This is a genomic window from Methylocaldum sp. GT1TLB (assembly GCF_051027445.1).
In the GTDB taxonomy this organism is placed as follows: domain Bacteria; phylum Pseudomonadota; class Gammaproteobacteria; order Methylococcales; family Methylococcaceae; genus Methylocaldum.
The window spans coordinates 4,668,417-4,896,069 of record NZ_CP194898.1 but is presented as its reverse complement, the minus strand read 5'-3'; the positions used below and the strand labels follow the sequence as shown (position 1 = coordinate 4,896,069).

212 protein-coding genes, 4 tRNA genes, 2 pseudogenes, 1 CRISPR repeat array and 1 riboswitch (1 of these 220 running past the window's edge) are annotated in these 227,653 nt (G+C 56.4%); of the genes and pseudogenes, 105 read left to right on the top strand and 113 right to left on the bottom strand.

Annotated elements, in window-relative coordinates; all coding sequences use genetic code 11:
• Positions 1-1,427 carry the 5' portion of a threonine--tRNA ligase gene (gene thrS, locus ACR2R1_RS21655; RefSeq protein WP_434111876.1) on the bottom strand. Its footprint begins 490 nt before the window's first position, so only the first 1,427 of its 1,917 coding nucleotides appear in the window; it begins with the start codon at positions 1,425-1,427; the stop codon falls past the left edge of the window.
• Positions 1,428-1,480: 53 nt separating this feature from the next.
• A tRNA-Val gene (locus tag ACR2R1_RS21650) sits at positions 1,481-1,557 on the bottom strand.
• Between the two features lie 229 nt (positions 1,558-1,786).
• Here ACR2R1_RS21650 and ACR2R1_RS21645 point away from each other — a divergent pair.
• The 3 genes from ACR2R1_RS21645 (at position 1,787) to ACR2R1_RS21635 (ending at position 4,361) form a co-directional block, all read left to right on the top strand.
• The gene (locus tag ACR2R1_RS21645; protein WP_166642486.1) at positions 1,787-2,332 is read left to right on the top strand and encodes a Slp family lipoprotein; all 546 of its coding nucleotides are present in this window, start codon (positions 1,787-1,789) and stop codon (positions 2,330-2,332) included.
• A 33-nt stretch (positions 2,333-2,365) separates the two neighbouring features.
• Positions 2,366-2,914 (top strand): Slp family lipoprotein, encoded by a 549-nt coding sequence (locus tag ACR2R1_RS21640; RefSeq protein ID WP_434111874.1) that lies wholly within the window; start codon positions 2,366-2,368, stop codon positions 2,912-2,914.
• 244 nt (positions 2,915-3,158) lie between these two features.
• Positions 3,159-4,361, top strand: a complete 1,203-nt coding sequence (locus ACR2R1_RS21635; protein WP_077731147.1) for a DesA family fatty acid desaturase — start codon at positions 3,159-3,161, stop codon at positions 4,359-4,361.
• Positions 4,362-4,736: 375 nt separating this feature from the next.
• On the opposite strand, the gene groL is transcribed toward ACR2R1_RS21635, so the two are convergent.
• Entirely contained in the window at positions 4,737-6,374 is a 1,638-nt protein-coding gene (gene groL / locus ACR2R1_RS21630; protein WP_077731146.1) for a chaperonin GroEL, read from the bottom strand.
• A gap of 42 nt (positions 6,375-6,416) precedes the next feature.
• Positions 6,417-6,707, bottom strand: coding sequence for a co-chaperone GroES (gene groES, locus ACR2R1_RS21625; protein WP_077731211.1), 291 nt, complete (start codon positions 6,705-6,707; stop codon positions 6,417-6,419).
• Positions 6,708-6,918: 211 nt separating this feature from the next.
• On the opposite strand from groES, the gene ACR2R1_RS21620 reads away from it, so the two are divergent.
• From ACR2R1_RS21620 to cas2, 10 genes are all read left to right on the top strand, one after another.
• The gene (locus tag ACR2R1_RS21620; RefSeq protein ID WP_434111872.1) at positions 6,919-7,887 is read left to right on the top strand and encodes a helix-turn-helix transcriptional regulator; all 969 of its coding nucleotides are present in this window, start codon (positions 6,919-6,921) and stop codon (positions 7,885-7,887) included.
• Between the two features lie 373 nt (positions 7,888-8,260).
• Positions 8,261-8,557, top strand: coding sequence for a type II toxin-antitoxin system Phd/YefM family antitoxin (locus tag ACR2R1_RS21615; RefSeq protein WP_077731143.1), 297 nt, complete (start codon positions 8,261-8,263; stop codon positions 8,555-8,557).
• The gene (locus tag ACR2R1_RS21610; protein WP_077731142.1) at positions 8,554-8,976 is read left to right on the top strand and encodes a type II toxin-antitoxin system VapC family toxin; all 423 of its coding nucleotides are present in this window, start codon (positions 8,554-8,556) and stop codon (positions 8,974-8,976) included. The genes ACR2R1_RS21615 and ACR2R1_RS21610 overlap by 4 nt, the downstream gene beginning before the upstream one ends.
• Before the next feature lie 77 nt (positions 8,977-9,053).
• Positions 9,054-11,351 carry a CRISPR-associated endonuclease Cas3'' gene (locus ACR2R1_RS21605; RefSeq protein WP_168183891.1) on the top strand — a complete coding sequence of 766 codons (2,298 nt, stop codon included), beginning with the start codon at positions 9,054-9,056 and terminating at the stop codon, positions 11,349-11,351.
• Between the two features lie 100 nt (positions 11,352-11,451).
• Positions 11,452-12,189, top strand: a complete 738-nt coding sequence (cas5c, locus tag ACR2R1_RS21600; protein WP_077731140.1) for a type I-C CRISPR-associated protein Cas5c — start codon at positions 11,452-11,454, stop codon at positions 12,187-12,189.
• Positions 12,182-13,930, top strand: a complete 1,749-nt coding sequence (gene cas8c / locus ACR2R1_RS21595; RefSeq protein WP_434111867.1) for a type I-C CRISPR-associated protein Cas8c/Csd1 — start codon at positions 12,182-12,184, stop codon at positions 13,928-13,930. Before cas5c ends, cas8c begins: the two co-directional genes overlap by 8 nt.
• A 24-nt stretch (positions 13,931-13,954) precedes the next feature.
• Complete coding sequence (gene cas7c, locus ACR2R1_RS21590; protein WP_086135262.1) at positions 13,955-14,950, top strand: type I-C CRISPR-associated protein Cas7/Csd2; 996 nt, start codon at positions 13,955-13,957, stop codon at positions 14,948-14,950.
• The gene (gene cas4, locus ACR2R1_RS21585; protein ID WP_077731137.1) at positions 14,947-15,588 is read left to right on the top strand and encodes a CRISPR-associated protein Cas4; all 642 of its coding nucleotides are present in this window, start codon (positions 14,947-14,949) and stop codon (positions 15,586-15,588) included. Before cas7c ends, cas4 begins: the two co-directional genes overlap by 4 nt.
• On the top strand, positions 15,585-16,619 hold the full coding sequence (gene cas1c, locus ACR2R1_RS21580; protein ID WP_077731136.1) for a type I-C CRISPR-associated endonuclease Cas1c: 1,035 nt from the start codon (positions 15,585-15,587) through the stop codon (positions 16,617-16,619). The genes cas4 and cas1c overlap by 4 nt, the downstream gene beginning before the upstream one ends.
• A gap of 7 nt (positions 16,620-16,626) precedes the next feature.
• Positions 16,627-16,917: a CRISPR-associated endonuclease Cas2 gene (gene cas2 / locus ACR2R1_RS21575; protein ID WP_077731135.1), complete on the top strand. Its 291-nt coding sequence runs from the start codon at positions 16,627-16,629 to the stop codon at positions 16,915-16,917.
• Between the two features lie 190 nt (positions 16,918-17,107).
• Positions 17,108-23,089: direct repeats of the CRISPR family, unit length 37 nt; unit sequence GTATCTCCCGGCTTAATAGCCGGGAGTGGATTGAAAC.
• 198 nt (positions 23,090-23,287) lie between these two features.
• Here cas2 and ACR2R1_RS21570 read toward each other — a convergent pair.
• Complete coding sequence (locus ACR2R1_RS21570) at positions 23,288-24,460, bottom strand: NnrS family protein (RefSeq protein ID WP_077728106.1); 1,173 nt, start codon at positions 24,458-24,460, stop codon at positions 23,288-23,290.
• 27 nt (positions 24,461-24,487) lie between these two features.
• Positions 24,488-24,850 (bottom strand): DUF488 domain-containing protein, encoded by a 363-nt coding sequence (locus tag ACR2R1_RS21565; RefSeq protein WP_077728136.1) that lies wholly within the window; start codon positions 24,848-24,850, stop codon positions 24,488-24,490.
• A gap of 168 nt (positions 24,851-25,018) precedes the next feature.
• Between ACR2R1_RS21565 and ACR2R1_RS21560 the strand changes: the two genes are divergently transcribed.
• Positions 25,019-25,348: a DUF1820 family protein gene (locus tag ACR2R1_RS21560; protein WP_077728105.1), complete on the top strand. Its 330-nt coding sequence runs from the start codon at positions 25,019-25,021 to the stop codon at positions 25,346-25,348.
• A 42-nt stretch (positions 25,349-25,390) separates the two neighbouring features.
• Here ACR2R1_RS21560 and ACR2R1_RS21555 read toward each other — a convergent pair whose 3' ends face one another.
• From ACR2R1_RS21555 to ACR2R1_RS21495, 13 genes are all read right to left on the bottom strand, one after another.
• Positions 25,391-25,783, bottom strand: coding sequence for a ClpXP protease specificity-enhancing factor (locus ACR2R1_RS21555; RefSeq protein WP_077728104.1), 393 nt, complete (start codon positions 25,781-25,783; stop codon positions 25,391-25,393).
• Entirely contained in the window at positions 25,783-26,400 is a 618-nt protein-coding gene (locus ACR2R1_RS21550; RefSeq protein ID WP_156879550.1) for a glutathione S-transferase N-terminal domain-containing protein, read from the bottom strand. The genes ACR2R1_RS21555 and ACR2R1_RS21550 overlap by 1 nt, the downstream gene beginning before the upstream one ends.
• 179 nt (positions 26,401-26,579) lie before the next feature.
• A complete protein-coding gene (locus tag ACR2R1_RS21545; protein WP_077728103.1) occupies positions 26,580-27,302 on the bottom strand; it encodes a cytochrome c1 in 723 nt (240 codons plus the stop codon).
• Between the two features lie 2 nt (positions 27,303-27,304).
• Entirely contained in the window at positions 27,305-28,726 is a 1,422-nt protein-coding gene (locus tag ACR2R1_RS21540; RefSeq protein WP_077728102.1) for a cytochrome b, read from the bottom strand.
• Positions 28,727-28,731: 5 nt separating this feature from the next.
• Positions 28,732-29,325 carry a ubiquinol-cytochrome c reductase iron-sulfur subunit gene (petA, locus tag ACR2R1_RS21535; protein WP_077728101.1) on the bottom strand — a complete coding sequence of 198 codons (594 nt, stop codon included), beginning with the start codon at positions 29,323-29,325 and terminating at the stop codon, positions 28,732-28,734.
• A gap of 179 nt (positions 29,326-29,504) precedes the next feature.
• Positions 29,505-30,596 carry a histidinol-phosphate transaminase gene (gene hisC / locus ACR2R1_RS21530; protein ID WP_133716578.1) on the bottom strand — a complete coding sequence of 364 codons (1,092 nt, stop codon included), beginning with the start codon at positions 30,594-30,596 and terminating at the stop codon, positions 29,505-29,507.
• The gene (hisD, locus tag ACR2R1_RS21525) at positions 30,593-31,906 is read right to left on the bottom strand and encodes a histidinol dehydrogenase (RefSeq protein ID WP_434111864.1); all 1,314 of its coding nucleotides are present in this window, start codon (positions 31,904-31,906) and stop codon (positions 30,593-30,595) included. The genes hisC and hisD overlap by 4 nt, the downstream gene beginning before the upstream one ends.
• Positions 31,907-31,911: 5 nt before the next feature.
• The gene (hisG, locus tag ACR2R1_RS21520; protein ID WP_156879546.1) at positions 31,912-32,556 is read right to left on the bottom strand and encodes an ATP phosphoribosyltransferase; all 645 of its coding nucleotides are present in this window, start codon (positions 32,554-32,556) and stop codon (positions 31,912-31,914) included.
• A 10-nt stretch (positions 32,557-32,566) separates the two neighbouring features.
• On the bottom strand, positions 32,567-33,832 hold the full coding sequence (gene murA / locus ACR2R1_RS21515; protein ID WP_077728097.1) for a UDP-N-acetylglucosamine 1-carboxyvinyltransferase: 1,266 nt from the start codon (positions 33,830-33,832) through the stop codon (positions 32,567-32,569).
• Between the two features lie 18 nt (positions 33,833-33,850).
• On the bottom strand, positions 33,851-34,195 hold the full coding sequence (locus ACR2R1_RS21510; protein ID WP_166642485.1) for an STAS domain-containing protein: 345 nt from the start codon (positions 34,193-34,195) through the stop codon (positions 33,851-33,853).
• A gap of 24 nt (positions 34,196-34,219) precedes the next feature.
• Entirely contained in the window at positions 34,220-34,720 is a 501-nt protein-coding gene (gene mlaD / locus ACR2R1_RS21505) for an outer membrane lipid asymmetry maintenance protein MlaD (protein WP_077728095.1), read from the bottom strand.
• A complete protein-coding gene (gene mlaE / locus ACR2R1_RS21500) occupies positions 34,720-35,502 on the bottom strand; it encodes a lipid asymmetry maintenance ABC transporter permease subunit MlaE (protein WP_077728094.1) in 783 nt (260 codons plus the stop codon). Before mlaE ends, mlaD begins: the two co-directional genes overlap by 1 nt.
• 29 nt (positions 35,503-35,531) lie before the next feature.
• The gene (locus ACR2R1_RS21495; protein WP_077728093.1) at positions 35,532-36,353 is read right to left on the bottom strand and encodes an ABC transporter ATP-binding protein; all 822 of its coding nucleotides are present in this window, start codon (positions 36,351-36,353) and stop codon (positions 35,532-35,534) included.
• Positions 36,354-36,530: 177 nt separating this feature from the next.
• Here ACR2R1_RS21495 and mtgA point away from each other — a divergent pair, with 177 nt between their 5' ends.
• Positions 36,531-37,253, top strand: a complete 723-nt coding sequence (gene mtgA, locus ACR2R1_RS21490) for a monofunctional biosynthetic peptidoglycan transglycosylase (RefSeq protein WP_210023797.1) — start codon at positions 36,531-36,533, stop codon at positions 37,251-37,253.
• Positions 37,254-37,283: 30 nt separating this feature from the next.
• On the opposite strand, the gene ACR2R1_RS21485 is transcribed toward mtgA, so the two are convergent.
• Together ACR2R1_RS21485 and speE are read right to left on the bottom strand one after the other, a co-directional pair.
• Positions 37,284-37,547, bottom strand: coding sequence for a DUF4404 family protein (locus ACR2R1_RS21485; protein WP_077728091.1), 264 nt, complete (start codon positions 37,545-37,547; stop codon positions 37,284-37,286).
• A 58-nt stretch (positions 37,548-37,605) separates the two neighbouring features.
• Positions 37,606-38,454 (bottom strand): polyamine aminopropyltransferase, encoded by an 849-nt coding sequence (gene speE, locus ACR2R1_RS21480; RefSeq protein WP_086135251.1) that lies wholly within the window; start codon positions 38,452-38,454, stop codon positions 37,606-37,608.
• A 74-nt stretch (positions 38,455-38,528) separates the two neighbouring features.
• Here speE and speA point away from each other — a divergent pair, with 74 nt between their 5' ends.
• The 3 genes from speA to ACR2R1_RS21465 are packed head-to-tail and all read left to right on the top strand — an operon-like array spanning position 38,529 to position 42,571.
• Positions 38,529-40,403, top strand: a complete 1,875-nt coding sequence (speA, locus tag ACR2R1_RS21475; protein WP_156879545.1) for a biosynthetic arginine decarboxylase — start codon at positions 38,529-38,531, stop codon at positions 40,401-40,403.
• Positions 40,404-40,433: 30 nt separating this feature from the next.
• Entirely contained in the window at positions 40,434-41,294 is an 861-nt protein-coding gene (locus ACR2R1_RS21470; protein ID WP_434114292.1) for an NAD(P)-dependent oxidoreductase, read from the top strand.
• The gene (locus ACR2R1_RS21465; protein WP_434111859.1) at positions 41,291-42,571 is read left to right on the top strand and encodes a PepSY-associated TM helix domain-containing protein; all 1,281 of its coding nucleotides are present in this window, start codon (positions 41,291-41,293) and stop codon (positions 42,569-42,571) included. Before ACR2R1_RS21470 ends, ACR2R1_RS21465 begins: the two co-directional genes overlap by 4 nt.
• A 398-nt stretch (positions 42,572-42,969) precedes the next feature.
• Here the strand turns inward: ACR2R1_RS21465 and ACR2R1_RS21460 are convergent, their stop codons facing one another.
• Both ACR2R1_RS21460 and ACR2R1_RS21455 read right to left on the bottom strand, forming a co-directional pair.
• Positions 42,970-44,211: a sialidase family protein gene (locus ACR2R1_RS21460; protein WP_434111857.1), complete on the bottom strand. Its 1,242-nt coding sequence runs from the start codon at positions 44,209-44,211 to the stop codon at positions 42,970-42,972.
• Between the two features lie 144 nt (positions 44,212-44,355).
• Positions 44,356-46,647, bottom strand: coding sequence for a TonB-dependent receptor family protein (locus ACR2R1_RS21455; RefSeq protein WP_434111855.1), 2,292 nt, complete (start codon positions 46,645-46,647; stop codon positions 44,356-44,358).
• A 558-nt stretch (positions 46,648-47,205) separates the two neighbouring features.
• Between ACR2R1_RS21455 and ACR2R1_RS21450 the strand changes: the two genes are divergently transcribed.
• From ACR2R1_RS21450 to ACR2R1_RS21340, 23 genes are all read left to right on the top strand, one after another.
• Positions 47,206-47,913, top strand: coding sequence for an energy transducer TonB (locus ACR2R1_RS21450; protein ID WP_077728086.1), 708 nt, complete (start codon positions 47,206-47,208; stop codon positions 47,911-47,913).
• Positions 47,914-47,926: 13 nt separating this feature from the next.
• Positions 47,927-48,589, top strand: a complete 663-nt coding sequence (locus ACR2R1_RS21445; RefSeq protein WP_077728085.1) for a MotA/TolQ/ExbB proton channel family protein — start codon at positions 47,927-47,929, stop codon at positions 48,587-48,589.
• Between the two features lie 2 nt (positions 48,590-48,591).
• Entirely contained in the window at positions 48,592-48,999 is a 408-nt protein-coding gene (locus ACR2R1_RS21440) for an ExbD/TolR family protein (RefSeq protein WP_077728084.1), read from the top strand.
• A gap of 118 nt (positions 49,000-49,117) precedes the next feature.
• Positions 49,118-50,128 (top strand): KpsF/GutQ family sugar-phosphate isomerase, encoded by a 1,011-nt coding sequence (locus ACR2R1_RS21435; RefSeq protein WP_077728132.1) that lies wholly within the window; start codon positions 49,118-49,120, stop codon positions 50,126-50,128.
• A complete protein-coding gene (gene kdsC, locus ACR2R1_RS21430) occupies positions 50,128-50,664 on the top strand; it encodes a 3-deoxy-manno-octulosonate-8-phosphatase KdsC (protein ID WP_077728083.1) in 537 nt (178 codons plus the stop codon). Before ACR2R1_RS21435 ends, kdsC begins: the two co-directional genes overlap by 1 nt.
• On the top strand, positions 50,664-51,239 hold the full coding sequence (lptC, locus tag ACR2R1_RS21425; RefSeq protein WP_077728082.1) for an LPS export ABC transporter periplasmic protein LptC: 576 nt from the start codon (positions 50,664-50,666) through the stop codon (positions 51,237-51,239). Before kdsC ends, lptC begins: the two co-directional genes overlap by 1 nt.
• Complete coding sequence (gene lptA, locus ACR2R1_RS21420) at positions 51,226-51,927, top strand: lipopolysaccharide transport periplasmic protein LptA (protein ID WP_434111852.1); 702 nt, start codon at positions 51,226-51,228, stop codon at positions 51,925-51,927. Before lptC ends, lptA begins: the two co-directional genes overlap by 14 nt.
• Positions 51,928-51,930: 3 nt before the next feature.
• The gene (gene lptB, locus ACR2R1_RS21415) at positions 51,931-52,656 is read left to right on the top strand and encodes an LPS export ABC transporter ATP-binding protein (RefSeq protein ID WP_077728081.1); all 726 of its coding nucleotides are present in this window, start codon (positions 51,931-51,933) and stop codon (positions 52,654-52,656) included.
• Positions 52,657-52,748: 92 nt separating this feature from the next.
• A complete protein-coding gene (locus ACR2R1_RS21410; protein WP_077728080.1) occupies positions 52,749-54,212 on the top strand; it encodes an RNA polymerase factor sigma-54 in 1,464 nt (487 codons plus the stop codon).
• 30 nt (positions 54,213-54,242) lie between these two features.
• The gene (gene hpf / locus ACR2R1_RS21405) at positions 54,243-54,530 is read left to right on the top strand and encodes a ribosome hibernation-promoting factor, HPF/YfiA family (RefSeq protein ID WP_077728079.1); all 288 of its coding nucleotides are present in this window, start codon (positions 54,243-54,245) and stop codon (positions 54,528-54,530) included.
• A 60-nt stretch (positions 54,531-54,590) separates the two neighbouring features.
• A complete protein-coding gene (gene rapZ / locus ACR2R1_RS21400) occupies positions 54,591-55,448 on the top strand; it encodes an RNase adapter RapZ (RefSeq protein ID WP_077728078.1) in 858 nt (285 codons plus the stop codon).
• Between the two features lie 93 nt (positions 55,449-55,541).
• Complete coding sequence (locus tag ACR2R1_RS21395) at positions 55,542-56,771, top strand: ABC transporter substrate-binding protein (RefSeq protein WP_434111849.1); 1,230 nt, start codon at positions 55,542-55,544, stop codon at positions 56,769-56,771.
• A 40-nt stretch (positions 56,772-56,811) separates the two neighbouring features.
• Positions 56,812-57,777: a PQQ-dependent catabolism-associated beta-propeller protein gene (locus tag ACR2R1_RS21390; RefSeq protein ID WP_347257393.1), complete on the top strand. Its 966-nt coding sequence runs from the start codon at positions 56,812-56,814 to the stop codon at positions 57,775-57,777.
• A 3-nt stretch (positions 57,778-57,780) separates the two neighbouring features.
• Positions 57,781-58,524 carry an ABC transporter ATP-binding protein gene (locus tag ACR2R1_RS21385; protein ID WP_434111845.1) on the top strand — a complete coding sequence of 248 codons (744 nt, stop codon included), beginning with the start codon at positions 57,781-57,783 and terminating at the stop codon, positions 58,522-58,524.
• On the top strand, positions 58,521-59,330 hold the full coding sequence (locus ACR2R1_RS21380) for an ABC transporter permease (protein ID WP_210023802.1): 810 nt from the start codon (positions 58,521-58,523) through the stop codon (positions 59,328-59,330). The genes ACR2R1_RS21385 and ACR2R1_RS21380 overlap by 4 nt, the downstream gene beginning before the upstream one ends.
• A complete protein-coding gene (gene rfbB, locus ACR2R1_RS21375) occupies positions 59,327-60,397 on the top strand; it encodes a dTDP-glucose 4,6-dehydratase (protein ID WP_086135240.1) in 1,071 nt (356 codons plus the stop codon). Before ACR2R1_RS21380 ends, rfbB begins: the two co-directional genes overlap by 4 nt.
• A gap of 50 nt (positions 60,398-60,447) precedes the next feature.
• Positions 60,448-61,341: a glucose-1-phosphate thymidylyltransferase RfbA gene (rfbA, locus tag ACR2R1_RS21370; protein ID WP_240502361.1), complete on the top strand. Its 894-nt coding sequence runs from the start codon at positions 60,448-60,450 to the stop codon at positions 61,339-61,341.
• Positions 61,338-61,895 carry a dTDP-4-dehydrorhamnose 3,5-epimerase gene (gene rfbC, locus ACR2R1_RS21365; RefSeq protein WP_156879543.1) on the top strand — a complete coding sequence of 186 codons (558 nt, stop codon included), beginning with the start codon at positions 61,338-61,340 and terminating at the stop codon, positions 61,893-61,895. Before rfbA ends, rfbC begins: the two co-directional genes overlap by 4 nt.
• Positions 61,892-62,812, top strand: a complete 921-nt coding sequence (rfbD, locus tag ACR2R1_RS21360) for a dTDP-4-dehydrorhamnose reductase (protein WP_347257394.1) — start codon at positions 61,892-61,894, stop codon at positions 62,810-62,812. Before rfbC ends, rfbD begins: the two co-directional genes overlap by 4 nt.
• A 339-nt stretch (positions 62,813-63,151) precedes the next feature.
• Positions 63,152-66,670 carry a DNA polymerase III subunit alpha gene (gene dnaE / locus ACR2R1_RS21355; RefSeq protein WP_434111842.1) on the top strand — a complete coding sequence of 1,173 codons (3,519 nt, stop codon included), beginning with the start codon at positions 63,152-63,154 and terminating at the stop codon, positions 66,668-66,670.
• A complete protein-coding gene (locus tag ACR2R1_RS21350) occupies positions 66,667-68,031 on the top strand; it encodes a TolC family outer membrane protein (protein WP_434111840.1) in 1,365 nt (454 codons plus the stop codon). The genes dnaE and ACR2R1_RS21350 overlap by 4 nt, the downstream gene beginning before the upstream one ends.
• Before the next feature lie 112 nt (positions 68,032-68,143).
• Positions 68,144-70,117 (top strand): ATP-dependent zinc metalloprotease FtsH, encoded by a 1,974-nt coding sequence (gene ftsH, locus ACR2R1_RS21345; RefSeq protein WP_434101726.1) that lies wholly within the window; start codon positions 68,144-68,146, stop codon positions 70,115-70,117.
• 323 nt (positions 70,118-70,440) lie between these two features.
• A complete protein-coding gene (locus ACR2R1_RS21340) occupies positions 70,441-70,959 on the top strand; it encodes a nuclear transport factor 2 family protein (protein WP_077728068.1) in 519 nt (172 codons plus the stop codon).
• 59 nt (positions 70,960-71,018) lie between these two features.
• Here the strand turns inward: ACR2R1_RS21340 and ACR2R1_RS21335 are convergent, their stop codons facing one another.
• A complete protein-coding gene (locus tag ACR2R1_RS21335; protein ID WP_077728067.1) occupies positions 71,019-72,479 on the bottom strand; it encodes a glycosyl hydrolase family 57 in 1,461 nt (486 codons plus the stop codon).
• Positions 72,480-72,642: 163 nt separating this feature from the next.
• Here ACR2R1_RS21335 and ACR2R1_RS21330 point away from each other — a divergent pair, with 163 nt between their 5' ends.
• Positions 72,643-73,464: a DUF3530 family protein gene (locus ACR2R1_RS21330; RefSeq protein WP_168175315.1), complete on the top strand. Its 822-nt coding sequence runs from the start codon at positions 72,643-72,645 to the stop codon at positions 73,462-73,464.
• Between the two features lie 66 nt (positions 73,465-73,530).
• On the opposite strand, the gene ACR2R1_RS21325 is transcribed toward ACR2R1_RS21330, so the two are convergent.
• The 3 genes from ACR2R1_RS21325 to purM form a co-directional block, all read right to left on the bottom strand.
• On the bottom strand, positions 73,531-73,905 hold the full coding sequence (locus ACR2R1_RS21325) for a cupin domain-containing protein (protein ID WP_077728065.1): 375 nt from the start codon (positions 73,903-73,905) through the stop codon (positions 73,531-73,533).
• 71 nt (positions 73,906-73,976) lie between these two features.
• Positions 73,977-74,702: a glycosyltransferase family 2 protein gene (locus ACR2R1_RS21320; RefSeq protein ID WP_077728064.1), complete on the bottom strand. Its 726-nt coding sequence runs from the start codon at positions 74,700-74,702 to the stop codon at positions 73,977-73,979.
• 28 nt (positions 74,703-74,730) lie between these two features.
• Positions 74,731-75,780 (bottom strand): phosphoribosylformylglycinamidine cyclo-ligase, encoded by a 1,050-nt coding sequence (purM, locus tag ACR2R1_RS21315; protein ID WP_434111837.1) that lies wholly within the window; start codon positions 75,778-75,780, stop codon positions 74,731-74,733.
• A 202-nt stretch (positions 75,781-75,982) separates the two neighbouring features.
• Here purM and ACR2R1_RS21310 point away from each other — a divergent pair, with 202 nt between their 5' ends.
• From ACR2R1_RS21310 to ACR2R1_RS21295, 4 genes are all read left to right on the top strand, one after another.
• Positions 75,983-76,984, top strand: coding sequence for a DUF2066 domain-containing protein (locus tag ACR2R1_RS21310; protein WP_346425830.1), 1,002 nt, complete (start codon positions 75,983-75,985; stop codon positions 76,982-76,984).
• Complete coding sequence (locus ACR2R1_RS21305) at positions 76,981-77,550, top strand: CDP-alcohol phosphatidyltransferase family protein (protein WP_077728061.1); 570 nt, start codon at positions 76,981-76,983, stop codon at positions 77,548-77,550. The genes ACR2R1_RS21310 and ACR2R1_RS21305 overlap by 4 nt, the downstream gene beginning before the upstream one ends.
• Positions 77,551-77,617: 67 nt before the next feature.
• A complete protein-coding gene (locus ACR2R1_RS21300) occupies positions 77,618-78,013 on the top strand; it encodes a hypothetical protein (RefSeq protein WP_434111835.1) in 396 nt (131 codons plus the stop codon).
• A 239-nt stretch (positions 78,014-78,252) separates the two neighbouring features.
• On the top strand, positions 78,253-79,302 hold the full coding sequence (locus tag ACR2R1_RS21295; RefSeq protein WP_434111833.1) for a COX15/CtaA family protein: 1,050 nt from the start codon (positions 78,253-78,255) through the stop codon (positions 79,300-79,302).
• 586 nt (positions 79,303-79,888) lie between these two features.
• On the opposite strand, the gene ACR2R1_RS21290 is transcribed toward ACR2R1_RS21295, so the two are convergent.
• The 4 genes from ACR2R1_RS21290 to ACR2R1_RS21275 form a co-directional block, all read right to left on the bottom strand.
• Positions 79,889-80,239, bottom strand: a complete 351-nt coding sequence (locus ACR2R1_RS21290) for a hypothetical protein (protein ID WP_434111831.1) — start codon at positions 80,237-80,239, stop codon at positions 79,889-79,891.
• A gap of 344 nt (positions 80,240-80,583) precedes the next feature.
• Positions 80,584-80,946 (bottom strand): hypothetical protein, encoded by a 363-nt coding sequence (locus ACR2R1_RS21285; protein WP_434111829.1) that lies wholly within the window; start codon positions 80,944-80,946, stop codon positions 80,584-80,586.
• A gap of 427 nt (positions 80,947-81,373) precedes the next feature.
• A complete protein-coding gene (locus ACR2R1_RS21280; RefSeq protein WP_434111828.1) occupies positions 81,374-81,811 on the bottom strand; it encodes a barstar family protein in 438 nt (145 codons plus the stop codon).
• 11 nt (positions 81,812-81,822) lie between these two features.
• Complete coding sequence (locus ACR2R1_RS21275; protein WP_434111826.1) at positions 81,823-82,164, bottom strand: ribonuclease domain-containing protein; 342 nt, start codon at positions 82,162-82,164, stop codon at positions 81,823-81,825.
• 659 nt (positions 82,165-82,823) lie between these two features.
• Here ACR2R1_RS21275 and ACR2R1_RS21270 point away from each other — a divergent pair.
• Positions 82,824-82,946 (top strand): annotated as a pseudogene (locus ACR2R1_RS21270) (IS110 family transposase); the annotation flags it as partial.
• Between the two features lie 34 nt (positions 82,947-82,980).
• On the opposite strand, the gene ACR2R1_RS21265 reads toward ACR2R1_RS21270, so the two are convergent.
• From ACR2R1_RS21265 to ACR2R1_RS21205, 13 genes are all read right to left on the bottom strand, one after another.
• The gene (locus ACR2R1_RS21265; protein WP_434111824.1) at positions 82,981-83,211 is read right to left on the bottom strand and encodes an Imm32 family immunity protein; all 231 of its coding nucleotides are present in this window, start codon (positions 83,209-83,211) and stop codon (positions 82,981-82,983) included.
• Between the two features lie 7 nt (positions 83,212-83,218).
• Positions 83,219-90,496 (bottom strand): RHS repeat-associated core domain-containing protein, encoded by a 7,278-nt coding sequence (locus ACR2R1_RS21260; RefSeq protein WP_434111822.1) that lies wholly within the window; start codon positions 90,494-90,496, stop codon positions 83,219-83,221.
• Between the two features lie 82 nt (positions 90,497-90,578).
• Positions 90,579-92,279 (bottom strand): putative Ig domain-containing protein, encoded by a 1,701-nt coding sequence (locus ACR2R1_RS21255; RefSeq protein ID WP_434111820.1) that lies wholly within the window; start codon positions 92,277-92,279, stop codon positions 90,579-90,581.
• 118 nt (positions 92,280-92,397) lie between these two features.
• Positions 92,398-92,883: a hypothetical protein gene (locus ACR2R1_RS21250; RefSeq protein WP_434111818.1), complete on the bottom strand. Its 486-nt coding sequence runs from the start codon at positions 92,881-92,883 to the stop codon at positions 92,398-92,400.
• A gap of 901 nt (positions 92,884-93,784) precedes the next feature.
• Entirely contained in the window at positions 93,785-94,573 is a 789-nt protein-coding gene (locus ACR2R1_RS21245; RefSeq protein WP_434111816.1) for a hypothetical protein, read from the bottom strand.
• Positions 94,570-95,313, bottom strand: coding sequence for a type III pantothenate kinase (locus tag ACR2R1_RS21240; protein WP_168183761.1), 744 nt, complete (start codon positions 95,311-95,313; stop codon positions 94,570-94,572). The genes ACR2R1_RS21245 and ACR2R1_RS21240 overlap by 4 nt, the downstream gene beginning before the upstream one ends.
• Before the next feature lie 13 nt (positions 95,314-95,326).
• Positions 95,327-96,316, bottom strand: coding sequence for a biotin--[acetyl-CoA-carboxylase] ligase (locus tag ACR2R1_RS21235; RefSeq protein ID WP_434111814.1), 990 nt, complete (start codon positions 96,314-96,316; stop codon positions 95,327-95,329).
• A gap of 24 nt (positions 96,317-96,340) precedes the next feature.
• The gene (locus tag ACR2R1_RS21230; protein WP_434111812.1) at positions 96,341-96,976 is read right to left on the bottom strand and encodes a PilZ domain-containing protein; all 636 of its coding nucleotides are present in this window, start codon (positions 96,974-96,976) and stop codon (positions 96,341-96,343) included.
• A 19-nt stretch (positions 96,977-96,995) separates the two neighbouring features.
• Entirely contained in the window at positions 96,996-98,273 is a 1,278-nt protein-coding gene (locus ACR2R1_RS21225) for a replication-associated recombination protein A (protein WP_434114289.1), read from the bottom strand.
• 40 nt (positions 98,274-98,313) lie between these two features.
• Complete coding sequence (lolA, locus tag ACR2R1_RS21220) at positions 98,314-98,937, bottom strand: outer membrane lipoprotein chaperone LolA (RefSeq protein ID WP_077728049.1); 624 nt, start codon at positions 98,935-98,937, stop codon at positions 98,314-98,316.
• 14 nt (positions 98,938-98,951) lie between these two features.
• Positions 98,952-100,313 (bottom strand): adenylosuccinate lyase, encoded by a 1,362-nt coding sequence (gene purB / locus ACR2R1_RS21215; protein ID WP_077728048.1) that lies wholly within the window; start codon positions 100,311-100,313, stop codon positions 98,952-98,954.
• Positions 100,314-100,349: 36 nt separating this feature from the next.
• Positions 100,350-101,474, bottom strand: a complete 1,125-nt coding sequence (gene mnmA, locus ACR2R1_RS21210) for a tRNA 2-thiouridine(34) synthase MnmA (RefSeq protein WP_077728047.1) — start codon at positions 101,472-101,474, stop codon at positions 100,350-100,352.
• Between the two features lie 4 nt (positions 101,475-101,478).
• Positions 101,479-101,958, bottom strand: a complete 480-nt coding sequence (locus ACR2R1_RS21205; protein ID WP_077728046.1) for an NUDIX hydrolase — start codon at positions 101,956-101,958, stop codon at positions 101,479-101,481.
• A gap of 160 nt (positions 101,959-102,118) precedes the next feature.
• On the opposite strand from ACR2R1_RS21205, the gene ACR2R1_RS21200 reads away from it, so the two are divergent.
• From ACR2R1_RS21200 to clpA, 3 genes are all read left to right on the top strand, one after another.
• Positions 102,119-102,871: an elongation factor-1 alpha gene (locus tag ACR2R1_RS21200; protein WP_077728045.1), complete on the top strand. Its 753-nt coding sequence runs from the start codon at positions 102,119-102,121 to the stop codon at positions 102,869-102,871.
• A 118-nt stretch (positions 102,872-102,989) separates the two neighbouring features.
• Positions 102,990-103,310 (top strand): ATP-dependent Clp protease adapter ClpS, encoded by a 321-nt coding sequence (gene clpS, locus ACR2R1_RS21195; protein WP_077728044.1) that lies wholly within the window; start codon positions 102,990-102,992, stop codon positions 103,308-103,310.
• A 15-nt stretch (positions 103,311-103,325) separates the two neighbouring features.
• Complete coding sequence (gene clpA, locus ACR2R1_RS21190) at positions 103,326-105,593, top strand: ATP-dependent Clp protease ATP-binding subunit ClpA (protein ID WP_077728043.1); 2,268 nt, start codon at positions 103,326-103,328, stop codon at positions 105,591-105,593.
• Between the two features lie 4 nt (positions 105,594-105,597).
• Here the strand turns inward: clpA and infA are convergent, their stop codons facing one another.
• Genes infA through ACR2R1_RS21170 form a run of 4 tightly spaced genes read right to left on the bottom strand, consistent with a single transcriptional unit; the run spans position 105,598 to position 108,458 of the window.
• The gene (gene infA, locus ACR2R1_RS21185; protein WP_026609371.1) at positions 105,598-105,816 is read right to left on the bottom strand and encodes a translation initiation factor IF-1; all 219 of its coding nucleotides are present in this window, start codon (positions 105,814-105,816) and stop codon (positions 105,598-105,600) included.
• Between the two features lie 50 nt (positions 105,817-105,866).
• Positions 105,867-106,592: an arginyltransferase gene (locus tag ACR2R1_RS21180; RefSeq protein WP_086133568.1), complete on the bottom strand. Its 726-nt coding sequence runs from the start codon at positions 106,590-106,592 to the stop codon at positions 105,867-105,869.
• The gene (gene aat, locus ACR2R1_RS21175) at positions 106,589-107,293 is read right to left on the bottom strand and encodes a leucyl/phenylalanyl-tRNA--protein transferase (protein ID WP_434111808.1); all 705 of its coding nucleotides are present in this window, start codon (positions 107,291-107,293) and stop codon (positions 106,589-106,591) included. The genes ACR2R1_RS21180 and aat overlap by 4 nt, the downstream gene beginning before the upstream one ends.
• A complete protein-coding gene (locus ACR2R1_RS21170; protein WP_434111806.1) occupies positions 107,268-108,458 on the bottom strand; it encodes a GNAT family N-acetyltransferase in 1,191 nt (396 codons plus the stop codon). Before ACR2R1_RS21170 ends, aat begins: the two co-directional genes overlap by 26 nt.
• A 93-nt stretch (positions 108,459-108,551) precedes the next feature.
• Between ACR2R1_RS21170 and ettA the strand changes: the two genes are divergently transcribed.
• Entirely contained in the window at positions 108,552-110,219 is a 1,668-nt protein-coding gene (gene ettA / locus ACR2R1_RS21165) for an energy-dependent translational throttle protein EttA (RefSeq protein WP_086133571.1), read from the top strand.
• Positions 110,220-110,506: 287 nt separating this feature from the next.
• Here the strand turns inward: ettA and ACR2R1_RS21160 are convergent, their stop codons facing one another.
• Positions 110,507-111,154, bottom strand: a complete 648-nt coding sequence (locus ACR2R1_RS21160; RefSeq protein WP_210024161.1) for a glutathione S-transferase family protein — start codon at positions 111,152-111,154, stop codon at positions 110,507-110,509.
• Between the two features lie 91 nt (positions 111,155-111,245).
• Between ACR2R1_RS21160 and ACR2R1_RS21155 the strand changes: the two genes are divergently transcribed.
• Positions 111,246-112,988, top strand: coding sequence for a DEAD/DEAH box helicase (locus tag ACR2R1_RS21155; RefSeq protein ID WP_077728038.1), 1,743 nt, complete (start codon positions 111,246-111,248; stop codon positions 112,986-112,988).
• A 15-nt stretch (positions 112,989-113,003) separates the two neighbouring features.
• Complete coding sequence (locus ACR2R1_RS21150) at positions 113,004-113,891, top strand: ATP-binding protein (protein ID WP_434111804.1); 888 nt, start codon at positions 113,004-113,006, stop codon at positions 113,889-113,891.
• Between the two features lie 52 nt (positions 113,892-113,943).
• On the opposite strand, the gene ACR2R1_RS21145 is transcribed toward ACR2R1_RS21150, so the two are convergent.
• The 6 genes from ACR2R1_RS21145 to queA all read right to left on the bottom strand — a co-directional run bounded on the left by ACR2R1_RS21145 (position 113,944) and on the right by queA (position 119,606).
• Positions 113,944-115,062 (bottom strand): polysaccharide pyruvyl transferase family protein, encoded by a 1,119-nt coding sequence (locus ACR2R1_RS21145; protein WP_434111802.1) that lies wholly within the window; start codon positions 115,060-115,062, stop codon positions 113,944-113,946.
• Between the two features lie 33 nt (positions 115,063-115,095).
• A complete protein-coding gene (locus ACR2R1_RS21140) occupies positions 115,096-116,664 on the bottom strand; it encodes an FAD-dependent oxidoreductase (RefSeq protein ID WP_434111800.1) in 1,569 nt (522 codons plus the stop codon).
• A gap of 71 nt (positions 116,665-116,735) precedes the next feature.
• Positions 116,736-116,990, bottom strand: a complete 255-nt coding sequence (locus ACR2R1_RS21135) for a YkgJ family cysteine cluster protein (RefSeq protein WP_077728034.1) — start codon at positions 116,988-116,990, stop codon at positions 116,736-116,738.
• Positions 116,991-116,994: 4 nt separating this feature from the next.
• Complete coding sequence (locus tag ACR2R1_RS21130; protein ID WP_086133576.1) at positions 116,995-117,417, bottom strand: HIT domain-containing protein; 423 nt, start codon at positions 117,415-117,417, stop codon at positions 116,995-116,997.
• A 7-nt stretch (positions 117,418-117,424) separates the two neighbouring features.
• Positions 117,425-118,531, bottom strand: coding sequence for a lysylphosphatidylglycerol synthase transmembrane domain-containing protein (locus tag ACR2R1_RS21125; protein WP_077728032.1), 1,107 nt, complete (start codon positions 118,529-118,531; stop codon positions 117,425-117,427).
• 40 nt (positions 118,532-118,571) lie between these two features.
• A complete protein-coding gene (gene queA / locus ACR2R1_RS21120) occupies positions 118,572-119,606 on the bottom strand; it encodes a tRNA preQ1(34) S-adenosylmethionine ribosyltransferase-isomerase QueA (protein ID WP_077728031.1) in 1,035 nt (344 codons plus the stop codon).
• A gap of 83 nt (positions 119,607-119,689) precedes the next feature.
• On the opposite strand from queA, the gene ACR2R1_RS21115 reads away from it, so the two are divergent.
• The 4 genes from ACR2R1_RS21115 to ACR2R1_RS21100 all read left to right on the top strand — a co-directional run bounded on the left by ACR2R1_RS21115 (position 119,690) and on the right by ACR2R1_RS21100 (position 121,160).
• Positions 119,690-119,776: transfer RNA gene (locus ACR2R1_RS21115), tRNA-Leu, on the top strand.
• A 252-nt stretch (positions 119,777-120,028) separates the two neighbouring features.
• A complete protein-coding gene (locus ACR2R1_RS21110) occupies positions 120,029-120,277 on the top strand; it encodes a type II toxin-antitoxin system HicA family toxin (protein WP_077728012.1) in 249 nt (82 codons plus the stop codon).
• A complete protein-coding gene (locus tag ACR2R1_RS21105; RefSeq protein ID WP_434101732.1) occupies positions 120,274-120,852 on the top strand; it encodes a type II toxin-antitoxin system HicB family antitoxin in 579 nt (192 codons plus the stop codon). Before ACR2R1_RS21110 ends, ACR2R1_RS21105 begins: the two co-directional genes overlap by 4 nt.
• A complete protein-coding gene (locus ACR2R1_RS21100) occupies positions 120,852-121,160 on the top strand; it encodes a hypothetical protein (RefSeq protein WP_077728011.1) in 309 nt (102 codons plus the stop codon). Before ACR2R1_RS21105 ends, ACR2R1_RS21100 begins: the two co-directional genes overlap by 1 nt.
• Before the next feature lie 158 nt (positions 121,161-121,318).
• Here the strand turns inward: ACR2R1_RS21100 and ACR2R1_RS21095 are convergent, their stop codons facing one another.
• The 12 genes from ACR2R1_RS21095 to ACR2R1_RS21040 form a co-directional block, all read right to left on the bottom strand.
• Complete coding sequence (locus ACR2R1_RS21095) at positions 121,319-121,972, bottom strand: hypothetical protein (protein WP_077728010.1); 654 nt, start codon at positions 121,970-121,972, stop codon at positions 121,319-121,321.
• A 276-nt stretch (positions 121,973-122,248) separates the two neighbouring features.
• Entirely contained in the window at positions 122,249-122,884 is a 636-nt protein-coding gene (locus ACR2R1_RS21090; protein ID WP_205780634.1) for a hypothetical protein, read from the bottom strand.
• Positions 122,885-123,197: 313 nt separating this feature from the next.
• Positions 123,198-123,761 (bottom strand): NUDIX domain-containing protein, encoded by a 564-nt coding sequence (locus ACR2R1_RS21085; protein WP_077728008.1) that lies wholly within the window; start codon positions 123,759-123,761, stop codon positions 123,198-123,200.
• A gap of 3 nt (positions 123,762-123,764) precedes the next feature.
• Complete coding sequence (gene hemE, locus ACR2R1_RS21080; RefSeq protein ID WP_347258963.1) at positions 123,765-124,832, bottom strand: uroporphyrinogen decarboxylase; 1,068 nt, start codon at positions 124,830-124,832, stop codon at positions 123,765-123,767.
• A gap of 128 nt (positions 124,833-124,960) precedes the next feature.
• Positions 124,961-126,583 (bottom strand): AAA family ATPase, encoded by a 1,623-nt coding sequence (locus ACR2R1_RS21075; RefSeq protein WP_434111796.1) that lies wholly within the window; start codon positions 126,581-126,583, stop codon positions 124,961-124,963.
• Entirely contained in the window at positions 126,570-127,652 is a 1,083-nt protein-coding gene (aroB, locus tag ACR2R1_RS21070; RefSeq protein ID WP_434111793.1) for a 3-dehydroquinate synthase, read from the bottom strand. Before aroB ends, ACR2R1_RS21075 begins: the two co-directional genes overlap by 14 nt.
• Positions 127,649-128,179, bottom strand: coding sequence for a shikimate kinase AroK (aroK, locus tag ACR2R1_RS21065; protein WP_077728124.1), 531 nt, complete (start codon positions 128,177-128,179; stop codon positions 127,649-127,651). The genes aroB and aroK overlap by 4 nt, the downstream gene beginning before the upstream one ends.
• 134 nt (positions 128,180-128,313) lie before the next feature.
• Positions 128,314-130,494: a type IV pilus secretin PilQ gene (gene pilQ, locus ACR2R1_RS21060; RefSeq protein ID WP_077728123.1), complete on the bottom strand. Its 2,181-nt coding sequence runs from the start codon at positions 130,492-130,494 to the stop codon at positions 128,314-128,316.
• A gap of 53 nt (positions 130,495-130,547) precedes the next feature.
• Positions 130,548-131,015 carry a pilus assembly protein PilP gene (locus ACR2R1_RS21055; RefSeq protein ID WP_240502357.1) on the bottom strand — a complete coding sequence of 156 codons (468 nt, stop codon included), beginning with the start codon at positions 131,013-131,015 and terminating at the stop codon, positions 130,548-130,550.
• Between the two features lie 103 nt (positions 131,016-131,118).
• On the bottom strand, positions 131,119-131,763 hold the full coding sequence (locus ACR2R1_RS21050) for a type 4a pilus biogenesis protein PilO (protein WP_077728003.1): 645 nt from the start codon (positions 131,761-131,763) through the stop codon (positions 131,119-131,121).
• Positions 131,760-132,344 (bottom strand): PilN domain-containing protein, encoded by a 585-nt coding sequence (locus ACR2R1_RS21045; RefSeq protein WP_077728002.1) that lies wholly within the window; start codon positions 132,342-132,344, stop codon positions 131,760-131,762. The genes ACR2R1_RS21050 and ACR2R1_RS21045 overlap by 4 nt, the downstream gene beginning before the upstream one ends.
• Positions 132,344-133,405 carry a pilus assembly protein PilM gene (locus ACR2R1_RS21040; RefSeq protein ID WP_077728001.1) on the bottom strand — a complete coding sequence of 354 codons (1,062 nt, stop codon included), beginning with the start codon at positions 133,403-133,405 and terminating at the stop codon, positions 132,344-132,346. Before ACR2R1_RS21040 ends, ACR2R1_RS21045 begins: the two co-directional genes overlap by 1 nt.
• Positions 133,406-133,785: 380 nt before the next feature.
• On the opposite strand from ACR2R1_RS21040, the gene ACR2R1_RS21035 reads away from it, so the two are divergent.
• Positions 133,786-136,071, top strand: a complete 2,286-nt coding sequence (locus tag ACR2R1_RS21035) for a penicillin-binding protein 1A (RefSeq protein ID WP_434111790.1) — start codon at positions 133,786-133,788, stop codon at positions 136,069-136,071.
• 8 nt (positions 136,072-136,079) lie between these two features.
• The gene (locus ACR2R1_RS21030; RefSeq protein WP_434111787.1) at positions 136,080-136,676 is read left to right on the top strand and encodes a hypothetical protein; all 597 of its coding nucleotides are present in this window, start codon (positions 136,080-136,082) and stop codon (positions 136,674-136,676) included.
• A gap of 163 nt (positions 136,677-136,839) precedes the next feature.
• Here ACR2R1_RS21030 and rpmE read toward each other — a convergent pair whose 3' ends face one another.
• The gene (gene rpmE, locus ACR2R1_RS21025; RefSeq protein ID WP_077727999.1) at positions 136,840-137,043 is read right to left on the bottom strand and encodes a 50S ribosomal protein L31; all 204 of its coding nucleotides are present in this window, start codon (positions 137,041-137,043) and stop codon (positions 136,840-136,842) included.
• A gap of 206 nt (positions 137,044-137,249) precedes the next feature.
• On the opposite strand from rpmE, the gene ACR2R1_RS21020 reads away from it, so the two are divergent.
• Both ACR2R1_RS21020 and ACR2R1_RS21015 read left to right on the top strand, forming a co-directional pair.
• A complete protein-coding gene (locus ACR2R1_RS21020; protein WP_086133580.1) occupies positions 137,250-138,029 on the top strand; it encodes an exodeoxyribonuclease III in 780 nt (259 codons plus the stop codon).
• Positions 138,030-138,048: 19 nt separating this feature from the next.
• Complete coding sequence (locus tag ACR2R1_RS21015; RefSeq protein ID WP_205780633.1) at positions 138,049-139,338, top strand: AmpG family muropeptide MFS transporter; 1,290 nt, start codon at positions 138,049-138,051, stop codon at positions 139,336-139,338.
• Between the two features lie 77 nt (positions 139,339-139,415).
• Here the strand turns inward: ACR2R1_RS21015 and lpdA are convergent, their stop codons facing one another.
• The 3 genes from lpdA to aceE form a co-directional block, all read right to left on the bottom strand.
• Positions 139,416-140,837, bottom strand: coding sequence for a dihydrolipoyl dehydrogenase (lpdA, locus tag ACR2R1_RS21010; protein ID WP_434111784.1), 1,422 nt, complete (start codon positions 140,835-140,837; stop codon positions 139,416-139,418).
• Positions 140,838-140,935: 98 nt separating this feature from the next.
• The gene (gene aceF / locus ACR2R1_RS21005) at positions 140,936-142,279 is read right to left on the bottom strand and encodes a dihydrolipoyllysine-residue acetyltransferase (protein ID WP_077727995.1); all 1,344 of its coding nucleotides are present in this window, start codon (positions 142,277-142,279) and stop codon (positions 140,936-140,938) included.
• Positions 142,280-142,289: 10 nt separating this feature from the next.
• On the bottom strand, positions 142,290-144,977 hold the full coding sequence (gene aceE, locus ACR2R1_RS21000; RefSeq protein WP_133716934.1) for a pyruvate dehydrogenase (acetyl-transferring), homodimeric type: 2,688 nt from the start codon (positions 144,975-144,977) through the stop codon (positions 142,290-142,292).
• Between the two features lie 427 nt (positions 144,978-145,404).
• On the opposite strand from aceE, the gene ACR2R1_RS20995 reads away from it, so the two are divergent.
• Positions 145,405-145,728 (top strand): PilZ domain-containing protein, encoded by a 324-nt coding sequence (locus tag ACR2R1_RS20995; RefSeq protein WP_077727993.1) that lies wholly within the window; start codon positions 145,405-145,407, stop codon positions 145,726-145,728.
• A gap of 83 nt (positions 145,729-145,811) precedes the next feature.
• On the opposite strand, the gene moeA is transcribed toward ACR2R1_RS20995, so the two are convergent.
• A complete protein-coding gene (moeA, locus tag ACR2R1_RS20990; RefSeq protein ID WP_133716935.1) occupies positions 145,812-147,080 on the bottom strand; it encodes a molybdopterin molybdotransferase MoeA in 1,269 nt (422 codons plus the stop codon).
• Between the two features lie 58 nt (positions 147,081-147,138).
• Between moeA and ACR2R1_RS20985 the strand changes: the two genes are divergently transcribed.
• Together ACR2R1_RS20985 and ACR2R1_RS20980 are read left to right on the top strand one after the other, a co-directional pair.
• On the top strand, positions 147,139-148,230 hold the full coding sequence (locus ACR2R1_RS20985) for a PA0069 family radical SAM protein (protein ID WP_133716936.1): 1,092 nt from the start codon (positions 147,139-147,141) through the stop codon (positions 148,228-148,230).
• A gap of 92 nt (positions 148,231-148,322) precedes the next feature.
• Positions 148,323-149,465, top strand: a complete 1,143-nt coding sequence (locus ACR2R1_RS20980; protein WP_077727990.1) for a GGDEF domain-containing protein — start codon at positions 148,323-148,325, stop codon at positions 149,463-149,465.
• Between the two features lie 205 nt (positions 149,466-149,670).
• Here ACR2R1_RS20980 and ACR2R1_RS20975 read toward each other — a convergent pair whose 3' ends face one another.
• The 5 genes from ACR2R1_RS20975 to ACR2R1_RS20955 are packed head-to-tail and all read right to left on the bottom strand — an operon-like array spanning position 149,671 to position 152,221.
• Positions 149,671-150,672, bottom strand: a complete 1,002-nt coding sequence (locus ACR2R1_RS20975; protein ID WP_133716937.1) for a peptidylprolyl isomerase — start codon at positions 150,670-150,672, stop codon at positions 149,671-149,673.
• The gene (locus ACR2R1_RS20970; RefSeq protein ID WP_077727988.1) at positions 150,673-150,963 is read right to left on the bottom strand and encodes a BolA family protein; all 291 of its coding nucleotides are present in this window, start codon (positions 150,961-150,963) and stop codon (positions 150,673-150,675) included.
• Positions 150,963-151,262, bottom strand: a complete 300-nt coding sequence (locus ACR2R1_RS20965) for a YciI family protein (RefSeq protein ID WP_077727987.1) — start codon at positions 151,260-151,262, stop codon at positions 150,963-150,965. Before ACR2R1_RS20965 ends, ACR2R1_RS20970 begins: the two co-directional genes overlap by 1 nt.
• 4 nt (positions 151,263-151,266) lie before the next feature.
• Positions 151,267-151,809, bottom strand: a complete 543-nt coding sequence (locus tag ACR2R1_RS20960) for a septation protein A (protein WP_077727986.1) — start codon at positions 151,807-151,809, stop codon at positions 151,267-151,269.
• 31 nt (positions 151,810-151,840) lie between these two features.
• Positions 151,841-152,221, bottom strand: coding sequence for a hypothetical protein (locus ACR2R1_RS20955; protein ID WP_086133584.1), 381 nt, complete (start codon positions 152,219-152,221; stop codon positions 151,841-151,843).
• A 244-nt stretch (positions 152,222-152,465) separates the two neighbouring features.
• Between ACR2R1_RS20955 and ACR2R1_RS20950 the strand changes: the two genes are divergently transcribed.
• Complete coding sequence (locus ACR2R1_RS20950; RefSeq protein WP_077727984.1) at positions 152,466-152,777, top strand: DUF1244 domain-containing protein; 312 nt, start codon at positions 152,466-152,468, stop codon at positions 152,775-152,777.
• An 18-nt stretch (positions 152,778-152,795) separates the two neighbouring features.
• On the opposite strand, the gene ACR2R1_RS20945 is transcribed toward ACR2R1_RS20950, so the two are convergent.
• Both ACR2R1_RS20945 and ACR2R1_RS20940 read right to left on the bottom strand, forming a co-directional pair.
• The gene (locus tag ACR2R1_RS20945) at positions 152,796-153,140 is read right to left on the bottom strand and encodes a phenylpyruvate tautomerase MIF-related protein (RefSeq protein WP_086133585.1); all 345 of its coding nucleotides are present in this window, start codon (positions 153,138-153,140) and stop codon (positions 152,796-152,798) included.
• Between the two features lie 12 nt (positions 153,141-153,152).
• Entirely contained in the window at positions 153,153-153,542 is a 390-nt protein-coding gene (locus ACR2R1_RS20940; RefSeq protein ID WP_133716940.1) for a flagellar basal body-associated FliL family protein, read from the bottom strand.
• Between the two features lie 92 nt (positions 153,543-153,634).
• On the opposite strand from ACR2R1_RS20940, the gene nagZ reads away from it, so the two are divergent.
• The 3 genes from nagZ to ACR2R1_RS20925 are packed head-to-tail and all read left to right on the top strand — an operon-like array spanning position 153,635 to position 155,981.
• Positions 153,635-154,681: a beta-N-acetylhexosaminidase gene (nagZ, locus tag ACR2R1_RS20935; RefSeq protein ID WP_434111781.1), complete on the top strand. Its 1,047-nt coding sequence runs from the start codon at positions 153,635-153,637 to the stop codon at positions 154,679-154,681.
• Positions 154,678-155,229 carry a hypoxanthine-guanine phosphoribosyltransferase gene (locus ACR2R1_RS20930; RefSeq protein ID WP_133716941.1) on the top strand — a complete coding sequence of 184 codons (552 nt, stop codon included), beginning with the start codon at positions 154,678-154,680 and terminating at the stop codon, positions 155,227-155,229. The genes nagZ and ACR2R1_RS20930 overlap by 4 nt, the downstream gene beginning before the upstream one ends.
• Before the next feature lie 14 nt (positions 155,230-155,243).
• Positions 155,244-155,981 carry an S-methyl-5'-thioinosine phosphorylase gene (locus tag ACR2R1_RS20925; RefSeq protein ID WP_077727979.1) on the top strand — a complete coding sequence of 246 codons (738 nt, stop codon included), beginning with the start codon at positions 155,244-155,246 and terminating at the stop codon, positions 155,979-155,981.
• A gap of 12 nt (positions 155,982-155,993) precedes the next feature.
• On the opposite strand, the gene ACR2R1_RS20920 is transcribed toward ACR2R1_RS20925, so the two are convergent.
• Positions 155,994-156,440: a thiosulfate oxidation carrier protein SoxY gene (locus ACR2R1_RS20920; protein ID WP_434111779.1), complete on the bottom strand. Its 447-nt coding sequence runs from the start codon at positions 156,438-156,440 to the stop codon at positions 155,994-155,996.
• Between the two features lie 74 nt (positions 156,441-156,514).
• Between ACR2R1_RS20920 and soxZ the strand changes: the two genes are divergently transcribed.
• Complete coding sequence (soxZ, locus tag ACR2R1_RS20915; protein WP_205780632.1) at positions 156,515-156,826, top strand: thiosulfate oxidation carrier complex protein SoxZ; 312 nt, start codon at positions 156,515-156,517, stop codon at positions 156,824-156,826.
• Between the two features lie 14 nt (positions 156,827-156,840).
• On the opposite strand, the gene ACR2R1_RS20910 is transcribed toward soxZ, so the two are convergent.
• Both ACR2R1_RS20910 and ACR2R1_RS20905 read right to left on the bottom strand, forming a co-directional pair.
• Complete coding sequence (locus ACR2R1_RS20910; protein ID WP_077728120.1) at positions 156,841-158,421, bottom strand: peptide chain release factor 3; 1,581 nt, start codon at positions 158,419-158,421, stop codon at positions 156,841-156,843.
• Positions 158,422-158,541: 120 nt separating this feature from the next.
• Entirely contained in the window at positions 158,542-158,637 is a 96-nt protein-coding gene (locus ACR2R1_RS20905; RefSeq protein ID WP_240502365.1) for an entericidin A/B family lipoprotein, read from the bottom strand.
• A gap of 1,032 nt (positions 158,638-159,669) precedes the next feature.
• Between ACR2R1_RS20905 and ACR2R1_RS20900 the strand changes: the two are divergent.
• From ACR2R1_RS20900 to ACR2R1_RS20885, 4 genes and pseudogenes are all read left to right on the top strand, one after another.
• A pseudogene (locus ACR2R1_RS20900) lies at positions 159,670-160,505 on the top strand (IS5 family transposase); the annotation flags it as partial.
• 68 nt (positions 160,506-160,573) lie between these two features.
• Positions 160,574-161,719, top strand: coding sequence for an IS701 family transposase (locus ACR2R1_RS20895; protein WP_434110624.1), 1,146 nt, complete (start codon positions 160,574-160,576; stop codon positions 161,717-161,719).
• Positions 161,720-161,915: 196 nt separating this feature from the next.
• Positions 161,916-163,565, top strand: coding sequence for a M12 family metallo-peptidase (locus tag ACR2R1_RS20890; protein WP_434111776.1), 1,650 nt, complete (start codon positions 161,916-161,918; stop codon positions 163,563-163,565).
• A gap of 1,192 nt (positions 163,566-164,757) precedes the next feature.
• Positions 164,758-164,845: riboswitch (cyclic di-GMP riboswitch) on the top strand.
• Between the two features lie 86 nt (positions 164,846-164,931).
• Entirely contained in the window at positions 164,932-166,779 is a 1,848-nt protein-coding gene (locus ACR2R1_RS20885) for a zinc-dependent metalloprotease family protein (RefSeq protein WP_434111774.1), read from the top strand.
• Positions 166,780-166,925: 146 nt separating this feature from the next.
• Here the strand turns inward: ACR2R1_RS20885 and ACR2R1_RS20880 are convergent, their stop codons facing one another.
• Positions 166,926-167,642: a cistern family PEP-CTERM protein gene (locus ACR2R1_RS20880; RefSeq protein WP_434111772.1), complete on the bottom strand. Its 717-nt coding sequence runs from the start codon at positions 167,640-167,642 to the stop codon at positions 166,926-166,928.
• Between the two features lie 171 nt (positions 167,643-167,813).
• Here ACR2R1_RS20880 and ACR2R1_RS20875 point away from each other — a divergent pair, with 171 nt between their 5' ends.
• The 3 genes from ACR2R1_RS20875 (at position 167,814) to ACR2R1_RS20865 (ending at position 170,105) form a co-directional block, all read left to right on the top strand.
• Entirely contained in the window at positions 167,814-168,770 is a 957-nt protein-coding gene (locus ACR2R1_RS20875) for a transposase (RefSeq protein ID WP_434111770.1), read from the top strand.
• Between the two features lie 319 nt (positions 168,771-169,089).
• Entirely contained in the window at positions 169,090-169,467 is a 378-nt protein-coding gene (locus ACR2R1_RS20870) for a (2Fe-2S) ferredoxin domain-containing protein (protein WP_077727971.1), read from the top strand.
• Between the two features lie 161 nt (positions 169,468-169,628).
• A complete protein-coding gene (locus tag ACR2R1_RS20865; protein WP_077727970.1) occupies positions 169,629-170,105 on the top strand; it encodes a septal ring lytic transglycosylase RlpA family protein in 477 nt (158 codons plus the stop codon).
• A 249-nt stretch (positions 170,106-170,354) separates the two neighbouring features.
• Here ACR2R1_RS20865 and rsfS read toward each other — a convergent pair whose 3' ends face one another.
• Together rsfS and ACR2R1_RS20855 are read right to left on the bottom strand one after the other, a co-directional pair.
• Positions 170,355-170,714, bottom strand: coding sequence for a ribosome silencing factor (gene rsfS / locus ACR2R1_RS20860; RefSeq protein WP_077727969.1), 360 nt, complete (start codon positions 170,712-170,714; stop codon positions 170,355-170,357).
• Positions 170,715-170,826: 112 nt separating this feature from the next.
• Complete coding sequence (locus tag ACR2R1_RS20855) at positions 170,827-171,609, bottom strand: S1C family serine protease (protein ID WP_077727968.1); 783 nt, start codon at positions 171,607-171,609, stop codon at positions 170,827-170,829.
• Between the two features lie 301 nt (positions 171,610-171,910).
• On the opposite strand from ACR2R1_RS20855, the gene ACR2R1_RS20850 reads away from it, so the two are divergent.
• On the top strand, positions 171,911-173,287 hold the full coding sequence (locus ACR2R1_RS20850; RefSeq protein WP_434111767.1) for a phenylacetate--CoA ligase family protein: 1,377 nt from the start codon (positions 171,911-171,913) through the stop codon (positions 173,285-173,287).
• 42 nt (positions 173,288-173,329) lie between these two features.
• On the opposite strand, the gene ACR2R1_RS20845 is transcribed toward ACR2R1_RS20850, so the two are convergent.
• Positions 173,330-175,045 (bottom strand): transglycosylase SLT domain-containing protein, encoded by a 1,716-nt coding sequence (locus tag ACR2R1_RS20845; protein WP_434111766.1) that lies wholly within the window; start codon positions 175,043-175,045, stop codon positions 173,330-173,332.
• Positions 175,046-175,104: 59 nt separating this feature from the next.
• Here ACR2R1_RS20845 and ACR2R1_RS20840 point away from each other — a divergent pair, with 59 nt between their 5' ends.
• The 7 genes from ACR2R1_RS20840 (at position 175,105) to ACR2R1_RS20810 (ending at position 179,720) form a co-directional block, all read left to right on the top strand.
• Positions 175,105-175,836 carry a class I SAM-dependent methyltransferase gene (locus ACR2R1_RS20840; protein WP_077727965.1) on the top strand — a complete coding sequence of 244 codons (732 nt, stop codon included), beginning with the start codon at positions 175,105-175,107 and terminating at the stop codon, positions 175,834-175,836.
• Positions 175,837-175,844: 8 nt separating this feature from the next.
• On the top strand, positions 175,845-176,333 hold the full coding sequence (gene rnhA / locus ACR2R1_RS20835) for a ribonuclease HI (RefSeq protein ID WP_434111763.1): 489 nt from the start codon (positions 175,845-175,847) through the stop codon (positions 176,331-176,333).
• The gene (dnaQ, locus tag ACR2R1_RS20830) at positions 176,314-177,027 is read left to right on the top strand and encodes a DNA polymerase III subunit epsilon (RefSeq protein ID WP_077727963.1); all 714 of its coding nucleotides are present in this window, start codon (positions 176,314-176,316) and stop codon (positions 177,025-177,027) included. The genes rnhA and dnaQ overlap by 20 nt, the downstream gene beginning before the upstream one ends.
• A 57-nt stretch (positions 177,028-177,084) precedes the next feature.
• Positions 177,085-177,174 (top strand) — tRNA-Ser (locus ACR2R1_RS20825).
• Positions 177,175-177,218: 44 nt separating this feature from the next.
• Positions 177,219-177,866: a response regulator gene (locus ACR2R1_RS20820; protein ID WP_077727962.1), complete on the top strand. Its 648-nt coding sequence runs from the start codon at positions 177,219-177,221 to the stop codon at positions 177,864-177,866.
• Between the two features lie 16 nt (positions 177,867-177,882).
• A tRNA-Leu gene (locus ACR2R1_RS20815) sits at positions 177,883-177,970 on the top strand.
• A gap of 292 nt (positions 177,971-178,262) precedes the next feature.
• On the top strand, positions 178,263-179,720 hold the full coding sequence (locus tag ACR2R1_RS20810; protein ID WP_077727961.1) for a TrkH family potassium uptake protein: 1,458 nt from the start codon (positions 178,263-178,265) through the stop codon (positions 179,718-179,720).
• Between the two features lie 19 nt (positions 179,721-179,739).
• Here ACR2R1_RS20810 and ACR2R1_RS20805 read toward each other — a convergent pair whose 3' ends face one another.
• From ACR2R1_RS20805 to ACR2R1_RS20785, 5 genes are read right to left on the bottom strand one after another with little or no spacing between them, the layout of a single operon-like run.
• Positions 179,740-180,315, bottom strand: a complete 576-nt coding sequence (locus ACR2R1_RS20805) for a YbhB/YbcL family Raf kinase inhibitor-like protein (protein WP_205780631.1) — start codon at positions 180,313-180,315, stop codon at positions 179,740-179,742.
• Positions 180,316-180,354: 39 nt separating this feature from the next.
• A complete protein-coding gene (locus ACR2R1_RS20800; RefSeq protein WP_077727960.1) occupies positions 180,355-180,792 on the bottom strand; it encodes a universal stress protein in 438 nt (145 codons plus the stop codon).
• Between the two features lie 27 nt (positions 180,793-180,819).
• Positions 180,820-181,320, bottom strand: a complete 501-nt coding sequence (locus ACR2R1_RS20795) for a hypothetical protein (RefSeq protein ID WP_077727959.1) — start codon at positions 181,318-181,320, stop codon at positions 180,820-180,822.
• Between the two features lie 31 nt (positions 181,321-181,351).
• On the bottom strand, positions 181,352-183,241 hold the full coding sequence (locus tag ACR2R1_RS20790; protein WP_077727958.1) for an ATP-binding cassette domain-containing protein: 1,890 nt from the start codon (positions 183,239-183,241) through the stop codon (positions 181,352-181,354).
• A 53-nt stretch (positions 183,242-183,294) separates the two neighbouring features.
• Entirely contained in the window at positions 183,295-183,816 is a 522-nt protein-coding gene (locus ACR2R1_RS20785; RefSeq protein ID WP_434111760.1) for a YcxB family protein, read from the bottom strand.
• Positions 183,817-183,982: 166 nt separating this feature from the next.
• On the opposite strand from ACR2R1_RS20785, the gene bfr reads away from it, so the two are divergent.
• Together bfr and ACR2R1_RS20775 are read left to right on the top strand one after the other, a co-directional pair.
• Positions 183,983-184,450 carry a bacterioferritin gene (gene bfr / locus ACR2R1_RS20780; RefSeq protein ID WP_077727956.1) on the top strand — a complete coding sequence of 156 codons (468 nt, stop codon included), beginning with the start codon at positions 183,983-183,985 and terminating at the stop codon, positions 184,448-184,450.
• 125 nt (positions 184,451-184,575) lie between these two features.
• Positions 184,576-184,785: a (2Fe-2S)-binding protein gene (locus ACR2R1_RS20775; protein WP_077727955.1), complete on the top strand. Its 210-nt coding sequence runs from the start codon at positions 184,576-184,578 to the stop codon at positions 184,783-184,785.
• 146 nt (positions 184,786-184,931) lie between these two features.
• Here the strand turns inward: ACR2R1_RS20775 and ACR2R1_RS20770 are convergent, their stop codons facing one another.
• The 3 genes from ACR2R1_RS20770 to uvrA all read right to left on the bottom strand — a co-directional run bounded on the left by ACR2R1_RS20770 (position 184,932) and on the right by uvrA (position 190,447).
• Complete coding sequence (locus ACR2R1_RS20770; protein WP_156879501.1) at positions 184,932-186,221, bottom strand: outer membrane beta-barrel protein; 1,290 nt, start codon at positions 186,219-186,221, stop codon at positions 184,932-184,934.
• 278 nt (positions 186,222-186,499) lie between these two features.
• Positions 186,500-187,201 (bottom strand): DUF2959 domain-containing protein, encoded by a 702-nt coding sequence (locus ACR2R1_RS20765; RefSeq protein WP_347257565.1) that lies wholly within the window; start codon positions 187,199-187,201, stop codon positions 186,500-186,502.
• A 357-nt stretch (positions 187,202-187,558) separates the two neighbouring features.
• Positions 187,559-190,447, bottom strand: a complete 2,889-nt coding sequence (gene uvrA, locus ACR2R1_RS20760) for an excinuclease ABC subunit UvrA (protein ID WP_434111757.1) — start codon at positions 190,445-190,447, stop codon at positions 187,559-187,561.
• A 71-nt stretch (positions 190,448-190,518) separates the two neighbouring features.
• Here uvrA and ACR2R1_RS20755 point away from each other — a divergent pair, with 71 nt between their 5' ends.
• The 4 genes from ACR2R1_RS20755 (at position 190,519) to ACR2R1_RS20740 (ending at position 193,663) form a co-directional block, all read left to right on the top strand.
• On the top strand, positions 190,519-191,910 hold the full coding sequence (locus tag ACR2R1_RS20755) for an MFS transporter (protein WP_434111755.1): 1,392 nt from the start codon (positions 190,519-190,521) through the stop codon (positions 191,908-191,910).
• Between the two features lie 140 nt (positions 191,911-192,050).
• Positions 192,051-192,530: a single-stranded DNA-binding protein gene (gene ssb / locus ACR2R1_RS20750; protein ID WP_086133601.1), complete on the top strand. Its 480-nt coding sequence runs from the start codon at positions 192,051-192,053 to the stop codon at positions 192,528-192,530.
• Positions 192,531-192,880: 350 nt separating this feature from the next.
• Positions 192,881-193,159: a DUF883 family protein gene (locus tag ACR2R1_RS20745; RefSeq protein WP_077727950.1), complete on the top strand. Its 279-nt coding sequence runs from the start codon at positions 192,881-192,883 to the stop codon at positions 193,157-193,159.
• 18 nt (positions 193,160-193,177) lie between these two features.
• Positions 193,178-193,663, top strand: a complete 486-nt coding sequence (locus tag ACR2R1_RS20740) for a phage holin family protein (protein ID WP_077727949.1) — start codon at positions 193,178-193,180, stop codon at positions 193,661-193,663.
• Positions 193,664-193,720: 57 nt separating this feature from the next.
• Here ACR2R1_RS20740 and ACR2R1_RS20735 read toward each other — a convergent pair whose 3' ends face one another.
• Entirely contained in the window at positions 193,721-194,452 is a 732-nt protein-coding gene (locus tag ACR2R1_RS20735) for a Crp/Fnr family transcriptional regulator (protein ID WP_077727948.1), read from the bottom strand.
• 326 nt (positions 194,453-194,778) lie between these two features.
• On the opposite strand from ACR2R1_RS20735, the gene ACR2R1_RS20730 reads away from it, so the two are divergent.
• The 3 genes from ACR2R1_RS20730 (at position 194,779) to ACR2R1_RS20720 (ending at position 197,814) form a co-directional block, all read left to right on the top strand.
• On the top strand, positions 194,779-195,390 hold the full coding sequence (locus ACR2R1_RS20730; RefSeq protein WP_434111752.1) for a uracil-DNA glycosylase: 612 nt from the start codon (positions 194,779-194,781) through the stop codon (positions 195,388-195,390).
• 235 nt (positions 195,391-195,625) lie between these two features.
• On the top strand, positions 195,626-196,912 hold the full coding sequence (locus tag ACR2R1_RS20725; RefSeq protein WP_086133603.1) for a YhjD/YihY/BrkB family envelope integrity protein: 1,287 nt from the start codon (positions 195,626-195,628) through the stop codon (positions 196,910-196,912).
• A 125-nt stretch (positions 196,913-197,037) separates the two neighbouring features.
• Entirely contained in the window at positions 197,038-197,814 is a 777-nt protein-coding gene (locus tag ACR2R1_RS20720) for a class II glutamine amidotransferase (RefSeq protein WP_077727945.1), read from the top strand.
• An 11-nt stretch (positions 197,815-197,825) separates the two neighbouring features.
• On the opposite strand, the gene ACR2R1_RS20715 is transcribed toward ACR2R1_RS20720, so the two are convergent.
• A complete protein-coding gene (locus ACR2R1_RS20715) occupies positions 197,826-198,347 on the bottom strand; it encodes a metal-dependent hydrolase (protein WP_077727944.1) in 522 nt (173 codons plus the stop codon).
• A 146-nt stretch (positions 198,348-198,493) separates the two neighbouring features.
• Here ACR2R1_RS20715 and ACR2R1_RS20710 point away from each other — a divergent pair, with 146 nt between their 5' ends.
• Positions 198,494-199,447 (top strand): ornithine cyclodeaminase family protein, encoded by a 954-nt coding sequence (locus tag ACR2R1_RS20710; protein ID WP_077727943.1) that lies wholly within the window; start codon positions 198,494-198,496, stop codon positions 199,445-199,447.
• Between the two features lie 228 nt (positions 199,448-199,675).
• Here ACR2R1_RS20710 and ACR2R1_RS20705 read toward each other — a convergent pair whose 3' ends face one another.
• Entirely contained in the window at positions 199,676-200,074 is a 399-nt protein-coding gene (locus tag ACR2R1_RS20705; RefSeq protein ID WP_240502354.1) for a Dabb family protein, read from the bottom strand.
• Between the two features lie 17 nt (positions 200,075-200,091).
• A complete protein-coding gene (locus ACR2R1_RS20700; RefSeq protein ID WP_077727942.1) occupies positions 200,092-200,286 on the bottom strand; it encodes a hypothetical protein in 195 nt (64 codons plus the stop codon).
• A 32-nt stretch (positions 200,287-200,318) separates the two neighbouring features.
• On the opposite strand from ACR2R1_RS20700, the gene ACR2R1_RS20695 reads away from it, so the two are divergent.
• Positions 200,319-200,855 carry a CPBP family glutamic-type intramembrane protease gene (locus tag ACR2R1_RS20695; RefSeq protein WP_434111749.1) on the top strand — a complete coding sequence of 179 codons (537 nt, stop codon included), beginning with the start codon at positions 200,319-200,321 and terminating at the stop codon, positions 200,853-200,855.
• Between the two features lie 109 nt (positions 200,856-200,964).
• Here ACR2R1_RS20695 and ACR2R1_RS20690 read toward each other — a convergent pair whose 3' ends face one another.
• Both ACR2R1_RS20690 and ACR2R1_RS20685 read right to left on the bottom strand, forming a co-directional pair.
• Positions 200,965-202,107 (bottom strand): Rieske 2Fe-2S domain-containing protein, encoded by a 1,143-nt coding sequence (locus tag ACR2R1_RS20690; RefSeq protein WP_086133079.1) that lies wholly within the window; start codon positions 202,105-202,107, stop codon positions 200,965-200,967.
• Between the two features lie 52 nt (positions 202,108-202,159).
• Positions 202,160-203,218, bottom strand: a complete 1,059-nt coding sequence (locus ACR2R1_RS20685) for an NAD-dependent epimerase/dehydratase family protein (RefSeq protein WP_434111746.1) — start codon at positions 203,216-203,218, stop codon at positions 202,160-202,162.
• Between the two features lie 464 nt (positions 203,219-203,682).
• On the opposite strand from ACR2R1_RS20685, the gene ACR2R1_RS20680 reads away from it, so the two are divergent.
• Positions 203,683-204,921 (top strand): hypothetical protein, encoded by a 1,239-nt coding sequence (locus ACR2R1_RS20680; RefSeq protein WP_156879493.1) that lies wholly within the window; start codon positions 203,683-203,685, stop codon positions 204,919-204,921.
• Between the two features lie 208 nt (positions 204,922-205,129).
• Here the strand turns inward: ACR2R1_RS20680 and ACR2R1_RS20675 are convergent, their stop codons facing one another.
• From ACR2R1_RS20675 to ACR2R1_RS20660, 4 genes are all read right to left on the bottom strand, one after another.
• A complete protein-coding gene (locus tag ACR2R1_RS20675; protein ID WP_077727937.1) occupies positions 205,130-205,636 on the bottom strand; it encodes a cupredoxin domain-containing protein in 507 nt (168 codons plus the stop codon).
• Positions 205,637-205,973: 337 nt separating this feature from the next.
• Positions 205,974-206,489 (bottom strand): WbuC family cupin fold metalloprotein, encoded by a 516-nt coding sequence (locus ACR2R1_RS20670; RefSeq protein ID WP_434111744.1) that lies wholly within the window; start codon positions 206,487-206,489, stop codon positions 205,974-205,976.
• Positions 206,467-207,381, bottom strand: coding sequence for a zinc-dependent peptidase (locus ACR2R1_RS20665; protein ID WP_077727936.1), 915 nt, complete (start codon positions 207,379-207,381; stop codon positions 206,467-206,469). The genes ACR2R1_RS20670 and ACR2R1_RS20665 overlap by 23 nt, the downstream gene beginning before the upstream one ends.
• Complete coding sequence (locus ACR2R1_RS20660; protein WP_077727935.1) at positions 207,378-208,277, bottom strand: isoaspartyl peptidase/L-asparaginase; 900 nt, start codon at positions 208,275-208,277, stop codon at positions 207,378-207,380. The genes ACR2R1_RS20665 and ACR2R1_RS20660 overlap by 4 nt, the downstream gene beginning before the upstream one ends.
• 270 nt (positions 208,278-208,547) lie before the next feature.
• Between ACR2R1_RS20660 and ACR2R1_RS20655 the strand changes: the two genes are divergently transcribed.
• Positions 208,548-208,727 (top strand): hypothetical protein, encoded by a 180-nt coding sequence (locus ACR2R1_RS20655; RefSeq protein ID WP_077727934.1) that lies wholly within the window; start codon positions 208,548-208,550, stop codon positions 208,725-208,727.
• Positions 208,728-208,767: 40 nt separating this feature from the next.
• Here the strand turns inward: ACR2R1_RS20655 and ACR2R1_RS20650 are convergent, their stop codons facing one another.
• The 3 genes from ACR2R1_RS20650 to ACR2R1_RS20640 all read right to left on the bottom strand — a co-directional run bounded on the left by ACR2R1_RS20650 (position 208,768) and on the right by ACR2R1_RS20640 (position 212,205).
• Positions 208,768-209,322 (bottom strand): DUF488 domain-containing protein, encoded by a 555-nt coding sequence (locus ACR2R1_RS20650; RefSeq protein ID WP_168175309.1) that lies wholly within the window; start codon positions 209,320-209,322, stop codon positions 208,768-208,770.
• A 239-nt stretch (positions 209,323-209,561) separates the two neighbouring features.
• A complete protein-coding gene (locus ACR2R1_RS20645) occupies positions 209,562-210,986 on the bottom strand; it encodes a hypothetical protein (protein WP_347258143.1) in 1,425 nt (474 codons plus the stop codon).
• A 58-nt stretch (positions 210,987-211,044) separates the two neighbouring features.
• Positions 211,045-212,205, bottom strand: coding sequence for a lipocalin-like domain-containing protein (locus ACR2R1_RS20640; protein WP_086133076.1), 1,161 nt, complete (start codon positions 212,203-212,205; stop codon positions 211,045-211,047).
• Between the two features lie 56 nt (positions 212,206-212,261).
• Between ACR2R1_RS20640 and ACR2R1_RS20635 the strand changes: the two genes are divergently transcribed.
• Together ACR2R1_RS20635 and ACR2R1_RS20630 are read left to right on the top strand one after the other, a co-directional pair.
• Positions 212,262-213,626, top strand: a complete 1,365-nt coding sequence (locus ACR2R1_RS20635; protein WP_086133075.1) for a YihY/virulence factor BrkB family protein — start codon at positions 212,262-212,264, stop codon at positions 213,624-213,626.
• Between the two features lie 259 nt (positions 213,627-213,885).
• Positions 213,886-214,428, top strand: a complete 543-nt coding sequence (locus tag ACR2R1_RS20630; RefSeq protein ID WP_168175308.1) for a CAP domain-containing protein — start codon at positions 213,886-213,888, stop codon at positions 214,426-214,428.
• A gap of 290 nt (positions 214,429-214,718) precedes the next feature.
• Here ACR2R1_RS20630 and gnd read toward each other — a convergent pair whose 3' ends face one another.
• The 6 genes from gnd to ACR2R1_RS20600 all read right to left on the bottom strand — a co-directional run bounded on the left by gnd (position 214,719) and on the right by ACR2R1_RS20600 (position 220,825).
• Positions 214,719-215,732, bottom strand: coding sequence for a phosphogluconate dehydrogenase (NAD(+)-dependent, decarboxylating) (gnd, locus tag ACR2R1_RS20625; RefSeq protein ID WP_077727928.1), 1,014 nt, complete (start codon positions 215,730-215,732; stop codon positions 214,719-214,721).
• A gap of 103 nt (positions 215,733-215,835) precedes the next feature.
• Positions 215,836-216,651: a bifunctional DNA-formamidopyrimidine glycosylase/DNA-(apurinic or apyrimidinic site) lyase gene (gene mutM / locus ACR2R1_RS20620; protein WP_347257969.1), complete on the bottom strand. Its 816-nt coding sequence runs from the start codon at positions 216,649-216,651 to the stop codon at positions 215,836-215,838.
• 40 nt (positions 216,652-216,691) lie between these two features.
• The gene (locus tag ACR2R1_RS20615) at positions 216,692-217,657 is read right to left on the bottom strand and encodes a DUF4340 domain-containing protein (RefSeq protein WP_434111739.1); all 966 of its coding nucleotides are present in this window, start codon (positions 217,655-217,657) and stop codon (positions 216,692-216,694) included.
• Entirely contained in the window at positions 217,657-219,141 is a 1,485-nt protein-coding gene (locus ACR2R1_RS20610; protein ID WP_077727925.1) for a GldG family protein, read from the bottom strand. The genes ACR2R1_RS20615 and ACR2R1_RS20610 overlap by 1 nt, the downstream gene beginning before the upstream one ends.
• The gene (locus tag ACR2R1_RS20605) at positions 219,138-219,884 is read right to left on the bottom strand and encodes an ABC transporter permease subunit (RefSeq protein ID WP_077727924.1); all 747 of its coding nucleotides are present in this window, start codon (positions 219,882-219,884) and stop codon (positions 219,138-219,140) included. Before ACR2R1_RS20605 ends, ACR2R1_RS20610 begins: the two co-directional genes overlap by 4 nt.
• Positions 219,881-220,825, bottom strand: coding sequence for an ABC transporter ATP-binding protein (locus ACR2R1_RS20600; RefSeq protein WP_434111736.1), 945 nt, complete (start codon positions 220,823-220,825; stop codon positions 219,881-219,883). The genes ACR2R1_RS20605 and ACR2R1_RS20600 overlap by 4 nt, the downstream gene beginning before the upstream one ends.
• A 425-nt stretch (positions 220,826-221,250) precedes the next feature.
• Here ACR2R1_RS20600 and ACR2R1_RS20595 point away from each other — a divergent pair, with 425 nt between their 5' ends.
• From ACR2R1_RS20595 to ACR2R1_RS20570, 6 genes are all read left to right on the top strand, one after another.
• Positions 221,251-222,390, top strand: coding sequence for a sensor histidine kinase (locus ACR2R1_RS20595; RefSeq protein ID WP_434111734.1), 1,140 nt, complete (start codon positions 221,251-221,253; stop codon positions 222,388-222,390).
• A complete protein-coding gene (locus tag ACR2R1_RS20590; RefSeq protein WP_434111732.1) occupies positions 222,365-223,126 on the top strand; it encodes a LytR/AlgR family response regulator transcription factor in 762 nt (253 codons plus the stop codon). Before ACR2R1_RS20595 ends, ACR2R1_RS20590 begins: the two co-directional genes overlap by 26 nt.
• A 38-nt stretch (positions 223,127-223,164) precedes the next feature.
• A complete protein-coding gene (gene hemC, locus ACR2R1_RS20585) occupies positions 223,165-224,088 on the top strand; it encodes a hydroxymethylbilane synthase (protein ID WP_434111730.1) in 924 nt (307 codons plus the stop codon).
• Positions 224,081-224,905: a uroporphyrinogen-III synthase gene (locus ACR2R1_RS20580; protein WP_156879483.1), complete on the top strand. Its 825-nt coding sequence runs from the start codon at positions 224,081-224,083 to the stop codon at positions 224,903-224,905. The genes hemC and ACR2R1_RS20580 overlap by 8 nt, the downstream gene beginning before the upstream one ends.
• Positions 224,906-224,974: 69 nt before the next feature.
• The gene (locus ACR2R1_RS20575; protein WP_156879482.1) at positions 224,975-226,204 is read left to right on the top strand and encodes a uroporphyrinogen-III C-methyltransferase; all 1,230 of its coding nucleotides are present in this window, start codon (positions 224,975-224,977) and stop codon (positions 226,202-226,204) included.
• Positions 226,201-227,484, top strand: coding sequence for a heme biosynthesis HemY N-terminal domain-containing protein (locus ACR2R1_RS20570; protein WP_133717002.1), 1,284 nt, complete (start codon positions 226,201-226,203; stop codon positions 227,482-227,484). The genes ACR2R1_RS20575 and ACR2R1_RS20570 overlap by 4 nt, the downstream gene beginning before the upstream one ends.
• Positions 227,485-227,653: the final 169 nt, after the last annotated feature.

Sequence of the window (227,653 nt, the reverse complement as noted above, 5' to 3'; positions counted from 1 at the left end):
ACCCGACCGATCGCATCCTTCAACGTGAACTCGATCTTGGGGCCATAGAAAGCTCCCTCACCGGGCTGCAATTGGTATTCGATGTCTTGCGCGGCCAAAGCAGCCATCAGCGCAGCTTCGGCCTTATCCCAAATTTCATCGCTGCCGAGCCGCTTGGGCGGGCGCGTGGACAGTTTGTACTGGATATCGGTAAAGCCGAAATCCGCGTACACCTTACGCAAGACACCTATGAATGCGACAACTTCCGCCTGAATTTGATCCTCGGTACAAAAAACATGGCCATCGTCCTGATTGAAACCGCGCACACGCATGATCCCGTGCAAGGTGCCGGAGGGCTCGTTGCGATGACAGGAACCGAATTCCCCGAACCGGATCGGCAGTTCGCGATAGCTATGCAGATGCTGTTTGAAAACCTGGATGTGACCGGGGCAGTTCATGGGCTTTACCGCATACTCTCTATTCTCGGACGCGGTAAAAAACATATTCTCGTGAAAGTTGTCCCAGTGGCCCGAAGCTTTCCAAAGGCTTACGTCCAGAATCTGAGGACAGCGGATTTCTTGATAGCCATTCTCACGGAACACCCGGCGTATGTACTGCTCGACCTGCTGATACAGCGCCCATCCATTGGGATGCCAGAACACCATTCCGGGAGCTTCCTCCTGAGTATGGAACAGGTCCTGCAGCTTGCCGATCTTGCGATGATCGCGCTTATCCGCCTCTTCCAGCCGATGCAGATAGGCGTCCAAATCCTTCTTGTCGGCCCAGGCGGTGCCATAGACACGCTGCAGCATGGCATTGCGGGAATCCCCCCGCCAATAGGCACCCGCCACCTTCATGAGCTTGAAGGCTCTAAGCTTTCCGGTATCCGGCACATGGGGACCGCGACAAAGATCGGTAAAATCCCCTTGCGAGTAGAGGGAGATTTGCTCGCCCTGAGGTATGGCTTCGATAATTTCGGCCTTATAGTGCTCGCCCTGGTCACGGAAAAATTTGACGGCTTCTTCCCGACGCATCACCTCCCGCCTGACGGGAATCGCCTTTGCCGCCAATTCCGTCATTTTCTTTTCGATTGCCTCGAGGTCTTCCGGCGTAAAGGGACGTTCGAAGGCAAAATCGTAGTAAAACCCGTTTTCCACCACCGGACCGATCGTCACTTGCGCGCTCGGATACAACGCCTTAACGGCCTGAGCCAGCAGATGGGCAGTTGAATGGCGAATAATCTCCAGCCCGTCCGCGTCCTTACCCGTGACGATTTCGACTGCGGCGTCATGTTCGACAAGAGTCGACAAATCGACCAGTTTCCCGTCGATTCGACCAGCCAATGCCGCCTTAGCCAATCCCGGACCAATGGACTGCGCCACCTCCATAAGCGTTACGGGGTGATCGAATGTGCGAGCGGAACCATCCGGCAGACGTATCACGGGCATCAGTCGAAACCTCTTCAACAAAAAAAGCATCGCCCAGCGATGCTTTTCGGAATTGGTAGGCGCGATTGGACTTGAACCAACGACCCCCACCATGTCAAGGTGGTGCTCTAACCAACTGAGCTACGCGCCTAAAATCAAGAGACGCAATTATAGAGCTATTTTTTGTTTAATTAAAGCCTTTCGTTCTCATCGCATTTAAGCGGCAAAATTTCACGGGTGGCAACGACGGGAATTGGTTATGATGGCCACTAGATGTGAATTCGGCAGGAGCAGTTCTGTCCAATTAAGAGGAAAGCAGTTCCGCAAGGGTGATAAACATGGCCATGTCACCGATCGAAACCTCGATTTCGGAAGTTTGTTTGGGTAGATCGAAGTTGTTCCGATTAGTATTGTTATGGATAACGCTCTTAAGCATAGCGGGGTGCGCAACCAGCCCGTTTTCGAAACCCATTCGGACGGCGACGAAAACGCAGCCATCGTTCTCGGAAATCAGCGCCCGCCCCGACGCCTACAAAGGCAGGACGGTCATGCTGGGCGGCGTGATCGTCCAAACCAGCAACCGCCCACAGTTCACCGAAATCGAAGTCTTGCAAAAACCGCTAGAAAGTTCGGATCGCCCGGAAGACGTCGACACTTCCGCCGGACGATTCCTGATTCACTGCAACCGCTTCCTGGATTCGGCGGTCTATGCGAAGGGACGCGAAGTGACGGTCGCCGGAGAGGTCCAAGGCAAGGAAACCAAGCCTCTCGATCAAATCAACTACACCTACCCGGTAATCGGTTGCAAGGAAATTCATCTTTGGGCCAACCGGCCGACTTACACCTATTATCCGACGCCATACTGGTACGATCCTTGGTGGCGAGGCTGGCCCGGCTATTACCCTTATTGGTACCCTTATTGGTAAGACTCATTCAACTCAAAAGGCTGCAACGCTACTGTGAGAGAATCTCGGATCTCGAAAAAGGACATCCGATCCGGCTACCCAATATCCTGGCCCCGCTTTCTCGGCCTGGCCGCCTTACTTGCGATCACGCTACAACTCAGCGGTTGCGGCTCGGTACTGTCGCGAGCGACCATGGACCAGGTCGATCCGAAACTTTCGCCCGAAACTGTCCTGAATAACCCAAAAGCGTTTATCGGCCAAGCCATTCTCATCGGCGGAACTATCCTTAGCGCCGAAAATCTACAGGAAGGCACGTTAGTCGAAGTACTGACCTATCCCACCGATAGACGAGGCGAGCCGGAACTCAGTGAGCCCGCATGGGGCCGATTCTTAATATTGTATCCCGGCTATTTAGACACACTCATCTACGAACAAGGCCGGCGAATTGTTGCAGCCGGTCGCGTCATCGGCGAACGCACGACGGAAACCGGCGAAGCGACTCGTGCATTTCCGTTGTTACGTCCTTTGGAGATCAAACTGTTATCCGAATATGACACCGGACCTCGGATCGGTATTGGCTTAGGCGTTGGATTTGGCTTTTGATCGATGATCATAGCCTCGCGTCTTGCCGGTCCCTGCAACACTCAATCCCACCCGATAAACCAGTTAGAAAACGTGCGGATTGAAAATCCATTCGATGCTATCCAAAATGGCGTCGCGTGCATTCGCCAAAGCGGATGCTTTTTCCAATTCGTGCTCTTTGAGGCAACTCTATGGAAAGATTTGCAGCCCCTTAAGGATTGTTAGTTAATGCCCATCTCTTATTTTTTATTTTTATAGTGAAAAAATGATTAACGGTTTACTCGACCTCCCCTGGTGGGGACTTATTGCCGTTACGCTCGGTCTGACCCACATCACCATTGCCAGCGTCACGATTTTCCTACATCGCCACCAGGCGCATCGCGCTTTGGACCTTCATCCGGCGGTCAGCCATTTTTTTCGGCTCTGGCTGTGGCTGACAACTGGCATGGGCACCAAGGCCTGGGTCGCGATTCATCGCAAACACCACGCCAAATGTGAAACCCCGGAAGACCCCCATAGCCCTCGCGTGTTTGGCATAAGCAAGGTCTTATGGGAAGGCGCGGAACTCTACCGGACCGAAGCAGCCAATCCGGAAACCTTGGATCAATACGGCTACGGCACGCCTGATGACTGGCTGGAGCGAAAACTTTACTCGCCGCACCCCGGTCTTGGCGTCGCGCTTATGTTTCTCGCCGACGTTGCGCTGTTCGGCTTCTTCGGCATTACCATTTGGGCCGTACAAATGCTCTGGATTCCCTTTTGGGCAGCGGGCGTAATCAACGGCCTGGGGCATTTCTCCGGTTATCGCAATTTTGAAACCCGCGATGCGTCCACCAATCTCTTCCCGATAGGCTTACTGATCGGCGGCGAGGAACTTCACAATAACCACCATGCCTATCCCTCTTCGGCGCGGCTATCCTCCCGTTGGTGGGAATTGGACATCGGGTGGGCCTACATTCGCCTGATGGAACTATTGAAGTTAGCAACGGTTCGCCGGGTTGCTCCAAAAATTCGCATTCTTCACGACAAGAAATTGATCGATTTGGCGACAATACAGGCCGTAATGCGTAACCGGGTCCATGTGCTGGCTTTATATGGCCGTAGCGTGGTGCTTCCGGTCCTGCGTCAAGAATTAAAGACTGCCCTCCCGGCATCCCGACGCCTGCTCCGCGATGCAAAGCCGCTCTTGGTTCGAGAGGATATCCAATTCGATGAGGCCGCCACCCACATCCTTGATCGAGCACTGAACTTGAGCCAAACACTTCACACCGTTTACCAATTCAAGGAGGAATTGAAACAGCTTTGGGCGAACTCTTCAGTCGGCTACGAAGCACGTGTGCAGTCGCTCAGAGAGTGGTGCCAACGAGCGAAGGAGACTGGCATCCAATCACTTCATGAGTTTGCCGACTTGTTGCACGGCTATACCATTACAAATCGGCTGTCCGTCAATTATTTACCCAGCACTTAAGCCAAGCACCACTCACATGCTGCCGTGCGGCGTCTCATGTGAGTCATGATATGGTCGGGAAAGTAGCGACCTGTTCATCCAGGATCAGGCTTTCTCGGCCTTCCGCAACGATCATTTGCGATTGATAAGAATCCCCGATTTACTGGCGCACCGGTCCTTAGGTCGGCAATCCATAGCGACAAACCCATTGCGTAGAAAAAGGATTTTCGACTTACAAGTCGTGCAGCGCTGTAAGCCGGAATAAGCATTTCCGCGGGTTTATCCATGTAGCTTTGGACAGCGATGCCAAGGACACGGGCCCAAAGCTGAAAATGCTTCAAAAAAAAGCCCCATCCGAAGATGGGGCTTTTTTACACTTAAATGATCGGTCGGCGATTACATCATGTCGCCCATGCCGCCCATTCCACCCATGCCTGCCGGCATCGGAGTCTCTTCCTTCGGCTCTTCGGCAACCATTGCCTCAGTGGTGATCATGAGACCCGCCACGGAACCGGCGTTCTGCAGCGCGGTACGGGTCACTTTCGCCGGGTCCAGAATGCCCATGGCGACCATATCGCCGAATTCGCCGGTTGCTGCGTTGTAGCCGAAATTTCCGGAACCCTCGGCTACCTTGTTCAGAACCACGGACGACTCGTCGCCGGCATTGGCCACGATCTGGCGCAGCGGCTCTTCCATCGCGCGGCGGGCGATGCTGATGCCGACATCCTGATCGTGGTTTACGCCTTTCAGATCCTTGATCTTTTGCAGAGCGCGGACCAGAGCCACGCCGCCGCCCGGCACGATGCCTTCTTCAACCGCAGCGCGGGTCGCGTGCAACGCGTCTTCCACGCGGGCTTTCTTCTCCTTCATCTCGACTTCGGTGGCCGCGCCGACCTTGATCACTGCCACACCGCCGGCCAACTTCGCCAAGCGCTCTTGCAGCTTTTCTCTATCGTAGTCCGACGTGGTCTCTTCGATCTGCTTACGGATCTGGGTGATACGGCCCTGGATTCTTTCCTTAGCGCCGGCGCCATCGATGATGGTGGTTTCTTCCTTGCTGATCTGAACCTTCTTGGCATTGCCCAAATCGTTCAGACTCGCTTTCTCCAGGCTCAGACCCACTTCTTCGGAAATTACGGTGCCGCCCGTCAGGATAGCGATGTCTTCCAACATGGCTTTACGGCGATCGCCGAAACCGGGCGCTTTAACGGCGCAAACCTTGATGATGCCGCGCATGTTGTTGACGACCAAGGTCGCCAGCGCTTCGCCTTCGACATCTTCCGCGATGATCAGCAGCGGACGACCGGCTTTAGCGACGCCTTCGAGTACCGGCAGCATGTCGCGGATATTGGAAATCTTTTTCTCGCAGATGAGGATCAGCGGGTTTTCCAGCTCGGCGCTCATGCTTTGCTGATTGTTGATGAAGTACGGCGACAAATAGCCGCGGTCGAACTGCATACCTTCGACGACATCCAGGCTGTTTTCAAGGCCCGAACCTTCCTCGACCGTGATCACGCCTTCCTTGCCCACCTTGTCCATCGCTTCGGCAATGATCTTGCCGATGCTCTCGTCTGAGTTGGCGGAAATGGTGCCGACTTGAGCGATCGCGTTGCTGTCGGTGCAGGGAACGGACATTTCGTGGATAGCGTCGACGGCGGCGGTGACCGCCTTGTCGATACCGCGTTTCAGATCCATAGGATTCATGCCGGCGGCCACGGCCTTCAGGCCCTCGACCAGAATCGATTGCGCCAGAACGGTGGCGGTGGTGGTGCCGTCGCCCGCGACATCGGAAGTCTGAGACGCGACTTCCTTCACCATCTGAGCGCCCATGTTTTCGAACTTGTCGGAGAGCTCGATATCTTTCGCCACGGATACGCCGTCCTTGGTGACGGTCGGCGCGCCGAAACTCTTTTCGAGCACCACATTGCGGCCTTTCGGACCCAAGGTCACTTTCACCGCCTGTGCCAGAATATTGACCCCGCGAACCATGCGGATCCGCGCGTCATCACCGAATCTTACGTCTTTCGCTGCCATTACGATTTACCTTCGTTGGTTGATGTTGAATTCCGGGCGTGCTCAGTCTTCGAGCACAGCCATGATGTCGTCTTCGCGCATGACAAGGATATCCTCGCCATCGAGTTTCACCTCGGTGCCGGAATATTTGCCGAACAGCACCTTGTCGCCCGCTTTGACTTGCAGCGCGCGCACTTGCCCGTTATCCAGAGTCTTGCCGTTACCCACCGCAAGAACTTCACCGCGCATCGGTTTTTCCGCAGCCGTATCCGGAATCACGATTCCGCCCGGCGAAGTCCGCTCCTCTTCGAGGCGCCTCACGATAACACGGTCATTCAAAGGACGAATTTTCATCATACTCTCCTGTTCCTACTGATGATGTATTGACTGACGAGCGGTCGACCAGACCCTAGCTTTGTTAGCACTCGACTAAAACGAGTGCTAATCATAGCCGTCGAATATTTCATGTCAAGATCAACGCTCCCCCACCACATGTGGAAGAGCTGCGCGAATCCGCGTTTTTCCTGGGTTAAGATTCGTGCGCAACCAGCTTCGAGAAAAGAACATGGACCGCACCGAACGCTTCTACAAAATCGATCAACTGATCCGCGACCGGGAAAACGTCTCTCAAAAGGCGTTTCTTGAAGAATTGGGTATATCGGCAGCCACTTTCAAGCGTGATATCGAATATATGCGTAGTCGATTCAACGCGCCGATCGTTTGGGACCGAAAAACCCGCGGCTACCGCTTCGGGCCCCATGGCGGCGATGCGGCCTACGAGCTGCCCGGCCTTTGGTTCAACGCCTCGGAAATTCACGCTCTTCTCACCATGCGCCAACTGCTCGCAGACCTTCAGCCCGGACTGCTCGAACCGCATATCCAGCCGCTGCTCGCTCGCCTCAATGCCCTGCTCGGCGCCGGCGATCACGAGTGGCAGGAAGTCGAAAAACGGGTCCGGGTGTTCCATGTCGCACGGCGAACGGTGGATCTACAGCATTTCGAAGTGGTTGCGACGGCCCTGCTCAGACGCCGCCGGCTGCGAATTGTCCATTACAACCGCAGCACCGATGAAACATCCGAACGCACGGTGTCGCCGCAGCGCCTGATCCACTACCGCGAAAACTGGTATTTGGACGCCTGGTGCCATCTCCGTGAAGCGATCCGAAGTTTCGCCGTGGATGCGCTCCGATCCGCATCGGCGCTGAACGAACCCGCCGTAGACATCCCGGACGAAGAGCTGGATCGAGAACTGGCGTCCGGTTACGGCATCTTCTCCGGCACCGAAATCCGCTGGGCGGAATTGCGTTTTACGCCCGAACGCGCGCGCTGGGTCAGCCATGAAATCTGGCATCCCAAGCAAAAGACCCGGTTCGAGCCGGACGGCAGTTACACCCTCGAAATCCCCTACGCCGACGACCGCGAACTGATAATGGACATCCTCAAGCATGGCGCGGACGTCGAAGTCCTCGCTCCCGAATCGCTCAGGAGCAAACTGCAAGAAACGGTTCGGGCAATGGCGGCCCGCTACGAATAAAAATTTTTACCGATAGGGTTAGTGGCTCACACCCTGAGCGACTACCTGTCGTAGAGTATCTCCGTCGTTACACCCATCGGAGATACGATTATGTTCAACGTCTTCTCTTCCATCCGCAAAATCCGGAACGCTCGGGCTTCTGCAAGCTCCGCCACCAGCCATCCCGCCTGTCCTTTACAGCCGAGCCCGTTATCCCGCCAAACGCCGGATGCTTCGGCGCGCGTCAACTACGATATTCCGACGTACATCCGACGCGGTATCAAACTCAGCAGCTTGAACTAAGAAACAAGCACGGAACGGCACGATAAATACCAAGCCGAGAATTCGATACAATGACCATATTAACTGGTCATATAGTATCGAGGTATCAATCATGGAAATCACCGCAGCGGAATTCAAAGCCAAATGTTTGAAACTGATGGACGAGGTCAGCAAAACCCATGAGCCCGTCGTCATCACCAAGCGAGGCAAACCGATTGCCAAACTGGTACCGATCGAAGAACCGTCGGAAACCCAATTCGGTTACATGAAAGGCACGGTCACCGTTCTGGGCGATGTCGTTTCCCCTATCGACGAACCCTGGAGCGCGTTAACGGGCGACGAGGATGATCTCTACCGTGATCTCGCGCCGGGTGGACAACCCAACGATGGATGCCGGGCAAATAAATGAACGGACTGTTGCTGGATACCCACGCGTGGCTTTGGTACGCGGAAGGCAATTCCGAGCGCTTGCCGGCGGATGCGGTCGCACATATCGAAGCCATGCGCCGACAGTCGAGACTATTCGTTTCCACGATTTCCATTTGGGAAATCGGCATGTTGCAGAACAAACGCAGACTTACGCTCTCGGCGGCGTTCAATGTTTGGGTCGAGCACGCAACGGCTCTGCCGGGGCTTCGATCACTGCCTCTGGATGCCGAAAGCGCGGTGGAAAGCACCCAGCTTCCCGGATCGATCCACGGCGATCCCGCTGATCGTTTTCTTATCGCTATTGCGCGAGTCAAGGGGCTGCATCTGATGACCGCCGACGAGAAGATCGCCGAGTATGCGCGGGAAGGTTATCTCAAAGTTTTCGGTTTGGCGGGCTGAAGGAAATCACATTGCCCGAAGACGATGTAAAAGGCCCAAATCCCTTATTGGAGTCCATGTAAATGTATGGAGGTGCGGTGATCTACTATGCACACAGCGATAACAAGGCCGGATCCAAGCATCCACTAGCAGAGCATTTGCGGGACGTTTCGAAACTCGCAGGAAAATTCGCGGAAGCTTCCAGCTTCGCGGACGAAGCCGGCCTTGCCGGGCTCTTGCACGACCTCGGGAAATATGGCGATCGGTTTCAGGCACGGCTTGAAGGAAAGGACCATGGACTGGATCACTGGTCGATAGGTGCTTGGCTGGCGCTACAAAAGGACTATCAAGCCGTCGCTGCGGCGCTGGCGATTCAAGGTCATCACATTGGCCTGCAATACTTGCGCGGGTCCGAGTTGGCGAAACTAAACCCGACCAAGCTCGTTCAAAGCCATCCCCAACAACTCAGTTTGAGTGAAACGGATCTGGCAACCCTCAAATCACGCCTCCTCGCCGACGGTCTGACTCCGGCAAAGCCCGAGAAAACTGTCTGTGGAACGGAAATCAGATCGGGCTTCGATCTTATGCTCGACATTCGCCTGCTGTTCTCCGCCCTGGTCGATGCCGATTTCCTCGACACCGAAGCACATTTCCAAGGCGGACCGGACGGCAAGCGCCACCGGCCGGACGGGCCGAAGTTGCAAGCTAGCGATGCGCTGGAAATTCTGCTGGCCCATATCGACAAACTCGGCCGCAGTTCGAAGGCCGATCCCGGAGTGGCAAAAGTCCGACAATGGCTGCGCGACGACTGCCTGAGCGCCGCGGAACATCCGCCGGGGCTATTCACACTGACGGCACCGACCGGCAGCGGAAAAACCCTCGCCATGCTCGCCTTCGCCCTGGCGCATGCTGCGAAATACGAATTACGACGGGTGGTCGTCGTCATCCCGTATCTCTCGATCATCGAACAGACGGCTGCCATTTACCGAAGTCTGTTCGAACCGCACTTCGGTACCGACTATGTCTTGGAACATCACTCGCTGGCCGGTTTGGGGAAGGAAGAGTGCGAGTCCGATGCGGAGGGGGAATTTGGTGACTCCGACGAACGCCGACGGCGACAACTCTCGGAGAACTGGGATGCGCCGATCATCGTTACGACCAGCGTGCAGATGTTGGAATCATTGTTTTCGAACCGGCCGTCCGCCTGCCGCAAGCTTCACCGCCTGCCCCGGTCCGTGATTCTGTTTGACGAGGTCCAAACGCTGCCCGCGCCGCTGGCAGTACCGACGCTGGCGACGCTTACTCACTTGGCTCACGCCCATAAGAGCAGCGTCGTGTTCGCGACGGCAACGCAGCCGGCGTTCGAGCATTTGCACGCCCATGTTCGAACGCATGCGCCAGCGGACTGGCAGCCTCAAAAAGTCGTTCCGGCACCGGAGCGCCTATTTACACCGATGCAGCGAGTTAAAAGAATATGGGCTGATCCAAGCCAGCCCGTAGTTTGGCCGGAATTGGCCGAGCAAATCCGTGAAAAACAGCAAATCCTGTGCATCGTCAATCTCAAGCGTCACGCGCGTAAGCTTTGGGAAGAGTTCGACGATCCGAATACCTTTCACCTTTCCACAAATCTTTGCCCTGCGCACCGGCAAGTGTTGTTGGCGGATATCCGTGAACGGCTTGCCACGGATAAACCAGTACGCCTGATCGCCACCCAATGCGTGGAAGCCGGTGTGGACCTGGACTTCCCATCGGTTTTTCGCGCTTATGGCCCGCTCGAAGCTATCATCCAAGCTGAAGGCCGTTGCAACCGAGAGGGAAGACTCGTCGATTTGGGAGAGCTGCGGATATTCATGCCCGAAGACGAAAACTATCCACCGGGCGGTTACCGCCAAGCTGCGCAAATCACCAAGATGCTGTTACAGCGGTTCGGGCCGGAAGGCATGACATTGGATAACCCCGATTTCATCACGGCCTACTATCGGGAGCTTTACGACATCGGAAAACCGGAGGCTTCGAAAAAAACGGAGGAACTCCTCCAATATGTCCGGGAAGGCTCCTTTCCGGATGTTGCTCGCACTTACCGCCTGATCGAACAGGATGCCATTAACGTAATAGTGCCCTACCAGGGAGAAATGGCCTTGTTCGAAGAACTCCTCCGGATGGCGGAAGAAACCGGATTAACCGGAGAGTTCATCAGAAAGGCACGACCGCTCGCTGTCAGCCTGTTTCGCCCCGAATCTGGTAGCCCGGTATGGGACAGTCTGTTGGAAGTTCAGACTCTGAAAAAAGGGCGACGGGGGCGACAAGAAGAATGGTATATCGCCGCGAAATCCGAGCACTATCATCCGCAATTGGGTTTCATGCCGCCGGAAAGCTTGAATTTGTGGATTGCATGAACCATGCGATTAAATCAGTCATCAGCCGCCGAATAAGACTCACTACTACAATTGATCGAGTGCATTGCTCGTTCGAATTATGACAAAGGGGGGATTACTCATGCGTGGACAAACGCACTGCTTGGAAGTGTGGGGCGATTTCGCTTGCTTCACCAGGCCGGAAATGAAGGTCGAGCGCTTCAGTTACCCCGTCATTACGCCGTCCGCCGCCCGCGGCATCTTCGACGCGATTTATTTCAAACGGAGTTACGGGTTCTACTGGCAAATAGAGCGGGTAGAAGTTTTGGCATTTCCGAAATACGTCGCTCTGCGCCGCAATGAAGTAAAAGACAAAGCTCCCAGCGAACGCACGCTGTGGGCATGGATGGAACGAAGAGAGGAACCCGAACCATTGTGGGCGGACGGCGATCGGGACTCCCTCGGCACCGATCAGAAAGGGCGCACACAAAGGCAAACCATGGCGCTTCAAGACGTGCGCTACCGGATTCACGCCCATATTCGGTTACGACACGAAACCCACGACATTCGCGAACTCGACGAACAATTCGCCCGCCGTGCACGAACCGGCAAATGCTTTTACCAGCCCTATTTCGGCTGCCGCGAATTCCCGGCTTATTTCGAACCCGTCGACGAGACCTCTCCGCGGAAACCAGCAATCGGCCTCGATTTGGATTTGGGTTGGATGCTGTATGACGTATTCGACTTGAATCTTGCCAACGATTCTTTCGGAAAACCCTCCATCAGCGTATTCCACGCTCGAATGTCACGCGGAGTGATCGAAATTCCGCCCTATAACAGTTCCGAAGTCCGTAAGAACGAGGAAGCCGGACATGCTTGATTCGGTTCTTAAGCAAGCCGGTGACTCCGAGCCAGGCTTTTCCGAAAAGACCGTCAAATGGCTGATTACCTGCACGAGCGAAGGGCAATTTACCGGGCTGGTCTCTTTAGGCGAAGGCAGAGGCCGTACATTTTCTTCCTGCCCGAATCTGACCCAACCCGAATTGGTCGGCGGCGGTGAGGTACGCAGTCATTTCCTGATCGAAGGACTCCCTACTGTCGCTCTGTATCTTGATCCGAAAGCCGACGAAAAAGAGAAAGCCAAGTTCGAAGCAAAGCACGCGTATTTCATTCATCTACTTAAGCAGGCCGCGGAGCATGCGCCGTATTTGACTGTTGCGGCGAGCCTTCTAGAAAATCCCGAGGCGCTGGCAGCAATTCGGGAAGAACTGCGCGGAGCTAAAGCCAAGTTCACCGAAACCGCAACGCTGCGTATCGACTCCATCACTCCCTTAGAACGAGACGAATGGCGGAACTGGTGGCGGACATTCCGCTCGGGCCTACGAACCGCAAAAGGTAGAAAAGCATCGCCGATGCGCTGTCTCGTTACCGGGGAACTGATCGAGCCAGCCCCTACTCATCCCAAAATCAGCGGCTTGGCAAGCGTAGGGGGTCTCCCTGCCGGTGACGTCCTGGTGGGTTTCGACAAAGCCGCATTTCAATCCTACGGACTGGATCAATCGGCCAACGCCGCCATGTCCGAGGAAATCGCAACGGCCTACACGGAAACCCTCAAACAGCTCATCGCCAAAAAGAGCGTCAAACTCGCCAACACTCTTGCCGTCTATTGGTACACCGAGACTCCCGAACTACCTGATGAAGAGAATCCGCTCAGCTGGATAACCGAAGCACCGGAACTGACCGCCGCAGGCGCCGAAGCCCTGGCCCGCGATCTGCTAGAAGCCATCCGCGAGGGCAAGCGCCCCGACCTTGCCTACAATCGTTATGTCGCCCTGATGCTATCCGGCCAAGCCGGCAGAGTCATGGTGCGGGACGTAATGCAGGGCTGTTTCGAGGAGCTTACTGAGCGTGTTGGTAATTGGTTCGATGACTTGGCCATCGTTACCCGCGATGGCAAAAGTGTGGCCAAATCGCCCAAGTTTCTCGCTGTAGCCGGAAGCTTGGTCCGCGATCTCAAGGATTTACCTTCGCCCTGGCTCCAACAGCTTTGGCGAGCGGCGATAACCGGCGCGCCGATTCCAACCTTCGCTTTGGCGCAAGCGGTTCTGCGCGCCCGCATCGACGTCATCAACCACAACCTCGCATCCCATCCCCGCATGGGTCTCTTGAAAGCCTTTCACATCCGACAAGGAGATCGAGCCATGAGCGCATATTTGAATCCGGAACATCCAAACTCCGCCTATCACTGCGGCCGTTTGCTGGCCGTCTTCGCTAGACTGCAACGAGCCGCTCTGGGCGATGTCGGCGCCGGTGTCGTGCAACGCTACTACACGGCCGCCAGCCAAACGCCGGGACTGGTATTGGGACGATTGGCCGCGAACGCCAAAAATCATTTAAGCAAGCTGGAGGGAGGCTTGGCGTGGTGGTACGAAAACCAGATCGCCGACGTAATGAGCCGGATTCGCGACCAAATTCCAGGCACCTTGACCTTGGAAAATCAAAGCCTGTTCGCCCTCGGTTATTACCAGCAGCTCGCCGCATTGAATGCCGGCAAAGGCAATGGCAATAGAAATTCAGGCATAGAGACTGATCAAAGCACTTCACCCGAATCACAAGACTAACAACAACGACAAGGATCACGGACTATGGCTATCGTAAACCGTTACGAATTCCTGTTTCTGTTCGACTGCGAAAACGGCAACCCCAACGGCGACCCGGATGCGGGCAATGCGCCCAGGATCGATCCCGAAGATATGCGAGGACTGGTTTCGGATGTCGCTTTGAAACGGCGGGTGCGGAACTATGTACAGATAGCGCGAAATAACCAGATGCCCAACGCCATTCTGGTGGAGCATGCCACCAATATGAACCGGCCGATACTTAAGGCGCATGAAGAAACCGGGGGTATCCCGGAAAAAGGAGCGTCCAAGAAAAAGGTCGGCGAAGCTAGGAAATGGATGTGCCAAAGCTTTTTCGACGTACGCACATTCGGCGCCGTAATGAGCACCGGCGCTAACGCTGGTCAGGTACGCGGCCCGGTCCAATTCACTTTCGCCCGATCGCTCGACCCGGTCCTGCCGCTGGATATTTCCATTACGCGCATGGCCGTTGCCGAGGACGTCAAAGGCGCAAAAACGTCGGCGGAATTTCAGCAGTGGGAGGAAGAACAGCCCGAAGACAAACTCCGCACCATGGGCCGCAAAAACCTGATTCCCTATGGTCTCTATGCTGCCAAGGGTTTCATCAGCGCCAATCTAGCCCAAGATACAGGCTTCGGCGACGACGATTTGGCCTTGTTTTGGGAGGCGCTCGCCAATATGTACGACCATGACCGTTCCGCCAGCAAGGGTTTTATGTCGTGTCGCGGCCTTTACGTGTTCAAGCATGTCGGCACCGATTCGAATCTGGAACAGCGCAAACGCCAAGCGATGCTCGGTTGCGCTCCCGCTCACAAGCTGCTGGATATTGGCAGGACCCCGGAGGAAGGCAAAGTAATCGAGATTTGGCTGAAGAAACAACTTGAGACGGCATCGCCCCGTCGCTTCAACGATTACGAAATCAATGTCCGCGCAGATAGGATCCCCGCCGGTGTAGAACTCTGGATGTGGGACGCTGAACGCGGGGCGTTGGTCAAGCAATGACCGACACAAAACCACCTGATCTCATCCCCCTCTCCGCTCTCAACCAATACGCCTATTGCGCGCGGCGCTGCTTCCTCATTCACGGTGAGGGCGAGTTCACGGACAACGTGCATACCGTGAGCGGATCGCGGGAACACGAACGGGTCGATAACGCCGGCTATGAACACAAAGCCGATGTCCGGGTCGAGTATGCGGTACCCGTTTGGTCGGATCGCTTGGGGCTGACCGGGAAATGCGACGTACTGGAGTTTCGAGATGACGGAACGATTTATCCCGTGGAATACAAGCACGGTCCCAAACGGCGCTGGCTAAACGATGACCTGCAGCTCGCAGCTCAAGCCATGTGCGTGGAAGAAATAACCGGCAAACTCGCGCCCAAGGGAGCGATCTTTCACCAAAAATCGCGACGACGGCGCGAAGTGATTATCGACGATTCCCTTCGCTCGCTGGTGAAAGAGACGGCCTCAGCAATTCGCTCGATGCTTGCCGCAGGCGTCAGCCCACCTCCTATCGAGGACTCACGGCGTTGCGGGGAATGCTCTCTCAAGACGATATGCGAACCGGAGCTTCTGCGGGCGGTTGCCCATGTATCGAAATTGGCAGCCGGTCTGTTCCAGCCTGAAGAGGACGCCGTATGACCGTTCTTCTCAACACCCTTTACATCACCACGCCGGATGCATACTTGCGCCTCGAAGGCGAAACCGTGTGTGTGATGATCGAAGAGGAAAAACGGCTACAGGTACCGCTGCATCATTTGGGAGCCTTCGTGCTGTTCGATCATGTAATGCTGAGCCCGGCACTGCTGGGGCGCTGCGCGGAGGATGGCCGCTCCATCGTTTGGCTGGACCGGTCGGGACGCTTCAAGGCACGGCTCGAAGGCCCGGTCAACGGCAACGTGCTGCTGCGCCAGGCCCAGTATCGGGCGGCCGACGACGAGTCGCAAACGCTGGCAATCGCCCGCGCCACCGTCGCCGGCAAGCTGCGCAACAGCCGCCAGGTGCTCATGCGGGGTGCACGGGAAACCGACAGCCCGCCGGAGCGGGACGCACTGGTTCAGGCGGCGCGTCTCATCGCCAATCAGATCCGCAAGATCCCCCAAGCGGACAATCTCGACACGTTGCGGGGGCTCGAAGGCGATTCCGCGCGCATTTACTTCGATGCCCTGCCCTATCTGATGAAGCCGTCGGCCCGCGAAGCTTTTCCTTTCTCGACCCGAAACCGCCGCCCGCCGCGAGACCGCTTCAATGCTCTGATCTCGTTTCTCTACGCCTTGAAGCTGGCCGACTGCCGATCGGCGCTGGAAACGGTCGGGCTCGATCCGCAACTGGGATTCCTTCACGCGGTTCGGCCGGGGCGTCCGGCACTGGCGCTCGATTTGTTGGAGGAATTCCGCGCGCCCCTGTGCGATCGGCTCGCGCTGACCCTGATCAATCGCGGCCAGATTCAACCCAAGGATTTCGACGAACGGGAAGGCGGTGCGGTGCTGCTCAACGACAGCGGCCGGAAGACCGTGATCGCCGCGTATCAAACCCGCAAGCAGGAAACCTTGAAGCATCCGGTGCTGGATGCCGAGGTATCCATCGGTCTCTTGGCGCAATTGCAGGCGAGGCTGTTGGCCCGCTATCTACGCGGCGATATCCCGCACTACGTTCCCTTCCTGAACCGCTGAGGTAAACATGTTGCTTCTGGTCAGTTACGACGTCTCGACCGAAACCTCGGAAGGCCGCCGACGGCTCCGGCGAGTCGCCAAGGTCTGCCTCAACTACGGTCAGCGTGTGCAAAAATCGGTGTTCGAGTGCAAGGTCGAGCCGATGCAACTGGAAATCTTGAAGAACGACCTGCTGGACATCATCAATGAAGAGGAAGACAGCTTGCGGATTTACCGCATCGTAGAGCCGCTTGAAAAAAACGTCATGGAATTCGGCAAGTTCAAGGCGGTCGACTTTACGGATACCTTGATCGTATGAGTGCTCTGCCGATGCGCGAACTGGAAGCAATGGCAAAATGCCGGGACATTCGCGCAGACCATAAACTTATGACTTTATTCCCTTTCGTTGCCAAGAATTCAAAATTTCTTCCGGCTTTGACACTCCCGGTCCTCCCGTTCGCGCTTTCCTGCCGCTTTTTCCTGATTTATTCTTGCTTTGCCGAAAGGCTGTATCTCCCGGCTTAATAGCCGGGAGTGGATTGAAACTAAACGCTGAGTATTGACACAAAAATTTTTGTGTGGGTATCTCCCGGCTTAATAGCCGGGAGTGGATTGAAACATCAGCGCCTTCGATCACACGACAAACATGGTCAGGGTATCTCCCGGCTTAATAGCCGGGAGTGGATTGAAACTTGGGTTACGTGCTTCATGTGGTCCTCCGTATCGGTATCTCCCGGCTTAATAGCCGGGAGTGGATTGAAACTCGAGTCGGCGATACCTTCGCCACTAGCTACAGCGTATCTCCCGGCTTAATAGCCGGGAGTGGATTGAAACTCAGATAGGGGCGTATGGCTACGCCCAGCATCCTGTATCTCCCGGCTTAATAGCCGGGAGTGGATTGAAACGCAACGCCCGCCGTGTTGATCTCGTACAGCTTGTTGTATCTCCCGGCTTAATAGCCGGGAGTGGATTGAAACCCAGCTAAACCAAAGTTCAGAGCCCGGAGCGCGAGTATCTCCCGGCTTAATAGCCGGGAGTGGATTGAAACAGCATCTCGCGCAACGGACAGGACAACCCAATCATTGTATCTCCCGGCTTAATAGCCGGGAGTGGATTGAAACACGAATAATCGCAAAGAAAGTCCTGATAGGGGCAGTATCTCCCGGCTTAATAGCCGGGAGTGGATTGAAACTCCGATATCATGTGGGCGGCACGGAAGGCGGAGAAGGTATCTCCCGGCTTAATAGCCGGGAGTGGATTGAAACATACTTCCCGGCCGGCGAAATAGCGATGTTGACGTATCTCCCGGCTTAATAGCCGGGAGTGGATTGAAACTTGACAATGTTGCTTTGGTTATGCGGCTTCTGCAGTATCTCCCGGCTTAATAGCCGGGAGTGGATTGAAACATGAAATCCGGTATAAGCAGACAGGCGGTAGAATGTATCTCCCGGCTTAATAGCCGGGAGTGGATTGAAACAACATGGCCGAAACTCAAGGCATCCCCCCTGTAGAGTATCTCCCGGCTTAATAGCCGGGAGTGGATTGAAACAGCTACCGCCGAACCAGAAGCGGAGAAAACAGACGGTATCTCCCGGCTTAATAGCCGGGAGTGGATTGAAACGATTAACTACCCCAACAATCGTACCGTTATCGGCGGTATCTCCCGGCTTAATAGCCGGGAGTGGATTGAAACAGTTGGATAGAACATGAGCATCATAGATGACATCATGTATCTCCCGGCTTAATAGCCGGGAGTGGATTGAAACATGCTGCGGGAATGCCTACATTTAAGCGGTCGGCGGTATCTCCCGGCTTAATAGCCGGGAGTGGATTGAAACATTCTGTCGAGTTTATCTCTATGTTGGCCATGGTGTATCTCCCGGCTTAATAGCCGGGAGTGGATTGAAACATAGATAATATACGCGTAAAGGTATTGTATGTATGTATCTCCCGGCTTAATAGCCGGGAGTGGATTGAAACAACTGATTGGCTAGCGTTTTCTCGGCTAATTCATGTATCTCCCGGCTTAATAGCCGGGAGTGGATTGAAACCACGCCCTCGGTGCTCTTGATTTCCTGTACGACGGTATCTCCCGGCTTAATAGCCGGGAGTGGATTGAAACGAGCATCGCTACATAGAGCGGCACATCGTCGCGCGTATCTCCCGGCTTAATAGCCGGGAGTGGATTGAAACTCATTTTTTTCGTCTCCCCTTGTTTCGCCTCGGGCGTATCTCCCGGCTTAATAGCCGGGAGTGGATTGAAACTTTCGGGTCTCTGCACTCATACCGTTGAGTCCATGTATCTCCCGGCTTAATAGCCGGGAGTGGATTGAAACAAGAAGCTGTGTTGTCATAGGTATTTCTCATTTCCGTATCTCCCGGCTTAATAGCCGGGAGTGGATTGAAACATGGTGGCGACGGGCTGGACCGATGAGCAAAAACGGTATCTCCCGGCTTAATAGCCGGGAGTGGATTGAAACTCGGAAAACGCCGTTTATCAGGCCATCATTCTGGGGTATCTCCCGGCTTAATAGCCGGGAGTGGATTGAAACAGAAAACCAAGGCTGCATACCGCGATTGTCGGAAGTATCTCCCGGCTTAATAGCCGGGAGTGGATTGAAACTCCGGCGCTCGATTCGTCCCCTGAAACCTGATCGAGTATCTCCCGGCTTAATAGCCGGGAGTGGATTGAAACTCGACCGTGTCTGCAACTGCGTTGGCGATATGCCAGTATCTCCCGGCTTAATAGCCGGGAGTGGATTGAAACTTGCGTCTGTCCGCGCCAGTACCGTTTGAGCCAAGTATCTCCCGGCTTAATAGCCGGGAGTGGATTGAAACAAGCGTGCCATGCACGCGGCCCGATATTCTCTGCGGTATCTCCCGGCTTAATAGCCGGGAGTGGATTGAAACAATTTGTGCTCCCCCAGCTGCCGCAATGAGAAATGTATCTCCCGGCTTAATAGCCGGGAGTGGATTGAAACAGGTTTAACGCGGTCGTTTTGGGGCCATACAGCGAGTATCTCCCGGCTTAATAGCCGGGAGTGGATTGAAACATTTACAGCCGGGAAATAGAAATAAGCGGTTTGCGTATCTCCCGGCTTAATAGCCGGGAGTGGATTGAAACAGCGACGGCTCGGTTGCCAGATAGCCAAACATGGGTATCTCCCGGCTTAATAGCCGGGAGTGGATTGAAACGAGTATGTATTTGTCTACGGCTGCATCTACGATTGTATCTCCCGGCTTAATAGCCGGGAGTGGATTGAAACGTCGTAGAACACGACGGACACACCCTGTTCTACTCGTATCTCCCGGCTTAATAGCCGGGAGTGGATTGAAACGCCTCCGGATCGCGTGGAGGTCATGCGGGATTCCGAGTATCTCCCGGCTTAATAGCCGGGAGTGGATTGAAACAATTTCCGGCTCGACGACGCGGGCGATTTCCTGGGTATCTCCCGGCTTAATAGCCGGGAGTGGATTGAAACAGCCCGCCCCAGAGCGACAACACGACCACCCAGCCGTATCTCCCGGCTTAATAGCCGGGAGTGGATTGAAACTTTTTGGTGCTTATAGCTGTATCTCAGAAAAAGCGTATCTCCCGGCTTAATAGCCGGGAGTGGATTGAAACATGAATTACCGACTCCCTTAACCACCCCAACCAAGTATCTCCCGGCTTAATAGCCGGGAGTGGATTGAAACGCACTGGAGCCGGTTGTTATGAGTGACCACCTGACGTATCTCCCGGCTTAATAGCCGGGAGTGGATTGAAACGATCTCGTCGATCGCCGGATCCGGGGCGCCGCAAGTATCTCCCGGCTTAATAGCCGGGAGTGGATTGAAACGCGGTCTCCGCTACTGTCACATGGCCCACCAGAATGTATCTCCCGGCTTAATAGCCGGGAGTGGATTGAAACTTGAAGTTGGGAACGTCCTTCACCCGTCCCAGGTGTATCTCCCGGCTTAATAGCCGGGAGTGGATTGAAACACGATCACGGGCCCGAATGTGGTCTGGTACGGCGAGTATCTCCCGGCTTAATAGCCGGGAGTGGATTGAAACGCGAGCTGTAACCCGCCCTTGACCGCCGTCCGCGGTATCTCCCGGCTTAATAGCCGGGAGTGGATTGAAACACCCAGAACTTGCAGAACGTCGACTATGTCGAGCGTATCTCCCGGCTTAATAGCCGGGAGTGGATTGAAACCTCGTCGGCCGAGGTAAAGCGCCAATAGTCGGCGGTATCTCCCGGCTTAATAGCCGGGAGTGGATTGAAACACCGCGCTGATCTTGTTGTGCGCCAGGAATGTGAAGTATCTCCCGGCTTAATAGCCGGGAGTGGATTGAAACCAGTGCGGCTTCGTCGCTGCCCAGGGTTTTCGCGGCCGGTATCTCCCGGCTTAATAGCCGGGAGTGGATTGAAACGTTTTTCAGCCAATACGAAATGTGCTGCTGCTTGGTATCTCCCGGCTTAATAGCCGGGAGTGGATTGAAACACGATCACCGTGGTTACATCGATCAACGATATTAAGTATCTCCCGGCTTAATAGCCGGGAGTGGATTGAAACTGCTGCACGCCGCTGTCATCGATATACGTAATCGGTATCTCCCGGCTTAATAGCCGGGAGTGGATTGAAACTTTGAGCAACGGCTGATCTCGGGCGCCCATGCCGGGTATCTCCCGGCTTAATAGCCGGGAGTGGATTGAAACGTGAAACTTCCGAAGCGTTGCCACGCGATCAGAAGCAGTATCTCCCGGCTTAATAGCCGGGAGTGGATTGAAACATCCCGCCTATGCGCCCACCAAATTCCGAGTATGGTATCTCCCGGCTTAATAGCCGGGAGTGGATTGAAACTACATCATGCAGCAGGTGGACCAGCTCCGGAAAGACGTATCTCCCGGCTTAATAGCCGGGAGTGGATTGAAACGTCGAGATTTGGCTGTCCGGTGCCTGTCGGATTGAGGTATCTCCCGGCTTAATAGCCGGGAGTGGATTGAAACAGCCAGCACTCGCAGTAATACAAAACCGCCGCCTAGTATCTCCCGGCTTAATAGCCGGGAGTGGATTGAAACCACGGCAAATTGCGCCGGACCGCCCTTGCGCCAGCGTATCTCCCGGCTTAATAGCCGGGAGTGGATTGAAACTTGACAATGTTGCTTTGGTTATGCGGCTTCTGCACGAGTATCTCCCGGCTTAATAGCCGGGAGTGGATTGAAACCTCCAGCCGGATTTGTTCGTAAAACTCGATTGGGGTATCTCCCGGCTTAATAGCCGGGAGTGGATTGAAACATATCTCCTGTTCTGCCCGTCCGTGGGCGGTGGTGTATCTCCCGGCTTAATAGCCGGGAGTGGATTGAAACTCGATCGGTTTTTGCCGAGATAGCATAAACCAGTAGTATCTCCCGGCTTAATAGCCGGGAGTGGATTGAAACGTGATACCACGTCTGACTATGACCGTTAAATTCGTATCTCCCGGCTTAATAGCCGGGAGTGGATTGAAACGCGTGGGCTTTTTCTTTTGTTACTGTGGTCTATTGTATCTCCCGGCTTAATAGCCGGGAGTGGATTGAAACGCAGACGCGGCGACTACAGTAGCAGAAGCGGCGGTGTATCTCCCGGCTTAATAGCCGGGAGTGGATTGAAACGTTATGGCATGGCTTAATTTGGCCGTGGTCGGCGCGTATCTCCCGGCTTAATAGCCGGGAGTGGATTGAAACTTTAAAGCCCTGCCCGAACGGTTCGAGCGGCAATGTATCTCCCGGCTTAATAGCCGGGAGTGGATTGAAACTATTGGCCATCGCGATTCTGAGCGCAACCCATAGGTATCTCCCGGCTTAATAGCCGGGAGTGGATTGAAACAACGGAAAAACTCGTTAACGAGTTAGGTAATAACGTATCTCCCGGCTTAATAGCCGGGAGTGGATTGAAACCTCGGCCCCATCAACCAAAGGCGCGGGGCTATCGGTATCTCCCGGCTTAATAGCCGGGAGTGGATTGAAACCTGTCTCTATGAAGAAAGAAACCGTGCCACGCCTCGTATCTCCCGGCTTAATAGCCGGGAGTGGATTGAAACCTACTAAAGATCCTTGATTATTCGGTAGAGGAAGTATCTCCCGGCTTAATAGCCGGGAGTGGATTGAAACTATATCGGGCTGGATCTATCGGCGAGAAATGACCGTATCTCCCGGCTTAATAGCCGGGAGTGGATTGAAACCTCTTCGGCCTGCCGACGCGCCGTTTCTGCGTCGTATCTCCCGGCTTAATAGCCGGGAGTGGATTGAAACTTTGGTTGATGGGGCCGAGAACGTCACGCCGGAAGTATCTCCCGGCTTAATAGCCGGGAGTGGATTGAAACTTTATTAGGTCGCGGTTTTCATGATTTGATCCAGAGTATCTCCCGGCTTAATAGCCGGGAGTGGATTGAAACAGGAAGGAATCTAATAGCCGGTTTTTGGTCGCAACAGTATCTCCCGGCTTAATAGCCGGGAGTGGATTGAAACTTCACCAGGGAAATACCAACATCCCAGTCGAGACCGTTAAGGAAGCTCTGATCAAGTCCTTCGACAGGCTCAGGACGAACGGTAATGTATTGATTCCGTTCGTGGTGAGCCCTTCGACTCGGCTCAGGACAGGCTTGTCGAACGCTCTCCTGAGCCTGTCGAAGGGGCATGAACGGAATCCACTTGTTCAGAGCTTCCTTAAGACGTGAGGCGCGGTGCGAGCAAGATGGGGAGGTAGCGCACCAGAAACAGCAGATAGGCCGCGACCCAGAACCCTATCGCGGCTAACATGGGTAGACCATCCGGTTGCGCGAAAAGCCGGAAAACGGTTCCGAGGGTCATCATTGCGAAAGCGGCGGTCATCGAAGGAAAGGCTCGCAATGGCCGTCCGGTGTGGCCGAGCGCGACTCGAGCCGCGACACCCAGAATCATCGTGCCGATAGCCCCGTAGCCGAGCGCATGCAGACCGCTATCCCAAAGTCCCGGATGATCGAACAGCAGACTCGTTCCGAGCAAGGCCAGCCCGATGGGTATCCAGGCATAGCCGACGTGCAGAATCCAGAGCAGCGGTTCCGGATAGGCCAGCCAACCGCGCCATCGAGCGAGGCGGATGAACTGGAATACGGACGCAATGACGCCCAGTGAGCCGATTTCCGCCGAGTGGGGCCAAAAAACGAAGCCTAGGGCAAACAACAGGCTTACCGCGACGGTGGTGCCCTCGAATCGGTCGAAGGGAGGCAAACTTGTCCCGAGCTGAGGACGATTCAGACGCAGCCAGTTCTGAGTGAAGCTGGGAATGATCCGGCCGCCGATCAGCAGGATCATGCCGATCACGAGACATAACCCGATGCGCAATGCGGCCTCCTGTCCCGCCACATCGCCGGATGCCACGAAGAAGAAATATGCCTCGGTTGCGAGAAATGCAAATAGCAAACCCAGCACTTTATAGTTTCGGGTATTCCGGACCGCGATGACCTCGCGGGAAACGAGCGCCAGCATTCCTCCCCAAAACAGGACACTGGCCGAAGCCCATAAACTGCTGCCGAAAAGACTTGGAAGGAAAGCGCCTATCCGGGCCGCGCCCCAAAGCACACACAGTATCATCAGTGGCGTTCCCGCAACCGGAGGCCGGCCGGTCCAGGTAGCGACGGCTGTCAATAAAAACCCCGCAATCGCTGCTCCGGCGAACCCGAAGATCATTTCATGCCCGTGCCGAACCGCGGCGGGCAATGCATCCGGCCAGGCCAGGACTCCGCTAAGGTGAAGCCCCCAAGCCGAGATAGCCAGAACGGCGTAAACACCCACCAGCAGGAAAAAGGCGCGGAAGGCATAGCTGAACAAAACGCGGGAATCGAAATGGATAGGGTCCATAAATCAGTCGCTCCAATGTACGATACCTTAAGCCAAAGGCGAGGATAAGCGCTTCAAAAGATACTCCGCCAAAGCCACCGCACTGTTGTGCTCGGTGTCGCGAGCGCTGTAGAGCAAGGTGATCCTTCCGCGAGCGGCAGCCTCCAGGAGCGGCCGGAGCACCTCGGGGTTTCGGTCCAGTTCGGTAAAATAACGCCGCCTGAATTCGTCCCATTTTGAAGGGTCATGGCCGAACCAGCGCCGCAGATCGCCGCTCGGTGCCGCCTCTTTGATCCAGGCCGTCATCGCCAACGCCTCTTTTTTGATTCCTCTCGGCCAGAGCCGCTCGACCAGGAAGCGTTCTCCATCGCCAGCAGCCGGCATCTCGTAGACCCGTTTCACACTTACCATGAAGACTCCTCGCGAAACCACGAAATCGATGGCAACTAACATACAGTCAGCCGGCCGCGCGAAATGCTTGAGGCTGACAGCAACGTACGTCGAGTGCGCTAATTGCCTTATAATAAGCCCCACGTCCCGTCCGCCCCGAACCACCTCCCCAATACCTAGCTAACTATCATGTCGGATAATCTGATTTACAAGGTCGTCTTTATCAATCAGAACCAGGTTTACGAAATGTATGCCAAGCGGGTTTTCCAGGGCGAGATGTTCGGATTCGTGGTGATTGAGGATTTTATTTTCGGCGAGACCACATCCGTGGTCGTAGATCCTTATGAAGAGAAGCTAAAGACGGAATTTGCCAATGTCCGGCGCTCATTCATTCCGATGCATGAAATCATTCGCATCGATCAGGTGGAACGCCGCGGGACCGCCAAGATCATTCCCCTCGATCGGGAGGCGGGTCAATCGGGCAAAGTCACGAAGTTTTACGTGCCGGACAAGTCGTAGCGCACACGTTTGTCGGCAAAGGATTGCCGACCTACAAGTGAGTTACTTGACGACCTTGAGCACCGGCTTTTTCTTCGTGCTAGGTGTCTGAGGCGCGGAATCGGCGGGTGGAGGCGTGTCGTCATCTCCCTCATCGTCGAAAATCATTCCTTTTCCGTTTTCTTGCGCATATATAGCCAGAACTGCGCGCATCGGGACGGTTATTTGCATCGGCGTTCCGCCGAATCGGGCACCGAACTCGACCTCTTGATTACCCAGAGACAAGCCGTGCACGGCTTGCGGCCGCAAATTCAGCACGATCTTTCCGTCTTGAACGTACTGCCTGGGCACGACGACACCCTGCGCCTCGGCATCGACGAGCAGATAGGGCGTGAATTGGTTATCGACTATCCAGTCGTATATCGCTCGTATCAAATACGGCTTGAGCGAAGTCATCAGGCACTCAGCGGCTCGGCAAAAGAGGTTAAATCCCGCTCTTGTTCACTTAAACTGGCTTGAAACGCATCGCGCTCAAACAAGTGTCGAGCATAGGCCGTAATCGCCTCCGCCTGTTTCGGCAGATCTATGCCCAACGTGGGCAAGCGCCAAAGCAGCGGAGCGAGCGTACAGTCTACCAAAGAAAATTCGTCACTGAGAAAATAAGGCTTGGAAGCGAATGCCGGAGCCGCGGCAATAAGACTGTCCCGCAGCAGTTTCTTCGCTTTGGTGTCCTTTTTATCCTCCGAACTTTCGATTTCGTCCAGCAATCGGTACCAATCCTGGTCGATACGATGGACCAACATGCGAGCCCGCGCTCTCGATACGGGGTCCATGGGGTGCAACGGCGGATGAGGAAAACGTTCGTCCAAGTATTCCATGATGATCCGGGACTCGTACAGCACCAGATCGCGGTCCACCATCGTCGGGGTGTTCCCGTGGGGATTCAGCGCAAGCAATTCTTCCGGCGGCTGATTGGCATCGACATATTCGATATCCGCCGCAATTCCTTTTTCGAATAAAACAATCCGTGTTCTGTGGCTATAGGCGCAGGTCGGGGAACAAAAAAGCGTCATTACCGATTTGCGACTGGCAGTGGTTGCCACGCTGAACACCTCAAGAAAGACTAAAAGGTTCCGGTTGGAAAAAATTAACGGTTGGCGCACCGGCCTCCGCCGGGAAAAGTCGTTCGCTGCGAGCGCCTACGAACATCATCGGTTTCCAACCGGCCGGCCGCTCATTTTACCATTAAACCTCAATGAATATTCTTCCAATATTCTTTCTTCAATCGGTACATGATTACCGCCAGCACCACTAGGAATAAGATGACGTATTTTCCGAGCGGAAGACGTTGGAGCTTGGAAGGCTCCGACACATATGCAAGAAAGTTGACGATGTCCGTCAGGGCTTGGTCGAATTCCTTAGGCGGCATCTCGCCTTTCTTGACCAGCCGAACGTCGATGACCGCATCTGCGCCATTGATCTTCTTGATCACAGGCTCTTGGGTGCCTTGCAGCTCCCATAAGACATTGGGCATCGCTACGTCTGGAGAAACCAGATTGTTTACCCCGAACGGCCGCTTGGGATCGGTATAAAAGCCTTTGAGATAGCTATAGACCCAATCCCCGCCCTTGGCCCGCACGACGAGAGAAAGATCGGGCGGCGCCACGCCGAAGGCGTTTTCCCCATCCTCCTTACTCATTGCGGTCTCGAGATAGTCGTGAATTTTGACGTTGCCGAACATGAACTCGCGTCGCATGGTGTCCTCGCTGAGCTCCAGGTCCTTGGCGATCCGCGAGTAGCGAATCTGCTTCGCGGAATGGCAACCCATGCAGTAGTTGGCGAAGAAGCCGGCTCCTCTCCGAACCGAATCGGTATCGAAAATATCCACATCGGCGTCCAAGAGTGGCTTTACCGGATCTACCGCAGACGCAGCAAAAGAAAATAACAACAGTGCTATGCCGAATGCCGTTTTCATTCTTATTTGCTTCCGTAAGTTTTCAGCCATCCGGTTACCGCCGATAGCCGTTCTTTTACGTTTTGATAATAGGGATGGGCTCCAACAGCCTCTAACCGCGCTTTCACATTCCGATAGAACGCACTGGTCCGGACTGCCTCCACGCCGCGTTCGACCATCCGCCAATGCTTGCCCTCGCGCTTGCTTAGCGGAATGACGGGTTCGGCCAAGCGTTCGGGTACCGGTTTGGTTTTTTCAAAACTCGGATAAAACGGCATCAAAAGCAGGAAAGCGAAATAAATGATCGTGAACAGCCGAGCAAAAGCCGTTGCAGTCGGCGTGACGGGCTTGGTTCCGAGTATGCCGAGTCCGAAAAAACTCACCACGAACAACGCCAGCGCGATTTTAAAAATCCCCCCTCGGTAGCGGATCGATTTCACCGGCGAGCGATCCAGCCACGGCAGCAAGAACAGCAGAACGATCGATGCCCCCATCGCCATGACGCCGCCCAGCTTATTCGGAATCGCGCGTAACACCGAGTAAAACGGCGTGAAGTACCATACCGGCTGAATATGCTCGGGCGTCGCCGCCGGATTTGCCGGTTCGAAGTTCGGATGCTCCAGGAAATACCCGCCCACTTCCGGCATGTAGAAGATGACGATCGAACAGACGATCAGGAAAATGACCGCGGCGTACAGATCCTTGACGGTGTAATACGGATGGAACGGTATGCCGTCGATCGGAACGCCGTTTTCGGCCTTCTGTTTCTTGATCTCGATGCCGTCCGGATTGCTGGAACCCGTGGTCCGCAGGGCGACCAGGTGAAACACCACCAGAATCAGGATGGCCAGGGGAATCCCGACGACGTGGAGCGCGAAAAACCGGTTCAAGGTCGCATCGGCGACCACGTAATCGCCCCGGACCCATATCGCGAGGTCTTCGCCGATGACCGGAATCGCACCGAACAGCGAGATGATGACCTGCGCTCCCCAGTAGGACATTTGCCCCCAAGGCAGCAGATAGCCCATGAAGGCTTCCGCCATGAGGAGCAGGAAAAGCGTCATGCCGAACAGCCAGATCAGTTCCCGAGGCTTCTTGAAAGAGCCGTAGAAGATCGCCCGGAACATGTGAACGTAGATGACGATGAAAAACATCGACGCGCCCGTCGAGTGCATGTACCGGAGCAGCCAGCCGTAATCGACATCGCGCATGATGTATTCGACCGAATCGAACGCGAGTTCGGCCGAGGGCTTGTAGTGCATCGTCAGAAAAATCCCGGTCAGGATCTGATTGACGAGTACGAGTATCGCCAGGGAACCGAAGAAATACAGGAAATTGAAATTCTTCGGAACGTAGTATTCAGTGAGCTGGCTTGTCCAGAGCTTCGTGACCGGAAACCGCTCGTCCAACCAATTCAAAAGAGCTTTTGCTTTTTCCGAAGCCATCTCGCCTACTCCTCGCCGCCGCTCATACCGATTACGATGCGCGTATCGCCTACAAAGTGATAAGGCGGAATTACCAGATTGGTCGGTGCCGGAACCGCCTTGTACACGCGTCCCGCCAAATCAAAGCGAGAGCCGTGGCAGGGGCAGAAAAATCCGCCCTTCCAGTCCGGCCCCAAGTCGGCGGGTGCAACTTCGGGACGATAGACGGGAGAACATCCGAGGTGGGTGCAGATGCCGACAGCGACAAAAATCTCGGGCTTGATGGACCGAAACTCGTTAGTCATCGCTTTCGGCTGTTCCGACTCTTTCGACCGGGGATCACGCAACTGATCGTCGAGCGTCGGCAGGATCGCCAAGCTGTTGGGAGTTCTGTTCAATATCCAAACCGGCTTGCCCCGCCACAAGACGCGAATCAATTGTCCCGGCTCGATCTTGCTGATATCGACTTCCACCGGAGCCCCCAAGGCTTCCGCCTTGGCACTGGGCTTCATCGACGAGATGAACGGCGCCGTTGCGGCGCCGGTGCCTATGGCGCCGATAACCACCGCCGCCTGGGTTAAAAAACGGCGTTTGTCGATATCCACGCCTTCAGTAGTCATGCCAACATCTCCCGAGTACCCCTCTAAGCTAGGTCTTATCGTTTTCAATTGTATTTGGTTCTAATTCCGGAACCCGCCAGTTCCATATCGTTGAATCGTTATAGTTGACAATGCGTTTCTCCAGGGGGGAGGATTTTGTTTGAGAAAGGCTCAGAAAGCAATAGCACAGGATATATGCCCTACGAAGCCAGAACGTTCGCAAGTGCCTTAAGGAATTTGCGATTTTCCTCCGGCATTCCGATGGTTACACGCAAACACCCCACCAGCCGGCCGCCGGAAGGGTGCAGATTCTTGATCAAGACGCCCGAATCTTTCAGCTTCCGAAACACTTGATTGGCATCGTGCCGCAACAGCCTGAACAAGATGAAATTAGCGTCGCTCTGATAGACCTGGACACCGGAAAGCCGGCCAAGTTCTTCGTATAAGTACTGCCGATCCTGCAAAATGAGCCCCACCTGAGCCTCTAGCACACTCCGCTTCTCGATGGCGAATTCGGTGCTGATTTGGGTCAATACGTTGACATTGTATGGCAGCCGAATCTTGTCGAATTCGTCTATCCAGGCCTTGGCACCGGCCAAGAAACCCAAGCGCAGCCCCGCCAGCCCCAATTTGGACAGTGTGCGCATGACTAGGAGCCTATCGAATTCCGCGAGTCGAGGCATGAAGCTGCGCCCCGCATAGGCCGTGTAGGCTTCGTCCAAGACCACCAATCCCGGAGCTATTTGCAGGATTTCGGCGATATCGTCGGTATGGAACAAATTGCCGGTCGGGTTGTTGGGGTAGGCCAGAAAGATCACGGCAGGTCGATGCGTCTCGATCGCCGCCCGCATCGCGTCCATGTCCAGAGCAAAGTCCGCTTCCCGCAAGGGTACGCCTACAAACTTGAGCCCCAAGCAGGACGCGATCTGCCGGTACATGACGAAAGTCGGCTCGGGCGCCAAAACCGTCGCGTCGCGTCCTTGCAGTGCCATGAGAATGATCTGAATGATTTCGTCGGAACCGTTCCCCATCAGGAGATCGGCTTCCTCGGGCACCCCGTAAGCTTCGCGCAACTTGGCTTTGAGCCGGTTGCACGAGGGGTCGGGATAGCGATTCGGCTGAGCTTCGCGGAGCCGGGCCAGCCATTCCTCGACCATGTCATCCGGCCACGAATAAGGATTTTCCATGGCATCCAATTTGACGTAACCCGAAGAATCCGGAACGTGATAGGCCGACAAAGCCAGTATTTCCGGTCTCAGCAAGGAACGGACCTTGCTCGCGAGATCGCTCATGAGCGTTCTACGATCCGGTATTCGGCGGAACGGGCATGGGCCGTCAGTCCCTCGCCTCGTGCCAGCACGGACGCGGTCCTCGCCAATTGGTCGGCGCCTTGCGGTGAGCAGAAAATCAGGCTGGACCGCTTTTGAAAGTCGTAAACGCCCAAAGGCGACGAAAATCTGGCGGTCCCCGAGGTGGGCAACACGTGATTGGGGCCGGCGCAATAATCGCCCAAGGCTTCCGCCGTATAGCGGCCCATGAAAATGGCGCCGGCATTGCGGATTTTGGTAGCCAAACTTTCCGGATCTTCCACGGAAAGCTCAAGGTGCTCGGGCGCGATGCGATTCGCCACCTCCGCCGCCTCGTCCAGATCCCGGACTTCGATCAGAGCGCCGCGGCGGGACAGCGAGGTCCGGATGACTTCGGCCCGCTCCATGGTCGGCAACAGACGGCGTATGCTCGCTTCCACCGCATCCAGATGAGCGCGGTTCGGACTGACCAGTATCGCCTGGGCATCCTCGTCGTGCTCGGCCTGCGAAAAAAGGTCCATGGCAATCCAGTCCGGGTCGGTGCCGCCGTCGCTGATGACGAGAATTTCCGACGGGCCCGCCACCATGTCGATGCCCACCTGGCCGAACACCAGCTTTTTCGCGGTAGCCACGTAGATATTGCCGGGGCCGACGATCTTGTCGACGCGCGGCACCGTGGCGGTGCCGTAAGCCAGCGCCGCCACCGCCTGCGCGCCGCCGATCCGAAATACGCGGTCTATGCCGGCAAGATAAGCGGCCGCGAGAACCAGGGGATTGGTCTCGCCGCCCGGAGTCGGAACCACCATGACGATCTCCGGCACGCCGGCCACCTTCGCCGGAATGGCGTTCATCAATACCGACGATGGATAAGCCGCCTTTCCGCCGGGCACATAGACGCCGACCTTGTCCAAGGGCGTCACTTGCTGTCCCAGCACCGTGCCGTCGGGTTCCGCATAGCGCCAGGAGTCCATCTTCTGGCGCTCGGCGTACAGCCGGATGCGATCCCCGGCCTTCATCAACGCCTCGGCCGATTCGGCGGGCAAACCGTCCCACGCCTTTTTCAGCTCGTCGCGCGACAGTTCGAGACCCGAGGCGTTCACCGCGTCGAAACGGTCATAAAGACGGGTGAGTTCTATCAGCGCGGCATCGCCCTCCTTCCGGATACGCGCGATGATGTCCATCACCCGCGCGTGAATCGCCGCGTCCTCGGCTTCGTCCCAGGCCAAAACCGCGTCCAGACCCTTCGCGAAATTCGCTGACCCCGCTTCGAGACGGGTAATCGAGATATCCAACATGGTGCTTACCCCGCTTGCTTGCTGCGTTCGCTGACGACTTGCCTCAATTCTTCGACGAAGGACGTGACCTCGCGGTGCTTCATCTTCATCGCGGCCTTGTTGACGATGAGCCGGCTGCTGACGTCCATGATCAGATCGCGCGGCTCGAGTCCATTGGCCTTCAGCGTGTTTCCGGTGTCGACGAGATCGACGATGCAGTGGGCCAAACCTACGAGAGGCGCCAGTTCCATAGAACCGTAAAGCTTAATGATATCCGCCTGAATGCCGCGGCTGGCGAAATAACGGTGGGTAGTTTTCACATATTTGGTCGCCACCCGCAATCGACCTCTCGGCACGGGCGCCGAATCCTTCATGGCCGCCGTCATCAATCGGCAGCGGGCAATGCCCAGATCCAGCGGCTCGTACAGCCCTTGGGCATCGTACTCGACCAATACGTCCTTGCCGGCGATTCCGAGATCGGCGGCTCCGTATTCCACGTAGGTGGGCACGTCGGTAGCCCGGATAATCAGGAACTGAACATCCTCGCGATTGGTCGGCAGGATCAGCTTACGGCTCTTGTCCGGATCCACGGTCGGAGCTATCCCGACCTGCGCCAGCAGCGGGAGCGCCTCCTCGTAGATACGTCCTTTCGATATGGCTAGAGTGAGCATGCGGGGCGTTTCAATTGGGTATGCGGCGTATCTCCGCGCCGAGCTGCGATAGCTTCTCTTCGATGCACTCGTATCCGCGATCGATATGATAAATCCGGTCGACGATGGTCTGGCCTTCGGCCACGAGTCCGGCCAGCACCAGGCTTGCCGAAGCCCTCAAATCGGTGGCCATGACCGGTGCAGCCGTCAGGTTCGGCCTGCCCTGAACGATGGCGGTATTGGATTCCAGCTGGATGTCGGCCCCCATGCGCTGCATTTCGTGCACATGCATGAACCGATTTTCGAACACGGTCTCGGTGATCACGCCGACGCCCTCGGCAACCGTGTTCATGGCCGTGAATTGCGCCTGCATATCGGTCGGAAACGCCGGATAGGGCGCGGTGCGCAGCGATACCGCTTGCGGCCGATTGCCCTGCATGTCGAGTTCGATGGTCGAATCGGTACACGTGATCAGCGCCCCGGCCTCGCGAAGCTTGGCCAAGACCGCGTCCAACAAATCCGGGCGGGTATTCTTCAATTTAACCCGGCCGCCGGTCATGGCGGCGGCCACCAGATACGTGCCGGTCTCGATGCGGTCCGGCAGGATACGGTAGTGCAGCCCGTTGGCGGATAGGGATTCGACACCTTCGATTTCCATGATGTCGGATCCCGCGCCGTAAACTTTCGCGCCCATCTGATTGAGGAAATTGGCCAAATCCACCACCTCGGGCTCGCGCGCGGCATTTTCGATGATGGTCGTCCCTTTCGCGAGCACCGCCGCCATCATGAGATTCTCGGTGCCGGTAACCGTAACCTGATCCAGAACCAGGCGGCAACCTTTGAGACGCTTGGCGCTGGCGTGAATATAGCCGTTCTTCACATTGATATCGGCTCCCATTGCGGCCAGACCGTGCAGGTGCAGATTCACCGGCCGGCTGCCGATGGCGCAACCGCCGGGCAGCGAAACCTCGGCACGGCCGAAGCGCGCCAACAAGGGCCCCAAGACCAGAATGGAAGCCCGCATGGTCTTCACGAGCTCGTAAGGCGCGAAAAAATTCTCGATCGGTCCGGAATCCACCTCGATATTGAGCTTTTCGTCCACCATCAGGTGCACTCCCATGCGCCCGAGCAATTCCATGGTGGTGGTAATGTCGTGGAGATGCGGAACGTTGCCGATGATCACGGGCGTTTCCGACAACAATGCACCCGCGAGTATCGGCAATGCAGCGTTCTTGGCCCCCGAAATGCGCAGCTCCCCATGAAGAGGTTTGCCGCCGGTAATAAGAAGCTTATCCATTGTTTGTATATGTTTTTGCTAGTCCGAGATCGATCGATCGACCGCGTCGGTTGAGTCGACGGAAATCAAGTGCTCGATACCGCTGACTCGAGCGATCGCCATGACATGCTGTGGAAGATGCACATAACGCAGTTCTGTCCGGGCTTGCGCCGCCTGCCGCATCCACTCCACCATAAGAGCGACGCCGGCGCTGTCGACGCGGGAGACCCCCCCCAAATCGAACGAAAGCCTGGACGCATCCCGGAAGACGGCCAAAGTCTTCTTCAGCACATCCGCTACGGTCGAAAAGCTCAGCTCGCCCTCGAGCCTGTAGCGGCCTTGACCTTCATCGATAAATTCGAATGGGACGGGGGATTCAGCCATAACGAGCATCGCGTAATTCCGGTATTACTCGGAGGACGTGGCAGCCCCGCCACTCGCTCCGCCGCCTTCCGCTTTGTTGAACAGGAAACGGCTGATGACCTGCTCGAGCACGATCGCCGATTGAGTCAGTTCGATTTCGTCGCCGTCGGCCAGGTGCTCTTCCGCGCCGCCGGGCGACAGACCGATATATTGCTCGCCCAACAGACCGGCCGTAAGTATGCTGGCACTGGTGTCGATCGGAAGCGTGTCGTATTTCGGATCGATCCGCATCTCCACCACGGCTTCGTAGGTTTGATTGTCGAACGATATGGCGCTGACCCGTCCCACCGTGACACCGGCCACCGATACCGGAGCCCGAACTCGCAGACTGCCGATATTTTCGAAGCGCGCGACGATCCTGTAGCTGTCATCGTTGCTCCGCAGTTCGGCGAGATTGCTGACCTGCATAGCTAAGAAAAACAAAGCGATCAAACCAACGGCAACGAACAAACCAACCCAGATCTCGATTGCTTTCGATGACTGCATCAATCCCCCCCGAACATTAAAGCTGTCAGCACGAAATCCCACCCGAGCACGGCGAAGGCCGAATAAACGACCGAGCGCGTGGTCGCCCGGCTGACCCCTTCGGAAGTGGGCACGGCATCGTAACCTTCGAACACCGCAATCCAGGTGACGATGACCCCGAATACCGCGCTTTTGATGAGACCATTAACGATATCATCGTAAAAATCGATTCTGCTTCTCATCTGAGACCAGAACGCACCCTCGTCCACCCCGAGCAACCCGACGCCGACGAAATATCCCCCCATGACGCCGATCATGCTGAACAGCGAGGCCAACAGAGGCATCGACAAACAGCCGGCGAAAAAGCGTGGTGCGATAATGCGTTTTAACGGATCGACCGCCATCATTTCCATTCCGGAAAGTTGTTCGGTCGCCTTCATCAAGCCTATTTCCGCGGTCAAAGCGGAACCCGCTCGCCCCGCAAACAACAAGGCCGTGACCACCGGCCCCAGTTCCCGCACCAAAGAGGCCGCCACCATCACGCCCAAGGTCTGCTCCGCCCCGAAATCGGAAAGTACATTGTAGCCCTGAAGCCCCAATACCATGCCGACAAACAAGCCGGAAACGCTTACCAACAGAATGGTGAGCACCCCCACCGAATAAACCTGCGCCAGCAGCAGGCGAATGCGCCTCAGTATTTCAGGCAGCCCCGTTAGGACATGGCAGATGAACAAATTGGCCCGACCCAACTTTTGCATCGTGCCCAGGGTCGCGTGTCCAAGTTGCTGGAATGGGGCTAACATGGGATTTTCCGAATAAATGACGGTCTATTTCAGGCAGGCGGATTGAGTAAATCGGCCGCATAATCGGGCGCTGGATAATGAAACGGCACCGGACCATCCGCCAAACCTTCCATAAACTGTAGGACCCAAGGCGACTCCGAATGACGGATCGCGTCGGGCGTGCCTTGGCCGACTACCTTGCCCTCGGAAATAAGATAGATGTAATCGGCAATGGATGCGGTTTCTTCGACATCGTGGGATACGACGATGCTGGTGAGTCCCAGTTCCCGGTTCAGGTCGCGTATCAGCTTCACCAGCACGCCCATGGAAATCGGGTCCTGTCCGGTAAACGGCTCGTCATACATGATCATCATGGGATCGAGCGTAATAGCCCGCGCCAATGCCACCCGCCTGGCCATGCCTCCGGAAAGCTGCGCCGGCATCAGGTCGCGAGCGCCCCTTAAGCCTACCGCTTGGAGTTTCATCAAGACCAGAGTCCTGATCATGGACTCGGGCAGTTTGGTATGCTCCCGGAGCGGAAAAGCGACGTTTTCGAATACGTTGAGATCGGTCAGAAGAGCGCCGGTCTGAAAGAGCATCCCTATTTTTTTGCGAAGCTCGTACAAACGACCGAGCGATAGCTCGTGCACTATGCGCCCGTCCACGGTGATAGTGCCGCTGTCCGGCCGCAGTTGACCGCCGATCAGTTTCAGGAGAGTGGTCTTGCCGGTGCCGCTGGGCCCCATGATGGCGGTAATCTTGCCTCTGGGGATGTCCAGATTGACGCCATCGAAGATCTTGCGGCTGCCGCGGCTGAACGTGAGGTTTCTGATAGAAACTAGAACTTCGCCACCCGCATTCCCGCCAGCCATGTTTTGATGAAGCGCCACTTAAATCGGTCGGAAAAATGGCGTATTCTGGCCAGCTATGACGCGTGAGTCAACTTTGAAGCGGCTGCAATGGATCTGACAACCCATTCGAGCCCCTGCCGATTAGTCCGTCCGGGGCGCCGCATCAAAGGAATCTTAATAAAAATCCGCAAACGCGAAATGGCGCTGAGAAACATTCTTCGCAAGTTCATCCTGACGTTCGTCGCCCTCACCGTTATCCCCGTCGCCCTGCTTCGCTGGCTTCCTCCGCCGACCAGCGCGTTCATGCTGCGCGCGCAATTTCTGGCGCTTATCGAAGGAAAACCGGGATTCCGGCCGCGCTATAACTGGGTTTCCTGGGACCACATTTCGCCTTATGCGAAAGTCGCCGTGATCGCCGCCGAAGACCAGTTGTTCGACCGGCACTATGGTTTCGATCTGAACGCTATCGGCCAAGCCTGGAAGCATAACCAGCAGGGTAAGCACGTCCGGGGCGCCAGCACGATTTCCCAGCAAGTCGCCAAGAATCTGTTTCTTTATCCGGGGCAAAACTACTTCCGCAAGGCCTTGGAGGCTTATTTCACTGCGTTGATTGAATTGATGTGGCCGAAGCGGCGGATACTGGAGGTTTACCTGAATATCGCCCAATTCGGCGAAGGAATTTACGGCGTTTCGGCCGCCGGGAAAGCCTTTTTCGCCAAATCGGCATCGAAACTCAACCCGAACGAAGCCGCCCTGCTCGCCGCCGTTCTGCCCAACCCCGTGCGTTTACGTGCGGACAAACCTTCGGCTTATGTGATGCATCGCCGGTTATGGATACTAAGACAGATGAAGCAGCTGGGAGGGTCGGATTATTTGCGGAATGTCGACAGCCAGACTCGGGCAAAAGCGGGTTTAACGTAACCCGCCTTTGCCGAGTGTTTCAGAAGAGGATCAGATCCCCAGGTTGCTCAAGGCAACCATCAAGTCGTTGAGAATGCCGGTAATGCGGGGATGTTCGACTTCGAACTGCGAAATCGCTTCTTTCATGTCATCCACCAAATGCAGGTGATGCTCGTCTTCCGATGCCTCGAGCCGCCGCTCGAGATCGGCAAGCAGCGTTTCCAGCCGAGCCCTCACTTCCGGGTCGCTGGTATTCAGATGTTCAATCTCGGTGCGCAGGTTGAAAAGCGCTTCGCTTATTTCTTTCTCAGTCATGGGATCTTTTCCTCAAACCCGTCGTTTTCCGCAAATCGTAACACAGGCCGCCGTCCGCTCAAGCCATCGCCGCCCTGAAGAACTCCGGCGCGACGAAAGCTGCCTTATGGATCTCGGCGTTGTAGTAGCTCGTTGCAAACGGTTTGTTTCGGGCATCGGCCTCGCGGAAATGGGTCAGACCCGATTTTCCCGCCAGGGTCCCGCTCCACCAGCCAGATGGATAGATGAACTGAGGAAAGAACAAGGTGCGCGTTTCGGGAAATCCCGCCTGGCGCATGGTCTTGTGCATGGCCTCGATCAGCGGCATGTGGAACAGCGGCGATTCGCTCTGCTGGGCGAGAATCCCGTCCTTGCGCAGGCAACGGAAACACTCGCGGTAGAACGCCTCGTTGAATAAGCCCTCGGCCGGCCCCACCGGATCGGTGCTGTCCACGATGATGAGATCGACGCTGTCGGCCGCCGCATCCTTTACCCACTGAATGCCGTCGATGAAGAGCAGCTCGGCGCGCGGATCGTCGTTCGATTCGCACAACTCCGGAAAATACCGCTCGGCAAGCCGGGTCACCCGCTCGTCGATCTCGATTTGAACCGCCCGCTTGACCTCCGGGTGTTTGAGCACTTCCTTGAGGCTCCCGCAGTCGCCGCCGCCGATGATCCAGACGGTTTCCGGATTCGGATGGGTGTATAGCGCCGGATGGGTCATCATCTCGTGATAAAGAAAATTATCCCGATCGGACACCATCGTGCAGCCGTCGATGACCATGAGCGTGCCCAGCCATTCAGTCTCGTAGATCTCGATGCGCTGAAACGGCGTCTGCTCCTCGTGGAGCTTATCAGTCACCTTCAAAGAGAGCGCGCTCCCGTGTTTCGGATAAACCTCGGTAAACCAGTTTTCGTCGCTCAGCATGGTGTTCCTCGCAATGGAAAAATCGGAGGATTTTCCACATAATTCAACCTTTTTTAAAGAGCTTGGCCACCGAAATGAGTTGGAGTCTAGAGCAGGCGGTCGATACCTACGCCATCGAGCACTGGGGAGAAGGCTACTTCGGCATCAATGACGAAGGCCACGTGGTCGTCCGTCCGACCAAGAATCCGGTGCAAGGCACGGTGGATCTCTTCGAAATCGCCCAGGCGGTACGCCAGGAAGGCTTGTCGCTGCCGGTCCTGGTGCGCTTCACCGATATCCTCCGCGACCGCGTGGGCCTGCTGCACAAGGCCTTCGAAAAGGCTCGCCACGAGCACGATTATCGAGGCAGCTATACACCGGTCTATCCGATCAAGGTCAATCAGCAGCGGAGCGTGGTCGAGGGCATTTTAAAAAATGGTCATACGTCAGTCGGCTTGGAAGCCGGCAGCAAATCGGAACTTCTGGCCATACTGGCCTTATCCGATGCCGGCACGGTAATCTGCAACGGCTACAAGGACCGATCCTACATCCGCCTGGCCTTGATCGGACTCAGCCTGGGACTGAACGTCTTCATCGTCATCGAAAAGCTGTCCGAACTGGAGCTGGTGCTTTCCGAATCGCGAGATCTGGGGATTGCGCCGCAATTGGGCGTCCGGATCAGACTGTCCAGCATCGGCGCCGGCAAATGGCAGAACAGCGGCGGCGAAAAATCGAAGTTCGGTCTGCACGCGAACGAACTCCTCAAGCTGATCGTCAAATTGCGAGAAGCCGGCGGACTCGAATGGCTCAAACTGATGCATTTCCACATGGGCTCGCAGGTCGCGAACATCAACGACGTCAAGACGGCGCTGCGGGAAGCCAGCCGCTATTACGCGGAATTGCGGGAACTCGGCGCCCATCTCGCCTGGGCCGACGTGGGCGGCGGACTCGGCGTCGATTACGAAGGCACCCATTCGGTCAGCGACTGTTCCATCAATTACAGCATCGACGAATACGCCCACAGCATCGTGCGCGCCTTTTCGGAGGCCTGCGCCGAATACGGTTTGCCGCATCCTAACCTGATCACCGAATCCGGACGTGCGATGAGCGCACATCATGCGGTGCTGATCACGAATATCATCGATATCGAATCGGTGGCCGAAGACGGAAGCCCTCCGGCCGAAATCAAGGCAAAACCCTTGCAGGACCTGGCCGACCTGCTCCGCGCCCTGCCCCAGGAGTCGCCGCTGGGCGTGTATCACGACGCGCAATTCGATCTCGCCGAAGCCCGAGCGATGTACGTGCAGGGCAAATTGAGCCTGGCCGAACTCGCCGATGCGGAACGGCTCAACGCAGCCATTTGCCATGCCGTTCATAGGCGCCTCGACATCCGTCTCCGCGCCCATCGCGAGCTGATCGACGAACTCAACGAGCGGCTTGCCGACAAGGTGTTCTGCAATTTCTCGCTGTTCCAGTCCATGCCGGACGCCTGGGCGATCGCACAGGTGTTTCCGGTCATGCCGCTGCAGCGCCTGCACGAGGAACCCACGCGCCGCGCGGTGATCCAAGACCTGACCTGCGATTCCGACGGCCGGATCAATACCTACATCGATCGGCAGAGCCTCGAAGCCACCCTGCCGCTGCATACCCACAAGCCGGGCGAACCCTATCTCATCGGCATCTTCCTGGTCGGCGCCTACCAGGAAATTCTGGGGGACATGCACAATCTGTTCGGCGATACTCATTCGGTCAACGTCGAACTCGATGGAGCCGGCGGCTACCGTTTCATCCAGCCCATGCGGGGCGACGGCGCCCACGACCTGCTGCGCTATGTGCATATCGACCCGGAAGAATTGGAGCGCGCCTATCGCAAGAAGCTGGTCGAGGCGCGGATCCCCTCCGAACAGCGCAAGCGCTTCGAGAGCGAGTTGATCGCCGGCTTGCGAAGCTACACCTATCTCGAGGAGTAAACGGCATTGAACACCGAAGGCAAAAAGGACATTAGGGCGGGCTTCATCGGTCTCGGCGCGATGGGCACTCACATGGCGCGAAACGTGGCCAAGGGCCGTTATTTGGCTTCCGTCTGGAACCGCACCGAAGCCAGCGCGATAACGCTTTCTCAAGAATTGGGCGTACAGTGCGCCGTCTCGCCCGCCCTGCTCGCCTCGCACGTCGACGTGACTCTAATTTGCGTCTCGGCCGATGCCGACGTGCTGGAGGTGATACACGGCATGTTACCGGCGCTGCGCCCGCACACAGTGGTGATCGACATGTCCACTGTGAGCAGCGATACCGCGCGAGAAGCCGCCAGGCTGGTTGAAAGCAAGGGCGCGGATTTTCTCGATGCGCCGGTGACCGGCGGCGTCGAAGGCGCGAAGAACGGGACCCTAGCGATCATGGTCGGCGGCAAGCTCGAGACCTTGGAGCGAATTCTGCCGGTACTGGAAACCATGGGCAGCCGGATCGTTCACATGGGCGACGTGGGTGCCGGCCAGGCGGCCAAGGCGGTGAACCAGATCATGGCGGCCGGCATCAACGAGGCCGTGACCGAAGCCATGGCATTCGGAGCGGCGCTGGGACTCGACATGCGCAAGGTCATCGACGTCGTTTCCGGCGGCGCGGCCGGAAACTGGTTTCTGGAAAAGCGCGGACCGACCATGACCCAAGGCGTGTTCAAACCCGGCTTCAAGCTCGCCCTGCACCAAAAGGATCTGAAAATCTGCAAGGGCATGGCGGACAAGCTGGGGCTCAAGCTCCCGGTCACCGAAATGGCCATGACCGATTACGCCAAGCTCATCGCGGACGGCCACGGCGACGAGGATATCTCGGCCCTCTATCGTCTCAAGCGGCCATCGCCGTGAATTTCGCACGAACAGCCTGGCTCAGGATCCATCTTTATCTCGCGCTGGGCGGCGGTTTTCTATTCGTCCTGCTGGGGCTCAGCGGAAGTCTCAGCGTCTATCGCGAGGAACTGGACGAACTTCTCAATCCTCGGCTGACGGTCGATGAGCCGAAAGGGGGATACCTCCCCTTGGACCGCATCATGGCGGCGGTGCGGGAGGCGCATCCTGATCGATATGGCGCGTGGGTACTGGAAATGCCGCGCTCCCGCAACGGCATGATCACCGTCTGGTACGAAAAACCCTACGAGACTTTTGGCGAGTTCTATGCGCCTCTCATGGTCTCGGTGAATCCGTACACGGCCGAAATCGTAGCCAGCCGATTCTGGGGCCGAACGGCGGCGACCTGGATATATGACCTCCATACTCAACTGCACTTCGGACGGTTCAGGTGGAACGCCGTCGGCATCCTGGGGCTGTTACTGGTTGCCTCGGCAAGCACCGGCCTCTATCTCTGGTGGCCGGGATTCAGCCGGCTTCGCCGAAGCTTTGTGATCCGACACGACGCCGGCCTGGCACGACTCGCTTTCGACCTGCACCGCACGCTCGGTCTGTTCAGCGCCGTTGTCCTGCTGTTGCTGGCTTTCACCGGATTCCATCTGGCTTATCCGAGCCTGCTGGAAACGATGCTCGGGGCTTCGGAGATGGGCCACGGCGACGAGGGTCCGGAAATCATCAGTACCGGCGCTCCAAATGGTCGCCCCGTCGGCCTGGCCGAGGCGGTTCTGGTCGCACGGGGCCTATTTCCGCACGCCGAAGTGAGGCGCGTCGCGACGCCAGCCGGGGAAAACGGCACCTACCGCATCAATTTGCGGCGCTCCGGGGATGCCAACATCAGACACCCGGCAACCCTGGTCTGGGTCGACCGCTGGAGTGGGCAGATTCGTGAGGTGCGCAATCCTAATAAGTTCAGCAGTGGGCAAGCTTTTATCAGCCGTATCTGGCCCTGGCACACCGGCGAGGCTTTCGGCGCGACGGGCCGCTTCGTCTGGTTCTGTGTCGGCCTGATGCCGCTCGTGCTTTATGTAACCGGCCTATTGCACTGGCTGCACCGGCGCGGTTCGATCGCGGATAGGGAGATCGATCTTTCGACACTTCGGCCTAAGCTGGAACTCGCCTGGAGCGCTTTTTTGCGCCAGTCGGCGGACCTTCTCCGCTTTGTCCGCATCTTGGCAGGGTGGGCTCTGGTGCGATTGATGCGCCTCGCCCAATGGGGCAAGCGGCGCTATCTGGATTGAGGTTCGACGAGGACTCCCTTGGCACGTCGCTTTGATGGGTTACGGCGCACTCGCAGCGCATTAGAGCGTTTTTCATGTCGGTGTACGGATTCGTGTCGGGAAGGAAGAGTGTAGGTCGGCAATCCCTTGCCGACAAAGCCCTTTGCTGAGCCGGTACGTCGGCAAAGGATTGCCGACCTACATATCGGGATCCCTTACACCGAATCGAAAAATGCTCTAATCGACGGCCAACTTATATCGACGTGCGCCTAACCCATCCTACGAAATCCCGGTTGCCATGACGCATCAAAAGATTCGTAGATGATGGGTAGAGCATTTGTAGGTCGGCAATCCTTTGCCGACGACCCCATTGGCCCAACCGCACTCGCGAGTACCCGCACAGCAGGTATGAAAATGTTCTAGCGGCCGGCCCCATCGAGCGCAATCACCTTGAGCCCGTCCTTTTCCGTAGCCCAGGACACATAAACCCGGTCGCCGTTGGCGTGCAGGAAAGGGTTGTCAGCCCCGCTTTCGGTTTCGGCCAGAACGCGCGGTTCGGTCCAATTCGCTCCGCCGTTGGTCGAGCGCATGGTCTTGAGCTGATTGTTCTTGCCGTCGAACTCCAGCCAAACCAAATCCACCCGCCGCCCCACGCTCAAGACGTGCGGATGGGCCGGCATGGCCGCCGGATTCCCGAACTTGATCGGTTGGGTAAAGTGCGAGCCGACATCGTCGGAATAGGCATAAAACAAACCCGTCGCGTCGGGCGCGGCGCTATACCAGGTCAAGTGATAGCGTCCATCCCTGGCGATCGACAGCCCTGGCCCGTGGTGGGGACAACCTTCTATGTGCCAGTTTTCATGCGTCACCCGAACCGGCCGGCCCGGCTTGTCCCAATCGGCGAATTTGAGCAGCGCATGGTCGCGGATATTCTCGGGATAGACGTTGCGCCAGACGATGAGCGGCAAGCCGTCGATGTCGATGGCGGCCTGCAGCCGGCAGCACTGACAGGTGTAATCGGCCGCCTTGACATTCGGCTTGAAGCTCTTGCCGCCGTCGTCGGACCAGGTGTAATAGAGAGAAGAACCGTTATACGGCTGGTTCTTGGCCTTCGCGGCTTCGACATCCCTCGCGTCCAGCCAGGCAATGAAGATCTTGCCGTCGCGGCTGATCGCCAGACTGTCGAAAGAATGGCCGATGATGTCCAGGTTGTCGTTAACCGTGACCGGCTTGGAGAACGTCTTGCCGCCATCCACGGAGCGGGCGAAGCGGATATAGCTGCTGAAACGTTTTTCCAAACCTTGCGTCCAGGTGAGATAAATCTCGCCTTTCGGGCCGATCGCGATCTTGGGTCGGCTCTCGCCGTGAGCCAAAACGTTTTCCGGCTCGCGATTGACCGCCACCGGCTTGCTCAAGGTCTTGCCGCCATCCTTCGAGGACTGAACATAGATTCGCCCTTGCTGGACCCATGAAAGCCATAACCGACCGTCGGCATCGAATACCACGCTGGGCGTCCGCGCGCATTTTGGTGTCGGAGCGGCCGCCGAATCCTTGCAATAAGCGGGTTGAGAGGAGGACGGGGCGCTCCCGTGCCCGGCCCAGACGAATTGGCTGACCAGGGCCAACGCCGGCAAGCCGACCAATCTGCAAAACACATTCATCAATCTTCACCTTTTCCGGGTTAACACAACCTCAAACGGAAAATAACCGAGAAATCCCTGTCGGGCTAGGCGCCCTGGAGGGACCTCGGGTGGAAAAACGGCGGGCGAGAAGCAGGGCCTCCTCCGCCGCTGGTTGCCAAGCAATCAGTAATCTATCGAGATGCCCCCGAAGATCGTGCGGTCGAAACCGGGATTCAGGATAGCGGTCCCGCTCCGAGTTGCCCTATCAGCCACGCTCGTGCTGGCGACCCATTTTTCGTCCGTGAGGTTACGTCCTTCGACAAACACGTGATAGCCGAGTTTATTGAACGTATTCTTATAGCCGGCACGGGCGCCAAACAAGGTATAAGCAGGCGCCTTGAGGGTGTTGGCGTAGTCCACGTAATAATTGCTGGTCATGCGGATATTCGGGCCGATGTAGAAACCGGAGGGATGTTCGTACACGGCTTCCGCGCCGCCGAAATGATTGGGCGCCCCCGGAATGTAATTGTCGCCGTAGGCGGAATCGTTGTCGTACAGGAATCGCTGATAGGTATAGGTCAATCGCACGCGCAGCAGATCATCCCCCATCAAATCCAAAGGAATGAGAGCGCCCGTACCGACTTCGACGCCCGTATGTGTGGTCTTGTCGGCATTATTGGTGCTCGTCTGAGTCTGACCGGGCAGCAGCGTGGAGAGAATCTCGTTGTTGATCCAGGAATGGTAGACGGCGAGGTCCCAATTGAAGACGCCTGCCTCGCCGCGGGTCCCCACTTCGATCGTCGTCCCCTCCTGCGCATCAAGAGCAGATTCGCTGCTTGTTTGATTCAGCCGCGGATCCCGGAACGCCAATTGGGTATTGGTCGGCGGCTCGTAACTGCGGCTGAAATTGGCGAAGAACTGTTGCTTCTCGGTCGCCTGCCAAAGCAGCCCGACCTTGGGACTGAAGGCGGTGTACCAGCGAGACGCATCCGTCTCGAAGGCGTTGCCGATCTGTGACGTGGGCACGAAGAAATCGGTCAGGCTGCGCCGCTTGGCATGAATGAATTGACCGCCCACCACGAGATCCAGGCTGGAGGTCAATGCGAAACGATCTTCCCCGAAGATTTCGATGTTGAAGGCCTCGCTCTTGGCGTTATTCAGCTTGGTGCCGATCTCCGCGCCCGGCAGGGTGTTGTCCACCGTGCCGTAGGACTTGCCCCAGCCGAAGAAGCCGCCCAGCACGAAGCTGTTACGCGAACCGAACAGCGATCCGTCGTGAGTGAAACGCCAACTGAGGCCGGCGTCCTGCTGCCGGTTGCGGTTGAACGAGCCCGCCAAATTGCCGTAGTCGATCAGAAGACCGCCGCACGCGGGATTATTGATCGTCACGATGCCCTCCGAATCCGGCGTTCCCCGGCAAGGCGAGTTTCGGTTGAAAGAATTAAAAGGCGATAAGGGGTGCCACAGCCGACGATTTTCGTACCAAGCCCCCACCGTCAGCACGTCATCTGGCGTGAACTTGATGGTATGCCGGACATCGCCGCGCAAGGTCTCGAGGTTACGTTGAACGTCGAGGGTTTCGAATTTATTGAAGAACGATCCCGGCGATAGACCATTCTGGGCTTGGTAAGGGTCATCATAATACTGCTCGAACGAAAGAGACCCCGGCAGCTGCAGCTGGTTCTTGCTGGCGAACAGATGCACGCGGGTTTCCTGATCCTCGTTCCAGCGGTAACCGAAATTGGCGTAGCCTCTGGAAATATCCTCTTCGCTATGGTCCCGGAAACTATTGTTGTAGGTCCCGGTATAAGAAACGAAATAATCCAGATCCTTGTTCAGCACGCCGCCGACCATCAGTTGGGGACGGTAGTAATCGTGCGAACCGGTGACGAAGGTCGTATGAATGCCCGGCGTATTGCGGCCGTTGCGCGAGACGAAGTTCACCGCACCGCCCAAGAAGGCCGAACCGTATTGCAGGGCGTTGGAGCCGCGATAAACCTCGGTGTAAAGCGCGTTCATCGGCTCCAGAAGCTCCGGATTGGTAAAGCCGTCGGTTCCGGTGAGCGGCAGGCCGTCGCGCAGATAGCGCAGCCCCGCCGAACCGAAAGTCAGCGAAGTTCCGGCGCCGCGCACCAGAATACGGGTTTCGGAATTGCCGTATCGGCTTTGAGAAAAAACACCCGGCGAATAACTCAGGACATCGGCCACGCCACCCGGCGTCGGGCGGCTGCGGTACTCTTCGGAATGGATGAAGGTGGTTGCGCCCGGAACCTGGGAAAGCTTGTACTTGGCCGTTTCCGCGCTGGGCGTTGTCAGCGATTCCCCGGTTTCTTCGGGGGCCGTCACTTCGATCGTCTGCAAACGATGTTCTTCGGTATGATCGGCGACAGCGAATCCGGAAAACAATAAATTCAGACTGAAAACCGCCATCCCAACACGAAATGGCGATATCAATACATCCTCCTGCATCTTCATATTTATTTTTTCTTTTATTAAGACCGAGCCTTTTAATAGGAAAATTCGTGCCACTCCTTTTCGTCAGCAACCATCCGGTCCACAGCGGCCATGCACGCTGCCGACAGGCAAGAACTGCGTGATATGCCACACCTCGATGTGTCAAATACCGATATCGCTTTCCGCCAAATCGCTCTTCCCCACCGGAAACGAACATGAGCAATTTTCATTTAGCATTTATTTTCAACGATCTATAAAATACGCCGCCACAACGCGATGCTGTCCAGGAACGGAGTCTCCGTGAAACCCAAGATGGGATATCCGGATTGCGTCATATCACACAATCGGGCATGCGCGATGAGCTCATTTGTACCGACAGCCTAGATTTGGCGAGCAGCGCTCCACTCAACTTGATATGGACCGATATTTGCTAAGAATAGATGGTCATAGCACCGGTATTTAGACGTTTGGGATTAAAATCCGTATGTAAAATGCTTACACAGTAAAAATTCTCGTTATTATTCTCAATTTGAGTTGTACCCTCCAATTTCTACCGAACCATCACTCGCACATCTGTATATGACTTCGATGTCCGCCGACACCAAGCAAGGATGTCGCTCGTGGCTGGAGACCGCTTTCTCGATCGCTGCCGCAGCGGCACTGCATGCCGCGGTTTGGGCCGCCTGGCTCGCCGCCCCGGTAGACCGGGAACCGGCGGAAACTCCACCGCAACTGCTGGAAGTCTCGCTTGTCGCGGCACAGCCCGAAGCCAGTCCCGAGCCGCCCCAACCGCAGGTACAACAGCCGCCGCCCAAACCCGAGCCCAAACCGGAAAAACCCGCACCGAAAAAACCGGACAAACCTAAACCCAAGCCCAAGCCTAAACCGGTGGCTCGGCCGACACCGGCACCCGAGCCCTCTGAAACTCCGACGCCCAGCGCGCCGGCCACTGTCCCGACCGCGTCGACCCAGGGCAAGCCGGCCGCACCAGCCCCTGCGCCATTCGTCGAAGCCTCTTACAAGGCGCCGGGCCTGAACAATCCGCCGACGCGTTACCCACGTGTCGCGTTGGAAAGACGCTGGGAAGGCAAGGTCACCTTGCGCGTTCAAGTCATGCCGAACGGCTCGGCGGGCGAGATCAAAATCGAAGGCAGCAGCGGCCACGAGATTCTGGACGACGCGACCGTGGATCAGGTCAAGAACTGGCGCTTTATCCCCGCGCGCAGGGGCGACCGGGCCGTGGTCAGTTGGGTTATCGTCCCGATTGAATACAAACTAAAACGATGAAAAAGGCTATCGCATGATTCAGATCTCTTCTACCGATATCGTTCAGATCACCTTAGGGGTGCTGATCGGATTTTCCGTCATTACTTGGAGCATCATCTTTTTCAAGAGCTGGACGCTCTGGAATATCGGCCAGCGCAACCGCGGCTACAGCAAAGACTTCTGGGCGGCGCCGGATCTCGCCACTGCCTCGGGTCTGGAACATTCGGCGAGTGCCTTGGGCCGCATCGCAGGAGCAGGATTCGGCGTTCTCAAGGACATGCGCAGCAAAACCTCGCGCATGCTCGAGTGGAGCGGCGACATCGAGTCGATTCTGGAACGGTCCCTGCGCCAACAGATCAGCCGAGAACGCAAGGATCTGGAACAAGGGCTGTCCATGTTGGCCAGCATCGGCAGCACGTCGCCCTTCGTCGGGCTGTTCGGCACGGTATGGGGCATCATGCACGCTTTGCAGGACATCGGCGAGGCCAAATCGGCCAGCCTGGATGTGGTCGCCGGCCCGATCGGCGAAGCACTGGTCGCCACGGCAATCGGCATCGCAGCGGCCATTCCGGCGGTATTGGCTTACAATTTCTTTTTGAGACGCATCAAGCTATGCGAAGCGGACCTCGAATATTTTGCCACCGACTTCCTTAATCTCGCCGTGAAGACAGGCCTTAAAGCCGACGGGAGCGAGTAACCATGGGATTCAAAACCGATTCGTCTTCCGATCGGGAGGCCATGAGCGAAATCAACGTGACGCCGCTGGTCGACGTCATGCTGGTATTGCTGGTCGTGTTCATCGTCACCGCACCGCTGCTGACCCAGGCGGTGAAAGTCGATTTGCCGAAGACCGAAAAAACCGACCCCGCCCCCGACAAGCACCTCGCCACCATCGCCATCGACGCCCAGGGTCAGATCACCTTGAACGATCAGCCGCAACCGCTGGAAGCCATGGAGCAGCTTCTGCGCGATCTGCAACAGGCCGATCCGGAACTGATCGTGCAGTTCCAGGCCGACACCGCCGTTCCCTACGGTCGGGTCGCGGAAGCCATGGCCGTCGCTCACAAGGCAGGCATTACCAAGCTCGCGTTTGTCACCCGGGAGTGACCGCTTTTGCGGCACCAAATGCCTCCATTCCCATCGCGAATATCCAGGCTCTTGGAAAACCCGAAATCGGTATGCAATATTCATGGCATAATTGCTTCATTTTGAGCAGTTCACACGCATGACGTCGAGCTTACAGCGCACCACACTCGCCACGACCTACGATGAAGACAGCCTGTGCCGGGCCGGACTCAAGGTCGTACGGACCGAGGCCGAGGCGGTAGCCGCCTTGATGGGGCGCATCGACGGTCATTTCGCGGCGGCCTGCAAACTCATACTGGCCTGCAAGGGCCGGATCGCGGTGACCGGAATGGGAAAATCCGGCCACATCGGCGGCAAGATCGCCGCCACTTTGGCGAGTACCGGTACGCCTGCCTTCTTCGTGCACCCCGGAGAAGCCAGCCATGGCGATTTCGGCATGATCACGGCGCACGATGTCGTTCTGGCCTTGTCGAATTCGGGGGAAACCCCCGAGATTTTGGCCATCTTGCACCTGATCAAACGACTCGACGTTCCTTTGATCGGCATGACAGGCAACCCCAAATCCACGCTGGCCAGGCAATCGCTGGTGCATATCGACACATCCGTAAAGGAAGAAGCCTGCCCGCTCGGTCTGGCCCCCACATCGAGCACGACCGCGACGCTGGCGATGGGAGATGCTTTGGCCGTCGCATTGTTGGAAGCGCGAGGATTCACCCGGGAGGATTTTGCATTCGCGCATCCGGGAGGGAGTCTCGGACGGCGACTGTTAACCCGGGTGCAGGACGTCATGCACACCGGCCCGGAAATTCCGGCGGTGCCGGAAACGGCCCTGGTACGCGACGCGGTTCTGGAAATGACGGCGAAAAAGCTCGGAATGACCGCTATCGTCGATAGCGACTATCGAGTGCTCGGAATTTTTACCGACGGCGACCTCCGGCGATTGTTCGAAAAGGCCGGCGATATTCACACCACGCCGATCAATGAAGCCATGACACAATATTGCACCAAAGTTTCGGCCGAACTGTTAGCCGCGGAATCGGTACGCATCATGGAGGAAAAGCGGATCAGCGCTCTCTTGGTCGTCGACGAGGAGAACAGGCTGATCGGCGCACTCAATATGCACGATTTGCTGAGAGCCGGGGTGGTTTGATGCCCGAGCATGCGCCTCAAGACGTGCTGGCTCGCGCGGCCGGCATCCGCCTGGTCATTTTCGATGTGGACGGCGTTCTGACCGACGGCCGGCTTTTTTTCGACCAGCAAGGCCAGGAATACAAAAGCTTTCATGCCCGCGACGGTCATGGCATCAAGTTGCTTCAGGGGACGGGCGTAGCGACGGCAGTGATTTCCGGTCGGCGTTCGCAGTCGGTGGCGCTGCGCATGGAGAGCCTCGGCATTCGTCATGTCTATCAGGGGTACCAAGACAAACTGGACGCGTTCGAGCATCTTCGCAATGAGCTGGCGCTGGCTCCCGATGAAATCGCCCATGTCGGCGACGATCTCCTGGATCTGCCGATCATGCGCCGAGTCGGACTGGCGGTGGCGGTAGCGGACGCCCACTTCAGCATTCGACAGCATGCCCACTGGGTTACGCCCAGTCCCGGCGGAGCGGGCGCCGCACGGGAAGTCTGCGATCTCGTTATGAAAGCCCAAGGCACCTTGCAAGGCGTTATCGAGAGTCATTTCTGATGAGCATTTTTGCTCTGAGATCGCTGGTAACCTATCTGGGATTGGCCACCCTGGCATTGTTTACCTGGTGGCTTGCCGGCGTTTTTATGCCGGCCGAAGAATCTGCCGGACCGAGAACCCACGGAACGATCGATTATTATTCAAAAAACCTGAGTCGTACGCTGATGGACGAAAACGGCAAACCGAAGCAACTGCTGTTTGCCGTAAACCTTACCCATTATGTGGATCAAGACCGTACCGAATTGGTACAGCCGGTTCTGACGCTCTACGGAAAAGACGGACCGCCGTGGGTCATTCATTCCGATAACGCCCTCATGCCGGGCGAAAGCGATACCATATTTTTGAACGGAAACGTCCTTATTCTGCGCGAGCGGGACGAAAACGGCCGTACGCTGAAAATCGTCACCCAGAACGCCAGAGTCCAACCGGACAACAACTACGCCGAAACCGACGAGTTCATACAGGTACTGAGTCCGCCGGACGAACTGACCGGCAATGGCGCACGAGTTCACTTCGGCGATGATTTAAAAGTCACGATTCTTTCCAATGTACGAAGAAAGCATGAATTCCCCTAAGAGCCGCCGCTGCAACTCGGTAGACCCGAGCGACAGCCCCGGATGCGAGACCTACCGTTTTTATCCAATCGCAAACGGCGTCTTCAGGAAGGGGCTGGCCGGTGCTCCCGGCCAGGCCGTTTGCGATTGGAGCACCGGAATGACCCTTCCAATACGTATTCAGCAAGCGTTCCCTGAAAGGACCGTCGGTTTTATTTCAACCCTGCTGATCGCCTTATGGTTTTTATTCGCCGCTGAGAACACGTTCGCATTGGACAGCGACTCGAAGCAGCCGATTTATATCGAAGCCAACACGGCGACTTACGATGAAAAGACCGGCCAAACCGTATACACCGGCGATGTGAAAGCCACTCAAGGCAGCCTCGATGTTCAAGGCGACCAAATGACCGTTTATCAGAAAGGCGGCCAGACAGAGAAAATTATCGTTACCGGAAATCCCACCCGGCTGAAACAAACCCCGGAAGGCGGCAAGGAAGACATTCACGGGACCTCGCAACGTGCCGATTATTTTCCGGATACCGGAATACTGATCCTCTACGACAAGGCATTGGTCTGGCAAGGACAGAATTCGACCGCCAGCGACATCATCGAGTACGACACCAAAAACGGTTTATTCAAGGCCGGCAGCCCCACCACCGGCAGCAAACGCGTACATGTAAAAATGCAGCCGAAAGAGAAATCCGAATAAGCGATGGCGATTCTAGTTGCTACCGATCTACTCAAACGCTACAACAAGCGCAATGTCGTCAACGGTGTCTCGCTGCAAATCCACAGCGGAGAAGTCGTAGGCTTGCTGGGGCCCAACGGGGCCGGAAAAACCACCAGTTTTTACATGATCGTGGGGGTAATACGTCCGGATAGCGGTACAATCTACCTGGACGAACACAACATCACGAATCTCCCCATGCATGCCAGGGCGCAACTCGGCGTAGGCTATCTGCCGCAGGAGCCTTCGATCTTCCGGAAGTTGACCGTAGCCGACAATTTGCGGGCGGTATTGGAATTGCGCAAAGGATTGACCAACGGACAGCGAGAGCTGGTGATCGAGGAGCTTCTCGAGGAATTCAGTATCGGCCATCTGCGCAACCAGCCCGCCCTGGGACTCTCGGGCGGAGAGCGCCGAAGAGTGGAAATCGCGCGGGCACTGGCCTGCGAGCCGCAGTTCATGCTGTTGGACGAACCGTTCGCGGGGGTCGATCCGATCTCGATCATCGACATCCAAAAGATCATCGAGCACCTGAGAGACCGCGGCATCGGTATTCTCATTACCGAACATAACGTGCGCGAGACGCTCGGAATATGCAACCGCGCCTATATCCTCAGCGGAGGCGTCGTGATCGCAGAAGGCACGGCGCAAGACATAGTACAAAACAAGGAAGTACGCCAAGTTTATCTGGGCGAACATTTTTCCCTTTAGACAGTCCCTTTCATGGTTAGTACCTGTGCACTAGAATGGTTCTGATTTTTCACTCTCACACTGCCAACGCGCATTTCTGGACGTAAAGCTTCATGAAGCAAACTCTGCAACTCCGGTTGGGTCAGCAGCTGACCATGACCCCCCAATTGCAACAGGCTATCAAGCTGCTGCAGTTGTCAAGCCTGGATTTACAGCAGGAAATACAACAGGCGCTAGACTCGAACATGATGCTCGAAGTGGCGGAAGACGAAGGCAGCCACGGGGAGTTTCATGACTCGGTAGAAACCCCTGCCCCGTCCAGCGAGCCGGAATTCAAGGAGTTGTCGAATCTCGACGCCCAAACCGATATCCCCCAGGAATTACCGGTCGATACCTCATGGGACGAGGTGTACGACAGTTTTCAGAGCTACTCCGTCGCGGCCTCAGATTCGGACAGCGACGATTTCATTTTTCAGCGGGCGCCGGCCCAGTCCTTGCAGGATTACCTGCACTGGCAGATGGAGCTGACGACGTTCAGCGAACAGGACTACGCCATCGCCACGGCGATTATCGACGCTATCGATGACGACGGCTATCTGACGGTCAGCGTGGAAGACATCCATCAGGGCCTCGTCAATCAAATCAACGGCTTGGAGATCGAGGAAGTGACGGCCGTTCTGCATCGGGTTCAGAATTTCGATCCGCCCGGAGTGGCCGCGCCGGACCTCGCGAATTGCCTGGCGATCCAATTGAATCAGCTGCCCGATGACACTCCGTGGAAAAAGGAGGCGTTCACGCTGGTGACCCGGCATCTGGAGCTCCTGGCCAAGAAAGATCTGGCCAAGCTCAGACGCACGCTGGAGCTGTCCGAAGAGGATCTGAACCACGTGGTGGCTTTGATCCGTACTTTGGAACCCAAACCCGGCCGCAAGATCTCTGCCTCGGAATCTCAGTACGTGATTCCCGATGTGTTCGTGGTCAAGCAGGGAAACGATTGGATCGTCGCTCTCAACCCCGAAATTTCGCCCAAGCTGCGCGTCAATCCGTTTTATTCGGGCATGATCAAGCGCGCCGACAACAGCGCGGACAACGTCACCATGAAGAACCATCTGCAGGAAGCGCGCTGGTTCATCAAAAGTCTGCAAAGCCGGAACGACACCCTGCTGAAAGTGGCTCGCTGCATCGTCGAACGCCAGAAAGACTTTTTGGAATACGGCGAGACGGCCATGAAACCGCTCGTTTTGCGAGACATCGCCGAAGAAGTGGGAATGCACGAATCCACCATTTCCAGGGTTACAACGCAGAAATATATCCACACGCCGAATGGCGTCTTCGAATTCAAGTACTTCTTCTCCAGTCATGTCTCGACGAATGCCGGCGGAGAATGTTCGGCAACCGCCATCAAAGCATATTTGAAAGAAATCATCGAAGGCGAAGATCCGCTGAAGCCTCTGAGCGACCACACGATCGCAGCCATGCTGAAGGGACGGGGCATCAACGTGGCGCGCCGCACCATCGCCAAATATAGGGAAGCCATGGCTATTCCGCCGTCCAACGAAAGAAAACGTGTTTTTTGATAACAATCATCCAAAACTAGGGAGATCATCATGCAAATCAGCATCACCGGCCATCACATCGACGTAACCGAAGCCCTGAGAAATTACGTCATGGAAAAAATGCAGCGGATCGAACGTCATTTCGACAAGATCGTAAATGTGCACGTGGTGCTCGAAGTGCAAAAACTGGCTCAAAAAGCGGAAGCGACGGTGCAAGTCAACGGCGCCAGCTTGTTCGCTCAGGAGGAAAGCGAGGATCTGTATGCCGCCATCGACGGCATGGTCGACAAGCTCGATCGACAAGTCGTCAAACATAAAGAAAAAGTTCAAGAGCACTGACCACTCGCCCCACAGCACATTCGTTTTTTCGGCTGATATAGGCGTGAGCAAAACGTCGCCATGAAACTCGTCATCGTCAGCGGTTTATCCGGGTCGGGCAAGAGTATCGCGCTGGAAACTCTAGAGGATTCCGGTTACTACTGCATCGATAACCTGCCGGTCTCGCTGTTCGAATCTTTTATACGGCAAGCCGTGATCAGCAACCCGGGAGCGTTCCGGAAAACCGCGATCAGCATCGATGCCCGAAATCAGAGCGCGAGTCTGGACCAGTTTCCCCTGACTTTGGAACTGGCCGACAGGTTCGGGATAGAGTGTCAGATTCTCTTTCTACAGGCGGAGACCGACACTCTACTCAAGCGTTTCAGCGAGACCCGCCGCAAGCATCCGTTAACCGATTCGGCTCGTCCGCTCAGCGAAGCGATCGAATTGGAGCGTAAGCTGCTGGAACCGGTCGCGAGTCGCGCCCATCTCCTTGTAGACACCACTTACACCAACATACATCAGTTGCGTGAACTGATAAGAGGCCGTCTCGGAGCGAAGCAGGAGCATTCGATGTCCTTGTATTTCCTGTCTTTCGGCTACAAGAACGGCATTCCGCTCGACGCGGACTTCGTGTTCGATGCGCGCTGTCTACCCAACCCGCATTGGGAACCCAGCCTGCGCAGCAAGACCGGTAAAGACGCGGAAGTGATCGAGTTTCTCGCAAACATTACCGAGGTTCAAAGCTACCTGGACGACGTCGTCGCCCTATTGCAACGCTGGATACCCCGGTTCGCGGACGAAGACCGCAGCTATCTGACCGCCGCCATCGGATGCACCGGCGGACAGCATCGTTCGGTCTATCTGGTGGAAGCGCTGGCAGAGCGCTTCCGTTCGGATACGTACGATATTCTCGTTCGGCATAGGGACTTGAATTAGCCCCGACGCCGGACCGCACGGACATCGGGTCTGGCGTTTTTCCGGGCCACAGCCGGTTTCGTTATAATTCCCACGGTCGAACGGTGCGGAATCATGCTTTCAATTTCAAAAACACTACCGCTTATTTTTCTCAGCCTCCTTCTGGCTGCCTTCACGCCGGCCTACGGAGCCAAGAAAACGGCGCCGGCGCCGAAATCCCAACCCAAGGCAAGCGCCGAAGCGAAGCTCGATAAACTGCCCATCGCTTATCTCGCGCAGGACGCTCAAAGCCCGCCGGTCCTGCCTTTTTTCGAGCAGGCGGTCACCGACGGAGGGCTACAGGGCGCACGTCTCGGCATTCAGGACAACAATACCACCGGCCGCTTCACCCGCCAGAACTTCAGCGTGCGTGAAAGCATCGTGCCGCCGGACGGCGATGTTGCCGCAGCATTCAAAGCCCTGCTGGCAGACGGCCATAGACACATCCTCCTCAACCTGGAGTCCACAAAGATCCGCGAACTGGCGGCTTTGCCCGAATCGCAAAACGCTCTGCTGTACGATATCGCCAGCCGGGACGATGAGCTCCGCGGCGAAGCCTGCCGCCCCAACGTACTCCACCTTTTGCCCAGCCGAGCGATGCGCGCCGATGCCTTGGGGCAATACCTGGCGAAGAAGCGCTGGAACAAGTGGTTCCTGGCTGCCGGACCCAACGATGGCGACAAGCTTTACGCCGAAGCGGTTAAACGCGCCGCCAAACGTTTCGGAGCGAAAATCGTTGCGGAAAGGACCTGGCAACACAGCTTCGACGAACGCCGCACGCCGGAATCCGAAGTACCGGTTTTCACCCAGGGCGTCGACTACGACATACTCATCGTCGCCGACGAATCGGGTTTATTCGGCGATTTTCTTCCTTATCGCACCTGGCAGCCGCGCCCCGTCGCCGGCACTCAAGGGCTGGTGGCGACCGCTTGGCACCGGACGCACGAGGCATGGGGCGCGCTGCAATTGCAGAACCGTTTCCGCGATCAAGCCGGCCGCTGGATGACCGAGGAAGATTACGGTGCGTGGCTGGCGGTTCGGGCCATCGGCGAGTCGGCCACGCGTACCAAATCGGTCGATTTCGACAAGGTGAAAACCTTTATGCTCGGAGAAGAATTCGCCCTGGCCGGATTCAAGGGCGTGCCCTTGTCGTTCCGACGCTGGAACGGCCAATTGCGGCAACCGGTGCTGATCGCTTCCGAACGGTCGATGGTAGCCGTCGCTCCGGTGGAAGGCTTTCTCCATCCCAAGAACGAATTGGATACCCTGGGTTACGATGAACCCGAGTCGAAGTGCCGCTTCTAAGCCGCGCAATAAATCCCAGTCTTACCAGAGGAAACAATCGATGAAAAAACTGATGATGTCGGCCCTTTTGCTGGGAGGAATGGCCTCTAGCTCCGCTTTCGGCGAAACGGTCTTCGTCACCTTGGAAAAAGACAATGCTCTGGCCGTGGTCGATGCCGCGCAAGGAAAACTCATAAAAACCGTCAAGATCGGGAAACGCCCTCGGGGCATCGTGCTGAGCAAGGATCAACGCCGGCTCTACGTCGCGGCCAGCGACGATAACACCATTCAGGTCATCGATACGGAAAGCTTGAAAGTGGTCGGCAAACTGCCTTCGGGGGAAGATCCGGAAACCTTCGCGAGGGACCCCGAAGGCCGGTTCCTGTACGTCTCCAACGAAGACGACAATCAGGTGACCGTGATCGAGATCGCCTCCAAGAAGGCCGTCAAAACCGTTCCGGTCGGGGTTGAACCGGAAGGCATCGCGGTCAGCCCGGACGGGAAATGGGTGGTCAGCACCAGCGAAACGACCAATATGGCTCACTGGATCGACCGCAGTAGTCTCGACATCGTGGACAACACGCTGGTCGATCCGCGTCCACGCGCCTGCGCATTCACCGACGACAGCCGGCAGCTCTGGGTCACTTCGGAAATTGCCGGCACCTTGACCGTATTCGATGTCGACACCAAACAGCCGGTCAAAAAGATCGGCTTCAAGATTCCCGGCGTCACTCAGGAGAAAATCCAGCCGGTCGGCATTCGTATCGATAAGGATCGACGTTACGGGTACGTGGCCTTGGGACCGGCGAACCGGGTAGCCGTCATCGACGCGCAAAAGCTGGAAGTCGTCGACTATCTCCTGGTCGGTCAGCGGGTTTGGAACCTCGAATTTTCGCCGGATCAATCCCGGCTCTATACCACCAACGGCGTGAGCAACGACATTTCGATCATTGATCTCAAACAGCACAAGGTTCTGAAGTCCGTCGCCGTGGGCCATTACCCATGGGGGCTCGTCGTTAAACCTTGAACCATGACTCTTAATCCCACACCTGCCCTGACCGTGGCGGGACTTTCCTATGCCTACGGCAAAAAGAAGGCGCTTGACCGCGTGAGCTTTGCCGTTGCGCCCGGTGAATGCACCATCTTGCTGGGCCCCAACGGCGCCGGCAAAACCACGCTGTTTTCCCTGATCACAAGGCTGTACGACAGTCGCGAAGGACGAATCCTTATTGCGGGACACGATGTCAGGAAAGAATTCAGCCGAGCACTGGCGCAACTGGGCGTCGTTTTTCAGCAAACGACCCTGGATCTCGATCTGACCGTGCTGCAAAACCTTCACTATCACGCTTCGCTGCACGGTCTGAGCCGCCGCCGCGCCGACGCGCGCATCCGGGAAGAACTGGAGCGTCAAGGTATGTTCGAGCGGCGGAAAGAGAAGGTTAGGCAGCTCAACGGCGGCCACCGGCGCAGGGTCGAAATCGCGCGGGCCTTGTTGCATGAGCCCCGGCTACTGCTCTTGGACGAACCCACGGTCGGCCTGGACGTTCCGAGCCGTAAGGCCATCGTCGACTACGTGCATCGGCTGTGTTCCGATAGCGGCATCGCCGTGCTCTGGGCCACTCATCTGATCGACGAGATCTACGAAAACGATCGTCTGGTCGTATTGCACAAGGGAGCCGTTCGGGCCGACGGTTCTATCCCGGAGGTATTGAAAACCGCCAGCGCCGAAACCGTGGGCGACGCGTTCCACAGGCTGACGCGGGAGGCCGCATGAGGCTCATGCACTACCTCCGCGCCTTGCGCGGCATCATGGCGCGGGAACTGCTGCGCTTCGTGCACCAGCGCGAACGCTTCGTCTCGGCCCTGGTTCGTCCCCTGGTCTGGCTGTTCATCTTCGCTGCCGGTTTCCGCTCGACTTTGGGCGTCGCGATCATTCCGCCCTATGAAACGTATATTCTGTACGAGGTCTACATCACGCCGGGACTGCTCGGGATGATTCTGCTGTTCAACGGCATGCAGAGTTCTCTCTCCATGGTTTACGACCGCGAGATGGGCAGCATGAAAACCCTCTTGGTGTGTCCCTTGCCCCGCTGGTATTTGCTGGTGGACAAACTCCTGGCCGGCGTTCTGGTCGCGGTATTGCAGGCGTACACCTTTCTCCTCATCGCCTGGTTTTACGACATCCGAGCTCCCTTGGAAGGCTATCTGAGCGTGTTGCCGGCGCTGGTCCTCTCCGGTTTGATGCTGGGCGCGCTCGGCCTGCTGCTGTCTTCCTTCGTCAAGCAGCTTGAGAATTTCGCCGGCGTCATGAACTTCGTGATTTTTCCGATGTTCTTCCTGTCCACCGCGCTCTATCCGCTGTGGAAAATCCAGGAATCCAGCGAACTCCTCTACACTCTCGCCTCGTACAACCCATTCTCCCAAGCCGTGGAACTCATCCGTTTCGCGCTCTACGGTCAGTTCAATCTTTACGCTTGTATCTACACATCCGTGGCGCTGATTGTTTTTCTGATCATCGCCATCATCGGATACAATCCCTCACGAGGAATGATGCAACGTAAGGGTGGACCAGCCGCATGACACAATCGAAAACAATATTGGTAACCGGAGGTGCCGGATTCATCGGGGGAAATTTCGTGCTTCGCCAAATGCGCCGGGCGAATCTTCAAGTCGTCAACCTGGATGCCCTGACCTACGCGGGCAATCTGGATACGCTGGAAAGCATCAAGGACAACCCCGCCCACGTCTTTGTCTTGGGCTCCATCGGCGACCGCAGCCTGGTGGATTATCTACTGGAACGCTATCAGCCGGACGCCATCGTCAATTTCGCCGCGGAAAGCCACGTGGACCGCTCGATCGACTCGCCGGAACCTTTTATTCAGACCAATATTCTCGGCACATTCCAATTGCTGGAAGCGGCGCGCCGTTATTGGCGGTCGCTTTCTCCCAAGGCGCACAAAGCGTTTCGCTTCCTCCACGTCTCCACCGACGAGGTCTACGGAACGCTGGGATCCGAGGGGTTCTTCACCGAGGAAAACCCTTACCGACCAAACTCGCCCTACTCGGCTTCGAAGGCCTCGTCGGACCATCTGGTCAGAGCCTACTTCCACACTTATGGAATGCCGACTCTAACCACCAACTGCTCCAACAACTACGGACCGTACCAATTCCCGGAAAAGCTGATTCCGCTGATGATCCACAATGCCATGAACGGCAAGCCGCTGCCGGTCTACGGGACCGGTGCCAACGTGCGCGACTGGCTTTACGTCGAGGACCATTGCCGGGCCGTCGAACGAGTCCTTGAGGATGGCAAAGCGGGCGAGGTCTACAATATCGGCGGCAACAACGAAAAAACCAACCTGGAAGTCGTCGAGACCATCTGCAGCTTGCTCGATGAATTGTTGCCTAATTCCAAATACCGTCCGCACCGCGAACTGATCACTTTCGTTACGGACCGCCCCGGCCACGATCTCCGCTACGCGATCGATGCCGGCAAGATACGCCGGGAGCTGGGATGGGAACCGGCCGAAACCTTCGAGACCGGACTCCGCAAGACCGTGGAGTGGTATCTGGAAAACCAGAACTGGTGCCAGCGGGTCATGGACGGCAGTTACCGGGGAGAACGCCTGGGAATCGAAAAGTCCTGAGTGCAGCGGTCTGCCGGCGACAACAAACAGCATGCAAGGGGGGAATATCTTTGAAGTCCGATAACTTGAAGGGGATTATTCTGGCCGGGGGCTCGGGCACTCGCCTGCATCCGTTGACCTATGTCGTCAGCAAACAGCTACTGCCGGTTTACGACAAACCGATGATCTATTATCCCCTGTCGGTGCAAATGCTGGCGGGCATACGGGACATACTGATCATCACTACTCCCCAGGACGCGCCTTTATTCCAAAGTCTATTGGGCGACGGCGAGCAATGGGGCATGTCTATCCGTTATGCCGTGCAGCCGAAACCCGAAGGACTCGCCCAAGCCTTCATCATCGGACGGGAGTTTGTCGGCAAGGATCGTTCCTGCCTGATCCTGGGCGACAACATTTTCTACGGCCATGGCCTCCAGACTTATCTGGAAAAAGCGGTTGCCCGCGAAACCGGTGCCACGGTTTTCGGTTATTGGGTCAAGGACCCCGAACGCTACGGCGTCGCAGAGTTCGACGAGAGTGGCCGCGTGGTGAATCTCGTGGAAAAACCCAAGCGCCCCAAATCCAATTACGCCATCACCGGTCTTTACTTTTACGACAACCAGGTGGTCGACATGGCGGCCGACCTGAAACCCTCGGCCCGCGGCGAGCTCGAAATCACCGACATCAACAACCTGTATCTGGAGCAAGGACGGCTTCAGGTCGAAAAACTCGGCCGCGGCGTGGCGTGGCTCGACACCGGAACGCACGACTCGCTGCTGCAAGCTTCCAATTTCATTCAAACCATAGAAGAACGCCAAGGCCTGAAAATCTGCTGCCCGGAGGAAATTGCCTGGAGCCAGGGCTGGATCAGCGGCGGCGATCTGGAAAAGCACGCCATGAAGCTGAACAAGAGCGGCTATGGAGAATACCTGATCAGACTTCTAGAACTGGGCCGCCCCGCATGAATATAGAATCCACTCCATTGCCGGGCGTGTTGCTGATCAAGCCCGACGTCTTCGGCGATGCCCGCGGCTTCTTTCTGGAAACCTGGAATCGGCGGCGCTATCGGGAAGCCGGTTTGGACCGGGAATTCGTTCAAGACAATGTATCGCTGTCGCGCAAAGGCATTCTGCGCGGTCTGCACTTCCAGAATCCCACCCCGCAGGGCAAGCTCGTGCAGGCCTTGCAAGGCGAGGTATTCGACGTGGCGGTCGACATCCGCACCGGCTCGCCGACTTTCGGCCAGTGGTTCGGTGCGCTCCTTTCGGAAGAAAACCACCATCAGCTTTATGTGCCGGAAGGTTTCGCCCATGGGTTCTGCGTGCTGAGCGAGACTGCGCTTTTTTCCTACAAGTGCACCGATTTTTATAATCCGAGCGCGGAATACAGCCTCCGCTGGGACGATCCGGATCTGGGCATTACCTGGCCGATCGACAATCCCGTTTTGTCGGCGAAGGACCAATCCGCCCGGAATTTGAAGGATTTTCCCCGCGAGCTGCTCCCCGTCTGGCAAGCATGAAGATTCTCCTGATCGGACGTGAAGGACAGGTGGCGTGGGAGCTACGCCGGAGTCTCGCCTGCCTGGGAGAAACGATAGCGCTGGATCGCCGGTCGACTCCGGCTTTGGACTTGACCGATCCCGATTCCATCCGCGCGTCGGTGCGGCAAATCCGGCCCGGCTTGATCGTCAATGCGGGTGCCTACACCGCCGTGGACAAAGCGGAACAGGAAAACGATCTCGCCTTCCGGGTCAATGCCTTGGCGCCGGGCATCCTGGCGGAGGAAGCGCTGAACGTCGGCGCCGGCCTGATCCATTATTCCACCGACTATGTTTTCCCGGGCGACGGCGACGACGATGCGCCCTATCGCGAGGACGATCCGGTGGGCCCGCAAAATGCCTACGGCCGAAGCAAACTGGCCGGCGAAGAGGCCATCCGCCAGGTCGGCGTGCCTCACTTCATCCTGCGCACTGCCTGGGTTTACGGACGGCGCGGCCAGAACTTTCTGCTCACGATGCTGAGACTGATGCGGGAACGCGAACTCGTCCGCGTCGTGGACGATCAGTTCGGCGCTCCCACCTGGAGCCGTCTCATCGCCGAGGCCACCGCCTTGATGCTTGCCAAGTCCACCGCGAACGGACGGTTCGAGCCGGGCGATCGGCAAGGAATTTATCATCTGAGCTGCGACGGACAGACGAGTTGGCACGGCTTCGCCTGCAATATACGCGACTACTCCCTCGAAAAGGGATTGTTGCCGGAATCCGCCGCCAGGCTCGAACCAATCCCGAGCTCCGAATACCCCACTCCCGCACGGCGTCCGAAATATTCCGTGCTTTCCAATAAAAGGCTCTTCGAGGAATTCGGTCTGGGCTTACCCGATTGGGACCAGGCTCTCCGTTTTTGCCTGGATGAATTTGCATACCGAACAAAGGATTGAATTACCTATCCTCGGCGTTGGCAAACATGCCTGAACCGTTTCTCACGCCTGAATTACTGCGGTTCCGCAAAGTTCGAATCCGGTCCAGTGGCCGCGAAGCCAAATCGAGCCGACTTTGACGCCGATGTTTACCATACGATGGAAGATCGTCTGATGAACGAATGGTCGACACACGTGCGAATAAAATGACAACGCAGCAGTTCGGATGCGCCTGATTGGCGAGAACACGTTCGAGCCTAGAACGTACATTCTCACGAAAACTAGGAGAATGCCGATCACGCACCGCAACAAGTGACGGAAAACGATCTTTTAGACAAACCTGCAAGCTACCCGAACTTCATGACCGAAGCGCTCGATCCCCGTTTCATTCACCTGCGCGTCCACACGGAATACTCCCTGGTCGACGGACTGGTCGACGTGAAAGCCCTGGTCAAGCGCACGGCGGCGCTGGGCATGCCGGCGGTGGCCGTGACCGACCAGTCCAATCTGTTCGCCCTGGTCAAGTTCTATAAAGCGGCCTTGGCCGAAGGGGTTAAGCCCATTGCCGGAGCCGATGTGCAGCTATACAACGAAGCCGACCCGGCCTCTCCGCATGCTTTGACGCTGTACGTGCAGAATACCGCGGGATACCGCACCCTCACCGAATTGATTTCCCGCAGCTATCGGGAAAATCAGCATCAAGGCGTGCCCTTGCTGATGCCCGAGTGGCTGGAAGAAAAAAACGAGGGACTCTTGGCGCTCTCCGGCGCCCGCCGAGGCGATATCGGACAGGCTTTGCTGATGGGCAACGTAAGCGAAGCGAAACGCCTGCTCGAACGCTGGCTCGGAATTTTCGACCGGCGCTTTTATCTGGAGCTGCAACGCACCGGACGTCCGGACGAGGAGGAATACATCGAGGGTGCCGTGAGCCTCGCGATCGAGCTCGACGTCCCGGTGGTCGCCACCAACGACGTACGTTTCATCAGCCCGTCGGAATTCGAGGCTCACGAAGCCCGGGTCTGCATCCATCAGGGCCGGGTATTGGACGATCCGCGCCGCCCGCGCGATTACACCGAGCAGCAATATCTCCGAAGCCCCGAGGAGATGGCGGAGTTGTTCGCCGATCTCCCCGAAGCCCTGGAAAACTCGGTCGAGATCGCCAAACGCTGCAATCTCGAACTGACCCTAGGCAAGAACTTTCTGCCGCAATTCCCCGTACCCGAAGGCATGAGTACGGCGGAATTTTTCGCCGAGGAGTCGCGCAAGGGGTTGAAGGAACGTCTGGCGGTCCGACCGCCCACCGGGAGCGGGAGTCTCGAAGACCGGCGCAAGCGCTACGAAGAGCGGCTGGAACTGGAAATCTCGGTCATCAATCAGATGGATTTCCCCGGCTACTTCCTGATCGTGGCCGATTTCATCCAGTGGGCCAAGAAAAACGGCATTCCGGTGGGGCCCGGACGCGGTTCCGGCGCGGGCTCGCTGGTGGCCTACGCCCTCAAGATCACCGACCTCGACCCCATCGAATTCGAACTGCTGTTCGAGCGCTTCCTGAATCCCGAGCGCGTGTCCATGCCCGACTTCGACGTGGATTTCTGCATGGAGCGCCGCGACGAGGTGATCGATTACGTAGCCCGGAAATACGGGCGCGACCGGGTGTCCCAGATCATCACCTACGGCAGCATGGCGGCCAAGGCCGTGGTACGCGACGTGGGCCGGGTGCTGGGCCATTCCTACGGCTTCGTGGACAAGATCGCCAAGCTGATTCCGTTCGAGCTGGGCATCACCCTGGACAAGGCCCTCACCGACAGCGAAGACCTCAGAAAGCTGTACGAGAGCGACGAGGAAGTCCGAACGCTGATCGACCTCGCCAAGTCGCTCGAAGGCATTACCCGCAACGCCGGCAAGCACGCGGGCGGCGTCGTCATCGCACCGTCCCAGCTGATCGATTTTTCCCCGCTGTACTGCGAACCGGGCGGCGAAAACCTGGTGACCCAGTTCGACAAGGACGACGTGGAAGCGGTGGGTCTGGTCAAGTTCGACTTTCTGGGACTCCGCACTCTCACCATCATCGACTGGGCGCTGGAAACCATCAACAAACAGCGGGCCGAGAAAGACGCGCCGCCGGTGGACATCGCCCAAATTCCCCTGGACGACCCCGACACCTACAAGCTGCTGAAAAGCTGTTCGACAACCGCCGTCTTCCAGCTCGAATCACGCGGCATGAAGGACCTGATCCGGCGCCTGCAACCGGACTGCTTCGAGGACATCATCGCCCTGGTGGCGCTGTTCCGTCCGGGCCCGCTGCAGTCAGGCATGGTCGACGACTACATCAACGTCAAGCACGGCCGCACCAAGGCGGAATTCCCGCACCCAGTCCTAGAGCCGATTCTCAGGCCCACCAACGGCGTCATCGTATACCAGGAACAGGTGATGCAAATCGCCCGCGACATGGCCGGTTACACTCTGGGCGGCGCCGATCTCCTGCGCCGCGCGATGGGCAAGAAAAAGCCCGAGGAAATGGCGAAACAGCGGGAAATCTTCGTCACCGGCTCGGTCGGGCTAGGGGTCGACGAGAATATCGCCGGCTACATCTTCGATCTCATGGAGAAGTTCGCCGGCTACGGCTTCAACAAGTCGCACTCGGCGGCCTACGCGCTGGTGTCCTACCAGACCGCCTGGCTCAAGGCCCATTTTCCGGCTGCCTTCATGGCTGCGGTGCTGTCCTCGGACATGGACAACACCGACAAGGTCGTGGTCCTGATCGAAGAGTGCCGGGAAATGAAACTGGCCGTCCAGCCGCCGGACATCAACCGCTCAGAATACCGCTTCGCGGTGCTCAACGACCGCACCATCCTGTATGGCCTAGGCGCGATCAAAGGAGTTGGCGAAACGGCGATCCGGGATATTCTCGAGGAGCGCAAACGCGGCGGCCCATTCGAGGATCTGTACGATTTCTGCCGCCGGGTCGATCCGCGCAAGGTCAACCGGCGCGTGATCGAAGCGCTGATCCGCTCCGGCACCCTGGATTCCATCGATTCGAATCGCGCACGCCATATGGCGGAGCTGTCGGACGCGATCAAAGCGGCCGAACAACACGGTACCATGGCCGAAACCGGACAGGACGACTTGTTCGGGCTCGGGGGCCCGGCAGAGGCCGAGGATACGCCGCGCGTCGCAACAGCCGTCGAACCTTGGCCGGAAGACGAGCGCCTGGCTTACGAGAAAATGACGCTAGGGCTCTATCTCACCGGCCATCCGATCGGCCCTTACGAGGCCGAAATCCAGCACTTCGTTACCGGCCGTCTCGGAAAATTGTCGCTCGACAACGAGCGGGGGCCCGGAGGACGCCGGGAAGTGCGCGCCGTAGTCGCGGGGCTCGTCGTGGAGCTTCGCGCCCGGCAGAACAAGAACGGCAAGCGCATGGCCTTCGCCACTCTGGATGACCGAACCGGAAGGCTGGAAGTAGCGGTGTTTTCGGAGGTTTTGGAAAAATACCGGGAGCATTTGGTGAAGGACGCGCTGCTAGTCGTCGAAGGCAATCTGGGTTTCGACGACTATGCCGGCCAACTCCGCCTGACCGCGGAACACCTGTTCACCATGGCGCAGGCGCGCGCGCACTTCGCCAAACATCTCTTCATTCAATGGCCGCCGTCGGGCCCGAACACCGCCCCTTCGGAAGCCCAGTGGGTCAACGAACTCGTCGATCTGCTCGCACCGTTCCGAGGCGGCAGCTGTCCGATTTATATCGAATACCGAGGGAAAGCGGCACAGACGACGATTCAGCTCGGGGAAGCATGGCGCGTACATCCCGGCGATGAACTGCTCGCGCGTCTTAAAAAGCGTGTCGGAACCGATAAGGTGAAGCTGCATTACCAATGAAAAAAGGCATCTTGCTCGCTCTATTGTTGCTCGTGACGGCAGGCGCGAAGGCGCAGGATCTCTTGCAAATCCTCGAACTCGCGTTGCAACGCGATCCAAGGCTGCGCGAAGTGGAAGCGACCCGCAACGCCGTCCTGGAAGCCAAGCCGCAAAGTGTCGCCCGTCTATTGCCGACTTTGTCGCTGACCGGCGAGCTCAACCGCAACTCCGTGCTGTCGAAGTTCGAGGAGTTTCAGCTCGCCTTCATCGCCGGTGCCCGGAATGTCGGCTTCTGGAACAGTGCGGCCAGCATCAACCTGACTCAGCCGATTTATCATCACGACTATTGGGTCCAGCTGAGCCAGGCGGACAATCAAATCGCCGAGGCGGAAGCCAATTACGCGGCGGAGCAACAAAACCTGATGCTGCGTACCGCGCGTGCCTATTTCGATGTTTTGTTCGCCCAGGACAGCCGCGAATTCGCGCTGGCCGAGCAGCGCGCCATCGAGCGCCAGCTCGAACAAGCCAAGGCACGGTTCGAGGTGGGACTGATCGCCATTACCGACGTGCACGAAGCCCAAGCGGGTTACGACCAGGCCCGGGCTAATGTCATACAGGCCGAAAACCAGGTGGACAACGCGCGGGAAGCGCTCCAGGAAATCATCGGCGAATACGACCTTGCCCTGGCCGAACTCGCCGAAAAGATTCCGTTGAAGGGCCCGGATCCCGAAAACATCGAGAACTGGAGCGACCTGGCCCAGCAAAGCAATCTCAGTATCGTTGCAGCCGAGAACCGCAGCCTGGTGGCGAAAAAAGATATCGATCTTCAGTTCGCCGGCCATCTTCCGTCGATGGATCTGGTCGGCTCGGCGGGATTCACCGATACCAACCGGCCGCGCGGCATACCCACCGAGTATCAAATCATCGGAATGCAAGTCAACGTACCGATGTTCGCGGGCGGCGGCGTCAACTCGCGGGTTCGCCAGGCCCGCCATGAATACGAAGCGGCCCAGGAAAATCTGGACGGCGTACGGCGGTCGGTCAAGCGTCAAGTGAAAGATGCTTACCGTGGTATTCTGTCCGCCATCAGTCAGGTGGAGGCCCTCCAGGCGGCGGTAGTGTCGTCGCAAAGTGCCGTGGAAGCGACCGAAGCCGGGTTGGAAGTCGGCACCCGAACGATGGTCGACGTCCTCGCCGAACAGCGCAATCTGTTTCGGACCAAGCGCGATTATGCGCGGGCGCGCTACGATTACATCATCAACAGTCTGGCGCTCAAACAGGCCGCCGGGACCTTGAACCCAGCGGATCTCGCGATCGTCAATCAGTGGCTGGGTCCGAATTCTCGAGCGGATTCTACGGCACCCGACGAATCCGAGTTCTGACCACGTCAAAAAGAGTCTTTTTTGAGTCAACGCCGCCGGCGGAACCAATCGCACCCCATCGGGTTCGAAACTGTATCCGTCGGCTGTCCCGCGGTTCCATTGGGAGATTCATATGAATAAGAATTCACGAGATTCCTTGTTGGATTCCCTCGGTAAAGGTGTTCAGGAGTTCTGGAAAAAACTGACCGACAACTTGCGAAGCGCAGACCTCGACGGGAAACCCGATACGGAAATCAATCCGCGCGCCGGCGATGAGAGCGATTATCAGAGCATGCGGCGACGGCGCATCAATCTCTGGCTTTATCTCCTTCTGATCTTAGCCACCTTGTATTTCTGGCAGGGCTATCAGGAAGTACGCCAGGACGAAATCCCATATAGCGATTTTCTGAAATACGTGCAGGAACAGCAGGTAGAGGACGTCGTCGTGATGGATCAAGTGATCACCGGGTACCTGAAGCCCGAGGCTCCCGGCGAAGAACGACGCCGTTTCATCACCGTGCCGTTATGGAATCAGGATTTGGCGCAGGCCCTGGAAGAAAAAGGCGTCAAATACACCGTTCGCTACGGCAACAACTGGTTGGGCAACTTCATCTTCAATTGGTTGTTGCCTATCGGCATTCTGTTCGCGCTCTGGACCTGGATGGCGCGCCGCATGACCGGCGGGCGCGGCCTTTTGAACTTCGGCCGCAGCCGGGTTCGCATTCATGCGGAATCGTCGGTCAAGGTCACGTTTCAGGACGTCGCGGGCGCCGAGGAAGCCAAGCAAGAGCTCAAGGAAACCATCGAATTCTTACGCAATCCGGCCCGTATCCAACGACTGGGCGGCCGCATGCCGAAGGGCGTCCTTCTGGTCGGCGCGCCCGGCACGGGCAAGACCTTGCTGGCGCGCGCAGTGGCCGGCGAGGCCGGGGTGCCGTTCTTCAATATCAGCGGTTCCGAGTTCATCGAGATGTTCGTCGGAGTGGGCGCGGCGCGGGTTCGCGACCTCTTCGAACAAGCCCGGCAAAAAGCGCCCTGCATGATCTTCATCGACGAACTCGACGCCATCGGGCGGGCGCGCGGCGGCCCGGTGGTCATGGGCGGTCATGACGAGCGCGAACAGACCTTGAACCAACTGCTCACGGAAATGGACGGCTTCGATCCATCGATCGGGGTGGTGGTCATGGCGGCCACCAACCGCCCGGAAATCCTCGATAGAGCCCTGCTGCGCGCGGGCCGCTTCGACCGGCAGATCGTGGTCGACAAGCCGGGCCTGGACGACCGGGTTGCCATACTCCAGCTGCATACCCGCAATATCAAGTTGGGGCCGGACGTGAATCTCCGGGTCGTAGCCCAACGGACGCCTGGTCTGGTTGGCGCGGATCTCGCCAATATCTGCAACGAAGCCGCCATCATCGCCGTGCGCGAAAACCAGGAAGCGGTCGGCATGAGGCACTTCGAGGCGGCCATTGACCGAATCATCGCCGGCCCCGAGAAAAAGAGCCGTACGCTCAGCGAACCGGAGAAGCGCCGAGTTGCATATCACGAGTCCGGCCACGCACTGGTGGCCGAGGTCGTTCCCACCGGCGAACCGGTACACAAGGTCTCCATCATTCCACGCGGCGCGGCCGCCTTGGGCTTTACCCTACAATTGCCGATCGAGGAAAAATTCCTCGCCACCGAGGACGAACTCCGCGACAAGATCGCCATCCTGCTTGCAGGACGCGCGGCCGAAGAGTTGGTATTCGGCAATATATCCAGCGGCACTCACAACGATCTCGAGAAAGCCAGCGAAATCGCGAGGGCCATGGTTTGCCAATTGGGCATGAGCAAGAAACTCGGCCCGCTCACCTACGGAAAAAGGCAGCAGCTCGCATATCTCAATATCGAAGGAACCGAGGAGCGGAATTTTAGCGAAGAGACCGCGCAGCTAATCGACTCGGAAGTCAGGGAACTGGTCGAGGAGGGGCAGCGCCGGTCGCGGGAAATTCTCACGCAGCGACGCACAACTTTGGATGAAATCGCCAAGATATTGCAGGAACGGGAAGTCGTCAGCGGCGAGGAAATCAAAGAGGTGATCCACAGGATGGAGCGGCGCTCGGCCTGACACTTTCTCACATCCAACGAAGCCACGGGCGGAGATCTATTCTCCGCCTCCTTCGCTTTTCCTGCCATCATGGCCGATAAGCCGATTATCGGCCGCTGTTCCATCTTATCTCGACAAATCGATTCATATCCCGCCAGCGCGCCGCACCGATTTTCCGGCGGCGAGCAAGCGCCTCGATTCGCGTGAATAGTTCACTTCCGGCGGAGATCAAGCCCTCTAGAATCCGAATCGAAGGGAGGTCGCTTGGGAGGCGTCGCATAAGGAATTGGACAAAGCCAGCCTTCAATTTCCCATAGATTTCATTACATCGAAGGACTACAGGAATGACTAACTCATCGCGCTCGAAATTCATCATTTTTCCATTAATAGCCACCGTATGCGGATTCATGCTCGCTTTTGCCGCACCGCAAGCCGTTCGCGCCGATGCCGTCGACGACGAGATCAAAGGGTTGATAATGCAGTTCCATAATGCATCCACGACCGGCGATATCGACTTCATGGAATTCATCACCTCGCGTTCGCCGGATGCCTTGGCCTTGGGCACCGATACCCCCGAGGTCTTCGTCGGCCACGACGCGATCGTAGCCTGGTGGCAAGGCATTTTCGATTTTCTGGCGTCTATCGGTTACGAGAATGGCGGATTGCCGGTGGTTTCGCCGGTCAATCTCCAAGTCGGGCACCGGGGCGCGGTTGCCTGGGCCGCCGAGCAGGCGGTTTGGCACTTCGCGAACGGTGATGTACCGTTCCGCTTGAGCCTGGTGTTCAGGAAAGAACACGGCAACTGGAAAATCATTCAGCAACATTTTTCCATAGGCGTGCCGAATTCCGAGTTACCGATTTGATCGGTCCAAGCAAAAAGCGGGCTGTACAGCCCGCTTCTTTCGCGCCTCGCGAAACTCGTTCAGAAATCGCTGTTGAAGATCTCCGTCGCCCGTCGGCAAATCTCTCGGCCGTAATCCGTCCACAGACCTTGCCCCCAGTACCGGTAGCAACTGGTTTGAGCCGTCATCAAATGGAACAGTGCATTCCGATAACGCGGATCGTCGGTCGGCGCACCTTTTTTCAGGACCTTCTCGTAAAACAGTGCGCTGGCTTCTTCCATGGGGCCCAATACGTTCTCATAGCCTTTCACCCAGGAAATATCGCTGGTCCAGCTGCCGCCCTCCATGTGAAACCGGTGATCTTCTTTCTTGATCTCCTCGATGATTTTTTCCAGCTTTTCGGCACCGTCGCCGGGTTTGAAACGGTCCCAAATCATTTTTTGAAACAAGGGTTGTACCGTCGGGAAATCGCTTTCTGCTATCCCCGTGTCGGCTAAAAATTCCAGGTATTCGGTCACGTTCATGAGCGGCGTTTCCGACCCGCTGGCCTCGCGGACCACCTCCATGAACTTCGGCGGAAATTCGTTCATCATCACGCCGCCGTTCTCGCCATCGGCGATTTGCGTCACCAGCGGCGGGACCGATTTTCCGGCCAGATCCCAGCGGGACAGGCTTCTGGCCTCGTAGTAAGGCTGCATCTGCGCCACCAGCTTGGTATCGCTGCCCTGGGTCTTGATGATCGCGATGATGCTGACGCTTTCGCCTTCCGAATTGGTGCAAACCAGCCGATGCGGCAAATGCTTGTGCTCCGGTCCCCAGCCGTTTTCGGGACGCTCGACGGTATGCTCCTGCACCAGAACCCACGTATAGCCGCAATCCCGGAGCGTCTTCACGAATTCGTAGGCGACATCCGGATGATTCGGCAGCGCCATCTCGGAAGGCGAGAAACCCCGCACCCGCGTCAAAGCCTCAACGCCGAAAATGGCGGCGAAATGATGCTGCCAGGCTTTGACGTGCAGACGGTAATCCTGAACCGGTGTTGACGGGGCCACGGCATGGCCCCAGGGCGCGCCCAGCCATTCGACGGCACGGCGGTAATCCGGATTTACGGTGATCGTCTTGAGATTGTCGAACACGTCGTGCAAGCCCATCTCGCGAAGGCCGTAGAACAGGGTTCCCGAGTATTCCAGCATGACCCTCGGTTCCTTGCCCTCGTGTATCAGTTGCGGCACGAACTCGCCCATGCGCTTGTAGCACCAGTGGAAAACCGGGGCGTTATGGTTATCGCCGATATGCTGATTCTCCATCATGTGCTTGAGATTGCTGATGATCTTGGCGGTGGACGGATCCCCGCCACCGGCCGGAATCAAAGGCTGATGCATGTGCAGCGCGATCGCGGCGGCGCTCTTGATGCGGCCGAACTCGATTGGACTGGAATTCTGGAAGACCGTGTCCGGCCGGTTTCGAATCGCCTGTTCGATCAAAGATTCCGACCCCGAGATATTGGGAAGACCATCGATGGTTTCAGAGAGTGTTTCCATGGGTGACGCTCCGGTACACTGAAGAGGATTGTTCGGCTTCGTAGCGCATTGGCTCCGGCCAGTTTACACCAATCGAAATCGCCGGACCGCTGAACGCTTCATACCTTTTGGCCTTTTTCGAGGAAACAATTTGTGTTCAAAAACCCGCCTCTGTAAGCAAATTTTGATTATCTCGATTTCGGCGTGTCTGGCGAGTAGCGAGACCTTGGCAACGGATGTGCATCGGGAGCGTCAAATCGCCGACGATATCGGGACTCGTACACACCCGGACGAAGCGATTCGGCTGGAAGCGTCCGATCTGGGATTTCAGGGACTATACCGAGAGGCAGTATCGAAAGACGTACGCGGCGGCGTCATCCTGCTGCATGGGAGACATTCGAATCAGGATGCGGCCGATCTTATTCGTCCGCTCCGACTAGGCTTGCCGGTACACGGCTGGAGCAGTTTGTCTTTGGCGATGCCCATATCGGACGCCGACGATCTGCAAGGCCATGCGAATCTTCTTGCAGAAACAATCGCAAGGCTGCAATCCAGCGTGGAGTTTCTCAAGCAGAAAAAAATCGGGAATATCGCCTTGCTGGCCCACGATATCGGAGCATGGACGGCATTGAGCTATCTCGCCGATTCGCCCGACGGAGCCGTGAAGGCCGCGGTGCTGATCGACCCGGCCCCCGTGCGGAAGCTCGATCCACCGCCGATCTCCCCCGATAGCCTGAGCGCCATCCGCTTGCCTATACTTGAAATTCTAAGCAGCCGAATATCGGTGCCAATGGACGACGAAGCGTCCCGCAAGCGGGCCGCCATGAAAACCAATCCGTCCTATCGGTTGCTGGTTCTGAATGAGCCCGATCACGGATGGCAAGACATCGGAGAATTTCTGGTCAACCGTGTTCACGGTTGGCTAACCAATTTGCAGATTAGTGCCGCTTTGGATGCTGCTCCTCCTTCTGCGCCGGAGAAGCAAAGCGGCCTGAATCCAAAATAGCTGCGCCGCCCCTTGGATGACGTGTGCCCACCGGATCGTTCCGCTTCCCATGGGCAAATATCTTGCTTACTTAGGCGCCGCCAATTCCATGATGATGACCTCGGCCTCGCCTTGCCCGACATTTTCCGCCGTCATCCATTGACCGGATTCCCAAAACACCTCTCCGGGCCCGTATTCGCGAACCTGGCCGCCTTCCTCGATTTTCACCTTGCCCTTCACGACGTAACGAGGCCCCGGCCCTTCATGCGTATGCAAAGGTGTCTTGTAACCCTCCGGGAAAATGACCCGAATGACCCGCGAATTGACCTTATTGGTTGGCAGCTCGAGGGCTTTCTCCAAAAGCACTTGGCGAGGCGGCATCTTCGGTTCCTCAGCCCGGCCCACTCCGGCCCAGACTACGGAAAAAACGACAACTGCATGTAGGACGGGATTCGGTCTCATATTATTTTCCTTTGTTCTTATGCGAATTAAATCTAAAAACTTACGCCATCTCGCCCGGGAGATAAAGACCTTTAACCGCCCACTTCCTTCACTTCAGGAAAGCGTGCGCGCCGTTGCAGCCACATCACCCCGCACAGGTCGACAATGCCAACCCATAGCCGGTGCCAGGTGCCATATTTGGACACACCGCGCACACGGGGCCGATGATCGACTTCCACCGACACGACTTTTCCTCCGGCCCGCTGAACAAGCGCGGGAAGGAAACGGTGCATATGGTCGAAATACGGCAGGGAAAGAAACAACTCGCGCGAGAACACCTTGAGCCCGCATCCCGTATCCGGCGTATTATCGTGAAGCAGCGAACTGCGCACGGCATTAGCAACTTTGGAGGAAAACCGCCGCCAGCCGGTATCCTTGCGGCGCTTGCGAAGTCCCGCCACCATGGCCTTCATTCCGTCCTGGTCCATAGACTTCAGGGCCGAGATCAATTTCGGTATATCGGCAGGATTATTTTGCCCGTCGCCGTCCAGGGTCGCGATGATTCGTCCGCGGGCTGCGCGAACGCCGGTCAGCAAGGCGGTGCTTTGCCCGCAGCAGCGTCGGTGACACAGAACGCGCAGCCGCGGGTACTGCGCTCGCAAACCGTCAAGGCGGGTCAGGGTATTGTCGGTGCTGCCGTCATCCACGAAAATCACTTCGTAATTTCCCGCATCGATCAAGGCTCGATCGATTTCGGCGATCAGCGGTTCAACGTTGTCTTCCTCGTTGTGAACCGGCACAACGACACTAAGTTCCATAAATCTTCCTGAACAGTAGCATTGCGTACTATGGCTGGACGTACCTGACCCGAGGACCGCCATCAGCCGATGCGATCTCGCCGATGGTATACACGGTCTCGCCGGCAGCGGTGAGCAGCGCACGGGCGTTCTCTTCGTCTTCCGGCGCGACGCAGACGATCATGCCGATGCCGCAATTGAAGGTGCGCAGCATCTCGCCGTCCTCTACCCCGCCTTTTTCCTGCAGCCAGCGGAACACGGCCGGTCTCGGCCAGGCGAACGGGTCGACCACCGCCTCCGAGCGATCCGGCAAGACCCGCGGCAGGTTTTCCGTGATTCCGCCGCCGGTGATATGGGCCAGGGCATGAACCCTGATTTGACGCATGAGTTGCAGCAATGGCTTGACGTAGATCCGGGTCGGCTCGAGCAACCATTCGCCCAAGGACTTTCCGTCCAATGATTCATCCAGGCGGCGGCCTTCTCGGTCCACGATCTTGCGGATCAAGGAATAGCCGTTCGAGTGCGGTCCGGAAGACGCCAGGCCGAGCAGTTTGTCGCCCGGACGGACCCGGCTTCCGTCGAGAATCTCGTCCTTCTCCACGATGCCCACGCAAAAGCCGGCCAAATCGTAATCGCCTGTGCCGTACATCCCCGGCATCTCCGCCGTTTCGCCGCCCACCAGGGCGCACCCGGCCAATTCGCAGCCTTTGCCGATGCCTTGGATCGCCGAGGCGGCGACATCCACCTCGAGTTTGCCGGTGGCGTAATAATCGAGAAAAAACAAAGGCTCGGCGCCCTGAACGACGATATCGTTGACACACATTGCAACCAAGTCGATGCCGACGCCGCCATGCTGTCCGCTATCGATGGCCAATCGCAGTTTCGTGCCCACCCCGTCGGTGCCGGCGACCAAAACCGGCTGCTTGTAACGGCCTACCGGAAGCTCGAACAGCGAGCCGAATCCCCCGAGTCCGGCCAGCACACCGGGAATGCGAGTTCTTGCGGCAAACGGTTTAATTCGCTCTACGAGTGCATTACCGGCCTCGATGTCGACACCGGCGCTTTTGTAATCGAGGGATTCGGTTTTGGAATCGGTCAAGCTGAATCTCCGGGATATCAATTCGGAAAAAAGAACTCTAATGAGCCAAAAACCAGTGTCCATTCAAGTGAAATCCAGACTGGTCGAACGGACATAGAGTGTTTTAGCTGCTCTAAGGGATTGTGATATTGTACAACGCTCTTCGCCAACCTGCGGGAGGATCTTCGTGCGCCTCGTCGCCCTAGTCAGTTTGTGGCTCATAATGGTTTGTCCCAACCTTATGGCCGCGGAAATAAAAGGATTGTATCGAATGGACGTCGCCGTACAGAGCAAAGATGAATCGACACGTAACGAAGACATCCGCAAAGCTCTTGAGCAAGTCCTCAAGCGATTGGTCAGGACCGATGCCATGCAGTCCAAGGCCGTACGCTCCATGCTGGAAAAACCCGACCATTTCGTTCTGCAATACGAGTACATAACCAAGTCGGACACCGATGCGCCGCTCGACTATTTGCGCGTGGAGTTCGATTCGCCGCGCATTAACGACACCTTGCGTAAATCGAACATCAGTCCTTGGGGAGAACAGCGACCCGAAGTGCTGGTATGGCTTTCGATTGAGGATAATGCGGAAAAATCGATTTTCGTGGCCGATCAAATGCCGGAGATCGACCGCGCGCTACGTGCCGCAGCGGAGGAAAGCGGATTGCCCGTGACGGTTCCTTTGTGGGATTTGACCGACCAACAGAGTCTCAGCATCGACGACCTGGAAACCGGTAACGGAGAGCGAGTCAAGCAAGCGTCCGCTCGATACGAGACCGATGCCGTGCTCGCCGGACGCTTGTCGCATAGACCGGAGGGCACCTGGGATGCCGCTTGGCGAATTTACCTTCAAAATCTCGACGAGACTTGGCAGGGAAACTTTCCCGATCTCCAGGAAGCACTCCGGTCGGGTACATCCGGAGTCTACTCCCGCCTGGCCGAACGGTTCATTCCGCGTACCACGCAGGAAACGACTCTGGAATTGAAAATCGTCGGCCTGTCGTCTCTCGATGCGACCGATCGCGCAACCGCCTATCTGAGCCGGCTGTCTCAGGTCAAAAGGCTGGAGTGGATGGGAGTGGACGCCGATCATGCCTTGTTTAAGCTATACGTACTCGGCGACAGGGCGTCGTTGGAGGAGGCCCTAGCTTTAGGGCGGGTGTTGAGACCCGTCGCTAACGAGGACCGGCAGTTTTCCGGGTTAACCTACCGATTAGCCGAATGAAAGCACGTCATATACCCAATATCATTTCGGTTTGCCGAATTCTGCTCGTCTATCCCGTCATCAGTTCGATGCTGGAAAAGCGCTTCGATTGGGCTCTGACGCTGTTCGTGATTGCGGGTGTATCGGATGCTCTGGACGGTTTTCTAGCCAAACATTTTCACTGGCAATCCCGTCTCGGCTCCTATATCGACCCTTTGGCCGACAAGCTGCTTCTGGTGTCGTCTTATATCGTGCTGAGCTTTATGGGATTGCTCCCGTTTTGGCTCATGGCCACCGTGGTCTTGCGCGACCTGGTGATATTCACCGGTGCAGTGCTGTATTACTTCCTGCTGCGACCCTTCGAAGGGCAACCGCTCCTGATCAGCAAAGTGAATACATTGCTTCAGCTCTTTCTGGTATTCATCATACTCCTGCACCATGGCTTCGTGTCGTTGCCCGCCAGCCTCATCACCGGCCTGACCGCGATCGTATTTTTGACGACCCTGGTCAGCGGCGCAATGTACGTATATGTCTGGGGAAGCAGCTATTACCGCGAAACCCGAGTTTTGGGCATGCGCAATGACTAACGGCCATTTTTCCACGCTTCGATGGACGCGGTTATCCCGAGTTCGCCGCCATATACCGGCATTCTTGTTGAGCCTTCTTCCTCTCCCGGCGGTCGCCCAAGAATATTTCCGGGGACCCGGCGCAGCGCAGGGCGAGACCCTTTTTATCGAACCCAATAGTCCTCGCGCCAACGAAGATATCCTGATTTATTACCCGCGGCGCGGTTGCAACGACGACCGTGTCGATGCCCAGATGAAAGGAAACGAAATCGAGATCGTCGTCAACCACTACGGGCAGTGCCTTTATACCTTTCAACCGGAGGAAAGCACCCTCCCCGGCTCCAGGCTTTACCGAACCTATCGAATTGGTCGACTGCCGGTCGGAAACTATCGCATTCGGTTGTATTATCAGGATTTATCCGAAAGTTCTCGTAGCCGCAGTTTCAGCATTTCGGAATCCTTTTCGGTCATGCCGGCTCGCTAGAGCATCTTCCGATGTGATGTAGCGCCGTAAGCTGTCGTAGGTCGGGAATCCCTTCCCGACATCGTCGTCGGCAAAGGATTGCCGACCTACAAGCTTGTTTGCGCATGCATTCTGGGTGTGCGTGCCGAGTTCCCGATTCACGCCACTATACTGCGGCGAAAAACGCTCCGAACGCCGGTATCGGCTCGCCGTCCGGCATCGTACAAACGTAACGTCCCAATCTTGTCGAAATATCAGTCATGAACGATACGGTCTCTTCCGACTTCAATCCCCAGAACGTTTTTCATTCGAACGCGACCGACTCGGCGATTTCCAAACGGTTCCGCCGCATCGGCCTGATTACGATCGCCGCCGTTTATTTCCTGATCCTGGTCGGCGGCATCGTACGGGCATCCGGTGCCGGCATGGGCTGCCCCGACTGGCCCACCTGCTTCGGCCGCTGGATCCCGCCTACCGACGAATCCCAGCTGCCGCCGAATTACCACGAAATTTACGCCGAGCGCGGCTATGCGGATACCGAGTTCAATCCGCTCAAGACCTGGACCGAATACGTCAATCGGTTGATCGGCGTGAGTATCGGAGTGCTTATTCTGCTGACCTTGCTCTATTCAATTCCATATCTGAAACGAGACCGGGCGGTCTTCTTACTCGCCTTATCCGTATTCTTATTGGTCGGGTTTCAGGGTTGGCTGGGATCTGCGGTCGTCGCCAGCAATCTGCGGCCGGTCATGATTACCGCCCATATGGTGACCGCTTTCGTGATCGTGTGTCTCCTAATCTACGCGATCGCGAGATCGCAGCAGGACACGATACGGAGGCTCGATACTGGCGCGCTACCGCCAAGATTCAAAACGGTCTTGGCGGTAGCGATGGGAATGACGCTGCTGCAAATCACCATGGGAACCCAGATCCGGGAGTCGGTGGATGTCATCGCCACGACCTTCGATCAAGCCGAGCGCCACCTTTGGAGGGAGGAGTTTCCGATCATTTTCTACATTCACCGCTCGTTCTCCTCCGTCATTCTCTTCACAAATCTCTGGCTCGTCTGGAATCTGGCACGACGCCTCGAACGCGGACACTTGCTGCGAAGTTTCGGCTTGGCCCTAGGCGCCTTGGTGGTAGCCGCCATCGGAACCGGAGTAACACTGGATCGCCTCGGATTTCCGGCTTTCGTACAGCCGATTCACCTCGTCCTGGCCAATCTGATCTTCGGAACCCAGTTTTTCCTGTTTATCGCATTGCGGTATTCGGAAAATCCGAGGGTCACGGCCGCAGCGCGCGTCGATTAGCCTGTAGAAACTATGCAGCGCCTAGCCTGCCAAGCTTGGCCTAGGTCGGGTTGAAGTGTTGCGGAAACCCGGCACAGCCGACGCTTGATCGAGGTCTAGTTTCGTACCTCACCCCGGGGTTTGTAGGGCGGGTTAGGCGCGCACAACGGAACCCCTGCTGGGCACGCTTGGATTCGATGCGCCGTAACCCGCCGTTTACCGAGTAGCCCCTTAGAGTGTTTTCATCTCGCTCGTACGGCAAAACAGGCCTGCAGGAGTCGTTGGCGCCTTCGGCCAGGGTAGATCGACTCAAGCTTTCGTAGGTCGGCAATCCTTTGCCGACGAAGACGCTCGGCCGGGACGTGGCGTCGGGAAGGGCGGCTTCGGCGCTCCCGAAGACGCCGTTTGCGATTGGGAGGGATTCCCGACCTACTCGCGAGTGCCCGTACAGTAGGTATGAAAATGCTCTAGCTTTCGCGTAATGCGCCGAACGGGACGCCTCTTATGTGGCGTAATACGAGAGTATCCTATTGCACCCGACACGAGTTGGATCTATCGCGACATTCTGTAAGAGATCTGATTCCGGTAAGTTATTCTTAGCCAAATCTTAGTCGACGATGAAAATGTTCGCCGCAGTTTCGGTGTCGCCCCAAACGCTGCAGTTGTTGCTGCCATAAATGGTAACTCTCTTACCGGAAACCGCTGCCGCCAACAGAACACTCATCTGGATTTTTGCCGCGGGCCAATCGTTATTAATTACCCACCTTTCGCCACCGGCAAAAGTTGCGCAGCCTGGTGGCGCGACCTTCGTGCCGTCATCAAGATAGAAAAACGTGTAGCCGGCAGAATTAGGACCGGAAGCGTACTGGCCATGTTCGAATCTGACTGTTCCTGTTTCGGAACCGCCAATTGCCAATGTGGCCACCAATGACAACGCAATTGCTATGAGTATCTTCATTTTTCCCTCCCCTTTCTTACTCTCTTACGGTAGGAACGCCAGTTACCCGATGCCACCGAGAATTGATCCTACTATGCTCTTCTGCAGTCGCTCGGCTATTGGACGGCGCTCAGACGCCCGATCGTGTCACACCGGAAGTCGCGGCAATGACCTTCGCTGTCTTCGAGGTTGTCGAGGAGCCCGCCAGGGCTGTGGCGGCAGAGCTTGTAGGGGATACCCCCCAAAAGGCGGGTTACGCGAGCACGCTAACCCGCCCGAGCCACGCGGGCTGACCAACGAATAGACTGACGTCCGCAACCGCATTGGGAAAAATAAATCTGTCTTTTTTCTCGATCATTTCAGTGTTACGGTTTTGTGGAATGATCCACCGGATATCCCACCCAATATACCGTTTCAGAGTCCCCCGCGAGGTCGCACTGATTGGTGCCGTAAACCGTCACCTGCTTTCCGGAGACTTGCGCCGACAACAAAAGAGCGTATTGTTCCTTTCCTGCCGGATTTCCGAGATCCATTACCCACCGTCGCTTATATGTGTTGCATGCCGGCGGATTTAGATGGTTGGTCGTATAAAAATATACGAGTCTTCCGTTTCCGTAGCCGCCGACGTGTTCAATCTCGACATTTCCATTTCCCCCGCCCGCTATGGCAGAGACCGGAAACAAAAGCGACACGAATATTGTTTTATAGCATTTGTTAAGCGCTTTCATGGTCGGTGTCTTCTTTTTACGTATAGCAAAGCCGTAGAAAAGCCCGTGACGGGGTCAGACTGTTATTGCTGGACTTCGGCGTCTTTGGTTTCCGTACCCAAGGCCACTTCCCTGAAGGAAATCTGAAGCAAACACAAAAAGCCTGACCCTTTCACACATTGATGCGCGCCGTAACCCGCCGTTTACCGAGCGACCCGAACGGCGGGTTACGCGAGTACGCTAACCCGCCCTACCGAGCTATTTGGAAGAAAGACGCCATTTTCGGCAGAATCAATACCAATATCAAACCGCTCCAGAGTATTTCTTGCATCGATAGCTCGCGTAGGGCGCATTAGCTTGAGCGTAATGCGCCGAATGGAACGTTCCCCATGCGGCGCAATACGGGAGTACCCTATTGCGCCCTACGCGGGCTCGACAACCCCGCCGATCAACCCTTTGAAGTAAGAAGACTCGCCACTACGTCTCTAACTTGAGGCGGGAAGATAACTCTCAGTTCGTGGTCAATGTATGGCCACTCTGGCGGAGACTCCGCAGTAGGCGCCTTGGCATTTTCTGACCAGTCAACAAGCACCGTTTGGAGTATATCCAGGTAAATGCGGCACTCTGCTGGGTTGTCACATAGCGGAAGATCACTATGCACAACCACAACCCTCCTATTGTTTATCCAACTGAAGTCACGCAAACAGTCGAGCAACGCATCCCAGTTGCCGCCGAAGTAATCAGGAAAATGGCCAGCATCTGCGAACGCAGTGAGCAAATCGGCCTTGGAGCGAATCCCAGCCGGAATCCTCAGGACATAGTCCTCTTGCCCACACAGGGACTCCGGCGACTCTATGAATGCAAATGTCATTTCGGTGTTGGCCATGTCTATACCCTCTATGGATTCACACGAATAAACGTCCTGTAGTGATCCGGCGTGTAGAAGATCTCACCACCTTGGCCAGTCACAATGCGTTGAGGCCCTGGACCATTCACGCCGGGCGTCGGATGGACATACTCCCTGTAATACCCCGCCGGCTGTTGCGGCAGCAATCCCTCTTTGTTGCCAAACACAGCACCATCATTGCGATGAGGGAAGGTCTTACCAGCAGATATGCGGTCGAGTGTCGGTTTCAGATCGACCGTACCCTCAAGAACATTGCCCGTTACGCGGTCGGTTACCTTCGCGCCGTTAATGAAGCGCGATTCGCTGGCTGTCCCCTTTGCCACTCCCTTCATTATTGCTCCGACGATGCCAGCCCGCGTAGGGCGCATTAGCTTGAGCGTAATGCGCCGAATGGAACGTTCCCCACGCGGCGGAATACGCGAGTACGCTATTCCACCCTACGCGGGCTTCTCTTAAGGCAATCTGAACCAAACAACAAAAGCCTGACCCGGTCCATTCTTTTTACGTATAGCGAAGCCGTAGAAAAGCTGTGACGGGGTTAGGCTGTTATTGTCGGACTTCGGCGTCTTTGGTTTCAGTACCCAAAATCACTTCCCTTAAGGAAATCTAAACCAAATAATAAAAGCCTGACCCGGTCCATTTGCTGACCCCACCTTTTGCTTGCGGCGCAACTCGAACGGCGGGTTACGCGAATACGCTAACCCGCCCTACGGCCCTGTGCCTGGGGGGTCCAGGTGCTCCCGTAGTCGCTCCAGATCTCCAGCCCGGCATAGACGGAGCGCTGGGGCGTGCCGTCCACGGCGGTCTCGATGCGCCGGTCCTGATGGTCGTAGGCGTAGGTTTCCGGCGCGATTCCGGTGCCGCTCGCGGCCACCAGCCGGTCCAGGGCGTCGTAGCCCGCGTAGGGCGCATTAGCTTTAGCGTAATGCGCCGAACGGAACGTTCCCCATGCGGCGGAATACGCGAGTACGCTATTCCGCCCTACGCGGGCTTGGCCAACGCCGGCAAACCGCCGATGGTTATCATCGGCGCCATGATGCGCAAGCTCTTGCACGTGGCCCTCGGCGTGCTCCGCTCCGGTCAGCCATTCAATCCCGCCCTGCATGGGGTTTGACGGAATTAACGGTATCTACGCGGGCTTTGCAACATCAGGTTTTTGGCCATACAAAAACCTTTACATGATGGAGCAGCGTATTATTCAGCCCTTGAATGTCATTGCTTAGCCCGCTTCCGCCCCAGTCTTCGGTCATTAAGTGTGCGTGATCCGGTCTTTTTTCATCGGCCAACGATGTCAAAATTTCCGCAAGACGCCGCAACCCTTCCCGATCACCATGCACCTCAAGCCGCTCACCATTGTCGGCCAACTCAAAAGTCAGCATAACCACCTCAAGGTTTCGGTTGAATCAAACTGTCGCCGAGTGGATAGCGACGCTTACCCTCTTTTTCCAGATTGACGCCATCACGCATACGATGAACATCGACGTGTGGGAGTTCCGTTCCTTCCTTATACTCACCACCTTTGTCTAAGTAATACTTACGGCCGCTCTCGGGATGAAAATATGAACCTTTGCCGGAAGCCGGATCAACACCGACTTTGTTGAATCCTCGTTCAGTAAGCAGCTGGTCGATTTCTTCAAATGATTTACCTTTGAATGGATTCGCTCCAAGTCCCTTGTTTGCAACCTCCTCCGCAGTATAAACCGAACCCCTCGCATTCGACGTAAAGGGCAAGAACCCCACATCGCTCGGCCTCCAGTTTTCTTCAGGGTTCCCTAAGCTGCTCGGAAATAACATGCCGACCAGTGCCGCTCCGGGACCGGTGGCAAGGGCTCTCGCGCCAGCTTGTAGGATCGGCGTTGCATATCGGGTAATTGCATTTTCGACGATCGGTAGAGACGTCGTTAATCTCGGCAACTGAGCCGCGATGGTCGTCCCAACCAGTGCCGCATTTCCACCCCCGTTCCCCGGATACCCCGAGACATTCGAGCTCGCGATCGGGGCCAACTTCGCCAACCCCAACGGATCGGTAAAACTCACCGGATTGTTCCCGACATACGCATACGGGTTCAGCCCGTCGGCAAAGCCCGCCGGGTCGCGCTGGGTGAAACGGCCGAGGGTCGGGTCGTAATACCGCGCCCGATAGTAGATGAGCCCGGTGGCGTCGGGCTCGCGGCCCGCGTAGCCGTAGCGCGGGAGAGCCCCGCCAGAAAGGGTTTGGCCGAAGGCGGCATAGCGGGCGCTGGCGGTGATCGATCCGGCGGCATCGGTCACCGCCACCACCGAGCCGAGGGCGTCGGCGTGGTAGTAGGCCGTGCCGCCAGCACCGGTCCGGATCAGCGGACGATCGAGCCCCGCGTAGGTGTACAAGGCCTGTGCCTGGGTCCAGGTGTTGCCGTAGTCACTCCAAACTTCCGCCCTGGCATAGACGGAGCGCCGGGGCGTGCCGTCCACGGCGGTCTCGATGCGCCGATCGTGATGATCGTAGGCGTAGGTTTCCGGCGCAATCCCGGTGCCGCTCGCGGCCACCAGCCGCTCCAGGGCGTCGTAGGCCAGGTCGAGCGTCGTGCCTCCGCCGCTCCGCTGAATCAGATTGCCGGTCAAGTCATAGGTGTAGCTCGCCAGGATGGCGCCGGTGTCGGAGCCGCTCCGGATTTCCCGGAGCTGTTGGGCGGCGTCGTAGACGTAGCGCTGGACGCTGCCATCCGGGGCTATCCGCTCGCGCCGGTTGCCGTACGCATCGTAGGCGTAGGCTTCGGCCAAGGTCGCGCCCGCGTTCGTCCGCACTTCCCGCAGCCGGTCAAGGGCATCGTACTGGTAGGTGTAATCGGTCTCCGCCCCGGCGATGGCTTCGAGGTGGCCGGTGCGCCGGCCGAGGGGGTCGTACTGGTAGGTATGATGGCTGACCTCGGTGCCGCCCGCCGCCCGGTTGACGAGTTCCCCGAGGTAACCCTCGGGGGTGTAGCGGTAGAGGGTGCCGTAGCCGTTGGCCATGGTGGTTTCCAAAAGCCGTCCGCCGCCGTCGAACACGAAGTTGACCCGCTCGCCCTCCGGCGCCTGCACGGCACTCAAGCGCCCGACCGCATCGTAGAGGAAATCGCGGCGGTGGCCTTCGCTATCTTCGAGACTGTCGAGGAGTCCGCCGGGGCTATGGCGGTAGGTCAGGGTCTTGGGACCGCGGCTGTCGGTCACCGTGGCGAGGCGATGGGCGGTGTCGTAGGTGTACTGGTAGGTGACCTCCGGCGTTTCTGCGGTCAGTACCTGGCCCAGGGCATCGTAGGTGTACTGGGTGATATGCGGCGCGGGATCGGTGTCGGAAAGCTTGGCGGTCCGCCGGATCAACAACCCATTGCGGGTATGATCGTATTCCCATTCGACCACATGGCCGTTGGGGGACACGCGACGGATGGGGTTGCCGTAGGCATCGTAGGTCCAGCGGGTGGTGTGGCCGTTGGCGTCGGTAGCTTCGATCACCCGGCCGAAGTCGTCGTAGCCGTAGGTCGCCTGGTCCGTCAGAGTTTCGCTGCCGGTGGCCGTGCGATAGCCGGCCCGGATTTTTTGCACATCGCCCAAGGCTGTGTACTGGGTTTCCGTGACCTGGCGGATAGCGGTCAGGCCGAGGGCGTCGTGCACGAGACCGATCGTCTTGACCGGCCGGTTGAGCACGTCGTACTCGGTCAGAGTCTCGCGCCCGCCGTTGTCCACGGTCCGGGTAACGTTGCCGTTTTGGTCGTAGAAGTAGTCGGTATAACGCCCGTCGGGGCCGGTCAGCCGCTTCAGCCGCCCGTTCTGGGTCTGGTCGTAATAGGCGTACTGGGTGACGAGACCGTTGGGATCGGTCACCCGGATGGGCCGTCCGCCGATGTCGTACTCGGTGACGACCGCGTTCCCCTGTTGGTCGAAGGCCCGGGTCGGCCGGTTGAGGGCGTCGTATTCGAACCGGACGCTGTAGCCGTCCGGGTTGGTGATCTTGAGGACGTTGCCGACTTCGTCGTAGGTGAACTGGGTCGCGTGCCCGGCGGTATTGCGGCGGACCACGGGCCGATCGAGGGCATCGTATTCCACGACGTCCTGCTGGAGAAGCCCGTAGACGCCGTTGCCGTCGAAGGCGATCAGGCTGGCGCCGATCGGGTTGCCGTTATTGTCGTAGGCGAAGTCGCGCCATTGCCGGAGGGCATCGGTCGCGCGTGTGATCTGGCCGTCGTCGTTGTAACGCGTCTCGGCCGGGTAGAACCGCGCGTCCACGGCGACGGTCGGACGCCCCAAGGCATCGAAGGCTTGGCTCGCGTTGGTGCATCGGTCGGCTAACGTGGCTTCACCCAGTTGCTGCAAGCCGCAGCGCTTGATCGATGTGGGGTTGAGCGCCGAGGCGTCGTATCCGAACTCGACGTAGGGACCTTCCTGGGTGGTGAAATCCCGCACGCGCTTCGTGCGCGTGAGGTTGCCCGCCCCGTCGTAGGTATGGATCGTCCACGCGGCGATTTGCGCGGGCGTGGGGGTATCGGTATTCACGCCCGCTTTCAAGGCGATGACCTCCGTGCGGTTGCCGCGGGCGTCGTAGCGGTACAGCGTGTAATGGCCGTTGGCGTTCTTGGTCTTGGTCGGCAGGTGGAAGGCGTTGTAGCCTTCGTAGGTTACGGTGCTGCCGTCGGGCAGGGTCATCGTGGTCACGTTGCCCGACGCATCGTAGGCGTACCGGATCGTATTGCCGAGCGCATCGCGCCGCTTCGTCTCGTTGAGGGGGTTGGCCGTATCCTGGTACTCGTAGACCAGCCGCGAGCCGTCCCCTTGCTGGTGCTGGAGCTGTTGCCCCCATTCGTTGAAAAGATAGGTCTGGCTCACTCCGCGCTCGTCGACGGTGGTCGTTTCCCGGCGGAATTTGTTGTACCGGAAGGTGTAGGTATGTCCCTGGCTGTCGGTATGCCGGAAGGTCTTGCCGTTGGCGTAATACTCGAAGCTCATGCCGTTGCCGTTCGGCCGCGTGTAGGTCTTCAGGGCATGATCGAGATTGGTGCCATCGGCGGCGGTGTAATAGGTGTAGGCCGTCGAACTACCGCGACGCCCCGCGACGACCTCCGGGCTTTCGAATTTGACGAGATCGCCGCGGCCGTCATAGGTGTAGCGGAAGGTGCGCCCTGCCCAGTCGGTGATGCGGGTAATATGGCTCCCGCCGTTGTCGTACCAGAACCGAAGCGTGCGCCCGATCCCGTCGACGACGGTGGAGAGATTCGCGCCGCTATAGCCGAAACTCAAGGCATTGTTGTTGCGGTCGACCACGCGAACCAGTTTCGCCGTCTGGCCGGCCGTACCGGGGATGTTCTGGAAATAGAACACCAGCCCGGATTTTTCCTTCAGGCTGTATTCGCCGTTGGCTTCCCGTTTCGCGGTGACGCGGAGACCCGTTTGAGGCGTTAAGGTCGCATTCAACGGCACGCCGCTGGCCGTGCCTGCGACGCTTAAACGGCTCGCCGAGCCCGAGCCGTCGACCCAAATCACCGTGTCGACAGTCCCGTTCGCATTCTCATCGAAGAACTGCAGCTGATGGTTGAAGCTGTGCGTCCAGCCGAAACCCAAGGGGCCGTCCTTGCGGACGTTCGAGTTATAGGTGCGCTCGAATACGATGTCGAGTCCCCCTCGCCCCCGGATGGCCAAGTCCCGCTCCGGATGGTAGAGATTGCCGGAGACCAGGTTGACGGGATCGCCGCCAACGTTTGTTTTTCCGGCTACATAGCCCGTATTGCTGCCCGGTCCGAAATGCGGGGTGTCGATTTTGATGTTGCTGTTAGGGACTGGGCCTACTGTCAGGGACGTCGCAATCGTGGGCGTAAAGACCGATCGAAAGCCGGTGCCCAACGCTTGATCAAAGTAATTGCTAATCGGCCTTGCTAGGGAATAACCGCCTTGGGCCGTGGTGTAATCGCCGGAAATCGTGTAGCTGGTACTAGCCGATTGCAGATTTTGATTACCGTCCAGAGTGGCCTTTTCCGCCACCCACACGGCGCCGGCCCAGCCGTCGTAATTGATCAGGCACCGTGGTAGGGTGATTTTGAAATAGCCTTGCGCAAACAGATTCTTTAAGCTGTTTTTGACAGCAGTTGAATAGTTCAGGTTGATCGGCGAAGTCGCGCAGCCGATATTCAATTGGGTATCGACATCCGCACTGCCCGTCAGGGCCACTACGGGCAGGCCGGTATCATTGGCGAACTGCAGGCCGCGGATGGTGCTGACGGCGTCCACGTGGGCCTGTTCCTGCCAAATGTACGATTCGTAGGCAGAAGCGGAATAACCCGCCAACAAGTAATTGTTGTAATTCGCGGCACCGGTGACGATGTTCCGAGAGCGGAGGCTGCCGCCCGGCACATCGACCAGGAGTCCTTTGCGCGAGACTGCAAAGGGCAGGTCGAACACGTACTCCACCTTCATCGCCGTGGACGTGAGCCCGATGTGATTGCCGCTGTCGCCGGTCTCGCCGTAGAGCCGTCCCACGGTTTTTCCCGCCTCGGTGATGTAGTCCATATATTTCAGCCCGGCAATGTGGAGGTATTCGCCGAGCGTGTCGTCCATCCGAGTGTTGGGATTCGCAGTGGTTTCGACGGCGTCGAGTAGCTTCGCCGAGCGCGCTTCGATCAGGTCGTCGGACGCATGAAAGGCGTAGACCTGAAGCGCATGGTAGTTGTACGCTCCGATGTTCCAGTATTGAACCTGATTGATCGTGACGTTATTGAGCGAAAGACGTATTGTCAGTTGGTTGCTGCGGGTGCAGAAACCCACAGCCGTGCGGGTTCCGGCGGGCGTAATATCCACGCCGTCCCGCCTGAAAACCGGCTGGACCAAGGTCTGCTGATAATTGGAGGTAGTCGCACAAGGCACCTCCATCGCCGTTCCGAACTGCCAGGCCGCGACGTTGCCCGCGGCGGTATTCGATGCGTTGGTTTGCACGAAGGACAGGGTCAATCGGCTCGAAGCGAGTTCGGCCATCGGCCGATTGAGTGTTGGCGCCAAGGCAGTGCCGGATTGATTCAGCACCGTGAACTGGGCAAAGTAGCGGTGGGTATCCGGCAACACCGCGGTTTCGGACTGGCCGCTCCCCCAATCCTTAAAATTCAGGACGTCGTAAGGCAGCGTGCTGGGCAACACGTCGATGTTCCGTTGCAGGATGGCGCCCCGATATCCGCCGCCGTGCACGAGCGATGTCCCCAGCGCCGCTTCCATCTGATCCTTCAGCGCTTCCTGAGGCATGACGGTCGTGCGCTTGCTCAAATACGCGTTGTAGTCGAAGCTGAAGCCTGGAATATCGGCAACGGTCGTGCCGTTCGTGTAGGTCATCTCCTTGAAGCTCGGATCCAGCGGAATCCAATGGAACCCGCTATTGTCGTTGCGCGAGCCGCGGTAATTGCCATAGGGCACGCAGGCTTCGATCCATACGTGGGAAAAGCTAATCCGGCCGGACGGCAGCAGTTCCTTTGGTATCTGCCCAACACCCAACCTGGACCAAGCTCCATTCACAGCCTTTACGCCCAACCAGTCCAGCATACGCGGATCGCTGTATTGGAACGCAACTTCGCCGTAGACATACCGGGCCGGAATCTTGGCGATGCGCAGCAGAGCAATCAACAGCGAAGCTTGATCGGTGGCGTTGCCGGAGCCGCTCACCAAGGTCGCGGAAGCACCTTTCAATGAGCCGAAGTAAGGCTGGAATTCGATCTGGTTCTTGACGTATTCGTAAATCTTGACCGGCGAATACTGCAATTTCTCGGCGAGGGCCAACACGTCCGGATCGTTCAGATTGATTTCCGGCAGGGCGTTGCCGAGATCCGCCGCCTGATAGCCGCAAGCCACCGCTTCGGGCGCCGCGGCCGAAGGCGGGGCGGCTTGAGCCGTGCCTATCCCTAACGCATCCATCAGCTTGTCGACGGACTCGGCCAGCTTCTTCGAATGGCCCGAAGGTTCGACACGAGCCCCGGCATTTCCTATCGGTGCGGCATAGGCAGGCGGAGGGGCGTTCGGGATATCGTCGGTCGTGAGTTTTGTCGGCTCCTGCTGGGTGAAGGTCGGCTGGGGCTGGGTCTGCACCTCAACCGGCGGCGCTTGGAGTTGCTGCAGGAGGCCTTGCAGGGTCGCCAAGGCCTGATGCCGTTCGCCGGCGGTCTGGGCACCGAGTGCGGCGTCCAGAGCGCGATCCAGCCGATCGAAGCGCTCGCGTACCTGTTCCGCGAGCCCCGAATTTTCCAAGCCTCGGCCGGCCAGCCAGCCTTCGATTTCAGAACGGTAGGCACGGAAGCCGTCTCGTTTATGCTCCAACTCCGTCCTTAACTCTGGCTCCCTATCGCTTGGGGCTTGCGCGAGTTCGGTAAGCAACCGTTGGGTATCGCTGTTTTCACTCGCGATGCCTTTCGACCAGTTTTCGGTATCGCCGGGCTCACCGTCCCCAATGTAAGCAGCCGAAATAGTCTCCGCGGCAGAATCGAAATCCGGCATCGCCGCGCCGGTGCGCGGCGAGTATTGCTTCGGTGGCTTGGCCTTTATCGATTCGGCATTCGATGCCGACGTTTCGGAATCGACGGATTTTTCACCACCGGCAAACCAGGTCAAAGCCGCAATCATTACAACGACCAAGATGGCGATGATCGAGAGTCGAAACGTCCCCCACGGCGCTTTATTTTGCATTTGTTATGGTCTCCAAGAACGCATCCGTACACAGCCGCCGGCGAGCGGGGCGCCCCCTGATCGGGGGTGTTCGCCCCGCCGGCTATAGCAGCAGCGTGGAAATGATGCTGATCACGGCCGGCTCGTTGACGACCGGGTTACGCCCGATTTGAACTTCAGCACCGTCGGCCAGATTATCGTGATCGCTGTCGGCCACGTCGGGATCGCTGCCGTGGGTGAATTCCCCGACATTCGAGAGCGCGTCGTTGTCGGGATCGAGCGCGGCGTCGCTCGGATCATAGGGGTTCAGCGCATGGGCCAATTCCCAGACGTTGGGCATGCCGTCCTGATCCGTATCCCAATACGCGGGATAATTGGTCCATTCGATGCTGTCGGGGGTGCCGTCGAGGTCCGTATCGGCGGCAAGCGGATTCAGGCCGTCGCGCAGCTCGAAAAAGCTCGGGACACCGTCGCCGTCCGTGTCCGTTGTCGTGTCGTTCTGGGCGATCACGCGCAAGTAGCCCGGCACCGCCACGGAAATACCTTGGCTGTCCCTGAGGTTCAACACGAAGGGATAGGAACCGGCCGCCGCGGGCGTCCCGGAAAGAGACCAAGGCGCAGCGGCGCTCACCGCGATGCCGGGCGGCAGATGCCCGCCGCCAAGCGACCAGGTGTAGCCGGGCGTGCCGCCGGCCGCCGACAGCGGATAGGAAAAAGCGGCCTCGGCGAGCGCTTCCGTCGCAATCGGGTTGCCGCGCAGCTTAGTGGGATTGGGCGTTGCGGTCAGGCCGTTTTGCGGCAGCAGCTTCCAGCCGTCGGCCTGATTGGGGTCGGTGCCCACCAAGGGTTCGACCGCATCGGGAATGCCGTCGCCGTCGCTGTCGGCCATCACGGTCGGCGGAAAGGTCCGCAAGGCGAGTCCCGTTTCGTAGGCGTCCCCGTTCCAACTGCCGTCGGCCGCTTGCCGATTTTGCAGGAAGGCGGCGGCTTGCGCCAAAGCGGTATCGGTACCGGCCGGCGCGAGTCCGGCGGCCGCAGCCGCCTGCAAGGCCAGATAAGCGGTGGCGGTGGACCGCTCCACGCCGGTGTCGGCGCTATGATCCGCAAAGCTCCCGTCGACTTGCTTTTTGGCGAGCAGCCAGTTGGCGGCGCGCGATACCTGCGAGCCCACACTGGTTTGACCGTCCTGATAGAAATGGCTGAGCGCCACCACGTTCGCCGCCGTCGGGAGGATCGCGGGCGTCTTGTTCACGCCCAGGGAGCCACCCCAGTACGACCAGCCGCTGTCCCCGGCCGGTTGTCCCGAGGTGGTCAGATCGAAATAAGCGGCGGTGGGCGCCGTGACGCCGGCTGAGCGTAAAGCTTCCATTGCCAGCCCGGAATCGGGGAATCCGCCGTCGTACCCGCTATAGGCGCCCCAAATCCCATCGCCGTTACGGAGCGCCAACAAGGCGGCGGTCAGACCCAATTCAGGGGTGTCGATGCCGGCGTTTTCGAGGGCGATCACCTTGCGGGCCAGAGAATCGACGCTGTCGGCCTTTTGATTCGACAGCCAGGCCAGTGCGCGGGCGTAATGGAATCCCTTGTCGGCGCCAGAATTCTTCAAGGCGGCCAAGGCTTCCGCCGTAGCGGCCACCTGGGCCCCGCCCTGCCCCCAACTGCCGTCGCCGTTCTGGTGCTGGATCAACCAGCCGATGGCTTCGGCGCGGTCGAGATCCGGATCGGCGAAGGCCGGGTGATGTATTACTATCGCGAACACCGCTGGACAGGCGATTGTCAAGATCGGTCGTGGTCGCTTATTCATGTCCAATGCTTATCCCCCCTGCCTTCCCCTATCGTTCTTTGCAGTTTGGCTGGTCAGACCGCGCGCGCTCTGCGCACGAGGCTCTTTCAATGTGGTCACCACGTTCTTATAACGTCAGCTAATTTGAGTTAACCCAAATGGCATCAACATTGTTATGGGTGCCGCTATTGCAAGAGGACGAGTAAATCTTGATGCGCTTCCCCGTTGCCGCCGCTAGCGAGAGCTGGGAGATCATCACTTTCTGCGCTTCGCTGGGTGTCCCAGTCGTCGGATAAAGCATGCTAAAAACCGCCAAGTTCTGTCCGACCCATCCACTTACAATCGGACCAATATAGGCTGGACAGTTGTTGACGTTATCGGCGGCCAGTGGATCCAACCAGACATAGAAGGCACCCACAGTAGAGTGTGTTCCCATGACTTTCCCAAACTCTTGCGTCCATCCGGCCGCCCACCCGGATACGGGAATCGACAGCACAACGGCCAGAACGCTGTATAAACCCGATCGAAACGGCGTTTTTGTTACGCGTGGCACAATTGTTCGCTGCATGGCTTGCTCCTGGTTCTTAAAAATTGAAGTCGCCCCCTGCCCCGTTTTCGCAACCATAGAAAATCCGGGAAACGAAGGCTATTCCACTTCGCTCTGCATCGAGCGCTCATGTGTAGATCGTGTCAGCCTAAATCCAGCAAACGCCCCGAAGCCCAGAACATGGGCTATCAAATCTCGAACATCCGCCCGCCTACAGCGCGCACATCAGTTGGCGAAAAACGAACGACCTTAGCCAAGGGCTTAACCGGCGAATAGGAGGGGGCGACGCGGTGTCATCATGGCCATTCCGGACGATGCCTATGGCGCACCCGAACAGTCTGCCTCAGAGTCGGGTTTTTGTTTTCGTCTGAAATCCGAATAAAGGCTCGATCAAGCCCCCAGCGGCTCTCGTACTTGCGCGCAAGTTTGACGGCTGTAACTCAAGCGTGACAAGTCAGCCAAAGCTGAAAAATATGTAAGCCTTAGCGGACGGATGTTGAGGTGTGAATAATTGAAGTGCTCACGCCATTACGGGTTTAGAGCGTTTTCCATCCCGGTGTACGGATTCGTGCCAGGAGGGGAGAACGTAGGTCGGCAATCCCTTGCCGACAAAGCCCTTCGCCGAGCCGATACGTCGGCAAGGGATTGCCGACCTACATATCCGAATCCCTTACACCGATTCGGAAAACGGGCTAGCCAGAGAGGGGGGACACGAGGGCGTAAGAAAGGGCATGCGCAACGGCTTTCAGATCCACACCGCTAAACTGTGGTGAAAAATGCTCAAGGCACTCGTTGATGTGGTCGGCGAATCCGCTTACGAGATCGCTGCCTTATGTAAGCTGTCGAGAAACGAGCCACATCTCAGGCGTCGGCAAAGGATTGCCGACCTACGCCTTTCCAGAAATGAAACACATCCGTCGGGGAAGGATTATCGACCTTCGGCACTGCCTCCAGCGGATTTATCGAGGATAGCGGCCGATCAATCACAGGGAATGAGAGCCGGGGATAACCCCGCTGCGCCCTTCGCATCCGCGGACTTCAAAATGTCGTCCAGGTCCGATGCTGGACGAGTCCATGGAATCCGAACCCAATAAGCCTCATTTCGCACCTGGCGGGGCACTACCTCGGTAATGATGCCCTGTTCCGTGAATGTCTTCTGAGCCTGCTCGGCTCGGTTTCTGGTTTTAAAAAGACCAAGGGATATCGCGCCTTGCAAAGCGCCCTTGTCGAACAGCCAAAGGTCGGTTACTCCTTTCTCGAGCAGCATCTTCCGGTTCGCCTTGGCGGTATCCAGATCGTGAGCCTTGGGAAACAGCACCCACCAACCGTCGGTCAGATCCGAAGGTTTTTTGATAAGGCTAGCCTGATCGGACTCAGGCTTAACCAGATTCAAGACTTCGCGCGCCCGCGTCTCGTCCGTAATCGGGCCCCACTGAAAACAGCCCGATTCCACGGCCCGTGTCGACAACATGGGCGGCGTTTCGGTAGGTACTTCCGATTTCTGGACCGGCTCCGATTCGACAGCCGGTGTCGCCCCCTTGATCTGTTCCGGCTTAGCCTCGGTCGTGGACACCTCGGCCAAAACCAGGTCAGGGGCTTTTTCGGGCGACCCAGTGCGCTCGCTGAGCAAAGCTATTTGTTCCACGGCATGGGGGAGCCGCAATTCCTGATAGGACGACGCACTACTGACTCCCCGCCCGAGTATGCTGCTTTCCCACAGGAAAAATACGACGTTCGCCAGAATCAGACTATAAAAAGCATACTTCATGAAACGCTTCTCGCGATGCGGAGCAATCCCCGCAAAATCAGATCCGGAACAACCTTACACGGGCCGTCGAGTTTGTCGGCAATCCTATCCGCATCGCCGCCGGTAATGACCAAATCGGGTACATGCCCCAATTCTTTCTCCGCTTTTCCGACCGATCTCTCGATCAGTCCCGCGCAAGCGGCTAATACTCCGCCTTCTACGGCTGCGGCTGTGCTCCGCCCTAAAACCTCGGGATCGCCGCAGTCGATTTCTCCGATGCCCTTCGTTTCCAGCGCCAACGCCCGTTTCATCATCGCCAAGCCGGGCGCGATGAGGCCGCCGAGATGCCGGCCTTGCGCATCAAGTACGTCGAAGGTCAACGCGGTACCACAGTCGGCGACACAGACCGGCCCCTTGCTGAACTCCCGCACGGCAATCAGACTCACCCAACGGTCGACCCCTAGCTTTTCCGGCTTTTCGTAACCGTTCACCACACCGTAGCCTCGATCGGCCGGTTTGACGAAGTTTGGCGAAACTCCCCAGCGTCTTTGCGTCCAGGCCGTTGCGATGTGTTCCGCCTCGCCGCCGACAACGTTACAGATATATATGCGGCGCTGTATGGGCAGAGTCAGCCAGTGGCGGTCGAATGACTCTTCTAGCGATTCGCCAGCCGAAGGGAAAGATTCGCCCGAAACAATCCGATTGTCTTGCGCGATTCCCCATTTCACTCGGCTGTTGCCGATGTCGACCAGAAGCCGCATGACAGTCTCCGGCTCAGCCGGCGATCCGGAGCCGCACATCACCGGATGCGAACTCGCGGCGTTTCCCGTCCTTGCACACCACGACCAGCAACCCTTCTCCGGTAACATCCGCAACTGTGCCGGCGGTTTCCGCATCGCCCTGACGGACGACCACCTCGCGCCCGGTCAGATGATGATAGCGACGCCATTCAGCAAGATAGGGCCCAAGTCCGGTGTGCCGATAATCGTTCAGCAAAGGCAAAAGCTCGCTCAGAATCGAGGCGGCCAGGCGGTTTCTCGAGGGAGCCGATGCGCCGGCCACCGTGGCAAGATCGACCCACGCCTGATCTATCCCGCGCCCCACGACGGGGGGAATGTAGCGGTTCAGCCCCAAGCCCACGATCACGGCGCATCCGCCATGGGCTTCCCCGGCGACCTCCAGCAAGATCCCCCCCAATTTGCGATCTTCCCACAAGATGTCGTTCGGCCACTTGAGTCCGACCCCAATGATCCCCATACGGTCCAGGGCCCGAATCACGGCCACCCCGACAGCCAGGCTAAGGCCTGCCACGAGGGAGTGATCGTCGAAACGCCACAAGACCGACAGATAAATATTTGCTCCCAAGGGCGAAAGCCAGGAACGACCTATTCGTCCCTTGCCGGCCGTCTGCGTTTCCGCGAGGCATACCGCCCCCGAGGGAGCACCTTTCGCAGCGAGGCGCATCAAATGCGTATTTGTCGAATCGATCTCGTCGCAGATGTCGAGACCGCCGAGCAGCCGGCCGGCGCTCGGACTCAACGAGGATTGGATGACTGTTTCGCTGAGCAATTCAACGGGCTGGGTCACCCGGTAGCCTTTGCCCGGCAAGGCAGCGATTTCAATCCCACGGTATTGCAGAGCACGAACGGCTTTCCAGACTGCCGTTCTGCTGATACCGAGGCGACTCGCCAGTTCCGTTCCGGAGTGAAAGCCATTATCGGACAGCAAATGAAGCAGGGTCTTAGTCAGCGCATCGTACTGCATGAATAAAGCGGGGCGCGGAAGCGCTTATTCCGATGGCTGTTTCTTGTTTCTAAGCTGCTGCAGCTGCCGTCTGACGACGTGGCGAATCAGTAGCTCCCGATCGCTGTCGCGCAAGCCGACGAAATCCACGGAAATTTGGTAAGGCAGCTCGGAATCGGGCCCGTTCTTTTTGCAATAAACGATACGACCGTACGCAGTTAACCCGATCAGATCAGGCGGCAAGACCATCTTGATTTCCAGCACTTTACCTGGAGCATAGGGCTTTTCCACATCGAAGGATAAACCGGAAGCGCTGAGGCTAACACCTTGAGTGGTCTGCTCCGGCAAGTTGGCCTCGTAGCTCAGGAAGGCCCGGGCGATGAGATCGATTTTGCGCTCCAGAACCTTCAAGAAATCGCCGATTTCCGGAGTGTCTTTTTCTATTCGCCGCAGCAGCTTTCGGGACTCCTGAGTCAGTAAATCCAGGCTGGCTGAAAGGGCGAAAGAATCCAAGGGAAAGTCCCGCGGACTTCGGTTATCAGGAATCTCATCAGGCGCTATTTCCCTGAAAAAAAGAATAATCTCGTCTTCTATCCGAAAATATCGCCTGCGCTCCTTTTCCGCGTCCCTGCCACTCATCGGTTCCGTCCCCTCGTCATGATCCGCTTGGTGGTCGACCATAAAACTCATCCGATAGTAACTAAGTCTTATCCAGAGCCGCCTTATCTAAAACCTTCAGCCGTTCCAATTTTTCCGCGATCTTGATTTCCAGCCCTCTCGAAACCGGCTTGTAGTATGCACGGGGCGGAAACCCTTCGGGGAAATAATTTTCACCCGCCGCATACGCTTCGGGTTCATCATGAGCGTAACGGTAATGCTTTCCGTAATCGAGTTCCTTCATCAAGCGCGTGGGGGCGTTGCGAAGATGAGTCGGCACTTCCAAACTGCCGGTTTTGGCAGCATCGGCACGAGCCGTATTATAGGCGACGTATACCGCATTGCTCTTGGGGGCACAAGCGAGATACAGAACCGCTTGAGCCAGGGCCAGTTCGCCTTCCGGGCTGCCGAGACGCTCCTGAGCATCCCAGGCGTTCAGGGACAGCTCCAGCGCGCGCGGGTCCGCATTGCCGATATCCTCGCTGGCGATACGGACGATGCGGCGTGCGAGATAAAGCGGATCGCAGCCGCCGTCCAGCATGCGGCACAGCCAGTACAAGGCCGCGTCCGGAGCGCTGCCCCGCACCGATTTGTGCAGCGCGGAAATCTGGTTATAAAAATCCTCGCCCTGCTTGTCGAATCGCCGGTTTCCGCCGCCGGCGAGCACTTCCCGTGCGATGTCCGGGGTGATTTTGTCTTGTCCCACTTCCAACAGATCGAGAGTGATCTCCAGCAGACTCAGGACTTTTCGAGCATCACCGTCGGCCGCCTTGGCGTACCAGCAGCGAAGCTCCTCGGGAAATCCGAGGTCCGGCCGGCCGACGCCTCGTTCGCCATCCCGCAAGGCCCGCTCGATAAGGTCGAGCAAATCGTCTTCCGACAAGGACTTCAACAGGTAAACACGAGCACGCGAAAGCAAGGCGTTGTTCAGCTCGAAGGACGGATTCTCGGTCGTGGCGCCGATGAAATAGATGGTGCCGTCTTCCACATGGGGCAGAAAGGCATCCTGCTGGGATTTATTGAAACGGTGCACTTCGTCCACGAATAGAATGGTACGGCGATTATGGTCGGTCAAAAGCCGCTTCGCCTCGGCCACCGCTTCTCGGATTTCCTTGACGCCCGCCAGTACCGCCGAGATCGGCAGGAATTCCGCGTCGGCGTGACGGGCGACGATCCGCGCCAAGGTCGTCTTGCCGGTGCCGGGCGGCCCCCAGAAAATCATCGAATGAAGCTTGCCGGCCTTGATGGCCTCATAAAGAGGCTTGCCGGGCGATATCAAATGCCGCTGGCCGATATACTCGTCCAGGCAGCGGGGCCGCATCCGGTCGGCCAGAGGTCTCTGAAGATCCGTATTCACGCGTTTATTTTTCCTCGAACACGTCGACTCCCGGCGGAGGACGGAATTCGAACAGGCTGCGGTCCAGCTTGAGTCCCGTTTTCACCCCGGTGAAATAGATGCGGGTGAGCTGGCCGAAATTGTCGCTCAGTTCCATCCCCGCGAGCGTGTCGCCGTCCAGGCCGATCAGGACGTATTTGAATCCGCTGTCTTCGGCCTTCGGCACCAGCTTGATCCAGAACAAGCCCTCGTCCATGCCCTGATTCTCGATCTTGAAATTCTTTTCCAGCGCCACTTCGCCGCTCAGCAGCAGAGCTGGCGTGGAACCGATCGCATCGTCGAGGCGCTTGGCGGTTACCTGTTCGAGGTCGACGTCGTAGAACCAGACCTTGCCGCCATTGGAAACGATTTCCTGGCTGTAAGGCTTCTTGTAATCCCAGCGGAACTTGCCGGGACGCTGAAGATAGAACACGCCGCTGGTGCGCTGGCGGGGACTGCCGGCTTCATCGATCACGACCTGGGAAAATTCCGCCTGTAGGGTATTCGCTTTCGCCAGGAAATTCCGGAGCCGCTGGACCGGCGCCTCTTCCGCCGCTATCGGAAAGACCGGAAGAACGATCAATAAAAGAAGTAATGCTTTTTTGAACATCGTTTGTTTGTTACTCAAGAGTTCTTGGCCAGAACTTCCGCATAGCCGGTGTAATCGCGGGGCGTCAACGCCAGCAAGCGCTGCTTCGCGTCTTCCGGAATGCTCAGCCCGAGGATGAACTCGGACAGCGCCTCCGGCTCGATGCGCTTGCCCCGGGTCAGGTCCTTCAGCTTTTCGTAAGGCTTTTCGATGCCGTAACGGCGCATGACCGTTTGAATCGGCTCCGCCAGCACTTCCAGATTGGCGGCAAGATCGGCTTCCAGTACGCCCGCGTCGAGTTCGAGCTTCCCGAGCCCCTTGAGGGTCGATTGCAGCGCGATCAGCGTATGGGCGATCCCTACGCCGATGTTCCGCAGCACGGTCGAATCGGTCAAATCCCGCTGCCAGCGCGAGATCGGCAATTTTTCAGAAAGATGACCGAAGACCGCATTGGCCATCCCGAGATTGCCTTCCGAATTCTCGAAATCAATGGGATTGACCTTGTGCGGCATGGTCGAAGATCCCACTTCGCCAGCCACGGTTTTCTGGCGGAAATAGCCCAGCGAAACATAACCCCACACGTCGCGGTCGAAATCGATCAGCACAGTGTTGAAACGCGACAGGGCGTGGAAAAACTCGGCAAGATAATCGTGAGGTTCGATCTGGGTGGTGTAAGGATTGAACGTCAAACCCAAAGACGTAACGAAGTTTCGGCAAAAGATCGGCCAATCGATCTCGGGATAGGCAACCCGGTGGGCATTGTAATTGCCCACGGCACCGTTGATCTTGCCCAATAGTTCGATCGACTCCAATTGCTTCAGCTGTCTTTCGAGGCGGGCCGACACGTTGGCGAACTCCTTGCCCATGGTCGTCGGCGTAGCGGATTGTCCGTGGGTACGAGACAGCATCGGCTGGCCAGCATAGATCCCCGCCTTTTCTTTGATGGCGGCAACCAGTTGCCGAATCTGCGGCAGCAGAACGCTGTCCCGAGCTTCCTTCAGCATCAAGGCATACGCCAGATTGTTGATGTCCTCAGAGGTGCAGGCGAAGTGGATGAACTCGCTCACCCGAACCAATTCCACATGATCGGCGATCTTTTCCTTGAGGAAATATTCCACCGCCTTGACGTCGTGATTGGTCGTCCTTTCGATTTGTTTCACGCGTTCCGCATCGCTTACGGAGAAACCGGTCAGGATAGCCTCCAGGCGATCGTTGGCGCTATCGCTCAGCGCAGGCACCTCGCCAATGCCCGGCTCTCCTGCCAAAGTTTGCAGCCACCGAACTTCCACCAGCACCCGGAAACGAATGAGGCCGTATTCGCTGAGGATCGGGCGCAACTCGTCCGCTTTGTCGGCATAGCGCCCGTCGATGGGGGAAAGGCAGGTGAGAGACGTCATTCAGAAAACCTTAACTTTATAGTGAGATTGCGAAACTCAGGCCACAGCCCGAAAAACCGACGTCGAGGTCGGGGCGGCATCTAACGCGCGCTCGATGATCCCGCCGCCCAGGCACTCCTCGCCCTGATAGAACACCACCGATTGGCCCGGAGTCACGGCGCGCTGCGGTCGATCGAAGACGACGCGGATTCTCTGTTCGTCGACAGCTTCGACGGTACAGATCTGATCCGGCTGACGGTAACGGACTTTTGCAGCGCATCGAACAGGCGTATCGGGAGCCTTGCCGCGCACCCAGCTCAAGCTTCCGGCTTCCAGGCCGGCATGGAACAGCATCGGATGATCATGCCCCTGACCAACGACCAGAACATTGCGCTTCAAATCCTTGGCCAATACATACCATGGCTCTTCCGAGGCGCCTTTCATGCCGCCGATGCCGAGTCCTTGCCGTTGCCCCAGGGTGTAATACATCAACCCGTCGTGGCGTCCGATGATTTGACCGTCGGGCGTTTCAATCTCGCCCGGCTGAGCAGGCAAGAAACGCTGCAAGAATTCCTTGAAACGACGCTCGCCAATGAAGCAAATGCCGGTGCTGTCTTTCTTCTGATAATTGGATAATCCCGCCTGCTCGGCGCGCTTTCTGACCTCGGATTTTTCCATGCCCCCGATCGGGAACAACACGCGAGCCAACTGCGGCTGCCCCAGGGTGTAAATGAAATAGCTTTGATCCTTCTGTTGATCGATCCCTTTCAGCAGAGTGTAACCGCCGTCCCGACGTCCGACCCGCGCGTAATGCCCCGTCGCGATCAAATCGGCGCCTAAATCCGTCGCATAATCCATAAAGGCTTTGAACTTGATCTGCTGATTACAGAGGATATCCGGATTGGGCGTGCGGCCAGCTCTATACTCGCTCAGGAAGATTTCGAACACCTCGTCCCAATATTCGGCGGCAAAATTGACCGCGTGCAGCGGGATGCCCAGTTTGTCGCAGACGCCTTTCGCGTCGGCGAAATCCTGTGGAGCGGTGCAAAGGCCGGTATGATCGTCCTCCTCCCAATTCTTCATGAAAAGACCGATCACGTCATAGCCCTGTTCCAGGAGCAACAAAGCGGTGACGGAGGAATCCACTCCGCCTGACATACCGACGACGACTTTCTGGGACATGAATTCAACTCAGCAAGGATTTGAGCACCGACAAGGGATAGCGTTCCCCGGCGAGATAATCGTCGATGCATTTCATCACCAAAGGACTTCGAAGACGCATTTTCTCGCTCAAAAGTTCCTCGCGGGTCAGCCACAAACTGCTCACGATGCCCTCGTCGAGAGGACTATCCGGATCGTGACCATCAACCGACCCGACAATTCCGATTCGAAGAAAACTGGCGTCTCCCGCAGCCCGGCGCCATAGATAAATCCCAACCAGTGCCTCGGGTCTGAAATGCCATGCGGTCTCTTCGAAGGTTTCGCGGATAGCGGCCTCGATGACGTTCTCTCCTGCTTCGACATGACCTGCGGGCTGATTGATCACAAGCTTGCCGTTATCGGCTCGCTCCTCGACTACGAGAAAACGCGCGTCCCGCTCGACGATGGCCGCGACGGTGACTCGCGGCCTCTCATTCCGGCTGAATTCGGTTTCGAGCTGGTGCATGCACTTTTAACTGATGTGTAAATTGCCTAGCCGGTTCGCGTGTGCTAAAAGAAAAACGGCCATATAACATATAGAATTAGAATGTTGCGAGGTTTGTCGATGCCCGGTGGGCAGGCTAGGATAAACCCTCTAACTTACCCCTTCCGGCTGGAGCTGAATCATGCCGTTCAACCTAAGCAGTTTAGGATTAGCGATAAAGCTGTTATTTTCCGGTTATTTGACGGTCATAGCAATCGGCTATGCCGTCGCAATGATCCAGATCCTGTTTACCCACGGAATGGCTGACGGCAAATTCGGTCTTTCCATCGAAGATATCGTCTACAGCTATTACGGCAATCGTTCCGGTTCCGTACTTGAAAGCCAGCTGAACGGCTCCATGAAGCCCATGGCGCCGGACGAAGAACGCTTCAAGATCATCCAATGGGTGCGCGACGGCGCCAGCGAGAAAGCTTATGAAAGCGACATAAAGCCCATCTTCGAGCAACGCTGCGTCAGTTGTCACAATGCGGAAGCCGGCGGATTGCCCGACTTCACGCAATTCGCGACCATCAAAGCGCGGACCGCATCCGACGAGGGCGCGACTTTCTCGTCATTGACGCGCGTGTCGCATATTCATTTATTCGGCATTTCATTCATTTTCATGTTCGTCGGACTGATCTTCGCCTTATCCACGGGAGTTCCCGTGAAACTGAAGGGCGCGGCGATCATCATGCCTTACGCTTTCTTACTGCTTGACATCACATCCTGGTGGCTGACTAAACTGAACCCACACTTCGCCCTCCTGGTCGTTCTTGGAGGCGCTGGTTTGGCTATGGCGTTCGTATTCATGTGGGTGGTCTCGATGTACGAGATGTGGATACTCCCCAGAAAGCTTCCTTTTCCGGATCGTCGTAACGCTTTAACGCGATCGTGAAACCTATGGCGAATGGTTGTGACGGGAAATCATTTATACCAAGGGCGGTCTAATACAACGGAGCCCGCAGATGCTATAGTAGCCGTGGTCTAGACATGTTGCAGTTCAAGGGCGAGAAATGGCACAACATCCTGATCACAAGCTCACAGACGATGTTGTCGTACAGGAAGCGAAGCCAAAACTTAAACGGCCACCGCTTTATAAAGTGATTCTGTTGAACGACGATTTCACTCCGATGGATTTCGTCGTTTTGGTATTGAAAACGTTCTTCGGCATGAGCGAGGAAAAAGCTACCCAGATTATGCTTCACGTTCATACGCGGGGCATCGGCGTTTGTGGCGTCTTCTCCAAGGACGTTGCAGAAACCAAAGTCCAGCTGGTGAACGATTATTCTCGGCAGCACCAGCATCCTCTGCTTTGCACAATGGAGGAAGCCTGAACAGGCCCTGATTCTATGTTAAGCAAAGAACTCGAATATTCATTAAACGTCGCGTTCCGATCGGCCTACGAGAAAAGGCACGAATTCATAACCGTCGAGCATCTCTTGCTCGCGATGCTCGACAATTCGATAGCCGTTGAAGTGCTTCGCGCCTGCGGCGCGAACATCGATCAATTGAGAAAGGATCTGACCGAGTTTCTGGATGAAACGACGCCGCTCATCCCGCCTGGCGTGAAGCGCGAAACTCAGCCGACGCTCGGCTTTCAGCGAGTCCTCCAGAGAGCGGCCTTTCACGTCCAGTCCTCGGGCAAGAAAGAGGTCACCGGCGCCAACATCCTGGTCGCTATTTTCAGCGAGCAGGACTCCCAAGCCGTTTATCTGCTCAACAAGCAGGACGTGACCCGCTTGGACGTCGTCAATTACATTTCTCACGGCATTTCGAAAGTTCGCGAAGATTCGGATGCGAGTCCGAAAAGCAGCACCACTTCGGAAAGCGACGAAGGTGAAGGCGCTGCCGCCAATCCTTTGGAAAAATTTGCTTCCAACCTTAACGAATTGGCGAAACGCGGAAAGATTGACCCGCTGATCGGACGCAAGGGCGAGATCGAACGCACCATCCAGGTCCTGTGTCGGCGTCGCAAGAATAATCCGTTGCTGGTCGGCGAGGCCGGCGTCGGCAAGACCGCGATCGCTGAGGGACTGGCCAAGAAGATCGTCGACAAAGAGGTGCCGGAAGTCCTGTCGGAAAGCACGATTTATGCGCTGGATCTCGGCTCCTTGGTTGCCGGAACCAAATACCGCGGCGATTTCGAGAAACGCCTCAAGGCACTGCTTGCACAGCTCAAGAAAGAGCCCAATTCGATTCTGTTCATCGACGAGATTCACACCATTATCGGAGCCGGATCGGCGTCGGGCGGCGTGATGGACGCCTCGAACCTGATCAAGCCGGTATTGGCCTCGGGCGAACTGCGCTGCATTGGGTCCACCACTTATCAGGAATATCGGGGTATTTTCGAAAAAGACAGAGCTCTGGCCCGTCGTTTTCAGAAAATCGATATCCATGAGCCTACTGTCGACGAGACCTACCATATTCTGCGCGGACTCAAGTCGCGGTTCGAAAAACACCATGACGTGAAATATTCACTGGCAGCGCTCCGCACGGCAGCCGAATTATCCGATCGGTACATTACCGACCGTCACCTGCCGGACAAAGCTATCGACGTGATCGACGAGGCAGGGGCCAGCCAGCGGCTGTTGCCGGTTTCCCGCCGGAAGAAGCTGATCGGCACTTTGGAGATCGAGGATATCGTCTCGAAAATCGCGCGCATTCCGCCGAAAACGGTTTCCACCAACGACAAGGACAAACTGCGGGATCTCGAAAAGAATTTGAAGATGCTGGTATTCGGCCAGGATGAAGCCATTTCGACCTTGGCCTCCGCGATCAAACTGTCGCGAGCGGGACTTCGTGAAGTGCAAAAACCCATCGGCTGCTTCCTGTTCGCAGGCCCAACCGGCGTCGGAAAAACCGAAGTCACCCGCCAGTTGGCCAAGGTACTGGGCATCGAGCTCATCCGCTTCGATATGTCCGAATACATGGAGCGGCATACCGTATCCCGATTGATCGGTGCCCCGCCCGGCTATGTAGGCTTCGACCAGGGCGGCTTGTTGACCGAAGAAGTCAACAAGCATCCGCATGCAGTGTTGCTTCTCGACGAGGTCGAGAAGGCCCATACCGATGTGTTCAACCTGTTGCTGCAGGTCATGGATCACGGCACCTTGACCGATAACAACGGACGAAAGGCCGATTTCCGGAATATCATCCTGATCATGACGACCAATGCCGGAGCCTCCGAGGGCGGCAGGCCGTCGATCGGTTTTACCCAGCAGGATCACTCCACCGACAGCATGAAGGTCATCGAGCGAATGTTTTCGCCCGAGTTCCGCAACCGGCTGGATGCCATTATTCAGTTCAAGCCGCTCAACCTCGACATCATCGGCCAAGTCGTCGACAAGTTCATGTTCGAACTGGAATCGCAACTGGCGGAAAAGCGGGTGTCGGTGGTTTTGGAGCCCGATGCGCGGGAATGGCTGGCCGAACACGGCTTCGACCCGTCTATGGGGGCGAGACCCATGGCCCGGGTTATTCAGGAAAACATCAAAAAGCCCTTGGCCGATGAAATCCTATTCGGCAAGTTAAGCGAGGGCGGAGTAGTGAGAATCAGCGTGGAAGATGGCCAACTGGCGTTTACCATCGAAGGCGTGCACGAAGCAGCGGAAGTCTGAGTTCTTAACGCTGACGAAAGGTGATTCGGCCTTTCGTTAAATCGTACGGCGTCATTTCCACTTTTACGCGGTCACCCGTCAGAATGCGGATGTAATGCTTGCGCATTTTGCCGGAAATATGTGCCGTAATAATATGACCGTTATCCAACTGGACGCGAAAAGTCGTATTGGGCAAAGTTTCGATCACTTTGCCTTCCATTTCGATGTGATCTTCTTTCGACATAAACCTCTCTCAAAAGTGAATACGAACAGTAAAAGTCAAATAATACCATATTAAGTTTCAAGCACGATATTCTCGCCTTTTTCCACCAGTACCCAGTCTTCGCCCACCAGAGCCTGTAGAGGACGAAACGAATTTTTATAGCTCATTTTTCGGCAACCGGATATCCAGAATCCGAGATATAGCCAATCCAATCCGCGTCGTTTGGTCTCCGCTACTTGCCACAAAATGGCATAGCTGCCCAGGCTGAGTGCGGGTAAATCGGGATCGAAGAACGTATAAACCGCCGAGAGGCCATCGGCCAAACAGTCGGTGACAGCTACCGCCAACAAGCTATCCCCGCGCTTAAACTCGTAGAAACCGGTCTCCGCCCATCCGCACGCAAGAAAACGAATGTAATCCTCCGCCGAGGATTCGGCCATATGGCCATCCGAATGCCGCGCATTGAGATACCGCAGGAAGAGTCGATAGTGCGCCTCTTCGAATCGAGCCGGCTTCAGAGCAATTTCCAAATCGGCATTCATCCGCTGAATCCGACGCTGCCCGCGATTCGGCCGAAATCGCGCGACCGGTATGCGTACCGGCACACAAGCCGAGCAATTCGAGCAGTGCGGCCGGTAAACCATGTCGCCGCTTCGACGGAAACCTCTGGTTGCGAGCCACGAATAAATATCGACATCCAATGCCTCCCGTGGCGAAACATAAGCCATCTGCGCCTGCCTTCCCGGCAGGTAATCACAATCGTGCTCATAGCTGATGTAGAGCGGTATCGATTTCATAAAACCCCGCCCGCCGACTTCCAAGCCTCGCTCGAAACCGGCTGTTCACAATAAATTTGCAACAATTTCACAAACTCCGAGCGCGGAATCTCTTCCGCTCCCAAACTGGCTAAATGCCGGGTATAGACCTGGCAATCGATCAGGACATAACCCCACCGCTTCAAACAGTCGCACGCGAAAGCGAAAGCAGCCTTGGAAGCGTCAGTGACATGGTGAAACATCGATTCTCCAAAAAACACCCGGCCGACCGAAACCCCGTAAAGTCCGCCAACGAGAGCCTCTTCCTGCCACGCTTCGAAGGAATGGGCCAGGCCCAGATCAAAAAGATTGGAATAAGCCCGCTTCATCTCCCCTGTTATCCAGGTTCCACTCGCATAGTCTCGCGGCTCCGCACAAGCATCCATGACGCGGTCGAAACATACATCGAAACTGAAATGAAATTCACCGCGCCTGAGCCGCTTGCCAAGGCTCCGGGAAATCTTGATGTTCTCGGGACGTAGGATCAACCGCGGATCCGGCGACCACCAGAGAATCGGTTCGTCTTTGCCGAACCACGGAAAAACGCCGCTCCGATAGGCATTCACCAGCCGCCGCGCAGAGAGACACCCGCCCACTGCCAAGAGTCCGTTCGGTTCATCCAGAGCCGTTTCCACCGGCGGAAACGGCTCGTTTCGATCAAAGGGATTCAGAACGGTCAGCATGGTCGAAATTTTTGAAAGGCGAGTGGGCATTTAGTTCCGACATATAGGCGCGTACCAAACCCATCTCCCGCTCCAAAAAGCGTGCTATGGGGTCGCGGAATCCGACGTCGGCCAGCCAGTGGGCCGACCAGGTCTCGGTCGGCAGAAAGCCTCGACTGACTTTGTGTTCGCCCTGAGCGCCGGGTTCGAAGCGACGGAGGCCCTCCTCGATACAATATTCAATGCCCTGGTAATAGCAAGCCTCGAAATGAAGAGCGGTCACATCTTCCGTGCATCCCCAGTAGCGACCGTACAATGCATCGCGACCGACGAGAAAAAATGCTGCCCCGACGATTCGTCCGTGTCGCTCGGCGAGAACCAAAAGGATTTGCTCTCCCATCTTTGCGGCAATCGCTTCGAAAAACTCGAGCGTCAGTGCCGGATAGTTGCCATGTCTCGCGAAGGTGGACCGGTAAAGCTCGTACACCGTACGCCAAATGTCGGGCTCCACTCGGTCGCCCCGGATTCTTCGCAACTCCACCGAGGCGTCCCGCACCTGCCGGCGCTCCCGCTTCACTTCCTTGCGCCGCTTGGCGGTAAAGCCCGACAAAAAGTCCTCGAAATCCCGGTAGCCCCGGTTTTCCCAGTGGAATTGACAGCCGAGCCGCTTCAACACGCGCTCCGAATGCAGCAATACCCGGTCCTGCGTGAACAACCAGTGCAGCGAGGAAACTCCCGCATCACGCGCCGCCTCGATCGCGGACTCGACCGCGGCTTCCGCCAAGCTATCCGAGTAACGCTCGGGCGGAATCAGAAGACGCGGGCCCGTGGCCGGCGTGAACGGCGAGGCCACGACCAGCTTCGGATAATAGGGCATGCCTGCTCTTTCGTAGGCGTCCGCCCAGGCCCAATCGAAAACGAATTCGCCGAACGAGTTGAGTTTGAGATACGCCGGCAGGGCGCCTACCAGGCGGCGCTCGGAATCCTCGATCACCACATGGTAGGGAATCCAGCCGACGTGCTCGCCCAGGCAACCGCATTCCTCCAATGCGAGCAAGAATTCATGCCGTAGAAAGGGATAAGCGCCGTCGGTCAGCGCATTCCAGGCTTCGGGCTCGACCGCGCCGATATTGCGAATGATGCGCGACCTCAAGCCCGCCAACTGCGTCTTGTCTTGGGCATTCATCTCGTATCCTCAACAGTCAAAAGGCCGCATGCCGTGATCGATTCGCCAAACCATGAAATAATAACGCCTTTCCGCCAACACAATCCTGTCAAAATGGCTCAGTACATTTTCACGATGAACCGGGTGAGCAAAATCGTGCCGCCCAAACGCGAGATTTTGCGCGACATCTCGCTGTCCTTCTTTCCCGGCGCAAAGATCGGTGTGCTCGGCCTGAACGGGTCCGGCAAATCCACCCTGCTCCGCATCATGGCCGGCGTGGACAAGGAATACGACGGCGAAGCCCGGCCGCAGCCTGGAATCAAGATCGGCTTTCTTCCGCAGGAGCCTCAGCTCGACCCGACCAAGACCGTTCGCGGCAATGTCGAAGACGGCGTGGCTGAAATCAAGGCGTTGGTCGACCGCTTCAACGAGGTCAGCAACGCTTTCGGCGAACCCGACGCCGATTTCGACAAATTACTCGCCGAGCAGGCTGAACTCCAGGACAAAATCGAGGCTGCCGGCGCCTGGGAACTCGAACGCAAGCTGGAAATCGCCGCCGACGCCCTGCGCCTTCCGGACTGGAACGCCGACGTCACCAAGCTTTCAGGCGGCGAACGCCGCCGCGTCGCCCTGTGCCGGTTGCTGCTGTCGAATCCCGACATGCTGCTCCTCGACGAACCCACCAACCACTTAGACGCCGAATCGGTGGCTTGGCTCGAACGTTTCCTCCACGACTTTCAGGGCACGGTCATCGCCGTTACCCACGACCGCTATTTCCTGGACAATGTCGCCGGCTGGATTCTCGAATTGGACCGCGGCCACGGCATCCCCTGGGAAGGCAATTATTCCTCCTGGCTGGAACAGAAGGAAAAACGCCTGGAAATGGAGGAGAAGCAGGAAACCGCCCGCCAGAAAGCCATGAAGGAAGAGCTGGAATGGGTGCGCGCTAATCCCAAGGGCCGGCAGGCCAAGAGCAAGGCACGTTTACAGCGGTTCGAGGAACTGTCGTCCAGCGAATACCAGGCCCGTAACGAGACCCGCGAGATCTATATTCCGCCGGGGCCACGCCTGGGCGAACTGGTGGTGGAATTCGAGGGCGTCTCGAAGGGTTTCGGCGACCGACTGCTGATCGAGGACCTGAACTTCCGGCTGCCGCAGGGCGGCATCGTGGGCGTGATCGGCCCCAACGGCGTCGGCAAAACCACCCTGTTCCGCATGATGGCCGGTGCCGAAACGGCCGACACCGGCAATATCCGCGTAGGTCCGACGGTTCAGCTCGCCTATGTCGAGCAGTTCCGCGACGCCATGGACGACAAGAAAACCGTCTGGGAAGAAATTTCCGACGGCCTCGATATGGTCACGGTGGGCAAGTATCAGACGCCGTCCCGCGCCTATGTGGGCCGCTTCAACTTCAAAGGCTCGGATCAGCAGAAGCGCATCGGCGAGCTATCGGGCGGCGAACGCAACCGAGTTCATTTGGCCAAGCTGCTGAAAGCCGGCGGCAACGTGCTGTTGCTCGACGAGCCGACCAACGATCTCGACGTGGAAACCCTGCGGGCGCTTGAGGAAGCGCTGCTGGAATTCCCGGGCTGCGCTGTGGTCATTTCGCACGATCGCTGGTTCCTAGACCGCATCGCCACCCATATGCTCGCCTTCGAAGGCGATAGCAAGGTGGTCTGGTTCGAGGGCAACTATGCGGACTACGAAGCCGATCGCAAGCGTCGTTTAGGCGACGAAGCGGAAAATCCGCACCGGATCCGCTTCAAACCCTTGATGGGCTGAGAGCTTGTGGATAAACCTACTGCGCGATTCGAGTCCGCGCCTGCGGTGCTCAACGTACTCGATCTAACCAAGGCATCGCGTAGCGATTCTTTGAATCCCCCTCTCTCCTTATGGGAGAGGGCCGGGATGAGGGCCTGTACGCCTGTGCTTTTCACGCCGGACCTCCGTGTCCGGCACCCTATGGGCGGCAACTGCCGTGCAAATCGGCATTCCTGCCGATTTGTCGGCACGGACTCGAACCGCTCGCGACGGTTTCTCACAAGCTCTGATTCGAAGCTGTAATATGGTTATTTCTTCGCAAAGAAGGCCGATATGGCGGCGGCTCGATCCGCCGCCACTTTCTTAACGTGCGGACGGGATTCCATCATGCCCATATAATCGGCGGCGCCGGTGACTTTCTGCAAGAAATCCTCACCGTAAATGCGTTGCGTGGCGGATGACAGCAAACCGAAACTGGGCCAGAGGGCACAATCGGCCGCCGTGAAACGCTTGCCGGCTACATAAGGAGAAAATTTCGCGAGGCGATTGAACGCATCGATGCCCATACCGATTTTTTCCTTGACCTCGGCCTTGGTTTCATCCGAGGCTGAACCGCCGAAGAATGCCTCTCCGTACAGGCGCCGGACGACGAGTTCCACATTCAGCTCGAAATGTTGAATCAACTCCCGGCACTTGGCACGCTCGAAAGGGTCGGATGGATAAAGCGGATTTTGCGGAAACGCCTCTTCCAAGTATTCGAGAATGACCTGGGACTCCGAGAGCGGTCCTTTATCGGTTAACAAAAAAGGAATCTTACCGGCGGGCGAGAATTGCAAAATTGCTTCCTTATGGAACGGATTGGCCGCCTGCTCCTCGAACTCGATGCCTTTTTCCAGAAGAACCAGCTTGACCTTATTGTAATAATTGCTGATAGGAAAACCGCAAAGCTTAATCATCAATCCTCTCCTGAGTTAATAGCCGAAACGCCGGTTCCGAAAACCCAGAGTATCGTACATCGAACATCGCTCCACTAGCTCTATCGAACACATGACATTACCCAATTCAGTTACGTCCTTCGAACAATTAGCCATTGCCCAGCCCATCCTTCAGGCGCTCCGAGAGATCGGTTATGAAGCCCCGTCGCCTATTCAGGCGGAAAGCATCCCTCACCTATTGGAGGGACGCGATTTGCTCGGACAGGCCCAGACCGGCACAGGAAAAACCGCGGCCTTCGCAATTCCCATCCTGACCCGGATCGACCTGTCCCAGCGTTCGCCACAAGCCCTGGTGCTCGCGCCCACCCGCGAACTCGCCATCCAGGTGGCCGAGGCCTTCCAAACCTATGCCCGCCATCTCGAAGGCTTCCACATTCTGCCCGTTTACGGCGGCCAGGGCATGGGATCGCAATTGCGGCAACTCGCCCGCGGCGTCCATGTCATCGTGGGCACGCCGGGCCGGGTAATGGATCATCTCCGCCGCGGAACCTTGTCTTTGGATAATCTGACCACGCTGGTACTCGACGAAGCCGACGAAATGCTGCGCATGGGCTTCATCGAGGATGTCGAATGGATTCTGGAACAAACGCCGCAGACTCGCCAGATCGCGCTGTTTTCGGCCACCATGCCGACCGTCATCCGCAAAATCGCCGACCGGCATCTCAACAACGCGGCGGAAGTAAAAATCAAGGCGAAGACTGCCACCGTTGAGGCCATCAGCCAGCAATATTGGCTGGTCTCGGGCGTGCAAAAGCTGGAAGCCCTAACCCGCATTCTCGACGCGGAAGATTTTGACGCCATGATCATTTTCGTCCGCACCAAGACCGAAACCGTGGAGCTGGCCGAGAAACTGGAGGCTCGCGGGTATGAGGCCGCGGCCCTGAACGGGGATATGAGCCAGGTCTTGCGCGAGAAAGTCATCGACCGCTTGAAGAAGAATGCCCTGGACATCGTCGTCGCCACCGACGTCGCCGCGCGCGGACTGGACGTGGAGCGGATCACGCATGTCGTGAACTACGACATTCCCTACGACAGCGAAGCCTATATTCACCGCATCGGGCGCACCGGGCGCGCCGGGCGCAAAGGCAAGGCCATTCTGTTCGTCGCTCCGCGCGAAAGGCGAATGCTGCGCGCCATCGAGCAAACCACTAGACAACCCATACAGCAAATGCGGCTGCCTACCCTGCAGGACATCGCCGACCGCCGCATCGAGCAGTTCAAGGCTCAGTTGGTTCAAACTCTGGACGACGAGGACGTGAGCTTTTACCGGGAACTGGTGGACAAATTGGTCACCGACGAAATAGGCGATTCCGCCGATATCGCCGCCGCTCTCGCCTATCTGATGCATCGCGAACGTCCGCTGGAAGCTACCGAGGAACCGGAACTATCGGCTCCGGAACCGGTTCGTGAACGCCGGCGGGAAAGAACACGCCCGGAAGGAGGAACACTGCGCTACACCATCGACGTCGGCCGCGAGCACGGCGTGCAGCCCAAGGATATCGTCGGCGCCATTGCCAACGAAACCGGGCTTTCTTCCAAGCTGATCGGTCAGATCAAACTATTCGATACTTACAGCACGGTAGAACTTCCGGCCGATCTCCCGGACGATTTCTTTAGGCTACTGAAGAAAACCTGGGTAAAAAACCAGCGCCTCAATCTGCAATTGCTGGACAACGGCGGTCGGAAACCGGGCAAGAAGCCGGCAAAGTCCGGCGAACGCAAGTTCGGGAAACCGAAAGCCTCGGGGCAGGATAAACCGGCGGCGAAACGCCGCCCCAAAGAAGACCAGCCTTAAACCAGCCGTCCGTCTATGGAATTACTCGCACAACTGATCGCCAGGGCATCCGAACTGCTCGATCGTCTCGAAAGACGGATGCCTTCCGGGCCGGCGGAACCCGATTGGGAAGGTGCCATCGCCTTCCGATGGCGCGGAGCCGGTCACGCCAACCCTTTGCAACCCATCCGAAATCCTCACCGGCTGGCCCTGGCCGATATCTTGTGCGTCGACCGGCAAAAGTGCGAGCTGGACCGGAATACCCGGCAATTCATCCAGGGATTGCCGGCCAACAACGCCTTGCTTTGGGGCTCGAAGGGCACCGGCAAATCCTCGCTCATCAAGGCTCTTCTCAACGAATATGCCTCCGTAGGTCTGCGTGTCGTAGAGGTGGATCGGCAGCATTTGGTCGAGCTGCCGGACATCTTGGAGCTGCTCTATCCGCGCTCGGAAAAATTTATTCTGTTTAGCGACGATCTTTCGTTCGAAGCGGACGATGCGGGCTACAAGGCTCTGAAATCCACGCTGGAAGGCTCGTTCAGCGCCCCGCCGGCGAATGTATTGATCTACGCTACTTCCAACCGGCGGCATCTGCTGCCCGAGTACCACGAGGAAAACCTTCAAGCCCGCCATATCGAGGGCGAAATCCATCAGGGCGAAGCGGTGGAGGAAAAGATCTCGCTGTCTGAACGTTTCGGCTTATGGCTGTCTTTTTATCCGTTCAATCAGGATCAATACCTGGACATCGTCCGGTACTGGCTGGACAAGCTCCACACCCCTTTGGACGACTGGGAAGCGGTGCGTACCGAGGCTCTTCGTTTTGCCCTTCAACGCGGTTCCCGCAGCGGCCGAGTTGCCTGGCAGTTCGCGAAGGACTGGAGCGGCCGCATGCAGCTCGATATGCGGCCGGTGAATAACCCCTGATCGTTTCAGATGACTATGGGAATCGACCGAGTATCACTCAACGCCGAAGCAGCTAGCCCGATCCCGTCAAAAGACGGACGAGAAGCTGATTCGTCTCTCGCGCACGGGATTGGAGGGCGGGGAGCCGTCGCTTGATCCTGGCGCGAATTTCATCTCGCGTGTCCCAACAACGGTCTATCCTGGCGATGAGCTGACCGATCCCGACATCGCCCAACGGCGGCGTTTCCATCTCCAGATCGTCAAGAAAACCTACGACCTTGGACGCGTAGGGAAGCGCCACGAAAGGTGTCCCCTGAAGGGCAGCGAAGATCAGAAAATGGAGCCGCATACCCACGGCGAACTCGAAACGCCCCAGAAGACCAAGCGTTTGCTGAGCAGAGTAATGCCGTCTCAGAATTTCCGCTCGTTCCGAATTGTGCATGTGCGCCACCACCCCATGGCTGTGCTGGACGTCGGTCCGTTCCATCGGAACGAAAACGACGTCGGCATCGAGCCGGTCCACCATGAAATCCGCGGTATTGGCGAGCAGCGCGTGATAATGCTCCGGGTCGAGATCGGGAGCCGCAGGACCCGGCTCTCTGACCGAAAAGCCCACCAGGTGGCGTTCGAACTCGACACCCTCCGATTTGAGGACTTCAAGAGGAAGCTGATCCGGACGTGTGAGCAAAGCAGGATCGGCGGTCAGATGAATCTCGCGATCGATCCCGACGTCTTCGAGCAGCCGATAACCTTGGCGATCCCGCACCGTGATGATGGCCGCGTGGTTCAAAGCCTCACGTACCGCGCTACGCGCACTCGAATCCGTGAGTGGCCCCGCGCTCACCGCGTACACGACCACAGGAACCCCGAATTCATGCGCGAGAAACACTTCCCTCAAGTAGGTCTCGGCGTCGCGATCGTAAAGAATGCCGCCTCCACCGAGGATAAACAGATCGAGCCCCTCCACTTCCCTGCTGACTTCTTTCCGGGTCAGGTTCCGGACCGGGACAGCACGCTCGACCTTGTGCCGGCTCAGCGTATCCTCAGGGTTCCGCGAAAAAACCGTGATCTCGGCCTCGATGGACCGGCGCAACTGGCTCGCTATGCCGTCCAGAATGGCCTCGTCGCCGAGATTCATCCCGCCGTAGGATCCTGAAATGCCGATGCGGAATCGTCGGTTCTGCTGATCCATCGACTGTCTCCGAAAATCATCTCAACCCAAACCTCAAAGCGGCGAAAGCGACGGCCAGGAGAGCCCGATTCCCTGCCGCCGAAGCAGGGATTGGAAATCTTCCAGCAGTGCCTTGCGGCTTCTCACGAAGCGCGGCGGAACCTTGCGCTCAAGGCAGAACGCCGCCAGCAGCCCCGCCGCCTCGCCCACGTTCCATTCGACATGGTGTACCCGATAAGCTCCGTTCGTGATGTGCGTCACGCCCAGGTTCTTGCCGCCGGGCAATAGGTTTTCGACGCGCACCGGCAGCAACGATCCGAGCGGAATCTGGAATGGCCAGCAGCCGAGGTCCAGATAACCAGCGCCGCTGGTACGGGGGTGGAGATCGATGCGGTAACATCCGATGCCGACCGAGTCGTCGAAAAATTCGGGACCGTCCGGTCGGAGCGGATGTGCAATCTGCTGTTCGAGTACGGTGAACTCGGCCCGGATGCGCCTGGACTCCCGGATGTAAGGCGCCGGCGCGAGTCCGTCGACGGTTCCGCCGACCACGTCCCGGCGAAGGCGGAGCCCTCGATATCCGATTCCTCCGTCCGGCCGCGGAGCTTCGGTCTGGAGCCAGTAAAGCAAACTGAGGCTGAGTTGCCGCGCGGCCTCCAGATTTCGTGCCTGCTCCACTTCGTCGACGCCGCAGACCGGTCCGAACCAGTAATCGTTCTGGGGCCAATTGACTACGCTGACGTCGCTGGGCGCGAAGCCATGCTCGAAGTTGGTGACATCCAAAATTCGACGAAAGTGCCACCAGGGCCGTCCGTCCTCCGCCTCAAACAAGAAACGCGTCAACGGCTCGTGGGTTTCGGGCCGACTCGTAGTCCAGCCGAGCAATCGCCCCGGCCAGTCCGGCGGCCGGTAATCACGCCACAGCTCGTATTGCCGTGGCTTATCGATAGTGTGGTCCTCGCCGGGAAGGTACTCCATGGCGAAGCAAACCGTGATCGCCTGCTGATCCTTGGGATCGGCCATCTCGGACGCGTGGGGCTCGCCGGTTTCGGCGCGGGATTCGGCGCCCAGCACATGTTCCACTCCGGCCAGGGCGAGCAACTCGCCCTGCGGAGTCGCGTCGATGAAATAAGATGCTTCGATCAGGGTGTCACGTCCGGATTCAAGACCTCTGACGACCACCCCGGTCACCCGATCACCGTGGGTCCATGCGTCAATCGGACAATGGGGGTGCATAACGAACATTTTGCCGCTGAGTTGATACGGGGCGATCATCTGATGGAGAACCGCGACCGCGACGCGCGGATCGTGGCAGAGTCGGCTGACCCAACCGTTGCCCGGATTGAGATGCTTCGCCGCCGTTGCCACCGGCGTGAGCGGCAAGTGCGCGCGGTAGTATTGGCGGATACCTTCCCGCAGCGCCTTATAGCTGGCCGTCGCGCCGAATTCCTCGATCCACGGATGCTCGTCCGGGGGAACCGCCTGATTCGTCAACTGACCGCCGATCCAGTACGTTTCCTCGGTCAGAACGACCCGATATCCCACCCTGGCCGCGCCCAGGGCGGCAGCACAGGCGCCAAGCCCTCCTCCGATGATGGCGACATCCGTGCGAAGAACCTCCATGCCTGATCTCCTCCGTTCACTCCCTGGATATTGACTGTTGCGAACGGTGCGAGTTCTGGTTCGCCGGCGGACTACGGGAGCGTCGCATCTTCCAGCCAGGTCAGATAGGCGATCGCCTCTTCCCGGCTGTTGCCGCACATTTCCTGCGACGGCTGCAGTCCCGCGCAACAAGCCGGACGGCCGGGCTGCCCGAAAATGGCACATCGAAAATCAGGGGTCAGATGGATGCACCGAACGCCTGACGGCTTGCCTTCGGGCATGCCGGGAAGCGGGCTGGAAATTGATATGGCGATGCAGCAGGCGCCGCAGCCGGTCCGGCAGTCCATGGTCTCAATCGAAAAAGACAAAATGTTGCAAAGGCGCGGCTCCGAGCTTTCGCCTGATCTCCATGATAGTAGGTGCGTCGTAAGGCAACGGATCGAAGCGACCCCAAATCGGACCGGGCCACGCCGGATCGCCTCGATAGCGCACCACATGGTGAAGGTGAAGCTGTGGCACCAGATTGCCGATGGCGGCGATATTCATCTTATCGGCACGAAACAGCTCCGACAGCGTACGGGAGAGGTGGGACGATTCCCGCATAAGCTGAACCTGGTCCTCATCCGTCAACTGATAAATCTCGCTAAGCTCTTCCCGCTCCGGAACGAGGATGAACCACGGATAGCGGTTCTCATTCATCAGCAAAAGCCGGCACAACGGAAAATGGCCTAACTGAATACAATCCTGCGACAAACGAGGATGCAATTCGAACATAAAGGGCTCAATCGATACCGATTCGCGGCTGCCGGACATCGGAGCCATACACGCGCTTAACCCAACGCGTCATGACCGGCACGCCGATGATCAAATAGGGATAGTAGCTGATCAGCCGCCACAGAATGGCCAGACCCAGGGCCACGCCAGCCGGGGCGAAATCCCCGAACAGCCAGGAAAAACCGAGTTCGGCGACGCCGGCGCTGCCGGGAGTCGGCGAAAGAACCATGACTATCCATAACACGGCTTGTCGACCAATGGCGAGCAGATGATCGAACAATGTCATCGGCACAGGGGAAAAAGCCGCAAGAACGCAGTTCAAGACCAGATATCGGCCTATCCATGCAAGCGATGTCGCCACCCAAACCTGAAACCAGAAAATCGATTTCCTATCCCGCAAATCACGCGAGGCCGTGAGCAGGTCGTTGACCATGTGCAAGCCTCGCGAGCGCCAGAAGCGGAACATCCGTAGCATGAGCAGCCTGGTCAGCCACCAGTTGATCCAGTGCGGCGCTACGAACAATGCCGCAATAAGCAGTATCAAGTAGACGACCAGCCCACCCCAAGCCACCCAAAACCCGACCATCATGCTGGTTCCGAGCAGTTCCGACCGAATGTAGTGCAAGGGCGCGAAAATGTCGGCCTGAGGAACGAACAGGCTCGCGAAGAAAGGGAGCGAGGTATAGAACACCTGATCGAGAAAAACCGTGGTAAATACGATCGCGGTGCTGCGACCGATGCTGATCTGTTCTTTGACCAGCATAAACACCGCAACGGCGGCTCCGCCGACCATGGATGGCGAAACCGCGGCGAAGAAATCCCAAAGGAGGATTATTTCGAGACAGGTCCGCCACTCCAGCTTACGGTCGGTCAATATCCGCAATTGCCACATGTAGCCGAAATCGCGCAGCATCATCATCAGGAGCGCCAAAGCAATCCAGAAGACCGAACGCGAAGTCCAGGCGAAACGATCCAGCACCTCGCCCATCGGAAGGCCGCTCTTGACCCATTCGCCATACAGCGTGTAGCCGACGATACCCAATCCCAAAACGACCGGTAACAGAATTCGCCCGGGGCTGAACTGCTTAAGAAGCTCGGACGTCTTCGCGACCATTCCGGTTCCGCATAAAAATTGATGGTCTGGGTATTATCGGTTACGCATGCGGCTTGTGCGTGACAAACATCGCGTCGCCGTAACTGAAAAACCGGTATTTGCGCTCTACGGCGTGCCGATAGGCCGCCAGAACCTCGGAATAACCGGCAAAAGCGCACACCAAGGTCAACAGGGTGGATTCCGGAAGATGAAAATTTGTAACCATGGCATCGACACAACGAAAGTGGAAGCCCGGACGAATAAACAAATTCGTCTCGCCTTTGTAAGAAGTCAGGGACCCTTTAAGCGAGGCCGACTCCAATGTCCGCACTACGGTTGTTCCGACGGCAATCACCCGCCCCCCGCGCTGCCGAACCTCGTTAACTTTTTCCACCACGTCCGAACCGACCTCGCAAAGCTCCGAATGCATTTTGTGCTGATCCAGTTCATCCACCCGCAAGGGTTGAAACGTGCCGCTGCCCACATGCAGCGTCACAAAAGCCCGCTCGATACCCTTCGCAGCCAGGCGCTCCAGCATCGCTTCATCGAAATGCAGACCGGCGGTGGGCGCCGCTACGGCACCGGACGCCTTCGCAAACACGGTCTGATAACGTTCCCAATCGTATACCGAATCCGGCCGGTCGATATAAGGCGGCAGAGGAATATGCCCAACGGCGCTCAAGACTTCATCGACGGTTCGACCGTCGAGAAGCATCAGCAGGAACAAATCGTCTTGCCGTCCTTGAACTGTGCATCGAAAACCGCCTTCGAGAAGAATTTCGGTTCCCGCTTTCGGAGCCTTGCTTGCACGCACATGGGCCAAGCCCATACTCGGACCGAGCACCCGTTCGATCAAAACCTCCACCCTGCCTCCGGACGCTTTGCGGCCAAAAAGCCGCGCCGGCATGACTTTGGTATCGTTAAAGACTAGAAGGTCGCCCGCACGAAGCAGTTCCGGCAGCTCGATAAACATACGATCGTCAATTTCGCCGGTCGTTCCATCCAAACACAGCAGCCGACTGGCGCTACGCTCCGGTAGCGGGTACTGGGCGATCAGATCCTCGGGAAGCTCAAAAAAGAAATCACTTTTACGCATCGACAGATGGTAACAGTCGGGGAGAAAAGAATGCAGTATGTGGCTTTTTAAGAGAGATTTCTTTATAATTCGCCTGCTTTCGCGCCGAGGTGGCGAAACTGGTAGACGCGCCAGACTCAAAATCTGGTTTGGGAAACCAAGTGCGAGTTCGATTCTCGCCCTCGGCACCACTTAAAAAATCAAGACGTTATGAACTCGAAAGCATCCGACAAAAACGGCAAGCAAAAACGCCCGTAGATGCAATGTAGAGAAGTAACGCAGAAATGAGCCCGGCAATGAACCGGGCTTTTTTGTTTTTTCCAAAGAGAAGCTCGAAGATGAGCCAGACTAGCGTATGCTGCTCAAAGCGATGTGATTAGCAACCGTGCAACTAAATTACAGTTGCTAATGTAACCATCGGTTACTAAACTCTGTTTCGAGTCGTGAGTAAGAAAGAAAAACTCATCGAACGATTGATCGCGGTCCCTTCAGACTTCACGTGGACGGAACTCGTGAGCGTCTTGCAACACTTTGGATATCGGCAAAGACAGGGGGATGGATCTCGTGTCAAGTTTGACAACGGCAATCCGAATGACATGATCAATCTACATAAACCGCATCCAGGTTCAATCGTTAAACGCTACGCTTTGGAGATGGTCATAGAGAAATTAAAAAACGCGGGGTATTTATGATGAATATGCTGCGCTACAAAGGCTACTATGGTTCCGTTAACGTTAGCTTCGAGGACGGATGCTTATATGGGAAGTTGGAATTTATCGATCCACTTGTTACATTCGAAGCCCAAACCGTACCTGAGCTTTTAAATGCATTCCATGAGGCAGTAGACGATTACATTGCTACGTGCGAAGAACAAGGCGTCAAACCACAAAAGCCCTATAGCGGATCATTTAACGTTCGGATCGGCCCCGAACTCCACAAAGCAGCAGCTCGGGTTGCTAGGTTACAAAAGACTAGACTTAATGAGTTCGTCAAACAAGCAATTCAACGAGCGGTAGAGACGTTTGACGCTAGCGAACGTAACCGAGAAGTTCCATTAATGTGTCATAGGTCTCTGGGCACGGATGAAAAGCTCTCGGCCATTTTCGGCTTGCGTTCCGCCCTTCAGAATACACCCGATACACCCGTGCAACTACTTCGGGGACTTGCGGTCTTGCGGAGCACTACCGCAACGATTACTAACGAACCAGAAGATAAGCCGATCATTGTTCCGGATAATTTAGTCGGGTACGCCAGGACGGTAAATTAATGAGCACAGAAAAGCAAGTTGAAACAGAGGAACCAACTCGGTTCGCGTTCTCGCACAAAGAGATTGCCGAAGTATTAATTAAGAAACAGGGAATCCACGAAGGCATTTGGTCCTTATATATGGAGTTCGGGCTATCTGCTGCCAATGTTGGGCAATCCGAAAGCAATCTTCTCCCTGCTGCGATTGTTCCTGTAGTGAAGATAGGCATTCAAAAGGCAGAAAAGTTGACCTCGATTGCGGTTGACGCATCGGAAATTAACCCAGCGCCAAAGAAAAGCAAGAGGACACGTCATTCAACACCCGAATGATGTTGAGAAGTAAGTATTATCCCCCCGACAGAGCCGGGGAACTCCCGATTTGGTTAGAATAAGGCCCGCGCGAGCTTTTTCTAACCCGCCAATTATCCAAATAAAAAAAGTACGGGTAAGTCGAAACTCGGCTGGGGCCATCTCTAAGCAAGCGCCCATCAAGCAATCGAATTGATCAGCCGAATCTTTTCGCCTTGAGTAAGCCGATAAAACCGGCGGAGTTCTTCCATCATCTCGCCTGCCCGCGCTTTTTTCAGATAACGGGTTTCCAATCGAAGGCAATACTTGCCTGCATAATGGTTGGCATCTTCATAGCGCTGCCGCTGAACCTGGTCCAATGCCGCGTCGTAAGCCGGGGCCTCGAATAGGCAATATCGAAGTTCCGAAGGTACAAGACTTTTGCCCTGCCGCTTCCATAGCGATGTGGCGGTTACGAATTTATCCACCTCGGCCTGCATCTCCAGTTCCATCAGCGTCACGCCGCGCTCGACGCCAGCGTTCCATATGAGATAAAGAAAGTGACTGACGCCTTCCACGGCCAAAAGGAAATCGATGAAATTTTCGGAATGAAGACTCACCAGCGGATCATCATCGGTCAGGCGGGCCAATACCGAGGCATCGAGGAAAAGTGCGAGATCCAGATGGTCATCTTGTTGCGAGACCAAGAGCTTCTCTTTGCTTTCGCGAGGATTGATGCTGGTGTCCAAACGCCGCGCGAGGTCCGGATCGGTAATCAAGAAATCCTCCACATCGAGATCAACCTCGATGCGATAGATGCGCTCCAGCAGCTTCTGCAGGACATTCAGGCGCATAATCCTAGAAACGGCAGTTGGACGCGTCCGAGTGTGCGGCGGCGGGCCGGATGGCAAGCCTGTCCTGAGCCCCGTCGAAGGGGCGCGACGAGGCAGCGGGGTAGTCTCCCGCGATGAGAAGCAACGCCGCCAGGCAGCTCGCCCGCCGTGCAATCGGGTGCGTAGCCTTTTCACCTAAGCGGTGAGATCGGTAGAAGGTAGGACGGTCAGAATTCATGCGGCTTTTCTACTCCTTCTAAAGCGGCCAACTGCCGTTTCTAGGAAGTGGCGCCTCCTTCAGTTGTGCCGGCGACTGATCGAGCCTTGGGCCGGCTCTATGCCCAGTTTCCTCAGCTTGTCAGCCGCGCGCTTGCTGCCGGTTCGAAGCCAGATTTCGTAGAGCCTCATAATATCGGTGCACGAATTCAACGGGGTTCTTTCCCCGACCTCCGACAGTACGTCCACGAACGATTGGAACTTTTCGGAAAGCTCGCCAAAAATCGCGCAGAAAGCTTTGCCTCGTAAGGTGCCTCGGTTAAGGTCGCACAGATATCCATAGGCGGTACCCCCCATGGCGATGTAATAGTCGATGTCGACGAGCTTTCGATTGAGGCTGGAGGAAAACAAGCCGGATATCAATAGCGCCACGTCTCCGAGCCTGCGCAGAATTTGATGCCTCTCTTCCATGCTCGCCGCCTCCACGGCTTCAGCGTAGATCAAGGCAAGTGGCTGCAATGTGACGCCTTCGGCGGTACGGGAAAACAGCTTGTCCGCCTGGGTGAAATAGGCAAGCAAGTTGACGATGTAGTAGACGGTGTCCTCTCCGGCATCGACTTTTTGATTCGATAAAGCCGTTGTTACCGATTCCCTGAAGAATTCCTGGACGTTTACATCCGTAATCAAGTTCGCGTCGAGGTTTTCAGGCGCCATCATGTCTAGACCTCCAAAGAGTTAAGATCTACCCCAAAAAAGCGACGAATCCACATGTGTTGCAAGCCGATCATGAAACTTCTCCTCGAGTATAGCAACTGTCCGTAAGCCTACGCCTCCGGTATGCCGGGAGAAAAAACGGATTATCCATTGGACGACGACGAGCGGTTGCGGTTCTCCTTACCGTGATCGATCAGAGCTTTTGCCCCAATTCGATCAAGGTTATGTCGCTTATCGATAATACAGGCAAAAGCCGGACCATTCGGGCGCCGTAACCCGATGGTGGAACAGCGGACCTATTGGCAGACCGGTTTAACTAACGGCAGGCGGGAGGAAGCAAATTTCTGAGGCAAGCAAGTTTTAACAGGCCGGCGGCACTGATCGAGTCGGTGATTGTGCCGTCCATCACCATGCGCACCGCCTCCAGCAAAGGCAGCTTCTTGATTGTAATAGCCTCCGTCTCTTCGAAGTCCGGTTCGCCCTCCACCAAACCCTCCGCAAGGAACACATAGCCTTCCTCGTCGGTAACCGAGTTCGTGGTATGCAAGTGCATGAAAACACTCCAGTCCTTGGCTATCAGGCCGGTTTCCTCCTTGAGCTCGCGTTTCGCGGTCTCCAGAATGTCTTCACCTTCGGGCGAACCGCCCATGGGAATTTCCCAGAAATAGGCATCGGGCACGTAGCGATATTGGCCGACCAGCCAAGTATTGCCTTCGGCGTCTATCGGTATGATGCCGATAGCCTGACTCTTGAAATGGATCCTGCCATAAATACTCAACCCGCCGGATGGATTGATCACCTCGTCCTCGTCCAGACGAATCCACGGATTTTCGTAGACTTCCCGACGCCGAATCAATTTCCAAGGGTTGTGCTCCGACATAAATCAACGTCCGTGAAATGCGGGACTGAATTCGTGCACGGCTTCGATCATCGCCTTGGCGTGCTCGGGATCGACATCGGGCAATATCCCATGTCCCAAGTTGAACACATGTCCCTCTCCGTGACCGTATTGCTCCAAGACCCGCTTTACTTCGGTGCGTATGGCCTCGATCGGTGCATACAAAGCCATAGGATCCAAATTGCCTTGCAGCGCGACCTTGTGCCCCACTCGTCGACGCGCCTCTCCGATGGGTGTGGTCCAATCCAATCCTAAGGCGTCGAATCCCGTTTCCGCCATGGCTTCCAGCCACTGTCCGCCGCCCTTGGTAAAGAAGATGGTCGGTATGATTTTGCCGCCGTGGCGCCGATTCAGCTTGTCGAGTACGCGCTTGGCGTAAGCCAAGGAGAATTCTTCGTAATGCGCCGCCGGCAGAATTCCACCCCATGTGTCGAACACCATGACCACATCGACGCCTGCGGCGATTTGGGCATTGATATACAGCGCTACGGCGTCGGCCAATTTTTCCAGGAGATCATGGAGAACCACGGGTTGCTCGTACATCAATCCCTTGACCCTGCGAAACTCCTGCCCGCCGCCGCCCTCGACCATATAGGTGGCCAAAGTCCAGGGACTACCCGAGAACCCGATAAGCGGAACGCTGCCGTCCAGATTTTGTTGAATCAGGCGTACAGCATCCATGACATACCGCAAATCGGTTTCCGGATCAGGAACCGACAGCCGGCGCACATCCGCAGCACTGCGGACCGGATTTCTGAAATGGGGCCCCTCGCCTTCGACGAACTCCAGACCCAAACCCATGGCATCCGGCACCGTGAGAATATCGGAGAATAGAATGGCGGCATCCAGACGGAAGCGCGCGAGAGGCTGCAACGTGACCTCGCAAGCCAGTTCGGGCGTGCTGCACAATTTCATAAAACTGCCCGCTTGCTCCCTGACGCGACGATATTCGGGCAAATAGCGGCCCGCTTGGCGCATCATCCAAACCGGGGTCCTTTCGGTGGGCTGTCTCAATAGTGCACGGATAAGACAATCATTTTTAGGTGCATTCATGGCATCACGCAAATCAATGGCAGAAAGATCGGGTTACAGCAATGGGCGTAAAAATCGACACTCGGGAGCAAGACATGGCATTCACGCCGAATTCATAACACGCCTTTAGAACATCCGTTCGATTAATTTCAACGAGCCGAAGAATCAACCGACGAGCTAAGCTCCGCATGCCGCGGCATCATTCGCCGAATCTCTTGGTGAATAGATTTCATCTGTCTGGGCAAAGGCTGACCGACGGAAAGGGGTAAAGTCGCCGTTGCTTCCTTGGCCGCAGGCAGAGTCGGATAGATTCCGAAAAACAGCGGATAGAGATCACTGCTTCCCTTGCGGGAACGAAAACTGGCCAGTTCGCTGCCCGGCGGAAATTGTTTGGCCAGCTTACGCACCGCGTTCAATCGGGAAACGGCGACGATCTGCAAGGTGTAGGCTTCGGGACTTTGATTCATCAGCCATTCGGCACTCTTAAGACCTTCCATAACGATCTCTGGCGATCTCGAACGCTCGCTCTCTTGCGCACCCGATTGGCCCCTCTTCGCCTCAGCTTCAGTTACAGCGCCGGCCGGCGGCAAACGGTCCGGCGACATCTCGATCTGCGCCTCCGACATGCTTTTCGGTTCTTCCATGACCGAAGGCGGTAGTGGCTCACGCTGGGTGTCCGGTTCTATCGGCTTATGAGCTTCAACTGTTTTCTTCGCCTCCGCTTCGAACGTACGTGTCGCTGCCATCTCTACCGATTCGCGAATCGGTAGGCTCTCCGACTTTTCGCTCTCGGCTAGCGGCAAAGGCACAGATGACGATTGTGGATCTGTAAGCGGCTCGTCAAGATTCGGGGGCTGGACAGCTTGGGCCTTTTCGGAGTCGGGAGAGACAACGGAGACCATCTCGGGATTTTGGACAACAGGGCCATCGTAAATCTGTTGGTCCGGCTCCGGGATCTGCCGCGAGGACATCAAAAAAAACGCGTAGGCCGTTGCGCCAACCAATAAGCCGGCGCCGGTAAGCCAACCGACCTTAGTCGATATCGCCGCTGTGGCCGATCCGTAGGGAGATCCCAGAATTTCGATCACTTTGCCAGGAATTCCTCGACTTCTGGCATGCAGCCGTTTTACGAAGGATTCCGTAATTCCGTGCTCGGTGACCAATACAGGCAACGTCACCCTCACTTGGTCCGCGAAGAGTCCGCATTCCTCTTCCGATAGTGCGGGAATCTCCAATATAAACGCATCGCCAAGAGCGGATTTGTCGGTGTCGGATTTTTGCGGCATCTCTTCGGTGCGCATTGCGAATACCAAGCACAAGGAAGGATAACGGCCAGCTAACTGCCATAAGGCGTCTAAAAGCCCCGACACTAGCGCGCCGGCATCGTCGAGCAGCAGCACCACGTTTCGACGCTCCTTGGCATAGCTTTCCAGCAAATCGGTCAAATCCGCTCCCGACGATGTCGATCTCGATTTTTCCTGATTTAAGGCGCGGGACAACTCATCGACGATGCGCTCAAAACTCACGCCGGGCGCTGACGTCAAATAGCAAACCGTTGCAAGTGGCGCCAAGCGGGTCTTGAGAAGACGCAAGAAGGTTGTCTTGCCGATGCCTTCCGGTCCGCATACGACGATGGGCTGAGCCAAGTTAACCGCCAAGTGCGAAAGCAAGTCGAACTTTTGTATGCGTGCCGCAGAAATCAGCGATAAGGATTGCCCGCCATGAGCGCTCTCGCGACCGCTGGCGGGCAGTGAAAGCTCAGCCGCGCCCATATTCACTCAAGGTGGCCCGAAGCAACTCGAGATCGACCGCTATAGGCAAAGTTGCCCGCCCGATCTTTTCCAGCAAGATTAGCCGCAGCTTACCTGCCACGTTTTTTTTGTCGACAGCCATCAGGTCCAAATAGCGGTCTACATCCAAATCCGCTGGCGGCGTCACCGGCAGCCGTGCCCGCCTAAGCAACGAAATGATGCGCTCGACGCTATCAGTATCCAGCCAACCCAATCGTCGTGAGAGATCTGCGGCCTGACAGATTCCGATCGCTACTGCTTCGCCGTGCAGATAGCTTCCGTAACCCATTCCTGTTTCAATGGCATGCCCAAAGGTGTGCCCCAAATTCAGTGTTGCTCTCACCCCGGACTCCCGCTCGTCTTCGGCTACAACCTCCGCCTTGTTGATACAGGATCTCGCGATGGCGTAGGTTAGGGCGTCGGCATCGCGGCCCAAAAGCATCTCCAGGTTGGCTTCCAGCCAGACGAAAAATTCGAAATCGCGGATAAGACCGTATTTGATCACCTCGGCCAAGCCGGCGCTAAACTCCCGGTCAGCCAATGTATCGAGCGTCGAAGTATCGGCCAGCACGCATTGCGGCTGATAAAAAGCCCCGATCATGTTCTTGCCGCGCGGATGATTGACTGCGGTTTTTCCACCTACGGAAGAATCCACCTGCGCCAGCAAAGTCGTCGGAATTTGAATGAACGGCACGCCCCTCTGATAACACGCGGCGGCGAAACCCACCAGATCGCCGATTACCCCGCCCCCTAGGGCGATGAGAGACGCGTCTCGGCTGAATTTTCGGACAAGCAACTCATCGAAGATGACCATTGCCGATTCGATGCTTTTATAAGACTCGCCGTCCGGCAAAACCACCTCGGCGGTCTGCTTGCCGTCTAGGCTCTGTCTGACCCGGTCCAAATAGAGGGGGGCAACCGTTTCGTTGGTAACCACCATGACTTGGCTGGAACTGAGGTGCCTAGACAGGAGTTCGCCGGACTCCAGAACTCTCGAACCGATATAAATTGGATAGCTGCGTTCGCCCAGGCTGACAGTCAGGGTTTTCATGAATTCGCGTTTGCTCGGTTATAGGCTTTCAAGATTTGGCGGACGGCGCTGCGGCTGGAATGCGTTCCCGTATCCACGATGAAATCGGCCAAAGAGCGATAAATCGGCTCCCGCACCCGCAACAACTCTTGTAGTCGCTGGCGAGGATTTTCGGTCTTGAGCAGCGGCCGGTTGGAATCTTTGTGAGTTCTCTCAAGCTGCTTTTCGACCGAACACTGCAGATATACGACGAATCCCCGCCCATGCAGCACTTCTCGATTCTTCGGCAACAGAATCGATCCCCCCCCGGTAGCCAACACTATTCCGTCCTCGCAACACAACTCGGCCAAAACTTCGGATTCTCGCCTTCTGAAGCCTTCCTCACCCTCATACTCGAAAATCATAGGGATACAGACGCCGGTGCGATGTTCTATCTCCCTGTCACTATCCACGAATCGGACACCCAAGGCTTTGGCCAGAAGTCGCCCAATGGTCGTCTTGCCCGCTCCCATGGGCCCGATCAAATAAATATTGTGCGTATGTCTCATGCTGCCCGAGGTGAGAAATCGGGTCATCATACCATGTGTGTCGAAAATACCGGGCAGTAACACTCACAGCCGGCCTGAAAACAAAAAGGCGCCGCCGTTTAAGGCCGCGCCTTTGTTTCCAATGTCAGCAGAAATCAGCGAAGGGCGAGATCTTGCTTGAGAACTTTCGGCGTGATGAAAACGAGCAACTCCCTTTTTGTATCTTCGACATTATTTCTCCGGAACATATATCCGATTCCCGGCAGATCCCCGAAAAACGGAACTTTGTCGGTGTTATTCCGATTCAAGCCCTCGTAAACGCCTCCCAACACCACGGTTTCCCCGTTGGCAACTTGTGCCGTCGTTTCGATCTCGCGCTTATCGATTGCCGGGCCAACTGGCGTTTGCTGGCCTTGTTCATCTTTCTTGATCAACAATTCCATCAACACTTGATCGTCGGGCGTGATATGCGGCGTCACATTCAGCTCAAGCACTGCCTGCTTGAAGGTGATGTTGGCCGACGCTCCTCCCCCCGCTACAACCGTAGTTTGATAAGGAATCTCGACACCCTGCTTGATGACCGCCTTGGTCTGGTCCGAGGTAATCAGCCGAGGATTGGAGACTGTTTCGCTACGCCCCTCACGCTGTGCGGCCGATAACTCGAGATCAAGCAAGTAATCGCCCGCTTTGATGAGAGTGAATCCAAGGGCGCTCGCGCCACCAGTCGCGGCGGTTGCCGCGCCCTGAGCCGCGAGATCCACCAGCACGTCGGCGTTGGTCGACTTCTCCCCGCCGGCGGCCGGTTGCTGGAAAATGACGCCGCTTGATCCCGAACCTGCATCTGAAAAGGAATCGGCGCCTCTCCCTTTAACCAGCCTGTTGACCTGAAGCCGACTACCCAAATCCCTCAGAAAATCGTTTCTGGCAATGACGATCCGAGATTCGATCAGTACCTGCCGAATTGGCTTGTCCAACTGGCGAACAAGATCGCGGACTCGCTCCAAATTGCGCGGAGTATCTTTCACGATCAACTGATTGGTCCGCGGATCGACGGTTACGTTACCCCGACCGGATAAAACCGATTGACTCACATCCAGTGTCGATACGGCTGTGGATGCCGACGCACCGCCGATGCCGGCCGGTTGACTCATGGATTGGCTAATCCGTTCAGTGGTGCCGACTAAAACTTTCTTGATATCTTCGGCCGTGGTGTAGTTGATCTGGATGATTTCCGTCCGCAGCGGCTCCAAATCTTCCACGACTTTCTGAGCTTCGAGTTCCTCCTTCTCCTGTTTATTGATTTCTTCCAACGGTGCGACGCGGATGATGTTTCCTTCTTGCCGTTTCCCCAATCCCTTGGACTTGAGGACCAATTCCAAAGCCTGATCCCACGGAACATCGTTGAGCCGAAGGGTTACATTCCCCTGAACGGTATCGCTGGCAACAATATTCAGGTTGGTAAAATCAGCCAGAATTTGAAGAACAGACCGCACCGGAATGTCCTGGAAATTTAGCGTCAGCTTCTCGCCCGAGTACGAGAAATTCTTTTTCTTGATTTCCTCTTTTTCCATTTTGGTCAACGGACGAAATTCCACCGTCAGGACGTTATCGGTCTGGTAAGAGGAATAATCGTAGTCGTCGGAAACCGTCGCTACGACCATCCTCGCATGGGCACCTTCCGTCGTGGCGTCGACGGAACGGACAGGAGTAGCGAAATCCATGACGTCGAGCCTGCGCTCCAATTGCGGAGGCAGACCCGTGTCGGCAAATCTGACAATGACCTTTTGTCCCTCTTCGTGGATATCAACCAAGGACTTAGGATCGCTCAGCGTCACTAGAAGTCGTCCCTCACCCTTTTCGCCACGACGAAAGTCAATGTTTTCAATCCGCCTATCGCTTCCGCCGAGTGGCCGATCCATAAACTGCGATTTTGTCGATGCTGCGCTCGCGGCGGCAATCGGTGCAGTGCCGCTTTGCAGTGTGATAAGAATATTGTCACCGTCTAGCCGGCTGGTGTAGGGCATCATGTTGGTCAAATTGATGACCACGCGGGTACGACCGGACGATTCCACGGCTTGAACACTTTGAGCTCCACCCACATTGATCGGCACTAATTTCTGGTCCAAACCGTTCGTTACGCCGGGCAAATCCAGTGCAATGCGGGCGGGATTTTCGGTATGGAAGATTCTCGGCTCTCTGGCGGGCCCACTTAAACCCAAAAGCAGCTGTAAGTTATCCCCAGGCAGGATCGAAAAATCCACGGACTTAAGTACAAGCCCCTCCGCCTGACTGACGGGCAGATGCAGGGACAAACCGATCAGAATAAGACCCATCATTCTTTTGTATCGCTGCCGTGCGGCCGACGCGATACGGTTACCTATTTCCGCTCTCATTTCTTCTCCCCCACTTCCGCCAAGTCAAGAGACGCTTTACGTTCACGCCATGCCCCGGGACTGTCGGATATGATTTCTACCAATTCGATCAAGTTTTCTTTGATGTTGACGATCTTGCCGAAGTTTTTTCCCATGTGATTACCGACGCGCACCCGGTGAATCGTTCCGTCGGTAGCTTTCACTAATCCCCACAGCGAACCTTGCCGATCGACCGTTCCGACCATGCGTAGCGTATCCAGCTCGTAGGATTCCAGTTCCTCCTTAGGGCGATTGATATCTGGCCGGATGCTACTCGCAATTTTTTCCTCTTCAGTCTCCTGAGCCTTCTCATCGATAACGAAAGGATTTCGCAAATCCTCCGCATTGAATACAAATGGCTCTACTGTCTTAACTTCCGGCAACGGCTCGACTGATCCTTTCTGACGTGCCTTGACCTCTGCAACGTAGGCCTGTAAATCCGTCAAATCGTCCCCGGCGCATCCGGTTAGTCCGATAGCGAGCATCCACGACACGAGGAGTCGTGGATGGCACGGCGGTACCAAAAACTTCAAGTGCCCACCCATAGTGCTACTTTCTTTGTTGTGGCTTTTTAACTTGATTCGCTGGAGCAGGCCCCTCGTCCAGGTAGCGATAAGTCCTGACCAGCGCGCTCATGACCAATGGGTCCTTTGCGGATTTCTTTGCTCCCGCATCCTTGTTGTGGGCTGCGATCTTCACGTTATGTATCGTTACGATTCGCGGTAACGACGCCAGTCCGCTGATGAACGCACCGAACTCCATATAGTCGCCGATCACGCGGATTTCTATGGGTAACTCCGCATAGAACTCTTTGGCGATTTCGGCGCCGGGTTTGAAAAGCTCGAACTCCAATCCGGCCGCTAAGCCGGTTTGAGAAACGTCGACCAATAATTCGGGAACCTGGGTTTTATCGGGTAGCTGCCTGAGCAAATCGCCGAAACTCTTCTCGATTTCCGCCATTTGCTCCTTGTATTCTTCTAGATTTGCGGCCTTTTTTTGCCGCTGCTCAAATTTGTTCTTGAGTTCCAGTTCCTTGCTTTCTTCAGTTTCGAGCTGCGCGATTTGATCCTGAGTGTCCAAGTAGTACCCCAAGCCACTCAGAATTAGGCATAGTATGGTAATAATCGCCACCTTGATCGGTAGCGGCCACGCGCCCGCGTTTTCTATGTCCCAATTGATTTCGGAAAGATTCATGACGGTTTCCTTTCCTGATTGTCCGCCTTATCTCCTCCCTGCTTGACCTGAAGCGTAAAGCGGTTGCCCTGTGCTTTTTTGCTTTCCTTAGCCTCCTGCTTGGTCTCGATGATGTTTAAAAGGGGCTCCCTCATCCAAGGCGAAGACTCCAAATTCCGCATGTAAGCGGAAACTCGGGCATTGGACTGGGCCATTCCATTCATCGTCAGATTGCTATCCAACTGGGTTAAATCCGTTAGATAAACACCTTCGGGAATGGTACGCGCCAACTCATCGAACAAATGGACGATCTCGGGCCGGCTCGCTTGCAATCGCTGGATGACTTCCATCTTGGCGATCAGCCGTTTTTTCTTGGTTTCCAACTCTTCGATTTCCTTGATCTTCTGATCGAGCAGGGCGATCTCGGACTCCAAGTATTGATTACGCTGGCTCTGATAATCGATCATGCTGCCGATGAAATAATGAACGAAGCACAGAATCGCCCCGGTCGATAGCAACGCGGCCAGGGTAATAGCGACGAATTCCTTTTGCCGTTGTTTGCGATGTTCCGCACGCCAAGGAAGTAAGTTGATTCGAGCCATCAGTCCAAACTCCTTAATGCCAATCCACAAGCAGTCATAAGTGCCGGAGCATCATTGCTCAAACTTTGCGGTTTAACGCGCGGCGCGAGAGACATGGTGACAAACGGGTTGGCGGAAGTAGTGGGGATACCCAGAATGCCTTCCACGAAACGATCGATCCCTTGGATCGAGCCGCACCCTCCGGCCAACACGAGCCCGTCGACGGTGCGATGCGAGCTTGAAGACAGGAAAAACTGCAGCGAGCGGCCGATTTGCTGCGCCATCGCTTGTTTGAACGGCTCCAGCACTTCGAGCTGATAATTGTCTGGAAGACCGCCGTGTTTTTTTGCCAAACCGGCTTCCTCATAGGAAAGCCCGTAACGACGCTGGATTTCTTCCGTCAACTGCTTGCCGCCGAATCCCTGCTCGCGGGTATAAATGATGCGGCGATTATGGATCACATTCAGGGTCGTCATGGTCGACCCGACATCAGCCACGGCGATGGTTTGATCCGAACTGTAGCCGGGCAGTTGATCCAAAATAAGATTGCACGCATTCTCCAGGGCGTACGATTCCACATCCACGACTTCCGCCTTGAGTCCGGCCATCTCCAGAGCCGCCACACGATCCTCCACATTCTCCTTACGAGAGGCGACCAGTAGCACATCGACCATGTCCGGATTTTTCTCGGCTTTGCCCTGCACCTCGAAATCCAGGCTCACCTCGTCCAGTGAGTAGGGAATGTATTGATCCGCCTCCAGTTCGATTTGCGCTTCCAACTCGTCATCGCTTAGAGAAGCGGGCATCGAGATCATCTTGGTTATTACCGAAGAACTCGGTACCGCCACCGCCGCGTGCTTCAATCGGGTGCCCGATTGCTTGATGACCGATTTGATAACATTGCCGATGATTTCAACCTTAGCGATGTTCTTGTCGATCACGGCGTCCAACGGCAACGGCGCGACAGCATAGCTTTCCACCCGATAGTTCTGTCCGTTTCTACTCAGTTCCAGCAGCTTTACGGCCGCCGTGCTGATATCGATGCCAAGTAGCGGCGGTCTCTTGTGGTTCAAAAAAAACATCGATGACTTCCTAAACTGGCCTTGACCTCATGCAAGCGATACCGTGTCTTAATGGCGTTTCTCATCGCCCGCTAGACTCTGTACTGTAGTATAGTAGGGATTAGAAGTTTGCCCATGACACGCCAAACACCGATCAACCGTGCACTTCGGAGCTACTATTTGTAGCCGCAGCCTGAAAACACCTTTTTGATTGTCGAGTGAGAACCCGCAACAGTCGACGCCAAGCGCGCTCCCGTTCAGTGAGCCTCTTGAAGCTAATCTTTTTTTTCCTCCTTGCCGGATTCGCGAGTTTGGCCTTAGCCGCGTTCTTGCTTTATCGGTTCATCGAACCGCAACTCCCGGATATAGAAGTTTTGCGGGATGCGCGGTACCAGACTCCGATGAGCATTTACAGCAAAGATGGCCTCCTAATCGCGCAATACGGCGAAATGAAGCGCAGCCCGGTCAGCTTTTCCGAAGTGCCAGAAAAAGTCATTCAGGCTTTCTTGGCGGCCGAGGACAATCGGTTTTTTGACCATCCGGGCGTGGACTACCAAGGTTTATTGCGAGCGACGTTTTCCTTTCTTCGGACGGGCAAGAAGAAGCAAGGTGGCAGCACGATCACCATGCAGGTGGCCCGCAATTTCTTTTTAAGCAGCGAAAAGACCTTTTTTCGCAAACTCAAGGAAATCGTGCTGGCGATCAAAATCGAATCGGAATTGACGAAAGAACAGATCTTGGAGCTGTACTTGAACAAGATCTACTTCGGCCACCACGCGTATGGCGTCGTAGCTGCGACTCAGGTCTACTACGGCAAAGGGATTAACGAGCTCGACCTGGATGAAATCGCGACGATTGCGGGTTTACCGAAGGCTCCCTCCGCGTTCAATCCGATAACCAATCCAGAGAGGGCGGCGAGCCGGCGAAACTATGTCCTAAAGCGGATGCGGAAACTGGGCTACATCAATGATCAGACTTACCAGGACATGATCAACCGGCCTGTCACCGCAAAACTCCATACGACCCCCGTCGAGTTAAATGCCCCCCATGTCGCAGAGCTGATCCGCAACGAGATGTATCGGCAGTATGGCGAATCCGCTTACACCAGCGGTTACAGGATATACACCACGATCGACAGCCGCTTGCAGGCAGCCGCAGACAGGGCGCTGCGCCTTGCGCTGCACGACTACGATGAGCGTCACGGATTTCGGGGCGCTAAGCAACGAGTAGATTTAAAGAAGGACAAGCGCCCCAAGGACTGGGACGAGCGATTATCCAGCATCCCCAGAGCGGGAGAAACGGTACCCGGGCTGGTCCTAGCTGTTAAAGACAGCTCGGCAGAAATTTATCTCGGCGACAAACAGCGCATCGAACTGGACTGGGACGGCCTTAAATGGGCACGCAAGTATATCTCCGAGAATGCACAAGGTCCTCTGCCCAAAAGCACCAAAGAGATACTCAAGGCCGGTGATCTCATCAGGCTTCGCAAAGACGGCAACGACCATTGGAAACTTAGCCAGATGCCGGAAGTCGACGGCGCGCTGGTCGCATTGGATCCGACCAGCGGTGCCGTAGTCGCGCTGAGCGGCGGGTATGATTTTGCTCTCAGCAAGTTCAACAGAGCGACTCAGGCGCAAAGACAGCCCGGCTCCGGCTTTAAACCAATACTCTACGCGGCAGCATTGACCCACGGATATACTCCGGCGAGTGTCGTAAATGACGCTCCCGTTGTCTTTTCCGACCCGTCCCAGGCGGACGGATTCTGGCGTCCTCAGAATTACTCGGGCCGATTTTACGGCCCCACGCGACTCAGAGTCGCACTCGCCAAATCACGAAACCTCGTATCCATTCGATTGCTTCAAAGCATCGGCCTCAAGAAGGCCATAGATATGGCCATGCGCTTCGGCTTTCAGCCCGAAGAGCTGCCACGATCTCTCCCGCTAGCCTTAGGAAGCGGCACTGCAACGCCCCTCCGGATGGGGCAAGCCTATGCCGTGTTCGCGAATGGCGGCTTCCACGTCGAACCGTACTTCATCGAACGCATCGAAACCGAAGCCGATAGAACGATCTTCCGAGCTACGCCGCAAATCGCATGTGCGAATTGTGCCGAGTCCGATGATCACCAAACGAATTTTGCGCCTCGCACGTTATCTCCCCAGGTCCATTACATGATGAACTCCATGCTGCAAGACGTGGTACGAACCGGGACCGCGACCCGTGCAATGGAACTGGGGCGTAACGATATTGCCGGCAAAACCGGCACAACGAATGAATATAGGGATGCCTGGTTTAACGGTTATGTTCCCTCTCTGACGACCATCGCTTGGGTCGGCTTCGATTCATCAAAATCCTTGGGAAAAGGTGAAACTGGCGGCAAAGCCGCACTGCCCATGTGGATGTATTTCATGCAGGAAGCCCTCAAAGATTTACCCGAGCAGACTTTTCCGCTTCCAAGCGGGTTGACCATCGCTCGGATGGATCCGGGCACGGGAATGCTTGCTCCGCCCGGCAGCGCTAATGCTATCTTCGAGGTTTTCCCGTCGGAACGCGCCCCTCGTTACTATGCTGCGCCGCGCGTAAGCGAACCGCCTCCCTCTGAAGTCATGGAAGACGAGGCCGAGCCGGAATTACCGAAGCCCCCTCCCCTTCGAACGACGACCGAAAAACCAATCGAATCGCTATTTTGATCTCCATCATGTCTACGAGAGATAAAGCACGCCTATTGATCGCTCAGGAGGCTGCGAGGATTATCGCCGAAGAGGGTGTAAACGATTATCTTCCGGCAAAAAACAAGGCTGCCGCCCGCCTGGGGATAGCGAATTCACGAAGCCTTCCCCGAAACGAGGAAATCGACCAGGCGTTAGAGGAATACCATCGACTCTATCGGGCTGAAACACAACCGCTGCACATTGCTCGTCTTCGAAAACTCGCATTAGAGGCCATGCGTTTCCTGGAAGAGTTTTCGCCGCGATTGATCGGTGGCGCGTTGGATGGCAGCGCCAGTAAATACAGCCCGATCATCTTGTATGTATATCCCGAAAGCCCCGAAGAGATCATCAAGAAATTGGTTGAAGCCCGCATACCATTTAAGGAAGGGGCCTTTTCGTTGAATTTGGGACACAGGCGGGGCATGACGTATCCGGCGCTGGATTTTTTTGTCGATGGCGTCCGCGTCGAATTGGCGGTACTCCCGCCGGAATTGAAGGGGCAACGGATCAATCGAAAGGAAAAGACGGTGCCTGGCGGCTCTCTCCAGGACGTCGAGAAACTGATTAACGGCATTTCGCCGTGAGACTCGGCCGAAGCCTCACGAGAACGACAATCAAAGACCAATATCTATCGGTTGATCGATAATCCGGTTTTGACCGGCCCAAAACGGAGAGCATTCCTTGCTCATTGCCGTTAAACGAGGGGCGGCCAGGCCGATTTCGAAAGACGCAAACGAGGCTGAAAAATCAGCCCCGTCCGTACTTGCGTCGGAACTTGTCAACACGACCGGCAGTGTCGACGATCTTCTGCTTGCCTGTATAGAATGGATGGCAAGCGGAGCAAACTTCAACCTGCAAATCTTTGCCAAGCGTCGACTTGGTTTCGAAGGTATTGCCGCAACTGCAATGGACGGCGATGGACTTGTATTCGGGATGAATATCCGGCTTCATAATGAGGCTTTCTCCAGGAAATCAGAACAAAGGGACGACAAATTTTTCATGGTACTTAAAACGGCTCTTCACTGCAAGATGGACGCACTCTTTAGCGCGGATCGTCCTGCTTCCAACTGAACATCGGCCCACCCGCATCAGCCTTTATTTCCATTTTCGGCGACAGCACTCTAGCGGCTATATACCTATCTGAGATATAAACCATAATGCGTATAGTTTCCCTCAATGTTAACGGCGTGCGGTCAGCAGCGCGCAAAGGCTTTTTCCACTGGATGGATAAACAGAATGCCGACGTTGTCTGCCTACAGGAAACCAAGGCTCAGACACACCAACTGGAAGACCCTATCTACTGGCCTAAAGGGTACCAGTGCTACTACCTGGATGCTGTCAAAAAGGGCTACAGCGGTGTGGCATTGTATAGCCGACGGGAACCGGACGAAGTCATTCAGGGCATTGGCTGGCCTGACATGGACGCCGAGGGGCGTTATCTCGAGGCCCGATTCGGCCCGCTAAGCGTCGTTTCCCTATACTTGCCTTCCGGATCGTCCAGCGAAGAACGGCAAGCGGTGAAGTTCGATTTCATGAACCGCTTCCTGCCGTATCTTCGGGAATGCGCACAGTCCGGGCGCAATTATATTTTCTGCGGCGACTGGAATATCGCCCATAAACCCATTGATCTCAAGAATTGGCGATCCAACCAGAAAAACTCCGGGTTCCTGCCCGAAGAGCGTGCTTGGCTGGATGTCGTATTCGAGGAGGACGGCTGGGTCGATGCCTTTCGTGTCGTCAATCAGGAGCCTGAACAGTATACCTGGTGGTCGAATCGCGGTCAGGCTTGGGCCAAGAACGTGGGTTGGCGTATCGATTATCACGTGACCAGCCCCACTCTCCGGGAAGCAATCCTCGCCGCCCATGTTTACAAGGAAGAGCGCTTTTCCGACCATGCGCCACTCACCATCGATTATGACTACCCTTTCCTGGCGTGACGCGCTATTTAACAGACGGATGTTGATCTGCGTCCTCACGGGGTTTTCCTCGGGGTTGCCTCTATTCGTGCTGATCAGCCTGATTTCGGCCTGGCTACGCGACGGAGGTGTCGACCTCAAAGAGATCGGGTTGCTGGCTCTCGTTCAATTTCCTTACATCTGGAAGTTTTTGTGGGCGCCACTCTGTGACCGATACGGTCTACCAATGGGGCGACGCCGGACTTGGATGCTGATTACCCAAATTGCACTGCTGCTCTCGATTCCCGCTTTTGGTTGGCTCGCTCCCGTTCCAGACATCGCGACCATTCGTTGGCTGGCGGTAGCGGTAGCACTATTTTCAGCAACCCAGGACATTGCAATCGATGCCTTTCGGCGAGAGATTCTCAGGGACGAAGAGCAAGGACTTGGCAATGTGATCCACGTGAATGCGTACAAAATCGCCGGGCTCGTACCGGGATCTCTGTCGCTGATCCTCGCTGATTATTTGTCTTGGGACGCCGTCTACTTGATCACGGCCCTGTTCATGTTCCCCGGCATTCTCCTGACGCTCATCGGAACCGAACCGGAGTTTTCCAGCCACGCCCCTCCGACGCTACGTCAAGCCTTAGTCGATCCTTTTCGTGAATTTGTTCAACGAAAGGGTTGGAGCGGCGCGTTAACGGTCCTGGGATTCATCTTTTTTTACAAGCTGGGCGATAGCATGGCAACGGCGCTGGCCACGCCCTTTTATTTAGACATGGGCTACAGCAAGACCGAAATCGGCGTGATCGCCAAGCATGCCGGACTTTGGCCTAACGTTGCAGGCGGCATTTTAGGTGGAATATGGATGATTTCCCTGGGGATACATCGGTCTCTTTGGGTATTTGGCGTTTTACAGGCGCTGGTGATTCTCGGCTTTGCCTGGCTTGCCACGGCCGGCCATACCTTGGCTGGCCTGGCTGCCGTTATCGGCGCCGAGGCGTTCGGTGTCGGATTGGGCACGGCCGCGTTCGTTGCCTACATCGCCACCGCCACCAATCCGGCGTACACCGCCACCCAGTTCGCGCTGTTTACCAGCCTGGCCGCAACGCCACGGACGCTGGCCAATGCATTCACCGGCTTTCTCGTCGAAGGTGGGGACATTAAGATGGGAAACATTTCGCTGCTTCACATCGAAGCGCTAGGCTGGGAACGCTTCTTTTGGGTTTGCTTCGCGCTCACCCTTCCAGGCATGCTACTACTGTTCAAAGTCGCGCCATGGAACGGAGGCAAGCGGAGCAGAGATCCAGGACGTCTCGAGCCTCAACCCGATTCGCAGTCATCCGACTGAAAAATTTTGCGCCGAAGGAACACGTTGCGCGGATAAGAGAGCGCCCTCTGGATGCTCTCCTCCGGCGCGAATTCGGCCTACTTTCGAATATAAAGGTCCGTAATACTGCCTTCCAGCATCTCGGCGGCAAACGCAAAGGTTTCCGACAAGGTCGGATGCGGGTGAATAGTCAAGGCGATATCTTCCATATCGGCGCCCATCTCGAGCGCCAGAACGGCCTCGCTGATAAGCTCCCCCGCATTAGGCCCGACGATCCCTGCCCCCAGAATCCGCTTAGTCTCTTTATCGCACAAAATCTTGGTTACGCCCTCTTTGCGATCGATGCCTAGAGCCCGCCCGCTCGCCGCCCAGGGAAATGCGGCTTTGTCGTAGGCAATCCCTTGAGCTTTTGCCTGATTTTCCGTAAGTCCCATCCAGGCCACCTCTGGATCGGTGTAAGCTACCGAGGGAATAGTTAACGCCTGAAACGCCGAGCGCTCTCCGGAAATGACTTCCGCCGCCACTTTCGCCTCGTGAGTCGCTTTGTGTGCCAGCATCGGATTGCCCACGATATCGCCGATGGCGTAAATATGAGGCACATTGGTTCGCTGACAGGTGTCTACCGGAATGAAGCCTTTGTCGTCGACTTTGACGCCGGCATTCTCCGCACCGATCAGATTTCCGTTTGGCTTCCGGCCTACGGCGACCAGGATGCGGTCGAACAAGTCTGATTCGGGGGCGCCTTCACCGCCTTCGAAATAAACCTGCAATCCTTCCGACTTCGCTTCGATGCGCGTTACCTTCGTCTTAAGGAAAATATTCTCGTACTGTTTCTTGATGCGCTGATACAACGGCTTAACCAGATCCGCATCGCAGCCCGGAATGATCTGGTCCATCAGTTCGACAACCGTGATCTTCGAACCAAGCGCATGATAAACAGTGGCCATTTCCAAGCCGATGATGCCGCCGCCGATGATCAGAAGACGCTTAGGCACTTCGGCGAGTTCCAAGGCATCCGTGGAATCCATCATGCGCGGATCGTCGTGAGGGAAACCCGGAATCTGTACCGGCTGCGAGCCGGCTGCGATGATGGCGTGATCGAAACTGACCGTCTTTGTGCCATCTGCCGTTTCAACCTGTAGCGTTCGGTCCGAAGAGAATTTGCCCACGCCGTTGACGATGGTAACTTTGCGCTGCTTGGCCAAGCCTGCAAGCCCCGTCGTAAGTGTCTTCACGACTTTGTTCTTCCAGTCGCGCAGCTTGTCCAAATCAACGTTCGGCGAACCGAAATTCAGTCCAAAACTTGAAGATTCCTGCGCCTCCTGAATGACCTTGGCGGCATGCAGCAATGCTTTCGAAGGAATACATCCGACATTTAGACAAACGCCCCCCAACACCGGATAACGCTCGACCAAAACCACCTGTCTGCCCAAGTCGGCGGCTCGAAAAGCGGCGGTATAACCACCCGGACCGCCGCCCAAAACGACAACTTCGGCATGTAGACTAGATGTATCGGACATCGAACGTATACCTTCTATTAAGAAAAAATTGCAGATTAGCGTTCCATCGCAAGTTGTATCGAACCGGTTTGCCGGCAAGCCTCAAAGCATCCCGGCTTCTATAAAAGGACTCGCCGCAGTTCGGCCAGCAATCCAGCCAAATAAACCGTGAATCGTGCCGCCTCGGCTCCATCGATGACGCGATGATCGTACGACAGGGACAATGGCAACATCAGGCGCGGAACGAACTGTCCGTCCAGGTAAACGGGCTTGGTTTGCGCTCGGGACAAACCAAGTATTGCCACTTGAGGCGGATTGATGATGGGCGTAAAAGCCGTACCGCCGATTCCGCCGAGGCTCGAGATAGTAAACGACGCCCCTTCGAGATCGTTGTTGCGCAGTTTCTTGCCACGGGCTTTCGCGCCGAGTTCTGCCAATTCCCTAGCCAAGTCGAAAATGCCTTTTTGATCGACATCCCGAACTACGGGCACCACTAGGCCTTCCGGAGTATCCACCGCCACGCCCAAGTGATAGTACTTTTTAAGGATCAGCTCTTCGCCGTTGGCTGCGAGGGATGAATTAAACGTCGGAAACTCTTTGAGCGCTGCCGCTACGGCCTTGATGACGAATGGCAGAAAGGTCAGCTTCACATTCTGCTTTTCCGCCTCGCTCTTGAGCGACTGGCGAAAGGCTTCGAGATCGGTGATGTCGGCTTCATCGTGTTGCGTCACATGGGGAATGCTCATCCAACTCCGAAGCAGATTCGGGCCGGAAAGCTTCTTGATGCGGGACAACGGCTGTCTATCGACGGTGCCGAACTGAGCGAAATCAATTTCCGGCTGAGGCGGAATGGCGAAAACACCACCAGCCATCGCTTGCTCGACCCGCTTCAGGCTCGCTTTTACGAATGCCTGAACATCCTCCTTCAAAATACGGCCTTTTGGCCCGGTGCCTTGAATTTTCTGAAGCTCAGCCCCCAATTCACGGGCGAACTTCCGAATCGATGGGCTCGCATGAGGAGGATGCGCATGCTCTTCAACAACTTTTAAAGCTCGTTCGGCGATGGCCGGCGCGGGCTTCGGCTTCGCTTCCGGCTCTGCTACTGAGGAAGGCGCGGGCTGCTCGGCAACGGGCTTGGGCGCCGCTTCGCCGGAGACGATCTTTCCAGCTTCCGCTTCCGCCTCAGGCGGAGCTTTCTCTTCCCGTTCCGGCTGGGCCCGATCAGCAAGCTCCAACTGCAATATCGGCGACCCCATGCTCACCCGATCACCGACATTGACCTGCATTTCTTTCACCACGCCGGAAAACGGCGAAGGCACCTCCATCGCCGCTTTATCGCTTTCCAGCGTAATCAAGGAATCGTCGGCCTTGATTACATCCCCCGGCTTAACTAGCACTTCGATGATCTCGACGTTCTTGAAATCCCCGATATCGGGAACTACGACTTCTTTTAGCACTGCCATAGCGATTCCTTTACACCTTCACTGGATTGGGCTTTTCCGGATCGATGCCGTATTTAGCCATAGCTTCCGTCAGTGTAGAAGTCGCCACGCCGCCCTCATCGACTAAGGCTTTTAGTGTCGTAAATGCGATGTAATGCCGATCCACCTCAAAAAATCTCCGCAATTCGGAACGTTGATCGCTGCGACCAAAGCCGTCGGTACCCAGCACCGTATAGGATCTCGGAACAAAGGGCCGGATTTGATCGGCGAGCATTTTAATATAGTCGGATGCCGCGATGATCGGCCCCTGGGTTCCGGCCAGGCAATCCTCCACGTAGCTGACGCGGGGCGGCTGATCCGGATGCAGGAGATTCCAGCGCTGTTTGTCGAGTCCGTCACGGCGCAGTTCGGTAAAGCTGGTGACGCTCCAAACGTTCGCTTTTACGCCGAAGTCCTGCTCCAGCAACTCCGCCGCGACGATGGCCTCGCGGAGTATCGTACCGCTGGCCAAAATCTGGGCTTGAGCCGATTCGCCGGCGTCCTTGAGCTTATACATGCCCTTGACGATCCCTTCGCGCGCGCCGGCCGGCATGTCAGGATGAGTATAATTTTCATTCATGACGGTGACGTAGTAGAAGATGCTCTCGCCCTCCTGATACATACGCCTGAGGCCGTCTTGAATAATCACGGCCAGTTCGTAGGAAAAGCAAGGATCGTAAGCTACGCAATTTGGAATCGCCGACATGCTGACGTGACTATGCCCGTCCTGATGCTGCAAACCCTCGCCCGCCAGCGTCGTACGTCCAGCAGTTCCTCCCATCAAGAAGCCGCGCGCCTGCATATCGCCCGCGGCCCACATCAGATCCCCCACCCGTTGATATCCGAACATCGAGTAGTAGATGTAGAACGGGATCATCTGGATGTTGTGGTTGGTATAAGCCGTACCGGCCGCGAGCCAGGAGCACATGGAGCCCGCCTCCGAAATGCCCTCTTCCAGGATCTGCCCTGATTTGTCCTCCTTGTAGTACATCACTCCGCCGGCATCCGCAGGAACGTACAACTGCCCGACGGAAGAGTAAATACCGTATTGGCGGAAAAGTCCCTCCATACCGAAAGTTCGGGCCTCGTCCGGTACGATGGGTACGACGTACTTACCCAATTTTTTATCCCGCAACAGCAGCGTCAGGATGCGCACGAACGCCATCGTAGTCGACATTTCCCGATCTTCGGTGCCCTTCAGCAGAGGTTCGAAGACATCCAGCTCCGGCACCTGCAAAAGCGGCGCGTCGCGTCGCCGTTGCGGCACGTATCCGCCCAGGCTCTTTCGACGCTCGTGCATGTAGCGCTGCTCCGCACTGTCTTCCGGCGGCTTGTAGTACGGCAACTCCATCAGCTGGTCATCGGGAATGGGAATATTGAAACGATCCCGGAAGTGGCGGATCGCCTGTTCGTCCATTTTCTTTTGCTGGTGCGTGGTCATGAGCCCTTCGCCCGCGCTGCCCATGCCATAACCCTTGACCGTCTTGGCCAGGATCACCGTCGGCTGTCCGGTATGGTTTACCGCCGCATGATAAGCGGCGTAGACCTTGTGCGGGTCGTGCCCGCCACGATTCAGGCGCCAGATGTCCTCGTCGGACATATTGGCCACCATCTCCTTCAGCTCCGGATACTTGCCGAAGAAGTGCTCGCGGGTGTAGGCACCGCCTTTCGCTTTGTAGGCTTGATACTCGCCATCCACGGCCTCTTCCATGCGCTTCTTCAAGAGGCCGTCTTTGTCTTTGGCCAGCAGAGGATCCCAATAGGAACCCCAGATGACTTTGATGACATTCCAGCCGGCACCGCGGAACTCCGCCTCAAGTTCCTGGATGATCTTGCCGTCGCCCCGCACTGGCCCGTCGAGCCGCTGCAGATTGCAATTGATGACAAAGATGAGATTGTCCAATTTCTCCCTGCCGGCAAGTCCGATGGCTCCCATGGATTCCGGCTCATCCATTTCGCCGTCGCCGCAGAAACACCAGACTTTGCGGCCCGAGGTCGCCAGAATCCCCCGATCCTCCAAATATTTCATGAAGCGCGCTTGATAAATCGCCATCAGCGGACCAAGCCCCATGGATACCGTCGGAAACTGCCAAAAATCTGGCATCAACCAGGGATGTGGATAGGAGGAAAGACCATTGCCGCCGATTTCGGCGCGAAAACTGTCCAGCTGTTCTTCGTTCAGGCGTCCTTCCAGAAACGCACGGGCGTAGATGCCGGGAGCGGCGTGCCCCTGAAAGTAAATCAGATCCCCGCCGTGGTTCCCATTGGCGGCATGGAAAAAATGGTTGAAACCCACGTCGTAAAGCGTCGCAGCTGAAGCGAAGGTGGCAATATGTCCACCGTATTCGCTGGTTTTACGGTTGGCTCGGACAACCATCGCCATCGCGTTCCAGCGGATATAAGAGCGGATGCGCTGCTCCAAACCGGCATCGCCCGGCAAGCGGGGTTCCATGTGGGGCGGAATGGTATTGATGTACGCCGTATTCGCCTTATAAGGCAGGTTCGCCCCCGCGCGGCGTGCCTGATCGACCAAGCTTTCGATCAGGAAATGCGCACGCTCGATACCTTCAGTCTCGATAACGGCCTCCAGGGCCTCCAACCACTCGCGGGTTTCTTCGGGATCGATATCGTTGACGCTCTTAAGGTTTTGCGATGGGTGAGACGGACTCACGGCGGACATAGGAAAGGTTCCTCCACTGATTAAGGGCTTCCAGCTAATTTTTTCGAATGCAGACAAGCAAGCGACAAGTCATCTATTGAATTCCGACCTTTAGATTGCTTGAAACGAAAGAATTTCTGGCATGTTTGTTGAACCGTTGATCCAGTGATTACAGAACTGTGCAACTCTGACTTTGCCTTCTGAACGAGGTCAACGTTGTATTGTTAGAAAAAAAAGTCTAATCGGAAAATGTTACAGACTACGAGCCGATTACGCCAGAAAAGCTAATCTGAAAAACTGCTCGGCTAGCGATTTTATGAGCTTTGATCACCTGGTATTATCGTCCGGTAGCCAGATCCGAGGCACAAAAATATTGCCCGCTCATCAATTGCCGCGATAGTGCAGCGTTTGTGAGCGACTCTACTTTTAAGACAACCGGTCGCCCCATATGTTAGGAAGCAAAACAAATTCGGAAAAGGAACGTCGGCGTGCCCCGCGGTTGGATTCGCGAATTTCCGCCTATCTAATCATGCCATCGAGCGCCCCATTGCGTGGCGTCGCGAAGAACATAAGCCGTTCAGGCGTCTTCATTGAGACTACCAAACCGCTGAAACGGCTCATCGGTGAACCGGCTCGGTTGGTCTTTACGCTCGAACATGGAAACTTGGTGAGGTTGGCTCGCTATTCGGTGGTTATCGTGCGGGAGTCACAGCACGGAATCGGCCTCGGCTTTTGGCATTCGAGCAAGGCGGTGGATTCGCGTAAAGCCTAGCCGTAGGTTTATAGTCACTCCCGAGCCAAACACGCCTGCCCGCTTGGACCCAACGGCCCGAAACATTGAGAAACTCTCGCAACCTACATCAAGCAGGCAAACGGTAAAACATCGACCATTTCACCGGGCTCCACAGAAGCGCGATCATGCGCCAGAATAATCATGGCGTTTGCCAGGCTCATGGAGCGAAGAATGCCGGAACCCTGTTTGCCGCTCGTACGCACTTCCCAGTCACCGGTTTCGGTTCTTTCGAGAATGCCCCGCTGGTACTCCGTGCGGCCCGGCTTTTTAGCAAGCCGCTCGAGACACTTGGCTTTCAGTGTGGGAATAACCGGCCGCTCCAGAATTCCCATTTTCTTTTCCAGTAATGGAAGGACAAATTGGTAAAAGTTTACCATCACGGCGACCGGGTTACCCGGCAACCCGATGAATGTCGACGCGCCGATACTACCAAAAGCCACGGGGCGTCCCGGCTTCATGGCAACCTTCCAAAAACCGATATTGCCTATCGAAGACAGAACCTCCTTGACGAAATCGGCTTCACCTACCGATACGCCACCCGAGGAAATGATCACATCCGCAGCGGATGCAGCCCTTATCAAAGCTTCGCTTAGTAGCTCGGGATCATCGGGCACGATGCCCTGGTCCATCACCTTGACACTTAACCGTCTTAGTGCCGAGTGGAGCGTATAGCGATTGCTGTCGTATATGCCGCCGGCCTCTAAGGATCTTCCTAGCTGATGCACTTCGTTTCCGGTCGATAAGAGCGCTACCCGAGGTCGCCGCTTGACCTTGATTTCACTTATGCCTAACGAGGCGATCAGCCCGATATCCGGTGGGGTCAGATAGCGTCCTCCGTTCAGAACCGTTTCGCCCCGCTTGACGTCCTCACCCGCCATGCGGACATTATCCGCCATGCGATGCCGCCCACCGGTTATGCAGACCCGATCCCCGTCGACATCGACATGCTCCTGCATCAGCACGGTATCCGCACCGGCCGGCATGGGCGCACCGGTCATGATGCGCACCGTTTGTCCTGGAAGCACGGCGCCAACAAACGGCGTTCCCGCCAGAGCCACGCCTACCACCTCCATTTTCACGATGCTTCCAGCGCCCGGCAAATCCGTTCCTCGTATGGCGTAGCCGTCGACAGCCGCATTGGTATGAGATGGAACATCTAAAGGCGAGACCACAGGGTCATGCAAAACTCTCGTTACGCCCTCGAGGATGCTGACTTGTTCGTAACCCCTGACCGAGGAAACGGCATTCAGTATGCGCTCTAAGGCATCATCGACATGAAGTGCGTCGTGCTCATCATTGTCGCTACAACTGGGTCGGTTAGTCGTAGTCATGGCGAGACCAATCTGGAAATATTCGGTGCCAGTGAGAATGGTACTATTGGAGGCGAGTATGAGCGACAATGAATGCCAAAAAATCCGGGTTCCGAATTCGCCGACAAAAGGCCGAGGGGCCGTAAGCAATCGGGAATCCCGCTATTCCGAGACCGTCCGAGAAAAAATCGACGACGACTGGTGGGCAGAGGATGTGCCCCCGGCAGCAACCACCGTAACACACGATAGCGCTCGGAGCATTATCACCCATAACCGGTCGCCCGACATCCCTTTCGATCAGTCGATCAATGCCTACCGGGGCTGCGAGCATGGTTGCATTTACTGCTATGCGCGGCCTAGCCATGCTTACTTGGGACTGTCGCCGGGACTGGATTTCGAAACCCGGCTGTTCGTCAAATCCGATGCGGCGAGTCTGCTGCGCAAGGAGCTAGCGAAAAAATCCCATCGTCCATCTCCAATCGCTTTAGGCGCCAACACCGATCCTTACCAACCTATCGAGCGGGAATGGCGCATTACTCGGGAAGTTCTCGAGGTACTCTACGAATGCCGCCATCCGGTTAATATCACGACCAAATCGGCACTCATCGAACGCGATCTCGACATTCTCTCGGCAATGGCGCGCGAGCATCTGGCCCAAGTTCAGATTTCGATTACCACGCTTGACAAGGGGTTGGCCCGAATTATGGAGCCGCGGGCTACGAGCCCGCAACGCCGACTCCAAACAGTTCGCATTCTAGCGGACGCTGGTGTGCCAGTGACCGCACTGGTGGCCCCGGTGGTTCCGGTTCTGACGGACGCGGAGCTCGAAGCCATCCTTGCTCAGGCAGCCGCACATGGCGCCATCCGCGCCGATTACATCGTGCTGCGCCTTCCTCTCGAACTGAAAGAATTATTCCGCGAATGGCTGGAAACCCATGTCCCGCTAAAAGCCAAGCACGTTCTGGCGCGACTGCGCGATATCCATGGCGGTAAACCGTATGAATCTAGTTTTGGCCTTCGCCACTCCGGGTCAGGGATTTACGCCGAACTCATCCGGAATCGATTCCTCGTGGCCCTCAAGAAACACGGGCTTAACGCCACCGAAATCCGTTTAAACCCGGATCTCTTCAAGCGTCCTAGTGATGCGCCTGTGCAAACCAGCTTATTTTGATACCTGCTCGAATCAAAAATGGCGATCCAAAACTTATGCTAGGCTTTTATGCTGAAAAGTAAGCGTCATCGCACCGACTAAGGATCCTAAGTTTGGACGAGCTTTACACCGAATTATGCGTCCTACAAAGCCACCTGGGTAACCTCGTCGATCGCATTCGGCAGAACCAGATTAAATTGCATCGCTTCCAAACGCTGGAAATGACCTTGCTCACGCTGAACTCTCTGCGTGAACTGGTCGATCAGGTGTTGGAAGACACTCGCGTTCTATTCGAGCTTGACGCCGTTAGCTTCGTATTGGTCGACGAAAAAGGCGAACTCGAGCGCTTCCTCAGAGAGGATGGTCTAAACGTCGACAAGCAGCCAAATCTTATATTGCTGCCCAGCGGCGAAATCCTGGACCGTACGTTCCGCAAGACCTTAAGACCTTACCTAGGGTGCTACAAACCCGAAAAATGTGCCGCATTCTTCCCACGCCTTCCGGATACTTCGTCCAGCGTTGCACTCTTGCCTCTCTATCGTCGAGGCAAACTCATGGGGAGTTTAAATCTCGCCAGTACCGACACCATGCGCTTTTCCGAGCAGATGGCAACGGATTTTCTGGATCGGCTGGCCTGCGTGCTCAGCGTATGCCTGGAAAATACCTTGAACTTCGAACTGCTGCGACGAACCAGCCTTATCGACACGCTCACCGGCGTCAACAACCGGCGATATTTCGAACAACGCGTCAGTGAAGAAATCGACCGGGCACTACGCAGCGGCGAATGTCTGTCATGTTTATTTCTGGATATCGATCACTTCAAGACGATCAATGATACTTATGGGCATCAAAGCGGTGATCGGGTGCTGGTCGACGTGGCACAGACCATCCGCTCCATGCTGCGCAACAACGACGTGTTAGCGCGCTATGGCGGCGAGGAGTTCGTTGCGCTTCTTTCGACAGGAACGGGCAACCGGGCTGCCACCGATGTAGCAGAACGAATCCGCCAACGCATTGCCGATCGCGAGTTCTACGATAAGGATGGCGAGGCGCTGAAGATAAGTTTGTCTATCGGCGTAGCCACTTTGGACCCAACCAGGGTCAGCGGGATCGATGCCACCGAGGCCCGCCTTATCGAAGCAGCTGATATAGCTTTGTATCGAGCCAAAAACAATGGTCGAAATTGCGTAGTCAGCAACGGCTTTGTCGAACCGAGCTTTCAAGAAACATCGCAACAGTGCGTTGCCGGCTTCTAGCCAGCATTTCCCATACTTCTCCAATCGCAAACGGTATCTTCGGGAACGTCGGAGCCGATCTTTCAATCGCGAACCGACGCTTAATCGCCACCTTCCGCGCGCGGTAGCGTACCGTTTTTGCGCTGCGCCACGCACCGCTGCGACGAAGGGAAGAAATGTGGGTTAGAGCCAGAAAACACCTCCGGCTCTAACGGATAGCGCGAGTTTATTCGGCCGGCTCTTGCGATTCAGCGGGGTCTTCCTGAGGACCACCTTCCGGCTGCTGTTGCGAAGGATCCGCAGCAGGACTTTCCGACGGTTTTTCCGGCGCCGTGCCAGCACCGGGCTGCTGCGGCGAATCGATCGCAGGTTTCTCAGCCGGTTTCGGCTGCTCGAACTGCTCTATCTTCGCCTTGTTTTTCAGCTCTCCAATGTGTTGTTGCAGCCGTTGTGTCTGCATCATGGATCGCAGCTGGTCTTTGACGGCATCAAAGGGCGGTGGCGGCTGGTCGCGCGAATCTTCACGCAGGATCACGTGCCAACCGAACTGAGTTTGAACGGGCGTTTGGGTCAATTCGCCATTCTTTAAAGCAACTACCGCGTTTGCGAAAGGCGGCACCATCTGCTGCGGGTTAAACCAGCCCAAGTCGCCACCACTTCCCTTGGAGCCAGGATCCTTGGAAACTTTCTTCGCGATATCCGCGAACTTTTCCCCTTTTTGTAGTCGCTTAATGACATCCTTCGCCGCCTGCTCGGTATCCACCAGAATGTGCCTGGCTTTGTACTCCGTCAACTTCATCGAACCAACGCGCTGGTCATATTCTTTCTTCAAATCTTCGTCGGAAATCGCAGCGCTGTTGATGAAATGTTCCGCGGCAATTTGCGACAAAACCATTCGATCGGCATTTTCCACGCGCGCGGCGTACTTCGGATCATTGGTCAGCTGCTGGGCCTCGGCCTCTTGGCGCAATAGTTCTCGTTTAATCAGTTCATCGATGATTTTTTCTTCCGATATCCCGTTGTCCCCGCGGCGCTGAGCCAGTTCCGCCGATAAGATATCGACTGCGGCTCTACTGATCGGTCTGCCGTTGACTACGGCGACTGAGTTTTCAGCCGTTGGGGCCTCAGCCGTGCTTGTCGCACCCTTTTGGCCATCAGTGCCAACGTTATTGCATCCCGCGATAACCAATACGCTGGCGATAGCGGCGACAAGTGAATATGTCTTCATTTACGCATTTCCTTTTTGTTGAAATTCAAGTGGAGTAAAAGCCTTCATACTGAAAGCGTGTATCTCTTTCTGCATCAAGTCGCCCAGCGCGCGATAGACCAACTGGTGCCGCTGAACCGAACTCTTTCCTTCAAACATCTCAGACACGATAGTGGCGTAAAAATGCCCACCGCCGGTTTCCATGGCACCAGCATGGCCGGCGTGCGCCATACTATCGTCGGTAACTTCCAAATGTACCGGCGAGAGCACCTCTTCCAGTCGGCTCCTGATTTTTTCGACTCGACTTATCATTATGGAAGCACCTTCTTGAACGGTTTGATCGTCACCCGAGCATACACGCCCGCCAGACGATAAGGGTCCTCATCTGCCCATGCTTGAGCAGCTGCCAGACTGGAGAATTCGGCAACGATCAAGCTGCCGGTGAACCCGGCTTCGCCCGGATCTTCGCAATCGACAGCCGGATGGGGACCTGCCAAAATCAACCGCCCCTCGGCTTGCAGCGCTTTCAACCGATCGAGATGCGCAGGACGCGCTTCGAGACGATTTGGCAGGCTTCCCTCAGCATCCTCACAAATAATGGCGTAGAGCAAAAAACTACTCCTCCGGATTGGGTTCGGGCAAAAAACGAGATAGATAGATGGACTGGGCAATGACAAACACGAACGTTAGCCCCAAAAGGCCGAAGAGCTTGAAGTTGACCCAAGTCTCTGTACTGAAATTGTAAATAACAAAAAGATTGACACCCCCGAGCGCGACGAAGAACGCGGCCCAACTCAGATTCAATCGGCGCCAAACCAAATCCGGCAGTTCAATTTGATTACCTAGCATGCGCTCGATCAGTGTTCGCTTGCCGAATAGTTGACTACCGAGAAAGGCCATGCCGAACAGCCAATTGAGTACAGTCGGTTTCCACTTGATGAAAAGTTCATCTTTCAAGAATAAGGTTGCACCACCGAAGATAACGATGATTGCCAGCGAGACCAAATGCATAGGCTCGACTTTACGCGTCTTTAACCACGTGACCGCCACTTGTACCGCAGTCGCTACGATAGCGGCGAGAGTTGCAGCGTAAATATCGGAAATCTTAAAAACGATAAAAAAGAGAAAAATCGGGAAAAAATCGAACAGCAATTTCATAGTTCGGGCATAGGTAAAAAGAGATTAGGAGTCAGGCGTAGACGTCCACACCCAACATCTGGCTGAGAGCGCTTTTTGCCTCATATTGCGGCAAATCGAATTGTGCGCGATAGGCATTTAGCGCGTGCTTCGTTCTCGCGCTCAGTATCGTTTGGTATTGGGCAGTTCGTTGTTCCTCAGCTTCCTTCCTGAGTTGAGTTGGCTGGTTGAGGCGATCCAGGACGGCTTTCAATTCATCTGAAGACGCGACGCCGCCTGCGCTATTGTCTCCCATATTAATACTGGCATTTTCTACGCCAGCCATTATCCTTGGGTCAGCCGAAGTGACTCCTTGGACGGCTATAAGTTCCCGCTGCCGTTTGATTTCAGCGAGCGCGTAAGCAGAAATAGAGGCGGCTTTTTGAATATCCATGGTCGGACGGCGCCTGCGGCTTTACCTATTCATTCCCTTATAATAAATACTATTTCACAGAACATTATATCCGACAATACTTTGCAAACCGGCAAACCGAAGCTTAACACATCGAAAGCGTATGCATGGCCAAGCACCATTCCGGAAGCGAGAAGCGTTCCCCAAGTTACCAGGGGCACTCCGGACGGAAGCTATTCCGAGGTTCCTCGGTCCAATCTTCAAACACATCCAAGCACTCAGAGCTATGAACGAACAAACCCGAATCGAACTGGAAGCAGCAGCTTTCCGACGGCTGCTGCAACATCTGCGCGATCGTTCCGACGTGCAAAACATCGATCTGATGATTTTGGCGGGCTTTTGCCGTAACTGCCTGGCCAAATGGTATAGCGCCGAGGCGAAGGAGCGCGGTATCGACATCGATTATCCGGCGGCGCAAGAAATCATTTACGGCATGCCGTATGCCGAATGGAAGGCCAAGTATCAAAAAGAGGCCACACCGGAGCAACTCAAGGCCATGGAGGAAATCCAACGCCGCAATGAAGCCGCCGGACATTAGCGGCAACGGCCCAAAGGTTTAGAACGTCCCGCCGTTCCAGCCCCATTGACTGCCTTTGATATCGGTAAATTCGATGTAGACCCGCGCTGGAGGAATATCGAGCCGTTGTTCCAGCAAACTGCAAATTGAACGGGATAGCGATTTGATCTGGCCGGCGGGCAATCCGATGCTCTTGAGTTCCGCATAGGCTGCCGGCTCGCCGGTGCCGCCGAACAGCATAGGAACATCGCTGTTCAAACTCACCATGACGTAGGACTCTGGTTTTCCGAGCTCTTTGGCCAACAGGCGCGAAGCCGCCGTCAGCAGCGGCTCGCGCTGGTCGGGAGAAACTTCCCGATTAGTCTGTATCGTCAGATAAGGCATAGAAGAACTCCACTACTGGATAAGAAAATCGGTAAAAAAGAGATCCTTTAGTCCTTCGCCTGCGCCATATTTTTCCAGGGTTTTGGTGACATCCTGTAACGCCGCTTGACGAAGCTTCTCCCGCTCGTCCACAGCAGAAAGCTGCTCGGGATTGCGATTCGAAAAGAGCATAATCAACGCATGACGAATAGGCGGCATGTGCATTTTGATCTTTTCCGCATGCTCCTTGCTATCGATCAACAGTTGAATGTCGGCTCTAAGATAATGGCGTTTGCCCTCAAGATTTACCAGCACCGATTCTAAAGGCAAATATTCGACTCCACCGTCTCCTTCGCCGCTCATGCCATAACCAAACGGACTAAATAAAAGAAGAAACAAAGCCAGAATTTTTGATCTTCCCACGAGGTTCTCCAGTGGCTTTCGGTTAGCGTCTCGTCGCGTTCGCTCGATTATAGTTTAAAATCGTGGACCTTCAGTATTTCCGGCGGACGCCCATGAAATCATCTAAGCCGCTAGGGCCTGTGATGCTCGATCTACAGGGCCTAACCGTAAGCCCCGATGAAAAGGACAAATTGACCCACCCCGCCGCAGGCGGGCTCATTTTGTTCAGTCGGAACTACGAGTCGCCGAGGCAACTCATGAATCTCGTGGGGGAGATTCGCGCGTTACGCCCCGAAATTCTGATCGCAGTGGATCACGAGGGTGGTCGCGTACAACGCTTCCGCGAAGGATTTACACGATTGCCGCCCGCCGCCCGTTATCACGAGATAGCAAATGGGCAACCGGACCACTCCGAAGCAGCGGCCGAAACGGCCGGTTGGCTTACGGCGGCGGAACTTCGGGCCGTCGATATCGATTTCAGTTTCGCGCCCGTTTTGGATGTCGACTCGGGCGTCAGCGACATCATCGGCAATCGCGCGTTTTCCCGCGATCCTTTCGAAACCGCACAACTCGCCCGGGCTTTTGCGAGAGGTATGAGACGAGCCGGAATGCCATCCGTGGGCAAGCACTTTCCCGGTCATGGCGGCGTGGCGGAAGACTCCCATCTGGCACTGCCGATCGACCACCGCAGCATGGACGAAATCGAAAACCGCGATTTACTGCCATTCCGCGCCCTCATCGAATTCGGATTGGAGGGAATCATGCCGGCCCACGTGATTTACGCGGAAATCGATGAGCGGCCGGCCGGTTTTTCATCTTTTTGGATTCAAGAAGTTCTTCGCCGCCGGCTCGGATTCGACGGAACCGTGTTCAGCGACGACTTATCCATGGCCGGCGCAGCATTTGCCGGAAATCATGTTGACCGCGCCAGGCTAGCGCTCGAAGCGGGCTGCGACATGGTACTGGTCTGCAACATGCCCGACGCCGCCGGCGAAGTCCTCGAATCCTTGACGAATCATTCCAGCACAGAACGCGAGCCCCGCCTCCAGCGCATGCGGGGACGTTTTTCCATGGATCGTAATGCCTTATTGGCGAGCACTGACTGGCAGCGCGCCACAGAACTGATCGCATCTATCAACGAACAACCGGGACTCGCATGAACAAATCGGAAGAAATCGAACGAGTAATAGCCGAAGCCGACTGCCTTTTTTCGGAAAACGAGGTCAACTCGGCCCTCGACCGCATGGCGGCCGAGATCACTACACTCATCGGCGATAAGACCCCTTTGTTGCTCTCGGTTCTCAACGGCGGCATCATTCCCACCGCAGAGATTGCCCTGCGTCTGCGCTTCCCCTTGGAAATCGACTCCATTAAGGCCGGCCGCTACCAGGGAGAAACCCGCGGCAGCGAAATTCGCTGGCTCTTGAAGCCTAGCATTCCCCTCCGTGATCGGACAGTACTGATCATCGACGACATCCTGGATGAGGGCATCACCCTGGCTGAGATTCGGAAATACTGCCTCGAAGAAGGCGCCGAAGCCGTGTACACGGCTGTTGTCGTAGACAAGAAATTGAATAAGGAGAAACCTTGCCGAGCCGATTTCATCGGATTGGAAGCCGAAGATCGCTATTTGTTCGGATTCGGCATGGATTATAAAAGCTATCTTCGCAATTGGCCGGGCATCTTCGCCTGCAAGCACGTTTATTGATAAAGGGAGCTGTCATGACTTTAATGGCCATCATCGGGGGAACCGGTCTCACACGGCTCCCTGATCTCACGATTGTCCGGCGTGAGCGAATCGCCACGCCGTATGGAGATCCTTCTTCAGAACTGGTTTTTGGCCATTTTCATCAGCAAGAACTGGTGTTTCTGGCGCGCCATGGCAACCCGCACATCATTCCGCCACACAAGATCAATTACCGCGCAAACATCTGGGCGCTGAAAGAAGCCGGTGCGGCCAGCATTCTGGCGATAGCCGCGGTAGGAGGAATCCGCGCCGATATGGTGCCGGGAAAAATCGCCGTTCCAAACCAAATCATCGATTACACGTACGGACGGCCACACACGTTTTTCGAGACTGATCTCGAACTGGTAACCCACGTCGATTTCACTCACCCCTACAGTCCATGGTTGCGGGAAAAGATATTGACCGCAGCTCAAGTGGCGGGCGTCAGTATCATCGATGACGGCGTATACGGCTGTACCCAGGGGCCGCGGCTGGAAACCGCGGCGGAAATCAACCGCATGGAACGCGACGGCTGCGATCTCGTCGGAATGACCGGTATGCCGGAGGCCGCCCTGGCACGCGAACTCGGCATCGATTACGCCTGCTGCGCCGTGATTGCCAATTGGGCGGCGGGAAAAACGGCAGCCGAAATTACAATGATGGAAATCGAAGCAAACTTAGTGGCGGGAATGGCCGATTTAACATCCATCCTGAGGCATTTCGTTCAGGCATAAGACATCGGCAGATTAACCGCAGCCGCCAACCATGACCCTTACCGTCTTTTGCGTTCCGAAAAATTTCCCCTCGGACTCGGCGATGACCAATATGGCGCTTGTTTCGTTCATCTTTACGCGCAAGGAAGCAAATCCGTCGGTTCCGGGCTCGAAGCGAATCTGAGCCGCCAGCGGCGTGGGATTTTTCTCTACGAAAATGAGCATGCGCGAGGTGTTCGGCAGCCGGCTATCGACTGAAATCGGCACGATCGCGCCGTTCTCGGCCAGTTCCGGCACTTCGAAGGCAATTCGGTTGGTTTCAGCCCACGACGCTCCCGCCAACATATCCGAAAGCAGTCGGCTGAAACCGTTCTCCATCCGTTGAGGTGCTCTGGATTTCGCCACCCCAAAAACGACTTCCCAAGGTAATGCTAATGCCGCTACTAGCATTCGAACGAAGTTGCGTCTGGATTGCGTCATTTCGTATCCCTGCTTGAATCCAAGCGATCTAATGATTACCTTAACTTTGGCCCCGTTCGACCTGAGTCACTAAAATGTCCAGCATCAAGATACGCACCAAGCAGGAAGAAGGCCTAACCACCGTCCGCATGCTTATCACCCATCCGATGGAAACCGGACGCCGCTGGGATGAGCTGACGGAAAGAACCATTCCGGCTCACTTCATTCGAGAAGTCAGAATAGAGCACAATCAACGCTTGGTCGCAAGCTGTGAGCTAAGCACAGCCGTATCCAGAGATCCCTACATCTCAGTGAGATTCCGTGGCGGAAAAACGGGCGACAAGATTCGTGTCACCTGGGCGGACAATTTGGGAAACACCGACAGCGCCGAAAGCACCATCGGTTAAGGTTACGCAGCACCTTACAGTTCACGGGTTGCGCTGAAGCGAATATCCGGCCAGCGCTCCTGGGTAAGCTGCAGATTGACTCGGCTGCTGGCCAAATAAACCAAATAACCGCTGCCGTCTTCGGCCAGATTGTCGAAAACCTTGCGCTTGAATTCCTCCAGCTTCTTCGGATCATCACACCCGACCCAGCGTGCCGTGGTGACCGGTACGTTGTCGTAAACGCATTCGACGTTGTACTCCGATTTCAACCGGAAGGCCGTCACATCGAACTGTAGGACACCCACGGCGCCCAGAATAAGATCGTTATTCTTAAGCGGCCGAAAGAGCTGGGTCGCGCCCTCCTCGGTCAATTGCTGCAAGCCCTTTTGCAGGGCCTTCGCGCGGAGCGGATCTTTCAGCACCACCCGGCGGAACAACTCCGGCGCGAAATAAGGCACCCCTTCGTATTTGAGCGTCTCCCCCTGGCTGAACGTATCGCCCACCTGGATCGTGCCATGGTTATGCAAGCCGATGATGTCGCCCGGATACGCCTCTTCGACATTGGTTCGGGTATCGGCCTGGAACGTGATGGCATTGGCGATCTGGACCGTTTTGCCGATGCGGACGTGGTGCATTCGCATGCCCTTCACGTACTTGCCCGAGCAGATTCGCATAAAAGCGATGCGGTCGCGGTGCGCCGGGTCCATATTCGCCTGAATCTTGAAGACGAAGCCGGTGAACTTTTCTTCCTCGGGCCCCACGACGCGCTCGCGGGCTTGCCGCGCTTGAGGCGGTGGCGCATAGTCTGCAAACGCGTTCAATAGCTCCAGAACGCCGAAATTATTGATCGCCGAGCCGAAAAATACCGGAGTTTGCTTTCCGGCCAAGTAGGACTGGATGTCAAACTCGTGACTGGCGCCGCGCACCAGCTCGATCTCCATCCGCAACTCGTCTGCCTGATCTCCGAGTATCTCTTCCAACCGAGGGTTATCCAATCCCTGGATGACCTCCCCTTCGACGATGCGATCACCGTGAGACGGGCTGAACAACTGAATCGCGTCGTCATACAACTGATACACGCCTTTAAAGCGCTTGCCCATGCCGATGGGCCAAGTCATGGGCGCGCATTGAATCTTTAAAATGCGTTCGATCTCGTCCAACAATTCGATGGGCTCCCGCCCTTCGCGGTCGAGCTTGTTAATGAAGGTGAGGATCGGAGTATCCCGCAACCGGCAGACCTCCATGAGCTTAATGGTCCTTTCCTCGACACCCTTGGCGCTATCGATCACCATCAGGGCGGAGTCCACCGCCGTGAGCGTCCTATAAGTATCCTCGGAAAAATCCTCGTGTCCGGGAGTATCCAACAGATTGAAAATCTTATCCTTGTGCTCGAACTGCATGACCGAGGTCGTAACCGAGATTCCTCTCTGCTTTTCCATCTCCATCCAATCCGAGGTGGCGTGACGAGCCGCCTTGCGTCCTTTGACCGAGCCGGCCAACTGGATCGCGCCTCCGAACAGGAGGAGCTTTTCGGTCAATGTGGTTTTACCGGCGTCCGGGTGAGAGATGATGGCGAAAGTGCGGCGGCGGCTTAATTCCGAAAGAAATTCAGACATCGAAAATTGCAGCGAAAAATACAAATTATACCGCGCTCGCCACGACTAACGGCAGCAGAACACGACTTTGAAAGGGATTATGTTCTTGTCGGGCCGGCCAGTTTTGGGAGTTTGGACGAGCTATCGGTTACGCCGGTCGGCAGCCTCTTCCATTTTCCTGCCGAGCTTTTGGACGTCCTTGCCGAAGCCCGATACGGTATTGCACCCGACGAGCATTGCGATCATCAGCCACATCAGGACGCGAAAAGCGAATTTCCTCACAAGTATCCCCCGCAAAAAATTGATCCAATCACTATAGGGGCTAGTTGCGGCCCATTTCAATACCTTGTCACTTAGCTCGATACGGTACTTTCGAATCCCAGATTTTTCACCGTAATCAAGCGCGATTCCATGCCATGTTCGACGCAGTAGCGCGACTCTATAAATTTCTAGTTTGGCACAGCGATATTTTCGCTTTCTTACAACAGTGTCGCGCAATAGCGACTAGCCTCATAGACCTCCCTCGGTGAACCTCCACAGACCATTCTTTACTGACTTCTTGGAAGCGGTTGAACGATTTTGCCCGTTTCTTAAGAGCGACATACGAAGCCCGAAAATATCGGCCAATGTCTCGCATTTGTTTACTTATTAAATGCTTATGAATATGGCCCAAATAATGCCTGAAGCCGAAGCGTGCCGAACAAGGGTTACACAAGAAAATCGTTAGGGACGATAAACACAATCGAGGCACCACGGATAACAAGCCAATGCCGTGCGCTATTGGGGGCTCTGGCGATCGTCAGGCTACGTGACCATAACCACTACCGTAAGCCGTGTAGTCATGAAGAAAAAGAATCGAATCTTCTATTCGCCACTGATTTCAACCGAAACCTCGATGCCCCCGCCGATCATTCCGCCAAAAGCGGTTCGACCTGAGAGCAGCGAAAGGTAGCAACGCGAAGCCAAGGTTCGACGGCAGTCATCCCGCGCAGGCGGGATTGTCAATCGAACCTTAAACGGCAAAACCTAGCGGAATAACTCCCTGCCTCAGGATTCCGGTCGATTTCATTCCACAAAAGACCGCTCTGTAGCAGCAGGCTTCCCGACGCGGCCTGATTCGTGACGCCCTGAAAAGGGACACCGGGACTGACTTCCTGAGAATTAGAGGAGGAGATTTCGAGAAACCGCTCGCATCTGCTTTCCATTACTAAGAGCCTATCCCAATAGGCGATAATAAGCGTCTTTAACCGGTAACCGAGGAGAAGACCCATGGGACTCATTACCGAAGACGATGGCTGGCGGATTCCCGACGCCTTATGGGAAAAGATGTCACCCCTGCTTCCGGTGCACGTGCCCAAGCCGCATCCCCTGGGATGTCATCGTCGCCGGGTCGACGACCGTGTGGCGATGAATGCGATTGTGTTCGTCCTGCGTACCGGGTGTCAATGGAATGCCCTGAATGCGACGGGGATCTGCTCCAGCAGTAGTGCCCACCGCCGGTTCCTGGAATGGGTTGAGGCGGGTATTTTCGAGCGTTTCTGGCAGGAGGGGTTGCTCGAATACGAGCGGCTCAAGGGCATCGACTGGAGTTGGCTATCCCTGGATGGCGCCACGACCAAGGCGCCCCTGGCCGGCACAAAAAAACGGGGCCAAATCCGACGGACAGGGGCAAACAGGGGGTCAAGCGCAGCCTGTTGACCGAGGCGGATGGAATCCCACTGGCCGTAGTGGTCGAGGGTGCCAACCGCCACGACATGAAACTGGTCCGTTCGACGCTGGCGGCGGTTCAAGCCCAGCGGCCCGAACCGACCCCGGAACAGCCCCAAGGATTATGTTTGGATAAAGGGTATGACTATGACGAGGTGCGGGATATTGTCCACGCGTTCGGGTTCACGGCCCACCTTCGAACCCGCGGCGAGGAGGCCCAAGCGATCAAGCGGGACGCGGGATTCGCAGCGCGGCGCTGGGTCGTAGAGCGCACGCACAGTTGGATGAACCGCTTTCGGCGCATTCTCATCCGCTGGGAAAAGCGGGCGGATACCTATCTCGCTCTGTTGCATCTGACACTGGGCATCATCACCTGGCGAGCCACCGGCCTATTGGGATACGCTCTAATACTACAGCCGCATTTATTTAGGTCTAACAAGCATGGTAATCGACTGAGGAGACTGCCATGCAAGACTCGATACGACAGTGGGACGCGGAGCTGACCGCACTGCATGCGCGGATTGGCTCGCGTTTTCGGCGGGCGGAACCGCGGCAACGCGCGTTGGGGTATCTGCGTGGGCTGTTAAGTCCGGTCGCGCGCAAGAACGGCTGGCAGCTGGCGGAGCACTTGGGGGAGCGGACCCCGGATGGCGTCCAGCGGCTGTTGAATGGCGCTGAGTGGGATGCCGATCGGGTACGGGATGACCTGAGGGCTTACGTGGTGGAGCGGTTGGCCGATCCAGAGGCGGTGTTAGTGGTGGACGAGACGGGTTTTTTGAAGAAAGGCACGCACTCGGTCGGAGTCAAGCGCCAATACAGTGGCACGGCCGGCCGCATCGAGAACAGCCAGGTCGGCGTTTTTCTCGCTTATGCCAGTGTGCACGGGGCGGCTTTTCTCGATCGGGCACTGTACCTGCCCAAGGAGTGGGCCGCCGCCCCCCATCGCCGCGCCGAGGCGCACGTGCCTGAAGGGGTGACGTTTCGCACCAAGCCTGGGTTAGCGTTGGAGATGATCGAACGCGCGTTGGACGCCGGTGTGCCGTGCCGCTGGGTGACCGGTGATGAGGTGTATGGGGGCGATCGGCGGCTGCGGTTTTGGCTGGAGCAACGGCGCCAGCCGTTTGTGCTGGGGGTGGCCTGTAACGTGCCGTTGTGGCGTGATGGTCCGGTGTATCGGCCGGCGCAGGAACTCGCCGCCGAACTACCCGCTTCGGCGTGGCAGCGGCACTCGGCCGGAGACGGTGCCAAGGGGCCACGGGAGTACGACTGGGCGTGGCAGCCTTTGTGGCGGTGGCAACCGACCGCTGAGGAGCGGGCCTGGGGCCATTGGCTGGTGGTGCGCCGGAGTCTTGAGGATCCGAGCAAGCTGGCGTATTACGTAGCGTTTGCCCCGCGGGAGGGCACGACGCTGGAGACCCTGATTCAGGTCGCCGGGCGACGGTGGACCATTGAAGTGGGCTTCGAGAGGGCCAAGCAGGACTGTGGGTTGGACGAGTATGAGGGACGGACGTGGGACGCCTGGCATCGGCATATCACCTTGGCGCTGCTGGCCCAGGCGTTCTTGGTGGCTATGAGCACCCAAGCGAAAAAAGGGGCACTGAGGCCGGCTTGATCCCATTTACTGCCCCGGAAGTCCGCCGCTTGCTGGTCCACGTGCTCTGGACCCGGCGTCCCGAGGCGGCGCATGTGCTGGCCTGGTCACTCTGGCGGCGCCGTCATCAGTGGCGCGCCAGGCAGTGCCATTACCGACGCCGCTGTCGTGGTCGTCCACCATAACTGCGACTGTAGTACTAAGAGGAGCTAAAAAAATGAAGAAGCACTTGATCTTGAGTCCGTTATACCTGTCTCTGGCCTTCTCGGGGGTAAGCCATACGGCCGTCGCCGAACGAAAATTGCCTGAAGACTTATTTCAGGACGTTTGGAACGCCATACCGGACACCTATCTGCCTCCTCAAGCCAAAAAAGGCAGACATCGTTCGGTCCGGCCTAATTTCGACAGACTCAAAGCAGATGCCATAAATCTGAATATTTTCAATGACACGCTTCTGGTCGCCGAGAAAGACCGTATCGTCGACAATGTTCAGGGGCATTCCGCCTGGGTTGGTCATCTGCAGGGCGAACCCGACAGCGAAGTCATTCTGGCTGTGATCGGAAAAGCCATGTCCGGAACCATCAAGCGGGGGAATGGTGAAATCTACGAGATCCTTGCCAACGATGATGATACTCATACCGTCCGGCAGGTGGACCCGAGAAAGATTCTGCCTCACAAACACCCGATTCCCGATGTTGAAATGGACCCAGATCTAGCCAACGCGCCGGTCAGTTCGGAAGCCGAGACGGCCGCCATCGAGCCGCCGATGGCCGCAGCCACGACCACCGATACGATCGTGGACCTGATGGTCGTCTATACGCCGAAGGCACGCGCCAATGCCGGCGGCACCTCGGGCATTCAGGCCAAGATCGTGAAAGCCGTCGAGGCCGCCAATCAAGCCTATATCAACAGCAAAGTTCATATGAAGCTAAACCTGGTGCGCATGGCCGAGGTCAACTACACGGAAAGCGGCGATATGGCCCGCACGCTTAATGATCTTCGCGGCACAACGGACGGCAAGATGGACGTCGTACATTCCTGGCGCAACCAATACGGTGCTGATCAAGTGACCCTGGTTTCCGCCGACGCCAATTACTGCGGTATCGCCTATCAAATGACGCGGCTGAGTAGCTCCTTTGCACCTTATGCGTTCGCTGTCGTGCATGACGACTCAAGAGCGTACTGTCTCGCCGCGCAAACTCTGGCGCACGAACTGGGCCATAACCAGGGCAACGCGCATGACCGCGCCAACTCCAGCTATGCCGGCATTTATTCCTACTCTTATGGGCATCGTCTGTGCCAAAGCGGCGGTTTCCGGACGGTTATGTCTTACGCCTGCACCAGGGCAACGCGCATTTCGAATTTCGCCAATCCTAGCGTTTACTACAACGGCAAACCCACAGGAATCGATCCGAACATAAATCCCTCAAAGGCCGCGGCGACCGCCTGGTCGATGGAGAAAGCCCGAGCCACGGTTGCCGCGTGGCGTGCCAGTAAAGTGGCCGCTTCCGCTCCGGCGACTCCAAGCAGGCTGGCAGCTTTCTCTCAATCCGACGATGGAATCAATCTTCGCTGGATGGATAACTCGGATAACGAGGAGGGATTCAAAGTGGAGCGCTCCCGCGATGGAGTCAACTGGGAAGAGGTAGCGTTACTCGGCTCCGACATCACCAGTTTCTCAGACACAGGACTCAACCCGAACGGCGAGTACTCGTATCGCGTATCGGCCTATAACGGCATAGCCGAGTCCAGCCCCAGTGAAGTCGTGACAACGGCAACAGCGTCGGTTGTCAATGGCGTTACGGGAAGGACCGACAACGACGCCGATAATGAGCGTCGGCGATATCGCTTTGGTCGCCGCATTTGATCGAATGTCGAATATCGTAGCGTTACGCTTTATCTGATCTTGATCGAGTAGCACCGGCTGGAATCTGCCACTGAGGCAAAAATTCGTTATCTAAGTACATTCAGGGAAGTCTTGCGGCATAGGCAACCTGCAGGACAACCCCGCCAATCTGTCGAGATTCCGCAAATATTTGCGGAATGTACTTAGGGCATTTTCATACCTACTGTACGGGCACTCGCGAGTAGGTCGGGAATCCCTCCCAATCGCAAACGGCGTCTTCGGGAAGGGCGTGGCCGGCGCTCCCGGCCAGGCCGTTTGCGATTGGAAGGGTCATCCCAGCGCTCCTGGGATGACCGTTTGCGATTGGAGCGCCGAAGCCCCCCTTCCCGACACCATGTCCCGGTCGAGCGTCTTCGTCGGAAGGGTCGCGACCAAAGCGACCGTTTGCGATTGGGAAGGGATTGCCGACCTACGAATGCTTGAATCCATCCACCCGAGCCGAAGGCGCCAACGACTTCGGCCAAGCCTGTTTTGCCGTACGAGCGAGATAAAAACGCTCTAAGCCCGAACTATCATACGTATCCATCAAAGGGTGCCCGTATGACAGTTCGGGTGAATCGAGTCAGGACTGCAAACCGCTCCGCTCTTAGCCATTCCAAGACGATCTTCCTAGTGTCGCCAGCCGGAATAATCGGACAAATCGCCGCTGGATAACGCGTTTTTCTCGTTTTTTCCTGGAAATGGCCAGTGACACATGCCGCATGGCTGTTGCCAAATGGAGACATGTTTTGCCCGGCCACTCCATGGAACCGGTCATTTTCTGACTCAAGTCCTGCTCTGCATACAAGAGATTCAAGGATTCGCCAGACCGATCACCAACGAACATCGGATTGGCATACGGCGTGCTAAACCGCCATGGCACCGGATAACGTTTGACGTGTCAGCCACTCCGGTGTCGTAGCAACGCTACAAACTCAAAAGAAGCTGCGATTCGCTTAACCTGTGCCAAGGGGGGTACGGGCAGCAATGCATCGTTTATCCGAAGGTGAGGAGCCACCCGGCGAACGATTACGGCCACTGATAAAAAACAACAATCAATGCCTACATGAAACAATCTACAACACTTTTTTGCCGACTCAATCACACAAATTCCCTAGATTTAGACCAATCTTATTTCTACAGAAAAATCGAGCCGCTGACCTAATGCCGCTTGATCTGAAAAAGGCAAAACCATCGAAAGGTGGTGGCGCAAAGTTACCGGTCTACGGGAGCCAGGCTCCTATGACAGCGGGATTGCCAGCTCAAGCCAAAGGTTGCTTTGGTTTGTCTCATCCCCGCGGGTTCCCAGAGACCATCGCCGTCAACTCGACTCTTAGGGGACCACAACGTGAGCAACAAGACTCAGCATTCTAAGTTCACCGCTGCGCGCCGCAAAAATATCCTCGGACTGGCTGGCGTATTTGCAGCCTTAACGTCTATTGTGGGTGTCGTCCATGCGGCGCCGCCGCAGCGCTTATTCAGCGACACGAATCTGACCCTGCCCACGCAGGCCAAGGCGCAGATCAAAGCCATCAAGGGCCGCAGCCGGGGCGTAGCCATCGACTTCAACGCGGTGAAGGCCGATACGCTCACCCTCGAACTGCTCAACGACACCACGGTTACCGCCATCCGCGATCGTATCGAAGACATCGACGGCCGTTTGTCCTGGGTCGGTCATATCGAAGGGCAAGAAGGCAGCAGCGAGGTGATCCTCGCCGTTCGGGGGCAGGCGATGTTCGGAACCGTCGTGATGGACGACGGCAGAATGTTCGAGATCGCCTACGCCGGCAATAAAACGCATGCCGTCCGCCAGATCGATCCCAACAAGACCGCTCCGCATTCGGAACCCCTCGCGCCGGATATTAATGCCGCCGGTGAATTGGCCGGTACAACGACATCCTCGACTAGCCCGTCCACCGCAGCCGCCAGCACCGGCCAAGTCATCGATCTGCTGGTGGTCTACACGCCTCAGGCCCGCGTGAATGCTGGCGGCGTCTCGGGCATAGAAGCCAAGATTATTAACGCCGTTACCAAGGCCAATCAGGCCTACCTGAACAGCCAGGTGGACATGCAGTTGAACTTGGTAAACATGGCCGAAGTCAGCTATACCGAGACGGGCAACATGTCGACCAGCTTGTCGGATGTCACCGGCACCAGCGATGGCAAAATGGATGAGGTACACTCCTTACGCAACCAGTACGGCGCCGATCAGGTGGCGCTTATAACTGCTGAAAGCAACTACTGCGGCATCGCCTACGTGATGAATAGCCTGGGTTCCTGGTTCGCTCCGTATGCGTTCGCCGTCGTGCATGACGATTCCAAGTACAACTGCCTCGGCAACGATACCCTGGCGCATGAATTGGGCCACAATCAGGGCAACATGCACGACCCGGACAATTCCGCCTACGCCGGCGTGTACCCCTACTCTTATGGTTACCGGATCTGCGGCGTGTTCCACGATGTCATGTCCTACAGTTGCAGTTCGCCACGAATATCGCACTTTTCTAATCCTAACGTTTATTACAATGGCCAGCCGACCGGGGTGGCGAACTACCAGGACACCGCCCGTTCCATGAATGGCACCAGCGCCACCGTCGCCAGTTTCCGGTCCTCGACCACGACCACCACGACGCCCACGGTTCCGACTGACCCCACAAGTTTGGCGGCGACTACTCAATCATCCAGCAGTATCGCCTTGACGTGGACGGATAAGTCTAGCGACGAAACCGGATTCAAGGTGCAGCGCTCGCTGGATGGCGTCAATTGGAGCGAAGTCGCTTCGCTCGGCAGCAACGTCACGAGTTTCACCAATACTGGCCTCAGCGCCAGCACCACTTATTCTTACCGTGTCTACGCCTACAACAGCGTCGGCAACTCCGCCTTCTCCAATACCGCCTCGGCGACCACCTCGGCTAACAGCGTCGACACAACTCCGCCCACGGTTAAAATCACCAGCCCCTCCAATGGCGTGAAGGTCGGTAACTCGACAAAAATTACCGGCACTGGCAGCGATAACGTCAAATTGCAGGGGCTGAAGCTGGCCATCGACGGCGCCGTGCGAGCTTCAACCAGCGGCGGCTCGATCTCTTATAACTGGAACACCCGCAGCATCGCGAAGGGCACGCACACGATCACGCTGACTGGCACCGATGCGGCGGGTAACACCAATCAAACGTCGATTCAGATTTACAAATGAAAAGGAATTGCAGGATTGCCTAGGGGTTGACAGAAAAGGTTTCTGCCAAAAAACGGATATTCTTCAGCAAACCTCAAAGAAAAAGCCGTCCCAATGGGACGGCTTTTTAGTTTGCCTGATCAGAAGTCTTTGTGATCTTTTCAGAGCTATGCCTTTTTTCTTCTCCAATTCCTAAAGCCTAGACCAAGCAGACCGGCTCCCAAGAGTGATAAGACGCTCGGCTCTGGAACGGTTATATCGGGCGGTGGAGGAGGAGGCGTAGTTGGAACCGATATGTCACCGAGCACTTTGTCAGAACCTTGTCCATTTGAACCAACCTCCTGAAAACGTGCGTAGCAGCTTGTGCTCGCATAGCAGTCATCCAAAGTGTTGATAAATGCGCTAGTGATGCCAGCTCCATCCAAAATAGGATCTGTGATGAAATCAAGCGAGACTTGCGCAGTTAAGCCTTCGGTAAGCCCGCCATTCGGACTTCCACCCGAGAAATTACTGTTCAACGCGATAGCGATATCGACTTGGTTATACGGATTTAAGGTCACATTGAATAACAGATTAGGGAAATAGCCCGATAGATCTTCATAAGTTCCCGCTACAACACTCACACCCGTTGGCAGGTCGAAGCCGAATCCCATAAGTGTCGAACCTATGTTTGTGGGGGTAAGATTCGCTATATCCAATAACAAATTGAACTCACCAGGAGGCGGAGCAATGTCGGTGAACGTAAAGCCCACGCTCGCTTTCGATCCGGTATTTTCAGTGCTGCCGTATTGACTGTCGTAATTCAAGGTAAACGCCGGCGTAGCACTAGCATCAACTCCCCCTATAAGAAGGAGCCCGCCAAATAAAATTTTTAGAATTTTCATAGTCATTTCTCGTTGTAGTATCTCTCCACAAAACGTCGAATGCATCAAGTGTGCCACCCCAAAGAGACCAACGAGTATATATGCGGGGATCTGATGTCAGAGCTGGGGTCAGGCTTTTATTATTTGGTTTGCATGCTATTGTTACCGTAGTTTTCGATAAGGCTTAGCTTCATGGCCAGAAAACCCCGCATCCACATCCCCGGCGCTGTCTATCACGTCATGCTCCGCGGCAATGCCGGACAGCCTATCTTTTTTCACGATGAGGACAGAGACGTTTTCGAGGAATTGGTTGGCGAGGGCGTCTCCCGTTTCGGTCACCGTATTCACGCCTACTGCTGGATGCCGAACCATGTCCACTTGGCGGTTCAAATCGGCGATGTGTCGCTTTCAAAAACCATGCAACACCTGGCTTTTCGTTACACGCGGTGGATCAACAAGCGCGAAAACCGGATCGGCCATCTGTTCCAGGGCCGATTCAAGGCGATCCTGATCGATGCCGATGCTTATCTGCTCGAACTTGTTCGCTATATCCATCTCAATCCAGTCCGGGCAAATTTAGTCCACGATCCTGCCGAGTATCATTGGAGCGGACATCGAGCTTACCTCGGCCTAGATCGCGTTAGCTGGCTTACGACAGAGTGGATCTATTCCCAGTTGGCTCAAGATGTGGCGACAGCACGGGAGCGTTACGCACGTTTCATCGCGGGAGGATTGGACGAGGGTCATCGGGAAGATTTCCATAGGCGCACTGTGGAGGGGCGCATACTCGGGGATGAATATTTCGCCGAGAATGCGCTAAGGCAGTCCGATAAGGCATCACGAGCACAAATTAAACTTGAATCGATCATTAGCGTAGTCTGTGCGGCTCGCAAGATGGATTTGGATCAGATCAGCGGTGCAGACCGTGGCCGAGCGGGCGCCGCGGCTCGTGCGCTGATCGCGTACTTAGCATTGGAACTCGGCGCTGCCACCTTGACTGAGGTCGGCAACTTCCTCAACCGCGATATATCGACCTTGAGCACGGCGGTCAGTCGCTTACGGGAGCGCATAAAGCAAGAATCCGAATTGGCAGCGGAAGCCAAACGATTGATGAATCTTTTGGCCATTAACAAAATTAACAAAGCCTGACCCTTCATATTTTGCCGGTTCGCAGGCCATGTAAATTTTCATCCCACGCTTCTGGCGTTACGCACTGCTCTTAATATGTAAAAATTCTTGACACACTCAGAATGAAAACCGAAGCCAACAGGCTCTTAACGTCAAATGAATCAGTGGTTTTTGACAAAATTGTGAATTAAAACAAAGCCATAAGGCCGTAAATTTTGTTGACAATTACACTCGGAAAAACGCGCACACAGGCAAGGTATCCGCAACATGGACCGGATGCGTGATATAAATCAATAGCTGCGACGGCTTTTTTTTGCGATCTCTTTAAGCCAAGAAACGAATGACTGAAAGCGACATCGATAAAAACTTGCGTACTATCGCTCAAGTCCTAGCGATCTCCGCAACCAAGCGACACATCTTTCTCTGCTGTGATCAGACCAAGCCAAAGTGTTGCCGCAAAGAAGAGGGGCTTGAATCCTGGGAATATTTAAAGCGCCGACTGGATGAGTTAAAGCTGACCGGCTCGGCCGGAATCCAGCGTACCAAGGCCAATTGTCTGCGGGTGTGCCGTCATGGGCCGATTGCAGTTGTCTATCCGGAGGGCGTTTGGTACCACTCCTGTACGCCAGAAGTTCTCGAGCGAATCATTCAAGAACATCTCATCGGCGGAAAGCCGGTAACCGAGTATGCGTTTGCCATGCGGCAAGCTGAAGACTAAATTCTATTAGGCTGGCGGCGCCGATGAGTGTCAATGCCTACGATGTCAGACCGGCTACGCAGTAATCAGCCTATGCCGGTAGCCATGCGATATCGAGAACTTCTATAGCATATAGAGACGTGGACTTGAAAATTAGAACTATAACAATGAGACAAATTGGAATGACGGCATCAAAGATCGGATGGTTTTTGCTGGGAGCCATGCTTTTGCCGGGGTGCGCCACACAATCGGATTATCGGCCTTTCAAATCCGAGAAAAATATTGCGACCACCGAGCGACACCCCCGAAAACAGAGCTATAACCAACCGTATCGGGTAAAAGGAAAAACGTATTACCCGTTGAAAAGCGCCAGAGGCTATAAAGCCAAAGGAGTGGCATCCTGGTATGGATGGGAATCTGGGCATCGGACAGCTATGGGATCACGCTTCAACCCCAACGCACTAACCGCCGCGCATCGCACACTTCCCTTGCCTTCACGGGTGCGAGTGACCAATCTAACAAACAAACGATCAGTGGAGGTGATCGTCAATGATCGTGGACCATTCATCACGAGTAGACTAATCGATCTGTCCCATGCCGCCGCCAAAGCACTTGGCATAAAAGGAACGGCTCGGGTAGAGGTGATGGCGCTTGATTAGATCCTCTTTCTCAACGCTTCGAAAGCTTGCGATCGACATCTTCGAAAAAACGTCGTCCTAGTGATCTCAAACGGTCACTGTCCCCTTTCGCCGCACAATGCACAAACGGCAATGCACCCGAACCGTATCAAAACGGGTCTGAAAATCGAGCCCAGAACGAGGTAAACCGGTAATCCCACTGATTTCCCCCTCGTCATCTGCTTACTTCATGACATCTCTCAACAGGCGAAACGACCACATCGAAGTCGTTCAATGCGCCGCACTGGCCACTGCATAAAGCGGCGAATAATCAGCCTGCCAGAATTTCTCGAGCTGATAAAACTCTCGCGTTTGAGGCTTCATCACATGGACGATCACATCCCCCAGGTCCACCAAGACCCACTCGCCACCACCCTGCCCTTCGACGCCGAGCGGCTGGACCTCGTTATTTTTCGCCTCGTCAATCACGTGCTCAGCCAGTGATTTCACGTGCCGTTCCGAAGTACCGCTAGCGATTACCATAAAATCTGCAATGCCGGTTTTTTTCCGAACGTCTATTACTTTAATGTCCTTACCCTTGCCATCATCTAAAGCCAGCAATACAACCTGCAACAATTGATCTGTAGTCATGTGTCTATGCAAAAGGATTTTCTCCCAATTGAATTATCGTCATTTGTCATTCTCTAGGACCGGAAAATGCCGCGAAAATCTCCCTTGAACGCGCCCCACGACCTTAGAGTCTCTACCGTTTTATGCCATTCTCGTTCAATAAGCTCACGGCGTAGCGAATCGGGATTGCATAGCTAATTCCACTCGGCCGCTCAAGAAGATTCTCTTTCGTCTCCTGGACAAAGACCTTGTTAATTATCCCAACAACGCTGCCGCTTTTGACATCGTACAGCGGACTCCCGCTGTTTCCCGGGTAAGCCGTCGCATCGAGCTGAAAAACATCGTAGGGCTCGGAAAGTCGACGGATGATTTTGGGGTTCAGCCGCTGCGACGTATGTGCCGGGATCGCGATGGGACTTATGGCAGAAACGATTCCTCGATGTGTAGCCGGATTAAGTCCCAGAACCATGCCGATCGGGTATCCCGTAAAGGCGTATGACTCTCCCTCCCGAACCTTACTCGAGTCTCCTAATCGCATAAATGGCAAAGGCGACCCGCCGATTCTTAGCACAGCAATGTCATGAGACTCATCCGTTGCAATTTCAATAGCCTGTCGCACGCTTTGCTTTTCGCCGTCGCGAGTGAAAACAGCCAACATTTCGAATTTTGATCTGTCAGTCGCTTCCGGAAGAACATGTGCGTTCGTCAAGATGTGCAAGCCGTCGCTAATCGCGAAACCAGTCCCCCGGAAGATCGCCGGCGGGGTTCGCGTTCTTTGATAAGTTCCGATCCCGACGATGGCCGGTTTAATCTTTTCTATTATATCGGGCAGTTCGTCGGCATGAATTTTGGCGCTAAAGCCTAAGCTTGTACTGAAAATTCCGATACCGGCTAGACACAAATTCTTGAGTCGCATTCAAATCTGTAAGGAAAGAATTCGCCACTAACAATTATCCGATGAATCGATCGGCTCAGGTTCTGTTTCTATTATGATTAGGCACTATTCGTCAATGCGCTTAGTGAGAAAAGAAGAGCTTGCCATTCACTCTGGCCTGGTTTACAAGAATCGCTCCTACGCGGAATAACCTCTCGTGGCAATCCGGTGGGCCACGAGACTTTTAGGCCAAACGTGTTTATACACTTAGGGCATTTGGACGCGATTCGCAAGCAATCGGCAGTCCACACTAATAATTACTCCTATACAGCGCTCTTCTACGATGCATCCAAACCTCGTCAAATGGTTGGTCTACCCTGTTCATGAACGGATGGTAAGCCGCCCCACGTTTACCTATCTAGCCGAATTGGAAAAAACACAGTGGCTTTCGCGTGAAGCGGTCGAAAGGATGCAGATGGAGAAATTGCTGGCCTTGTTGCACATAGCCGATGATCATAGCCCTTGGCATGCGGAACGAATCCGTGCGTCGGGCCTCGACTTAACCGCCAGTCGCGACCTAACCTTCGACGATCTTCGCCGCTTGCCGACAATGAACAAGGCGGACGCGTCCGTTAACAGAGATCGCATAGTTTGGAAAAACGTTCCGGGAGGCGCGCATCGCTACAATACAGGAGGGTCAAGTGGCCAACCGTTGATCTTTTATTTCGGCAGAAAGCGGCAAGCTGCTGACGCCGCCTCGCGCATGCGCGCACGCCGATGGTGGAAGATAGAAGTTGGTGAACCCGAAGTGTTTTTATGGGGGGCGCCGGTAGAACTCAATAAAACAGATCTTGTTAAAAAAATAAGGGATCGACTCTTTAATCAATTGCTTCTGAATGCCTTTGAGATGTCGGAGAGCAGGATGAGCGATTATCTCAAAATAATTCAATCATTTAATCCCGCCTGCATCTATGGCTACGCGAGTAGTTTGAGTCTCTTGGCATCCTACGCAAAGAGCCGGAACAGGGTCCCGAAGTTGTCACGCCTCAAAGTTGTGTGCACCACCGGAGAGCCCCTATTTCCTGAACAGAGAGCGTTAATCGAGGAAGTCTTCGATAAACCTGTATCGAATGAATATGGATGCCGCGACGGTGGGTTGATTGCGCTCGAATCGCCGCAAGGCCAAATGCTGGTTAACAGCGAAAGCCTCATTGTCGAGATTTTGGACGATAACGGGATGCCCGTCGCCCCTGGAGAAATTGGAGAAGTTGTTGTCACAAACCTATGTTCGGAGGCTCAACCGTTTATCCGTTACCGCACCGGCGATATGGCACGACAAACCGACGATTTGTGCAACGTAGGTCGTGGCTTACATGTGATCTCGGAAATCATGGGCAGAACCACCGATTTCGTAGTTCGCCCCGATGGAACGATCATGCACGCCCTAGCGGTCATCTATGTGCTACGTGCAATCGAAGGGGTTCACGAATTCAAGATCATTCAACCCTCAACAAATCGCCTAGATGTTATGGTCGTTCCGGGCTCCATCTGGCAAGAGAGCGCGAAGGATGAAATCGTGAAACACCTGCAGAGCCGGATGGGACGAGATGTACGTGTAGAGGTCAATATGGTGGATAACATACCGCCGGAGGCTTCAGGAAAATACCGTTACGTTACCAGCCATGTGCCGTTGCCGGAAAAGCTGGAGATCCGTTCCTGATCTCCACTTTGAGGCCACTCTTACAAAACCAAGATATCTTTGCTAGTCCCTCTCGACCTGGACCATGATACTTGTGCCCGGTTGAATGTGTTTCTCGATCTTAGAACCATTCCACTTGCGCAAGTCAGCCACACTGACTTTAAATCGCTTCGAGATGGAAAACAGCGTATCGCCTTGCCGAATGGTATAACTGATCGACTGCGAAGATTTAATCCCAGAACTAGCGATTGCCAGCTTCTTGGCGGCGTCCTTGTTCCAAAGCACTAAATTTTGGCCAGCCTTGACGCCAGTCTTTGCCGATACACCATTCCACTTAGCTAATTGCTCAACATCAACGGAATGTTTCCTTGCGACAGACCAAAGCGTGTCACCCGGCTGAACGGTATAAGTCGACCGCTTATTTAGAGACTCAGCAGATCTTCCTTTTGCGGAAACTGCCGCAACGCTGTCCTCGCCTCTGATTTTCCTGATTACTTTGCCAGAAGGCTTGGATGCCAAAGATACGACGCCCCGACCACGGCGTTCTTTTTCTTCTAATTTGCCTTTTCGTCCCTTCTGGAACTTACCGTTCTTATCGGAGTAACTGCCATGTGCCCTGCCGGATTCCCAAGCAACGTCAGCATTTGCCAATTTCGAGTCCCGCGCAGCGATCAGCTCGTCAGCGATCGATGGGCGCCCCCCATCTAGAGGTTGGCTTTGTTGCGCCAGCCGTTCCAATTCTCGCTTAAATTCGCTGATTTTCTTGTCGGCAGGGATAAACAACCTATAACTGCCTTCGACGTCGGCGTATTGGCGCTTAAAACCGGGGTTCAACTCGTAAAGCTTGTCCAAGGAGATATCGGCCGCATCAGCCGCGAGCGCCAGGTCCAGTTGCGTGCTTATCTTTACCGGCTTAAACAAGGCTTCGTTGGGAATGTGATGTAAGTCAATGCCGTACTGTTCAGCCTCCGCGAATAACTTCGCAACAGCCAAGAGACGCGGGACATAGGTGCGTGTTTCTCCCGGCAAATCCAACGACCAGAAATCGGTAGGCTTATTTCTGGCCTCGTTCTTCTGAATGGCTCTGGCAACTGCACCCTCACCACAATTGTAAGCCGCTATTGCAAGCAACCAATCGCCATTAAAATCGGAATGAAGTTTCTTCAAATATTTGATCGCCGCTCGAGTTGATGCGTACACATCACGTCGACCATCATATGAACGGCTCTGTTTTAAGCCGTAAAGCCGCCCGGTAGAAGGAATGAATTGCCATAGGCCCGCGGCTTTAGCCGGAGACACTGCATCAGGCTGGAATGCACTCTCGATGACAGGCAAAAGCGCCAACTCGCCTGGAATATCATTCTTTTCGAACTGCTTCACGATAGAATAGAGAAAAGGTTCGGCCCTTTTCTGTACACGATCCACGTAGGTCGGATGATTGACGAACCATTCGAGTTCACGATCTATTTCCTCGTGCTCAACAGGCGGCAAATTGTACGAATCGAACAATCGATCCCACAAACTGTCATATTCGGCCAGGCTCTTGCCATTATGACGACCGGTAGAGGCTTTGTCCTTTTTCCTAAACCAGCGGCTGGTATTCTTAGAGATATGAAAGACGCGGGAATTTTTGCTGTTCGGCGTTGACGCCGATTGAGAATTGTCGGTAAAACTGTTGTCCGTCTTCGTCTTCCCGGCGTGATGCGTACAGGCACTTAGAGACAAGGCAAAAGCTGATGCATAACAGAGCAACTTTACATCGCGTTTTGGCCGTCTCATCGTGTCTACCTCAGAGTTCTATTCGGGTGATTTATAGCGGCATACCAGCAGTTTAGTCAATGAAAACCAAACGCACACCGTCGCCTCACCCTCGCCAGGTATTTCTGGAGTGGTATCACGCCACAACCCTAGGGCAAATACTACAAACCATCGAGGCATCCTACCTCCAAAGTTCGCTGAATCCTACTTACAATCAAAAAATTTTACAAGTCGGCTTACTAGGATGCGAGAATTTATATATTGATGAAATATTTATTCATAACTTCGTCCTTGTTAGCGCTGAGCATCGGGGCGAGCCTTATACCAAACAGGTAATCACGGGGTATCCAAACGCACTACCCGTCGCGACCGCAAGCATAGATATCTTAATTTTGCCTCATGTCATCGACTTCGAAATCAACAAGCACGAAGTCTTACACGAGGTTGAACGCGTGCTAAAACCTAATGGCAGACTCTTCGTCCTTGGCTTTAATCCCTGGAGCGTGCACGGCATCCTTCAATATCTTCCGCGACGCTCATCATTTTGGCAGCTCAACTTTATCAGCTGCTACCGCTTGTTAGACTGGTTGAGCCTTCTAAAATTCGATGCTGAATACAGTGCGGCATTCAGCATTGCGTCGTCCAAAGTGATACAAAGACCCAACTCATTTTTCAGCAAATCTCGCGCTAATCTGTCATTCGCATTCGGCATAAAGGCGGTTAAAAGAACTTACACGTTGATACCAATCACGCCAAAATGGGTCAGCGCACCGGGTTTAGTGCCCAGCCACATGCTCGAAACTTTACAGTAAGAGGCACCGTGACTAACACAGTTAACATCTACACGGATGGCGCTTGCCGCGGCAATCCGGGACCCGGAGGGTGGGGCGTAGTGTTGAAGTACAAAAGCAAAGAGATGGAGCTCTACGGAGCAGAGCCCAACACTACGAATAACCGCATGGAGCTCATGGCGGCAATCAAAGGATTGGAAGCCTTGAAAAGACCCAGCAAGGTCTGCATAACGACGGATTCTCTTTATGTTCTCAAGGGCATTTCCGAGTGGTTACCGGACTGGATCCGACGAGGGTGGAAAACATCAGCAAAGAAGTCGGTCAAGAACGTCGATCTTTGGCAGCGTCTCGTAGCCGCTCAACAAGACCATAGCGTCGAGTGGAAATGGATAAAGGGACACACTGGGCATATCGAGAATGAGCGCGCCGACGCACTTGCCAACCGAGGGATAGACGAACTGTTAAAACCTACAGCGCCAGAACAGGCGAAAACAATTCATGCGACAAGTCGTACTTGATACTGAAACAACTGGGCTCGACCCTGCAGAAGGGCACCGCATCATTGAAATCGGCTGCGTGGAACTCATCAGTCGCAGGCTGACAGGAAATCGCTTTCACGTCTATCTGAATCCAGAGCGGAACATTGATCCAGGAGCCGTTGAGGTACATGGACTGAGCGCCGAATTTCTAGCCGATAAACCTCGCTTTGCCGATATCGCCGAGGACCTTTTGGCTTATATCAAAGGCGCTGAACTGGTTATCCACAATGCTCCGTTCGATGTGGGCTTTCTCAACCATGAACTGCAATTGCTATCCAGCGGCTTTGCCAGCGTGGCGGAATATTGCACCGTTCTGGATACGTTGGTGCTCGCCAAAAAGAAACATCCCGGACAGCGCAACAATCTGGACGCATTGTGCAAACGATATGGTGTAGACAATCGACACAGAGAACTGCACGGCGCTCTACTCGATGCCGAGATCCTAGCCGAAGTCTATCTCGCCATGACCGGTGGCCAGACTTTACTGGTATTGGAGCCGGAATCGACAGATGAGGGTACGGACAAATTACAGCAAACGCCAAAATTGACCCTCTCAATAAATCGCCCTCAGCTTAAAATAATCCGTTGCAGCGAAACGGAACTCCAAGCGCATGCCGCCAGACTTGATGCTATCGATAAGGCAAGCAACGGGAAATGTCTCTGGAAAGCGTAAAGATAGAACCGAAGAGGCTTATACGTTATCCTTATAGGAGAATGTTTGATGAATCGAGGAGAGGTGGCTGAGCGGTTTAAAGCGGCGGTCTTGAAAACCGTTGACGGTTGATCCCGTCCGGGGGTTCGAATCCCTCCCTCTCCGCCATATTCTAAGGTAAGCGCTCTAGTCCAGTTTTAGCCATTGACGTTATGATCGGCATTCTCCTGGTAGATGATCATGAACTGGTTCGAGCGGGCATCGAGCACTTACTGAACGAAGCCGAGGACATGAAGGTAATCGGTATAGCGTGCTCGGGCGAAGAGGCCATCGAGCAAGCTGACCGGCTGAGTCCCGACTTGATCGTTATGGATATCAATATGCCGGGTATAGGCGGGATTGAAGCATGCCGAAAGATCAGTCAAAAACATCCACTGGTGAAAATTGTGGCTTTGAGTGTGTATGCTGATGGACCATTCCCGCACCAACTCCTAAATTTGGGCGCTCACGGCTATGTTTCGAAGAGCTGTCCTATCAGCGAGTTGATCAATGCTATTCGGACGGTATCCGAGGGCAAACGATATCTTAGTCAGGACGTTGCCAGTAAAATGGCCTTGGCCAAACTGGCCGATCAATCCTCGTCGCCGTTTAACGATCTATCGTACCGCGAACTGCAAGTCGTCATCATGACACTTCAAGGCCGGTCGATTCAGGACATGGCGGACATGCTGACGATAAGCCCCAAAACGGTCAATACATACCGGTATCGGGCGTATGACAAACTGTCTGTCAAGAACGACGTAGAGCTGACTCGGTTAGCGACAAGATACGACCTTATCAGCGACACTCCCCTCCGATGAGGATTCAAGTCTATTTGCCTCGGTGGTGGAATAGGTAGACACACGGGACTTAAAATCCCGCGCCCTAACCCGGCGTGCCGGTTCGATTCCGGCCCGAGGCACCAAACCCGCTTTCCGTGAACGGCTGACTCATGCTGTATCTATCGACTCAATCCATCATCAACGGCTCTACGATACTCCACACAATCGCCAGCCATGGCTGACTCCCTTCAGTCAGCTTTACACCAAAACTCCCGCCTTTCAACGAAACAGCCAATCGAGGTATGTTTCAGGGTCAATCTAGCGATATCTAAGGTGGAATCGATTGCAGACAAGCGCAATTCCTCGCTCTTTCGACTGCGGGTCGAGAGTTTCTTTTAGTGACCCTTTGGTTTGATGTTATAGGGTTCTTGTCAGATGAATCGATTCTTATCCCTCGCTAGAGTTTTCGGCCTAATGCTGATGGTTTTCAGCGTGACTTACGCGTTACCTATCCTGACCTCGTTAAGTTACCGTGACGGGACGGTTTCGTTGTTTATCGAAGACATGCTGCTCACTCTAGCCGCCGGCGGACTTTTATGGCTCACGACGAGAAAATTCCAGCGCGAATTGAAAGCCAAGGATGGGTTCTTGCTCGTGGTGCTCGCCTGGACGGGAATGGCGGCGTTCGCGACCTTTCCTCTGATGTCCTACCTCAAGGATTTGTCATTCACCGACGCCTATTTCGAAGCCATGTCCGGGCTCACAACGAGCGGCGCAACAATCCTGACTGGTTTGGATGAACTGCCTCCGGCCATCAACTTATGGCGACACGAACTTCAATGGCTGGGAGGCATGGGAATCATCGTTTTAGTTGTCGCAATTCTGCCGGTACTCGGTGTCGGCGGACGGCAGTTGTTTATGGCCGAGACCCCAGGCCCCATGAAGGAGAGCAAACTCACTCCTCGCATTACCGAGACAGCCAAAAACCTCTGGCTGGTTTATGCCGGCATTACCGTCATCTGTATCGGATCGCTCAAACTAGCTGGGATGAACTGGCTGGACGCAATCTGTCATGCCTTTTCCGCCATGGGGCTAGGCGGGTTTTCAACACACGATGCCAGCATAGGCTATTTCGATTCGCCGCAAATCGAGGGCGTCCTCACCATTTTCATGCTGCTCGCGGGAATCAATTTTGCCACGCACTTCCTGGCGATCCATAGCAGGACCTTTGCCCCTTACAAGCATGATATCGAGGTGGCGCCTTTTCTGATCCTGATTATCGCCAGCTGCGTGGGTGTCGCTTTCTATCTTTGGCAGCAGGGTACTTATGCTGACTATTGGACAGCCTTTCGACACACGAGCTTCAATCTGGTCTCCGCAGCTACCGATTGTGGCTACGCCAGCGTCGACTTCAACCAATGGCCATTATTTGCGCCGCTATGGATGCTCTTCTTGAGCTCCGTCTCAGCCTGCACCGGCTCCACCGGTGGCGGCATCAAAATGATGAGAACCCTAATTCTGGTCAAGCAAAGTCAGCTGCAGATGCTCATACTGACGCATCCCACGACCGTGAACCCCCTCAAGCTTGGCAACATGGTCATTCCATCGAATATTATTCTCGCGGTACTCGGATTCATCTTCGTCTATTTCATGAGCGTCGTGATTCTGACCTTGTTGCTGGTCATCAGTGGCCTAGATTTCGTCTCGTCCTTTTCCGCCATCATTGCCTGCATCAACAACATGGGTCCCGGACTAAACCAGGTAGGGCCAGCCGGCAATTTCGCGGGGCTAACGGATTTCCAGACATGGACCTGTACCCTGGCCATGTTTCTCGGCCGCATTGAGGTTTTTACGGCGCTGATTTTGTTTACGCCGGCATACTGGAAAAAATAAGAAGATTCGTCGGCCAGTATCATTTAATACGCTGATAAACGCCGATCAACTCGGCCTGCGCCAAAACATGTCCTTGCATGGCTTTTTCGAGCTGGGCTTTCGTGGGCTTATGCAGTCCAGACAAAACAGTATCGAGTGCGTAAAGCTTATGGAAATACCGATGCCGCCCTACTGGCGGGCATGGCCCGCCATAGCCCGTCCGCTTCCAATCGTTGACTCCTTCGGCAGTGTCGGCGGGCAAAGACTGCGACGAAATTCCCTCCGATAAACCGCTCGAGCTTGTCGGAATGTTGTAGAGCACCCAGTGGACCCATGTCATCTTCGGCGCCTTCGGATCCGGTGCATCGGGATCGTCCACAATCAACACCAAGCTTTTCGCGCCCTCGGGAATCCCGGACCAGGACAACGGCGGCGACACGTCTTGACCGTCACAAGTGAAGCGCTGTGGCATATCGCCGTTATGCATAAATGCTGACGATTCGATCTTCATGGACATGCCCTGCCCTCCTTTAAACTCCTCTGAAATGACTGCATCACTGGCGATTAGCAGCGCACCACCCAGCAGCAACCACATCCAGCGATTAAACAAATTCATAATCCTTGACCTCCTTGTCAATCAATGAGAAATCAAAATCTAACCCCGGAGACGAACAGCCAGAACGTCGCACTCAGCATGGTGAATCACGCTGGCGGCCGTAGAACCGAGCAACAGACTGATGCCGTGCCTGCCATGCGATCCGATGACAATTAGATCTGCCTGCAGCTCCTTGGCAATGCGGATAATCTCCACCTTGGGACTTCCGATTTCAACCCAGCGATTGTCTTGAGGGATAGCCAAACGATCGGCGATCTCTGCCAAACGCTTCCGCGCCGCATCCATCATCTGATCTGTCAGATCGATGTCGAACGGCACAATCGGCCCATAAGACGAATCCATGACCGGCATATTTTCCACGACATGGATAATGCTAAGTCTGGCGTCGTACTTTTTCGCCAAATCCTGAGCCTGCTGGATCACCTGTTCCCCGTGCTCGGAAAAATCGGCTGCCAATAAAATCTGCCGGTACGTCATCACCAGTCTCCTATTCTCTGCTTGCGCTCACATGGTTCGACCAAACAGGATCATCATAACTTGATAGCTTACGACTACGTACCCGAAAGCCAACCCCAAGCCGAAAAAGAATGAAATGGCCAAAGCATGTCGCAAAATATGCCCAATTACCGCCAAGTGCCAAAGCATCAGAAGCGTCAGAAAAATGTAAACCCCTTTGGCTTCCGGTGTCACCAGCAGCCAGGCAAGGAGCGGAACAGCGGCTGTGCTGATCAAAGCATCACATGCGTATAAAGCGGTCGCCGTTTGTTGCAGGCGGGGAATCCCCTGGCTCAGATAGAGTGCCATATAAAGAAAGCCGAACAGCATTAAAGCTTCAACCACGGCCTCGACGACCGCTCCGCTCCAATCGCGTTCCAATCCGAGCAGCACGACACCTACGATCAAGTAGGCGAGAACCGCGAGCCCTAACAGCAAGCTCGACGCAGGAACATCCCGAGGTCCTTTCTTAAAAAAACAGATATCGAGAAACAGCTTTATCAGCGGCATGTTTACACTTCGGCAGCAAATTCGAACTCGCTCAAGTTTCACCCGAGACCGATTCCAACACCTCACTTGCCTCCAACCAGGCGGACTCGGTTTCCACCAGTAGGCGGTCAATTTCAGCTTTTTCAAGGAGCAAAGACTGTAAGTCCGCCTTCGAGTCACCCTCGTACAGCGCAGGATCTGCCAGCCGCTCTTCGAGACGCCGCTTTTCGAACGTCAATTTCTCCAAAGAGGCTTCAGCCCGTTCCAGCGCCTGCTGAAAGGGTCTCAACGCACGCCGCCGCTCCGCATCCAGGCGCCGTTGATCTTTGCGGGACGGTGCCGCCTTGCTTTCGGCCGAAGCTTGCGATATGGCACGTCGATTGCTCAGCCACTGCCTGTAATCATCCAAGTCACCAGCGAATTTCTCAGCCTTTCCGTCGGCGACTAACCAGAAATCGTCGGCAGCCGTTCGGAGCAAATGGCGATCGTGAGAAACGAGCACCATCGCTCCCTGATAATCCTGCAAGGCCAGCGTAAGCGCGTCACGTGCGTTCAGATCGAGATGGTTGGTGGGCTCGTCCAGCAACAAAAGATTCGGCTTCTGATAAATCAAAAGAGCCAATGCAAGCCGGGCACGCTCGCCACCGGAAAACGGCGCGACTGCGGCCAACGCCTGGTCGCCGCAAAAACCAAAACCGGCAAGAAAATTGCGCAAATCCTTTTCTGCCGCATTTGGATCAAGTCGCTGCAAATGCTTAAGGGGACTTTCATCGACCCGCAACTGTTCGAGCTGGTGTTGTGCAAAATAACCGACCCTCAGGTCTTGCGCTTCCAAACGCTCTCCGCAGCTTGGGCTCAAAACACCGGCCAATAATTTGATCAGGGTGGATTTGCCTGCGCCATTTGTGCCTAAAAGGCCTATCCGCTCGCCCGGATTCAACGTCAGATTAACGCCGCTTAAGATAGGCGTCGAACCGTACCCCACGCCAGCCTCATCCAGCTTCAACAAAGGCGAAGGCAGCTTATCCGGCGGCAGAAAAGAAAATTTGAAAGGCGAGTCGACATGCGCCGCGGCAATCAATTCCAGCTTGCTCAACGCCTTGAGGCGGCTTTGCACCTGGCGCGCCTTGGTAGCTTGCGCACGAAATCGATCTACGAACGACTGAATACGCGCGACTTCGCGCTGCTGTCTTTCATAGGCCGCTTGTTGTTGCCCCAAGAGTTCCGCTCGTCTCGCCTCGAATGCCGAATAGTTTCCGGAATACAGCGTAACCTTTTGGTTCTCGATATGAAGCACATGATCGACGATATCATCAAGAAAATCCCGATCATGAGAAATCAAAAGCAGAGTACCGGCATATCGGGACAGCCACTCTTGAAGCCAAATCACGGCATCCAAGTCAAGGTGATTGGTCGGTTCGTCGAGAAGCAGCATATCCGACCGACACATCAGCGCTTGCGCGAGGTTGAGGCGCATTCGCCATCCGCCAGAAAACCGATTTACCGGCTTGGCCTCATCGCCCGGCGAAAACCCGAGACCGGACATCAGTTTGGCGGCGCGCGCCTTGGCTTCATAACCTCCGATCGCGTCTAGGCGAGAATGGAGCAGTGCCAGCTTCTCACCATCGCCGCTTTTCTCCGCGTCGTGAAGACCAGCCTGGATGAGACGCAATTCGCGATCACCGTCCATGACATAGTCCAAGGCGTTCTGATCGCTAGCCGGGGTTTCTTGGGCCACATGGGCGATATCCAAATTCGGCGGCATCGAAATTTCGCCGGCATCGACATGAATCTCGCCCAGAACCAGACGAAACAAACTGGATTTACCGGCTCCGTTCGCGCCAGTGATACCGACCTTCTCACCGCTATGGATGGTGAAGGAAGCCTCGTCAAACAGAAGACGCTGGCCTCGCCTTAACGCGACCGATTTGAAATTAAGCATGCCAATGGGGTGCCAAGCCGGCACCGGTCATTAGCCGGAAAGGCAGCGCGGAATTAAGCAGCCTGCTCGATTCGCCGGTCGGCTTCTTTGACAAACTCATGGAGGTCCCCTTTTTTGACGGTAGCACGGGGGATGATCAGAGCCGTGTCAATGCCTACGAAAAGAAAGGCGTATTTTTTGGTCATCTCGACGCGAAGAATATCGGCCCATTTCATCCGAGACTCGCCGTTCCGGTTGACCTCTACCAAAACATGCGGCTCGGCCCGCAAGGTATATGTACCGAGGATGCAAGCTCTTTCTTCATCCGAGTACAGTTTCCGGACCTGTCTGCGCAGGCTTCCCTTGAAATAGAGGGGGGTCAAAATGCCCCATAATGCAGCGATCACACCTACGTAGATCGCGGAAAGCGTATCCTGATAGTAAAACCACAAGAACAGCGCGATGAGCGCCATGATACCGGGGAAGATCGCCTGGTGACGACGCAAGGTTTTCTGCCAACTCGCGGAGTTCTGCAATTGATGTTCGTTGAAGGCAACCAGATCCTGTTCGCGGACTTCGTATTCTATTTGGGTCATGCGTCTATCACAGAAATTGTCTAACACCCTGCGCCGCCGACGAACCGGCAGCACATCCCCGGAGCGCTAAAGGGTGACTAGTATACGTAATTCTGTTTCAATTTACTCACTTCGGTGGGCTTGTCTAATCCGAAGCGGGATTTGGTGCTGCACAACGGAGAACAAAATGAAAGGCAATGCCGATGTTATCGCGCGCTTAAACCATTTGCTGATCGGCGAGCTGACTTCCATCGATCAGTATTTAATTCACTCCCGGATGTATAAGGATTGGGGATTTAACCGACTGTATGAACGCATTCATCACGAATTGCAGGAAGAACAGTCCCATGCCGACCGATTGATCAACCGAATTCTATTCCTCGAAGGTGTGCCGGATCTCAGCAAGCGCAACGCACTGCAGATCGGTCAGGATGTTCCAGGCATGCTCAAGAATGACCTGACTTTAGAATACAAAGTAATCGACGAACTCAAAGAAGCGATGGCGTTTTGTGAAAGCGTCGGCGATTACGTTACGCGGGATATCCTTCTGACGCTTCTCAAGGACACAGAAGAGGACCACGCCTATTGGCTGGAGATTCAGCTCGGCCTCATCGAAAAAATCGGACTACAGAACTACCTGCAAACACAGATGTAATCTACACATCCAGCCTGCCCTATCACTCGCCCACCTATGGGCAAGACAGTTCAAATCAAATCTTATTTGATAATAATTATCAGTTGTACTAGTATTTAGATCAGGTTTTTTCATCTGGTCTTGTTATGTACATCTGTATCTGCAAGAAAGTCACCGACGGACAAATCCGAAAGGCCGTTCAGGAACAGGACGTGACAAGCATGCGCAGTCTGCGCTCCAAATTAGGTGCGTGCGATCAGTGCGGCAAGTGTGCGGTTCAGGCCAAACAGCTTATCCGCCAATGCTTGCAGCACGAAAAAACGGTATCAGACCATAACCCGCGCAAGGCCGCATAAGCTTTATCCGCTCCGATAGCAGCGGGCCGCTTGAGCTTTAGAAGGCTAACGGTCGACCCCGTTAGAACGGAGTGTTCTTCGGAGTGAAAGGCAGAAGTACGGAAGGAGGACGTCCCTGTCCTTCACGACGAAATTCCCAAGATATATTAGAACGTTATGACCACGTCGGTGGAAAAGAGGAATTGATCGCTCTTCTTACCGGCAAAGCTTGCCGCTCCACCAGCATTGTCGTACGCGTCTGCCTTATCAGCCCAATCGTACCGAACGTTCGGACGCACCATCAGCCAATTCACCGGCTTCCAGTTCAAACCGGCCGTGAATGCATAATAACTTGATGCTGGAAGCGCCCCCAATGTCCGCGCAGGCGAAACCACGCGGAAGCCGTCGTCATCGCGGAACCATTCAGCGCGCAGCCCGACAGCAAGATCGTCTGAAATATCGTAGGTGAGGTATTGATTGATCCCATACCATTCTGCATCGGTCCCATTACTGCCAGACCGATCGGTCGCCCCGACGACGCTATTTGCCCATCCATGATCATGCTGGAAGGTGTAGTGTAGGCCTTCCATGATGTCGTGCTTTATCACTAAGCTGTACATGCTCCAATTGTTTGCGTCTTGCTCGGAAATCTCGCCGCTGGTGGCGCTAAATGCTACAGAACTGCCCTTGTCATCGCTGGCCCAAGTCACGCCACCGAGAAATGCCCAATTACCAAGACCTTTGTCCCAGGCACCATCCCAACCGGCGGTTTCGCTGCCGGTCACGCCCCCCGCCGTTATCGTCCAGTTCTGATCAATCGGATAGCTTAATAACACGCCTGTGTGGGTAAAGGGTTCTCCGAACTGCATCGTATAAGCATGCGAGTAGAAGAAATTATCCGGTGCCGTCACCACTTCGTTGCCGATGATGGTGTAAAAATGCCCAATCTTCGCAGTGATGCCGTTACCGAAAGGCGCGAATATTTCAAAGTAGGCCTGTGGCAGCGCGATGTCATAGAAGCGCTCCTCGTTCATCAGACGGAGATCCCAATGTCCGCGGGGCGAACCGTAAGCCTGTGTAAATTGGGCGTCGGTGCCGAACATAAAGTCGAAGCGTCCGCCGAAATCCCAGGAATCGCCCTCTGTATTGACGGCACGCTGCAGATAAAAGTAAAGCTGATTCAGTTGAAATTCGGAGGCACGGTCATTGAACGTCACCGGCCCGTTAAATCTTCCGGCGGGCTCATTCGCGTTGTAAGTGATACCGGCGTTAATCCATCCACCAAATTGCAGCCCCAAGTTTTTCATGAATTGGGTATCGTTGACATCGGCGCCCATATAGCCGAGCAACCCGGTGGGCTCGCTCGCTTCCTCAGCCCCAACGGAGGCAGCGAAAACCGCTGCAAGAACGCCTAAAGCCACACGCCCCATTCGGATCTTGGATGAATTCTTATACATATCGCTTTTTCTCTTATGTTTTCTGGAACGATAGTCTTAAGGCAAAGTCCATACCAAGGCGAAAATAATGTGCCCTCAGTTACTTAAGTAACGCATCAGTAAGATTTTGCACCTGTTTGGTGCGCTCTTACGGCTAATTGCACCAAAACAACACTTTGTTGCAATTGACACAATCGGCCATCAAGATGACTTGAAGGCATCCGCAAAGCTAGCACCGGTGTATCAAGAAAGTCGATCAGAATTTTTCTGAAACGAGCTGCTCGGCACTAAACAACGGTTCAACTGGCAGGGAGTGCTTTTTGACCGTTCAGCGAATACACGAAATCATTCGCTCGGTTTATGGAACGCTCCATGGCTGTGATCAAGCCGGCAACCCCAACGGTCATCGCTGCCAATTCATGTTCCAGCGACGCAACCGCTTTTGCATTGAGGTTATGCTTCAAAAACAACACCTGATCTTGGAATACGCTCAGTACTGGCTCGATTTTGCCCTCGGCTCGACGCATCGCGGAAATCAGTTGTCCGTAATGCTGCTGAGTGAGCTTAAGCTTTTGCCGACTGCTGCTTCGAAGGCTGCGGTTGGTGTACAGATCCAACTCATCCTCCCATTCCGCAAAAAGAGCCTCGGCCACGTCCTGCACCGCCGCAATCCGGTCTTTGACTGCTAGAGCCTTGGCTTTACTGTAATCGAACTCGACTTTAATCTGTCGATATAAGTCTTCGAGCTCGCCACCCTGAAAGTCCGTAAGTGCGCTGAACTTATCCAGCGCACTTTGAAATTGCTCCTTGGCTTCTTCCAAACTGTCCCGCGCATTCTCCACACGACTGACGAGGATGTCTCGCTTATGATGCCCCGTCGACTCCACGGCGCGAAAATAGACCTTTTGACATTTTGATATCAAATACCGGGTCAAAGGACCCAAGAGCTGACGACATACCGCGGCAAAACTAATTGGATTCGTATTGGAGGACTTATTCATAACGCACACTGCTTGTTTTTCGAGAAAAGCCAACGACAGCCATTTTAAAATCCGTATAAAACCGTTTGTAAGCTCATGGTGACAGCGTTATCATTTTTCACTTACAGAGGTCTTGAACAACTTTGCGTAAGATCCACGTCACGTTGCCGTAACGCAAACTCAATAAGCTTCGCAACGGAGTTTCATCATACAAAGGGAGATATTAAGTGAAAGCACTTAGCGAAAAGCATATGGTTGTTGTAACAGCCCTGGCGCTAGGTCTAATCATCTTCTGGCTAATCGCCTCTGATCCGCAAGCTACCACCGCCTCCACCTCATCACCTACGATAAATAACTCTCCTGATGTTGTCGCTACGGTCACGGCCGCACAGTCTTCCGACTGATTTTGTGAACCGCTTCGCCAAACGCTCGGTTCGGCGGTACCGACTTCGATAAGATTTTCTTCAAGAACGCCCCGGTATAGGAAGCCCTGTTTTCGGCAACCTGTTCAGGGGTGCCTTCCGCCACGATTAAACCACCGCCTTCACCGCCTTCCGGTCCCAAGTCGACCAGCCAGTCGGCGGTTTTGATCACGTCCAGATTGTGTTCAATCACGATCACCGTGTTGCCGTGATCGCGCAATTGATGCAGAACGCCCAGAAGTTGCCGAATGTCGTGAAAATGCAGTCCGGTCGTCGGCTCATCCAGAATGTAAAGCGTTTTGCCGGTATCGCGCTTCGACAATTCGCGCGCCAGCTTGACCCGCTGAGCTTCACCGCCGGAAAGCGTCACCGCGTTCTGCCCCAGGCTGATGTAGCCCAACCCCACCTCCATCAGAGTATCGAGCTTTCGGGCAACGGCCGGAATCGCGGAAAAGAACTGACTGGCTTCTTCCACCGTCATTTCCAAGACTTCGTTTATCGTCTTGCCCTTGTAGCGGATTTCCAGCGTTTCTCGGTTATAGCGTTTTCCCTTGCAAACATCGCAATGGACGAAAATATCGGGCAGGAAGTGCATCTCCACCTTGATCACGCCGTCGCCGGCGCAAGCCTCGCATCGCCCGCCCTTGACGTTAAAACTGAACCGCCCCGGCGAATAGCCGCGTGACCGCGCCTCCGGGGTCGCCGCGAAGAGTTCCCGGATCGGCGTGAACAACCCGGTGTAGGTCGCGGGGTTGGACCTCGGCGTGCGACCGATCGGGCTTTGATCGATATCCACCACCTTGTCGAAATGCTCCAGTCCGTCGATGCCGTCGCTCGATGCCGGCATCGCGGCGGCACCGTTGAGCTCGCGAGCCGCGAAGCGGAACAGCGTATCGTTGATCAGAGTGGATTTGCCGGACCCCGAAACGCCGGTCACACAGGTAAAAAGCCCCACGGGAAACGAAACGTCGATACCCTTCAGATTGTTGCCGCGGGCATTCCGGATCCGGAGCACGCGCTCCGGATCGGGCGGAATACGCCGCTCCGGCACGGCGATCTCGAGACGGTTGGAGAGATATTGGCCGGTGAGGGAATCGTCGTTTGCCATGATCGCTTCTGGCGTCCCCTCGGCCACGATTCGACCACCGTGAACCCCCGCCCCCGGCCCGATATCCACGACATGATCGGCAATCCGGATGGCGTCCTCGTCGTGCTCCACGACTATGACGGTATTGCCCAGGTCGCGCAAACGCAGCAAGGTATCGAGCAGCCGCTGATTGTCGCGCTGATGCAGGCCGATCGACGGTTCGTCCAGGACGTACATCACGCCCACCAAGCCGGCTCCGACCTGGCTCGCCAAGCGAATCCGCTGGGCCTCGCCGCCCGACAGGGTATCGGCGCTGCGCGCCAGGGTCAGGTAATCGAGCCCGACATTGACCAGAAACTGGAGACGCGCGGTGATTTCCTTGACGATCTTGGCCGCCACTTCACCCCGCCGCCCGGTGAGCGTCAGTTCGCCGAAAAATTCGAGTACGCGCCTGATTGGTAAGGCGGTCAGCTCCGGCAGAGAGGAATCGACTACGAACACATGTCTCGCCGCACGGTTCAGGCGGGTCCCCTCGCATTCAGGGCAAGGCTTGCTGGAAAGATACTTGGACAGTTCTTCTCGTACCATCATCGAATCGGTTTCGCGATAGCGCCGCTCCATGTTCGGAATGATCCCCTCGAAAGCATGCCGATGGACCAGCGTATCGCCGCGCGCGGTCAGAACCTTGAATGGAATCGTTTCGGTTCCGCTGCCGTACAGAACGATATCCTGAACCGATTTCGACAGTTGACCGAATGGCTGTTCCGGATCGAAACCGTAGTGCTCGGCCAGCGACTGAACCAAATGGTAGTAATAGGCGTTTCGACGGTCCCAGCCCCGCACGGCGCCGCCCGCCAGACTCAACTGCGGATTCTGGACGACCAGGTGAGGATCGAAGAACTGTTTGACGCCCAGCCCGTCGCAGCTCGGGCATGCTCCCTTCGGATTGTTGAAGGAAAAGATCCGCGGCTCCAGTTCGCTCAGGGAGTAGCCGCAATGCGGGCAGGCATATTTGTCCGAATAGACCAATTCGGTTTCCGAATCGTCCATGGACGCCACCAATGCGATGCCTTCGGCCAACCGTAGCGCCGTCTCGAACGATTCCGCGAGGCGCACGGCCAGGTCCGGCCTCACCTTGAACCGGTCGACCACCACTTCGATGCTGTGCTTTCGGCGGAGGTCGAGCTTGGGCGGCTCGTCCAGCTCGTAAATCTCGCCGTCAATGCGGGCGCGGATGAAGCCTTGGCTGCGCAAGTCCTCCAGCACCTGAGCGTGCTCTCCCTTGCGCTCGCTGACCACCGGGGCGAGCAGCATCCAGCGGCTGTCCTCCGGCTGGCTGAGAACGTGGTCCACCATTTGGCTGACGGTCTGCGCCTCTAGCGAGATGCCGTGCTCCGGACACCGGGGCATGCCGGCGCGGGCGTAGAGGAGCCGGAGATAATCGTAAATCTCGGTGATGGTGCCGACGGTCGAACGGGGATTGTGCGAAGTCGACTTCTGCTCGATGGAAATGGCCGGCGACAAGCCCTCGATGTGGTCGACGTCGGGCTTTTCCATCACCGACAGAAACTGCCGCGCGTAAGCGGAAAGCGACTCCACATAGCGCCGCTGTCCTTCGGCATAAATGGTGTCGAACGCTAGCGAAGACTTGCCGGAACCGGATAATCCCGTGATGACGATCAGCTTGTCACGGGGCAGGTCTAGGTCGATGTTTTTGAGGTTGTGGGTGCGGGCTCCACGGATCTGAATCGTGTCCATGCAAAATTCAAGCGCAAAACAGAACCTGTTACTATAGGCCGATTCCCGCCACTCGCAAAGGAGCATATTGCTTGAATCCGACCTTGCAACTCGACACTCCGATGACCCGAGCCGAGGTGCGCGCCAGCTTGTCTCTGGCCGCCATTTACATGCTGAGGATGCTGGGCATGTTCCTGATCTTGCCGGTTCTCTCGGTATTCGCCCGCGAGCTTCCGGATGCTTCGCCGCAATTGATCGGATTCGCCATTAGTGCTTACGGTTTGACCCAAGCGATCTTGCAGATTCCCTTCGGCCTCTGGTCCGACCGTTATGGGCGGAAGCGCCTGATCGTAGTCGGCTTGCTGCTCTTTGCCGCCGGCAGCGCGCTCGCTGCTCTGTCCGATTCGATCTACGGGATCATCGCCGGCCGGGCTCTACAGGGGGCCGGCGCTGTCGCCGGGGTCATCATGGCCTTGGCCGCCGATCTTACCCGCGAAGAACACCGCACCAAGGCGATGGCCTTGATCGGCATCAGCATCGGGATGTCCTTCGCGCTATCTATGGTGATCGGCCCGGTCCTCTCCGGCTGGGTGGGGCTTCACGGTCTTTTCTGGATTATCACGGCATTGGCTCTGCTCGGTATCGTGGTGCTGTACAGCGTCGTGCCGACGCCGGCTGTGAGCCGTTTTCACCGGGATACGGAAGTGCGTCCGGCATCTTTGAAGACAGTCCTGGCAAATCGCGAACTTCTGCGGTTAGACCTAGGCATCTTCTGTCTACATCTCGTGTTGACCGCTACTTTCGTAGTTCTTCCGCTGATTTTGCGCGATTCGCTACAGCTGGAAACGGCCAACCACTGGCACATCTATTTGCCCGTCTTTGGACTTGCCCTTGCCAGCATGGTTCCTTTCGTGATTCTCGCGGAGAAGAAACGCAAGATGAAAGCGGTATTCGTCTCCTTCATCGCGTTAATCGTCCTTTCGGACGTGGGGTTTGCTTGGCTTCAACACGATTTCTGGATCATATCCGGGCTTCTTTACCTGTTCTTCACCGGCTTTAATCTTTTGGAAGCCACCCTCCCTTCGTTGGTGTCGAAGACCGCTCCTCTCGACCTCAAGGGTACTGCCATGGGCGTTTATTCCACGGCTCAATTTTTGGGCGCCTTCGTGGGCGGAGCCGGTGGCGGCTGGATTTACGGCCGCTATGGAATACCTTATGTCTTCCTGTTCTGCGCCGCCGTCGCTCTGCTATGGTTTATATTTGCCATCGGTATGAAAGCTCCCCGAGGTTTGAGCAGCCTCCTGGTTAACGTGAGCGGATTGAGTCATGACCAAGCTTCCAGTTTGTCCAGACGATTGCTTCAAGTGCCGGGAGTTGCCGAAGCCGTAGTCCTGGCCGAAGACGGCGTGGCTTACCTGAAAATCGACAAAGAGAAGCTGGATCGCATGGCGCTGAGCGGATTGTTGCAGGAAGTCGCTGCATGAGCATGCCAAGGCTTCCGACAGCCTTTCGAAATCTGACGAAACCTGTAATTTTTACTTAAAAATTAAGAACTTCAGCCATAGCGGCAAGTCTAATATCTGTTTAAATTCTCAACCGTATCATCGATCGGAGATACCTTAATATGGCCACTCGCGGCGTCAACAAAGTCATACTCATCGGCAACCTAGGTTCCGATCCTGAAGTGCGTTATATGCCCAACGGAGGCGCGGTTACCAGTCTACGGCTCGCCACGAGCGAAACATGGAAAGACCAGCAGACCGGCCAACAACAGGAACGCACCGAATGGCACCAGGTCGTGTGCTACCGAAAGCTGGCCGAGATCGCCGGAGAATATTTGAAGAAAGGCAGCAAGGTATACATCGAGGGCAGTCTGCGCACGCGCAAATGGCAGGACAAGAACGGCCAAGACCGCTATACCACCGAAATCATCGCCGATCAGATGCAGATGCTGGACCGCGCAGGTGGTCCTTCGGCCGGCTCGGGCGGGCGCGGAGAATCCGATCGTTATGCGCCGCCATCTTCGGGATCTTCGAAGCAAGCCCCGCAGCCGGAGCCCGGATTCGGCGGCATGGACGACTTCGACGACGATATTCCGTTCTAAAGAAACTTCGCCCAGCCCGAATAAGCGCCACGAGCTTTTGTTTTGTAAATAAAGTTAGGCCGAAAACCACAACGCGCGCGCCATCTTAAAGCAACTTTCGGCTTCATTTCCGGGTCCAACGCAGGTACCCGGTCGGTTATGAGACGATCTATATCCGCAAGTCGACCGGCTTATCTCTTGCCGTTTTTCCGAAGCCGGTAAAACGCCAACAAACCACTCAGCGCTGCGGCGGAAGAATCGAGGCTGTAGTTGATTTTTCTAAATGCTGGCGGTGTTTGAAGGGATTAAGTTGCAGCAAAACCGCCCTTCGGTCGGCAACGAAACAACCCTGATACAGCTGGAGGTCAGCGATGGCAACAACGGAAGACATCACCAAAGATCTGAAGCAGGACTTGGCCACCCTCAAAGCCGACATGGGCAACTTGATGGCTGCGATGAAGGATTTGGGCGTCGAGCAAGGACGAACCGCTTACGCAAGAGCTCGGGAGGTCGGTGAACGTGCTCGCGGCCACGCGATGGCGGCCCAGGAAAGCGTAGAGCAATATGTCGAGTCACGCCCCTTGGCCAGTCTCCTGGTGGCCTTCGGCACAGGCTTCGCGATCGGCACGTTGCTTGGTACCCGTCGCTAACGGCGGGCCGCTGCCGTGATGCGATCATTCACAGACATTGTCGCTGCGGAAAAAGCAAAGCTTTGGCAGGGGCTGAGCCGATCGGCGGTACTGCTCTCCCTGGCAATTTTCGCCACATTGGCCGCATTCGGCGGCTTGGTTTTCGCGTTGCTTGGCGTCTATTTATCGCTGGAGGCGATGCTGGAGCCTTGGGTCGCCGGAGTAATCGTCGGCGTCGCCATGATCGTGATCGCTTTCATCGCGTTATGGGTTATTGCGCGATCTTTTACCAAACAGGGCAGAGCGGCGCCGTTGCCGCCGTCGTCGTCGAGAGCCTCCCTTGCGGCCGCGCCCCAGCCTCCCTCCGCCATTCCCGACACACTGCGCGCTACCGTAACTGATGCGCTCGGTGCAGCCAATATTCGAACCAGCGATATCGCGATCGCGGCCTTGGTTGCGGGGCTGGTTCTTGGCGCCAGCCCGCATCTAAGGCAACGCTTATTTCGTAGTATTACGAGAGACTGAACCAATCCGCCCGCCGACACTGTCTGCGGCAGGCGGATTATTCAGACTGCCAAGCACTCAGATTTGCGCTACATGCTTGAGAGCGGGGATGTTAGTTTCGTATCTCTTCGCCGGCTTGCATTTTATGGCGCGAAGCATGCGTGAGCGCTTGAATTCCGCCAGAACTCGGCTGACGCTTTCAACCGTAACGCCGAGAATCGCAGCCATTTCCTCGCAGGTCAGCAGAGTTACCGCAGTCGATGTCGAAGTATCGTTTTGAATGGCCGCCAGGAAGTTCACCAACCGGGCGACGCGCGCCTTTATCGATCCGGTGGAAAAGTCGGTAATCCAGATGTCGGCACTCTTCAGATGCTGGTACCAGCACTCGATGAGCCGACAATACAAATAAGGATTATCTTTCTTGAGCTGGGCAATCGTTCGCAACGGCGCACAAATCACTTCCACCTGATCGACCGCCACCGCCGTATGCTGATACGTCGGTTCGATCAATCCCCCGAGACCGAGAAATGCACATTTGGCATGAAGCCGAACGATACGGGCCCTCCCGTCGGGCGAATAGCTGATAAGCTTTACTAAGCCCTGCACAATCGCCAGCACGGTATCGGCCGGATCGCCTTCTCTGAAAATGATTTGTTTGGCGGCGAACGATTTTCGCTTGCCTCCTCGAAAAACCGTTTCCAAACCCGCCATGTCAAGGCCTGCCAATGCATCGCCGGTGTCCTCTTCAAACACCCGAGCCGCGGGATGCCGCGCGATAGGAGAAATGCTGCCCTTTCCTAAATTAGCCATGTGCCACCTCGTCGTCCTGATTGAAATCACACCTCGCAAGCCAACTCCTTGGAAGCTCGCCTATTGGAGAGATCCCCGGTTTGCGAGGTAGCCGACCATTCCTGGTCTATGCGCGGAACGGAACCGAGTTGATCCGCGCTGAGCTAGCAAATCTCAGATTAACAAATTTGCGGATCAAACTCATCCGGTAGACCACAGACTGAAAGCCGATGTTCTATATACCCCCAGCGTTCAGGCACCATTTCCCTCCGAACCGGGAGGCAAATTGGCTGGATGATGAACTTAATGCGTTGGGGCTGTGTCTGCGAAGTAGAGACCCGTGGATCGTGGATTCCGCATATATGGCGATAGAGGACTTGAAAGACTCGTCCGAACAACTCGAAAATCTTGCCGGCGGCATTCGCCGGTGTGTCGCATGTCGGCTTCACGAGAGCCGCCGACACGCGGTCCCAGGCGAAGGACCGGTAAATGCCGAAATCATGGTGTTGGGCGAAGGCCCGGGCGGCAAAGAGGATGCGGCTGGCCGGCCGTTTGTCGGCCCCGCAGGCCGGTATCTCGACACGCTCCTTCGAGGTCAGGGCATCGCCCGCGACAGGCTGTTCATTACCAACTGCGTCAAGTGCCGTCCGCCGAACAACCGCACGCCCCGGCGCGACGAGCTGAAAACCTGCACGAATTTGTGGCTGGAGCGTCAACTCGAGCTGATCTCGCCCAAGGTCATCGTGCTGCTTGGCCAAGTCGCCGCACGTCAGATGCTGGGCGATACCGCGACCGTTTCCGACTTGCATGGAACCACGCAGCCGCGCAACGGACGAAGCTATTTCGTAACTTATCATCCTGCCGCCGCCTTGCGTTTCGATTGGATCGCCGCCACCCTCCAGGAGGATTTCGAGATCCTGGGCAAGTTGCTCGCGCGCTCCACCGATTCATCTCAGTAGCTTTTCAGGCCTGGGTTTCACGGTCGTCGGAGCGGCCCGTCCACGGGACTTCAACGACGCGGAAAAAGGTGGCCTCCTTCCCTGCCCCACAAAGGACGCGGCGCTTGCGATACCTTCGTCACGACCCTGCCGGGCTGAATCCGGGATTCGGCGTCCGCGCACATTCCTGTTGCCGCTCTGTCCAAAAATCATTATCAATGCCCTTTGCAGCAAACAGCCTCCTGGATCAAACGTCATGAAAAGCTGGCCTTGGGTATCGATTGACCAGTCTTCGCTACGGAACCGGTTCGCCTACGTAAAAGCTTTGATCAAGAGGCTGATCAGAGACATACAGGAAGGCGGCCTGGACTACCGCGCCATGAGTCTGGTCTATACGACCCTGCTGTCGTTGACCCCGCTCCTGGCGGTCAGCTTTTCGGTACTCGCCGCGTTCGGCGTACACAACCAAATGGAGCCGCTCCTGCTGGAACTGGTGGCGCCGTTGGGCCAGCAAGGGAGGGAAATCGTTAACCGCATCATTGGATTCGTCAGCAACATTAGGGTCGGCGTATTGGGTTTCGTCGGTTTCGCCATGCTGTTCTACACGGTTCTCTCTCTGCTGCAAAAAATCGAGGAGGCTTTCAACTATGTGTGGAGGGCCAAGAAATCGCGCAGCTTTCACAGACGGTTCAGCGATTATCTCAGCGTTCTTCTCGTGGGGCCGGTGCTGGTTTTCTCCGCTCTCGGACTCATAGCATCCATGGCCAGCACCGAAATCGCGCAGATAATCATCAGTCAGGAACCTTTCGGAACCTTGTATTACCTGTTGGGACTGATTCTTCCGTACCTCCTCATCATCGGTGCCTTTACCTTTGCTTATCGATTTCTTCCGAACACCCACGTGAACTTTCGTTCGGCTCTGGTCGGAGGCATCGTGGCCGGCATCGGCTGGCGCGGAGCGGGCTGGCTGTTTGCCGAATTCGTCGCCAACTCAGCCCGGTACGCCGCCATTTACTCCGGCTTCGCGATCCTCATCGTATTCATGATCTGGATCTACGTAAGCTGGCTCATTCTATTGATCGGCGCTCAGATTTCGGTTTATCACCAGCATCCGCGCTACATCCATCTGGCCGAGCGCGACGTCAAACTCAGCTATCAGCTCTTCGAACGCCTCGGTTTCTTGATCATGTACCTGATCGCGGAACACTTTCATCAGGGAAAAAAGCCGTGGACGACCGACGCCCTAAGCCAGCACCTCGGTCTCCCTGATCTCATGATCGAGAAAATCTTGGACGCGCTGAAAACACGGAATTTGATTCTGGTCGCGGTCGAAGGCGATCAAGGATTTGTTCCCGCCCGTGATTTGTCGGCCATCACGGTATCCGAAATTCTGGAAGCGATACGAACGTCGCCGGCTGAAACGTCGTCCATCGACAAGAACACTCTCTCGGTCCCCGCCGTGGATCATCTATTGGAAAGACTGCACACGTGCGGCGCACAAGCCACCGAGGGGCTTTCTTTGAAGGATTTGGTAGATGCTTGAACTCACGGCAGCCTAATACCGGAATCCAGTTGGGCTACAAGACGCCCCCCCCTTGCCGCCTGCTTGCTGCCGTTCTGGCATACTAAAACCCGAGCCCGTCGATCACTATCGCGTAGGTATCCACCATGTGCCAGCTCTTGGGAATGAACTGCAATGTTCCGACCGACATCTGTTTCTCGTTCGAGGGATTTCACGTACGCGGCGGATTGACCGATCACCACCGCGACGGCTGGGGCATCGCCTTTTTCGAAGGCCGCGGTTGCCACTTATTCGTCGACTCCAAAGCGACAGTCGAATCGCCGATAGCCGATCTGGTGCGCCATTACCCGATCCATTCGACCAACGTCATCGCCCATATTCGGAAGGCCACCAAAGGCCGAATTGCCCTTGAGAACAGCCATCCTTTCCGAAGAGAACTGTGGGGCCGTTACTGGATCTTCGCCCATAACGGCACCTTGGAACATTTCGATCCGCCGCGCCCCGATGACGTCTTTCAGCCGGTCGGCGATACCGACAGCGAAAGAGCCTTCTGCTATCTGTTGAATGCGTTGCGTCGGGCGTTCCCACATGGTTCCCCGAGCCGAGAACAGGTCTATGGCGTGGTCGAGCGTATCACTGCCGAGATCGCGGAACACGGCGATTTCAATTATCTTCTTTCCGACGGCGATTCCCTCTTCGCGCACTGTTCCACGAATCTGCACTTCATCACGCGCAAAGCGCCGTTCGGCTGCGCCCACCTGGTCGATCAGGACATCACGGTAGACTTCAGCGAACTCACGACACCGTACGACAAAGTGACTGTCATCGCCACTCTCCCGCTTACCGACAACGAAATCTGGACCAAACTGCGCCGCGGCCAGCTGGTTCTATTTCACGACGGGGAGCCGTTAAATGTCGCCTAAAGGCAAAACGATCACAAGAGCGCTTTAACGACCCGCGCCACACCGAATAACAAGGCCGAGGGCAGCCAAATCCAGCGCATCTCGCTTTTAAGCACAAGCCATCCCCGGGCCGAAAAGAAGGCGTAGATTCCTATGGGCGGCACGGCGAGCGGTCGCCAGGCGAAGAAGTAACGTTTGTTCGAGAACGGCGCGAAAAGCGCAACGCCCAGACCGCCGTCGGTGAGGGCGTCGATGACGGGATGGGATAAGCTCGAAAGAAACAGGAATACGAAAACCGGCCAAGATTTGTGTTCACCGGGCAGAACGGCCATCGATAACGCTCCGAGGCATAGTGCGAAGGAGATGGAGTGAGTCATGCCGCGGTGTCCCCACGGATCACCGTAGCGCACCCCGAACGCAAAACCGACTGCATCCAGATCCGGAATCATCGAGCAGGCGACACCCAATAGCACAACCTCAGGCGATAGAATGCCATCCGGAAAACAGGCGCTCAGCGCGATCGGAACCGCCGCGTGAGAGACGATGGTAGACATAGCCCGGCTCCGAAAACCAAAACCTCATCAATACGTCGATAAGACAGCTGAACCGCCGGATAGCGTTCCCGGCGGGATCATACTGAATTTCAAGTCAAGCCATTCGTGGTAGGCTTCGCTACAGGAACATTCTTCGGAGAGCCTGGATGAAATGGATCGGCGCCGAACAAATAAACGACCGGCTCGATTATCCGTCTCTAGTGGCCTGGCTTGAAGCGGCCCACGGCAGCGAGATCGATGCGATGGACGATCTGCTGCTGAGCCGATCGCATACGGACGGGCAAACGCAGCACTTTCTCGTACGGGCCGCCTGGCAAAGCAAACTCGGCGTCGGAGCGAAGCTGGTGACGGTCTTCCCGGACAATCAAACCCGTGGACTCCCCTCGGTACAGGGCCTTTACGTTCTGTTCGGCGCCGAGGACGGTCGACCCTTGGCGTGCCTCGATGGCACCGCTCTCACCTTGTGGAAAACGGCCGCCGATTCCGCACTGGGCGCGAAGCACCTGGCCCGCGAAGATGCCAAGAGGCTGCTCATGGTCGGCGCCGGCGCCATGGCGCCTCATCTGATTCAAGCGCATCTGGCCGTCCGCCCGTCGATCGAGTCGGTATGGATCTGGAACCGCACGCCGCGCCGTGCGGTAAGATTAGCGGATTCCCTGGCTGGCCTACGGACTTCGATACACCCCACGACGGACCTGGAACAAGCGGTACGCGACGCCGATATCGTCTCCTGCGCGACCATGGCCACCGCTCCGCTCATCCTGGGCGAATGGCTCAAGCCCGGAACCCACCTGGACTTGGTCGGCGCGTTTACTCCGGATATGCGGGAGGCGGACGACACTGCCATCCGGCGAGCCAAGATATTCGTCGACTCCCGCGAGACCACTGTCGCCCATATCGGCGAACTCTGCATCCCCATCCGGAACGGCGTGATATCCGTGACGGATATCTTGGCCGATCACTTCGAGCTATGCCGCGGCATCCATCCCGGCAGACTGTCTCCCGCCGACATCACCCTATTCAAAAACGGCGGCGGCGGCCATCTGGATTTAATGACGGCGCGATTCATCCTGGATCGCGCTGATCGCAAGAATCCCTGACGCACTTGAGTCCTGCCTCCATCTTTAATGGAGAATCAACAGCCTCGGAGCCCTGTCTGGTTGCACAACTTGATAGGCATCCTCAGGCAGCACACCGCAATCCGGCCGTACCCGAAGTCGATGTCCTGCACTTCCCGTCACTAACAACTCTTCGAAGACGCTCGCTGCCCGTTCGCCAGGCCAGCCGGTCATGCGCGAGCGGGAATCGTGCTCGATGCTTAGGAAGCCTCATGGGGCCTCGATGAAATCATACACGATGACCTTGTCCACCAAGGGTTTCATTCTTTCGTTGATCACCTTATCGTGGTCCGGATGTCGCGAGTATTCGTCGAGCGCCTGTGCATTCTCGAACGTGGCCACGATAGCCACATCGTACGAGCTGTCGACAACATCCCGCTTGCCGGGCAGAGCGGCTCCCACGTGGTAGCTCGACACCATCGGCAGCTTCGAAAGCGATTTGGTCGCCTCGATGTACTGCTGGCGCGCCGCTGAGCTCCCATGATCCTTGAGCCAGACGATCACGACATGATGTATGCGTCCTGCGGTCGACGGCACGACCTCGGCCGAACCGGAAGCCGCAAATGTCAGAACACACACTAAGAGGGCGAAGACTGTCATTCGTTTCATGCGATTCCCCATCTTTTTCAATTGAGGTCGAGCAGGACCGGCTGCTCAACGCAGAGTCCTGCAGATTTGCACGGCAAGAGTATCAAGACCGATGTTCCGAAGGGCGTGTTGCCGAACATCGCAGCGATAGTAGCATGGTCCCTGATCGGCATCACGATCGCCACGGCGTCGATGATGAGCGCGGCAACCGTCGCCGCTAAGCAGGCCCGCACAGGGTATCATCGAGGAATAAGGCCCGAGAGCGATGTTGAACGTGCGTTTGCGAAGCATAAGACTGGCATTCAAGACCTTCCCCGAGCGCCGGACTTGGCGCGGATGCCTTGGGTTATTCGGCGTATACGCGCTGTGCGCTCTGCTGATCGGATGGGCGACGGGATTTTGTCGTTTGGAGTTGATGAAGGCATCCGCCTGGGTAATCGCCTCAACGCCCGTCGTTTTGCTCGTGACGCCGAGTCTTGTAGAGGAAGTCTTATATCGTGCCGTCTTACTGCCGCATCCGGTTGAAGCGGCTTCTCCGAGAACAAAACTCGTTTGGTCCTCGGTCAGTCTCGTTGCCTTTGTGGCCTCCCATCCAGTCAATGGTTTGGTGTCACGAAGAGCGGTGTTTCTCGACCCGGTTTTTTTGGTGCTGGCGACACTGCTCGGCATCGTATGCACCCTCACCTACCTGAGATCGGGATCGATTTGGGTACCGATGCTGTTTCATTGGCTTACGGTGGTCGTGTGGATCATGTTTCTGGGCGGTTGGCAGAAGCTGATGATCCCCGGAGTTTGGGAGTAACGGAACCGTTATGGAACGCGCTCTGACCGATCTCAGATTCCCCGAATATTGCACGAGAACCGAGCGATGAAGCCACCGGCCATACAAAGGCCCAAGCGCGATTTCGGCGTCAATCGCCGGATATCGGAATCTCTCGATGGCCCGGATTGCCGCCTCGGGCCGAGGCCGCCGCGCGGGCGAGATAATCCTCCCACTTCCGCGCCGTCAACTGCTGAAACATCGGCACGACGGGGTTGAGCTCGATGGGCGGTGCATCCCAATGCTGCTCATAGCCCTGTTGCTCGGCTTCCAGGGCAATTCCGTCCTCCAGCAGTATGGGCTTGAACACCAGAGGTTTGGCGACGTTCAGCACCATCTGGGTCAGCCACTTCGGCGTTTTCACGGAAAGCAGCGGAATCTTGACGCTGTCGAAATAGAACAGGAAAAACACGCGGGTGGTCCGTTCGTCGATAGGCAGCAGGAACGACCAGTTCTTGATGCTGTCGCCGGTGTTAGTCCATTGGTAGGGATACTCGTAACACAGTTCGATGGAACGGGTGTTGACGCGGTTACGATCGACGAAAATTCCTGAAAACCGCCCAGCGGCCATGTGGGCGTCGTAGGTCAGGTAAACCCGGTCCTCGTCGGCTTCGTGATGGGTGAGCTTGGCGTCGACGAAGGGACGGTATTTCCGATGCAGGAACGCGTGGGCGAAGTCACAGATATTGTCGATCACCATGGAATGGTGGGTACGCCAGATGAAATCCACGGCAAAATTGGCCCATGGATGGTCTCCGGTAAGTTCTGGAATTTCGGGGATCTTTCGCTCTCCGGCCAGGGCCGGATCGCCCGGAAACAGCCAGATCAGGCCGTAGCGGACGCTTACCGGGTAGGTGCGCAACCGGTTTTTGATGAGCGGTCTGCCGAAGCTGTCATGGGAATAATCGATCAGCCAGCCGTCCCGGTTGAACGTCCAGCCGTGATAGGCGCAGCGCAGATGGCAGCGATCCACAACGCCGTGAGTGAGCTTGAGCTGGCGGTGCGGACAGCGGTTCTGCACGGCCGCGAGCCCGCCGTCCTTGCCGCGGAACAGGGCAATGGACCTCTTCCAGAACACGACTTCCTTCACCTCCCCTTTCTTGACGGCGCTGTCGTATTCCACCGCGTACCAGCGGTCCGGATCGAGGCCGGCGGCACGGGCCTTTTGCCGGGAATTTTTGGCTTCCGCGAAATCAGGCGGCGATTGCCGGGATGTGTCTTGCGCATTCCTCATCGTCAGTACTCTCCACGTGACCAAGGGTGGATAACGGTGGCCAAAAGCCGCTTCATTTCACCGGGGTAATGACACCGCGGCGCACGAAATCCTCGTAGGCTTCCCGAATCGCTTCGGCCAGGCTGGTGGGCCGATAACCCAATTCCTGTCTGGCCTTCTCGTGATCCGCCCGGCGCCGCATCGAGAGCAGGCGCACCGCGGCAGGCGTGAATCGCCGAGGCGAGTTGGGAAAGATCCGGAACCAGGTCTTGTCGGCCACTTCCGCCAGCGCGGCCATGACGGGTGCGGGCAAGCGCAGCCCAGGGGACGGTCGCCCGGTCACCTGCCCGTAGAGAGCCATCAGGTCGTCCACGCTGGCGTAAGCGGTGCTGATGATGTACTTCTGCCCGGAACGGCCTTTCCGCATGGCGAGCACATGGCCCTCGGCGATATCGCGGGTGGAGACGAATTCGAAGCCGCCGGGGATATAGGCTTTGAGCCGGCCATGGGCGTAGTCGATGAGCACGCGTCCCATGCGCGACGGCTTGTAATCATGCGGACCGACGATGGCGCAGGAGGTGGCGACGACCACGCTGAGGCCGTCCGCGTGGGCGCGCAAGGCCTCGTGCTCCGCCAGATGTTTGGTGAAACCGTAGGGCAGATGGCGATCGAAGGGATAGAACGGCATGCCTTCGTGGCTGGGGCGGTCCGGTTCGTACCCGGTGGCGCTGAGCGATCCGGAGACCACGACCTTGTCGACGCTGTGGCGGACGGCGGCTTGCAGAATGTGCCGCGTGCCCAGGACGTTGGTATCGAAGACTTCCCGCTTATGGGCACCATTCCCGGCTATGGTCGAGACCAGCGCCGCGCAGTGATAGACGCGGGAACAGCCGCGCACAGCCGCGTCGACCGCCTCGGAATCCCGCAAATCGCCATAGGCTCGGTCGACGTCGAGTCCCGCCAAGGCCCCGTTGTCGCGGCCCTGCCGAATCAGGACACGGACTTCGTCTCCGTCGGCCAGCAGGCGGCGTACGAGATTGGCGCCGAGATGGCCGGTCGCTCCGGTGACTAGCACTTTTCCCGAGTTCACGTTGGTTCCCTTCTCTGTGGTGTCGAGACCGGATGGTAACACGCTTCTATCCAAGGAAGCGTCTTGCATCTATACGGGGACATGGAGTTCCGATTTACCTCGGTCCGGAGTCCGTCGATGGCCCCCATAGCGGAAATTTGCTGATTTTGCCCTTCACAAAGTGGCTCGTCGGTTCCGTTACCGTAACCGGGGCGAGCGTCTCGTCCGCGATACGCCACGGACGGATATTTCAGGATTCGAAACACCCAAACCCGGAACGTCCCAGATTCGGGTGAACCCGTGCGACGGCAAGTTGTCGTTAGAAATTAGATCGGGTCGAAAATTCACCTCCGCTCAAGATGAGTAACCTCGGTTCTCAAAAGGAAAAATGACCAGCCTCCGTTCAGGAGAACGCCATGCGCCATAGATTCCCCCCCACCACGTTCGGTGTCGCCTTGTTTCTAACGTTATCTGCCTTTTCTCCCACTGGAGTCTCTGCACCCGACAAATCGAATCACGAGGTTTGGATGATCGACCAATCGGGTTTCCCGCCTAGCACCATTCCCGATGACGACATCGGCGGCAAGCTGTACATATTCGATGGCAGAAAGTTGTCCCGGAATGCGGCGTCCAAGGCAAAACCGGAGGTCTTCGAACTAGCGAAATTGGCACAGCGGCTGGACGACACGGCAACACCGCGTCGACCGCACTACATCACCTTCAATGCGCCCCACACGCATGCCATCATCTCGTTTGTGGCCACCGGACATGTCCTCATCATCGAGGCGGCAACACGAAAGCCGGTCTTCCTGGTCGATGTAGGCAAGCAAGCTCACGCAGCCGTCCCTTCGCCGGATGAGACCTATATTCTGGTCGCTAACCAGAACGGCAAACTCGTACAGAGAATCAACACCGATTACGCAGCCAACACCTTTACCCTCGACCATAGCGCCACTCTGAATCTTGCCGATGGGACGACGCCGAGCGGAGCCCTCAAACAGTTCGGCTCCGCCGATGAGGACGGTGTTCGGCCGGACAACGCCCCCATCCTGGCGCTGCCGGACTCCACCAGTAACTTGGCGTTTGTCACGCTTCGCGGCGGCGGTCTGTTTGTCATCGATCCGCGCGCCACGCCGATGGCTATCGCCGGTGAGTATACGACCTCGACCATCGAACCCGCCGGTCTCCTGGCGGCCCAGACGGGAAACAAGATGTACTTCAATTCGGGCGGCGGCGGTGGAGCCGAACTCGGGTTCCAATCCGTACTTTATGCTCTGCCGGTGAGCGCGTTCTCGCCTTCGCCAAATCCGTATCCGAAGCCAGACACCCCTGCGCCGACGGTGGTCTTCGATCACGGACAACAAGACGTGGATTCGCATGGGCTGCTTGTCACCCGGCAGGAACGTTACCTTTGGGTAGCCGACCGCGCCGCCAACAAGATCATCGTGGTCGATACCGAAACTGACGACGTAGTGAACGAGATAAAACTGGCTGGCGTCGTATCGCGGGACCCGGCACCGGACATTCTCGGAATATCGCCGAGCGGCGATCGGGTGTACGCGACGCTGCGCGGACCGTTCCCGCTCACCGGCAACAATCCGGAGCTCAATAACGCTCAGGGACAGACGCCCGGCATAGGGGTGATCGAGGTCAAACGAGGCGGCAAAAGCGGAATGCTGAAGCTAGTCGCCCCCGTCTCGAACGTCGACGATACTGACGATGAGGAGCGCGCCGACCCGCACGGAATTGCCGTGCGGAGTCGCTGAGGACCGAATGCGTAGCGAGTACGCCGGCTGGACTAAAGCGTCACAAGAGCTCGGGGGGAACGCACCCGCCGGTCGATTCAGCACCGCACCAAAACCCCGTCGCGCCGCCGACAGCGGTCGGCTTATCGTAGGCTCGCGCACGGGCAGATAGAGCGCGTTGCGTTGTGATAACTGATTGCGTGGTCATTGCTGGCGCTCTCCCGAGGCTCTAGCGGACGGTAACTTCGGCGATCATCCCTGCCTGGTAGTGTCCCGGAACATGGCAGCCGATCTCGAATCGGCCGGGTCGATCGAACCGCCAAACCAACTCTTTCGTTTGGCCCGGCTCTACGGTCACGGAATTCGGGCTGTCATGGGGCGTGTCGGGAGCGGCATGCATCTCCCCGGCGTGCGATTCCTGCTCCGCAACCGTACCGATGGTTGCCTCGTGCGTCAGTCGGCCGATGTTATTAACGATCAGGCGCAATGTTTCTCCGCGATTTATCGTAAGCGACGAGGGATCGTATTTCATGCTGTCCAGGGTTTTGATTTCGATCGTGCGCGTGACTTCGTCGGGTTTGCCGGGTTGACCGGCGGCCGATTGTTCAGAACCGGAGTGCTCTTCCGGCAGATGTTGATCTTTCGATACCGGCGATTCGAGGTCCTGCGCCTGCACTACGAGGGCAGACATGACTAAAGTAGCAAGAATGGCGGCGCGGTAGATCGAACGTGACATCACGATATTCTCCTTATCGAAATTCGAAGACGTTTTGTGGCGTGCCCTCAAACTACGACATAGATCTTGAGTGGCGCAAAAAAGTCCGGAGACCGCTTCTATTTCTTATCGGTGCCGAGCTACTAGAGCATTTTCTGATTCGGTGTAAGGGAGCCCCATATGTAGGTCGGCAATCCTTTGCCGACGTACCGGCTCGGCAAAGGGCTTTGTCGGAAGGGCAGCTCTGGCGCTCCCAGAGATGCCGTTTGCGATTGGGAAGGGATTGCCGACCTACGTCCTTCCCGCCTACACGAATCCGTACACCGGGATGAAAAACGCTCTAATCCTCTCCGCATCTTCATTGCGCTTTCGCCGATTCCTGGAACCGCAGGCGATCTCCAGGCTTGGCGACTTCATACCAGGCCACGACCCGCTCCGCGTCCGGATCGCCTTCCTCCGGAGCCCAAGCAGCGAAATCTTTGTCCTCGACGGGGCGGTAAGGGCCCGGTTTGACCTCGAACATGACCGTCTCGGGTGCCAGAACGACCACGGCATGCCAGGTGTACGGCGGAATTTCCACCGCCATATCGCCTCCCGCGGCGCTCAGGTCGATGCGCTCCAGGACGGTTCCTTTTTCGTCGAAGGTAATGATGGAAAACGCGCCGCGCACCGCCAGCATCAGTTCCCATCCGTCCGGGCGCGCGTGGCGGTGAGGGCGGACGTAGGTTCCGGGCTCCATGGCGTTGAACAGGCGCTGGATCAGGTCCTCCAGATCGCGGTGAATGTTCAGGTTTTTCCGAAGCCTGGGAGAGGCTGCGGCCTCGCCCATCAGCCGGAGGAGCTGTTTGTCGCTAATCGTTTTCAAAACGTCCATGGTCGTCTCCTGATACGGCGTCGGCAAGCGCTTCGCGCAGCGGGTTATGGCCGGTTTGCCGGCTTTCGCGCGGCGCTTGTGCATCGCGAGTCTGAAATGGGTCTGCCGGTAATGATGAACGAAATCGCGCGGCCGGGTCTTGTCTGTAGAATTGCGCAAGGAGGTCGTAGATTTCCGGATATTCCATGCGCACCAAGTCTGGCGCTTCGAAAAAGTATTCGCTGAGCACCGCAAAAAATTCTCCGGGCGCTTCGGCCGCGTAAGGATCTATGGGAGTCTTCTCCTCCTGGTCCACGCGATCGTTGAAATCTTCGAACGCGGCCGTGAACGCGTCAGTCCAAACCCGCCGCGCCATCCCGCGATGCAAGTTCGGGAAACCGTCGGCTGCGCCATTGAGCATGTCCAGCTTATGAGCCATTTCGTGGATGACGACGTTATAGCCTTCGCAATGTCCGGAACCCTGCACGTCCGCCCACGACAATATGACCGGCCCGCGCTCCCAGGATTCACCGGTCAACACATCTTCCCATTCGTGCATGACGCCGATAGCGTCGAATTCCGAGCGAGGGCGTATGAATCCGCCGGGATAAACCACCACCGTACGCCATCCGTCGTAGCAGTCGAAGTCCAGATTGAGAATAGGGAGACAGGCCAGCGCGGCGATTCGGGTGCGCACCCGGTCGTCCAGAATCATCCCGCCCGCCGGTTCGAAAATCTTTTCGTGAACGAAAAGGGTGGACAGTTGACGCAGACGCTCCCGTTCTTCGTTATTCAAGAGATCGAAAATTCGAAGCCCCGCGAGCGACCAAAGCCAGGTCGATTCGGATATCAGCCCCCGCTGAAGCAACTTGCGGCGCCGCCGCCGGCGGAGTAGACGAAAGGGCGAGATCATGGCCGACCCAGGACAGCACTCGGACGGTCCGCGCTCATCGCGGCGCAGAGCATGGTTTCGGTCGTCCAGCACATGCTCCACGCCCCGCTGTGGTCCACGGCGATCCAACCGTATTCGCGCTTCCGCTCGACGGCTTCACGATAGGTCGCTTCCGAGGCTTGCACGATGTTGCGGCCGTCCCGAACACGCGTTTCGAGACGCACCGCAACGCCGTCATCGACGATTTGTTCTCCGATGCCGGTGCAACTGACGGCGGCGTAGCCGGAGGCATAATTGCCCGCCACCGTCGCCGAATCGGATATTCGTTCCGGAAAATTGAACCGGCCGCCGCCGGTGGACGTGGCGGCCGCCAGACGGCCCCGCTGGTCCAGGACCACCGCGCCCACCGTTCCGGCGCCGACCGAGGGCCCGGTCTGCCGCTCCAGATACTCCGCCCAGCGCCGCGCCCGCTCCGGGGGAACCGGGTTTTGCGGCGGCATGCCGAGTTCCCGGGCCAGAAGCTGGGCTCCCAAGGGACCGAGCACCGATTCCGCCCGGTTCTGGAGCGCCCGGGCAAGTTTGATGGGATGGACCAAGTGAGTCGCAAGCATGACGCCCGAGAATTTCAGGCGCTCGCCGTCCATCAGCGAGGCCGAGAGACGCGCAAGTCCGTCGCTTTGCAAGGCCGAGCCGTAGCCGGCGTTGAACAGAGCCGATTCCTCCAAGCGCTTGACGGTTTCCGTCACGGCATCGACGGCGGATTGGCCTCGGCAAATCTCGGCCCATGCCGACGCTGCCAAATCGCCGATAAAAGTCCAGCGTTTCTCGCTTAGTCGGGGATCCGATTCCGGGGAGCCGGCGCCGCCGTGGATCAGGAGAACCGGCGGGCGGGCAATCTCAGCAAAGCGTTTTTCCATGCGGCTTACTGCATATTGATGTTCGATTCGGCGCGATGACGTTTGTCGGTGTCATCCCGTGCAGGAATAACCCAGCGGGCAATTTGTCTAAGATGCGAACTTCGACATATCTTGTCAAAAAAGGGCTTTTCCGGTTCGCGGTCAAAGGATGGGGCAAGGCCGTTTCAACACGATAAAGATCGGCTTCGGGTTCTATGGAGACTCCCCTTCCCCAGATGTCCTGCTTACCGAAAACGACTTGCGTTTCATACATTCTGTGAGGAACCTCCTATGTACAACTATTTTGCCCTTTCTTTGGTCGCCCTGGTCGGCATCGTCGTGTTCGACGACGATCCGACCGGCGTCTCGCTACAGGAGTGGATACTCTACGCGGTGCTGCTCTATGCGGCGTTTTCGTTCTTTCGGCGCTATCTGGCGCAGATCCGGCAGCAGATTCGACGGGGCGGATAAGCGCTCTTGCCCATTTATGCGCCTCGGCCGCCAGGTGTACTCACGTAACATCCGGCGCGAACAACTCCAGGTTTTGCTGAATTCGATCATAGATCAGTCGCGAGCCGACGATTCGTGCGGCGGAATGCAGGTCGTGCCTACAGCTTTCGTTCGGCACGATAAGATGTTCGACAATATGTCCGCGCACCGTCAGGTAATCGGAAATCAGAGAGCGGTGGCAGCACGACGGATCTTTCTCGGCACACATGAACGCCGTCCGGCAGATTCGTGCCAGCCTTAGTATTTGTTCCACGGCTTCGCGGAAATCCGGCGTCTCCATATAGGCGGCATACGACCGGAATCCCGGATTCAAGACCCTGTGTTTTACATCGTCCGGTGTCGCCGATCGCCATCCGCCCAGATTGTCGCCTTCCCATTGATACTGAATGCCGGCCTGCGTTAAAGCCCGTTCCAGCGTAGGACGGTTGAATTGTCTAAAACGCGCGGAACCGGGCCTGCTGCGTACGTCGACCAGACACCCGATGCCATGCCTCTTGAGCATATCGATCAGTTCGTCAGAGCTTCTGTTGCTGTGGCCGATGGAATAGAGTTTCATGGCTTCACTTCCTTCTTGCTGATTGTTTTTTCCCATTTCCCGAACCGGCACACCCCGCCGGCAGTCCGCCGATGATTCGGGCGGACGTTCGAGTTCGTATGTAATGCACTTTTTGGACTCGAAAAACAATCAGAAGCATCCCGACATTCTGACCTATATCTCGAAATAAGCCGTTGCAGGCGGGCAATCCTTCGCTGACGAGACTTCGGCAGTTTCAGCCATAAGCAAGTTCCGGGCTTCTATAGTGTCTTCAAGTATTCGAGCACGGCCTTGCGTTCTTCCGGGCTCAAGCCGTCGCCGAAAACATGGCCGGCATTGGAGTGGCCGGGCAAGGTCGTATCGTAGATTTTTTTCCGTTCCCGCAGGTCGTCCGTACCGGCTTTCCCCTGCCCCAGCGCCGTGTAGCGCCAGCCCAGGCCGACCGGATCGTAATCGGCCGCGGACGACTCGTACGACCGCGTCCAATACTTCGGCCGTTTCGAACTGTCGAGCAAGGCTTCGATGGTCGGCACCGATCCGTTGTGGAGGTAAGGAGCGGTAATCCAGATTCCGTCCAAAGGCGGAGCGAAATAACCCGGCGCCGGGGCGGCGCGAGCCGTTTCGCCGTAATAGGAGCCGTTGAACCATGCGATGAACCGGTCCGATGCGCCGCCGACAGCGTGTTGCGCCAACACTGGATCGGTGCCGATTTCGTCGAGTCCCAGCACCAGATTGGGATAAATCGGCTGTTCGCCATAGGTACCGTGGCAGCCGGAGCATGTTCGCTCGAATACGGCGCGCCCCTGTTCGGCCAGCTTGCCGTCGAGACCGAAAGGCCACGGCGGCGGTTTGAGCGATGCAAAGTAAGCCAGAATATCCGGCGCGTAGGCATCGATATTTCGCACGGTATCGACGTCATCGGCGCAGAATATGGCGCCCACCATCATGGCCCGTGCGAGATCACCGCGGCCCTCGGCGTTGTAGAACAAGGCGTTCTTCTTTGCCATGCGCCACCAGGGCGGAATGCTGACCGGCGCGACCGATTTCGGCGGCGGCTCGATCAGCGGTTCCGGCGACCATGCCAGCGTTTCCGGATTCCGGTGAGCGATCAGCGCGAACGTCATATTGATGGCCGGATTCGCGCCCATCGTGTCGGTGATCATGTAAGGGGCAATGGCACGGATTCGGTCCGCCCAGCGCCGCCATTCCGCCGCTTCGGCCTCGTCCTCCACGTATGCGCCGACGCCTTCTGCGGCAGCCGTACGGTCCTCGGTGAAATCGAGATTTTCGTTGCCTAGGCCGATGACCAGCTTTCCGGCGAAGAAACCGGCATGGCAGGACAGGCAATTGTTCACTACGAGCTCCACGCCCTTGGGTGTCGTGTAAGCCGTGAGGTTGTAAGGCAACTCGGCGTTTCGGCCGGGTCTCCCCAGAATAAGCGTCATGGGCTCGGGCGCCGAGGCCGTCTGTTTGTAGGCCGAATAAGGCATGCCGCAGGTGATGTACGGCGCGTTGAGCAATGCCTCGTAACCTTTGTTCGGATCGCCCGGACGCTGCTGTTCGGCAGGAACGGGTCCGGCGGGCGAATAGCTGACGGCGTTCGTCTGTTCCCTCGATTCGCAGGCCGCCAGCAAGAAAGCCGTAAAGACGATCGAAGCGACGGACGATGTTTTGGCATTCGGCATGTTCGACTCACAAGCTGGTTTTTTTAGCGGAAAAATCCTTTTTTTGGGAATCGAGCCGTCAATAGCCGGCCAATTCGACGAAACCCCGCCCTGAAAGCGCTTTACCGCGAGGCCCGGTTCCGGACACCGAGACCGCGCCGGACCAGGCGCGAACGGACCGGACGATTTCCTGATCTTCGACTAAGGGAGAAAGGCGCAGTTCGGCTTCGAGCTTCGGCAGCCTCACGATCCAGCCTACCGGATAAGGAACTCCCGAGGGATTAGACCAGTAAGTGGCGGGTTCGAGCCGAACGTCGTTTCCGGAAATCGGAACAGCGCGGCCATCGGATTCGATCAAGAGCCCGCTCGACACTGGCGGCGCGCTGCCGTCCTTGCGCCTCAGCTGGAAAAGCAGGAGCTCACGGCCATCGTCGAGCTGCAATTGATAGCGGTTCAGGACCAGTTGTCCGCCCGGCGGGGCTAGTTTTCCCCAACTGCGGCTGAGCCAGGCCTCGCCGGTTACCTTATGTCGATGCTCGCCCAACCGAACCGTTCCGGATATCGCCATACGGCTAAGCAAATATGCGCGAAGACGGCCTCCCGCAGCAGCCGGGAAGCTTTGCCCAGCCGGCACGACAGCGGGCTTTCGGGCCTCCAATCGGAGGTTGAGTTGCGTCCCGTCGGCGTCGGCCTGCAAGGCGAAGAACGTGGTTTCTCCCAGCGGCACCCTTAGCTTCCAGTCGTCCAGCCAGACCAGCCCGGAAACGGGATCATACCCGCTCATGCCCAGTGCCGCTCTTGCAAAACGCTCGGATGCCCGATAATGGCCATTGCTCGCATCGAGAAATGCAAACAGCCCCCGATACACGTCGCGGGTGGCCCAGGCCGATGGCCTTTCGGGCTGTTCCGGCTGAAGACCGAACCGCGTAAAGCTCAGTAGAAAGCCGTATCGGTGACCGTCCGGCGTGTTCATTTGGCCGGTGAATTCCCAGATTTCCATGGGGACGTCCGGATGAATCCCGTGATCGAACGGAAAAGATAAGGACCGGTCGGAACGGTCCTCCGGAAACCTGTCCGCAATTTTTCGCAGCGTTTTCGAGAAAGACGAAAAAGGCATCGCATCGCCGGACGAAACTCGCTCCGGGGGCTGCCGGAGTGTCGACGACGGTACGAGCGACAGCATGACTGCGAGCAGAACGGCGGCTATCCGCACGATAATATTGCCGCGGCCAGTTGCCATATCACTGTTTCCGGCTGCTCCAAACTGTCTAATGCCTAACAAAGATCGTGGTCAGCATGCAAATCAAGCTTTTCAACCCCATCAAGCAGGCGCGCCAAAAACTCGACTCTTTCCACCGGCTCCGCGGCTTGGCGGCTTTGGTGTCCGCCTGGATCAAAGCGCTAGTCGGAGCCGTTCGTAGCGAAGGCTTGGATTATCGCGCCACGAGTCTCGCCTACACCACGCTTTTGGCCATCGTGCCGGGTCTCGCCTTGTGCTTTTCGCTCCTGAAGGCTTTCGGCATCAACAATCAGCTCGAGCCGTTCTTGCTGCAAATGCTCGCTCCTTTGGGCGATAAGGCGGGCGATTTGACGAAAGCCATTCTCGGCTTCGTGACCAAGGTCAACGTGGGCGTGCTCGGCTTCGTCGGTTTGGCGGTGCTCATCTACACCATTATTTCGGTGCTGGAAAAAATAGAAGCCGCATTCAATCACATCTGGCGAGTCACACAGGCCCGCAGCTTCGCCCGCCGGGCCAGCGACTACCTCAGTGTGATTCTGCTCGGTCCGGTGCTGATTTTTTCGGCCATCGGTCTCACGGCCTCGATGCCCCATGCCAGCGCAGTCCGGCGACTGATCGCCCAAGAACCTTTCGGCACCCTGTTCTATCTGGGCGGCAAGCTCCTCCCTTATTTGATGATCATCGTGGCGTTTGCGTTCGTCTACATTTACATTCCGAACACGCGGGTACCTTGGCGGGCCGCGTTATTCGGCGGTACCGTGGGCGGCGTGGTATGGAAGCTGGCGGGCCTGCTGTTCGCCAAGTTCGTGGTCGGCTCGACCAGTTACCACGCCATTTATTCGAGCCTGGTCATCGTCATTTTGTTCATGATCTGGCTCGATCTCAGCTGGCTGATCCTCCTGCTGGGCGGGCAAGCCGCCTTCTATTTCCAGCATCCCCATTACGTGCTGGGAAAAAGCCGTTTCTTTCAGCTCAGCAACCGCTTGAAAGAGAGGGTCGGACTCGCCGTCATGTACTTGATCGGCGAGCGTTTCGTTCATGCGGATAAACCCAGGACCATCGACGAGTTGGCGGAGCGATTGTCACTGCCGTGGGAAACGGTAAAAGACAGCCTGGACATACTGCAAGCCGGCGGGTTGGTCGTGGAAGCGGGAAAAGGCGATGAAAGCTTCATTCCGGCCCGCGATATCGCCGGAATCACCGTCTGGGACATTCTGACGGCCATGCGCACGAAACGCGAGGATACCGCCCTTTCGTCCCATGCTGCTTTCACGTTGCCGGAACTCGCGAAAATCGCGGAGGATTTGGAAAATGCCTCGGCGACGACCGCTTCGGCCCGCCGTTCGCTGCGGGATCTCATCCTGGCTCAATCGCCGTCGACGCAGGGAGATTCAGAGCAGCTTCGTTCTTCGTGCTCTTAGCCATGCCGTGATGTCGAGAATTTTCTCGATTGACGTAACGCCCAGAGCGTCACGCCCTCCCGCACCGAATCGGCGCTCGGATAGCAGCGGACGGTCGTGACGCAAGGCATCACGGAGAGTAAAACGCGATAAATCCGTCACTGATCGGAACATCCGTGATTGCCCTCTGTCACAAGGCAGATACTGCCCATGAATCGTGCTCAGCGACGGCCAAGTCGCGGTACGGTTGGTAATCATCCTTCACGTAATGGAGTACGTCATGTGCCGTTTTCGCAACCCGCCTTTCATCATTTCCGCCTTAATCCTGTGGAGCGGCGCAGGCCTCGCTGCTCAGCCCGCCGATGCCGTGGCCACGATCACCGCCCACAATCAGGTGCGCTCCGCCGACGGGGTGCCGCCGCTCGTCTGGTCGGACGAGCTCGCCACCATCGCCACCGACTACGCCGCCACGCTGGAGCAGCAGGGCTGTCCGCGCGAACTGCCCCACAGCCCTGCCAGTGATCAGGGAGAACTGGGTGAAAACCTCTACTGGGCCGGCCCGGTGATGTGGTCCGATGGCCGCACCGAACCGCAGCAGCTTACCCCGGCTCAGGTTGTCAATTCGTGGGCAGCCGAAAAGGCCAATTACAACTACGAGACCAACAGCTGCGCCCCCGGCAGGATGTGCGGCCACTATACCCAGTTGGTGTGGGCCGCAACCACCGAAGTCGGCTGCGGCTATGCAGTCTGCACCAACAACGCCCAAGTGTGGGTCTGCAACTACCGCCCCGCCGGCAATGTTACCGGCCAGAGTCCTTACTGATCTCCCAGGCGCACACGCACCGCGCGATTGAACGTATTTCTCGCCTCCTACTTTGCGAAGGAGGCGAGACATGGTTGCGGCGTGCCGCCCGGATCGCCTGCGGTCCCACCCGCCACACTACATTGAGCCGTCGAGCGGCTCACCAAGGAGCCAGAGCATCTTCAGGATCGGTTTAGCGGTCCAGGGGATAGTAGGTCGGGAATCCTGTCCCAATCGCAAACGGACCTTTAGTCGGTCCCTTCCAATCGCAAACGGCCTGGCCAATCCGCCAAGTCGCGCTGTCGCTCGCATCACGATTTTTCCTGATGTCCTCCGAATTGCCAGCGCAAGGCGGACAGGAACTTGTCGGCAAACTCGCTGCGTCCGCGGGACGAGAACCGCTGAAACAGCGCGGCGCTCAACACGGGAGCGGGGACGCCTTCGTCGATGGCGGCGAACGCCGTCCACCGCCCCTCGCCGGAATCGGACACATGTCCCGAGAATCTCTCCAAATCCGGTGATTGCAGCAAGGCCGATGCCGCCAGATCGAGCATCCAGGACCGAACCACGCTGCCTCTCCGCCACAATTCGGCGATCTCGGGCAGATCGAAATCGAAACGGTAATACTCGGGATTGCGCAAGGGCGCGGTTTCGGCATCATGGGATTGGCGTTCGAAGCCGATTCCGGCGTTCTTCAGAATATTGAAGCCTTCGGCATAAGCGGCCATGAGACCGTATTCGATGCCGTTGTGAACCATTTTGACGAAGTGGCCGGCTCCATTGGGACCGCAATGTAGATACCCCTGCTCGGCGCTGGCCAACCCGGTGTTTTCGCGTTCCGGAATACGCGGGGCCGCATCCTGGGGCGGTGCCAAAGCCCGAAAAATCGGATGCAGTTTTCGAACGGGCTCCTCGTCGCCGCCGATCATCAGACAGTAACCCCGCTCCAGGCCCCATACGCCGCCGCTGACGCCAACATCGAGGTAATGGACGCCGCGCGGCTTCAAGCGTAGCGCTCTATTCATGCTGTCGCGATAGTGAGAATTGCCGCCGTCGACCAGGATGTCTCCGCTTTCGAGCAAGGGCGAAAGCTTGTCTATCAAATCGTCGACGAAGCCCGCCGGAATCATTAGCCAGACGACGCGCGGCTTGAGCAGTTTGTCCGCCAAATCCCGCAGGCTGTCGGCGGCTATGGCACCCTCCGAAGCCAACATCTCAACGGGTTTTCGCGAGTTGTCCCAAACCACGCAGGAATGATTGCCCCGCATCAGCCGGCGCACCATGTTGGCACCCATTCGCCCCAGACCGATCATACCGATTTGCATGGGCTGCCTCCTTTCCATTCGAGAGATATCGGTACGTATGCGCTACGAAATCTTCCTTGCGCGGAAGAACGAGCGCACGGTTCTCAATGCACGATCGCGTATCTCAATGTTGACAGTTCGGACACCAATAAGTTGAGCGCTGCCCTAGCCGCTGCGTTCGGATAAGCTCGCCGCATCGGCGGCATAGTTCGCCGGTCCGTCCGTAAATTTGCAGAGTTTGCTGGAAATACCCCGGACTTCCGGTTTCGTTGACGAAATCGCGTAGCGTGGTTCCGCCTTGTTCTATCGCTTCGGAAAGGACCTCCCGTATCGATACGACCAGTTTTTCGTAGCGAGGCAGAGCTATGCGGCCGGCCGGTCGGCGCGGATCGATGCCGGCCCGGAACAAGGCTTCGTTGGCGTAGATGTTGCCCACACCCACCACGATGCGGCTGTCCATGATGAAGGATTTGACGGACACGCTGCGGCCACGGGCTTTTCCATGAAGATAGGGCGCATCGAAGTATTCACTTAAGGGTTCCGGCCCGAGTTCGGCCAGGAGGGGATGAGTCGAAGGATCGTCTTCCGTCCAGACGACGCAGCCGAAACGGCGCGGATCGTGGAAGCGGAGACAGGTTCCGTTGGCGAGGATGAAGTCGAGATGGTCGTGCTTTCTGGGCGGGCTGTCCGGGGCGAGGATGCGGAGGCTTCCGGACATGCCCAAATGAACGATCAGCGTTCCGCGGTTTGTGCCGATCAGGATGTATTTGCCTCGGCGCTCGACCGTCCGAATGGTCTGACGATCGAGCTTTTCCGGCAGATCCGGCGGAACCGGCCAGCGTAGCCGAGGCTGGCGAACGACTATCGCCTGAACGGTCTGCCCGGTTAGATGAGGCGAAATGCCGCGCCGCGTGGTTTCGACTTCCGGCAGTTCGGGCATGGCGGCGTTATCGGGCAGCGTCCGACAGCTTGAAGAAGCGTCAGTCCGCCGCCTCTTCCCCTTCTTCGCCCGGCTCTGCCGACTCTGCCGGTTCTTGCTGTTCTTCCGCGTCCGCTGGAGATTCTTCCTCGGTCTCCTCGTCTTCGGCTGGGGACAGTTTCGGCTCCTCGGGCTTGAGTTCCGGTTTTTGCAGGCTGAGCAGCTGTTTTGCGGCGTTTCCGGTCACTTCGTACTGAAGCCCCAGGTCCGGTCGGACAAGAAGGAGATCCGGCTCCCGCTGCATGATGAAGAACTCGACCGGATTGCCCTCGGCCAGGGTAATTCGGATTACATCGCCTTGAGCGGGCTGTTCCACCCGCTTCACATCGATGGCTCTCGCCGTATTCCAGGCGTTGAGGAGATCCGAAATGCTTTGATTGGGTTCGGCCGGCGGCTCCAGAATCCATTTGCCGTCCTGCCCCAAGGTAGCTTTCAAGCCCGGTATGAAAATCTCTTTGATTTTCGCGTCTTCGGGCAGGAGCTTCTTGTCCACGTAATCCGTAGCGGATGCGGTCAGGTGATGAAAGAAATCGTCGTTGACCAGGTGCAGGGTATCCCCGATTTGTACGTAACGCCGCATGTTGATGGGATCCGAGCCGCCGAACTTCATCGTGGTCGCATCCAGAATCAACGTGGCTTTCGGCTTGTCGAGCTCGAATTTGGGGAGGTCGTCGGCACTTACCGGGTACTGCGCTTCGCTGTTGGCCTCGGCGATACCGATCAGCTGCCGGACGCGAATGTCGTTGGCCGGGGCATAAAACGGCTTGGTCAAGCGCCAGTGCCCGTTTTGCTTTTCGAAGGTGATGGCGTCCTTATTCTGCAAGGTGATGGCGGTAAGAGCATTTTCGTCGATAGCCGCGAGAGGCGTAGTCTCGGGCTTTTCCTTGCCGGGCTCGAAAAATGCAACGGCGGCAAGGACGGCTATGACGATCAATAGCGCTAGATTCAGGATCAGTCTCGATTTCATTAACGTCTCCGGCGTTTAAACCAAATGGCAGCTCCCGTGCCGATCAGCCCGGCGGGCAAGGCGATCAGGAAACCGATGGCGATCACGCCGGAAGCGACGGGCGACAGTTCCAGCTTCCGGTCCGGCGCCGTCTTGGCTGGAATATTGATCAAAGCCTCGTTTTGGCTCAGCCAATGAACGATGTTGAGGCCGAGATCCAGATTGCCGCCGTTGCCGAGAAAGGCATTCGACAGGAAGTCGCCGTCGCCGATCACGACGATTCGCTGTTCGGACGGCTTTTCACCAGCATCCTTGGCCGCCCCGGCTTCCGGTTGTCCGGCTTGTTCCGCCTTCGATCCTTCGTTCGGCTTAGCTTCAGACGGCTTTGCTTCGGACTTGCTTGCCGAAGCGGCCGGCTCCGTCTTATCCGTCGGTTTTATCTCGCGGGTCAAGGTGTAACCGATCTGGAGCGGGCCTTTGCGCTCGCCTTTGTCCGCGTCGAACTGGATTTTTCCTTCGATCGCTCCGGTCTCGGTCCAGGAGCGAGCCAGAGTGCTGAGCAGAGGTTCCCGCTGGAAATCTCCGTCTGCGCTTTTGTCCAGCGCCGCCGTGGCCGGGAATAGCGTCATCGTCTGAAAATTGAACGTGATCGGATGCGCCGGATATTCCGCGACAAGGGCGAAAGTGGGGTCGTCTATGCCGAAGAGCTGGGTGGATGCATCCACCACGGTTCCGGGCAGGAACTTGATTCCCAGCTGCTGGGCGAGCGGATCCAAGCCATGCAGTTCGCCGGGGTCGGTCAGCCACAACAGATTTCCGCCGTTTTTCACATAGTTCTGGACCAGCGTAATTTCACCGGGAAGGAAGTTCGCTCGCGGCCCCGCCAGGACAAGCACGTTGGTGTTGTCCGGAATGTCGGGCGTCACCGCCAGATTCACCATCGACACCGTGATGCCTTTCCGCTCCAGTTCTTCGCCGAACTGGCCCAGATCATGGTTGGCCTGGCCTTGCGGCGACCGTTCCCCATGACCCTCGAGGAAGACCACGTGCCGTTCCTTGGCCACGGCCAAGCGCTGCAAGGCATTGGTCAAGGTGGCCTCTTCGGCGTTTTGAATTTTTTCGGTGCGGCCCTGGTAATCCACCATCATTTCGCCGTCCATGGTGATACCCAGTTCCCTGACTTTATCGGGCTGAGTATCCGGATTGACGAAATTCAGCGTCAGATCGTTCTTGTAACGGCTGTAGCGTCCGACCTGATCGCGAATCTGGTTTCGCAGCTGGGCGTTTTCCCGAGCGTACGCGGTAATCGTTACCGGTTCTTTCATCAGGTCCAAGACCTTGCGGCTGGCCTCGGAGAGAGTGTGGCGGCCGCCCGCGGTCCAGTCGAACTGGGCCGTGTAGCGCGTGCTCAGCCAGGCCACAAGGCCGACGACGGCCAGAAACAGCAAGGTGAAGAGAAGGTTTTGCAGGCGTAGTTCGAGGTGCGTCTTGCGGTTGATCTTCATTTTTGCAGGCGATCGTTATCCAGACGATGGACGCTCAGAACGAGAAACGTGAGCGTAAAGAGCAGGAAGTAAATCAGATCGGTCGTCGATACCAGACCTTTCAGCAAACTCTCGTAATGGCGCAGGATCGAGAGATATTCGAGCACGCCGCCCGCCGAGTTGCCGGTCCAGTCGATGATCCACAGCAGCAGCAATGCCCCGAACGTGCTGACGGCGGCGATGGTCGGCTGGCTGGCGAGCGCCGACATGTATAGCCCCACGGCGGCAAACCCGGCCAGCAGCAACACGAGGGCGATGATGCAGGCCGCCAGCTTGCCCATGTCCAGTCCGCCCCCGACCAGCAGCGACAGCGGCATCAGACCGATCATCGCGACCATGATGAGCAGGAAGGCGAACACGCCGAGATACTTCCCGAGAATGATCTCGGTCATCGACACCGGAGCGGTAAACAGAAGGCTCAGCGTGCGGTTGCGGCGCTCCTCGCTGATCAGCCGCATCGTCAGGAGCGGCGTCACCAATAGGAGAATGACGCCGGCATTGCCGAACAGCGGGACGGCGATCAGGTCGGTGACTCCGGGCGCATCCTCCATGCCGGCGATGCGGGCTTGCAGCATCACGTAGTAGTCGAGCTGCGCCAGAAACATGTAGCCCAGAATGATCTGGATCACGCCCAGGATCGACCAGGCCAAAGGCGAAAGAAACAGCGTGCGGAGCTCTCGCCCCGCGATGACTAAGGCCATCATGCGGCTTGCTCCTCCATAACGGGAGTGTGTTGGGTGATGTCTATGAAGATTTCTTCCATGCTGCGCCGTTCGGGGGTCAGTTCCAGCAGTCCCCAACCCAGCGATACCGCAGCTTCGGAGATCCGTTCGGCCGGGTTTTTGTCCTTGTCGTGAAAGATTCGATAGCGCCGCTCGCCGAGGTCGTCGATCTTTTGAACGCCGTCGATGGCGTAGAGCCTCATGAGATCGGCCCCTAAACGGGTTTCCAGCACCACGCTGGACGCGCGCATCTGCTGTTCCAGGCCCTCGATGCTGTCGCTGAGCACCAGCTTGCCCTTGTGAATGATTTGCACGCGGGTGCAGGATTCCTGGACTTCGGGAAGGATGTGCGTCGAGAGAATAATCCCGTGCTGCTTGCCGAGCTCGCCGATCAGTTCGCGAATCTCCCGGATCTGGATCGGGTCCAGCCCCACGGTCGGCTCATCGAGAATGATGACCGACGGGGAATGGAGAATGGCTTGGGCGATACCGACCCGCTGCTGATAACCCTTCGACAGATTCCCGATCAATCGCTCGCCGACGTCGGTCAAGCCGCAGCGTTCTTTGGCGCTATCGACCGCTGTCGGGATTTTTTCCCGGGGAATCTGATGCAGTTTCCCGCAGTAGTCCAGGTATTCGTCCACCGTCAGCTCCCGATAAACCGGTGGTATTTCGGGCAAATAGCCCAGCTCCCGCTTGGCCTCCTTGGGATTGTCCAGTATGTCGATCCCGTTGATGAGGATCTGCCCGGAGGTAGGCGCGAGATTGCCGCAGATCATCTGCATGGTGGACGACTTGCCCGCCCCGTTGGGGCCGAGAAATCCCAGAATTTCGCCCTTTTCCAGGCTGAACGTAACGTTGTTGACGGCGCAGTGATCGCCGTAATAGCGATAAAGTTGTTCGACTTGAATGAGTTGAGTCATAGCGCGCGTAAGATACAAAAATTTTTCCGAAAGGCAAGATACGGGCCACTTGGGCACCAGGTGCCGCACGCCCGTAAAAAATAGCGGAACCCAATAACGGTACCACAGAGCAGTCCTCGCCGTCCTGATCGTGTTATTTGGAAGCGGCGAGTGCGCCGACTGGACTGAGTGTATCCAAAAGCAAGGCGAGCCTGTGCGCCATCGTTTCGGACGCAGCACGCAAGCCTATCGCAAATGCCGTTCAGGACGCTTGCGACCGCCCCTCTCGACCGCTTCGAGCCACTTATCCAGCAAATTCCGATGTTTTCCTCCAGCAAGCTTTTCCCGGACCTCTACACTCTTATGGAGCAACGAACTCCACAGCCTGACTTTTTGAACATTCGTCGGACAATTGATCATTGATGCAGCGGCGGAAAACCGAGCAAGTGAAGTCTATACGGCCTAAGGACAGTTCCGGCCGACGGGAAGCATCGCCGACCATCCGCGGTACCGGGGCCGCAACCAGCCGGGCGGCCGAGTCCTTTCTTCCCGATTTTTGCAGCCTCTCGACCGCCCTGATGCTAGTCGTTTCGGCCGAATTACTGGCTTTCGTTCTGACGCTCGCCGATTCGTCGTCCGATTACGGCTTCTGGTCCGACCTGGGGCTGCGCTCGCTATTCATCGTCTGGATCGCGCTGACCAGCGGAGTCGTCCTTTGCAGTATTCGCTCGCGGCTCGCCCGACTAGACGCCCTCTGGTGCGGAGCGGCGACCTTCTCCGTCATCCAGACCGCGACATTTCTGATTGCCTGGCTAGGCCACGACGGCCCATTGAATCCGGGACATGCCATTTCCTTTGAAAACCTCGACGTTGTCTACTATTTGAAAATTCTCGGGGCCAGCAGTCTCATTACGGCGGCCTGGCTGCGCTACCTCTATATCCAATCGCGCTGGCGTCTGCAAATCCGGGCCGAAGGTGAAGCCCGGCTCGATGCACTACAGGCGCGAATGCGCCCTCACTTTCTGTTCAATAGTCTCAACACCATCGCCAGCCTCACTCGGAACGATCCGAAAATGGCGGAAGAACTTCTGCTGGATTTGGCCGAGTTGTTCCGCGCGGTACTCAAGAAAGAGACCAAATGGGTGGCGCTGAAAGACGAAGTGGGCCTGACTTGCCAATATCTCAACATCGAGCGGCAGCGTCTCGGCGAACGTCTGCGCATCGACTGGCGTCTGAAGGACGCTCCGGAGGACGCACTGATCCCTCCCCTGAGCATTCAGCCGCTGGTGGAAAATGCGATTTATCACGGCGTCGAGCCGTCTCAGCGTGGCGGCAAAGTGGAGATCGGCGGTCAACTCACGAAACGGCATCTCGTTCTGACGGTAAAAAACACCCTGCCGGAAGCGGACGCGCGCCGCTCGCGTCAAGGTGCAAGGATCGCTCTGACCAATCTCCGCGCTCGTCTCGAAGCCTGTTTTCCGGGGGAGGCGCGCCTCCTCACCAGCGTGGTCGACAATTGCTACCAAGTTCGAATCGTCTTTCCTTATCTTCCGAAGAATCATGAAAATCCTGATCGCCGACGATGAGGCGCCGGCTCGAAGCCGTTTGCGGGATTTGCTCGGCGAGATCGACTCGTCATTGATCGTCGTCGGAGAAGCGGCCGACGGCGAACAGGCCTTGAGGCTCGCCGCTCAGATCCAGCCGGATGCGGTTCTGCTGGATATCCGAATGCCGTGGATCGACGGCATCGGAACCGCACGCGAACTCGCCCGATTGCCTCAGCCGCCGGCCGTGGTCTTTACGACGGCTTACGACGAACATGCTTTGGAGGCATTCGAGGTCAGCGCGGTCGATTATCTCCTCAAGCCGGTGCGAAAGGACCGTCTGGCCGCCGCCTTGCGAAAGGCGGAACGATTTACCGAAACCGCATGGAATAAACTCGAGACCGCCCTACCTGCAGGACAATCGACCCGTAGCCATTTATGCATCTATAGTCATGGCGACATACGATTGATTCCGGTCGACACGGTGCTTTATTTCCGCGCCGAACAAAAATATACGACGGTGAGGACCCCCGACGGAGAAACCTTGATCGACGATTCGTTGAAGTCTTTGGAAGAAGAATTCGGAAAGAGCTTCATTCGGATTCACCGCAACGCCTTGGTGGCAATCGACCATATCGTCGCACTGGAAAAATCGTCCCCCGGCGGCACGGCGCTTCGTCTGCGCGGCATCCCCGAGGCCTTGGAAATCAGCCGTCGGCACCTGCCTTCGGTAAGAAGCCAGTTAAAACAACTCGCTACGATTGGTGAGGACGGCTGATTTGATACAATGGCTTAATTTACGCACGGTCGATACTGATGCCACAACGTATACGCATCGCCACCCGCAAAAGCGCCCTGGCCGTATGGCAGGCGGAACACGTCGCGGCGCGCCTGAGGGCCGCATGCCCCGATATCGAAGTCGAATTGGTGAAAATGGTCACGCGCGGCGACAAATTGCTCGACGCCCCGCTGGCCAAGGTGGGCGGCAAAGGTTTGTTCGTGAAGGAACTGGAGGAGGGGCTGCTGGCAGAAACGGCCGATCTGGCCGTCCACTCCATGAAAGACGTGCCGGCGGAACTGCCCGACGGCCTGCATCTCGCCGCCATTCTGCCGCGCGAGGATCCCCGCGACGCTTTTGTTTCCCTGCGTTATCCGTCCATCGATGCGCTGCCGCCACAGGCGAAGATCGGTACCTCCAGCCTTCGCCGGCAATGCCAGATCAAGGCCCGTCTCCCCGAATGCGAAACGCTCAATCTTCGGGGCAATGTCGACACCCGCCTAAATAAGCTCGAGACCGAGCAGTACGACGCCATCATCCTTGCCGCAGCGGGATTGAAACGGCTCGGCCTGAGCCATCGGATTACGGAAATACTTTCGACTGAGACCAGCCTCCCCGCGGTCGGCCAAGGCGCCATCGGCATCGAATGCCGCCGGGATGACATTTGGCTGAACGAGTGTCTAAAAGCATTGCACCACGAGGAAACGGCTATCTGCGTCACGGCAGAGCGAGCGCTCAACGAGCGCCTGAACGGTGGCTGCCAGGTGCCCATTGCCGGATACGCGGAATTGTCCGGGGAACATCTGAGACTGCGTGGGCTGGTCGGCACGCCTGACGGAAGATCACTGATTCAAGGCGAAATCGAAGGTTCTTACGCCGATCCGCAGGACTTAGGGATAGCCTTGGCCGAAGATTTATTATCGCGCGGGGCCGATCGCATCCTGAACGCACTCTATGCCTGACATGGCAAGCTCGACGAATGCCCCTCTAGCCGGCATAGGCATATTGGTCACCCGACCGCGGGAACAAGCCGATGGCCTGTGCGCTCTAATTGAAGCCGCCGGCGGCCATGCAATGAGGCTGCCGTTGCTGGAAATCGTCGCTGTCGGCGATCCTACCGCAGCGGCGGAACTTTTATCGCGGCAAAACCGGTGGGATTGGTTGATATTCGCGAGCCCCAACGCCGTCCGCTTCACTCTGGCGATTCACGGCGGGTCGTTCAATCCGCCGCGGCCGGCGCGAATCGCGGCTATCGGCCAGACTACTGCGGAAGCGCTGACCAAGGCCGGAATTCGGGTAGACCTGATACCTAAACCGCAGTTTAATAGCGAGTCGCTCTTGGCGTCGCCGGAAATGACTGATGTATCCGGCAAATCGATATTGATCGTCCGGGGCGAAGGCGGACGGGAGCATCTTGCGCAAACACTCAGGGCTCGTGGTGCGGAAGTTGCCTACGCGGAAGTTTATCGCAGAATTCTTCCCGCGACGGATATCGGTTATTGGATTGACCTGTGGCGCCAAGGCGGTATCGACATTGTAACCATCACCAGCGGAGAGGCTTTGAATAATCTTACGCAGCTCTTGGGCGAGGCCATACACGAGTTCGCCGAGCATACCCCGCTCGTGGTGCTCGGCTCGCGCGTCGAAAAACTGGCTCGCGATCAAGGCTGGCGTCATGTGATCAGTGCGGAGCCGGCCTGCGATCAAGCCATAGCGGAGACGATAATTCGTCATGTCGAAACGAAGAGAACCGCTCAAGACCGCCCGGCCAGCCGATAATCGGCCTGCTGATTTCGAGTCCTTTCTCCAATAAAAGCTATTAAGGTTCAATACTACGGGGATACAGCATTGGTTGACGTAAATAACGAATTGATGTCGGCCACCGGCCAGCCCGCCAATGGAGCGGAAACCGAGGCCGTAAAGACATCTGCCGCCCCCCCCAAGAAATCCCGCAGCTTCGCGTGGATCGGTTATCTCATCTTGCTCGGCATACTGGGTCTTACCGCCGGGGGCTGGTACTTTCTTCAAGAGCTACGCTCCAAGCAGGAAGGTCTGGGCGGCCAATTGACCAGCAAGGACCAGCAAATCATGGAGTTCACGCGGCAGTTGAGCGCGATGCAATCCGAGATGGCCACACTGCACTCCCAGCTCGCCACCCTTCAATCTCAGGTGACGACGGAGGATTCGAAATTCGAGCGGCTGATCGGCGATCAGTCCGCCCAGCTCAACGAGAGATTGAACCTGACGCGGAACGAACTGAATGAATCGGTTCAGCGCATCCAACGACAGCTCAACAAGACCCGTGGCGATTTGTTGGTAGCGGACGCCGAGTACCTTCTGAGCATCGCCAACCAAAAACTTCACCTGATCGGCGACGTGAAAGCCGTAATTGCTGCCATGGAGGCCGCGGACCAGCGCCTGCACGACAGCGGCGATCCGGCGGTGTTCAAAGTCCGGGAAGCGTTGGCCGAGGAAATCGAAACTCTCCGGCGGCTCAACGCTCCGGATATCGTAGGACTTTCCTCCAGACTGCTGGCTCTTGAAAGCAAGGCCAAGGATATTCCCCTGTTCTTACCCCATGCGGGCAAAGTCAGCGAACACGACGACACCCCCGAAACGGCCGAACCCGCCGCGGGGGCTGAAGGTGAAGGGCCGCTCGGTTCCGCGCTGGACAATATCAAGGACCTGGTAACGATACGCCGCACCGATCGGCCGGTAAATGCCGTTCTCCATCCGGAGCAGGCGGAGGCGCTACGTCAAGTTCTGCTGCTCAAGCTGGAAACGGGCCGAGCGGCGCTCCTCCGAGGCGACGAAGAGATGTACAAAGCCAATCTGGCCTCCGCGCGCGAGTGGCTGAACGAGCACTTCGATCCCGACGCGAAAAAAACCCAGGAGGTCGCCGCGGAAATCAGCGCACTGGCGGACCAGCCGATTCGCATGCCATTCCCGGATATCAGCAAGTCGTTAACTCTCTTGCGGAACATCGAAAAGCTACGTCTGGAAGCCGAGCAGGCCGAGACGAAGGCCACTGGGGAAAAGCAATCCGGCGAGGCACAACCTGCGGGAGCACAGCCGTGAAAAAAGCCTTCATCTATGCGCTGATCGCCGTCTCGATCGCCGTCGGAGTGGGCTTTTTCGTTCACCGCCGATTGATCGCCGGCGACGCGGGCTATGTCATCATCGGCTACGATCGCTGGGTGCTGGAATCCTCGCTACTCGTGATCCTGGTCACTTTGATCGTCGCTTTCGTTCTGTTCTACTTTTTGGTCCGCGTCGTCTTGCAGGCGATGAGCATTCCCAAAGTCCTCAAAAAGCGCGGTGGCGAACTTCGTAACAAGCGTTCCCAGGAAGCCTTGATCACAGGGCTCATCGAAACGGCCGAGGGCAATTGGGAGAAGGCGGAGCGGAATCTGATCCGCCATGCCGCAGACAGCGGCGCGCCGCTCATCAACTATCTGACCGCCGCACGGGCCGCACATGCACGAGGCGCCGTCGAACAGCGGGACGAATATTTGAAGCTGGCCCGTGAAATCGCGCCCGAGTCGGAGCTAGCGGTCGGCCTGACCCGCGCGGAATTGCAGTTGTCCAACAAGCAATTCGAGGAAGCGTTGGAGTCTCTGACTCATCTGAACAAGATCGCCCCGAGCCACGCCGCTGTCTTGAGGCTGACTCACCAAGCCTATGCCCAAATGGAAGATTGGGAAAGTTTGCGCAGCCTGCTTCCCGCCTTGCACAAGAACAAGGTTTTGATGGAAGCGGAGGTCAAACTGCTCGAAACGGAAACCTACAGCGCTCTGATCAGACAAAAATCCGAATCTCGCGACGTTACCGCCTTGCGGGAGGTTTGGGCGACCGTTCCCGAGCACATTCGCGCATCCACGGGAATTCAGTCCCTCTATTTCGCCGCCATGATCGAAGCCGGTGCCGGCGAGGAAATCGAGGACGAGCTGCGCCGCGCTCTCGGCGACGAGTGGGACGAGACCCTTCTAGTTCTCTACGGTTGCATCCAGCTATCCGACCGGGAAAAGCAGCTCAAGCATGCGGAAACCTGGCTGGGACCGCATCCGAAAGATGCCGTTCTGTTCAGGGTACTGGGCAAACTCGCCATCCACTGCAAGCTTTGGAATAAGGCCAAAGACTACCTGGAAAAAAGCCTCAACGTGGAACCCAGCGTCGAAGCCTACCAGCTCTTGGGTGACGTGCTGCATCAGCAAAACGACTTCGCCGCCGCCTGCCATTACTATCGCAACGGATTGATGTTCGCTTCCAGCGAAGTGGTCGCTCAGATCGAGCAGAATCCGTCCGGGGAGGCTATGGAGCCGGTGGAGGAAGAGCTTGTTTCGAGCGCGGCTCAGTAAAAGAGATGTGTTTTGCGACCAACAGAGCAGCCATCCGGATTCCCCCCGTTGAGACACACGCATCTTGCTGCTTCGTAGAGTATACACAAGCGCGGCATGCTATTGTTCCGGCCGTTTAGTGGAATCCTGTTTTGTGCGGCTTTCCGTTTTCCAATGATGGCCGGTATAG

What these genes read in the sequence shown, in the direction of transcription:
- ACR2R1_RS21635 (WP_077731147.1), top strand. Translation starts at nt 3,159, where the DNA reads ATGATTAACGGTTTACTCGACCTCCCCTGGTGGGGACTTATTGCCGTT.
- groL (WP_077731146.1), bottom strand. Translation starts at nt 6,374, where the DNA reads ATGGCAGCGAAAGACGTAAGATTCGGTGATGACGCGCGGATCCGCATG.
- groES (WP_077731211.1), bottom strand. Translation starts at nt 6,707, where the DNA reads ATGAAAATTCGTCCTTTGAATGACCGTGTTATCGTGAGGCGCCTCGAA.
- ACR2R1_RS21620 (WP_434111872.1), top strand. Translation starts at nt 6,919, where the DNA reads ATGGACCGCACCGAACGCTTCTACAAAATCGATCAACTGATCCGCGAC.
- ACR2R1_RS21615 (WP_077731143.1), top strand. Translation starts at nt 8,261, where the DNA reads ATGGAAATCACCGCAGCGGAATTCAAAGCCAAATGTTTGAAACTGATG.
- ACR2R1_RS21610 (WP_077731142.1), top strand. Translation starts at nt 8,554, where the DNA reads ATGAACGGACTGTTGCTGGATACCCACGCGTGGCTTTGGTACGCGGAA.
- cas5c (WP_077731140.1), top strand. Translation starts at nt 11,452, where the DNA reads ATGCGTGGACAAACGCACTGCTTGGAAGTGTGGGGCGATTTCGCTTGC.
- cas8c (WP_434111867.1), top strand. Translation starts at nt 12,182, where the DNA reads ATGCTTGATTCGGTTCTTAAGCAAGCCGGTGACTCCGAGCCAGGCTTT.
- cas7c (WP_086135262.1), top strand. Translation starts at nt 13,955, where the DNA reads ATGGCTATCGTAAACCGTTACGAATTCCTGTTTCTGTTCGACTGCGAA.
- cas4 (WP_077731137.1), top strand. Translation starts at nt 14,947, where the DNA reads ATGACCGACACAAAACCACCTGATCTCATCCCCCTCTCCGCTCTCAAC.
- cas1c (WP_077731136.1), top strand. Translation starts at nt 15,585, where the DNA reads ATGACCGTTCTTCTCAACACCCTTTACATCACCACGCCGGATGCATAC.
- cas2 (WP_077731135.1), top strand. Translation starts at nt 16,627, where the DNA reads ATGTTGCTTCTGGTCAGTTACGACGTCTCGACCGAAACCTCGGAAGGC.
- ACR2R1_RS21570 (WP_077728106.1), bottom strand. Translation starts at nt 24,460, where the DNA reads ATGGACCCTATCCATTTCGATTCCCGCGTTTTGTTCAGCTATGCCTTC.
- ACR2R1_RS21565 (WP_077728136.1), bottom strand. Translation starts at nt 24,850, where the DNA reads ATGGTAAGTGTGAAACGGGTCTACGAGATGCCGGCTGCTGGCGATGGA.
- ACR2R1_RS21560 (WP_077728105.1), top strand. Translation starts at nt 25,019, where the DNA reads ATGTCGGATAATCTGATTTACAAGGTCGTCTTTATCAATCAGAACCAG.
- ACR2R1_RS21555 (WP_077728104.1), bottom strand. Translation starts at nt 25,783, where the DNA reads ATGACTTCGCTCAAGCCGTATTTGATACGAGCGATATACGACTGGATA.
- ACR2R1_RS21550 (WP_156879550.1), bottom strand. Translation starts at nt 26,400, where the DNA reads ATGACGCTTTTTTGTTCCCCGACCTGCGCCTATAGCCACAGAACACGG.
- ACR2R1_RS21545 (WP_077728103.1), bottom strand. Translation starts at nt 27,302, where the DNA reads ATGAAAACGGCATTCGGCATAGCACTGTTGTTATTTTCTTTTGCTGCG.
- ACR2R1_RS21540 (WP_077728102.1), bottom strand. Translation starts at nt 28,726, where the DNA reads ATGGCTTCGGAAAAAGCAAAAGCTCTTTTGAATTGGTTGGACGAGCGG.
- petA (WP_077728101.1), bottom strand. Translation starts at nt 29,325, where the DNA reads ATGACTACTGAAGGCGTGGATATCGACAAACGCCGTTTTTTAACCCAG.
- hisC (WP_133716578.1), bottom strand. Translation starts at nt 30,596, where the DNA reads ATGAGCGATCTCGCGAGCAAGGTCCGTTCCTTGCTGAGACCGGAAATA.
- hisD (WP_434111864.1), bottom strand. Translation starts at nt 31,906, where the DNA reads ATGTTGGATATCTCGATTACCCGTCTCGAAGCGGGGTCAGCGAATTTC.
- hisG (WP_156879546.1), bottom strand. Translation starts at nt 32,556, where the DNA reads ATGCTCACTCTAGCCATATCGAAAGGACGTATCTACGAGGAGGCGCTC.
- murA (WP_077728097.1), bottom strand. Translation starts at nt 33,832, where the DNA reads ATGGATAAGCTTCTTATTACCGGCGGCAAACCTCTTCATGGGGAGCTG.
- ACR2R1_RS21510 (WP_166642485.1), bottom strand. Translation starts at nt 34,195, where the DNA reads ATGGCTGAATCCCCCGTCCCATTCGAATTTATCGATGAAGGTCAAGGC.
- mlaD (WP_077728095.1), bottom strand. Translation starts at nt 34,720, where the DNA reads ATGCAGTCATCGAAAGCAATCGAGATCTGGGTTGGTTTGTTCGTTGCC.
- mlaE (WP_077728094.1), bottom strand. Translation starts at nt 35,502, where the DNA reads ATGTTAGCCCCATTCCAGCAACTTGGACACGCGACCCTGGGCACGATG.
- ACR2R1_RS21495 (WP_077728093.1), bottom strand. Translation starts at nt 36,353, where the DNA reads ATGGCTGGCGGGAATGCGGGTGGCGAAGTTCTAGTTTCTATCAGAAAC.
- mtgA (WP_210023797.1), top strand. Translation starts at nt 36,531, where the DNA reads ATGGCGCTGAGAAACATTCTTCGCAAGTTCATCCTGACGTTCGTCGCC.
- ACR2R1_RS21485 (WP_077728091.1), bottom strand. Translation starts at nt 37,547, where the DNA reads ATGACTGAGAAAGAAATAAGCGAAGCGCTTTTCAACCTGCGCACCGAG.
- speE (WP_086135251.1), bottom strand. Translation starts at nt 38,454, where the DNA reads ATGCTGAGCGACGAAAACTGGTTTACCGAGGTTTATCCGAAACACGGG.
- speA (WP_156879545.1), top strand. Translation starts at nt 38,529, where the DNA reads ATGAGTTGGAGTCTAGAGCAGGCGGTCGATACCTACGCCATCGAGCAC.
- ACR2R1_RS21460 (WP_434111857.1), bottom strand. Translation starts at nt 44,211, where the DNA reads ATGAATGTGTTTTGCAGATTGGTCGGCTTGCCGGCGTTGGCCCTGGTC.
- ACR2R1_RS21455 (WP_434111855.1), bottom strand. Translation starts at nt 46,647, where the DNA reads ATGAAGATGCAGGAGGATGTATTGATATCGCCATTTCGTGTTGGGATG.
- ACR2R1_RS21450 (WP_077728086.1), top strand. Translation starts at nt 47,206, where the DNA reads ATGACTTCGATGTCCGCCGACACCAAGCAAGGATGTCGCTCGTGGCTG.
- ACR2R1_RS21445 (WP_077728085.1), top strand. Translation starts at nt 47,927, where the DNA reads ATGATTCAGATCTCTTCTACCGATATCGTTCAGATCACCTTAGGGGTG.
- ACR2R1_RS21440 (WP_077728084.1), top strand. Translation starts at nt 48,592, where the DNA reads ATGGGATTCAAAACCGATTCGTCTTCCGATCGGGAGGCCATGAGCGAA.
- ACR2R1_RS21435 (WP_077728132.1), top strand. Translation starts at nt 49,118, where the DNA reads ATGACGTCGAGCTTACAGCGCACCACACTCGCCACGACCTACGATGAA.
- kdsC (WP_077728083.1), top strand. Translation starts at nt 50,128, where the DNA reads ATGCCCGAGCATGCGCCTCAAGACGTGCTGGCTCGCGCGGCCGGCATC.
- lptC (WP_077728082.1), top strand. Translation starts at nt 50,664, where the DNA reads ATGAGCATTTTTGCTCTGAGATCGCTGGTAACCTATCTGGGATTGGCC.
- lptA (WP_434111852.1), top strand. Translation starts at nt 51,226, where the DNA reads ATGAATTCCCCTAAGAGCCGCCGCTGCAACTCGGTAGACCCGAGCGAC.
- lptB (WP_077728081.1), top strand. Translation starts at nt 51,931, where the DNA reads ATGGCGATTCTAGTTGCTACCGATCTACTCAAACGCTACAACAAGCGC.
- ACR2R1_RS21410 (WP_077728080.1), top strand. Translation starts at nt 52,749, where the DNA reads ATGAAGCAAACTCTGCAACTCCGGTTGGGTCAGCAGCTGACCATGACC.
- hpf (WP_077728079.1), top strand. Translation starts at nt 54,243, where the DNA reads ATGCAAATCAGCATCACCGGCCATCACATCGACGTAACCGAAGCCCTG.
- rapZ (WP_077728078.1), top strand. Translation starts at nt 54,591, where the DNA reads ATGAAACTCGTCATCGTCAGCGGTTTATCCGGGTCGGGCAAGAGTATC.
- ACR2R1_RS21395 (WP_434111849.1), top strand. Translation starts at nt 55,542, where the DNA reads ATGCTTTCAATTTCAAAAACACTACCGCTTATTTTTCTCAGCCTCCTT.
- ACR2R1_RS21390 (WP_347257393.1), top strand. Translation starts at nt 56,812, where the DNA reads ATGAAAAAACTGATGATGTCGGCCCTTTTGCTGGGAGGAATGGCCTCT.
- ACR2R1_RS21385 (WP_434111845.1), top strand. Translation starts at nt 57,781, where the DNA reads ATGACTCTTAATCCCACACCTGCCCTGACCGTGGCGGGACTTTCCTAT.
- ACR2R1_RS21380 (WP_210023802.1), top strand. Translation starts at nt 58,521, where the DNA reads ATGAGGCTCATGCACTACCTCCGCGCCTTGCGCGGCATCATGGCGCGG.
- rfbB (WP_086135240.1), top strand. Translation starts at nt 59,327, where the DNA reads ATGACACAATCGAAAACAATATTGGTAACCGGAGGTGCCGGATTCATC.
- rfbC (WP_156879543.1), top strand. Translation starts at nt 61,338, where the DNA reads ATGAATATAGAATCCACTCCATTGCCGGGCGTGTTGCTGATCAAGCCC.
- rfbD (WP_347257394.1), top strand. Translation starts at nt 61,892, where the DNA reads ATGAAGATTCTCCTGATCGGACGTGAAGGACAGGTGGCGTGGGAGCTA.
- dnaE (WP_434111842.1), top strand. Translation starts at nt 63,152, where the DNA reads ATGACCGAAGCGCTCGATCCCCGTTTCATTCACCTGCGCGTCCACACG.
- ACR2R1_RS21350 (WP_434111840.1), top strand. Translation starts at nt 66,667, where the DNA reads ATGAAAAAAGGCATCTTGCTCGCTCTATTGTTGCTCGTGACGGCAGGC.
- ftsH (WP_434101726.1), top strand. Translation starts at nt 68,144, where the DNA reads ATGAATAAGAATTCACGAGATTCCTTGTTGGATTCCCTCGGTAAAGGT.
- ACR2R1_RS21340 (WP_077728068.1), top strand. Translation starts at nt 70,441, where the DNA reads ATGACTAACTCATCGCGCTCGAAATTCATCATTTTTCCATTAATAGCC.
- ACR2R1_RS21335 (WP_077728067.1), bottom strand. Translation starts at nt 72,479, where the DNA reads ATGGAAACACTCTCTGAAACCATCGATGGTCTTCCCAATATCTCGGGG.
- ACR2R1_RS21325 (WP_077728065.1), bottom strand. Translation starts at nt 73,905, where the DNA reads ATGAGACCGAATCCCGTCCTACATGCAGTTGTCGTTTTTTCCGTAGTC.
- ACR2R1_RS21320 (WP_077728064.1), bottom strand. Translation starts at nt 74,702, where the DNA reads ATGGAACTTAGTGTCGTTGTGCCGGTTCACAACGAGGAAGACAACGTT.
- ACR2R1_RS21310 (WP_346425830.1), top strand. Translation starts at nt 75,983, where the DNA reads ATGGTTTGTCCCAACCTTATGGCCGCGGAAATAAAAGGATTGTATCGA.
- ACR2R1_RS21305 (WP_077728061.1), top strand. Translation starts at nt 76,981, where the DNA reads ATGAAAGCACGTCATATACCCAATATCATTTCGGTTTGCCGAATTCTG.
- ACR2R1_RS21295 (WP_434111833.1), top strand. Translation starts at nt 78,253, where the DNA reads ATGAACGATACGGTCTCTTCCGACTTCAATCCCCAGAACGTTTTTCAT.
- ACR2R1_RS21290 (WP_434111831.1), bottom strand. Translation starts at nt 80,239, where the DNA reads ATGAAGATACTCATAGCAATTGCGTTGTCATTGGTGGCCACATTGGCA.
- ACR2R1_RS21285 (WP_434111829.1), bottom strand. Translation starts at nt 80,946, where the DNA reads ATGAAAGCGCTTAACAAATGCTATAAAACAATATTCGTGTCGCTTTTG.
- ACR2R1_RS21280 (WP_434111828.1), bottom strand. Translation starts at nt 81,811, where the DNA reads ATGGCCAACACCGAAATGACATTTGCATTCATAGAGTCGCCGGAGTCC.
- ACR2R1_RS21275 (WP_434111826.1), bottom strand. Translation starts at nt 82,164, where the DNA reads ATGAAGGGAGTGGCAAAGGGGACAGCCAGCGAATCGCGCTTCATTAAC.
- ACR2R1_RS21265 (WP_434111824.1), bottom strand. Translation starts at nt 83,211, where the DNA reads ATGCTGACTTTTGAGTTGGCCGACAATGGTGAGCGGCTTGAGGTGCAT.
- ACR2R1_RS21260 (WP_434111822.1), bottom strand. Translation starts at nt 90,496, where the DNA reads ATGCAAAATAAAGCGCCGTGGGGGACGTTTCGACTCTCGATCATCGCC.
- ACR2R1_RS21255 (WP_434111820.1), bottom strand. Translation starts at nt 92,279, where the DNA reads ATGAATAAGCGACCACGACCGATCTTGACAATCGCCTGTCCAGCGGTG.
- ACR2R1_RS21250 (WP_434111818.1), bottom strand. Translation starts at nt 92,883, where the DNA reads ATGGTTGCGAAAACGGGGCAGGGGGCGACTTCAATTTTTAAGAACCAG.
- ACR2R1_RS21245 (WP_434111816.1), bottom strand. Translation starts at nt 94,573, where the DNA reads ATGAAGTATGCTTTTTATAGTCTGATTCTGGCGAACGTCGTATTTTTC.
- ACR2R1_RS21240 (WP_168183761.1), bottom strand. Translation starts at nt 95,313, where the DNA reads ATGCGGCTTCTGGTCGACATCGGCAACAGCCGAGTGAAATGGGGAATC.
- ACR2R1_RS21235 (WP_434111814.1), bottom strand. Translation starts at nt 96,316, where the DNA reads ATGCAGTACGATGCGCTGACTAAGACCCTGCTTCATTTGCTGTCCGAT.
- ACR2R1_RS21230 (WP_434111812.1), bottom strand. Translation starts at nt 96,976, where the DNA reads ATGGTCGACCACCAAGCGGATCATGACGAGGGGACGGAACCGATGAGT.
- ACR2R1_RS21225 (WP_434114289.1), bottom strand. Translation starts at nt 98,273, where the DNA reads ATGCGGCCCCGCTGCCTGGACGAGTATATCGGCCAGCGGCATTTGATA.
- lolA (WP_077728049.1), bottom strand. Translation starts at nt 98,937, where the DNA reads ATGTTCAAAAAAGCATTACTTCTTTTATTGATCGTTCTTCCGGTCTTT.
- purB (WP_077728048.1), bottom strand. Translation starts at nt 100,313, where the DNA reads ATGACGTCTCTCACCTGCCTTTCCCCCATCGACGGGCGCTATGCCGAC.
- mnmA (WP_077728047.1), bottom strand. Translation starts at nt 101,474, where the DNA reads ATGTCCCAGAAAGTCGTCGTCGGTATGTCAGGCGGAGTGGATTCCTCC.
- ACR2R1_RS21205 (WP_077728046.1), bottom strand. Translation starts at nt 101,958, where the DNA reads ATGCACCAGCTCGAAACCGAATTCAGCCGGAATGAGAGGCCGCGAGTC.
- ACR2R1_RS21200 (WP_077728045.1), top strand. Translation starts at nt 102,119, where the DNA reads ATGCCGTTCAACCTAAGCAGTTTAGGATTAGCGATAAAGCTGTTATTT.
- clpS (WP_077728044.1), top strand. Translation starts at nt 102,990, where the DNA reads ATGGCACAACATCCTGATCACAAGCTCACAGACGATGTTGTCGTACAG.
- clpA (WP_077728043.1), top strand. Translation starts at nt 103,326, where the DNA reads ATGTTAAGCAAAGAACTCGAATATTCATTAAACGTCGCGTTCCGATCG.
- infA (WP_026609371.1), bottom strand. Translation starts at nt 105,816, where the DNA reads ATGTCGAAAGAAGATCACATCGAAATGGAAGGCAAAGTGATCGAAACT.
- ACR2R1_RS21180 (WP_086133568.1), bottom strand. Translation starts at nt 106,592, where the DNA reads ATGAAATCGATACCGCTCTACATCAGCTATGAGCACGATTGTGATTAC.
- aat (WP_434111808.1), bottom strand. Translation starts at nt 107,293, where the DNA reads ATGCTGACCGTTCTGAATCCCTTTGATCGAAACGAGCCGTTTCCGCCG.
- ACR2R1_RS21170 (WP_434111806.1), bottom strand. Translation starts at nt 108,458, where the DNA reads ATGAATGCCCAAGACAAGACGCAGTTGGCGGGCTTGAGGTCGCGCATC.
- ettA (WP_086133571.1), top strand. Translation starts at nt 108,552, where the DNA reads ATGGCTCAGTACATTTTCACGATGAACCGGGTGAGCAAAATCGTGCCG.
- ACR2R1_RS21160 (WP_210024161.1), bottom strand. Translation starts at nt 111,154, where the DNA reads ATGATTAAGCTTTGCGGTTTTCCTATCAGCAATTATTACAATAAGGTC.
- ACR2R1_RS21155 (WP_077728038.1), top strand. Translation starts at nt 111,246, where the DNA reads ATGACATTACCCAATTCAGTTACGTCCTTCGAACAATTAGCCATTGCC.
- ACR2R1_RS21150 (WP_434111804.1), top strand. Translation starts at nt 113,004, where the DNA reads ATGGAATTACTCGCACAACTGATCGCCAGGGCATCCGAACTGCTCGAT.
- ACR2R1_RS21145 (WP_434111802.1), bottom strand. Translation starts at nt 115,062, where the DNA reads ATGGATCAGCAGAACCGACGATTCCGCATCGGCATTTCAGGATCCTAC.
- ACR2R1_RS21140 (WP_434111800.1), bottom strand. Translation starts at nt 116,664, where the DNA reads ATGGAGGTTCTTCGCACGGATGTCGCCATCATCGGAGGAGGGCTTGGC.
- ACR2R1_RS21135 (WP_077728034.1), bottom strand. Translation starts at nt 116,990, where the DNA reads ATGGACTGCCGGACCGGCTGCGGCGCCTGCTGCATCGCCATATCAATT.
- ACR2R1_RS21130 (WP_086133576.1), bottom strand. Translation starts at nt 117,417, where the DNA reads ATGTTCGAATTGCATCCTCGTTTGTCGCAGGATTGTATTCAGTTAGGC.
- ACR2R1_RS21125 (WP_077728032.1), bottom strand. Translation starts at nt 118,531, where the DNA reads ATGGTCGCGAAGACGTCCGAGCTTCTTAAGCAGTTCAGCCCCGGGCGA.
- queA (WP_077728031.1), bottom strand. Translation starts at nt 119,606, where the DNA reads ATGCGTAAAAGTGATTTCTTTTTTGAGCTTCCCGAGGATCTGATCGCC.
- ACR2R1_RS21105 (WP_434101732.1), top strand. Translation starts at nt 120,274, where the DNA reads ATGATGAATATGCTGCGCTACAAAGGCTACTATGGTTCCGTTAACGTT.
- ACR2R1_RS21100 (WP_077728011.1), top strand. Translation starts at nt 120,852, where the DNA reads ATGAGCACAGAAAAGCAAGTTGAAACAGAGGAACCAACTCGGTTCGCG.
- ACR2R1_RS21095 (WP_077728010.1), bottom strand. Translation starts at nt 121,972, where the DNA reads ATGCGCCTGAATGTCCTGCAGAAGCTGCTGGAGCGCATCTATCGCATC.
- ACR2R1_RS21090 (WP_205780634.1), bottom strand. Translation starts at nt 122,884, where the DNA reads ATGATGGCGCCTGAAAACCTCGACGCGAACTTGATTACGGATGTAAAC.
- ACR2R1_RS21085 (WP_077728008.1), bottom strand. Translation starts at nt 123,761, where the DNA reads ATGTCGGAGCACAACCCTTGGAAATTGATTCGGCGTCGGGAAGTCTAC.
- hemE (WP_347258963.1), bottom strand. Translation starts at nt 124,832, where the DNA reads ATGAATGCACCTAAAAATGATTGTCTTATCCGTGCACTATTGAGACAG.
- ACR2R1_RS21075 (WP_434111796.1), bottom strand. Translation starts at nt 126,583, where the DNA reads ATGGGCGCGGCTGAGCTTTCACTGCCCGCCAGCGGTCGCGAGAGCGCT.
- aroB (WP_434111793.1), bottom strand. Translation starts at nt 127,652, where the DNA reads ATGAAAACCCTGACTGTCAGCCTGGGCGAACGCAGCTATCCAATTTAT.
- aroK (WP_077728124.1), bottom strand. Translation starts at nt 128,179, where the DNA reads ATGAGACATACGCACAATATTTATTTGATCGGGCCCATGGGAGCGGGC.
- pilQ (WP_077728123.1), bottom strand. Translation starts at nt 130,494, where the DNA reads ATGATGGGTCTTATTCTGATCGGTTTGTCCCTGCATCTGCCCGTCAGT.
- ACR2R1_RS21050 (WP_077728003.1), bottom strand. Translation starts at nt 131,763, where the DNA reads ATGAATCTTTCCGAAATCAATTGGGACATAGAAAACGCGGGCGCGTGG.
- ACR2R1_RS21045 (WP_077728002.1), bottom strand. Translation starts at nt 132,344, where the DNA reads ATGGCTCGAATCAACTTACTTCCTTGGCGTGCGGAACATCGCAAACAA.
- ACR2R1_RS21040 (WP_077728001.1), bottom strand. Translation starts at nt 133,405, where the DNA reads ATGTTTTTTTTGAACCACAAGAGACCGCCGCTACTTGGCATCGATATC.
- ACR2R1_RS21035 (WP_434111790.1), top strand. Translation starts at nt 133,786, where the DNA reads ATGAGCATTTACAGCAAAGATGGCCTCCTAATCGCGCAATACGGCGAA.
- ACR2R1_RS21030 (WP_434111787.1), top strand. Translation starts at nt 136,080, where the DNA reads ATGTCTACGAGAGATAAAGCACGCCTATTGATCGCTCAGGAGGCTGCG.
- rpmE (WP_077727999.1), bottom strand. Translation starts at nt 137,043, where the DNA reads ATGAAGCCGGATATTCATCCCGAATACAAGTCCATCGCCGTCCATTGC.
- ACR2R1_RS21020 (WP_086133580.1), top strand. Translation starts at nt 137,250, where the DNA reads ATGCGTATAGTTTCCCTCAATGTTAACGGCGTGCGGTCAGCAGCGCGC.
- ACR2R1_RS21015 (WP_205780633.1), top strand. Translation starts at nt 138,049, where the DNA reads ATGTTGATCTGCGTCCTCACGGGGTTTTCCTCGGGGTTGCCTCTATTC.
- lpdA (WP_434111784.1), bottom strand. Translation starts at nt 140,837, where the DNA reads ATGTCCGATACATCTAGTCTACATGCCGAAGTTGTCGTTTTGGGCGGC.
- aceF (WP_077727995.1), bottom strand. Translation starts at nt 142,279, where the DNA reads ATGGCAGTGCTAAAAGAAGTCGTAGTTCCCGATATCGGGGATTTCAAG.
- aceE (WP_133716934.1), bottom strand. Translation starts at nt 144,977, where the DNA reads ATGTCCGCCGTGAGTCCGTCTCACCCATCGCAAAACCTTAAGAGCGTC.
- ACR2R1_RS20995 (WP_077727993.1), top strand. Translation starts at nt 145,405, where the DNA reads ATGTTAGGAAGCAAAACAAATTCGGAAAAGGAACGTCGGCGTGCCCCG.
- moeA (WP_133716935.1), bottom strand. Translation starts at nt 147,080, where the DNA reads ATGACTACGACTAACCGACCCAGTTGTAGCGACAATGATGAGCACGAC.
- ACR2R1_RS20985 (WP_133716936.1), top strand. Translation starts at nt 147,139, where the DNA reads ATGAGCGACAATGAATGCCAAAAAATCCGGGTTCCGAATTCGCCGACA.
- ACR2R1_RS20975 (WP_133716937.1), bottom strand. Translation starts at nt 150,672, where the DNA reads ATGAAGACATATTCACTTGTCGCCGCTATCGCCAGCGTATTGGTTATC.
- ACR2R1_RS20970 (WP_077727988.1), bottom strand. Translation starts at nt 150,963, where the DNA reads ATGATAAGTCGAGTCGAAAAAATCAGGAGCCGACTGGAAGAGGTGCTC.
- ACR2R1_RS20960 (WP_077727986.1), bottom strand. Translation starts at nt 151,809, where the DNA reads ATGAAATTGCTGTTCGATTTTTTCCCGATTTTTCTCTTTTTTATCGTT.
- ACR2R1_RS20955 (WP_086133584.1), bottom strand. Translation starts at nt 152,221, where the DNA reads ATGGATATTCAAAAAGCCGCCTCTATTTCTGCTTACGCGCTCGCTGAA.
- ACR2R1_RS20950 (WP_077727984.1), top strand. Translation starts at nt 152,466, where the DNA reads ATGAACGAACAAACCCGAATCGAACTGGAAGCAGCAGCTTTCCGACGG.
- ACR2R1_RS20945 (WP_086133585.1), bottom strand. Translation starts at nt 153,140, where the DNA reads ATGCCTTATCTGACGATACAGACTAATCGGGAAGTTTCTCCCGACCAG.
- nagZ (WP_434111781.1), top strand. Translation starts at nt 153,635, where the DNA reads ATGAAATCATCTAAGCCGCTAGGGCCTGTGATGCTCGATCTACAGGGC.
- ACR2R1_RS20930 (WP_133716941.1), top strand. Translation starts at nt 154,678, where the DNA reads ATGAACAAATCGGAAGAAATCGAACGAGTAATAGCCGAAGCCGACTGC.
- ACR2R1_RS20925 (WP_077727979.1), top strand. Translation starts at nt 155,244, where the DNA reads ATGACTTTAATGGCCATCATCGGGGGAACCGGTCTCACACGGCTCCCT.
- ACR2R1_RS20920 (WP_434111779.1), bottom strand. Translation starts at nt 156,440, where the DNA reads ATGACGCAATCCAGACGCAACTTCGTTCGAATGCTAGTAGCGGCATTA.
- soxZ (WP_205780632.1), top strand. Translation starts at nt 156,515, where the DNA reads ATGTCCAGCATCAAGATACGCACCAAGCAGGAAGAAGGCCTAACCACC.
- ACR2R1_RS20910 (WP_077728120.1), bottom strand. Translation starts at nt 158,421, where the DNA reads ATGTCTGAATTTCTTTCGGAATTAAGCCGCCGCCGCACTTTCGCCATC.
- ACR2R1_RS20905 (WP_240502365.1), bottom strand. Translation starts at nt 158,637, where the DNA reads ATGCTCGTCGGGTGCAATACCGTATCGGGCTTCGGCAAGGACGTCCAA.
- ACR2R1_RS20895 (WP_434110624.1), top strand. Translation starts at nt 160,574, where the DNA reads ATGCAAGACTCGATACGACAGTGGGACGCGGAGCTGACCGCACTGCAT.
- ACR2R1_RS20890 (WP_434111776.1), top strand. Translation starts at nt 161,916, where the DNA reads ATGAAGAAGCACTTGATCTTGAGTCCGTTATACCTGTCTCTGGCCTTC.
- ACR2R1_RS20880 (WP_434111772.1), bottom strand. Translation starts at nt 167,642, where the DNA reads ATGAAAATTCTAAAAATTTTATTTGGCGGGCTCCTTCTTATAGGGGGA.
- ACR2R1_RS20875 (WP_434111770.1), top strand. Translation starts at nt 167,814, where the DNA reads ATGGCCAGAAAACCCCGCATCCACATCCCCGGCGCTGTCTATCACGTC.
- ACR2R1_RS20870 (WP_077727971.1), top strand. Translation starts at nt 169,090, where the DNA reads ATGACTGAAAGCGACATCGATAAAAACTTGCGTACTATCGCTCAAGTC.
- ACR2R1_RS20865 (WP_077727970.1), top strand. Translation starts at nt 169,629, where the DNA reads ATGACGGCATCAAAGATCGGATGGTTTTTGCTGGGAGCCATGCTTTTG.
- rsfS (WP_077727969.1), bottom strand. Translation starts at nt 170,714, where the DNA reads ATGACTACAGATCAATTGTTGCAGGTTGTATTGCTGGCTTTAGATGAT.
- ACR2R1_RS20855 (WP_077727968.1), bottom strand. Translation starts at nt 171,609, where the DNA reads ATGCGACTCAAGAATTTGTGTCTAGCCGGTATCGGAATTTTCAGTACA.
- ACR2R1_RS20850 (WP_434111767.1), top strand. Translation starts at nt 171,911, where the DNA reads ATGCATCCAAACCTCGTCAAATGGTTGGTCTACCCTGTTCATGAACGG.
- ACR2R1_RS20845 (WP_434111766.1), bottom strand. Translation starts at nt 175,045, where the DNA reads ATGAGACGGCCAAAACGCGATGTAAAGTTGCTCTGTTATGCATCAGCT.
- ACR2R1_RS20840 (WP_077727965.1), top strand. Translation starts at nt 175,105, where the DNA reads ATGAAAACCAAACGCACACCGTCGCCTCACCCTCGCCAGGTATTTCTG.
- dnaQ (WP_077727963.1), top strand. Translation starts at nt 176,314, where the DNA reads ATGCGACAAGTCGTACTTGATACTGAAACAACTGGGCTCGACCCTGCA.
- ACR2R1_RS20820 (WP_077727962.1), top strand. Translation starts at nt 177,219, where the DNA reads ATGATCGGCATTCTCCTGGTAGATGATCATGAACTGGTTCGAGCGGGC.
- ACR2R1_RS20810 (WP_077727961.1), top strand. Translation starts at nt 178,263, where the DNA reads ATGAATCGATTCTTATCCCTCGCTAGAGTTTTCGGCCTAATGCTGATG.
- ACR2R1_RS20805 (WP_205780631.1), bottom strand. Translation starts at nt 180,315, where the DNA reads ATGAATTTGTTTAATCGCTGGATGTGGTTGCTGCTGGGTGGTGCGCTG.
- ACR2R1_RS20800 (WP_077727960.1), bottom strand. Translation starts at nt 180,792, where the DNA reads ATGACGTACCGGCAGATTTTATTGGCAGCCGATTTTTCCGAGCACGGG.
- ACR2R1_RS20795 (WP_077727959.1), bottom strand. Translation starts at nt 181,320, where the DNA reads ATGCCGCTGATAAAGCTGTTTCTCGATATCTGTTTTTTTAAGAAAGGA.
- ACR2R1_RS20790 (WP_077727958.1), bottom strand. Translation starts at nt 183,241, where the DNA reads ATGCTTAATTTCAAATCGGTCGCGTTAAGGCGAGGCCAGCGTCTTCTG.
- ACR2R1_RS20785 (WP_434111760.1), bottom strand. Translation starts at nt 183,816, where the DNA reads ATGACCCAAATAGAATACGAAGTCCGCGAACAGGATCTGGTTGCCTTC.
- bfr (WP_077727956.1), top strand. Translation starts at nt 183,983, where the DNA reads ATGAAAGGCAATGCCGATGTTATCGCGCGCTTAAACCATTTGCTGATC.
- ACR2R1_RS20775 (WP_077727955.1), top strand. Translation starts at nt 184,576, where the DNA reads ATGTACATCTGTATCTGCAAGAAAGTCACCGACGGACAAATCCGAAAG.
- ACR2R1_RS20770 (WP_156879501.1), bottom strand. Translation starts at nt 186,221, where the DNA reads ATGTATAAGAATTCATCCAAGATCCGAATGGGGCGTGTGGCTTTAGGC.
- ACR2R1_RS20765 (WP_347257565.1), bottom strand. Translation starts at nt 187,201, where the DNA reads ATGAATAAGTCCTCCAATACGAATCCAATTAGTTTTGCCGCGGTATGT.
- uvrA (WP_434111757.1), bottom strand. Translation starts at nt 190,447, where the DNA reads ATGGACACGATTCAGATCCGTGGAGCCCGCACCCACAACCTCAAAAAC.
- ssb (WP_086133601.1), top strand. Translation starts at nt 192,051, where the DNA reads ATGGCCACTCGCGGCGTCAACAAAGTCATACTCATCGGCAACCTAGGT.
- ACR2R1_RS20745 (WP_077727950.1), top strand. Translation starts at nt 192,881, where the DNA reads ATGGCAACAACGGAAGACATCACCAAAGATCTGAAGCAGGACTTGGCC.
- ACR2R1_RS20740 (WP_077727949.1), top strand. Translation starts at nt 193,178, where the DNA reads ATGCGATCATTCACAGACATTGTCGCTGCGGAAAAAGCAAAGCTTTGG.
- ACR2R1_RS20735 (WP_077727948.1), bottom strand. Translation starts at nt 194,452, where the DNA reads ATGGCTAATTTAGGAAAGGGCAGCATTTCTCCTATCGCGCGGCATCCC.
- ACR2R1_RS20725 (WP_086133603.1), top strand. Translation starts at nt 195,626, where the DNA reads ATGAAAAGCTGGCCTTGGGTATCGATTGACCAGTCTTCGCTACGGAAC.
- ACR2R1_RS20720 (WP_077727945.1), top strand. Translation starts at nt 197,038, where the DNA reads ATGTGCCAGCTCTTGGGAATGAACTGCAATGTTCCGACCGACATCTGT.
- ACR2R1_RS20715 (WP_077727944.1), bottom strand. Translation starts at nt 198,347, where the DNA reads ATGTCTACCATCGTCTCTCACGCGGCGGTTCCGATCGCGCTGAGCGCC.
- ACR2R1_RS20710 (WP_077727943.1), top strand. Translation starts at nt 198,494, where the DNA reads ATGAAATGGATCGGCGCCGAACAAATAAACGACCGGCTCGATTATCCG.
- ACR2R1_RS20705 (WP_240502354.1), bottom strand. Translation starts at nt 200,074, where the DNA reads ATGAAACGAATGACAGTCTTCGCCCTCTTAGTGTGTGTTCTGACATTT.
- ACR2R1_RS20695 (WP_434111749.1), top strand. Translation starts at nt 200,319, where the DNA reads ATGTTGAACGTGCGTTTGCGAAGCATAAGACTGGCATTCAAGACCTTC.
- ACR2R1_RS20690 (WP_086133079.1), bottom strand. Translation starts at nt 202,107, where the DNA reads ATGAGGAATGCGCAAGACACATCCCGGCAATCGCCGCCTGATTTCGCG.
- ACR2R1_RS20680 (WP_156879493.1), top strand. Translation starts at nt 203,683, where the DNA reads ATGATCGACCAATCGGGTTTCCCGCCTAGCACCATTCCCGATGACGAC.
- ACR2R1_RS20675 (WP_077727937.1), bottom strand. Translation starts at nt 205,636, where the DNA reads ATGTCACGTTCGATCTACCGCGCCGCCATTCTTGCTACTTTAGTCATG.
- ACR2R1_RS20670 (WP_434111744.1), bottom strand. Translation starts at nt 206,489, where the DNA reads ATGGACGTTTTGAAAACGATTAGCGACAAACAGCTCCTCCGGCTGATG.
- ACR2R1_RS20665 (WP_077727936.1), bottom strand. Translation starts at nt 207,381, where the DNA reads ATGATCTCGCCCTTTCGTCTACTCCGCCGGCGGCGGCGCCGCAAGTTG.
- ACR2R1_RS20660 (WP_077727935.1), bottom strand. Translation starts at nt 208,277, where the DNA reads ATGGAAAAACGCTTTGCTGAGATTGCCCGCCCGCCGGTTCTCCTGATC.
- ACR2R1_RS20655 (WP_077727934.1), top strand. Translation starts at nt 208,548, where the DNA reads ATGTACAACTATTTTGCCCTTTCTTTGGTCGCCCTGGTCGGCATCGTC.
- ACR2R1_RS20650 (WP_168175309.1), bottom strand. Translation starts at nt 209,322, where the DNA reads ATGAAACTCTATTCCATCGGCCACAGCAACAGAAGCTCTGACGAACTG.
- ACR2R1_RS20645 (WP_347258143.1), bottom strand. Translation starts at nt 210,986, where the DNA reads ATGCCGAATGCCAAAACATCGTCCGTCGCTTCGATCGTCTTTACGGCT.
- ACR2R1_RS20640 (WP_086133076.1), bottom strand. Translation starts at nt 212,205, where the DNA reads ATGGCAACTGGCCGCGGCAATATTATCGTGCGGATAGCCGCCGTTCTG.
- ACR2R1_RS20635 (WP_086133075.1), top strand. Translation starts at nt 212,262, where the DNA reads ATGCAAATCAAGCTTTTCAACCCCATCAAGCAGGCGCGCCAAAAACTC.
- ACR2R1_RS20630 (WP_168175308.1), top strand. Translation starts at nt 213,886, where the DNA reads ATGTGCCGTTTTCGCAACCCGCCTTTCATCATTTCCGCCTTAATCCTG.
- gnd (WP_077727928.1), bottom strand. Translation starts at nt 215,732, where the DNA reads ATGCAAATCGGTATGATCGGTCTGGGGCGAATGGGTGCCAACATGGTG.
- mutM (WP_347257969.1), bottom strand. Translation starts at nt 216,651, where the DNA reads ATGCCCGAACTGCCGGAAGTCGAAACCACGCGGCGCGGCATTTCGCCT.
- ACR2R1_RS20615 (WP_434111739.1), bottom strand. Translation starts at nt 217,657, where the DNA reads ATGAAATCGAGACTGATCCTGAATCTAGCGCTATTGATCGTCATAGCC.
- ACR2R1_RS20610 (WP_077727925.1), bottom strand. Translation starts at nt 219,141, where the DNA reads ATGAAGATCAACCGCAAGACGCACCTCGAACTACGCCTGCAAAACCTT.
- ACR2R1_RS20605 (WP_077727924.1), bottom strand. Translation starts at nt 219,884, where the DNA reads ATGATGGCCTTAGTCATCGCGGGGCGAGAGCTCCGCACGCTGTTTCTT.
- ACR2R1_RS20600 (WP_434111736.1), bottom strand. Translation starts at nt 220,825, where the DNA reads ATGACTCAACTCATTCAAGTCGAACAACTTTATCGCTATTACGGCGAT.
- ACR2R1_RS20590 (WP_434111732.1), top strand. Translation starts at nt 222,365, where the DNA reads ATGAAAATCCTGATCGCCGACGATGAGGCGCCGGCTCGAAGCCGTTTG.
- hemC (WP_434111730.1), top strand. Translation starts at nt 223,165, where the DNA reads ATGCCACAACGTATACGCATCGCCACCCGCAAAAGCGCCCTGGCCGTA.
- ACR2R1_RS20580 (WP_156879483.1), top strand. Translation starts at nt 224,081, where the DNA reads ATGCCTGACATGGCAAGCTCGACGAATGCCCCTCTAGCCGGCATAGGC.